We start from the raw sequence: 230,031 nt of genomic DNA on the forward strand, positions 1-230,031 counted from the left end.
CTCGCGTGCGACGCTGCCGGAAGTTTCGTTCCAGATGTTACGCAGGTGATCCAGGAAGGCCGCGTTTTCCGGCAGCAGCAATGCGGCATCCGGCTTTGGCGTTCCGCCGCTTACCGGCTGGGCGGACGTGAAAACAAGTGCCTGTCCCCGCATCGCGTACTTGTCGTCGCCCTGGCGCATGATGGCTTTGATTTCCGATGGCTCCGACTCTGTTCCACAAGTCAGGCTGTATGCGACGGTTACTTCTGCGGTGCCATCGTTATTAAGATCTGTCACCGGGGCGGCATTGGGGAAGAATGTCGGCTTTGCTCCGGAACCTGCGGGACACTCTGCGCCATCCCGGACGATCCATTCCCGCGCCCCGTTCTTGTTGAACGACATGGCGGCAAGGTTGAAGGCCTTTCCAGCACCGCTTTTGGACGCCAGTTCCCGTTCGGTCAGCAGGAGCGTATGGTCGCCATGGTGGTCGCTGTAGCGAACCAACGATACGACTTGCTCGTTTGGCTTCAAGCCTTCCTTGAGCATGGCAGGGATTTCGGATGTGCAGCAAGCGGCCATTAAAAGGCCCAGGAGATTATTCATGAACTTGAGGGGCCAAGGGCAGATACACCAATATCTTTCCAGAAGAGTTACAGGCAACGCCAACAAGCTCTCGGCCAGACTTCGTGACCGTCGTCACATATTTTCTGCAATTGGCGCGGCTGGAGAGAATTGCTGTCGAATTCTTGTTCCTGTTCAGGAGATCGCGAAATTCCCTGGTGAGCCAGGGACGCGCGGCTTCGGGAACAATGAAAATTTCCCGGGCCGGCTCTTTGAGGGAGCTGAACCAGTCTTGTTCCTGCTCCAGCTCCGCGATTAAGGTGTGGAAGTCAGTGGGGCCAGGCACCCAGCCGGAGTCGTCGGGAGTTCCAAAGATCTCCCAGCGGGCGGATTTGACCTCCATCGGGAGATTGACGATTGCGCGCAACGCGGCAATGTCTTCCGACTGCGGCTTCGGGTCTCCGAAGGAGCATCCGCAGAGGAGGAAGATGGTGGCGGCAATGAGAATTCGATTCAGGGTTTTCAATTCTGGATTCCGATCCGGTTGAATACTGCCTCAGTCTTATCATGGCTGGCACTAATCGTTAGAGCGTGAAAACTGCGTGGATACTTTTCGCTCACACTGGAAACGTCTGGCCTTGCCTCAAACCTGAACTTGATGTTCGCATTGCGCTGGAGCGCAAATTCAAACACGTTCACGTTCGTGACCGGCTCGTGTTCCCGTTTCTCGGGAAAGGAGCCGGTCGAAACCAGGTCGGCGAAGAACGTCTTTGGCAAGCCCATACTGTACACACCGATGGGGAAATTCCTCGGGTGCACGGACAGTGTCGCGCTTTCCCAAGTACTCTTCGGAGTCTTGCGATGAAAGTCCACGGAGATCGACCTGAATCCAAAATTCTCCACTCCGAACCACAGTGCTGTTTTGATGGGAGCTCCTGGCTTCTTCGGCCAAAAGTACCTCCCCTCACCGAACACAGGATCGGATTCTTGCAGTGGCCTCTTGTTTTCGATCACCTCACGCATCGTTTGCGTAATGAGGGTCAAATGCTCCCGCTGTTCTGGCGACATCGGAACAGTGGTGGGAAGCTCCCTTGGGTCCATTTTGTCGAAGTTGACCGGGCCGCTTTGATCCATGTTTCTGGTTTCGGTGAATGGATTGCCCAAGTCGCGCGTACGTACCCAGGCAGTTGTGATTTTGGCGGTTGCAGGGTGTACGTATCGAACGCGCGTATAGGAATCGTCGCCTTCTAGGGCTGCGACCACGTCGCCTGCAACGAGCAAGCCCTTTCGTTCCTTAATGGCGCCGCCATCTTTGTCGTTAAATTTTGTCGTTCTCAGAACAACGCGAATACCGATGGCTGGCATCTTCTTCAAGATGGTGTAGCGTGTCGGATGGTCGTCGTCCGGGCCTTTGTCAAAAGTTCCAGCGGCGCTACCGCAACCGGCCTGCGGTTCGTCGGTCTGAATGATCCATTCTCCGTTCTTCTCCCAAACCCTGCCCGGGATGTCATCTTCCTTGCTTCCATCCTGAATGGGAAAAGAATTAATGACGATAGGAGAATTGGCTCGACGGCCGGTCTCCTTGAACAGGAAGCTGCAGGAAAAATGCAGGACCTGGTGCGTCATGCTGAAGGACCCGCGAATGCCTTTGTTGGAAGTGGTGGCGATCAGGTGCGAATGATCAAAGACCAGCAGTGTCTCGGTCGCGGCGGTGTTTACGGCCGAGGCGGGACTAGCTGCCAGGCATGCCAGCAGAAACGTCAAATGGGCTTGGATCTTCATTGATCGGTTTGCGAGAATTCAAACTGGCGAAAATCGTCGGACAGTATGCCAGTTGGCGAGCCCTCGACTTCCGGGTAATTGCTGAACTTGACCGCCAGCCTGCCATCCCGGATGGAATATGCGGAGAAAGCCGTCTCATTTTCCATATGATCGGGGAAAATCGAGCGAGAACAGCTCTCGACTTGCACCTTGCCGAGCACTTTGACTTTCGCATCGCTGATGCTCAGGGCATTCACGAACATCTCGCCACCCGATCCACACTGCCCCATGCCTTCGCCGCCGCTGCTGCGAACCACGGAATTGAACAGGACCACATTGCGTGACAGGTATGGCTGCAATGCCAAAGGCAGGAATCGGATGTATCTTTCCATGCCGATCAATTCCGGGCCGTAGTTCATGTCGATTCGTTCTACCGTATGCGAGCGGCCGTTGACTGCGATGCTGACAGTGCGGGCTTTCGGCTGATAGTCCAGCGTCAGTGTCCTGCCAGGCAGGCAAAGGGAGGCTCCTGGCTGCTGTTGCTTGGCGCCGGCCGCGCAACCGAAGTCTTTTAACCCGGTCGCTTGCGCAGAAAAAGCTGCGAAGCAAGCGAGTACTGTGATCATGCGCATCAGGTTACTCGCAAGTTTAGTCGTTGATATGTCTCGACGTGACGAGAGGCGGCCGCTCCCCCTCACAATAGCCGGCCTCAGTGCCTTTGCCTTCAGTTGCGGCGTTATCGATGCAGGTCAGATTGCCTGCGCCATTTCGCAAGTAGCTCGTGTGGATTTCCGCAGGTCCTTCCGAATTGTTGCCTATGCGTTCGGATTTCCAGTCAAATCGGTAACCGTTTGGAAGCGAGCGTAATACTGGAACCGGTTTTGCAACGGGCAGCGGCGCGCCTTGATTCGTGACCTCGTTATGCCAAATTGCACGCATCGAGGCCGTCTCTGCGTCGTAAATGAAGTAGTCGACGCTGGCTAAAAAGTGATTAGGACGATATTCGTATTCGTTGCAAACGCGTCGCAGCAGGGCATGTTTTGCCGATGCATCGATTACACGTAAGTTGTACTTGGCGCAGACCGTGCGCCTCGCATTGCGCGCTGCAGCGATGGCGAAGACTTGGACGCTTCCTTTGGAGCTGAATTCAAGATGGCCGCGCGACGGATCAAGTTTCATCCACAATCCGACGTCCTTGACCAGTGGCATAGCCAAGTCTTCAGGGGCCTCCGAATCCGAATAAAGCGAGATACGTGCCCATCGCTGCTTATCGTTATCACCTTGCTTGATGCGTTCGCTCATCGCTTCGCTTTCGCGCTGAAATTTATCCGCGGGGTTGGCAATGGCGGCGCAGCAGGCGAATGGCAGGATGATGGCGAACAGGATTCTCTTCATTGAAACAGGCGGCCTTGCCGGGACAGGCTGTCCCGGCAGCAAGCGCATTACGGCAGGGTAATCGTGACGTGGGCTTGTCGCGGCGCCATGCGCACGACGTCGTTATAGGCGCTCACTTGCTGCGCCGTATGGCTGGACAGCGAAGTGCGCAGGCCGATATACGCCAGCGCGGAAATCAATGCGAACACGGAGCACAGCACCCACAGCGGCAGGTCGCTGCGCAGCTTGTGCATGACCTGGTCGGGACGTTCGGCGTGCGGTGCGAAGCCGGGACGGCGGCCCTTCATGTGGGCGATTTCGTCGCCCAGGCGGCTGGTCAGGTAACCCAGTTTTTCCGAGCCTTCCAGGATGTAGCGGCCCTGGAAGCCAAGCAGCAGGCACATATGGAATACTTCCAGCGCTTCCACGTGCTCGCTGCTGCGGGTGCGCAGCGCATCCAGGCGGTTGAAGAAGTTCTCGCCGGCGAGCTGGTCGCCGAACAGGGTCAGTTGCAGCGGCTTCAGTTCCCACGCATCGCGGATGGAAAAGTGGGAGCGAAGGATGATCTCGTCGACCGCGGCGCAAAAGGCGTACTTGGCGGCGTCGATATCGTCGGCAGAGGCGTTCTTCTTGCGCGCATTGCGGCCGAAGTCGTCGAGAAAGCGCGTCATGCGCGACTGGAACTCGGCGTGGTCCTGCGGCGCGCTGCCGTTTTTCAGCATGAAGAGGGCGTAGAAGCCGTCGTACATCATGTCCAGCAAGGAGCCGCTGGCGGCCGGTGCGGCAACTGGTTCGGCGATAAGTGAAGGTGGGGCGATGGTGTTCATGTTCTGCTCTGATTCAGGAGTTCACGGCAATCAATTCAAGTCTCAATTCGCGCATGCCGGCCGGGGCATAGATTTCGATGGACTGGGCCTGCAGCATGCGCTCGTACAACGGGCCTTTGGAGTCCAGGGTGAAGTAGCAGGTGTCCGGGCGCACCGGCACCGCGGCCGGGACTTGCGGCGCATGTGCCAGCCGCACGCCAGGCATGGCGGAGAGCACCAGCTTTTCGACGTCGTCCGGTGCGCCGACCTTGAAGCGCAACGGCACGACTTCCACCAGTTCGACGGCCGGCATCTCGGCGCCGACAGCCAGGTAGAAGGTGGTGTCTTCGCTGATCTTGCCGGAATCGAGCATGCCGCGGTGGTGAGCCGGCTTCGGCTGCGACAGGGCGATGGCAAAGTAGCGCGAGGAAATCACGGTATCCAGCAGTTCGCGCACGATCATGTAAAGCTGCGAAAACGCGGGCCCCGGATCGTCGTGGCGATAAGGCGGCAAGTCCGACAGCGACCAGCTGCGCGAGTACGTCATCAGCGCGCCCGCCAGCGACAGCAGCTGTTCGTACAGGCGTTCCGGATGCAGCTCGGGGTTATGGTAGTAGTGCGACAGCGAAGCGAAGGCGGTGCTGGCGGTATGCAGCAGCCAGAAAGTGGACATGTCGCCGCTGCGGAATTCGATCACGTTGCGGCTAGGCTCGCGATGGTGGCCGTACAGCGCATTGACCTTGGCCTGCAGCGCATCGAGCAGGCGGCGCAGTTGCAGGAACAAGGGCTGGGCGGTGCGAATGGTCAGGCTTGGCGGCACGAAGCTCGGATCGAGTTCGAAGCCGCCGGTGGACAGGCGGCGCAGGCGCAGCAACGGCAGGCACACATAGCCTTCGCGCGGTTCGGCATCGGACACCAGGCGCAGGGATTTTTTCAGGTAGGCCAGTTCGGCTTGCGCAGCCTGGGTGTACAGGTCGGGCGTCTCGGCATTCGCTTGCGAGAAGCGGGCGCCATTCGCGGGCTGGCCGGCTTGCGCGAAATTGCCGCCGAAATGCTTGAACACGGGCAGGGCGGCGTACCAGGTCACGCTGTGCTGCGATTGCGCGAGCTGGCCCAGGTCGATCGCTTCCGGCAGGTTGTCATGGCCCGGCGCTTCAATCAATTCGCCATCCGGCAATACCAGCGACAGTTCGAGCAGGCGCAGCGTGTTATGCGCCAGGGCTTCCATGTCGATCGACAGGCGATCGACGCCCCACGCATACGGATGCACGGCTTTTACGCTGCGATGCAATCGGTGCTCGTGATAGCGGTCCTGCTGCTGGAAATGCTGAGGGCGCAAAAACAGACCTTCGCCCCATAACACCTTGCTGGCCATCTGTGATCCTTCTGATAATTGTTTTCTGGTAAGTGCCAGAACAATAACACTTCCTGAGAAAGCCTGTATTAAAAGGCTCAATCGTGCGCGGGGATGTGGAAATTGGTGAGATTCAATTGTGCGTAGGTAATATTTTTTTTCTGCTAACGTTCGTCCGATGCAATTATTGTAAAAAAGCTATTTGTCCGTTCGATGAGGTTAGTTATGAAGAAAATCACTGTTATCTCCCGTATTTTGTGCATCGCAGCAATCGCTGCTTCCCTGTCTGCCTGCCAGACCATGGATACCGCTAAAGTTGCCGTTCCGGTAAAACCGAAGCTGGAAGACATGCTGGCCCGGGCTACCGAAGCCAAAGTGGCCGGTAAACAAGAGCAGGCCATCACCCTGTGGAAGGAAACTGCCAACGCCTACCCTGCCGATAAGTCGCCATGGGTGAACATCGCCCAGTCCCGCTATGACGCAGGGCAATATGGCGAAGCGATCGTGAGCGCCCAGGAGATCCTGGTGCGCGATCCATCCGACCAGCTGGCCAACAGCATCATCGCCATTTCCGGCCTGCGCCTGTCCACCCGTGCCCTGGGTGACCTGAGCCGCCAGAACAACCTGTCCGGTTCGATCCGTACCGAATCCCAGGACCTGGCCAAGCTGCTGCGCGAGAGCCTGGGCGAAACCGTGCTGGTGCCAAATACCGATAAAAAGCCGCAGGCGCGCAGCAACAACACCGCCAATGCCGCTGCCAATGCCGTCCGGACCAGGGCCCAATCTGCCCGGACGCCTGCATCGACCCCTAGCGCCGACCCATTCGGCGCACTGAAATAACCACCAAGTCCAAAGAAGGAGAAGCCATGTCCAAGAACGAAAGCGTCCAGAAGCGCCTGCAGAAAATCCGTCCGCCACGGGTCCAGATGACCTATGACGTGGAAATCGGCGACGCAATCGAAAACAAGGAACTGCCCTTTGTGATGGGGGTTGTCGGCGATTTCGGCGGCAATTCCGAGGTGGAGAAGAAGCGCCTGAAGGATCGCAGCTTCGTCAACATCGACCGCGACAACTTCGACGAAGTGATGAAGGGCGTGGAACCGCGCGCTGCCTTCCGCGTGCCGAATGAGCTGGGCGGCGAAGGCCAGTTCGGCGTCGACCTGAAATTCAAGGCCATTTCCGACTTCCGTCCGGAGTCGGTGGTGGAGCAGGTGGAGCCGCTGCGCCAGTTGCTGGAAGCGCGCAACAAGCTGGCCGACCTGCGCAACAAGCTGGCCGGCAATGACAAGCTGGAAGACTTGCTGAACGACGTTTTGCGCAGCACCGAGAAACTGGCCGAGTTGGGCCAGAAGCCTGAACAAGGAGAATGAGATGTCGGCACAATTGAACGCCGCCGGTGCACTGGCCACCGCAGAAGTAAACCTGCTCGACCAGATCGTCGAGCAGAGCAAGGTCGCCAAGTCGACCAGCGAGCACGCACGTGCGAAAGACATCATCTCCGAACTGGCGCAGCAGGTCATGGCCGGCACCGTGGTGGTGTCGGATAACCTGGCCGCCACCATCGACGCCCGCGTGGCGGAACTCGATCGCCTGATCTCCTCGCAACTGTCGGTCATCATGCACGCACCGGAATTCCAGAAGCTGGAAAGCAGCTGGACCGGCCTGCATTACCTGGTCAAGAACACCGCGACCAGCACCGGCCTGAAGATCAAGATGCTGAACGCGACCAAGAAGGAACTGGTCAAGGACTTCCAGGGCGCGCTGGAATTCGACCAGAGCTCCATGTTCAAGAAGGTCTACGAAGAGGAATTCGGCACCTTCGGCGGCGCCCCGTTCGGCGCCTTGCTGGGCGATTTCGAAATCACCCGCCAGCCGGAAGACATGTACTTCATCGAGCAGATGTCGCACGTGGCGGCTGCCGCGCACGCGCCTTTCATCAGCTCCGCTTCGCCCGAGCTGTTCGGCCTGGAGACCTACGCCGACCTGGGCAAGCCGCGCGACCTGTCGAAAGTCTTCGACACCGTGGAATACGCCAAGTGGAAGTCGTTCCGCGAATCCGAGGATTCGCGCTACGTCGGCCTGACCTTGCCGCGCTTCCTGGGCCGCCTGCCGTTCAACCCGGCCGATGGCGCCACGGTGGAAGGCTTCAACTACGTGGAAGACGTGGACGGCACCGACCACGAGAAATACCTGTGGTGTAACGCCGCCTACGCCTTCGGCGTGCGTCTGACCCGCGCTTTCGAGGACTTCGGCTGGTGCGCAGCCATCCGCGGCGTGGAAGGCGGCGGCCTGGTGGAAGACCTGCCAACCCACACCTTCAAGACCGACGAAGGCGAAGTCGCGCTGAAATGCCCGACCGAAATCGCCATTACCGACCGCCGCGAGAAAGAGCTGAGCGACCTTGGCTTCATCTCGCTGGTGCATTGCAAGAATACCGACTACGCGGCCTTCTTCGGCGCGCAGTCCGCGCAGAAAGCGCGCAAGTACAACACCGACGCTGCCAACGCCAACGCCGTGCTGTCGGCCCAGCTGCAGTACATCTTCGCCGTATCGCGCATCGCCCACTATATGAAGGCCATGATGCGCGACAAGATCGGCAGCTTCGCGGCTGCTTCGAACGTGGAGGATTACCTGAACCGCTGGCTGACCCAGTACGTGCTGTTGGACGACAACGCCAGCCAAGAGCAAAAAGCGCAGTTCCCACTGCGTGAAGCTAACGTGCAAGTGTCTGAAGTGCCTGGCCGTCCAGGCGTGTATCGCGCTGTGTCCTTCCTGCGTCCCCACTTCCAGCTCGACGAGCTGTCCGTTTCACTCCGTTTGGTCGCGGAGCTGCCGCAATCGACCAAGTCGTAATTTTTATCTTTAAACACAGAAAGGAATACCATGGCAATCGACGTTTACCTGCAAATCGACGGTATCAAAGGCGAGTCCACCGATACCGCCCACAAGGATTGGATCGAAGTCAAATCCGTCCAGTGGGAAGTCCTGCAGCCAAAGTCGGCCACCGCATCTACTGGCGGCGGCCATACCGCGGAACGCACCGAGCACCGCGATATCGTCATCAACAAGCTGGCCGACCTGGCTTCGCCACTGCTGCTGCAGAATTGCTCCTCGGGCAAAACCCTGCCAAAAGCGAAAATCGAATTCATGCGTGCTGACGGCCAGGGCGACCGCGTCAAGTACTTCGAAATCGAACTGGAAAACGTGCTGATCTCCAGCGTCGCTCCAGAAGTTCGCCAGGGCGACATCCTGGGCGAAGACGTTTCGCTGAAATACTCCAAAGTCAAGTGGAAGTACACCCAGCAGAAAGTCAACGGCGGCACCGGCGGCAACACCTCCGGCGGCTGGGACCTGTCGACCAATAAAGTAGCTTAAGCGGGGACTGAATGACGGTAAGGGGATTTGCGCCGGGGCTGATGGACCGGTTGCTCCAGCCTGGTGATGGCTCCGGCAGTGCGGCCGTCTACCGCATGTCGCTCGACGAGATGAAGGACTCCGTCGCGCGCGACCTGGAAGCATTGCTGAATACCCGAACCGTCATCCCTGAGCATCTGCTCAAACGCTTTCCGGAGTGCGGTCGTTCCATCGTCAGCTATGGGCTGAACGATTTCGCCGGCATGTCGTTGGCGAGCCCGGACGACCGCGCTGCCATTTGCCAGGGGCTGGAACGTGCCATTGCACGGCATGAGCCGCGCCTGCGCAATGTACGAGCCTCACTTGAAATGCAAGAGGGCGGCATCGACCGCCTGAATTTCGCCATTACGGCGCTGCTGGTGCTGCACGCGGCACAGGAGCCGGTCAACTTCGACGCGGTCCTGCAGCCATCCAGCCTGCAATACACGATTAGCAAGGCACGCCGCGCGCTGCCGGGAGCATGATTTGGAAGAGTTACTGCCGTATTACGAGCGCGAACTGGGTTTCCTGCGGCGCTATGCACGCGAATTCGCCGAGCGCTATCCCAAGATTGCTGGCCGCCTGCTGATTGGCGGCGAGGTATGCGAAGACCCGCATATCGAACGCATGATCCAGTCCTTCGCGCTGCTGAATTCGCGCGTGTCGAAGCGCCTGGACGACGATTACCCCGAATTTACCGAAGCACTGTTCGAGGTGCTTTATCCGCACTACCTGCGCCCATTCCCGTCCTGCTCGATCGCGCGCATGGACTATGCCACCACCGCCGCCCAGTTGACGGCGGCCAGCGAGATTGCGCGCGGAACGGTGCTCAACACGCGGCCCGTCAACGGCGTCGCGTGCACTTTCCGCACTTCCTATCCGGTGACGGTAGCGCCCGTTGCGCTGAGCCACGCCTCGTTCACCGCGGCGCTGGCCTCGCCGGAATCGGTGCAACTGCCTCCGGGCGCCGGCGCCGGCCTGGCGATCACGATCGACTCGGTGTCCGAGCAGATTGGCCTGCCTGCGATGGGCGTATCGGGCCTGCGCGTCTTCATCGACGGCGAACCCTCGTTCTGCGCCGCCCTGCGCGATGCGCTGTTCATGCGCAGCGCCAAAGCCTGGGTCGAGTGCGATGGCGACGGCCGCTGGCTGCCGCTGGCGCGCATTCCCGTCGCGGCCGCAGGCTTCGAGGAGGAAGATGCGCTGATCGATTTTTCGGCGCGCTCGCACCAGGCTTACCGCCTGCTGACCGAGTATTTCTGCTTCCCCGAGAAGTTCAATTTCTTCGATATCGACCTCGCTGCCCTGTGCGCGCTGCTGCCGATCGGCACCAAGCGCCTGACGCTGCACATCGCCATGAACGGCATCCGTCCCGATTCGCATGTGGCGCGCATGCTTGCAACGCTGTCGACCAACAACCTGCTGCTGGGCTGCACCCCGGTGGTCAACCTGTTCCAGCAGCGCGGCGAGCCGATTCGCATCTCGCATACGGCCGCCAGCTATCCAGTGCTGGCCGATGCGCGCCGCGCCTATGCCTACGAGGTGTACTCCATCGACGCGGTGCGCATGGTGCGCCAGACCCCGCAGGGCGAATCGATCGTCGAGTTCCGGCCGTTCTACTCGCTGCGCCACGGCGAGACGCCGGAAAAGCATGGCCATTACTGGGTGATGCGGCGCGATGAACAGATGGCGCACAAGAGCCCCGGCTATGAGACCGAGATCACCGTTGTCGACATCGACTTCGATCCGGCGGAGGTGGAAACGGATACCCTGAGCCTGCAACTGACTTGCACCAACCGCGACTTGCCGGCATCGCTGGCCTATGGCCTGCGCGGCGGCGACTTGTTCCTGGAAGGCGGCTCCAGCGTGCGCAGCATCAGCTTCCTGCGCAAGCCGACGCCTTCCCAGCGCTTCGAGCGCGGACATGGGGCGCACTGGCGCCTGGTGTCGCACCTGTCGCTGAACCACCTGTCGCTGTCGGGCGGCGGCCTGCAGGCTTTCCAGGAAATGCTGGGACTGTACGACTTGCCGCGCTCGGCGGCGACCCAGCGCCAGATTCGCGGGCTGGAATCGGTGGAATACAAGCCGGCCAACGCCTGGCTGGCGGGAAACCCGTTCGCCTGCGTGGTGCGCGGCATGGAAGTGCGGCTGACGATCGACGAAGAAGCTTTCGTCGGCAGCGGCATCCATGCATTCGCCCAGGTGATTGAACGTTTCCTGGGCCTGTACGTGCATGCCAACAGCTTTACGCAACTGGTCGTCGTGGCCGAGAGGACTGGGGAGGAGCTGCTGCGATGCACACCGCGAAGCGGCGATTTGAGCCTGCTGTAATCGAGCGCCTGTTCGCCGAGCCGTTCCGCTTCCAGTTCTTCCAGGCGGTGCGGATGGTGGAGCTATGGCTGCGCCGCAACGGCGTGGCGCAGGAGGGCGCGATCGCCAACTTCATGCGCTTCCAGAACTCGGTGACGCTGCGCTTCCCGGCCAGCCAGCTCGAAACGCTGCATCCGGAGCCGCGCGAGATCCTGCCTACCGCGCCGGCGCTGGCGGATGCCTTGCAGAGCAAGCAGCTGCGCTACCTGCGCATGACGCCCAATTTCATGGGCTTCCTGGGCAGCTCGGGAGCGTTGCCGGCGCATTACACGGAATCCATTGCGGCGCACCAGCTGTACGCGAAGGACGAGGGGCCGCGCGCCTTCCTCGATGCGTTTTCGACCCGCTCGCTGTCGCTTTTCTACGAAGCCTGGTGCAAGTACCGGCTGGAGCTCAAATACCAGGTCGATGGGCAGGACAGGTTCCTGCCGCTGCTGCTGGCGCTGGGCGGGCTTGGCAACAAGGGGCTGACGCAAAGGCTGTCGGGCCGCGAAGCCCAGGTTTCCGGTGCGGTGCGCGACGAGTCGCTGGCTTACTTTGCCACGGCGCTGCGCCAACGTCCGGCTTCGGCGTCGACCATGGCGCGCGTGCTGGGCGAATACTTCCGCGTCGATATCAAGGCAACGCAGTTTGTCGGCTGCTGGTGCGAAGTGCCGGCGCTGCAGCAGACCATGCTGGGCGGCGTGCAGGCGCAACTGGGCGCCACCGCCATGATCGGCTCGCGCGTCTGGCAGCGCGACTTGCGCATGCGCCTGACCATCGGCCCGCTGCGGCGCACCGATTTCGATGCTTTCCTGCCCGGCGGTACTGCTGCGCGTGCCCTGGAAAAGCTGCTGTCGATGTTTACCGGGGTCACGCTGGAATACGAAATCTGCCTGGTGCTGCGCGCCGAAGACGTCTCCGGGGCGTCGCTTGGCGCCGGCGCGCGGCTGGGCTGGGACAGTTTCATACCGGACGAGGGTGCAAGCGAAGACCGCACCGATGTCCGCTACTTCATCCATGGATTAACAATGTGAGGACCGCTCGATGAGCATCAACCTGAAAACCCTGATCGGGAAACTGAATGACACTTGCCGCAATGCGGCCACCCGCGCGGCCAGCATCTGCGTTGGCCTTGGCCAGTATGAAGTAGACCAGGAACACCTGCTGCTCGCATTGCTGGAGAACCCGCGCAGCGACATGGTGGCCCTGGCGCGCCATTTTGAAGTCGACACCAGCCGCCTGCAGGCCGACCTGCAGGCCGAGATCGCGCGCTTCCGCAGCGGCAATGCGCGCACCCCGGTGTTTTCGGCGCGCCTGCCGAAGCTGTTCGAGCACGCCTGGCTGATCGCCTCGCTCGACCTGCAGGCCGGCCAGCAAGTCTTCATCCGCAGCGGCCACCTGCTGCAGGCCATGCTGACGGATCCCGAACTGTCGCAGCTGGCTTACCGCAGCTCGGCCCTGTTCCATCGCTTTGAGGCCGACGATATCAAGCACCACCTGGACAAGCTGACCGCCAATTCGGAAGAAGCCGAGGCGGCGGCCGCCACGCGCGCCGCGGGCGCGGGCGGCGACGGCGACCTGGGCGGCGATCCGGTCGGCGAAATGCAGCAGCCCGCAGGCAAGACCCCGGCGCTGGACCAGTTCACCACCAACCTGACCGAACGCGCACGCGCCGGCAAGGTCGATCCTGTGATTGGCCGCGATGCGGAAATCCGCCAGGCCATCGACATCCTGATGCGCCGCCGCCAGAACAACCCGATCCTGACCGGCGAGGCCGGCGTCGGCAAGACTGCCGTGGTGGAAGGCCTGGCCCTGCGCATTGCCCAGGGCGACGTGCCGGACGTGCTGAAGGGCGTGGCGATCCACACCCTGGACATGGGCCTGCTGCAGGCCGGCGCCAGCGTCAAGGGCGAATTCGAGAACCGCCTGAAGAACGTGATCGACGAAGTGCGCAAGAGCCCGACGCCGATCATCCTCTTCATCGACGAGGCGCACACCATGATCGGTGCAGGCGGCCAGGCCGGCCAGAACGATGCGGCGAACCTGCTCAAGCCGGCGCTGGCGCGTGGCGAACTGCGCACCATCGCGGCGACCACCTGGGGCGAGTACAAGAAGTACTTCGAGAAGGATGCCGCGCTGGCACGCCGCTTCCAGGTGATCAAGGTCGAGGAGCCGAGCGAGGAACTGGCTTGCGCCATGCTGCGCGGCATGGCTCCGCTGATGGAGCAGCATTTCAATGTGCGCATCTTCGACGAAGCGATCACCGAGGCAGTGCGCCTGTCGCATCGCTACATCATGGGTCGCCAGCTGCCGGACAAGGCAATCAGCGTGCTCGATACCGCCTGCGCCAAAGTGGCGCTGGGCCAGAGCGCCACGCCGGCGCTGATCGAGTCGCTGCAGCGCCGCCTGGAGCGCATGGCAGCTGAGACGGGCGCGCTGGAGCGCGAACTGGCGGCCGGTGGGGCGCATGAAGAGCGCCTCCAGGAACTGGCTGGCCTGCGCAGCGTGGCACAGGAAGAACTGGCTGCACTGCAAGCGCGCTGGGAGCAGGAGAAGGCGCTGGCAGCGCAGATCGGCGAGGCGCGTGCCAGCGTCGAGGCGGCATCTGCGCAGCAGGCCGGCGCCGGCGGCGCAGCGAGCCAGGCGCACGACATCCAGGCAATGCTCAAGGAGCTGCGCGCGCTGCAAGGCGAAGCGCCGATGGTGCCGGTGCAGGTGGACGGCAACGTGGTGGCTGAAATCGTTGCCGGCTGGACCGGCATCCCGCTGGGCAAGATGGTGAAAGACGAAATCCAGGCCGTGCTGAAGCTGCGCCCGGCGCTGGAAGAGCGCGTGATCGGCCAGCCGCACGCCATCGAAGCGGTGGCGCAGCGGGTGCGCACGGCACGCGCCAACCTGGACGACCCGAACAAGCCCAAGGGCGTGTTCCTGTTCGTCGGCCCATCGGGCATCGGCAAGACCGAAACCGCGCTGGCCCTGGCCGACGCGCTGTACGGCGGCGAGCGCAAGATGGTGACCATCAACATGAGCGAGTATCAGGAAGCGCACAGCGTCTCCGGCCTGAAAGGCTCGCCGCCAGGCTACGTCGGCTACGGCGAAGGCGGCGTGCTGACCGAGGCAGTGCGCCGCAACCCGTACAGCGTGGTGCTGCTCGATGAAGTGGAAAAAGCCCACCCGGACGTGCTGGAACTCTTCTTCCAGGTGTTCGACAAGGGCGTGATGGACGACGCGGAAGGCCGCGAAATCGACTTCCGCAACACCATCATCATCCTGACCTCCAACGTCGGCTCGGCGACCATGATGCAGGCTTGCCTGAACAAGGAGGCGGAAGAAATGCCGTCACCGGAAGAACTGGAAGCGGCGATCCGCCCGCAACTGGTGAAAGCCTTCAAGCCGGCCTTCCTTGGCCGCCTGAAAGTGGTGCCGTACTATCCGCTGGGCGACGATGTCCTGGCCAGCATCATCACGCTCAAGCTGGACCGCATCGGCCAGCGCGTGGCCGCCAACCACAAGGCGACCTTCCATTACGACGATACGCTGGTCGAAGCCGTGCTGGCGCGTTGCACCGAAGTCGATTCCGGCGCCCGTAATGTGGACAATATCCTGAATGGCACCTTGCTGCCTGAGATTGCGGAAGCGGTGCTGGCGAAAATGGCGGAGGGCAGTGCGATCGGCCGCATTGAAGTAGCGGCCGACCAGCAGGGGAATTTCAGCTACAGCGTAGTCTGATCAGTTGGACGAGGAGATGCCCAGCATCTCCTCGATATGCTGCAGCGAGTTGGAGTCTTTCACCACGCTGCGCAGCCAGGTGTGCAGGTCCTGCTCACCGGCGTCGGCGGCCTTGTCCGCGAAGTACGAGACGGGGCTGTGCGGCTCGGTGCGGCGGAAAAAGCTGGCGATCTCGCGCAGTTGCGTGATGGCCTGGGCGCGCGAAGCAATCGGGCCGCTCGCTTGCGGCGCAACGCCGGCTACCGGTTGCGCAATGATGATCTGCTCGCCGGCGGGCGCCGTGCCAAGCGGCGTGCTGACCGTGGCCGGCAGGCTGGCGTGCGACGGCATCGCGTCGATCATGGCCTGCACGGCATCGCGCGCCGCTGCAAAGCCGGGGCTGTCATTGCCCAGGAATTCATCGGACACCTGTTCCAGTTCTTTCAGGGCATCCATGCAATAACGCGCATCGGTCGCGAATTGTTCGCGGAAGCGCGGCGAATTGCGCGAGCGAGCCGTCTCCATGTCGGCCAGTTTTGGCCAGTCCGGATTGCGCGCATGCTCCGGCAGGCTGGCCTGCTTGCGGGCCATGTCGAAGTCGATGGCGGAAAACGCCGTGCCCTGGCCTTCGGTCAGCGGCATTTCACGCAGCAGGGTGGGGGTGCGGCCCAGGATCCAGGCCAGGTTGCCGACGCGCTGCTCCATATCGTCGCCGTCCGGCTCAGGATACAAGCCGTTGTTCCAGAATTCACGGATCAGGCCCGCCAGCAGGCGGAAGGCTTCCCCCAGGCCCTGCATGCGGTGCTGCTTGGCCGCGGCTTCCGCCAGCCAGACCGCCACGCGCAGGTCTTTGCTCTTTTCGCCCAGCAGGGTGCTGCAGCGCTTGACGACGAAGGCCCAGTCGGCCTCCTTCAGTTCGGTGACCCATTCGCCCTGCTCCAGGGAAGGGTCGTCAAAGCGGCGCGCCTGCGCAATGGCGTCGAAGTCGCTGGAGAAGGACAGGTCGTCGCCGGCCGGTTGTGCCGGCGAGATCGGCGCCAGCAAGGTTTCTGCGTTAAACATGGATATCTCCTCGGTTACTGCGCCATGCGGAATTCGATACGGCGGTTGCGTGCACGGCCTTCGACCGTGTCGTTGCTGGCGATCGGGCGATCCGGGCCGGAGCCGGATGCGACCAGGGTCTCGGCAGCAATGCCCTTGCCGGTCAGGTAGTTGCGGACTGCTTCGGCGCGCGCCTGCGACAGGTTCTGGTTGCTGGCGCGCAGGCCGACGTTGTCGGTATGGCCGATGATTTCGACCTTCTGGCCTTTCAGCTTCAGCATCGCGGCGCCCATTTCGTCGAGGATGGCCCTGCCGGTCGGCGTCAGCACTGCCTGGCCGCTTTCGAATTCGACGATGCGGTTGGCCAGCGTGCGATCGAGCACGCCCTGGTCGGCGGCCGACACGCGCAAGCCGTTGGTGACGGTATAGGTAGGATTCAGCCGGGTGGCAAAGTCGCTGGCAATGCGCTGGCGCTGGGCTTCGTTGGCGACTTCGCCGCGCACGGAAACCGTGGTGCCGTCGATCTTGAGCTGGCCGCGGCTGACCTGTTTCAGGTCGGGCGTAATGAGCTTTTGCACGTAATCGCTCCAGTTGGCCGGCGTGGTGACCTGGCCCACGTTGATCTGGTCGAGCACCTTGTCGGCGCCATAGACTTCGCGCAGCTTGGCCAATACTGCAGCCTTGCTGGCTTCATCGGCCACGGTGCCGCTGGCGACCACCTGGCCGGGTACTTGTGCCTGCGCCGCAAAGGCGGCGCACAGCAGGAGGAGGGGAAGGTAACGCATATCAGTTTCCAATAAAGGAAGTACGCAACGAGTCGTGCGCAGATTTCAGGGAAAGTCCGGGATTGGCGAGGTAGGCCGACACCCTCTGGATCGCATGGTCTTCATTCACCTGGTCCTCGACCCAATTGACCTCGTCGAAGGCGATATGGTGGCCTTCGCCGACCTGCGGGTCCATGATGCTGAGCAGGGTTTGCGGCGAGGCGCCGCTGAAACCGAGCACCAGCACCGGCTTGTCATCCAGCCGTGTCAGGAACAGCGACAGCTCGAAGTCGGCGCGCGCCAGGAACGGCGTGACCACGTGCATCCAGAACGCCGCCACCAGGTAGCGGTAGATCGGGTCGGTAGGCAGCGGCAGCACCAGGCTCTTTTCCAGGCGGCTCGAGCTGCTTGCCATCACCGGTTGCAGCAGGATGCCAAGCGCCAGCAGCACCTGGCGCACGCTGCCGGTGAAGCCGGCCTGCGCCAGCATGGCATCCAGGCCGCCGACAGTCTGCAGTTCGAGGAAATCGGCAAAGGCGGCATCGTAGGCGCTGGCATGGGTGTCCAGTTCCACGGTGTTGCCGTTCAGGGCTTGCAGCGGCGCGGCCGCATCCTCGGCGGACAGCACGCCGCCGCTCAGGTTTTCCAGGCGGTTCCACAGGCGGTTCAGCACCAGCGGGCTGTTGGCGGCAAAAGACGACGGTTCGTCGACGTCGATGCTGCCGGCCATCAGGAACGGAAAGCGGCGGCTGGACTGGTCGCTGCTGGCCGCGATATGGCCGGCGATCGCCGCGCGGCGGCGCGGCCCGAACAGCGCAAAGTGCAGCGGCTGCACGGCGTCGTAAGTCAGTTTCCAGCGCGCGTCGGTGCTCAGCATGTCCATCGAGCGCGCCATCCAGTCGTCCATCATCTGCAGCACTTTCGGGTCGCTGCCGCCTTTTACGAAGTCAGCCCGGCTCGGAATCTTGCCGAAGTAACCGATAGCAGCAGCGCGACTCATTGCGCACCTCCCGCGGCGGCAATGGCTGGTTCGCCACCGGCGCCGGCCGGGGCCGGGCCGCCAACCACGGTGTCAGGCAGGCGCAGCTTGCGGAAGCCCTGGCTGGCCTGGGCCGGTGCTGCAACCGGAGCAGGCGCCGAAGGCAACAGGCGCAGGTTGGCCGCCACGGTCACGCCGCCGTTGGTCCAGTTCAGTTCAAAGCTGCCATCCGGACGGCGCTTGCGCTGCGCCGCATCGATCATTTTCTTGAGGCCGAAGTGTCCATTCTCTTCCAGCACCACCACCTTCCTGCCGTCCGGCGTGAAGGCGGTAATGCGCGAACCGGGCACGCCTTGCGGGTTAGGCCAAACCATCGACACCCACGGCTGTTGCTGGCCTTTCCAGCGTACCGACTGGCCATCGATCTCGATGGTGTATTCGCTGACGCCCGTCACGGCCACGGTCTGCAGTTCGAAGCGGGTTTGCGCTTCTTCGCTGCTGGCGGCCTGGTTGGCGACGCCGTTCGCACTGAGCGGCGCAATCCAGCCCGGGAAGGCGGTAGCGACGGCAGGCGACAGGGTAATGCCCATATTGGCCCAGGTCTTGGCGCTCAGGGAGTCGCCGCGGCGCACCACCAGCGGGCCGATGGTCGTGTTGAAGAACTTCGCCACAGCGCCTTCAGGACCGAACACCTGGCCGATTTCGGCATTGCTGGCTTCCTGCCTGGATTCGGTCGCGAACGGATACTTGGTCTGCAGGTCGCGGCGGAACGGCTCCAGCACCTGCGCCGCCCATACCTTGTTGATCTCGGCTTCGGTCGGCTGCACGATGACAGCAAAGGTTTGCATCAGTGGGCGCACCAGCAACGGACGGATGGCCTGCTTCTGCGGGTCGCTCATGCCGACCAGCATCTGCTCGTCGACATATTTCAGGGCGTCGGCCAGCTCGGAGCCGCTGCCATCCAGCGTTTGCTGCATGAGCTGCTTGGCGCCGGGGCCCGGGTCGCCCTGGTTCTTGATCTGGTTGAAGCGCGCGCGCAGCTTGCCCAGGCTATCCATATAGCCGCGCATCAGGGACGCGTTGTTGTCCTTGACGACCACCAGTTGCGCCACGCCGGCGAATTCCCGGCCGACAGGACCGAGCGGCAGCGGTGCGCCAGGCTGGCCTTGCGGATTGGCCGGCAGGTTGATGTTCACCTGCGAAGGCTTCTGGCGCAGGATGGTTTCGCGGAACCAGTCGCCGATGCCGCGCTGGGCACGCTGCAGGCCGCTGTCCAGCAGGGTAGGGTTATCCCACGAGGTTTCCTGGTACACGGTGGTGACCAGCTTGGAAATCGGCGAAGTCTGCGGATCGCCCAGGCGATTCATCGCGGTTGCTGCCGCTTCGAAGCCGTTCAAGTCCTTGATCGCGACGCCCTGCAGGAACTTCTGCCATTCCTTGGCATAGTCGTTCTTGTACAGGTCGACCAGGGCTTTCTGGATCTGCTCAGGGCTGCCTTCCAGCGTCAGGTCGTCCTTGGCGGCGGTCTTCAGCACCCAGTCGGCGCTTTGCAGCTCGTGGTTGGCGGCTTCCTTGAAGGCGTCGCGCACATAGCCTTCCCAGGCGGCACGGGTGTAGGCGCCGGAAATCGAATAGCTGCCCACGACCAGTTCGCGGTCCTGGTCGCCAACGATGCGAGCCACGGTCATGGAAGGGAAGCGGGTCGAGGCACGGGCCTTGACGTCCGCATACACGCGTTCGCGCGCCGGCATGCCGCGCACCACGCCGCGCAGGGTGTTGCGCGACTGGTCGACCAGCGCCAGGCGGTTCTCGACGGTCGGCCAGGAAGGATCGTTGATCTCGGACAGGTAGAAGGCGATCAGGCGTTCGGCGCTGCGGATCATCTGCTCGCGGGGCATCGCCCCGCGATTAGACTCCAGCCATACGCGCCAGAAGCGGGTCAGCTGGTCGTTCAGGTGGCTCGCTTCGGCGCGCGACTTATCACCCAGCATCAGGTAGGTTTTCAGCGCGTTGTAGGCGTCTTCCACGTTTTCTGGTGAGGCGTCCTTGAACTGCTGCGGCCCGGCGTGTGCCACGGCAGGCGCCGGCGTTGCAGGCGCAGTGCCTGGCGTCGCGCCTGGCGCTGCAGGCGCCGCTGCGGCTGCCGGCGTGGCAGCGGCATTGCGCGCCAGCGGTTGCAGGCGCTCGGCATTGGTATTGACTTCGCCCAGGAAGGTTTCCAGGGATTGGCCAACGGGTTTCAGCATCACTTCACGAACGCCGGCGAAGTATTCTTCGCGCAGCTTGCGTTCCAGATAAGCACCCTGGTACAGGCCCAGGCTGACCGACAGTGGACGGTTGTCGCGGAAGCGGTCCAGTTGTTCGATACGGTCCTGCAGGATTTCCAGCGCCTCCATGCGTGCCGCCAGGTCAGGGCGCTGCTTTTGCAGCTTCACGACTTTGTCGAGATCGGCCTGCACATTGGCCACCAGGGTGCGGTTGCCCATGTAGGACCAGCTCCAGCCGCCCAGCAGCAAGCCGCTCAGCGCCACCGCGCCGAAGAAGGCCGCATAGCGCATGCGCACTTTTGCCGGGCTGGCGTATTGCGCCACCAGGTTCTTGTCCGCAAAGATCACGTTGCGGAACAACTTGAGCAGGAAGTAGCCATGCTGCTGTTCGCTGCCGTGGTGCTCTTCGCGTTGCAGGCTCAGGTCGAAACGCTGCGCCACGCGGTGCGAGGTGGCGGAGACGCCTTCGCCTTCCTGCAGCGCGCTGGTGAAGTAGAAGCCGCGGAACACGGGCTTGAACTGGAAGGGGTTTTCTTCGAACAGCGTCGCGATGAAGGTGCGCAGCGGCGCCTTGACCGAGTTGAACTCCAGCGGGAAGGTGAACACGCCGGACGGCAGGCGTTCGCGCCATTGCAGGGCCATATTGGCCAGGCTCATTTCCTTCAGGCCTTCATACAGCTCGTCAAAGCGCGCATCGAACTGGCGCAGCAGGTCTTCGTTCGGCTGGTTCTTGTGGTAGGGCAGGGTGGCGCCCCAGACGCGGTCGCGTTCGCCGATTTCGGAATCGTGGAAGAAGTCGGTGAAGCCGTTGATCAGGTCGGCCTTGGTAAAGACGACGTAGACCGGCGCATGCACTTCCAGCTTTTCGGTCAGCTCCTGCACGCGCTGGCGCAGGTTCTTGGCCAGTTCGATCGCGAATTCCGGGCGCTTGCCGGTCAGCTCGGCGATGCTGACGGCAATGATGATGCCGTTGATCGGTGCTTTCTTGCGGTACTTCTTCAGCAGGTTGAGGAAGCCAAACCATTCGGCGCGGTCTTCATCGTTGACCGCATAGCGGCCGGCGGTATCGAGCAGGATGCCGTCGGTGGTGAAGAACCAGTCGCAGTTACGGGTACCGCCCACGCCTTGCACGATACGGCTGCCGGCCAGCGGAAACTGCAGGCCGGAATTGGCGATCGCCGTGCTCTTGCCGGCGGCCGGATTACCAATGATCATGTACCAGGGAAGCTCATACAAGGCAGCGCTGCCGGAGCGCAGGCCCAGCTTGGAAGTCTTGATGGTCTGGATCGCATCGAGCATGCGCTTGCGCAGGGCTTCCGTTTCGTGGCGCGGCGCTGGCTCGGCCTTGGCCGGCGTTGTGACGGCCTGCTGTTCCAGCATGCTGCCCAACTGGGTGGCGGCGCGGCGCGCGCGATAGCGACGCCACGACCAGACCATTATGCCAAGCAGCAGGGCGGCTGCCAGCACGGCAAAGGCCAGGGTGTATGGCAATTCCAGCAGCACCGCCGCCACTAGCAGGAATGCCGCGAAGGCAAGCCAGCCGTAGATAAGGAAGGCGGTGCGCGAGGTCAGGATTTCCCGGATTCTGTGCATCATTTTTCTACTCTTGCAAGGTTAGCTAAGGGATTGCGCTTTATTTGCCGGGGCCGGGGGCGGCCGGCCAGCAAGGCGTAACGTTGGGGTGGGGCGCTGTTGGCCAGCGTGAGCGCAAGGGCGCCGCGTCTTGTAAATGTGCTCCAGGCATTCCGAATTCCTATTTCCTTCTCACGCCGTCCACACGCAACTCCGTGTGGCCGAAATCCATCATCTTCCAGCGGCCGCCCCAGGTCAGGCCCAGGCTTTCCGCCACTTCACCGAACAGCTGGTATCCGCGCATGGCCCATGGATCACGCTCCGAGATCACGAGCTTGCCGTCGCGCAGGAAGGCGCAGTCGGCGGCCAGGCCGTATTGGTGCCAGCTCTGGAAGGCCTTGGCATTGGTCACGTTGCTGCCTTGCGCCGCCAGCGCGTCCTGGCGCTCAGGACTGCGGTAGCCTTCCAGGATGGCCATGTCGTAGCCATGGCGCTCCTTCATGATGCGGAACGCCTGCAGCAAGCGCTGCGAATAGTCCTTATCCAGCAAGGCCCAGTCGCGGCTTGCCGACACCAGGCCAGGGCGCACGATTTCGACTTCCGGTGTCATGAACAGCATCGGAGGCAGGGGAGCCGGCGGCACCAGCTGCTCACCGTGCAGCAGCTCCGATACCTGCTGGTTCGCTTCGCGCACCGGCGCATCGAAGCCGCCCACCATGGTGCGGCTGCTGGCCATCCAGGCGACGACTGCCGGCAGCAGCATGATGAACAGCGCCGCAAGCGCGGTCCATTTGTGTTCGCGCAGGAAGTTTCCGCCCTGGCGCATGGCCAAGGCCGATTCCGAACCCAGTGCACCGGCCTGCTCGCCGCCGCGGCGCGCGATGTTCTGCACGCGGCGCTGGAAACGGCTGCCCACCAGCTCCAGGCGGCGCGAGACATAGGCCCGCCCGGCAGGGAACAGGACCATCCAGCTCAGCGCGCAAGCCAGCAGGAAATACAGCACGACAGCGACGAACACCACAATTAACCTCTGGAATCTAAATTACTAATTTGATAACATCGCGGGCGCGTGTCGCCTTAGCAATAAATTATTGCGGGAAAGTATATCTTGAAGTTCTGATAATCTGCTTTTACTTGGATTTCAATCGTGCGCGCCCCCGTTAAAGGCGGTCTGCCCTAGAGTGCGCACCTTTTTCCTGGGATAAAGTATATTAATGATAACCTTTGCCAGGAGTAATCCATTGTCATCAAGCAACGAAACCCGGAAACCGGCAGGCCGTCCAAGCCTGCTTTCGGCCGAGCAGCAAAATGCTCTAGAGAATCAACCAGCTTCGCCGGCAGCGTTTGAGCCGCCGCCTGCGGAAGCTCCGCGTCGCAAACACTTGTGGATTGCCGGCGGCGTGAGCGTCCTGCTGATCGCCGTCGCCCTGGCGTTTGTGTCGTTCGGCGGAAGTGAACCGGCTGCCGAAACAGTGGCTGCCGCAGCGGCGCCTGCAACAGCGCCGGCATCCGCAGCAGCGACCGCGCCTGCTGCCGCACCCGCCGGTGCAGCAGAGCAGCCCGCACAGCCAGCAGACAATTCGCCGCTAGGCGCCTTGAATGCGCCACAAGTCGCAGCCATCATCGATGAATCGCCGCCGCCTGTCGTCGGCAAGCCAAAAGAATCGCTGAAGCAGATGCTGGAAAGCGGGACTCCGGCCGCAAGCAAGCCCGCTGCGGCAAAGGCGGTACGCAAGCCGGCCAAGGAAAAACCAGCCAGGGAGTCCGAGCAGGAAGCCACGCAGCCATCCGCGGAAGAGGAGAATGACGTCCAGCTCCTGGCGGCGCTGGTGGCCCACGCCAAGTACGACACTTCAGCAAACGCCCGCATGTCCTTGTCGAAGGCGCTCGACCAATGCAAGAAGCAGGGCAAGCAGGATGCGGCCCGCTGCCGTATCCGTGTCTGCGAAGGTCGCTGGAAGAAAAACGAATGCCGCGTGTACAGCCGCAGCAAGCTTGAAAAAGCCGCGATGGGCGCTTGAGGCTCTGAGCTCGGAAGGGGCGCCCCTTCAGTTCGTCGCCGGCATTGCGCGACCTTCGTCATAGTGCGCACTAGGCAGCAACGACAGCATCAGGATTGAGAGGGAATTGTTGGCGGACCGAATCGCGCCTTCCGACGGAAGGCCGAGTGCTCCGTCATAGCCACATGCCAGGACGGCAACCGGCCGTGAGTCCAGCCATCCGCGCCTTGCTTTCTCGATCGTCACATGGGCGTTTTCCATTTTCAGGAAGGGCAGCGGGAATTGAAAGACTTCCGCCAGCACGCCCGTTTCTTCCGGCGCAGCCCGGTGGACTAGCTCCTTCAGCATTTCGGGATCGCCGCAATGCTGTTCAACCAGTTGCGAGAAGTTGTCGGAATCCAGGCCCTCAATCCCGAACTGAGGCAATGCCGAATACGTGATCTTTTCAACGGCAGTTGATTCGGGCGCAATCCGCGCGCTCCAACCGAAGGTCACCTGGCTTTGCCAGTTGTTGATGCGGATGCCCTGTAGCAGCGGCAGCTTCTCGAGCTTTTTCCAATGGATCTCGTTCGAGTAAATCGGGCCAAGGCCAGCCTTGCGCAGGGCAGGGGTGATGTCCTGCCCGAGGAAGAAGGCCTGTTGAGTACTCGTTACGCGCAATGGGGCGCCGTCATGGAACGCCTTCAGATCGCGGAAGGTCTTGTCTGCATACGCTTCGCCTTCGCCAAGGTACTCGAACAGGGGAGTCGCGGCGTAGAGACCGGCATACTGCGGATGCTTCGTCGCGTTGTGAAAAGAGAGCGCCAGTTCCACCTCATGCCCGTTCAGGCGAATCCGGACGTCGTTGATCCTTGTCTCGCCCAGCTGGACGCCGACCGTCAATGGCACTGCATTCTCGAAGTCGTAAGCGAAGCCTGTGCTGGCGAAGCAGGCAGAAATGATGAAGGCCAGGGTGGTCTTAAGCCGCATGTTTGATTAATTTGCTGGTCTGATTCGCTTGAATTTACCGCTTTCGAGAAGCTGGTATTCCGGGTTGCCGTCCTCATCGACGCAGATATATTCTTCAGTGAGGTTGCAGCGTACATTGAGCTGATCGACGACCTTTCCGGATTTAATGGAGAGGTAAGCGCCACCCATGACATCGCGGCCTCCGTTCTCGCCCGCCTCAAGGTCGTTCACTCGAACGACGACAATGCCTTTGAATGGTGGGAGAACGTTAAAGACCGGGTGCAGGCCGTGTGAGAAAGGCGTTGCGTAGTCATCGGCAAAACTTGCGCCACCTTTTCGATAGTCGTGGTGGCCAACAAGCTGCGCGATATAGTTCGCGCTCTCTTTCCTGGCGATATAGGGGTTGAAAACCGGCGAGCATTGACTGGTTTCCCGCAAACCTCCGCCGCGGCCGGCCAGATGGCTCTCGCAATGGTTTGCAAAAATCTCGGCATCGAACGGCAGGTGAGATGGCGAGAGTCCCGCTAACTCGGGCTGGCGGGCTTCGTTGTTCGCGGCCATGCCTCCAGCGCGCACAAAGCTATAAAAGGTCTCGCCACCGGCTGCGACCAGCAATCTATCTCCGTCAACCAATACATCTTCGAATTCTTCGCTGCAGTCCTGCGAGGGGCCTTCCAGATGGTAGTAGAAACCGTTCTTGGGGAGTGCAACATCAAACTCTTTCCTGATGAAGGCGCCCAGGGCAGTCTCGCTTACCCCTCCTTTAAGCGCCAACTGAAAGAGTTCGCTGTAATAGTACTTTTTCCGCTGGTACGTGCCTAAGCAACGCGGATCAAAGTTGGTTCGATTGTTGACGATCTGGAGTATCTTTTTGCCGGGTGGTAGAACAGTTTTCTGATGACGGTAGTAAGCGCTGGCCTTTTCAAATCGCCAGGTGCCGGAAAGGTCCGCGGCAGACGAATGAGAACAGGGAAGGAGAGCCAGAAGGTAAAGAAGAGTGAAGGATGTTAACCGGTTCATTCGCGTGGCGATCCAGGGCTTTTGTTAGAAGTGCTTGAACTTGCCTGTCGGCTGAAGCTGGTATTGCCTGGTTTCGCCCGCCATGCAGATGTAGTTCTCATTCATGACGCACGTGGCGTCGACCTGGTCGACCACCTTGCCGTCTTTGATCGACAGGAATACGCCGGACATCACTTCGCGTTCTCCATTCTGCGGCTCGAGGTCTTCCACATGAACCACGGTCACGTCTTTCATTAGCGGCAAAACCGTATACACGGGATGAAGCTTGTTCGCAAACGGAGGAGCGTAGTCTTGCGCCATCTGTGCTCCTCGTTTCTCGTAGTTATTACTGCCAATTAGCTGTGCGAGCCTGTTCTTGCTTTCGCTATCTGCCACATATGGGTAATAGACGGGGGCACACTTCGTGGTCGCACTGGGTTTGCCGCTCTGGCCAGTAATGTTGGCGGCACAGAGCTTGTAGAAGCCAAGGGTATCGTAAGGCAGCTGCGAGAATTGATGGCCGTCCGCGATCGTCGAGGGCGGATTCGAATTGCCCTGGCCGGCGCCCGTGCGTCGGTAAACGCGAAGAACAACGCCGCCAACAGGAACGAGCAGGGTGTCGTCCTGGACCAGAAGCCGTTTGTAATCGTCGCCGCACTTGGGCGAACCGACGTCCGATTTGAAGTAGACAGCCTTCGGGCCTAGGTCGAATGAAGCCTGCCCCTTCAGGAAATCCTTCAATTTCACTTCATTGAAGCCATTCTTTAACAGCAGCTGGAAGGCTTCCGAGTAGTTGAACTTCTCCTTGTTCGCTTTTCCGGAGCAGTTTTCATTCACCCAGACCCCATTGTCAACAATTTGCAGATGGGGATTTGCAGGGGGCTTCGGTGAATCCATGACCTGGAGAGGATCGAGGCTGCGTTCATACTTCCACGTGCCATTGATGTCAGAACCAGAAGCGGCTTGAATTGAGAGTACGCCAACCAGGGCTGCAGTAAAGCGCATCATTTACTTGAACAGGCGGGCTGCTTCAGCGGTCATTGCTTCGTTCACGTCGCAGAAATTGCGCTTGCTGGCGACCTTGCCGACCTCTCGGAAGGACAGTGCCGGTGCGTCCACCGTCTCGGGATCATCATTCTTTTTCAATTCCAGCACCGTGAAGTTCACGCGGCGCTCGTCTGCCCACATGCCATCGCGCTCGGCATAAACCACACGCAGGCCAGACTTTGTCTTGAAAGCGCGGAATCCGCTGATGGCGCAATCGGCGCCAGATTCCAGTTGCAGCGCTGGGACGAAGCGCTTCTTGATTTCGAAGGGAATCTGCTGTGCTGGACCCTTGTCATTGGCGCGGAAGAAGGTAATGGCGCGCAAAGTGTGGGGCGTGTTCCTGTCGATGTCGGTGTACAGCATTTGCAGTTCCATGCCGTTTGTCGAAATGCTTGTGATGTCGCGTTGTGGGGTGATGAATTGCTGCGCGTGCAGCGGCAGGCCGATGGCGAGCAGCAGCGCGCCAAGGAGATGAGCTTTCATGTGACTCTCCGGGTTATGCGATGTGCGAGCGGGCGAAGTCGATCAGCTCGCGCGGATAGAAGTGGTCTTGGCGGTAGCTGGCGTCGTCGATGCCCAGCACGAAGCTGATGGCTGCGGCTTCCAGCGACCAGTAGCCGAAGAACTGGACGCCCTTGCGGTTGGTGCCGAAATACGGTTCGTCTTCGCTCATGTCGTACCAGGCACGCATGTAGCCGGCCATCAGGGCGGGGCGCATTTCGGGAGCTGCGGCGAAAATCGGCAGGGCTTGCGAGTAGGGTCTGCCCCGCGTACATTTTTTTGGCGGGGCTTCGCGGCCAGGCACGAAAGGTGCGACCAACTGCTCCAGCAGCGCGTCGCGACGACGGTTGCCATAATCAAGGATAGGCATGATGCGGGCCAGCTTCTCTTCATGGCCCAGCAGGATGGCGAAACACACCAGCGACAGGCCGGTGTGATAGTCATCGTCTTGCAGGTCCAGCCAGTGCTTGTAGCAGTCCTCGTCCTCGCCGCTCTCCGGCCGTGTAAATGGCGTTAGGAAGCGCGCGTAGTCTTCCCAAAAGCTGAGAGCCAGCGGAAAAAAAGTATTGAGGTCCTCCAATGCATGGCCGGCGCTGTAGCTATTGCGCAGGTGATTCACGGACTCCCATGCCAGCAGGTGTGCTCCGTCATACTGATCCGGGTCGGCGCATTCGTAACAGACCTTGTCGGTGAAGTGCGCCAGGTTTTCCTCGTAGCTGTCATAGCGCATGCGGCTGGAGCGGCGCCGCTGCTCGAAATCGGCAGGGGACAGCTTCTTGTGCCGCCAAAACATGGCCAGGTCTTCGAGCGTATCGGGCGGCGCCAGTTCGGCGCTTTCCACGATGGATGCGGCGACGTACGTCGGCATCTTGCCTGCATTGGCCTGGCGTGCAAAGGCGGCCATGTGCGCCGGATAGTAGGGCAGGTGGCGATAGCTCGCATCGTCGATGCCCAGCACCAGGGTGATGGCGGCCGCCTCCCACGACCAGTAGCCGACGAACTGGTAACCAGATTTGTGCAGGTCGTAATAGTTTTCGCGGCGGCTGGCCTCGTACCATTCTGCGAGATATTGCGCCATCAGTGCCGGCCGTTCGGCGGGCTGCGCGGCAAAGATGGGGAGAACCTTCGAATACGGCAGGTTGCGGCGGCAGATGCCGACAGACGGATCGCGCCCTTCGACGCAGCAACTGAGCAAGCGTTCGACCAGCGCGTCGCGCTTCTCATTGCGGTAGTCGATCAGCGGCACCAGGCGATGCAGCATATCCTGCTTGCCGAGCAGGAGGCCAAGGCAAACCATGGTCAGCGCCTGATGGTACTCCGGACCGGCCAGCGCAACATGCGGCCACGGTGTCTCGCGATCATTGCTGTCGTTATAGGCCTGGTTGTAGTGGGCGTAGGTTTCCCAATGTTCGACCGCACGGTCGTAGAAAGCTTGAAGCTGGGCGATGTCATGCCCGCCGCTATAGCAGTTGACCAGGAACGCGGTGGCGTCAGTCGCCAGGCGCTTGGTCGTGTTCATCAGGTTATAGAGCGGGATCGCCGAGATCATCTCGGGCGGTTGCTGCAGGCGTTCCCTCACATGCTCGAACGTCTCGAGCTGGTCATGGAAGTTTTCTTCGTAGCCGTGATACCTAAGCAGGGGTTCGCGCAGGGACTGGTGAAAGTCGCTTTCTGACAGCGGGGCATGCATGGGTGTTGCTCTTTCTGTAACGATGCGGACCGCCATTACAGCCTAGAATTTCGTGAACGGCAAGAGTGATTCAATTGAATCGGGGGTAGCAGGCGAAAAAAAGCGGGAAGAGCCCGAAAGCCAATCCCGCTTTGTTGTATTGCATAGACGTTCAGGCGTCCTGCTTAGCCTTGTTTCTCGTCGTCGCCAGCAGTCGCTGGGTATGGACGGTTGACCCACAGGATCCAGTAGCGCGCCAGGTCGGCACGGCCATCGGCGCCTTGCACGGTTTCCAGGATCTTGATGGCTTCGTCCTTCTTGCCGGCCATCGCGTAGGAGTAGCCCAGGCGCAGCTTGGCATCTTCCGCGTTTTTCAGGCCGCCTTTGGCGATGCCGTCCTGGATCAGCTGGATACCCTTGTCATACTGGCCCATGGTCACGAACGCGTAACCAAGGTTGACCATGCCGGTGCCGTTCTTGGCCTTGCGGGCCGATGATTCGGTGGAGGCGATGTTCTTCATGTCGTCTGCGGCTTGCCTGTCAAGTTCGCCCTTCAGCTTCTTGATCTTGGCGTTCTGGGTCACAGCACCGTTGGCGATGCCGGCATCCAGGGCGGCCTTGCCTTCGATGAACTGGCCTTCGAGCTGGTCGACTTCGGCCAGTTCCACGTAGTCCTGTTCTTCCATCTTGGTGGTGGCCACTTTCTGCAGGCGAATGATGTCAGCCGAGAAGCGGGTGGAGTAGTTTTCCTTGCCGCGGGTGCGGTACAGCATGTCCGACCAGTAGCGGTCACGTGGATGCCAGCGCACCAGGCCTTCCAGCGCCGTCAGGTAGGTAGCCTTGTCCTTCAGGCGATGCGAGGCGTCGGCCAGCATGTGCAGCTCTTCGCGGGTCATTGGCTGGTTAGCCTTGATGCTGTCGTTCAGCTTCTTCAGCAGGTCGGCCTGCACGCCCTTGTAATCGCCCGATTCGAAGCGGATCGCCATGATCTGGCGCGCCACTTTCGGGTCGCCGGACAGTTCGCCGTACTTCTGCAGGTTTTCGATGGTCTTGGGGTAGTTCTTCTGTTCCTGGTAGTAGCCTGCCAGCGCTTGCGTGAACTTGGCCTTCTCTTCTTTCTCCAGGCGGCCCGAGGCCAGCACGTACTCCAGCATTTCGATCAGCTTGGGCTTGTCGCCCATGCCAAGGGCGGTGGCCAGGCGCATGCGGTTGATGAAATACTGCTCGTAGGAGGATTTGTTCGGCATTGCATCTGCCTGGTCCAGCAAGGCGTTCACTTCGCCATATTTTTTGGCATCCAGCAGAGGGGCCAGGATTTTGCTGTCCAGGAATTTAACCATCTCTTTGCGCACCGTCTCTTGTGGAGCCGCGGCAGCCTGTTTGTCTTGCGCGTGTGCGGTCTGGACCAGCGCCGGGACGGCGCCCAGGCCGATGGCTGCCAGCAGCAGGCCGATACGTGCGAAACGATGTTGGGTCATGGTATGTGATCCTTCTTGTGGTTGAGGCAAACGTCTATTCTCCCATAATTTCGTCATGGGACCGGTTTTCTGAAGTAGCCAATTGTAACGATTTATTATGGCCGGTCGAAAGCCGTGCCATCGGCCGCAAACAGCATGCAGCGCTCCGGCGGCAGGAACAGCGTGGCAGTTGCGCCGGGAGCTGGCAGCGGATGATCCTGTGCCAGTTTCACCGCCAGCGCCTCCGCCATGCCGCGCAAGGCCGCGTAAACGATTGACTGATCGCCAAGATACTCCACATGGCTGATCGCGACAGCGGCCGCATTGTAAGCTTCTTCCCGCAATTGCAGGTGTTCCGGACGCACGCCAAGCGTGACGCTGGCGCCGCGCTCGACCTCGCCGGGCAGGACCGCCACTTCGACGATGGCGCCGCCCGGCAGTAGCACCGCCACGTGCGTGGCGCCCACGGCCATCACTTCGCCCGGGATGAAGTTCATGCGCGGCGCGCCGAGGAAGCCGGCCACGAACAGGTTGGCCGGGCTGTTATACAGTTGCTGCGGCGTGCCTGCCTGTTCAACCTTGCCGCCGTTGAACACCACGATGCGCTGGCCCAGCGTCATTGCTTCCACCTGGTCGTGCGTCACATAGATGGTGGTGGTGCCCAGTTCCTTGTGCAGCCGGCCGATTTCCAGCCGCATTTGTACGCGCAGGCCGGCATCCAGGTTGGACAGCGGTTCGTCGAACAGGAACAGCTGCGGCTTGCGCACGATGGCGCGGCCAATGGCCACGCGCTGGCGCTGGCCGCCGGATAGTTCCTTTGGCTTGCGATGGAGCAGGTGGCCGATCTGCAGCGTGGCGGCGGCGCGTTCCACTGCCGCGCGCAATTCGGCGGCGGGCGTGCCGGCCAGCTTCAGGCCGAATGCCATGTTTTCATACACCGTCATGTGCGGGTACAGCGCATAGGACTGGAACACCATCGCCAGTCCTCGCTGGGCCGGCGGCACGCTGTTGGCGAGCCGACCGCCGATATGCAGTTCGCCGCCGCTGATTTCTTCCAGCCCGGCGATCATGCGTAGCAGCGTCGACTTGCCGCAACCGGACGGGCCGACAAACACGGTGAATTCACCGTCCGCGATGTCCAGGTTTATGCCCTGGATGACCGGGTCATTGTCGCCATAGCGCTTGGCGATATTGCGCAGCGAGACCGATGCCATGAATCAGGCCGCCTCGGGCACGGCGTCGCCGCCGGATCGCTCGCGCGACTCCATCGGAATGAACTGCGACAGGATGGTGACGGGGATGGCAGCCACCAGTACCCACAGGAAGAAGTTCTTGTAGCCCAGCGCCATCTGGATATCGCCGCTGATCCAGCGGAATAGTACAAAGCCCCCCTGCATCACGCCGGTAGAGAAGGCGTAGTGCGCCGTGGTGTACTTACCCGGCGCTACGACTTGCATCATGTACAGGATGACGCCGACGAAGCCAAAACCGTAGCCGAACATTTCCACGCTGAGGGCGACGCCGATCGTGGTCAGGTCGGTCGGCAGGGAGTGCGACAGGAAGTAGAAAACCAGGTTCGGCAAGTTCATCGCCAGGATGAGGAACAGGATGGCGCGGCGCAGCGACAGCCAGGAGGTGAAATAGCCGCCGGCGATGGAGCCGATGATGAAGGCGATAGTGCCGCTGGTGCCGTAGACGGCGCCTACTTCGGCAGTGCTCAGGCCAAGGCCGCCCGCCTCGCGCGCTTCGCGCAGGAACAGCGGGCCAATCGTCTGCACCTGCGCCTCGCCGGCACGGAACAAGATGATGAACAGGATCGAAATCAAGATGCCCGGTTTGCGGAAGTAGTCGGCAATCACTTCCACCAGGGTGCGCGCCACGCCGCCCACGGTATGGTCGTCCATGCGGGCGTTGGGGCTGAGGGGCAGCGCCCAGAGGTTATATGTGCCCAATGCGCACATCGTCAGGCCGAGGATGCCGAAGATGACGGTCCAGGCGGCGGTAACGCCCTGGGTCTTCTCCAGGTAGCCAGCCAGCATCAGCAAGCCGCCTTGTGCCAGGAATCGGCCGGCATTGAAGAAAGTACCGGTCCAGCCGGCGTATTGCGCCTGTGCCTTCTTGTTCAGGCTGGCGATGTACAGCCCGTCACAGGAAATATCATGGGTAGCGGAGGCGATCGACACCAGGAACAGCACGCCGATGCTGGCGCTGAGCCAGAACGGGAATTGCAGCGCGAGCGCCACCAGGCCAAGGCCCACGCCGCCGAACAGCTGCAGGCTGACCACGACCAGCTTTTTGCTGGACGCCAGTTCCAGGAATGGACTCCACAAGGGTTTGAAGATCCAGGCGCCGCCGAGGAAGGCCAGCCAGTGGCTGATTTCCGCGTTCGACATGTTCATGCTCTTCATCATCTGGCCGAAGACGAGCGCAATGGCGAAGTAGGGCAGGCCCTGCGCCAGGTACAGCGTGGGGATCCATTTCAGCGGGTTGTGGCGTGCGGCGTCCATCTTCTCTCCTTAAGCCTTAAGCAAAGCCGGGAACCGGGCAGCGGCCGGTGGCTTCAAGTTCGCCCGACAGCCAGGCGTTGACGGCTTCCAGTGCGGGAGCGGCGAAGCCATAGGTCATCAGGGCCGGGGACTGGATGTCCAGCGCCTGGTACGGGTTCCACAACGCCAGGTGCAGGTCCGGCTTCCAGTTGTTGCGGGCGTTGTCGCCGTAGCGCAGGCGCGATGTGGAGGCCAGCACGGTGAAGCGGCCATCCTGCGGCAGCGCCGACCAGTCAAAGGTGTTGGCGTCGGCGAAGGTGACCAGGTCCACGTCGTACAGCTTGCCCAGCGAAGCGGCCACGGTGGCTGCCGGTACGCCGGCTTCGGAAACGCCATCGCTGACCACATCCTGCCGTACCACCAGGCGCAGTTTGCTGCCCGGCGCGGGACGTTGCGGATTGCCGCGTGCTGTCAATGCGCGACGCCAGCCTTCGGCCATGATCACGCGGTCCGCGGCATCTTCCTTATAGGAGCGCTGCTGGCAAGGATAGGCTTGCGCCAGCGCGTTAAGGCGCGCCAGGCGTTCGTCGACAGCAGACTGCGACAGGGAACCATCGGCCAGCGCAGCCGCGATGGCGTCCAGGGTTTCGTTCTGGGTTTCGGTGGTGCCAAGCGCCATCACCATGTCGGCCCCGGCCAGCAAGGCGCGCACGGCGGCGTTGCCCACGCCGTAGCGGCCGGCGATGGCGTGCATGTCCATGCCGTCGGTGATGATAATGCCCTTGTAGTTCCATTGCTTGCGCAGGATGCCGTCCAGGATGGCCGGCGACATGGTGGCGGGATTATCCGGATCGATGGCAGGGTAGACGATGTGGGCGGTCATCATGGCCGGCGCCACCGGGGCGGCGGTGCGAAATGGCGCCAGCTCCAGCAGGTCCAGTTCCGGCAATGCCTTGTCGACGGTCGGCAGGTCGCGGTGCGAATCGACGTGGGTGTCGCCGTGGCCGGGGAAATGCTTGACGCAGCAGGCGACGCCTTCGGCATGGCTGCCGGCCATCCAGGCCATGGCCAGTTCCACCGCGCGTTTCGGCTCGGCGCCGAAGGAGCGCTCGGCGATCACAGGATTGTCCGGATTGTTGTTCAAGTCCAGCACGGGCGCGAAATTCCAGTTGAAGCCGAGCGACTTGGCGGCGCGCGCCACGGCAGCGCCGGTGCGGTAGGCCAGGTCGGCATCGTCGGCCGCGCCCAAGCCCATTGCCGCAGGCGGCGCCGGCACCCAGGTCGAACGCACCACAGCGCCGCCTTCCTGGTCGATGGCGATCAGCGCGTTCGGGCCCATGGCGTCGCGCAGGTCGGCGGTCAGCCTGGCCAGTTGCACGGAGTCGGTCATGTTCCCGCGGAACAGGCACACGCCGCGGATGCCGTTCGCGCGGATGAAATCGGCAGTCGCCTGGTCCAGCACCGTGCCGGGAAAGCGGATCATGATCAGTTGTCCCGCGATTTTTCGTAGTTCTTGTGTGCTCATTTGACTGCTCCGTCCATGCCGCGCATGAAGTAACGTTGGGTGAAAAGGAATGCCGCCAGTGTCGGCACTATGGTGATGATGGTACCTGCCGCGATCACGCGCGTGCTGCTGCCGAAGGTGCCGCGCAAATACAGCACGCCCACCGACAGCGGGAATTCGTCCGGCTTGCTCATGACGATCGATGGCCAGATGTATTCGTTCCATGCTTCGACGGCGGTCAGGATGCCGACTGTCGCCAGCCACGGGGCGATCAGCGGCAGCATGATCTTGCTGAAGATGGTCCATTCCGAGGCGCCGTCGACGCGGGCAGCATCGACCAGGTCTTGCGGCACTTCCTCGAAAGCCTGTTTCAGCAGCAGGATCGCGACCGCATTCACCACGTTAGGCAGGATCACGCCCGAGCAAGTGTCGACCAGCCCCAGTTCCGTCACAGTGATGAAATTGACCAGGAAGTTGACTTCGGACGGCAGCACCATGGTCGCGACGATCAGGCCGAATACCAGCTTCTTGCCCCTGAAGTGCAGGCGCGCCAGCGGGTAGGCAGCCATGGAGCACAGCACGAGTTTCCACAGCACGGTGCAGGCCGTGATCAGGATCGAGTTTTTCAGGAAGGACCAGATCGGGATGACGCGGAATACCTCGGCGAAGTTCTCCAGCGACGGCTGCCTGGGCCAGAAAGTCGGCGGGTAGGAGAAGATATTGCCTTCCGTGGACAGCGCCGTGACCAGCGTCCACCAGAACGGAAAGATGCACAGCAGCGCGATGGCGGCCAGCAGCAGGTATTGTGCGGTCTTTTTCATCGGTGCTTTGGCTTCAGGTAGCGCAGGCAAAGCAAGGCGATGCCGATGCAGATCAGGGAAACGATGAAGCTTGCCGCCAGGGCGCGCGGCAGCTTCAGGTGCTTGAGTCCCTGGTCGTAGGCGTAGTACAGGGCGGTGAAGGTGGAGTTCATCGGCCCGCCCTGGGTCAGGACGTCCACTTCCTGGTAGGCCTTCAGCGCGCCCAGCACGGAAAGGATGGTGCAGACCATGATGGTCGGGCGCAGCATTGGTACCGTGATATGCCAGAAGCGCTGCCAGCGCGAGGCGCCGTCGAGAATCGCCGCCTCCTGCATTTCCTGTGGCACCGATTGCAGCGCGGCCAGGTACATCACCATATACCAGCCAAGGCCGCGCCACAACGTGACGAACATGATCGCGGCCAGCGCAAAAGTATCGTCCTGCAGCCAGCCGATGCGGGTGCCGAGAATGTAATTCAGCGCGCCCTGTTCGTGGAACATGAAACCCCACATGATGCCGACCACCGAGACAGTCGTCACCACAGGCACGTAATACGCGGCGCGGAACATCTTGACGCCCGGGAGCTGGTTGTTCACCAGCACAGCCAACGTAATGGCGCCGAGCTGCACGCAGGGCACGATCAGCAGGAAAACCAGCGAGTTTTTCAGGCCGGTGACGAACATCTCGTTATTGAAGATGTAGCGGAAGTTGTCCAAGCCGGCCCAATGCGTCGGCCGCACCAGCGAGAAGTCGGTGAACGCCAGCACGGAGCCGAAAAGCACCGGCCAGAACGCAAAGACGGCCAGCAGCACCAATGCCGGTGCGAGAAACAGCCAGGCAGCCAACGAGCGCTTCATTGTCCGTCCCTTACAGCTAACAAGTCGGGGTCAGGTCTGGCAATCGGACACGGGCTCAACCGTAGGCAGGGCCTACGGTTGAGCCCGTGTCCGATTGCCAGACCTGACCCCGACTTTATTAACGCAAGCTTGCGGTTCCAGATGGCGACTGCGGCGTTGAGCGCTTGCTGGATATCCTGGCGGCCGGTGACGCCGGCTTCGACTGCCTTCACCAGCGCGCGCCGCAGTTCGTCGTAGTCTTCGATGCCGGCCACGTACATCGTGCGGGAATAGGGCATCGATACGGCGCCGGCGGCAACGGCTTTTTCCGCTGCGCCAGCATTCGGCGGCACGGCGGTGAAGAAGGGATCATTGGCAGCCTGCGCCGAGGCTGGAAACACGCTGGCCTGGCGCGCGAATTCAAGCTGGTTCGCATCGCTGGTGAGGAAGCGGGCGAACTTGCCGATGCCGGGCAAGTCCGCCGCTGGCACACGGGCCGGCACGCCAAAGTGGATCAGCCAACCGCCGTCGGCGATCCCGGTCGGCCCCAGCGGCGCGGGCGCCACATCGGTGTGGGCGTAGACTTCGCGCGCATCGGCCTGGATGCGCTTCAACGCCGTCGGCGGCGCCAGCAGCATTCCCAGGCGTCCGCTCTTATAGGCCTCCACCGCAGGCGGGAAGTTATCCTCGGCAAACAAGCCATCCTTCAGCAGGCCTCCAGCGCGATAGGTCTCGGCCAGCTTGGCGACAAAGGCGACGTGCGCAGGCGTGTTGAATACCGCCCGTCCGCCAGCCAGTACCGGAAGGCCTTGCTGCAGCATCAGGCCATCAACCTTTGAAAGGGCGGGGCACAGGCCGGCCTTGCCGGTACGCTGGGCGATCTGGCGCGCGAACGCGAGCTGTTCATCGAGATTGCGCGGCGCGTGTGGAATGCCGGCGGCGCGGAAGATCTCGCGGTTATAGGCGATCACAGCGACATTGCTGTACATCGGGAAGCCGTAAGTCTTGCCCGAGAACGAAAGATCGCGCAAGGTGCTTTGCAGATAGCGTGCGCGATCGGCGCCCAGCAGCGGATCGACAGGCGTCAACAGCCCGTCGCGCGCGAACTCCTCGGCCCACGGCACGTTCAGGTTGACCAGCGCCGGCGGCTTACCCGCCACGATGCGCGTGACCAGCTTGGTCTGGATGATGTCCCAGGGGAAGTCGACCCATTCGAGCTTGACGCCGGGATTTGCGGCCTCATAGCGCTGTACCACGTCCTCGAAGTAGGGCGTGAAGCGCGGCTTCATGCTGAAGGTCCAGAACTCGATATGCTGCACCGGCGCGGCGAATGCGGCGCCGGCAACGGCCATCAATGCAGCAAGCAGGAGTCTGTTCTTCATTGATGGCCGCGCGCAAATCAGTGGGTCTTGGTGACTTTGTTCAGGTGGCGCGGACGATCCGGGTCCAGGCCGCGCGCTGCGGACAGCTTGGCCGCCATCACGTAGAAGGCCTGGATCGCAACAATCGGGTCGAGATCCGGCGTGGCCGCAACCGGCAAGGTCAGGTCGCGCGTTGCCACGTCCTCCGGCGCCGCCAGCAGCACGCGCGCGCCGCGGCCGCGCATTTCTTCCGCCAGTGCCAGCAAGCCAGCCTGGGTCGGGCCGCGCGTTGCGAAGATCAGCAGAGGATAGCCTTCCTCGATCAGCGCCATCGGGCCGTGCTTGATTTCCGCGCCGGAGAAGGCTTCCGCCTGCAGGGCCGAGGTCTCCTTGAATTTCAGCGAAGCCTCCAGGGCGACCGGGAAGCTGATGCCGCGCCCGACCACCATGATGTTGCGGGCCGGGGCCAGGACTTCAATGGCCGGCGACCAGTCCACATTGCAGGCTGCGCGCAGTGCATCCGGCAGGGCCGCCAGGCCTTCCAGCAGGTCCGGGTCGTTCTGCCAGTGCGCAACGAGGCGCGCGCCGGCGACGAGGGACGTGATGAAGCTCTTGGTGGCGGCCACGCTCTGCTCCTTGCCAGCGCGCAGCGGCATGGCCCATTCGGCGCTGTGCGCCAGCGGCGATTCAGCGTCGTTGACCAGTGCTACGGTGGTCGCGCCGCCGTCGCGGAAATAGCGGATTGGTTCTACCACGTCCGGGCTCTGGCCGGATTGCGAGACCGACACCACCAGCGTATCGCGCGTGATCAGCGGCGATTTGTGCAGCGTCACCAGGGACATTGGCAGCGAAGCGACCACCCGCCCCAGGCGCGACATGATCAGGTAGGCGATGTAGTTGCAGGCATGGTCCGAGCTGCCGCGCGCCACCGTTAGCGCGGAGTTGAACGGCGTGCTCCTCAGTTTGCGGCCCAGTTCCGCGTAGCGGTCGGTGTCGTTCGCCAGCTGCTGTTCCACGCAGTCGGCGGCAGACAGGGCTTCTTTAAGCATCATTGAGGTCACAACGTTCTCCTTCGATATAAACGGCTTTCAGTTTCAAGTCCCGGTCCATCACGACCAGGTCGGCATACGCGCCGCGTGCCAGGCGGCCGCGGTCCTGCAGGCCGAGGTAGTCGGCTGCATGGGTGGAAACTCGTTTGGAGGCGTCGGCCAGGTCGAGGCCCAGCCCGACCAGGTTGCGCAGCGCCTGGTCCAGCGTCAGCGTGGAGCCGGCCAGGGTGCCGTCGGGCAGGCGCACGCCGCCCATGCATTTATGGACGATGTGGCGGCCCAGCATGTATTCGCCGTCCGGCATGCCGGTGGCAGCCGTCGAATCGGTCACGCAATACAGGCGCGGGATGGCGCGCAGCGCGCCCTTGATTGCGCCCGGATGCACGTGCAGGAGATCGGGAATCAGCTCGGCGAATTCGGCGTGCGCCAGCGCGGCGCCGACCATGCCGGGCTCGCGGTGGTGCAGGCCGCTCATCGCGTTGAACAAATGGGTGAAGCCGGTGGCGCCGTGGTCCAGCGCCGCCACGCCTTCCTCATAGGAGCCCAGCGTATGGCCGATCTGGACGCGCACGCCGTGGTTGGCCAGGTCGCGCACCAGTTCCAGGTGGCCCGAGATTTCAGGCGCCACGGTGATCACGCGCATCGGCGCCAGCGTTTCCAGTCGATGGACTTCTTCAATGGTGGCGGCGCGCGCAAAATTTGGCTGCGCCCCGAGCTTGCCGCTATTGATATAAGGGCCTTCCAGGTGAGCCCCCAGCACGCGCGCTTCGCCCTTGCCGCGCTGGCGCACGGCCTTGCCGATGGCGGCCAGCGCCACGTCGATGTCTTCCGGCGGGGCCGTCATGGTGGTGGCCAGCATGGAGGTGGTGCCGTGGCGCGCGTGGATTGCCGCAATGGCGTGCACCGCATCGCCGCCCTCCATCACGTCCTTGCCGGCGCCGCCGTGCACGTGCAGGTCGATGAAGCCGGGCAGGATATAGTCGTCGCCGTTCGCTGCCGGGTCGGTGCTGCTGCCCGTGACGTCCTCGATCCGCTCGCCGAAGGAAATCGTTCCGTTCAGCCAGCCGGACGGTGTCAGGATATTGCCTTTGATTGCCTCGTTCATCGACGCGACTCCGCTACAAATTCATAATAGTCACTCCGGCAGTAGGAGTGGGTAAGTTCTACCGCTGCGCCGCTTTCCAGGTAGCTCACGCGCGTAATGTGCAGCATGGCGGTGCCGGGCGCGATATTGGCCAGGCGCGCCTGCTCGGCATTGGCATTGATGGCGCGGATATGCTGCAGCGCGCGCATCGGTACATTGCCGCTGGCCTCCAGGTAGCCGTACAGCGAGCCGTGCACCGTGCCGGGATCGGGCATGTACATGGCCGGAATGGTCGAGGTCTCGATCGCCATCACCACGTCGTCGGCCGTGCGCAGGCGCTTCAGGCGCGCCACCGGCATGTTCGGCGACAGGCCGAGCGACAGCAGTTCCAGCGGCGCCGCCACGCCGATCTCGCGCTGCAGCCAGCGCGAGCCGGCGGTAAAGCCGCGCTGGCGCAGCTCTTCCGAAAAGCTGGTCAGGCGCGACAGCGGCTGTTCCAGCTTGGGCGTGATGTAGGTCCCCGAACCGCGGCGGCGCGTCAGCATGCCGCGCGCGCACAGCATGTCGATCGCCTTGCGCGCGGTCACCCGCGAGATATTGAGTATTTCCGACAGCACGCGTTCGGAAGGCAGCGCCTCGTTGGCGCGCCAGTCGCCGCTTGCTATGCCATCGGACAGCTTGTTTGCCAACTGCATGTACAGAGGGGTGTCGCTGTCGGCGTCAGGCCGGAAATCGCTCAACTGGGATAGCACGGGCTACTCCTTCAAATGTTGTTGGATCAGGCGCAGGCCACCCGCGGCCGAATCGCCCCTGGGTGGAACAATCCGCTGCAGCAGGGCAGGCGGCAGGAAAGCGCGCAGCGGCTCACCGAGGCCGCCGCACAGGGCGATCGGCAAGGTGCCGCTCGGGTCCAGGCCATGGGCGATCAGCGCCACCTGCTGGCCAGCTTCGGACAGGATGCCGCGCGCGGTCGCATCGCTTTCCCCAAATTGCAGCACGATGCGAGCCAGTTGCGCAAAGGCGGTCTGGTTGGCATTTGCCAGCCAGACCTGGATGCGGTCACGGCTGCCTCCGCACGCCTCGGCCACCGCCTGCGAGAAGGCGCTGCCCCGGACCCGGCCGTCGACCACTTGCTGCACATGGTTGATCGCCTTCATGCCGATCCATGCGCCGCCGGCTTCGTCGCCGGAAGGGAAGCCCCAGCCGCCCACTTCATGGCGCGCGCCATCGGCATGCAGGATTTCGCCCACGCTGCCGGTGCCCAGGGCGATGATGGCGCCCGGCTGGCCTTCGTGAGCGCCGAGCACCGTGGTAAACGCATCGGTTTCCAGCGCCACCGCGGCAAAACCGGGATTGGCGGCCACGAAATTGGCGGCCCACTGCTTGTTGTGCACGCCGGCCAGCCCCAGCCCGATCGCAATGTGTTCGCGCGCCGGTTGCGTCACGCCGGCCGCTTCGAAGGCGCGCCCCACGGCTTCTTCAACGGCAGCCCATGCATTCTTAATGCCGTGCAGCAGGGCAGATGGACCGGCTTGGCCTTCGCCCAGCAACTGTCCGTCGGCCCGCGCCAGGCGCACCCGTGTGCCGCTGCCGCCGCCATCGACGCCTATCAGGAATTCGATCATTTTTTCAAGGGATGAAAAGAACTGTGGCGACTATATGAGGAGCACACCAGCTTGTCAACAGGTATTTAACTGGTATTGTTTAGGTCTGCAGCTAAACTCAGATTTTCAATCACAACTCTTTGATTTGTAATTGAAATTGTGCTGTCGCTAATGGTATGCACTTTGGTATGGACTGTGGTGCCAAAGTTGCAATATGGACGAAAAAAAGCCCGGCACGCTGGCCGGGCTCGGGAGAAAAGCTAATCGCTGCCGGCGCCTCAGGCGTCAGCAGCGATTTCGTCAATCATTCGGCGTGGGCGCCACGACGGTCGACCGTCAGCACACGCTGTTTGTCGGAAATCAATTGCTGGCCCTGGGCTGCGACCTTGCCTTCCACATTAACCGTGGCGTTGCCTGGACCGCGTACATTGACTTCTGCCTGCTTGGCCAGCATGTCGCGTGCATCAAGGCTGCCCGAGCCTGTGAGCTGCGCGTTAAGCGTGCCAGTCCAGCCGCGCAGCTGCACGCCGCCAGGGCCGCTCATCGTGACCTTGACGTCCTTGCACTCCGGTTCGGCCTTCAGGTCGCCCGAGCCGCGCACGTCGGCATCCAGCGAATCGCTTACCTTGCTCAGGTAGATATTGCCGGGGCCCTTGCTGCGCGCAATTGCCTTGGCTACCCGGAGCTGCTTGGCATCGAGGTCGCCGGAACCGCTGACGTCCGCGCTCAGGGTCTCGCTGCTGCCGGACAGGTTCATGCCGCCGGGGCCGCTCAGGCTGACGCGCGTATTCTGGGTTTGCAGGCCGCGCGCTTCCAGGTCGCCGGAACCGTGCACCTCGGCGTCGAACTTCCTGATCTGGCCGCTCAGGCAAGCGCTGCCCGGCCCATTCAGCATGGCGCTGACGTTTTCGACCTGCATGCCGCACGCTTCCAGGTCGCCCGAGCCGGAAATCTCGACGCGCAGGTCGCGGCTGCTGCCGCGCAGTTCGACCGAGCCGGGGCCGCTCATCGCTGCGTTCACTTTATTGGCGCGCACGTCGCCTGCTTCCAGGTCGCCGGAGCCGGACAGCACGGCATTCAGGTCGCCGGTAATCGCCGGCGCACTGACGTCGCCAGGGCCGCTCATGACCAGGTTGACGTTGGTGGCCCGCATACGGTGCAGGTGCATGTCGCCGCTGCCGCTGGCCTTGACGGTCAATTCGGTGGCGGTGCCCGAAGCGCTGACGTCGCCCGGGCCGGTGGAGATCAGCTTCAGTTCAGTGCTGTCCACGCGTTCCAGTTCCACGTCGCCGCTGCCGCTGTTGCTCAGGGCTTTCAGGCCCTTGGCGCTGATTTTCACGATCACCGGTTCGCGCTGTTTGCCGAAGCTGAACACCCAGTGGTTGCGGCGCAAGGGCCGGACGTGCAGGGTATCGCCCTGGACCACGGTTTCCAGCTGTTCGACCTGGCGTTTCGGTCCGCTGACTTCCACTGCAGGCTCGCCCTGGGCGTTGATCAGCACCTTGTAGGGGCCGTCCACCTCGATGCGCGAAAAAGCCGTCACCGGGCGGTTCTCCCGGGTCGGCGTGACATCGGCCTTCTTTTCGCTTTCCGGAGGGCTTGCGTGCAAGGCCGTAACGCCCAGCGCGATCAGGGAAGCAGCGGCGCCGTAGGTGATCAGCTTATTCATTTTGATTGTCACTGTTCAGGATTGGTGATGCTGCAACGATAGGCGAATCGGCGCCGCCGCCGGGCCGGAAAAAGACAGACGCGCAAAAACGAGGAGCCAACTGCATTTTTCCGATACTGAAATGCACACGGTACCGGGCAAAAAGTTGTGATTTCGCCTTGAAATGTCATAATGCTCGTCAGGAGAGACACTTATGATCAAGTACTTGGGAACCAAAAAGACCGACCAGGGTGGAACGGTATACATGTTCCTGATCAATGGTTTGCAAAAGGAAGTCCGCGAGGGTTCCCTGAAGCAATACCCTGGCTGCTATGAAGCGTTGCCTCCCTCGGCCAAGGCCAAGATCAGTGCCAACCGCGCCTGGTTCCAGAAGTTGTAACTGATGCGTCGATTGCGCTTCCTCACGGCGGCAGGCGTGCTCGCCGCCAGCCAGGCGACGCAGGCAGCGCCGCCTTCCCACTTCGGCGACGTGCTTGGCAATGGCCTGCTATGCCGCGACCAGACCTCCAACCGTTATTATTTCGACTATCTCAGCCAGTATTTCGGGCGGCCTTACAAGCGCGAGGGCGGGGCCTACTGGTTCCGTACCAATGACGCGATCCTGTGGGGCTTTCCCGTGCTGGAAGTGATGATCAGCGACGAGAGCTTCCCCTACAGCTTTGTCGGCGCCGTGACCGACACGACGCCGGAGGAGCTTGAAAAGGCCATACTTCGCCAGGACGGGCAGGCCTATGCGAAAATCGACACTTCGCGCTACCCGGTGCGGGAGTCCAAGCCGGGCAGCCGCATCGTCTATTTCAACACGCGCTCCAAGATATACTGCGCCAAATTCAAGCAACTGCCGCCCGCGCTGCGCTAAGCGCCCACCATGTACACGCAATACTTCAACCTCAGACAGCAGCCGTTCTCGATTGCCCCCGACCCGCGATACCTGTTCATGAGCGAACGGCACCGCGAGGCGCTGGCGCACCTTCTGTATGGCGTGGGCAGCGGCGGCGGCTTCGTGCTGCTGACCGGCGAGATCGGCGCCGGCAAGACCACGGTGTGCCGCTGCTTCATCGAACAGATTCCGGCCGACTGCCGCCTGGCCTATATCTTCAATCCCAAGCTGACGGTGGAGGAACTGCTGCAGTCGGTGTGCGATGAATTCGGCGTGGCGCCGGAAGGGGCGAGCGTCAAGTCCTATGTGGATGCGGTCAACAGCTACCTGCTGGAGTCGCATGCGGCGGGCCTGAATAATGTGCTGGTGATCGACGAGGCGCAAAACCTGTCGGCCGACGTTCTGGAGCAGCTGCGCCTCCTGACCAACCTGGAAACGAGCGAGCGCAAGCTGCTGCAGATTATCCTGATCGGCCAGCCGGAACTGCGCCAGATGCTGGCGCGCCCAGAGCTCGAGCAACTGGCGCAGCGCGTGATCGCGCGCTATCACCTGGGGCCATTGTCCGAGGCGGAAGTAGGCAGCTATATCCGGCACCGGCTGGCAGTAGCTGGCGCTGGCGCGGTGGAGCTGTTCCCGCGTGGCCTGCTGCGGCGCATCCACCAATTAAGCAAGGGCGTGCCGCGCCGGATCAACCTGTTGTGCGACCGGGCTTTGCTTGGCGCCTACGTTGAAAATCGCGCGCAGGTCAATGCCGTCATCCTGCGCCGCGCGGCGCAGGAAGTGTTTGCAGGCGAGAGCGCTCCAGTCGGGGCGCGGGCGTGGCGCGTGGCTGCAGCCGGAGTCTTGGCGGGGGCTGCGCTGACAGCCGCCGCGGCCTGGCAGCTGATGCCGTCGGTGCGCTCGCCGTCCGCTACGGGGGCCGCCGCCGCGCCGCGTGCACCCGCTGCCGCGCAGGCTGCTGCCCGTGCCTCTCAGGCGGCTGGCCGCGTGACGCAGGTCTCCGCCGCAAGTTCCGCTTCGGCCGCTGCCACGGCGCCGCAAGGGGCTGCATCGCCAGCGACCCTCGTCGCGCCAAGCTGGCTGACGATGGATGCCGCCCTGGGACAACTGGCGGCGAAGTGGGAAGTGGCATTGTCGGAAGGCGAAGGCTGCGCCGAAGCTTCCCGGCACAACCTGCGCTGCATGCAAGGCAAGGGCGGCCTCGAAGAAATCCGCAATCTCGACCGCCCCGCCATCATCAAACTGCGCGACGGCGATTCGCTGCCGCGCAATGTCCTGCTGACGGCCATCGACGGCAAGAGCGCCACGCTGGTTGGAGCGCGCGGCAGCGAAACGGTCTCGCTCGACGCCCTGGACGCCCGCTTCGACGGCACCTTCACCACCTTCTGGCGCGCGCCGCGCTCCTGGCGCGAGGAAGTCAGCGAAGGCGATAAAGGCCCGGACGTCGACTGGCTGGCCCGCCGCCTGGCACAAATAAACGGGGTCAAGAAACCGCGCGAGAACCTGCCACTAGCCGGCGAAACTTTGCGATACTTGCGCGAGTTCCAGCTTGCCCAGGGTTTGAAGGCCGACGGTGTGGCGGGACCGCGAACTTTCATCCGCCTGTCGCAGCCGGGCCGGGAGACCGAGCCGCACCTGTTGGCCAAGGCGGGTAATTAACATGTCCTATATTCTCGAAGCACTCAAAAAAGCGCAGGCCGAACGCCAGATCGGCAGCACCCCGACCATCCACGCACCCACGCTGGCCAGCGTGCCGGCCGGGCAGGGGGCGCGCAGCAGGCGTACGCCGGTGATCGTGGCCATGGCCCTGATGGCAGCCGCCATCGCCGGCCTCGCGACGATGCTGGTGCGCCAGCAGCCGGCCGCGAGCCAGCAGCCCGCCGCAAGCGCGCCGGCTGCCGCCGCTCCGGCCGCGGGTCCAGCGGCCGCCAACGGCAGCGCCACGCCTGTGGCCACGGCTTCCGGCCCGGGCGGCAACGCCTACAGTGCACCGGCAGCTCCTGCAGTCACCGTTGCCGGCGCCACCCCGGCAGCGCCGGCCGCAGCGGTCACCGCAAGCCAGGCGCCAGCACGCCCAGGAGAAGCGCCTCCTGCACAGCAAGCTCCCGGCCAGCCAGCGGCCAACCAGCGTGCTGCCGACGCCCACGTCGCCGCTGCGCCACCCCCCGCCCACGCCGCGGAGGCGCCCCGGTTGCCCGCCCAGAAGCAAGCCGGAAACGCGGCCCGCGGTGCAGACGTGACGCAGGCGGTCCCGGTCGCAGCGCAACCGCAGGCTGCAGTCCCGGCGCCAGCGCCGGCAGAAGAACAGGTGCAATCCCTGCGCGAGCTCCCTGAACCAATCCAGCGCGCCATCCCCCAGATCACCCTTGGTGGCTACATGTATTCGAAAAATCCCGCCGATCGCCTGCTCCTGATCGACAAAGTGCTGCGCAGGGAGGGCGAGGAAGTGGCCCCCGGCCTGATCCTGGACAAACTCCAGCCCAAGCAAGCCATCTTCAGCTTCCGCGGCTACCGCTACCGGGTACCGCTATGAGCAGCAAGCAGAACGTCGTCGGCGTCACCGGCCCCTCGGGCAGCGGCAAGACCACCCTGATCGAGTACCTGGTCACCGAGCTGGCCGCGCGCGGCTGGAAAGTCAACGTCATCAAGCATAGCCACCATGACTTTGAGCTCGAGCCGCCAAGGAAAGACAGCGCCCGTTTCCGCCATGCCGGCGCCGCCGAGGTGATGATCGCCTCGCCTTATCGTTTCGCCATCATCCATGAACTGCGTGGAGCCGAAGAACCCGGCGCCGACGAGCAACTGGCCCGCCTGCAGCCCGCCGACCTGACCCTGGTGGAAGGCTTCCATGCATGGCAAATCGACAAGCTGGAAGTTTACCGCGCCGTCGCCGGCCAGCCGCCGCGTTACCTCGACGACCATACGATTGTCGCCGTCGCCTCCGACCAGCCCGCCCCGGAAGGCCTGCCGCCCCGCCTGCAATGGCTCGACCTGAACCGTCCCGACACCGTTTTGGCCTGGTTAATCAAAAAAATCCCGCGCCAGACCTAAAGTTCGCCAAATCCCATCCGTAAATCTGGATAGATATCAGTGGGAGGTTTAAATGGATGCGATGAGCATTGCAAAGCTGGCAACAACAATGGCCGATACGAGCAATCGTACCGAGGTTGGTTACGCCGTGTTAAAAAGAGCAATGGACGTGCAAGCCTCCAGCGCCCAGGCCCTGATCGAAGCGATTCCGCCAGCGACGCCTGCCGCCAACCTGCCATCCCACCTCGGCCAGAACATCAACACGACCGCCTGAACGCCGGTCGCCAGACCTCGCGCAGGCCGCAACGAACCCGCCGCACCGGCACCGGTGCCAGCGGGTTTTTTTTATGGTCTAATCGCAGACCTGCAAACCTACAGAGGAGACCCCGCATGAAAAACCGTCAAGCCCTGATCGCCGCCGCCCTGGCCACCGTCTGCGCCGCTACCGGCACCGTTGCTTCCGCCGCCCAGGACAAGCCAGCAGCGGAAAAAGAAAAGTGCTACGGCATCGCCAAGGCTGGCCAGAACGACTGCGCCACCGGCACCCATGGCTGCTCCAACCAGGCCAAGACCGACAATATGGCAGGCGAATGGAAATTCGTCGCCAAAGGCACCTGCGAAAAAGCCGGCGGCAAGACCGCTGCGCCAGCTAAATAATCAATGACGCAACACGCGGTGGCGCGGGGAGCAGGCATTGGATTGCGGGCGCCGCACTACCGCCAGTTCCTCGAGCAGCGGCCACGCGCCGCCTGGCTTGAAGTCCACACTGAAAACTACCTCGACCAGGCCGGCGGCGACTTCCACGTATTGCAGGAACTGAGGCGCGACTACGCGATCAGCCTGCACGGCGTAGGCCTGGGCCTCGGTTCGGCACGCGGTTTCAGTGCCGGCCACCTGGAGCGTGTCGTGAGCCTCGCCCAGCGCATTGAACCGGCGCTGGTCTCCGAACACCTGTGCTGGGGCGCCGTTGTCGACCGCCACCTTAACGACCTGCTGCCGCTGGCGCTGAACCACGCCGCGCTCGACATGATGGCCGAGCGGGTAGGACGCATGCAGGACGCCCTTGGGCGCGCCATCCTGCTCGAAAACGTTTCCAGCTTCGTGCGCTTCGCCGACGACGCAATGAGCGAAGCAGAATTCCTCGCCGCGCTCGCGCGCCGCACCGGTTGCGGACTGCTGCTGGACGTGAACAACCTCTACGTCAACCAGTTGAACCACGGCGAAGACGCCATGGCGGCGCTGCAAGCGATCGCCCCCGGCACAGTCGGGGAAATCCACCTCGCCGGACACCTCGTCACACCCGATGCCGTGGTTGACCATCACGGCGCCGTCGTCGCCGATTCGGTCTGGCGCCTGTACGAAGCAGCATTAAGCCGCTTCGGCGCCGTCCCCACGCTGATCGAATGGGACACCGATATCCCGCCCCTGGAAGTCCTGCTTGGCGAGGCCGCCAAAGCAGCTGCGATTGCCGAACACTTCCCGCCTCCTGAGAAAGTCGGCTGGCGCACCGGGAGCCGGAGCGGGCAATGCCTGCCGGTCGGCTGCGATGCATTGGCCGCGCAGCAGCAAGCATTTTCCGACGCCTTGTTCTCGCCTGCTGCCGAGGCCACGCTACAGCTCAGGCACGGCGAACGCTTCGGCCTGTACCGAGGCAACCTGGCTTCGACCTGGACCAGGGCCCTGGCCGCCGCTTATCCTGTGATTGCGCAACTGGTGGGCGCAGAATTCTTCGCCGCCCTGGCGCGCGAATACGGCCGCGCCCACCCTTCCGACAGTGGAGACCTGAACCGCTTCGGCGCACACTTCGAGCCCTTCCTGCGCAGCTTCGAGCACGTCAAGGATTTGCCCTACCTTCCAGACATGGCGCGCCTGGAATGGCAGCTGCACCGCATCCATTACGCGCGGCACGAGCCCGCGCTGCAGGCGAAGGACATCAACCCGCAAACGGTGGAGGGTCAAAGCTTCCCCTGGCAGCCTACCGCCAAGCTATTTGAATCGGAATGGGCAGTCGTGCCCCTCTGGCTGGCCCATCAGGGCATGCCATTCCCACGGAAGATGGACGAGCCAAGCCGCGCGCTGCTCAGCCGCCCCGAATGGACAGCCCAGGTCACGCTGCTGCAAGTGCCGCAATACGCAGCGCTGCAGGCGTTAAAAGAAGGGAAGGCATTCGGCGCCGCGCTGGACGCCGCCTTTGCGCTGGATGAGAACTTCGACGTTGCCGCCAGCCTTCAGCAATGGCTGCGCCAGCAAATCCTAGTGAAACGCCCGCATTAACTTGTCTTCGCCGGACGAATCCCGGTAAAGCAGGTTGGCGCGGTGGGTGGTTTCGATCATGCGCAGGAGCTGCGCATCTTCACACCGTTCCAGTTCCTCGTTCGCTGCCTGCAAAGCCTGGGACAGTTTGGCGCGCGCCGACTGGTACAGCACGCTGGTGTAATGATCGGTATTCTTGAGCAGCTCTTCGGCATTCTCGATGACCTGCCGCAGGTCGCCGATCAGTTGTTCCTGGGACTGCGCTTGCTTCTCGTCGGGACCATCCATGGAGCTAACCCTCCGCGCGGATCAATCAGGCCGCACTGCCCTCGGCATGAACGTCGATCTGCACGTCGCCCAGGCGCACCTTCTGGCCCGCCCGGATCTTCGCCGTCTTGCGCAACTCCTGTTTGCCGTCGACCTTGACGTCGCCGCTAGCCACGATCTGCTTGCCGGCGCCGCCGCTGTCGCACAGGCCGACCACTTTCAGGAGCTGGTTCAGCTCGATGTACTCGCCTGTCAATTCGAAATCTACTTTCTGCATTTTAATCCTCTTTCTGTTGGGTTGGCGCGGAGGTGTTGTATTCCCACCTGGCATTAACCCTTGCCGCCTGGCTTGGTCATCTCCAGTGGAACAATCCACTCGTTGAACTGGCTTTCGTTCACAAAACCAAGGGCCAGTGCGGCTTCTTTCAAGGTCGTGCCCTCGTGCTGCGCCTTCTTCGCGATTTGCGCGGCGCGATCATAACCGATATGCGGGGCCAGGGCGGTGACCAGCATCAGCGACCGTTCCATCAATTCTTCGATGCGCCCCAGGTTCGGCTCGATGCCATGGGCGCAATGCTCGTCGAAGCTGCGCATGCCATCGGCCAGCAGGCGGGCGCTTTGCAGGAAGTTGTGGGCGATCAGCGGCTTGAAGACATTCAGTTCGAAATTGCCGGACGAGCCGCCAACGGTAATGGCCACGTCGTTGCCAAACACCTGGCAGCACAGCATGGTCAGTGCTTCGCTTTGGGTCGGGTTGACCTTGCCCGGCATGATCGAGCTGCCCGGTTCATTCTCGGGAATACGGATTTCACCGAGGCCGGAGCGCGGGCCGGAAGCCATCCAGCGCACGTCATTGGCCAGCTTCATGAGTGCCGTGGCGAGGGTTTTCAGCGCGCCGTGAGCCGATACCAGGGCGTCATGCCCGGCCAGTGCGGCGAACTTGTTGTCGGCGGTGCGGAAGGGGAGTTTCAGGCGGCTCGCCAGTTCGGCTGCGATACGGCTCGCGTACTCGGGGTGCGAATTCAGTCCCGTGCCCACCGCGGTGCCGCCGGCTGCCAGTTCCAGCACGGCGGGCAGGGTGGCTTCGATGGCTTTCTCCGCATAGTCCAGTTGGGCGACGTAGCCGGAAAACTCTTGGCCAAGGGTGAGCGGCGTCGCATCCTGCAGGTGCGTGCGGCCGATCTTGACGATGCCGTCGAACGCCTGCGCCTTCGCCTGCAACGTGGCGCGCAGCTGGCGCAGGGCTGGCAGCACATTGTTCGCGACTGCCTGTGCCGCCGCCACATGCATCGCGGTGGGGAAAATGTCGTTCGACGACTGGCCTTTGTTGACGTCATCGTTCGGGTGCAGCTTGCGCCCTTCGCCGCGCTCGCCTCCCATCAGCTCGGAGCCGCGGTTGGCCAGCACCTCGTTCATATTCATATTGGACTGGGTGCCCGAGCCGGTTTGCCACACGGCCAGCGGGAACTCGCCCGGGTGCTTCCCATCCAGGACTTCATCGGCGGCCTCCATGATGGCCTTGGCTTTGACGCTATCGAGCACCCCGAGGTCGACGTTCACCTTGGCCGCCGCGCGCTTCACGCTGGCGAGGGCGGCGATCAGTTCGGCCGGCATGCGTTCGCTGGAAATGCGGAAGTGCTCGAGCGAGCGCTGGGTCTGCGCACCCCACAACTGGCTGGCTGGAACTTCAATCGGGCCAAAGCTGTCGCGCTCGGTTCTGCTGTTCATGTACGGCTCCCTCGTTGGAAAGTGATGACTGGATTCTAACGCCAATGCTGCTTACTCTGCCGAGGCCTACAAAATCGGGATATTCTGCCGTTAATGAGTACATTGAAGTAATAGGCCTGTCCTCCATGTTAAGCAAACGATTGATCATTCGCGCCTTTGCGCTGCCGGTCTGCGCTGCTGCCCTGTGCGGTTCGCTGCGGGCGGCCGAGCTGGGCGAAATAAAGGTCAATTCCCACATTGGCCAGCAGCTTTCGGCGGACATCGAATTGGTCGACCTGACTGCGGCCGACTTGGCCGACATCCAGGCTCGGCTCGCCAATCCGGACGTGTTCAAGGGCGCCAATGTGGCCATGCCGCCTGCGCTGGGCGGCCTGTATATCTCGATTGCCAAGCGCGACAACAAGCGCTTCCTGCACCTGACCACGCTGCAGCCAGTGAATGCCGAGGCCTTGCATCTTTTCCTGGAGTTGAATAGTGGAGGGCGGCAGATCATCCGAGCCGCTTCGCTCTGGCTGACGCCGGAACCTTCGGGCCAGCGCGCTGCGGCTGTGGCCGCGATGCCGGCGGCGGAGCCGCTGCCTATGGCCGTTGCAGCAAGCAAGCCGGCCGCAGCCCCTCCCACATCGGGAGACAACGGCGAGGCGGGATTGAATGAAGCCGCCCAGCGTGCCTTTGCCCACCGCCAGCAGGTCGCCTTGGCGAAGGCACAGGAGCGAAGTGCCAACCCTGCGCCGCAAGCTGCACTGGTCACCGGCCCGAAGGCGGGGCCAGGCCCTGGGTCCGGGACGACGGCGCCTGTCCGCCAGCCAACCTCCAAACCGGCACAGCTGCCCACAGCCGTTCCCGCTGCGCCGGCGGCTTCCGCGCCCGCACAGTCTTGCGCCCCTGCGCAGCAGGTGGAAGCCCAGCTCCGTCAATGTGAAGCCATGACAAGCAAGCTGGCCGATATCGAAGGCAAGGTGCATCGCCTGCAAACCGCCATGGTGGCGCCTGCTGCCGCTGCGCCTGCGCGAACAGTCGAGTTGAAACCCGAAGCCGCGCCTGCCAAGCCAGCCGTTGCCCCGAACAAGCCAGGCGCGACGCCAGCCAAGCCGGGCGCCACTCCTGTCAAGCCCGGCGTTGCAGCAGATCTCGCGGCCAACCCGCGCAGCCGGCTGGCCATGATCGCCGGTGGTGTGCTGGCGGGGTTGGCGGCGCTCGGCGGCCTGATCTACTTCCTGCGCAAGCGCCAGGCGAAAGGCCCGCTGAAGATCTGGCAATCCTTCCGCAAGAAAGGGGGCGCGGAGGATGACGTGCCAACGCTGGAGGACGCAGTGGAGGTTGCTGCACACTAGTAACTACCGTTGCATTCCAGTGCTGGACAAGATTTTTTTACCTGCGTTATACTGGGCTCACACGGACCGGGTTCTGCCGCAGTCACCACCGATAGCGTGACGCGAACCGCAGAGCGACGTTGAAGAAACGACCCCGTCTGGAAGCAGTTCATAGCCGACTGAGGCGATATGAACGCCGGGTGCAACCGGCGCTGAGGCGACGCCAGGAGATACCTGGTGCTCGCCCCTCCGAATTCCAGGGCGCCCCAAGTGGGCGCCTTTTGTTTTAAAGGGTACGTCCCTTTAAAACAAAAAAGCGCCCGGAGGCGCTTTTATTGAGGGGCAGGCCGACTTAGCCGTTCAGGCGACTCTGCCAAGGATCGGTCACTTCGCGGATGGTGCGGTCGTTGGCCATGATCTGCTTCAGCAGTTCGATCTTGCGCTTGCGGGCGTCACCCTGCAGGGGAGCGGCACCGCCCATCAGGGCTACCGAAGCCGCAGCGCACTGGTTTTCCATGCTGTCGAGCGAATCCCAGTCGCTGGCTTGCGCGGCGCCCACCATCTGGCTGGTCAAACCGGCAATTTTTTCGTAGGTAGCGAGAATTTGGGTCGAGGACATTTTGAGCCTTGGATTCTGTGCGCGGAGTACCGCATGTCAGGATTAACGTCAGGCTCGGAAGGAACTTTAGGGTCTTTCTGAAAAATATTTGAGAAAATTCCAAAAAAATGCCGTTGCGCCCCCATCCCAAGGGTCACAACGGCAGACATCAAGCGAAATCGATTAGCTGATCAACTCATCCAGGCCGGCGCTCAGCTCGTCCAGCGATGGCATCTGGTCAATCAGCGCGTTCTCTTCCAGGCCCAGGCTTTCGGCAACTTCGGTCGGGTAGCAGGCCGCGATTGCGTCCGGGGACAGTTTGTTCTCGTCGACGCGGGCACGCCAGGCCGCCAGGTGAATCACTGCAGCCAGTTCGTTCTCGCCGGGATTAGGGATGGCGGCAATGGTCTCGCCAAAGGTTGGCGGGAATTTCCAGCGGTTGGCCAGTTCGGCGCCCACGTCGGCATAGGTGTAGCCCAGCGCGTTCTTTTCAATTTCCAGGCGGCGCTCGTCCAGCGGGCTTGCCACTTTGTCGAGTGCCTGCGCTTGCTCGGACATGCCGGCATGGATTACCAGCTGGCCGATCGCATGCATCATGCCAATGGTGAAGGCGAGGTCGGTGTTTTGCTTGCAAGCCTTGGCGATGAACTTGGCGCCCACGGCGGTGCGCAGGCTGTAGCGCCAGAACTGGCGCAAATCCATGCCGGGAACGGTCTTGAAGCCGCTCACCAGGCCGGAGCTGATCACCAGCGTGCGCACGGTGACAAAGCCCAGCATCAGGATGGCATCTTCAACGGTGCCAATCGAACGCGACACATGGTAGTAGGCGGAATTCGCCAGGCGCAGCAGCTTGGCGCTCAGCACGGGGTCGGCCGACAGCTTCTTTGCAATTTCCTCGGTGGAGACGCTGGCCTTGTCGAAGCTGCTGATCAATTCGTCAACAACCTTCGGGGCGGTTGGCAACGCGGTTGGATTCTGGAACAGTGCTTCGAGCTTCATGAAAAATCTCCTCTAAATTCGGCGTTGCTGTGGGTGAAACTATATAGCGATTCCAGAGGGGAGTGCAGCAAGTTTTTAACATTCGTTGGCCGCGCTGCACAGCATTCCCAGCTTTCTGCATTTGATCCCCGAAATTTGCAGTCTGTCGCAACGGGGCGATGTCACGCTTGCGTTGCAGTTAGAGTGCAGCCTGGCTCATTCCGCCACTTATAACTAGATAGGGATACAAAAAATGCAAGCATCCAACCGCGTTACGCCGCTCAAGCTGGCCCTTACCCTGGCCTTCTGTGGAGCCACCTTTGGATTGGCCCCGGCGATTGCCCAACAGGCAGCCCCGGCCGCGCAAACGCAAGACGCCGTCCCGCTGCCGGGCGACGATTTCTTTGGCCATGTGAACGCCGAATGGCTGGCCAAGACCCAGATCCCGGCCGACAAAGGCAGCTGGGGCGCCGGTTCGGCGCTGGGCGATGCGACCAACGAGCGCATCGTCAAGCTGATCGACGAAACCGCCGCCAAATCGCCAACCGGCGACACCCGCCGCGTGACGGACTTCTACCGCAGCTTCATGGACGAAGCGGCAATTGAAGCGCATGGCCTGAAATCGCTCAAGCCGGAACTGGAAAAGATCGACGCCATCAAGGACAAGGCCGCGCTGGTTCGCGCCCTGGCTACCTCCATCCGCGCCGACGTGGATCCGCTGAACTCCACTAATTTCTACACCGAGAACCTGTTCGGCATCTGGATCGCACAGGGCCTGACCGACCCGAAGCACTACACTCCATACATCCTGCAGGGCGGCCTGGGCATGCCGGACCGTGCCTACTACCTGGACGACAACCAGCGCATGCACCAGCTGCGCACCGCCTACCAGGCCCACATCGCCGCCATGCTGAAGCTGGCCGGCTATAGCGAGCCGGAAACCCGTGCCGCGCGCGTGTATGAGCTGGAGCGCAAGCTGGCCCAGGCCCACGGCAGCCGCGAGGATTCGGCCGACATCCAGAAAGCCAACAACACCTGGACCATGCGCGACTTCGCCGCCAAGGCGCCAGGCATGGACTGGCGCGCCTTCTTCCGCGCCGCCGGCCTGGGCAAGCAGAACAAGTTCATTGTCTATCACCCGACCGCAATTACCGGTAGCGCCGCCCTCGTGAACGAGATGCCGCTGCAAGCCTGGAAGGACTTCCTGGCCTTCCACACCGTGAACCACTTCGGCGGCTTCCTGCCGAAAGCCTTCGTCGACCAGCGCTTTGAATTCTACGGCCGCACCATGAACGGCACGCCGCAACTGTCGCCGCGCTGGAAACGCGGCCTGAGCGCAGTCAATAACGCGGTGCCGGATGCCGCCGGCAAGATGTACGTCGAACGCTACTTCCCGGCTGAAGCCAAGGCGCGCCTGCAAACCATGGTGGCCAATATCGTCGACTCCTTCCGCAAGCGCGTCGATGCGCTGGACTGGATGGCGCCTGCCACCAAGAAGGAAGCACAGGAAAAACTGCGCACCCTGTACGTTGGCGTGGGCTATCCGGACAAATGGACTTCCTACGAAGGCCTGGAAATCAAGGCTGACGACGCCATGGGCAATGCCCTGCGCGCCGAGCAGTTCCACTACAAGCAGCAGCTGGCGAAACTGGGCAAGAAGGTTGACCCAACCGAATGGTGCATGCCGCCGCACGTGGTGAACGCCGTGAACATGCCGATGCAGAATGCGCTGAACTTCCCCGCCGCCATCCTGCAGCCGCCATTCTTCGACATGAAGGCCAGCGATGCGCTGAACTATGGCGCGATCGGCGCCGTGATCGGCCATGAGATCAGCCACAGCTTCGACGACCAGGGCGCCCAGTTCGACTCCAAGGGCCGCCTGCGCGACTGGTGGACCAAGGAAGACGGCGAGCACTTCAAGCAGGCAGCCGCCAAGCTGGTGGCACAGTACGACGCCTATGAAGCCTTCCCGGACCTGAAGTTGAACGGCACCCTGACCCTGAGCGAAAACCTGGCCGACCTGGCGGGCCTGGCTGCAGCCCTGGACGCCTACCACGTTTCGCTGGGCGGCAAAGCCACCCCGGCGCAGGACCGTGACTTCTTCAACGGCTACGCCGCAAGCTGGGCCAACAAGGCCCGCGACGCCTCGCTGCGCAACCAGGTCATGACCGACGGCCACTCGCCGGCCAAGTGGCGCACCTACACCGTGCGCAACCTGGACGCCTGGTACCAGGCCTACGACGTGAAGCCTGGCCAGAAGCTGTACCTGGCGCCTGAACAGCGCGTGCGCGTCTGGTAAAGTAGGAGGATGGACGACATCGAGCAGATCACCCGCCGCACGCTGGAACACTACGAGCGCAACGCGCAAGCCTTCCTCGAAGGCACGCGCGACCACGACGTAAGCCAGAACATTGCGGCGCTGCTCGATGCGATTGAAGGAACGCCTCCGTTCCGCATCCTCGACCTGGGTTGCGGCCCTGGACGCGACCTGCGCACCTTCAAGGCGCTTGGACATGAGCCGGTCGGCCTCGACGGCTCAGCCCATTTCGTGGAAATGGCGCAGAACTGGAGCGGATGCACAGTCCTGCACCAGGATTTCGTCGCGCTGGACCTGCCGCCCGTGTCGTTTGACGGCATCTTTGCCAACGCCACCCTGTTCCACGTTCCCAGTGCCGTGCTGCCCGATGTGCTGAAGCGCCTGCATGCAGCGCTGAAACCGCGCGGCGTGCTGTTCAGCTCCAACCCTCGCGGTCACAATGAGGAAGGATGGAACGGTCCTCGTTATGGCTGTTACTACGATTTCGAGACCTGGTCTGAAGTCGTCACCGCAGCCGGCTTCGAGCCCATCACCCACTATTACCGCCCGGCAGGCTTGCCGCGCGAACAGCAGCCATGGCTGGCTTCAGTCTGGCGTAAAGCCTAGTTCTGTTAGCTTGCGTACAGTGGGTCTCGATGCCGATTCGTATCATTTGCTCGTCTCACTTTTTTAATGAGGAGCGCATCATGAACAAGGACCAAGTGAAGGGCAAAGCCAAGGAAATCGGCGGCAAGATCCAGGAAGAAACCGGCGAACTGGTCGGCAGCTCGAAACAACAGGTGAAGGGCGTCGCCAAGCAGGTTGAAGGCAAGCTGCAGAAACAGCGCGGCGACCTGCGTGAAGCCATCGACGATGCCACGGACGAGCTGATCGACCGCGGCAACCGTCAATAAGTGAACACACGGCAAGGCCGGCCCTCCCGGAGCCCGGCCTTGCTGTGCTAATCAGCTACAGGTAGGGCAGGGCTTGGCGAGCGCGAATGCGGCGTGGTCGTGGGCGTCATAGGTATAAATCTGCCCGTAGCCGTTGACTGCCCAAGCCTGGACCGACAGCGCTTCCGAAAATGCCGCGTTGTCGCATTCGCCCAGGATGTCCGACACCGTGACGTCTTTCCCGTAGACGAAATCCGCGCCTTGGGTAAAGCCATGGGTCCCCGCAGGGTCGCCACTTCTGCCGGTCGTGTCCGCGGCCCCGCTGCTGATTGATGTCGCCGCCCGAGTTGTCTGGAACGTGAACGTGGCAAAGTGGTTCGGATGCCGGGCCAGGAATGACACGTGCGCCTGGCTGTCCGGGCCGGCGTACAGGTGGAAACCGCATTCCGGGTCTGCCGAGACTCCCCCATCCACTGGCAGGATATCCGCCGCGCAGCGGTTGTTGTCGACGCGCAGTACCATGCGGAAGGCGCAGGTCTGTCCTGCTTCGCGCACCCTGTTGTACTCTGGTGCGCTGCTGGTGGTCAGGACGGGTGCTCCGGCCGGTTGATCCATGACGCGCAAATCGATATGCCGGGCATCCCAGTCCACGACCCTCGCGCCGGATGAGTCAAACAGTTCCAGCTTCACTTCATACAGGCCGGCGGCCATGTCTTCCGCCAGCACTGCGTCGGCTCGCGGCGCGCCGGGCAGGATATCGGTTTCAAAGTAGGCCGTCGCCTTGTCAATATGCTCCGACATCTCGTACCAGTAGCCTGAGGTGGACGGGGGATTTGCGGGCTGGATCCTGAACAGGTTTTCGGGACTTGGGCCGACAGCGGGCACTGGACCCATTGGTTCGGATGGATAGCTGTCGCCGTCGCGGTAATAGCGGTAGACGGCATGTGTCATCACGCGCCAGTCGCCCAGCGGAACCGAACCGGGAGCGACAATGGTTGATGTGCCGTTCGGCCCGGTCAAGCGCCGATATGACCATTGATAGTAAGGAATCCCCATCGCGATCAGCGTGGTCCGGCTGAAGTCGACGCGCATTTCCAGGGTGCCGCCAAGCGGTGCTCCGCCCAGGGTCGTGCCCTCCGTGCCGGATGTTTGCAACTGGTTCACCGTGATATTGGAGCCGATGGTGTTGAAGATCAACTGGCAGCCGGACAGGTCAGGGTTCGGGTCGCACGATGGCACCCTGGGGTCGGTGATACGGATCGTCACCTCGCTGCCGCAATGGTAATTCCAGTAAGTGTGGCAAGCCATGGCGGGCCGGTAGACCGTTTCGTAGCCTGCGCCAAAATTGAACTCAACCCAGAAATACACGTCGGGCTGGTCGCCGTGGCAAGGGATGATCAGGGTGGCGTCGAAGTGGCCATTCCCGTCAGTTTCGACGACGGCCATCTCGTCACAGCGCAGCCGGTGCCACCAGTGCGGCCAGTAGCAGAACCATGGAATCAGCACGGTCCAGTTCTCACGCAACATCGCCCTCAGGTGTGTCGACGACGCGCTGCGCAGCATGCGCGGCAAGCCGGCCGGCATGTCGGGCATCTGCAGCGCCATGTCGTTCATTGCCTGTGCTGCCTTGGAAGGAGCCGGTTGTGCAAAGCGTAACGGCAAGCGCAGGGGACCGGGATCGGGGTCTGGTACGGGCGGGAAGCGCAGGATGGCCAGCAAATCGTCGCGCAGGTGGAACAGGTCATGATCGGGCAGGGTATCGATCCAGAACGGAATGCGGTCCACTTCGCAGATGTGCACTCGCGCATGGCAGATCGGGCGATTATCGTCGTTTCGCACTACGCGGCCGCGCACACGGCAGAAGCAGAACGGCCAGATGTCGATCAGGGAGCCTGGAATGTCGATCAGGCTCTCCAGGCGGCCTTCGACATGCAACACAGGTTCATAGGCGCCCATGCGTTCCAGCCTGGCCGGTGTTGCCTTGGCGTCGAGCCGCTCGTTGAACGGTGCGACGAACAGGCGCATATGCCCCAGTCCTCCCGGTGGCAGCGCAAGTTCCGCCTTGCCTTCCTTCACTTCAACGCGCTGCTTGAGTTGCTGTCGGGTGTCGAACAGGTAAAGCACCAGGGGATGTTTGAAGTCGGGACGTTCCTCGCTGGTGATGTGGAACGTAATGGATTTTTCGGCGGACTGAGCCATGGCACACCTCGCTAATGTTGACAATCCAGGGGATTTGCCACCCTGGGTTCCAGGGCGGCATAGCGAGCAATGTATTGCGCATGGGCCTGATGCGAATTGGTGCTGGCACTCAGATTTCGGTGATGGCCCTACTCAGTTTTCGCCGTTTGCGGCGCTTATTCCTCGCCTGCCGGGACGCCCAGCGGGAACATATGGCGGTACGGCTTGGCCTCGGCCCAGGCCCGGGCGAACGAGGGGCGCGCACGCAGGCGCGCCAGATAGGCCAACACATGCTCATGCAGGGCAGGAATCGGATGTGACCAGTGCGCATACAACAGGAAGGGGGCGGCTGCGCAATCGGCCATGCTGAATTCCTCGCCGGCTGCCCAGATGCGATGTGCCATCACGTTGTCCAGCCACGCGTAGGCCGTATCGAGCTTGCGCCGCGCTTCGGCCGTGCCGTAGCCATCGTGCTCGCCTTCGGGGCGCAGGACGTCGGCCACCAGTTTTTGCTGCGGCGTGGCGATGTGGTTGTCGAAGAAGCGGTCCATCATGCGTACTTCCAGCGCCGCCTTCGGATCAGTGGGGAGCAGCTTTACCGTCCCGGAATAGTGAAGCGCCAGGTGTTCGACCACGATGCTGGCCTCCACCACCATGCGCTCGCCGTCCAGTAGGATGGGGAATTTCTGGATCGGCCACAGTCCGGCAAACTGTGCGCAGTTTTCAGGATGTTCCGGCGACAGCATGCGGTACTCGAACGGCGTGCCGTTTTCATATAGCGCAATCAGCGCCTTCATGGAATAGGATGAAAGGGGATGGTAGAAAAGTTGCAGGGACATGAGGACTCCGTCGGTGGTGGTTGGATCGTACCACTACGACGGATGAGACTTTCTTAAATCGACATCTCGCTTCACTTCATTAACATCAACGCGGCCAGTGACCCCAAAAGGCAGGTAAAGCTTAGTCCTGCAATCCAGTTAAGGATGACTCTCGATGCTCGTTGCTCGTCTTTGAGAAATGCGGTGATTCTTTGCTTCATATCTTTTCCTTCGTGGGTACTCCCAGTCTGGCAGGGGAATGGCTATTTGCAAGCGAGCCGCGCAAAAAGAACGACGCAATGCAAAACTGCGGCAATAATCATTGTGAATGTAGATACGCAAAGTAGTCGGTAGTGAAGGAGACAGGCGGCGACCGATCTAAACGTGATTGTCGGTTCGGCTACTGGGATTAGCGCTCCCAAGACGGCGAGCATGCAAGACAACCCGCGAGGCAAATGGTTCGATAGGCGTGCAGATCTTGCCGGCGATGAAGAGCAATGCCAGCGGGGCGAAAACCGGTAGCAGGATATTGATGGAGAACCAGCCCATCTTATAAGCGTAGCGCGGCAGTATCGGCACTGGCTTGAGGCGCAACAAAGAAAAAGCCCGCCGGCTTGCGCGGGCGGGCTTCAGGGCAGGGCGCGTGGCCCGGGGCTTAGTTCGATTCCGGCTTCAGGTGCTTGCGGAAGAAGGCGTCGATATAGGTTTGCACGTGGCGCTTGGCCAGGCGGTTCGACACGCCGTGCTTGGCGCCCGGGTAGGTCATCAGCTCGAACTGCACGCCGCGGTTCACCAGCGCATCGATCATCTTGGTGGTGTTGGTGAACAGGACGTTGTCGTCCGCCATGCCGTGGATCAGCAGCAGCTTCGACTTCAGCCCGTCGACGTGATAGAACACGTTCGATTGCTTGTAGCCTTCCACGTTGTCGGATGGGCGGTCCATGAACTGCTCGGTGTAGTGGGTGTCGTACAGGCCCCAGTCGGTCACCGGTGCGCCGGACACGCCGGCTGCGATCTTGTCCGAGCCTTGCGACAGCAGGCGCAGGGTCATGAAGCCGCCATAGCTCCAGCCGTACACGCCGATGCGCTTGGCGTCCACGAACGGCTGCTGGCCCAGCCAGTCGATGCCGGTCAGCTGGTCTTCCACTTCCACCTTGCCCAGGTTGCGGTAGATGGCGTCGGTGAACACGCGCTCGCGGCGCGAGGAGCCGCGGTTATCCAGGCGGAAGACCACATAGCCTTGCTGCGCCATGTACTGGTCGAACTGCTGGCTGTCCCATTTGCGGGTTACGTGCTGCGAGTGAGGGCCGCCGTAGGTGGACAGGTAGACCGGGTACTTCTTGCTGGCGTCGAACTTGTACGGCTTGATCATCGAGTAGTACAGGGTCTGGCCATCCTTCGCCTTCATGTTGCCGAATTCGACCGGCAACTGGTCCGATTTGTACTTGAAGTAGGGGTGCGACTCGTTGACTTCATTCTTTTCCAGCCAGCTCACCAGCGCACCGTCCGGACGGCGGATCGCGACTTGGGGCGGGGTGGCAGGATCGGACCAGGTATCCACGAACACTTCGCCATGCTTGGAGAAGGAGGCGTCATGCCAACCGTCAGCCTGGGTGATGCGCTTTGGCTTGTCGGCGGTCGAGCCGTCCAGCTTCAGTTCATAGACCTGCTTGTCGTAGACTGCGTCCTTGTTGGAGGAGACGAAGACCTTGCCCGATTTCTCGTCCACTGCCAGCACATCGTCAAAGCCCCATTCGCCTTTGGAGATGGCGTGTTTCAGCTTGCCGTCCATGCCGTAGAAGTACAGGTGATTGCGGCCAGTGCGCTCGGACGACCAGATAAAGCCCTTGCCGCTTTCCAGGAAGCGCAGGTCGTCGTTGATGGTGGTCCAGGTTTTCGAGGTTTCGGTCAGTACAGGGCGCTGTGTCAGCGTGGCCGCATCGACTGCGATCAGCTCCAGCGTCTTCTGGTCGCGCGACTGGCGCTGGAAGAACAGCGACCGGGAGTCCTTGCTCCAGTCGGCACGCACCAGGTAGATATCCTTGTTGGCACCCAGGTCCACGTTGCGGATTTCGCCGCCGTTTGGCGACACGATCTTCAGGCCGACGATGGCGTTCTTGTCGCCGGCGGCAGGGTAGCGCTGCTCCACTACGTCGGTGCGGTCGGCATAAATCTCGAAGCGGCGCGCCACCGGCACCTGCGCTTCGTCATACCAGCGGAAGGCAATGGCGGAATCGTCCGGCGCCCAGTAGTAGCCGGTGAACTGGTGCATTTCTTCCTGCGCCACGAATTCTGCTTCGCCGTTATGCACGGTGCCCTTGCCGTCAGTGGTCAGCTGGCGCTCCTTGCCGGTGGCCAGGTCGATCACGAACAGGTTCTGGTTGCGCACGAAGGAAACGTATTTGCCTTTCGGCGAAATCTTCGGATCGATGACGCTGCCCGCAGCCACCAGGCGCGCGCTGTCCGGCTTGGACAGGTCGACCAGGTACAGGTTGCCGGCCAGCGGCACCAGCAACTGCTTGCCATCAGGTGACCAGTTGTAGGAGATAATGCCTTTCAGGGCCGCGGTGCGGGCGCGTTCGCGCAGTGCTTTTTCAGCGTCGGACAAGTTCTCGACCGGGACCAGGGCCTTGGAGTCGACCAGGCGGCGCGTGGTCTTGTCCTTCATGTTGTATTCCCACAGGTCCATCTGGTATTGGTCGTCCGCGCGGGCGCGCAGGAAGGTGACGCGGGCGCCATCCGGTGAAACCTTGAGGGCGCGCACGCCAGGGCCGGACAGTGCCGGGTCGGCGTACAGGCGCTCCAGTGTCAGGCGTTCAGCGGAAGCGGTACCGGCAGCCAGCAGGGCTGCCAGGGTGAGGATAAGGCGCATTGTTTGTCCCGGAATGGTTTACTTACGAATCGCAAGACAATACCAGAACCCGCCCCCGCTGAAATTCGGAATGCAACGCCCTATGCCGTTTTTCCTTCGGCCACCCGGGAATTCGACAGTGTGCGCAGGTAGGCCGTAAGCAAAATGGCAGCAATTGTCAGGCCGAGCACCAGCCCGATCCAGAATCCGGCTGCCGCCATTTCCTTCCACAAGCCCAGCAGGCAGCCGACCGGCAGCGCAAACACCCAGAACGCCAGCAGCTGGATCAGCATCGGCCCGCGCGTCACCTTGTAGCCGCGGATCGCGCAAGCCGCCGCCACCTGCGTCGCGTCGGACAACTGGAACAGCGCGGCAAACAGCAGCAGGGTGACGCACGTCTGCTGGACTGCGATATCACTGGTGTAGGCGGCCGCGATCTCATTGCGGAATGCGGCAATGAACGCAGCCGACACCACGGCAAACGCCAGCGACATGCCGAGCCCGACCCATGACGCCGAACGGGCACGGCGCGCATCGCCTTCGCCCAGCGCCTGGCCCACGCGCGTCACCATGCCGATGCCAAGGCTAAGCGGCACCATGAACACCAGCGAAGAGAAGTTCAGCGCAATCTGGTGCGCCGACTGTTCGATCACGCCGAAGCGCGCCACCAGCAGCGCCACCGCGCCGAAGGCGCTCACCTCGGCGAAGTAGGTCACGCCGATCGGCAGGCCAAGCCTCAGCATGCTGCGGATTTCTGGCCAGTGCGGTCCCTCCCAATGCGTGAAAGGATAGGTGGCGCGATAGGCGCGCGAAATACGCATCCACGCCAGCATGGCGCCCAGCATCAGCCACATGCAGATCCCGGTCGACACCGCGCAACCGACGCCGCCCATGGCCGGCAAGCCCCAATGGCCGAAGATCAGCAGCCAGTTGACGAAAACGTTGAAGGCCAGCCCAAACAGGGCAATCACCATCACGGGCTTGGTCTGGTTGATGCTGGCGCTGTAGCCATACAGTGCGCGATAACAGGCGAACGGCGGCAGGCCGATACTGATGATGTGCACGAACAGCGAAGCGCGCTGGTTGACTTCCGGCGCCAGTTGCAGGTGGTCGAACAGCAGGGTGCAGAGATTGGCCAGCAGCATGGCCACAATGCCGACGCCCAGGCCTTTCCACAAGCCCTGGCGCACCAGGTGCGGGATGCGCTGGTAATTGCCGGCGCCCACTTCATGCGCCACCAGCGTATTCATGGCCATCATGGTGCCCATCACGGTCACCAGCACGATCGACCAGATCGCAGCGCCGGTCGACACTGCAGCCAGCTCGGAAGCCCGGGTGTGGCCGGTCATCGCCACGTCCGCCACCGCCATGCCGACAGTGGCGAGTTGCCCAATCAATACCGGCCAGGCCAATCTCCATAATGCTGTTGCTTCGTTGCGTAAATTGGCGGTCGAAATTGTCGTCGGCATGTGTTGCACAGTAGGAATTTGTTACAAGGTAGGGTAGTCTAACGGCCTTTGCGCCGCGTTAGAGCGCTTAGGATGCCTGAATATCGGAGATTTAGTAATGAAGAATACCTTGACCGCCGCTTTCCTGCTGGCCGCTTCCCTGCTTGGCCAGGCCGCTTCGGCCGGTGAACTGCAACTCTTCTCGCGCGAAGACTTTCGCGGCCAGCGCGTGGTGATTGCCGACGGCGCCGCCAACAACTTCCGCGACTTCGATTTCAACGACCGCGCTTCGAGCCTGGTGGTGCGTTCCGGCACCTGGGAATTGTGCGAGCACGTTAATTTCCAGGGCCAGTGTGCCGTCTTCGAGCGCGGCGAATACCCTAACCTGCGCCAGTTCAACAACAACTTTTCTTCTGCCCGCGAGATCGAGCGCCGCCGCGACCGTGGCCAGGGCTGGGGCCGCGATAATCGTGATGACCGTGATGACCGCTGGCGTGAAGAGCGCCGCGAAGAACGCCGAGACTATCGTGGATATGAGCAGGAGCAGCGCGGCCCGGCGGTGGAGCTGTTCAACGACAACGGCTTCCGTGGCCGCATCGTGCAGGTCAATAACGACTTAAGTACACTGCGCGATGTCCATTTCAACGACAACGCGAACTCAATGGTCGTCAACTACGGTACCTGGGAAGCATGCGAACACGCCGACTTTGGCGGCCAGTGCCGCACCTTCGCCCCAGGCCGCTACCCGGACCTGAGGGACTTCAGCGACCGCATTTCGTCGATCCGCCGCGTACGCTGATCGGAAACTGCTCCTCCAGGAAAGCGCGCTTCACAGCGCGCTTTTTTTTTCGCAACGCCGGAATTGAGCCGGGTTCCAGGGCTGTGCTAGTATTGTCTAATAGTATTTATAATTTCCATATGGAAATATTAATAATGTCTATTAAATAATCTAAATGCTAACAACCTGAGGGCAGAATGAAGTTCAATAAACTGATTTTGGCAAGTGCCGTGAGCATGGCCTTGGCCGCATGCGGCGGCGGCAGCAGTTCAAGCAGCGAAACGACGCCGCCACCGGTGCAGACGTCCCCGGTTTCGGTGGTATTCAGCGGTACGGCAGCAGTGGGCGCGCCACTGGCCGGCAGCGTCATCGTCAAGGATTCGAAAGGCGCCACCAAAGTCGCCCAGATTGGCGCCAACGGCGCGTATTCGGTCGATGTCACCGGCATGACCGGCCCGTTTGTGTTCCGCGCCTCTGGCTCGGCCAACGGCCAGGTCTACACCGTGCACTCGATCGCCACCAGCGCCGATGCCGCCGGCAAGATCAATATCACCCAGCTTACCGACCTGATCGCTGCAAATGTAGGCGGCCAGGTTTCGGCGGATTATTTCGACCAGTTCGATAAAAACGCTTCTACGGCCACCGCTGCGACGATCGATGCTGAAGCTGCCAAACTCAAGGAAAAGCTGCAAGCGATCCTGACCGCGCTGGGCGTCGATGCCAACGCCGACCTGCTGCGCACGCCCTTCCTTCCATTGTCGAGCCCGCTCGATAAGGCACTGGATGCAATCCACGTCACGGTAGACTCGAGCACCGCCGTAGCCACCATCAGCACCAGCGCCAACACCTCGGTGATCACCGACGACCTGAAGCAGAAGGCAGCCGTCGAAATCAACCCGACGAAACTGGCAGCGGACAATATCAGCACCGCCACCACCGATGCACCGCTGGTGAAGAAGGCGCTGACCGACTTCATCGCCAAGTTCGCCGACGGCCTGCCGACGGTAGATGCGCTGCTGCCATTTGCAACCACCGGCTTCCTCAGCGACGACGTGGATGCCTCGGCCTTCTTCCGCCACCTGGTGAGTGAACCTGCCCTGGTAGGCGCCACCTTCAGCGACATTGAAATCCACCAGATCGATTACAGCGATCCGGCCAAGATCACTGCCCGCGTATCGTTCACCGTGAAGACCAAGTCTGGCCAGATCATGGACCGCCTGGAAAACTGGAAGATTCGCAAGAGCCCGACCGACGGCGTATGGCGTCTGCACGGCAACCAGCGCGCACTGGAGCTGGAAGCGTTTGCCAGCATGAGCAAGATTGTTGCCGCCAGCGGCACTTGCTACCGCACCGGCATCAATTTCAATATTACCGACCGTACCCTGAACAACAATACGACCGCTGGCATGCTCGACCACATCGTCATCACCGGTCCTGGCATGCCGCTGGCAGGCCTGCGCTACAACGCGCCAGGCGTGGGCGAAAGGTGGGTCAACGCTGTCAACTCGTCGGGTACCTATGTGATGGGCACCGACTGCGGCGGCAATTCTCCAATGGGCGACGATGGCATTGGCCGCCTGCCTGACAATGCGGTGTATGTGCTGACTGCGTATGACGCCGCCAATGCCAAGCTCTCCTTCGCTTCCGGCAGCGCCGACGGCACTTACGTCCTGAAAGTGCAGCGCCGTCCACTGAACCTGACCGAAACCAAGGCCAGCACCGCCTTCGCAACGCTGTCGGAGCAGAGCCTGGCAGCACTGTCCAGCTACAGCACCCGTGACCTCACGCTGGCAGTCTCCAGTGTCAACCCGGGCACAGTGACCTGGCTCTCCATCACCGAGGAAACCTCGAATGGCCGCACAGGCCTGGAGTCGACCGAGTCGCCGACCGCGGCGGGAACCTTCAGCACCAGCTTCAAGCTTCCAGCGCTGGCGACTGGCGAGACTGTCAAGGCGCGCACCGTCTGGATGGAGTCCCGGGACAACTACCAGCGCATCATGGAGACTGTGTATAAGCGCTAATCTGCAGTAATGCCAGGCCAGCGGCGTGCCAGCGCGCCGCTGGCCCTGGGCGCGGCTTCGCTGACGAAGTCACTGAGGCCGCTATCGGGACTGCTTTCTCCGGTCAACTTGGGCATCTGAGCCTGGCACGTGCACGCGGACTTTTGATGCTGGCCGACCAAACACCTCTTCCGCCAGCGGCGCATGGACGCCGTAGAACAAGGCGGAGCGCAAACCTGCCTTAGCACCAAATGCCGCTCGAGTGAGCAGTGCAATGGACATTCGTTCTGCGGTAATAGTGTCGTGGCGCCGTGTCATGACATTTATGCTACAGCCGGACTCAAGAATAGGTCGCCACTTTGGAGTAAACGCGCGCATACTATCGGTATCAAGAGCACCTGCCATTTGACAAGAGGGCTGCCATGTCATCGGAACGGCCAGACCACAACAAGTGCGCGTTAGCCGATGACGCCATTGCGATTGCAAACAGCCAGTCTCGACTCGCCGCCGTTGAATTCCTGTTTGAGCACGGCTGTACCCCAGAGGTCATTGCCCACATCCTGGCGGCGCACATGGAAACTCAATTATCAAATCCGGCGACCGTGGCCTGACGGACCTTACAAAACAGTTGTTTTCGCACGCTCGTATTGCGAATATCCAAGCAAGCCATCTGACGTGTGCATATACTTTCTTTCGGCAAGGAGGTGCATATGTCTAACAGCTTAAGCAAGCCTCAACGGCGGCAAGATCACGAAATGGCGAAGATAGTGCAATGCGGCCTGTCGCTGCTGTATTTGGCAGGTGTGGCGGAAGCTTGCCAGTACATGACTCGTGCAGGGATATCGGGTCATATTGTCGAACGCATTGTGACAGCGCGAAATGTACGTGGGGCCAAGATTCCTGTCCGCGTGAGCGTTAATCGGAGCCCATGACTGGCGGTCCACTTTTCCTCGACCACTCCCCCCGATAAGGCGCCTGGGCGCAAATCCGATGGCTCACCTTACCTAGGGTGCATCATTGAACGCCGTTGGTGGAGGAGACCGAAGACACAGTCGAGAATGCTATTGCGCTATGCCCGAATGCCATCGTGAATCGCACTTCGGGTAGGCGGTTTTGCTAGTATTGTCATCGTATATCCCTTGAGTGAGCTCAATATTCTGTAGTCGTCATTCTGCGCCGTGGCACATGAGAATGCGGCAACGGACGTTTGAGGGCGTTTTCCGCTAGACTGGCAAGGACGCCATTTCGGGAGCGTGTACGTGGAATACAAGGACTACTACGCCACGCTGGGAGTCCCCAAGACTGCCAGCGAAGACGAGATCAAGAAGGCTTATCGGAAGCTGGTCCGCAAGTATCACCCGGACGTCAGCAAGGAAGCCGATGCCGATGCCCGCACCAAGGAGCTGAATGAAGCTTACGGTGTGCTCGGCGATGCCGAAAAGCGTGCCGCCTACGATTCGCTGGGCAGCGGCCAGTACCGCGCCGGCCAGGAATTCCGCCCGCCGCCCGATTGGAGCGCCGGCTTCGGAGGTGGCAGCGCCGAAGATTTTTTTGCCGACCTGTTTGCCCACGTGGGTGGACAGCGCGGCGGCCGCCAGGGTTTCCGCATGCGTGGAGAAGACATTCATGCCGTTCTCGAAATCAGCCTGCATGACGCCTACCACGGCGCCCAGCGCGAGATTTCGCTGGGCCGCGAACGGACGCTCAAGGTGAATATCCCGAAGGGCGTGACGGCCGGCCAGCAGCTGCGGCTGGGAGGACAGGGCCAGCCCGGCATGAATGGCGCCGAGGCAGGCGACCTGTACCTTGAAATCGCCTTCCAGTCCGATGACCGTTACCGTGCCGAGGGCCGCGACGTCTACGAGAAAGTCCCGATCCCGCCATGGCTTGCCGCGCTGGGCGGCGAGCGCGAAGTGAGCACGCCTTCGGGCCGCGTGACCGTGACCGTGCCGCCCAATTCGCAAAGCGGCCGCAAGTTGCGCCTGAAAGGACGCGGCATTCCCGCAGCCAACAGCTCGGGCGTGGCGGGCGACCTCTACCTGATTCTTGAAATCTTCGCCCCGCCAGCCGATACGCCCGCGCGGCGCGCGCTATACGAACAGATGCAACGCGAAATAGGAGGATGAGCGATGCCCAAGGAGGAGATTGTGGAAGGCGTGCCGCTGGAACACCAGGCGCTGACGCTGGATGAACTGGCGCGTGCCTGCGCTGTCGAGCCGGAATGGGTCGTGCATCACGTACAACGCGGCATCCTGGTCGGAAGGGAAGGGGCAAGCATCGAAACCCTGCAATTCACCAGCGTGGACCTGGGGAGGGCGCGTCGCTTGGTCCAGCTTGAACGGGATTTCGATGCGGACGAAGATTTGGCGGCGCTGGTGGTGGATTTGTGCGACGAGGTCCGCCGCCTGAAGTCGCGCCTGCGCGCCGCCGGAATGGCTTAGCTGCGTGACAGCTTAGCGTTGCTGGTCTCGGCCGCCGCGATTGCCGCGGTTGCCGGTATTGCCTTCTTCCTCATCCAGCAAGTCATCGCGGCTGCCCTGGCGCTGGCCCTGGCCGATGTCGCTCTGCTTGTTGCCGCGCTCCTGATCGGATTGCTTGCTGCCGCGGTCCTGGTCGGATTGCTTGTTGCCGCGGTCCTGGTCGGATTGCTGGTTGCCACCGGTCAGGTTTTCGCGCTGGCCTTGTTGGCGATTGCCGCCGCTCTGGCCAGCTTGCCCAGCCTGGTTGCGCCAATCGTCCGATTGCTCACTGTCCTTGCGTGGTGCCATGATCGCTCTCCTTTATGGTTGAAGCGAATCCATGCTAGGCCGAAGTAGCAGGCAAGCCTGTAGGTGCACACGCCGCTGGCCTGTAGGAATGTTTAGAAAGCATCCGGCGGCAGCGTATGGTCGATGTCGATGAATTTCTGGCGCAGCCATTTGCCGGCCGGCCCCAGCTCATCGTCGCCGCGGTGGATCACAAACAGCGGGTAATCAAGCTCGCGGCCCTCCTGGGTGTGCAGGCTCAGCAGGCGTCCTTCGGCCAAATCGCGCATGACCATGTGTTCGGGCATATTGCCCCAGCCTAAGCCGCCTAACAGCAGGGCGTGTTTGGAGCCGAGGTCGCCCAGCCGCCAGTCGCGCAAGCCCAATACGCCGAAATCGCGGCCTTCGGTCAACGGGCTGCGGTCGGTCACCACGAGTTGCAAGTGCTCGCGCAAGACCGCAGTCGGGATTGGCGCGGGTTCACGCGACAATGGATGCAGCGGCGAGCAGACCGGCATCATTTTGACGAAGCCGGCGGCATGGCGCTCGATATTGACGGGCGCGGTGGCGGCCATGCCGGCCACGCCCAGCTGGCAGCGGCGGTCGGCCACCATCTGCGCCACGGCGCCCAGCGCTTCCGTATGCAGGCGCAGCGAGACGGTCGGGAACTCACGCTGGAATTGCTCGAGCGCGCGTACCAGCACGCAGGCCGGGAACATGACGTCGACCACCACGCTCAGCTCGGCCTCCAGTCCCATGCCGAGGGCCTTGGCGCGGGAGCGCATGCCGTCCACCTTGCTGGTCACAGCGCGCGCATCGGCCAGCAGGGTCTTGCCCGCTTCGGTCAGGGTCGGCTTGCGCGTGCTGCGGTCGAGCAGGGCGATATTCAGCTGTTCTTCGAGGTTGGCGATGGTGTAGCTGATCACCGATTGGGTGCGGTGCAAGGCCCGCGCGGCATGGGCAAAACCGCCGTGGTCGATCACCGCGATGAAGACGCGCAACTGGTCGAGGGTGGGAAGGCCGGGATCTCGCATATCAAGAAAATCGATAATTTCTATCGTTATAAAACCTATTTCATCGATAATAAACCCGTTCTAAGATGGCCGCAATCATCAACTTTCTTGGAGCAAGTACATGGCAAACGTTCTCTACATCAATAGCAGCGTGCGTAGCGCTGGTTCCCTGTCCCGCCAACTGTCGGCTGAGTTCATCGCCAAGTGGAAGGCTGCCAACCCGGCGGACACCGTGGTCGAGCGCGACCTGGCTGCCAATCCGGTGCCGCACCTGACGGAGCAGATGATGGGCGCCTTCTTCACGCCAGCTGAAGCGCGCAATGCGGAACAGGCGCATGTGGTCAAAGTGTCCGACACCCTGGTTGACGAACTGTTTGCAGCCGACGTGGTGGTGATCGGCGCCCCGATGTACAACTTCTCCGTGCCATCGTCGCTGAAGGCCTGGATCGACCACGTAGCCCGCGCCGGCCGCACCTTCCAGTACACCGCCAACGGCCCGGAAGGCCTGCTGAAGGGCAAGAAGGTCTACGTCTTTACCGCCAGCGGCGGCGTGTACAGCGAAGGCGCGGCGGTCGCCTACGACCACCTGACCACCTTCCTGCGCACCGTGCTGGGCTTTATCGGCCTGACCGACGTGCAGTTCATCCGCGCCGAAGGCGTAGCGATGGGCGAACAAGCCGTCGCCGATACGCTGGCCAAGGCCCAGAAGTCGATCGAGCAACTGATCGCAGCCTGATACAGCCCAGCCCGTGTCACACCTTGGGGTCTGACCCCAGGGTGTGACACGGGCTCGACCATTCACTCTCCCCGTAGTGGACTTGGCAGCATCGGCCCGCCGGCCCGTGCTGCCTTTTTTATCATTTGCTATCATTGCAAAATGAAACGCCACTACCACTTGCTCATCATCGATCCGCAGAACGATTTCTGCGATTTGCCCGTCGAGGCCAATTCTCCTGCCGTACCGGCCTTGCCGGTTCCCGGCGCCCACCGGGACATGCTGCGCGTCGCCAGCCTGATCGACCAGGGCGGCGCCGGGCTTTCGGCCATTACCGTCACGCTCGATTCGCACCATCGCTATGACGTGGCGCATCCGACCTTCTGGCGTACGGCCGAAGGCACGGCGCCGGGGCCGTTCACGCAGATTTCCGCTGCCGATGTGCGCGCCGGCCGCTTCGCGCCGCGCGATGAAGCCGCCTTGCCGCGCGTGCTGGCTTACCTGGATGCGCTGGAATCGGCAGGTCGCTATCAGCTGATGGTGTGGCCCGTCCACTGCGAAATCGGCAGCTGGGGCCACAATGTGCACGACGCCGTGCGCGCTGCCTACAACGCCTGGGAAGAGGCGCGCCATGCCGTGGTCGCCAAGGTCGGCAAAGGCTCCAATCCGTGGACCGAGCACTACTCCGCTGTCATGGCCGAAGTGCCCGATCCAACCGACCCTGCCTCGCAATTGAACCGCGAACTGATCGCAAGCCTGTCGCAAGGCGACACCGTCTACATCACCGGCGAAGCCGGCAGCCATTGCGTGAAGGCGACCACCGAACATATCGCCGACCACGTCGACCCGCGCAAGCTGGTGCTGGTGACCGACTGCATGAGCCCTGTGTCCGGCTTTGAAAACCAATACCTCGAATTCGCGCAAGCCATGCAGCGCCGCGGCGCGCGCCTTGCCACTTCGGCTGAAGTCCTGCCGGAACTGCTGGCCAATGCGGAGAACAAATAATGATCCCTGTCGTCCGCAGCTTGCTTGAAACCGACCTGTATAAATTCACGATGTGGCAGGCTCTGCTGCATAGCCACCCAAGCGCCCATGCCGAATATGAATTCGTATGCCGCAACCAGACCGTCTTCCCGCTGTCTGAGCTGAAGGAGGAAGTCGAGGCGCAGCTGGACCACCTGTGCGGCATGTCCTTCACCGAGGACGAGCTGAATTACCTGCGCTCCCTGCGTTATATCAAGAGCGACTTCGTTGACTTTCTCGCCGTGTTCCGCTTCCAGCGCAAGTTCATCGAAGTACGCGCGGAAGGCGATACCCTGGTCATCCACGCCGAGGGCCCGCAAGTGCACATCATGGCGTATGAGATCTTCGTGCTCTACATCGTCAACGAGTTGTACTTCCGCCGCGCCGGCACGCCGGCCGCGATGGAAGAAGGGCGCAAGCGCCTGGGCGAGAAGATCGCGCAGTTAAAGGCTTTCGGCACGACGCCGGCGCTGCGCCATCCCTTCGAATTTTCCGACTTTGGCCTGCGCCGCCGCTTTTCTTCCGCATGGCACGATGAAGTCGTCGAGCGCCTGGAACGCGAAGTGCCGCAGTGCTTCAAAGGTACTTCGAACGTCTATATCGCGAAAAAATTTGGCCTGATCCCTATCGGCACCATGGCCCACGAGTACATGCAGTCCTTCCAGGCGTTCGGCGTGCGGCTGCGCGACTTCCAGAAAGCCTCGCTCGAGGCCTGGGTGCAGGAGTACCGCGGCGACCTCGGTATCGCGCTGACTGACGTGGTGGGCATGGACGCCTTCCTCAACGACTTCGACCTGTACTTCGCCAAGCTGTTCGACGGCTTGCGGCACGATTCGGGCGATCCGATCCTGTGGGGCGAAAAGGCCATCGCGCATTACCAGGCCTTGCGCATCGATTCCAATACCAAGCGCCTGGTGTTCTCCGACGGCCTGGACTTCGACACGGCGTTCCGCCTGTACCGCCAGTTCGCCGACCGCATCATGGTGGGCTTCGGCATTGGTACCTGGCTGACCAATGATGTCGGCATCAAGCCGCTGAACATCGTCATGAAGCTGATCCGCCTGAATGGGCAATCGGTCGCCAAGCTGTCCGATTCGCCGGGCAAGACCTTGTGCAAGGACGAGACTTTCCTGGCCTACCTGCGGCAGGTGTTCAACCATCAGGCGTCCTGAGGACGGAAGCGCAGGCGGTAGTCGCCCGGCGTTACGCCAAGGCGGCGCACGAAGGCCCGCCTTAAGCTGTTCTGGTCGTGGAAGCCGCTGCGTGCCGCTATTCGCTTGAGCGGGTTGGCGGTTTCCTCCAGCAAGCGCCGCGCTGTGTCGAGCCGCGCGGCTTCGACAAAATCGGCCGGGGTTTCACCAGTATCGCTCTTGAATGCGCGCGAGAAGTTGCGCACGCTCATGCCCGCTTGTGCGGCCAGCTGGTCCACGGTCAGGTCCTCGTCCAGGTTTTCCAGCACCCATTCCTGCACTTGCCGGATCGGGGCGCGTTGCGCGGTTTGCGCGGCCAGGTGGGCGCTGAATTGCGACTGGCCACCAGGGCGCTTGATGAACATTACCAGTTCGCGCGCCACGGCCAGCGCCACGTCGCGGCCAAGGTCTTCTTCGACCAGGGCCAGCGCCAGGTCCATGCCGGCCGTCACGCCGGCCGAGGTATAGAGGTTCCCGTCGCGCAGGTAGATCTGGTCATGTTCGACCTGCACCTGTTCGAAGCGCCGCGCCAGCGAGGCCGAAATATTCCAGTGGGTGGTAACGCGCCGGCCGTCCAGCAGGCCGGCATGGGCCAGCAGCCAGGCTCCGGAGCACACGGAGCCCAGACGGCGCACGACGGCAGCCTGCCGCTGCAGCCACTGCGCCAGGCGCGGGTTGCCGGTGACGTCCTGCACGGCGTGGCTGCCGGTGACAAGCAGGGTGTCGACCGCGTGGTCCAGCGTATCGATGGTGGCCGTCGGCTGGAACAACATGCCGTTGTCGGCGCGAACCGGACCTTCCTCCAGCGCGACCAGGTCGAACTGGTAAGCGCCTGGCTTGCCCGACTGTCGGGACGCTTCGTGGAAGACATCCATCGGCCCGGCCACGTCGAGCAATTGCACGCCAGGGAAAACGAGTAAAGCGATACGCATGGTTAGCCTGCCAGGAGTTTGCCGGTGTACAGCGAATATAAGGTACGCACCAGCAGCGCGGCAATCGTCACGGTCAGGAATGCAAGCAGCACGCCGGCCAGCAGCACCACGCCAGCGCTATCGGCCACGGCGGCATATTTGATCGCAGCGTTCACCAGCGCAGCGATCGGGAAGCTGATAGCCCACCAGGCAGGGCCGAAGGGCACCGAACGACGGAACACGCGCGGGGCCAGCACCAGGAACATGAACAGGCCAAAGTAGAACAGCATGGCGGCGAACATGTCGACGTGTTGGGTGACGTTGACGTAGGCCAGGAAGCCGACTTCGAATGGCGCGATCATCACCATCAGCGATGGCAGCATGCCGGCCGGCAGCGCGTCGCCGTGCACCAGGCGGCTGAAGATCATCACGTAGAAGACGATGGCGATGGCCGTGCCGATGCCAAGCGCGATCATGTTCATTTCATGGCCCCAGGCGCCGCCGGTGACGGCGATATCGAGCGAAGCCACGCCGGGAATCAGCCAGGCCGGCACTACATTGGCCGGCGTGATATTCCCTTGCAGGACGCGTGACACCACCACATAACCCAGCACCAGCGTGGCGACCGAACCGACAGTCCACACCAGTTTCTGGAGCTGCTCGCTCCAGGGCGCCACAACGCTTGAAAGCAGCAGCACAGCGATGGCAATCGTGCCGAAGAAGTTGCTCGCCACCGGGTGCGAGAATTCGGCCTTCACAGCATCGGGGAACGCAGCCAGTTTCGACAGGTAGCCCACGGCCAGCACCGCAAACACCAGCAGCGACAGGATGCCGACGCCATCGGCGATCAGCGTGCTGCTGCCGAACAGGTGGGCGGCGCCGCGCCAAGCCAGGGCCAGGCCGGCGATGCCCATGACGGAGCCAAACAGGTTGACGGGGAGGTTTTTGACCGAGGCGCTGCCGGCGGGCAGGGCGGCGATGGTAGTGGTTTGCATGATTTTCATCCGATGGATTTGCGATGAATCCATTATCGGACGGCAAGCTTTTGGCCGATAGTGTGTGCATGCATCATTTTCGGCCAACCCTGCGCCACCCTCGGCCAAGGCCATTCCTTTCGGGGTGCGCCGGCCCGACAATGGCCGCCCCCAAACAAGTTGCATCTTTACAACCCCAGCCCACTTGCTTAGTTGTATATTGAATAATTATTTCTTGGCAATGGGGACTTTTATGTGGAAGTCGCAATTTGCTGCATTGAGTTTGGCGCTGCTGGCCAGTGACGCGATAGCGCAACAATTACTGGCGAAAGAGGAAATTCTGCAGATGAAGAGCGGAACTAATTTCACGCTGAATAATTTGGAGAATGGGCAGACACAAAGCTTCAAGAAATCGCAGTTGAGTGGGCCGCCTCACGTAATTTTGCAAGATCTGGAGGGCAACGTTGTCATGGATTCGAAACTTTCCGTGAGCCCAATGATGAAATCTGGACTGGATAAGCTTCATTCACGGCCAGAAACTATGCAAGTAGTTTCGCCGGACGGAATCATCAGATTAAACGAACAGCAGCCACGTGACGGGCTCATTTCTGCATTTTGTGACCAAGCCGACCAAACCTGCAGGGATGCAATCAAAGCATACGGCACAAGGGCAAAAGAATATGCCTCTGCCATTTCACAAGAGTGCAAGGAGGCAAAAGTCGCGTTAGCAAAAAATGATGCGATGACTAATGGTGATGCTGACAGTATCGATACCAATGACCTCGCATTGGTGCGTACTTACTATGAGAAGTGTACCAGCCATGTTTTTCCAAGCGAAATGCGACAGCGAATTGGCGTCATTGTCGATCTGGGCGAGTCGTTGGGCGATGGTCATTCAGGGATCGTCATCAATAGCAAGACTTATCTGCCAGTAGGCATGGCTGTACAACTGGCGCCAGACCGAATTTATACGGCAAGGCATGTGATTTTTCGTTGGGCATCTGATGATGGCGCGCTGCAAAGTAAACGACAAATCAGCAGTCTGGTCTTCATTCCCATGAACGCACCGCAGCGTGTCATAAGTCTGATGAGCGAGCTCGGCTCAGCAGAGGATAATCGAGATGACGGCCTGGTGGCCTTTGACCAAGTTATGTTGAAGCTTCAACAGCCGTATAACCCAGGTGGGTTATGGCCAATTGTTCGCGATGAGCGCTCCAAAGTGAGTAGCGAACCTCCAGAAGTAATATTGGCTGGCTTTCACGCCCCGTTTGCTCGAGCGCTTGCAGCGCCATCGTCGAAGCCAGCAGCCATTAAATTGGCCGACTGGCCGCAATATGTCCGATTTGATTCCTCACTTTCTTGTCGCATCGTCACCAAGAGTGTCGATGGATGCATGATTCATGCGTGCGACACGATTGGCGGCGTCAGCGGAAGCCCAATTTTCCTGGCCAGACTTGAAAGTGGCAGGCCGGTCGTCGTAGGTGTGCATCATGGTACTGCATTCAATACCCAGCACCGCGCTTGCGCCGCTGGAAATACTGGAGTCGTGTTCAATATGGGGGCGATTCCACTCAAAACGGCAATCCAAAACTAAAGGGAATGTATGAAAAAAATACTGTGTTTCGCGATGTTGACGGGAGCCTTGTCGTCCGTTGCTCTCGCCGCAGATGAGAAAAAGGAAGTTTCGGCCACCGCAGCGCCACAATTCCCTCGCGCCGATCCGCCCCTGTTCATCGACGTCAGCAACAAATGCCCGGTTACGAAATCCGGGCAGGACGACTCGCCTATGCTGTTGATCGCAGGCGCTCTCCTTAAACCGCTGGTCGATACCGTTGTGCCTGCGGCGACGGGGTGGTTGTATGACAAGGGCGTTCAGGCTCTCGCGAAACACAACGAGAAAAAGACTTCATCTTCTACCGCAGTACAAACTACGATGTTGTACTCGCCAGATGCCAAGAAATTCAGCTTCGGTTGCATCACGTTGATACGTGCCCCTCATGGCAGGGCGGAAAGCGATAATTATTTGAAATTGTCGAAAGATCTCAACGCGAAATTGAGTGCTGACAGTCCTTGGCATGCAATCGACAAGGACAGTGCGATTGGTAAGCTGAATCTCGCGCGCGTGCCTGATTTTTATATGGAGTTGACACTCGGTTCTGAAAAATCTTCCCCTGCACCAGTTGCTCCAGCTGCAGCAAAGAAAACTCCCCCGCCTGAAGCTAAGCAGCCACGTACCTTATATCGTACGTTGCGCCCGGGCCGTTTGGATTACTTCAACACGGGGGCGGAAGATGGCAAGCGCAAACATGTCAGCGTTGAATTGCACATGGATATTATGGAAGCCAATGGGGAATGGAAGCCCTTTTACGCGAAGACGTATGATCTTGGGATGCTAAGCGTCAACAGCGAGAATGTAGATTTGCAATCTCAAGGTAAAGATACATTCCTGCCTCCGTTGCCTCGTACTACTGCGGACGGCTATATCGATCCGATTCCTTTGCGTATTACTGCCGTGTTGACCGAAACCGAAGATAACCTGGATCTAGGACGCGCTATCGAGACTGCCCTTAAAGAAGATCAGCACCGTAAAGCAGTGGTTGATGCAGCGTCTACATCAATCGGCGACGCAATTAAGGATGCTATTGACAAGAAAACTGGTACAGCGTCGACTCCCGCCAAATAATTCGCCAAAGGCCTTGCGTTGGGCCCAACTTCGATGCATGGATTAATTGGTGCGAAATTGGTCTGCGTGGCGCCTTTGGTTGTCACGCTTCCTGCGCGCCGAAGCGGGACATGATGCGGTCGGCCTGTTCGCGCTGGGCGTCGTCGTCGACGTCGACCGACAGCAGGGCGGCAGGGCGGTCCGGCTTGTCGGTGTTGTCGACATCGTCCGGCGTGAGCGAATCCATGATGTTCTGCACCGCCGAAGCAGTGGTGCTCAATGGGCGTGCTTCGTGCAGGTTCAGTTGTACGGCCGAATTGGCAAAGCCTTCGGCCAGCAGGGCGCTGCGTGCGCCTTCGGCATCAGCGATCTGGCGGAAATTTCGGTAAATGGTGCTTGGCATGATTAGTCTCCTGTTTGGCGGGATTGTCGCGTAAGGCGCTGCGACGTGGCGCGCGCTTACTTCGCCTGCGACTTGCGTGACGACCAGTGCAAATGGACGATCTGCCAGCCGTCGCCCGCTTTTTCCAGCACGGCGGTTTCCAGCCCGAACAGGTGAATCTCGGCATCCTTGTAGCTGCCGGTGGTTTCCGTCTCGCGCATGACGATTGCGGTCGCGCCATCGCGGCGTTCTTCATGGCGCAGCAGGCGCGATTTTGTCGTGCGCAGGAAGTCGATATCGCTGTCGAGATGGTGCGCGGCATATTCGTCGCGGCTATTTTCGGTATAGCCCGATTCGAATATCTTCACCTTGGGACTGAGCAGGGCAAGCGCCGCATCGCGCTTGCCTTCGGCCAGCGCGCGCTGGAAAGCGTCCATCGTCTCGGCCGGCGTGGCGGCCAATGCAGGCAGGCTGGCCGCAGCCAGCATCAGGCAGGCGAGGATTCGCATCAGAATCCGGCGACGACGTTGCTGGTGTGTTCGACGCGCGGGGTGTTGGCGAAGTATTGGCCAACCATGCCGCGCCACGCCTGGAAGTCTTCGCTGCCGCGGAAGTCGACGGTGTGGTTCTCCAGCGTTTCCCACACGATGACCAGCATATAGGTGTTGGCGCGCTCGATCACGCGCTCAAGCCGCATCGACTTGCAGCCTTTGGCGCGCTGGAACAGCGGCACGGCTTTCTGCACCGCTGCTTCAAACTCGGCACCCTGGCCATCCTTGATCTCAAATTCCGCCAGCTCGTAAATCATCGGGACATTCCTTTCGCAAAGTAATGTCCCGATTGTGCCTCAGATGGATCAGAAGCGGTAGCGGGCCGTTACGCGGAAATTGCGCGGCGCGCCCGGCAGGTTAAGCAGCTTGCTTGACCCGTGGCCGGAAACGATGTACTCGCGGTCGAACAGGTTGTTCACGTTCAGCTGCACGTCGTACGACGCGGTGCGGTAAGCCACCATGGCATCGACCACGGTGTAGGCGGGCAGGGAGGTGGTGTTGCCCGGGTTGGCAAAGCGGTCGCCCTGGTAGTTCACGCCGGCGCCGGTGAACCAGCCGCCGCCCAGTGCCTTGTTCAGCCACAGGTTGGCGCTGCGCTTGGGCGTGAGCGTTGGCTGCTTGCCTTGTACGTTCTGGCCGTCGTCGCGGGCGATGGACTTGATGATTTCCGCGTCCAGCAGCGCCAGGCCGGAAGCCACTTGCCAGCCCTGGCCCAGTTCACCGGTGAAGGTCAGCTCAAGGCCGTCGGTACGCTGGGTGCCGACCGGCATGACGACGTTGGTGACTGGATCGGTGGCCTTGATGCCGGTGCGCTGCAGGCGGAACAGCGATGCGCCAACAGTCGCCTGGCCATCAAACAGGTCGATCTTGGCGCCCACTTCCTTGTTGGTGGTTTCTTCCGGTTCGATGGCTGCGTTGTTGGCGGCCAGCGCGAAGGTTTCACCCGAAGGCTGGAAGGACTTGCTGAACGAAGCGTAGTAGGAAACGCTGCCGCTTGGCTGGTACACCAGGCCCGCGCGCGGGCTCCAGGCGCGGTCGGTGCGCTCCAGGTCTTTCTGGCCTGCGCGGCGTTCGCGTGTCTCCTGGCTGAAGTCATCGTAGCGGACGCCGGCCAGCAGCTTCCACTGCGGCGTGAGCGTCGCCAGGTCTTGCACGTAGACGCTCTTGTTCTTCATGATGCCGAGGTTGTCCGTGCCCGGAGCGACGTTGGCTTCCAGTTGCAGCACCGGCAGCACCGGGTTGAACAGGTTGACCGTGGCGACATTGGTCTTGGAGCGGTTGACCTGGTCCTTGTCCTGCTTGCCGATCTCCACACCGTACAGTAACTGGTGCTGCATGCCGAAGAATTCTGCGCGCTGGGTCAACTCGGTCTGGTTGAAGTAGCCGTCTTCTTCGCGGCGCACATTGCCGTGGGTGAGGGAGGCGGTTTGCGCCGCTTCATTAACGCTGCCGACCAGGGTGTTATTGCGGTTCAGCGAATAGTCGTAGCGGCGGAAAGCGTTGCGCAGCGACCAGTTGGCGTTGAGGCGGTGGTCCAGCACGACGGCCAGCGATTTCACGCGCGCCTGGCTGAAGTCCGTGTCGCGTGCATTGGCGGCGCCGTAGTAGGTGCCAGGTTCCACGTCGACCGGCAAGCCCTTGTAGGAAGGGATGCCGAAGTCGGTCAGGCGGCGGTCGGACAGGTATTCACCCTGCAGCAGCAGGGAGGTATCGGCGCTCAGCTTCCACAGCAGGGACGGCGACAGTGCTTCACGCTTGAGGAATTGCTGGTCGCGGTAGCTGTCCGAATCTTCCTTGGCGCCGGTGACGCGGAAAGCGACGCCACTGTCCTTCAGGTTGCGCGCCACGTCGAACTCGCCGCGCTTCTTGCTCCAGCTGCCGAAGGTCACGCTGGCTTCCGTGCGGTCGATGCCAGGCTTCTTGGTGATGCGGTTGATCATGCCACCCGAAGAACCGCGGCCATACAGCACGGAGGCCGGGCCCTTGATCACTTCAATCTGTTCGACATTGGACAGGTCGCGGAAATACAGCGCGTCGTCGCGCATGCCATCGATGAACTGGTCGGCGATCGCTGTGAAGCCGCGGATGGTCACCTGGTCGCGCTGGCCGTCGCCGTGCGACAGGCCGACGCCCGGGATACCCTTCATAGCATCCTCCATCGAGCTCACGCCTTTGTCGCGCAGCAGTTCCTGCGGCACCACGTTCACAGTTTGCGGAATGTCGCGCAGCGGCGCGTCGATCTTGGTGGCGCTGGTGGCCGTGCCCGGGTTGTAGGCAGCTTCGCGGCCGGCGGTGACGGTGACGGAGGGGAGGGTGGCTTCTTCGGCGAATACGGCGAAATGCGGCAACGCCAGCGCAATGGCAAGCGCCAGCGGGGACTTGTTCAACGACATGCTATTTCCTAAGTGGCTGCGTAATGAGAATTGTTATCATTCTCAATTATGCGCCACCCAGGAAATTTGTTCAACAGTAAATCTTGTACTGGATTAAGAATTAGCGTTCGCTGCGGCGGACGGTATCGGGGCCGGTTTGCCGCGCGTCGCCTTGCCGATATTGCGGACCGGTCTGGAAACCGTGCTCGCGTTCGTCCTCATCGACACAGCCGGATAGCAGGTCGTCGGTACGGCCGGCCGTGCCGGCCGATTGCTGGTTGCCTTGCTGGGATTGCGACAGGTTGCGGCGGCCAGTGCAGCCGTCGCCCATGGTCGCAATGCTGCTGGTGCCATCGTGGGTTTGCTGCGCCAGGCTGCGTCCCTTGTTGAGTGTGGACATGATTGCCTCCTTGTAGCTAGGGCCAAAGTTCATTGTAGGCCTGCGGGGAGGAATCTCCTAGTTCTCGGTGTACTTGCGGAGCAGCAGGTTGAAGCGTTTGTTGCCCTCGGTGCCCATCCAGTTCCAGAGCGTATCGACGTCGTGGCGGTGGGCCTCGTAATAGGCGGTATTGGTTGCGATCCAGTTAAAGGATTTGAGCACGGGTTTCTCCAACCGGACCAGTTGGCCCTTGTAGCGGTCGGCCACATACTTGTCGAGGTCCGTCGCGGTGAGCATCGGCACCACAAAGGCATCGATGCGGCCAAGCTGGAGCTTTTCAAAATTGCTCGGGACAGTGGGGGCGCCCTGGTCGATGACGGCGCCGGCCTTCTCCAGCCGCACCGCATAGGACGAGCCAAACATCACGCCCACCCGTTTGCCGCGCACCATTTCCAACGGGTCGAGGTCGCGCGGATAGCCATCTTTGGCGCGCACGAAGGCGGCCACGACCAGGGTGGTGGCGCGCTTGGTGTCTGGCTTGCCCTGTGCATCGCGCGGGATCACGATGCCCGGCTGACCGTCGGCAGTGATGTCGACCGGCACGAAGTCCACGGCGCCGCTGATGAGCGAGCTGCGCAAGCGCATCACCGGCAGTCGCACCAGCTCGATCGCACAGCCACCGCTGGCGGCAAACTCGCGGATCCAATCAACGTTGGCGCCGGGCGGATTGGGCACGGTGGGGCCATTGCCCAGCCAATATGGGGGGCGGTGCTGGTCGGGGTAGGCGTAACGGATCGTGCCGCAGGCGGCATGCACGGTGTTGGCAGCGAATGCGAGGAGAGCAGCCGCAATGAAAGCTATGCATTTCATACTGCTACTATTCTAAGCCAACAGTACAGCGGCAGGCTGGGCAGAGTAGAATCTTATGGAAGGAGGCGACTATGGAAACCACTATGCGCCCGATCCATCCGGGCGAAGTCTTGCTGGAAGAATTCATGGACCCAATGGGGCTGACCGCGAGCACGCTGGCAGGCGTGCTGCACCTGGAACCCGGCTACCTGACTGGCATCGTGCGGCAGGAGCGCAGCATTTCGCCCGCCACCGCCCAGCAACTGGCCAGCTATTTCGACACCACGCCGGAGTTCTGGCTCAACCTGCAAACCACCTATGACACGCGCCGGGCCTTGCTAAAAGGGCGGCGCGCGCTAAAACGCACGCTGCATTGAATCGCCGCGGCGGTCGCTGGAGTGCCAGGGCAGGGATGCGACCGAGCGAACTTGCGTAGGGAAGCGCTCGGCGAAGGAGCGGATCAGCATGTGCTCCACGCCGCACAGGGCAAGGTAGGTATATGCTGCGCCCTGGTCGAAAGCCAGGGCTGTGCGCACTGCCATGTCAAAACGTTCGGCAGTGCCGCTGTCGTTGCGTCGTTCCTGGTGACTTCGTTTTTCCACGCTGCCTCCTCGACCAAGCGCTTAGGCTACTGTGCGCGAGTTGGTGTGGTCTGTGCGTCAGTCCACATCGTGCAGCCAATAGCCTTTGTAGCCAGGATCAAGTTTGACTGCGGCGATGCCGACCAGCAGGCCTATGGCGCTTGCGATGAGTGCAGGTGTGGCCGACGTTTGCCAAAATGCGATGACAGGTAACCCAAAAGAGCCAGCAGCGGCAAGTATGGTCGCTATCGACAAAAAGAATGGCTTGCGTTGCGGCGAAGGAGAGTTGTGGACCGTTTTCGCTTCTCTCTCCTCCATGCAAATGATTGCTTCTTCAAGGAGCTTTGCCTCGTTCTCCGAAATGCTGACATTGGAGCGATTCGTCGCGAATCGGTCACGTAGCTTCATTAGGATGTATTGCCGATTTTCAGTATCGTTCTCGGTCATGTTTAAGCTCCCTCTTGTGCGAAATAGCCTAAAGTTAGTACTCCAATGACCAAGAGGCTTGCGAAGACCTTGAGCGGCAGTCGAGGTTGCCAGCCTGAAGCTTGCCCGCGTTGATTCATTGCAGCCAGCAATAGCATTAGACAAAATCCTGCACCAATCATACACCCCCATGTTAGGAGTGAACGTTCGGCCCTTCCGACCGCACTTCTGATAGAAGCCTGAATTGCAATGATTAATGCACCGTAAAGCTAACCTAGCGGATCAACCGCTTCACGCCAAGCAAATGCCGGTTTCCAAGACCCTCTCGCTATGGCGATCAACAGGCCCCATAGGCTATAAAGGACGCCAGCGCCGAAAATTGGGAGCAGCCCTTCGAAGATGAGCCATTTCATCGGACCGTCGAGTGCCATTGTGGTATCCCTGGTCTGCAGTAGACCCAGGATACGCGTGAGTCAATCGGTTCGATTGAGCTTGCTCAATGGCTGGTGGCTTCAGCCTAAGTCGCGGGCGTCGACGTAAGCCCACGCAACAGTTCCGGATGCCAGCGTGACGCTGTGCCGACGATACGCTGCCACCTCGTACGAGTCCGCTTGTCGTAGCTCCTCAGGTGTGACAAGGAGTACCGAACCCGTGACAGCATCCTCCTCGCTGCGACTGCGCGAAATGATCGGATGGTGCGTCTTGCCGCTCGTCGCAACCACGGCAGGATCATCGATCTTCTGCAGCCGGAGCTTATACCCGTTCAACTTGTCCGCCATGCCTTCAAGCTTGCGCCCAAACGTTGCAAGCTGAACGTCTTCCTGTTGCAGCGTCCCATAAGAAAACAGCCTCTCAAACTTTTCCATCTCGCCTCCGATGCGAACATTGAATTGTTTTAATGATAATGTAACGCGGCTGTCCACCATTCAAACACCAATACCGGAGCAAAGAATGCGACAAGATATCCAGCCACGTTACCGATCATTCCTGCGTGTGTTCAGCGGCCTGCTGCTGATGGCCTCCGCAGGCTTCGCAGCCGCAGAACCATGCCGCAAGATCAGCACAGAAGCCGAACTTTCCAGCTACGCCCAAACACAGGGAACCCAGGCCACAGTAGCCAGGGACATCTGCTATGCCGAGGGCACAGCGTGGGAGGAGAAGTCGCCAGCCGGTGCTTACGACGTTACGCTGGACCAGCGCTTCGACTTCTATCGACCTGCTTCACTGCCTGCATCGCAAAGGCTGCCCTTGATCATCTGGGCGCATCCGAACGGCATGACCGATAACCTGCCGCAGCAGGGCGACCTTTATTCCAAGCTGGTGACGCCCGCGCTGGCGCTGGGCTTCGCGTTCATGTCGGTCGAATTCCGGCACCCGGTTGCGAGCCAGAGGTACGGCCAACCGCCCAATCTCGATATCCCCAATACGGACATCGCACGCGCGGTGCAATGGGCGCGGCACCGCTCCGGCATGCTCGGCATTGATGGCACGAATATTTTCATCGTCGGACAGTCACGCGGCACGCTTGGGCTGATGAATGCCTTGTCGAAGAACCTGGCCGATGACCAGAGCCCGTTCCCGTACCAGACCAAGTCTTCGCGTGTCAGGGCCGTGTATGCGGTGCAGGCGCAAACCAGCTACGAGAAAGACCAGGTCAAGGAGACCTTTATCCACTCGGACGGTTGGCCGACATTCGATGAGCTCTACGCAAACTTCCACCAGCCGGGTAGTGCGATCAACGAAATCTCCACCGACGACCCACCCATCGCGATGCGTTATGAGCGCATGCCGACTGACCAGTCGCTGCAGACAGTCGTGCCCCTTCATCTGCCTGCGCAGAACGGCAGCTGTGCTTATCCGGAGGGATGCTTTGACTTCCATCATCCGAACTTCGGCTTGAAACTGCACTTGGCATTCAAGGCGCTCTCACCAACCCAGCCGGCTTCGAAATTCGACATCGCGTACAACGTGCCGACCGGGTACCTGTACGTTGATCAAGCGACCAACCGCCCATATGCCTGCTTCTTCGCGAAGAATCTGACGCTGGAAGGTCGTGCGAATCTGAGCGCTTATGCAGTTGAGGCATGCGGACTGTAAGCGGATTCTGGGAGGGAAAACGACAAAACACCCTTAAATTGCGAGCGAAAACGACAAATTGCTCTTGATGAGCAGGAAAATGCGAGGGAAAACGACAAGCGGCCGAATGTTGGAGGGGATACTCGCAATTGTGAGAGGGAAAACGACATTTTTGACAATTCTGCGAGCGAAAACGACAATCTGCCTCCATATGTGCCAAAATTGAGAGGGAAAACGACACTCAAGGCGCATACAAATGAATGCACCTATTCAAGCTAAAACCAGCTCCCGCGATCCAGTCACATCGCAACCGGACCTTTACGTAGCTGCCCAGCTATCGCCTGGCGAGCGCAAGCGAATTGAACGGCTCGCAAAAGGCGGCGAGGTGGCCAGGGTCTATAAGGGCCTGTACGTCAAAGCCGATGGCGGAGAGGCGGAGGTTGAACGCCGCGTGCGCGCCAACTGGGCTGCAGTCGGCGGCGTCGTGGTTCCTGGGGGAGTCGTATCCCATTCGAGTGCCCTGCATGGCGGCCCGAGTGCAGGCACGCTTGTCATCTCACACCCGACCCTCACGCGGCGCAGCGTCAAACTGCCCGGCCTCACTTTGGAAATCCGAAATGGTTCAGGCAATCTGGCTGGTGACATGGTGCTCAGCCAATCAGGTTTGCATTTCGCAGGGCGTACACGCGCACTATTGGAAAATCTCGGTCGCAAGACTTCGATCAAGGCAGGACAGGAAGAGGTCGAGCTTCGGCTTATCACTACCCTGAATTCATCTGGCGAGAAGGCGCTGAACTCTATCCGCGACGAAGCCGCCTCGTTGGCGCACAGCCTCGGCCTCCAGGAGGAAGGGGAGACCCTGCGGCACCTCATCGGGGCGCTACTTGGAACGCATCAGCGCGGTGAGTTGAAGACGCGGGAAGGCATGCAGGTCGCTATGGGTAAGCCTGTAGACAAAGAGCGCATTGAACGCTTCAACGAGCTGGCAGACTACCTGCGCGGTGCGCATCTGCCTCGTATTGAGGATGCCATTCCTCGCGGGACAGCAAGGCATAATGCAGCGTTTATCGAGTCCTACTTTTCGAACTATGTTGAAGGCACGAAGTTCGCAATTGAGGATGCGCGCGACATCGTCGTGAATCAGCGGATAGTGGAGAACCGGCCGAAGGATTCCCACGACATCCTTGGTGTTTTCCGTCTTGCGTTGGAAGCGCCCTACCGTCATAGCCCACCGGTTGCCGGGGAAGACTTCCTGCCGGGCCTGGAGCAATGGCATAGCGAGATGCTTCGGATGCGGCCGGAGGCGCATCCCGGTGTGATCAAGGGCCAGGCAAACTTTGCGGGGACGACGCAGTTCGTCAGTCCGTCGCATGTCCGAGGAACGCTGGAAGAAGGATCTCGCATTGCGCTATCAGTCGCGGAAGGCTTTGCCCGTGCTGTTTTCTACGCATTCCTCATTTCGGAAGTTCATCCATTCGATGATGGAAATGGCCGGCTTTCAAGGCTGGTCATGAATGCCGAGCTCTCGCGAGTCGGGCTACACCGCATCATCATCCCGACGCTATTCCACCCGCAGTACATTGATTGCGTTCGGAAGCTGACTCGGGATAGCGAGCCAGTCGACTTCGTACGATGCCTTGCCAAGATGGCTCGGTGGTGCGCGCAGTTCGACTATGGAAATCTGGATATCCTTATTGAGCTTTTGAAAAAGACGAATGCGCTGGAAGAGTCGCCAGTTCAGTACATGCTGTTGAATCTTGATGGCGGCCACGAATTGACTGCATAAGTCAGCGCCCATTTACAGATCATGCGGACCAGCCTGTCGCGGGAGATTTTCGTCAGTTTGATCCAACCGGGCTTTAGCTTTATGTCTTGGATTGTAGCCAATCCGCTTGTATCGAGCTTCAAAGGCTGACAAGACGATGCTAGCGGCATCTACATGCGGGTGAATTCGCTAACTTCTGTCACAGTGGCCCATCAAATGTTAGGGGCTGCTGGTAACTCGTTCGCAAGCGTGTACGGGACAACAATCGCTAAACAGGCAACCCATACGACAACCAATCGGCCACCTTCTCTATGGCTGACTGGCCTAATTGTTGCGTCTCCATGGCGAAAGCCAGGCTCTGTTAGGCAAAAAGTTCGCTCTAGTTCGGCTTAGTCCTGATCTCCCATGTCTTTTACAGAGGCAACTAATACCCACCTGCTCAGGCAATTGCCAATGCCATTGCCAACAATCATGCTTTGTGGTCTCATTGATATAAACTTACTGTCAATGGCATCAATGGACTTCAAAACCTTATCCGATATAGTGTCAGTCATCGCCAATTCGCTGACAATCGCTACAGGTAGCATTGCTTTGTGGATATTCTTCCGCAAAGGAAAAGAGATCTCGACTGCGGTCAAGCTGTTGCTAAATTGGAGCTTCCAAACCACATTGAATGATCTAAGAGGTAAGCTAGATCGGCTCAACGAATACAACGCCAACGAGTCATCGGATTTGCCAGAAATACGAAACATTCTCCAAGAACTTGCAGGGCAGATTCGTGGGAATAAACGGCTCAAAAATGCCGCGCCCGACCTTGCCCCCCGCCTAGAAGCATTTGCAGTAAAGTCCCGCCTAACAGAGCCGTCTAAAAGATCGATGGTGGCCGAAGTGCGAGAAATTCTTCGTAATATTCAAGTTAATTCGATGGAACATAATGTGAGTGTCGAACATGAGTAAAATTGTTCAAGCTGTCAATGCCATGGTAAGCAATCCCGACCTTATTTCTGCAGTTGAGGCATACCAAGAAGAACTATTCTTTAAATACAAGAGTAAATATACGTGGTCGATGACTAAAAATAAGGAAGGAATATATTTCCTCTGGTATTACCCTTCATCACCTGACATCGATCAACTTTTGGATCGGGCGGCAAATGAATATTGGGAGAACATCAGCATGGTCAGATACCGTACCGATGAGATTGGTACTAAAGAGGCCGTAGCCAGTTTTGCTGAACTCTATACATTGTTGCAAGAAAAGGAGTTCGGAATGAATGAAGTTCTCGACGACATTATTTCGGATGGTGATCCTTTTTAGCCTGACCTAGCGTGCTATCTTGAAACACCAACCTCTGCCCGATGCTCGAATACCGACAATCTACAAGTACATTCCTGAGCAGTACGTAGATGGCTTCTTACGAAGTGGTGGACTGCTATTTCGCTCCCTCTCGTACTTCAAAGCCTACGAAGAGCAACAAGTAAGGGGCGACAAGCATGAGGGTACCAGGCTGCACAATAAGCCCGAAGGACTCACCCTGACAAAGGTGAATAGTGGGGAGTCTTTGGTTTTTAATGGTTCGTTCGAATCGACTGTGCAAACTGACGACATCATGGTCTTTTGTCTGAGTACGTCGCTGTCTGCGGACCTAGCGCATGATTTCGGTGCAAACACCTGCATCGAAATTCATAATCCAGCAATGTTGATCGCCGGTATTCGGGCAGCCTTGCAGCGTCGTTCAGCAATCAAAAATAAGAACCTCATACATGCGGCTGTCAGGTATTACGATCCTAGCGATAATGTCGGAATTGAGTGGGCATTCCCCGATAGGATTGCACTTTCAAAGACCAAACACTACGAAAAGCAAAAGGAATACAGGATCGCCTTCGGGCTAAACAATGCCCTGTCATTTGAAAACACGAGCCTACGGCTAGTCGCAAATGATCACAAAGAAGTTCACAAACTGGCAAACCATCGCGAGATATTGCTTAAGATCGGTGACTTACGGCGATGCTGTACAGTTTGGCAATTTGACCCGGACGGTAATCCAATCAAAAAGACATAGGAACGCTTGGCGCAGGCGGCATCCTCACCAGCCATAAGGTGTACTGACTCAAATTTGATCTGACATCGAGTGTCGGTTGGGAGACAGCTTCGCCCCTTGCCGGACCGTGGGCGCTGCTATTCGTTAGTCCGGCGGAGGTCTTTCAATTCATCTGCATTTGGTTCTAAGACTTGAATACGCAGCAAACCAGAAGTTATTGCCGGTTCAAACTCTCGCTGCAGACGATCCAGATAATAATCAATTGGACGACTCATAGACGGCTCTGGAAGATGTACCAGCACTAATGCTAAATAGGCATTCGCCTTCTTGAGCATCTTATAGTGATGAATCTTATTTAGCATCACGTATAGCCGGTCTCTGAATGCTAACGTTGCAAACTGCGCTTGTCGCGCTTCCACAAAAACCTCGGCATCGTTTGCATTGATATAGGCATCAAAAATTGGGGTAACGTCAGTGATTGGATCAATACCGGAAAGCTGGGTGGAGAGCTTGGCATCCAAGATAAGGTTAAATGCTTGTAGATTATTCATTGATACGAATTTTTGGACTGCGAAGCTCTCCGCCTTGGCTCTATCGAACTGCCGCTCTGACATCAATTGTGTCACGGGCGGCGGCGATGCTTCATCAGTTTGCTTTGCTGCGATCTCATCCGCCTGTGCTTTCTTGACAGTGAGGAGCTCAACCATGCCATCGGGCATACCAAAAATGTTAGTGCTCGTTTGTCGCTGAGAGACGCTTGTAGAGATGGTGATGAGCTGGCTTCTAAGCTCTGTGTTTTCTTTCTTAAGCTCGGATGTTTGCTTTTCTTTCTCCTTGATCGTGCGCGACATCGTCAAGAGCTTTCCTAGCGAGAAATTATCAAATAACTCACTCAGGATTAGAACAAGTACGAAGGCAAGCAAAACCAGTAGTCCACTTGAGATCTCCGCCTTTGGGTCGATGTAGAAGAAGCGATAAACGACAAGCGTCGAAAGAAAAATGCAGAAGGCCACAATTAGTGAGCGAACGAACCAATTGCTGCGCGGGTTTGGAGTATCCAAGGTGATGATCCTAAAATCTATAATGAACTATTCTATTTGGAGATATGCATAAGGTCTGGCGACTGCCTGTGCCATGGGCTCTCGGGTAAGATAATCGACCGACTGTTTAGGCCGTTTCTGGAACAAGGAGCACTCTATGCCATCTGACAGTCAGTGTCAGGTCAAGTTTGGACCTACACATAAGGATTGGCGCTTCTGCGAATTGGTTCGACTGGTATCGATTTTCGCGGATTAATCGGATACTCGGCATTACAAGCGGTGCACCTGAATTTACCGCTAAGGTTTCGGTTATCTTGCAAAATCTCAGGCTGCTTCTTATTTATGCAGCTAGGGCACAAATAATGCAATGGACTTCCTTTGAATCGATGCGCTACAGCACCGCCATCGGTCATAACCAATTCATAGTTGGCTAACTTATCATCCCATTTCTTGCTTTGCTCAAGCGCGCTCTTGAGTCGTTGATTTTCAGTTTGCAGATCGAAAATATCTTGACGCATTTCGAAAAGTGCATCTTGAACTGGCCCTAGCTTTTCAAGGGCTTCAATTATCTTCGCCTGAGATTCGATCTCAACCTTGCCTTGCACAAGCGTTGTCAAACTGTCTTTGGCAAATTTAAGGCCGTTGTACGCGGCCATTGTGAGAGCCATATCCATGAAAAATCCTGTTCAGATTGGATTACAGTATCGGGAAAATGCTTGCAAAATCTATCATTTGAACAAGCGGTTGTAAACGCCTGTCTTAAGATGGGGTTCCGCCAGAGGGGGTACGGCCAGTCGAGCGGCGATGATCTTCTAGCCAGCAACCCGCTAAGCCACTCAATAGCTCTCGCTCAACGGCACGCACGATGGGTCTCTCAACCTCCTGAATTTAATTTCTTGAAGAGTCTCTCAATGCCTTGAGTCGTCTGAGAAATTGCATCTGCGTTCATATGAACAGTGCTTACAACGTCATCGAATTTGTTGACATTGGATTCCCTAAAAAGCAAATTAGAGGCGTCAGGTACTTTGGTCAATGCTGTTTTTAGATATGCAGCACTGACCTTCAATTCGATAACTTTAGAGAGAACATCCTGCTCGTAAAATTCTCGTCCCGTAATTTCACGAAGTTCCGCCAATAGCGTATCAAGGGGCAGCTCCCATTCAGGAATCGTCATCGCAATAGCCAGCTCATCTCGCGTATCAAGGATACCAGCGGCCCTTTGGCTCAACTTGGCCAGCTCGGAGGACACTGCTAACAAGGCGCGAAACTCCCTTACCAGATTCATCTCATTAGCTCTCTCTAGAGCTTCGAATGCAGCCGATGACTGCGCATTTCCAATCATGAATGCAGCGACAATTGCGCCGATTCCTCCTATCGCCTGCGCCCAACTTGAAAGCTCTGAAATGCCACTAACGCATGTCAAGATTAGGGCAATCGAAAGGCAGCAAGTAAATAGGATTGTAGTCAGTAGGAAGAAGTAAACCACTTTACCAAGACGCTCCATTCGACCTCCAAGCCAAAACGTAAGCATGAGTTTACATTGCAATACGACCCATGAACCGGTGCCTGATCTGACTTTCGGACACCGAGGCACAGTCTAGATGCCTATAAATACGCGTAAATTTTCTGGCACGTATGTGATGCATCAACGCAGAGGGTTTTTGCCGGAGGTTGGAGACGCATTACGGTTGAGCTTGCCGTGAGCCGCTGACGCGGCGCAAAATCGCTGCGCGATTTCGAGAATGGGCGAATCGAAGAGCCGTCCGCTTGCAAGCGGACGTCGTTCCGCGCGCGGCTCGCATGCGAGCCGAAACCCGCGCTCCACCCCGCGCCCGTACCGGACGCGGATTCGAGTCCCGCCAACTCTGCGCTAACGAACAAAAAAATTGGGCCCCAAGCTTGCGCTTGGAGCCCAATTTTTTTGTTCGGTGGTGGAGACGGCGGGAATCGAACCCGCGTCCGCAAGCACTCTACAGACAGTTCTACATACTTAGCACTATCATTTAATTTAACCTGTACGGCACGGATGTGCACGTTCCGGACAAGCGATTCACCTTAGATTTAGAGCTACTCGAAGTGAACCCTCGTAGCTCGATCCCTTCTAAATGACCCAACACGGCCTTGCGGCCACACCCGAAGGGCGAGGTGTTGTCGGGCAGGTCAGCGATTAAGCTGCCAGTGCGTACGAGTTATCGTTTGCAGTTAGTTTGTTTCTGGATGTATTTACGAGGTGACCAGCCCTCGGTATGCCCTGTTCTGCTTTGCAACCCACGTCGAAACCAGGTCGTCCCCACAGAAGGAAGCTCTATTTTACATGAATCTTTTCCGCCGCGTCACTCTTCGAGCGAAACCAGCGGGCGGGCATCCTCGGGCAGGCGATTGGCGTGGATCTCGCCGCCGGGGCCGAAGGTGAATTCGACCAGGTGGCGGCGCGAGACTGGCACGTTGGCGGACTTCAGGTCGTGGAAGCTGTCGGCTTCCTTGAAGCCGAGGTCGACGGTCAGGCTCTGCAGCTGGTAAGTCTCGACCAACTGCTCCACGCGGTTGCGCCGGTTGTTGCTTTCGATAGTACCGTGGTGGGCAGGTTTTTCGCCTTCGAAGTAGCGGATCAGCGCGCCTTCCATGACTTCGACGTGCGAGCGGGTGGTGGCTTCGCCGAGCGGGTCCTGGGTTGCGGTTTCCACTTTCACATCCATGCGCTTGATCAGCAGGAAGGTGTCGCGCGCGCCGTCATTTTCTTCCACGATGCGGTTGACGGACGGCAGGCGGCCCTTGGCCAGGCGCGATTGCTGATCGCGCGTGATGCCGACGTATTCCACCGTGCTTTCGTACTTCAGGTCGTTCGGGAATTTCTGCAGCAGGTCGTGCGCGGAATAGCATTCCGTCAGCGCGCCCCAGTTCAGCGTGATGTATTTGTCGTGCAAGGTGACGATCGGCTTTTTGAAGGTCGCTTCAAACGGCACTTCCAGCTCGATCGTGAGCGATTCCTTGCGGTTGTCGGTGCCGGCCAGCAGGGGTACGGTCAGTTTCAGGCCGAAGAAGCCCCAGCTCGTGCCTTTCTTGATGTCGAAGCGCAGGCGCGGGCGGGAGACGACGAAGAACAGCAGCTGCTTTTCCATGGTCGCATCGAGCGCGAACTGCATGCGGCGCTGGTAGCGGCCGATCGGGGCGCGGAAGTCGGGCTCGAGCGGGTCGTTGACCAGCAGGTCGTACCAGTAGAAGCGGCTCTCGGCAACGGAGGCATCCCAGACCTGCGGCGCGCTGCTGCGCGGTGGGAGCGCCGTCTCGATGTTGTCGTCCCCGTCCATAAAATCTCCAGTTGCCCTTTTCTGTAATCGCTACTGACTATAGTATAGAAATTTATTGCCGTTGGGCAAGTGATAACGTAGTTTCTAGGCTGCCAACGGTGTCGGGGATGGTACGGTTGCGCGAATCAGGTCCAGCAAGTCGGCCGGTGAGGCCAGCAGGTGGTCGGCGCCCCAGGCTGCGGGTTCGACCGCGCCGCAATAGCCCCACTGGCAGGCGACGGTGCGCATTCCGGCGGCATGGCCGGCCTGGATGTCGCGCAGGTCGTCGCCGACGTACCAGCATTCTTCCGGCGCCAGGCCAAGGCGGGAAGCGGCTTCCAGCAATGGGGCGGGGTGCGGCTTTGCGTGGGGAGTCGTGTCGCCGGAGACCACGCAGCTTGCCAGTTCCAGGCCGATTTGCGGCACCAGCGGGTCGGTGAAGCGGGCTGGCTTGTTGGTGACGATGCCCCAGCGCAGCCCGGCTTCGGCAATCCCGGCCAGCAGTTCGTGAATGCCGTCGAACAGGGTGCTGTGCACTGCCATCGCCGCTTCGTAATTGGTGAAGAAGCCGTCGCGCAGTTCTTCAAAGCCTTCGTCCTGCGGCTTGAGGCCGAAGGATACGCCGATCATGCCGCGGGCGCCGTGCGATGCCTGTGGGCGCAGCACCTCGTACGGCGTCGGCTCCAGCCCGCGCACGGTGCGCAGCAGGTTGATTGCGGCGGCCAGGTCGGGCGCGGTGTCGGCCAGGGTGCCATCCAGGTCAAACAAGATGGCGCGCGGGGCTGGGAACAGGCTCATGGTAGGGAAGGGGCTTTCGAAGCAGGCGGCGCGCAGGCCGCCTGGCTTTATGCGGGGCGGGTGCAGGCCACCAGGTAATTAACGCTGGTGTCGTTGTTCAGGGAGTAGACCTTGGTGAGCGGATTGTAGCCCATGCCCTTCAAGGCATCTACTTGCAGTCCAGCAGTGCGCACATATTGCGACAGTTCGGCTGGAGTAATGAACTTTTCATAATCGTGCGTGCCCTTGGGGAGCATGCGCAGCAGGTATTCGGCGCCGATCACCGCAAACAGGTAGGCCTTGGGGTTGCGGTTCAGGGTGGAGAAGAAGACGTGGCCGCCCGGCTTTACCAAGGCGGCTGCTGCGCGCACGATGGCGCCAGGGTCGGGCACGTGTTCGAGCATTTCCATGCAGGTGACCACGTCGTACTGGCCTGCTTCCTGGGCTGCCATTTCTTCGGCGGCGATCAGCTTGTAGCGTACCGGTACGCCGGATTCCAGGCTGTGCAGGTCGGCTACTTTGAGGGCTTTTTCGGACAGGTCGATGCCGGTCACCTTGGCGCCTTTGCGGGCCATGGACTCGGACAGGATGCCTCCGCCGCAGCCGATGTCGATCACGTTCTTCCCGGCCAGCGGGGCGCGGGCGTTGATCCATTCCAGGCGCAGCGGATTGATCTCGTGCAGGGGTTTGAATTCGGACGTGGGGTCCCACCAGTGATGGGCCAGTTCGCTGAATTTTTGCAGTTCTAATGGGTCGGCGTTCATAGGGCGGATGATACTTTAGATTCTTCTGGTGCCCAAGCACAAAACCGGTGAATCTGGGTCTGACCCTTGGGTCAGACCCAGGTTTACCGGTTCAAAAAAAAAGCCCCGCACGAGGCGGGGCAGTATTAGCGCTTTAGCGCCGGGAATTACTTCTTGGTGCCAACAACCTCGATTTCCACGCGGCGGTTCTTGGCGCGGCCTTCGGCGGTCGTGTTGTCCGCGATTGGCTGTTTCTCGCCCTTGCCTTCGGTGTACACGCGGTTGGCTTCAACGCCCTTGCTCAGCAGGTATGCCTTGACGGCTTCTGCGCGGCGCAGCGACAGCTTGTCGTTGTACTGGTCGGTGCCCATGGAGTCGGTGTGGCCGACGCCAATGATCACTTCCAGGTTGATGCCGTCCAGCTTGCCAGCCAGTTCGTCCAGCTTTTCTTTCGCTTCTGGCTTCAGCACGGCCTTGTCGTAGTCGAAGAAGGCGTCGGCTGCGAAGGAAACTTTCTCAGCGGTCGGTACTGCGGTCGGGGCTGCCGGGGTTGCGGCTGGCGGTACGGCGACTGGCGGCTGCTCTGGTGCTGGTGGCGGAGGTGGCAGCACGCACTTGCCATCCTTCAGCTCTTCCGGTGGGGTGCAGAGCGGCAGGTCGCAACCTGGCACGGCATCGGCCGGGGTCCAGTAGCCGGTGCGCCAGCACAGGCCGAACGGATTGCGGGCGATGACGCCGCGGGCATCCTGCACATAGGCGCTCTTTGGCGTCGCGGCCTTGATGTCCTGGGTTACTGGTGCGAACGGAGGAGCGGTTGGCTTGTCTTGTGCTAGCACAGGGCCGGCCAGAACGGAAGACGCAGCAAACACGGTGGCGAGGATTTTCTTCATATTGGTCTTTTCCTTAAACGGGGTGTCACGCAAATAAAACTAGCTTTTTCATTAGTTTCTCGACCATTTTGCCATATTTTGCAAAACCGCATCAAAACTGGGGGAAAAGGGCAGTTTCGCGTATCTGACCAAAATGTTGTTTTGTTGCAACGCAGCGGTCATAATAAGGTGCATTTGTGTCAACCAGATGACTTTCGTCCGGCCGCCTTGGCGCCATGCTAAAATCGCAGGCTTGTACGCCTGGACACTATAGATCGACCCGCCAATGGATCAATTCGCAAAAGAAACAATCCCAATTTCCCTCGAAGAAGAGATGCGCAAGAGCTACCTCGATTACGCCATGAGCGTGATCGTTGGTCGAGCTCTGCCGGACGCTCGTGACGGTCTGAAGCCAGTACACCGCCGCGTCCTGTTCGGGATGCACGAACTGAACAACGTGTGGAACCGTCCTTACGTGAAATGCGCCCGTGTCGTGGGTGAAGTCATGGGTAAGTACCACCCGCACGGCGACGCGTCGATTTACGACACGCTGGTGCGTATGGCGCAGGATTTCTCGCTGCGCTATATGCTGGTCGACGGTCAGGGTAACTTCGGTTCCATCGACGGCGACAACGCCGCGGCGATGCGTTATACCGAGTGCCGCCTGGACAAGATTTCGCAGGAACTGCTGGCCGACATCGACAAGGAAACCGTCGATTTCGCGCCCAACTATGACGGCAAGGAGAAAGAGCCTACCGTCCTGCCGACCAAGATTCCTAACCTGCTGATCAACGGTTCCTCCGGTATTGCAGTGGGTATGGCGACCAATATCCCGCCGCACAACCTGACGGAAGTGATCAACGGCGCGCTGCACGTGCTGTCCAACCCGGATTGCTCGATCGATGAACTGATCGAGATCATCCCGGCGCCGGACTTCCCGACCGGCGGCACGATTTACGGCGTGTCCGGCGTGCGCGATGGTTACCGCACCGGCCGTGGCCGCGTGGTCATGCGCGCCAAGACCCACTTCGAGGAATACGGCAAGGAAGGCGGCCGCACCGCGATCATCGTGGACGAGCTGCCATACCAGGTCAACAAGAAGTCCCTGCTGGAGCGCATCGCCGAAAACGTGCGCGACAAGAAGCTGGAAGGCATTTCCGACATCCGCGACGAGTCCGACAAGTCGGGCATGCGCGTGGTGATCGAGCTGAAACGCGGTGAAGTGCCGGAAGTGGTGCTGAACAACCTGTACAAGCAGACCCAGTTGCAGGACACCTTCGGCATGAACATGGTCGCCCTGGTGGACGGCCAGCCGAAGCTGATGAACCTGAAGGACCTGCTGGCCACCTTCCTGTCGCACCGCCGCGAGGTGGTGACCCGCCGTACCGTATTCGAATTGCGCAAGGCGCGCGAACGCGGCCACGTGCTGGAAGGCCTGGCGGTTGCACTGGCCAATATCGACGATTTCATCGCCATCATCAAGGCGGCGCCGACGCCGCCGATCGCGAAGCAGGAACTGATGGCGCGCGGCTGGGATTCGTCCATCGTGCGCGAAATGCTGAAGCGTACCGGCGAAGAAGGCCAGGGCGGTATCGAAGCCTTCCGTCCTGAGCACCTGCCGAAGCACTACGGTCTGCAGTCCGATGGCCTGTACAAGCTGTCCGACGAACAGGCGGGCGAAATCCTGCAGATGCGCCTGCAGCGCCTGACCGGCCTGGAACAGGACAAGATCGTCAACGAGTACAAGGACGTCATGGCCCTGATCGCCGACCTGCTGGACATCCTGTCCAAGCCTTCGCGCGTGACCGCCATCATCACCGACGAACTGAACGCTTCCAAACTGGAGTTCGGCGAGAAGGACCCGCGCCGCTCGAACATCGAGAACAACGCGACCGATCTGGAAACCGAAGACCTGATCACGCCGCAGGACATGGTGGTGACCCTGTCGCACATGGGCTATATGAAGGCTCAGCCGCTGTCCGAATACCGCGCCCAGAAGCGTGGCGGCCGCGGCAAGCAGGCGGCGGCAACCAAGGATGAAGACTGGATCGACCAGCTGTTCATCGCCAACACCCACGATTACATCCTGTGCTTCTCCAACCGCGGCCGCATGTACTGGCTGAAGGTATGGGAAGTGCCGCAAGGCTCGCGCACTTCGCGCGGCAAGCCGATCGTGAACATGTTCCCGTTGCAGGATAACGAGAAGATCACCGTGGTGCTGCCGCTGTCCGGCGAAAACCGCACCTTCCCGGAAGACCATTACGTCTTCATGTCGACCAGCCTGGGTACCGTGAAGAAGACCCCGCTGAAGGACTTCTCCAATCCACGCAAGGCCGGCATCATCGCGGTCGACCTGGACGAAGGCGACTTCCTGATCGGTGCTGCGCTGACCGACGGCAAGCACGATGTGATGCTGTTCTCCGACGCCGGCAAGGCAGTGCGCTTCGACGAAAACGACGTGCGTCCGATGGGCCGTACCGCGCGCGGTGTGCGCGGCATGAACCTGGAAGAAGGCCAGAACGTGATCGCGCTGCTGGTGGCAGAGAACGAGCAGCAGTCGGTGCTGACCGCAACCGAGAACGGCTTCGGCAAGCGTACCCCGATCACCGAGTACACCCGCCACGGCCGCGGCACCAAGGGCATGATCGCGATCCAGACCTCCGAGCGTAACGGCAAGGTGGTGGCGGCAACCCTGGTGCAGGCAACCGACGAGATCATGCTGATCACGACCGGCGGTGTGCTGATCCGCACCCGGGTATCGGAGATCCGCGAGATGGGCCGCGCGACCCAGGGCGTGACCCTGATTGCGGTGGAGGATGGCACCAAGCTCTCGGGCTTGCAGCGGATCGTCGAGGCAGACGCCGACGAGCCTGAAGCGGAAGCCGAAAACGGCGACGCGGCCGAATAAGGCCGACCCGCAACGGGCCCCGTCTGAGTGATCAGGCCGGGCCCGTTAGTTTTTTCAACGACCAAATTCGAAAAACGGATAAGCAATGAAGAAAATCGTCGTAGCCTTGATCGCTTCCCTCGCCCTGGCCCAGGGCGCATTCGCTGCCGAACCGGCGCCGGCCAATGCCGCCGCAGTGCGCGAACTGCTGGACGCAATGAATTACCGCACCATGTGGAAGGCATCGATGGAGCAGATGTCGAAGACCCTGCCTGGCATCATGCGCCAGCAGATCGAAGCCACGATCCAGGCCGACACCACCCTGACCGAGGCGCAGCGCAAGGAAAAGCTGCAGCAGCTGCAGGCGCAATTGCCGAAAATGACTGAAATACTGAACAGCGTTTTCACTGATCCGGGCCTGATGGCGGATATGGAAGCCGAAATGATCGCGCTGTACTCGCGCCATTTCACTGCCGACGAACTGAAACAGATCGCGGCTTACTACCGCACGCCGGTCGGCATGAAGAGCATGCAGTTGATGCCGCAAGTGATGGCAGAATCGATGGCGATTGGCCAGCGCGTGACCATGCCGCGCATTCAGAAGGCAATGGAGCAGTTCCGTTATAAATAAGGGAGCAAGCATGAAGAAGATCGCCTTTGCAGCTGCAGTATTCGCTTTCGCCGCCTCAGTCCATGCCGCCCCGGCAAGCGAAGCATCGGTCCGTGAGCTGATGGAAACGACTGGCGCCCGCGCCAACATGGCTATTTCGCTGCAAAACCTGGCGAAGACGCTTCCGCAGATCCTGCGCATGCGTGCGGAAACGATGGCGCGCAATAATCCCAAACTCAGCGAGGAGCAGCGCAAGGCGGAACTGGCGACTGTGGAGCGCCGCATGCCGGCCATCACCATCGCGCTGCAAAAGGACCTGAACGATCCGAAACTGGTCGACGAGCTGTACAACCAGGTGGTGCCGCTGTACACGCGTCACTTCACGCAAGATGAAGTGAAGGCATTGACGGCTTTCTACCGCAGCCCGGCCGGCAAGAAATCGCTGGAAGTCATGCCTGTCCTGATGGGCGAAAGCGCACAGGCTGCACAAAAGCTGGTGCAGGAGCGCGCCAAGCGCATTGTCGAACAAACGAAGTGAGGAGTATCGAAGTGACGAACATCTACAATTTCTCCGCCGGCCCGGCCGTGCTGCCTAAGGAAGTGCTGCAACAGGCGGCCGCTGAAATGCTTGACTGGCAGGGTAGTGGGATGTCCGTCATGGAGATGAGCCACCGCGGTCCGGAATTCATTTCGATCTATAGAGCGGCCGAGCGTGACCTGCGCGAGCTGCTGGCCGTGCCGGACAATTACAAGATCCTGTTCATGCAGGGCGGCGGCCTGTCGCAGAATGCCGTGCTGCCGATGAACCTGTGCGGCGGCGCCGACAGCACCATCGATTTCGTGCAGACCGGCTCTTGGTCCAGCAAGTCGATCAAGGAAGCGGCGCGCTATGCCCGCGTCAATGTGGCTGCCTCGTCGCAGGCTACCGGCTTCGACCGCGTGCCGGACCAGAAGGACTGGAAGCTCACGCCGGGCGCGTCCTACCTGCACATCTGCACCAACGAGACCATCGACGGCGTTGAATTCAACTTTGTGCCGACCGCGCAGGGCGATACCGATATCGTGGCCGACATGTCGTCCCACATCCTGTCGCGTCCGGTGGACGTCAGCAAGTACGGCGTGATTTTCGGCGGCGCGCAAAAGAATATCGGTCCGGCCGGCGTGACCGTGGTTATCGTGCGCGATGACTTGATCGGCAAGGCGCTGCCATTCTGCCCATCCGCCTTCGACTTCAAGAACGTGGCGGATAATGAATCGATGTACAACACGCCACCGACCTACGGCATTTATATTGCCGGCCTGGTGTTCCAGTGGCTGAAGAAGCAGGGCGGCGTGGCTGCCATGGAAAAGCGTAATATTGAGAAAGCCGAGCTGCTGTACAACGCACTCGACGCCGACGAGTTCTACCAGAATCGCGTCGCAAAAGAATACCGTTCGCGCATGAACATCCCGTTCTACCTGCGCGACGAATCGAAAAATGAAGCATTCCTGGCCGGTGCGAAGGCGCGCGGGCTGTTGCAGCTGAAGGGCCACAAGTCCGTCGGTGGTATGCGGGCGTCGATCTATAACGCGATGCCGATCGAGGGCGTGCAAGCGCTGGTCGATTATTTGAACGAATTTGCTGGCCGTTAAAACCGGCAAACCGGTGTCTGACCCACGGGGTCAGACACCTATACGCAGCCGCCGCAGGCCGGAGGTGCCTGACCCTGCGGGTCAGGCACCGGGTTACCGGTTTAAGCCAGCACAAAAGTGAACGCAAACTAATGACAGACAAACTGAAACCCCTCCGCGAGAAGATCGATTCGATCGACGCGCAAATCCTGGCGCTGCTCAATGAGCGCGCCAAAGTGGCGCAGGAAGTCGGCCACGTCAAGGCCGAAACCAACGCGCCCGTGTTCCGTCCCGAGCGCGAAGCCCAGGTGCTGCGCGGCGTGGCCGACCGCAACCCTGGCCCCCTGGGTGCACGCGAAGTGCAGACCATCTTCCGCGAAATCATGTCGGCATGCCGCGCACTGGAGCGCCGCGTGACCGTGGCCTATCTCGGCCCGGCCGGCACCTTCAGCGAACAGGCGGTGTACGCCCAGTTCGGCACAGCAGTGGATGGCATCCCTTGCGCCTCCATCGACGAAGTGTTCCGCGCGACGGAAGCCGGTACCGCCGATTTCGGCGTGGTGCCGGTCGAGAATTCCTCCGAAGGCGCCGTGAACCGCACCCTCGACCTGATGCTGGCCACACCTTGCCTGATCTCCGGCGAGATCGCCATCGCGGTCCATCACAGCCTGATGACCAAGACCGGCACCATGGAAGGCGTGCAGGTGATCTGTGCCCATTCGCAGGCCTTGGCCCAATGCCAGGTCTGGTTGAACCAGAATTATCCGCACATCGAGCGCCGCGCCGTGGCCTCGAATGCTGAAGCGGCACGCATGGCGGGCGACGACCCGACCATCGCTGCCATCGCCAGCGAACACGCCGGCGCGCAATATGGACTGGGCGTGGTGAACGCCCACATCCAGGACGACCCGCACAACCGCACCCGCTTCGTGGTGATCGGCAGCCTGCAGACCAATCCGTCCGGCCGCGACCACACTTCGATGGTGCTGGCAGTGCCGAACAAGGCCGGCGCCGTGTACCAGTTGCTGGCTCCGTTGGCCAAGCATGGCGTGTCGATGACGCGCTTCGAGTCGCGCCCGGCCCGCATCGGCACCTGGGAATACTATTTTTATGTAGACGTGGAAGGGCACGTACAAGACCCGTCCGTGACAAAGGCATTGGCTGAACTCAAGGACAATGCTGCCTTCTTCAAAGTGCTGGGCTCTTACCCGACCAGCCTCACCTGACCTTTAAAAGAGATTAGAAACATGTCCAAGACTTACGGCCCTGAATACGTTCGTGCAATCGCTCCTTACCAGGCGGGCAAGCCTATCTCCGAAGTGGCGCGCGAATTTGGCCTGAAAGAAGAATCCATCGTCAAGCTGGCATCGAACGAAAACCCGTTCGGCGTGCCGGAATCGGCGCAGAAGGCGATGGCCGCTGCCGCCGCGGAGCTGGGCCGCTACCCGGATGCCAACGCTTTCGACCTGAAGATGGCGCTGTCCAAGCGCTATGACGTGCCGATGGATTGGATCACGCTGGGCAACGGCTCCAACGATATCCTGGAAATCGCTGCACACGCCTTCGTTGAGCGCGGCCAGTCCGTCGTGTACTCGCAGTACTCGTTCGCCGTGTACGCATTGGCGACCCAGGGCATTGGTGCGCGCCATATCGTGGTGCCGGCCAAGAACCATGGCCACGACCTGGATGCGATGGCTGCCGCGATTGAGGCAGATACCAAGCTGGTGTTCATCGCCAACCCGAACAACCCGACCGGCACTTTCGTGTCCGGCGCCGAGATCGAAGCTTTCCTGCAGAAGGTTCCGGCGCACGTTGTCGTGGTGCTGGACGAAGCTTACAACGAATTCCTGAAGAAGGAAGACCAGTACGAGTCGGCTGCCTGGGTCAAGAAGTACCCGAACCTGCTGGTGTCGCGTACCTTCTCCAAGGCCTATGGCCTGGCGGGCCTGCGCGTGGGCTTTGCGCTGGCGCAGCCCGAAGTGACCGACCTGATGAATCGCATCCGCCAGCCGTTCAACGTCAACTCGCTGGCGCAGGCTGCTGCGATTGCGGCGCTGAACGACAAGGAATTCCTGGAGAAGTCGGCTGCCAACAATACCGCGGGCTACGAGCAGTTCGTGGAAGCATTCAAGGATATGGGGCTGGAGTATGTGCCTTCGTACGGTAACTTCGTGCTGGTGCGCGTGGGTTCCGATGACGCGGCTGGCGCGCGCATCAACCTGGCGCTGCTGAAGCAGGGTGTGATCGTGCGCCCGGTGGGCAATTACGGCTTGCCGCAGTGGCTGCGTATTTCCATCGGCCTGCCGCAAGAGAATGCGGTGCTGATTTCTGCGCTGCGCAAGGCGCTGGCGGAGGATCGTGCTTAACAAGGTCGTCATCTTTGGCGTTGGCCTGATCGGCGGCTCGTTTGCGCGAGGGCTGAAGCAGGCTGGCGCTGCTCGGCATATTGTTGGCGTTGATCGCTCGGAGGGGTTTCTGGCGCGCGCGCTCGAGCTGGGCATCATCGACTCGGCCGCCCAGACCGGTAACCCGGTGCCTGACCCGCAGGGTCAGGCACCGATACGCGACGGCCGCATACCGGTGTCTGACCCCGCGGGTCAGACACCGCTTTACAGGTTTGAAGACGCAATAAAAGGCGCCGACCTGATCCTGCTGGCCGCGCCAGTCGCGCAAACAGCCCGTATCCTGTCATCGATCCTGCCACACCTGGACGCCAACACCGTGGTCACCGACGCCGGCAGCACCAAATCCGACGTCGTCGTTGCCGCGCGCACCGTCATGGGCGACAAAGTCAGCCAATTCGTCCCCGGCCACCCCATCGCCGGCCGCGAAACCAACGGCCCCGACGCCGCCATCGTCGACCTGTACAAAGGCAAAAAAACCGTCCTCACGCCCCTGGCCGAGAACGCCCCCGCCGCCATCGAGCGCGTGGCGCAAGCCTGGAAAGCCTGCGGCGCCGTCATCCACACCCTGACCCCGGAAGAGCACGACAAAGTGTTCGCCGCCGTCAGCCATCTTCCCCACCTGCTGGCCTACGCGCTGGTAGACGACATCGAACGCAAGCCCCACTCGGATTTGCTGTTCCAATATGCTGCCAGCGGATTCCGCGACTTCACCCGCATCGCCGGCAGCTCGCCTGAAATGTGGCGCGACATCAGCCTCGCTAACCAGGCCGCACTCCTGACTGAGCTGGATGCATATCTGGCACAATTAACCCGTTTGCGCGCCAGCCTTGCCGCTGGCGACGCCGCCGCCCTTGAAGCGACCTACGCCAACGCCCAGCGCGCGCGCCGGCAATGGATCGAGACCATCGAGGCGGCTGAGCCGCCGCAGCCGAAAGACGCGGCGGCAGAATAAGGAACACGCATGACTGATTATCCGCATTACCTCGACCTGCTGCCGGTCGCCCGCGCCGAGGGCACGGTGCGCCTGCCAGGTTCGAAATCCATCTCCAACCGCATCCTGCTGCTGGCCGCGCTGGCCGAAGGTGAAACCCGCGTGATGGACCTGCTGGCTTCCGACGATACCGCCGTGATGCTGGCCGCCCTGCGCTCGCTGGGCGTGGAATGGACCGAGCATCGCGAAGGCGAGAGCACCGTGCACGTGGTGCAGGGCGTGAAAGGCAGCTGGCCGCTGCGCACTGCCGACCTGTTCATGGGCAACGCCGGCACCGCGATCCGCCCGCTGACTGCGGCGCTGGCCGTGATCGGCGGCGACTACAAGGTGCACGGCGTGCCCCGCATGCACGAGCGCCCGATCGGCGACCTGGTCGACGCGCTGAACGCCGCCGGCGCCGATATCGAATACACGATGAACAAGGGCTACCCGCCGCTGCACATCCGCACTGGCGAGTTCAAGTCGCAGCGCCTGAAGGTGCGCGGCGATGTGTCGAGCCAGTTCCTGACCGCGCTGCTGATGGTGGCGCCGCTGATGGCGCGCGAGCATGCGGTGACCATCGAAGTGGAAGGCGAACTGATTTCCAAGCCTTACATTGAGATCACCCTGAACCTGATCCGCCGCTTTGGCGGTGTGGTCGAGCAGGATGGCTGGTCGTCGTTCACTATTCCGGCCGGCCAGACCTACAGGAGCCCGGGCACCATCCATGTGGAAGGCGATGCCTCCAGCGCCTCCTATTTCCTGGCTGCCGGCGCGATTGGCCGTGGCCCGGTGCGGGTGCAGGGCGTGGGCCGCGATTCGATCCAGGGCGACGTGCGCTTTGCGCAGGCGCTGGAGCAGATGGGCGCGACCATTGTCATGGGCGATAACTGGATTGAAGCCAGCGCGTCCGGCCCGCTGAAGGCGGTCGACATGGACTTCAACCACATTCCGGATGCGGCGATGACCATTGCCGTGGCGGCGCTGTATGCCGAGGGCACGACCACCTTGCGCAATATCGCTTCGTGGCGCGTGAAGGAGACCGACCGGCTGTCGGCCATGGCGACCGAGCTGCGCAAGCTGGGCGCAACGGTGGAGGAGGGGGCCGACTGGCTGTCCGTGACGCCGCCGGCTACACTGCTGCCGGCTGCCATTGATACCTATGACGACCACCGCATGGCGATGTGCTTCTCGCTGGCTTCCCTGGATGGGTTCATCCGCCAGGGCGCCAAGGTTCGCATCAATGATCCAAAATGCGTCGCGAAGACGTTCCCTGAGTACTTCACTGCGTTTGCGTCTATCGCTAAGCGTGGTAGCGTTTAACTTTTAGCCAAAACCTGGAAAACCGGTAAACCAGTGTCAGACCCGCCGGGTCTGACACTCGGCCTGCGGCTGCCGTGTCATAGGTGTCTGACCCTGTGGGTCAGACAACGGTTTACCGGTTTTAATGATTAAATTTATGCCAACATCGAACATCCCAGTCATCACCATCGACGGCCCGACCGCTAGCGGCAAGGGCACCGTGGCCCACAAGGTCGCGGACAAGCTTGGCTTCCACCTCCTCGATTCCGGCGCCCTGTACCGCCTGACCGCGCTGCAGGCCCTGCGCCGCGAAACCAACCTGAACGACGAGCACGCCCTGGCCAAGCTGGCCGAGCACCTGAACATCCATTTCGCTGGCGACGCCATCTACCTGTCGCAGGAAAACGTCACCGATGCCATCCGCGCTGAAGAAGTTGGCAATACTGCATCGAAAATCGCTGCTTTGCCCGCCGTGCGCCAAGCCCTGTACGGCCTGCAGCTGAGTTTCCGCAAGACCCCAGGCCTGGTGGCCGACGGCCGCGACATGGGCTCGGTCATCTTCCCGCACGCCCCCCTGAAGGTGTTTTTGACCGCCTCCGTCGAAGCGCGCGCCGATCGTCGCTATAAGCAATTGATCGGAAAGGGAATTTCTGCTAGTATGCAAGACCTGCTGATGGATTTGAAAGCGCGCGACGACCGGGATATGAACCGGGCCATTGCACCGCTGGCGCCAGCAGAGGGGGCGCACATCCTCGATACGTCTGCCATGAACGCTGATGAAGCGACCGAGCAGGTGTTGAAATGGTGGGCCGCCGCCCATAAATAAATAGCTGTTTTTGTTCAACCCTCAACCCAGTTGAAGCCGCATAGTGCGGGCCTTACTGGCTAACCTGGAAATAAATAATGGAAAGTTTTGCAGCCCTCTTCGAAGAGTCCCTGTCGCGTCAAGACATGCGCTCTGGCGAAGTGATCTCCGCTGAAGTCGTGCGTCTGGACCACAACTTTGTGATCGTTAACGCAGGCCTGAAATCGGAAGCTTTCATTCCTGTTGAAGAATTCAAGAATGACCAAGGCGAACTGGAAGTCAAAGTAGGCGACTTCGTTTCCGTGGCCATCGAATCGCTGGAAAATGGTTTCGGCGATACCATCCTGTCGCGTGACAAGGCCAAGCGCCTGGCATCGTGGCTGGCACTGGAAAAAGCAATGGAATCCGGCGAAATCGTCGTTGGTACCGTCAATGGCAAAGTCAAAGGCGGCCTGACCGTTCTGACCAACGGCATCCGCGCTTTCCTGCCAGGTTCGCTGGTAGACACCCGTCCAGTTAAAGACACCACCCCATTCGAAGGCAAGACCCTCGAATTCAAGGTTATCAAACTGGACCGCAAACGTAACAACGTGGTTCTGTCCCGCCGCGCCGTCATCGAAGCTTCGATGGGCGAAGAGCGTCAGAAGCTGATGGAAACCCTGAAAGAAGGCACCGTGGTGACCGGCGTCGTCAAGAACATCACCGACTACGGTGCGTTCGTTGACCTGGGCGGCATCGACGGCCTGCTGCACATCACCGACCTGGCATGGCGCCGCGTGCGTCACCCTTCGGAAGTCCTGACCGTTGGTCAAGAGATCACCGCCAAGGTCCTGAAGTACGATCAAGAGAAGAACCGTGTGTCCCTGGGCGTGAAGCAACTGGGCGACGATCCTTGGACCGGTCTGTCCCGTCGTTACCCACAAGGCACCCGCCTGTTCGGTAAAGTCACCAACCTGACCGACTACGGTGCGTTCGTCGAAGTTGAACAGGGCATCGAAGGCCTGGTTCACGTGTCCGAAATGGACTGGACCAACAAGAACGTGGCTCCAAACAAGGTCGTTCAACTGGGCGACGAAGTTGAAGTCATGGTCCTGGAAATCGACGAAGAGCGTCGTCGTATCTCCCTGGGCATGAAGCAGTGCAAGGCCAATCCTTGGGACGACTTCGGCATGACCCACAAGAAGGGCGATAAGGTCAAGGGCGCCATCAAGTCGATCACCGACTTCGGCGTGTTCATCGGCCTGCCAGGCAACATCGACGGCCTGGTGCACCTGTCCGACCTGTCCTGGACCGAGTCCGGCGAAGAAGCCGTACGCAAGTTCAAGAAAGGTGACGAACTGGAAGCCGTGGTTCTGGCAATCGACGTTGAGCGTGAGCGCGTTTCCCTGGGCGTCAAGCAGCTGGAAGGCGATCCATTCAACAACTTCGCAGCCATGAACGACAAGGGCTCCCTGGTGACCGGTACCGTTAAGTCGGTTGAGCCAAAAGGCGCCGTGATCGCCCTGTCCGACGAAGTTGAAGGCTACCTGCGCGCTTCCGAAATCTCCCGCGACCGCGTGGAAGATGCCGGCACCCACCTGAAGGTTGGTGATTCCGTGGAAGCCCTGGTGATCAACATCGATCGCAAGGCACGTTCGATCCAGCTGTCGATCAAAGCTAAGGACAACGCAGAAACCGCTGAAGTGATGTCGAAGATGGCTGCTGATTCCAGCGCCGCATCCGGCACCACCAGCCTGGGCGCGCTGCTGAAAGCCAAGTTCGACAACAAGAACTAATCTACCGAGCACTTAGATGACTAAGTCCGAATTGATCAACCGACTGGCTGAGCGTTACTCCCAGCTGGTGGCCAAAGATGCGGAGTATGCCGTCAAGACCATCCTCGATGCGATGACCAACGCTTTGGCCGACGGCCAGCGCATCGAGATCCGTGGTTTTGGCAGCTTTGCCCTGAATTCGCGGCCGCCACGCATTGGGCGCAATCCCAAGTCCGGCGACAAGGTGATGGTCCCTGAAAAACGGGTGCCGCACTTCAAGCCGGGCAAGCAGCTGCGCGAGCGGGTCGATGCGATGGTCGGGCAACCGATCATTGAGGACTGAGTCTCTGGCACAGTAGAATGAAGGGGCGGGCATTTGCCTGCCCTTTTTTTTGTTGTTTAGAACCGGTAAACCAGGGTCTGACCCGCAGGGTCAGACCCTCAACGGTTTCGAAGCCGCGGGTTTGGTTTCGAGGCCTTTGATCTTTTTCGAAAGTCAAAAGCTCAGAACCAACACCAACGGCCGTCGAGCAGACAGGGTCTGACCCTGCGGGTCAGACCCTGGTTTACCGGTTTTAAAGATAGGAACCAAGAATGAAATTTATTTCCACCGCCTTCGGCGTTGTCCTGTTTGTCCTGTTCTTTGGTTTTGCGTTAAAAAACACGCAGGAAGTCGACCTGCACCTGTTCCTGAATTACGAGCTGCGCGGCCCACTGGTGCTGATGCTGCTGGCCTTCTTCGTGGCCGGCGCCGCCCTGTGCATCCTTGCGCTGACTCCTACCTTGTTCCGCCAGCGCCGCGAATCGAACAAGCAGAAATCCACCATCCAATCCCTGCAGACCGCGGCCATGCAAGTAAACGAGCGCCCGCTGCCGGACAGCATCAACCCCCAGCGCTAAGATAAATATGGATTTTGAACTCTGGTGGCTGCTGGGCATCCCAGCCATGTTTGCCCTTGGCTGGATCGCCGCACGCGTCGATATCCGCGCCGTGGTATCCGAATCGCGCACGCTGCCGCGCGGTTATTTCCGAGGCCTGAACCATCTGTTGAACGACCAGCCGGACAAGGCCATCGATTCGTTCATCGAGATCGTCAAGCTCGATCCCGAAACCGCCGACATGCACTTCGCACTGGGCAACCTGTTCCGCCGCCGCGGCGAAACGGAGCGCGCCATCCGCGTGCACCAGAACCTGCTGTCGCGCCCAGACCTGCCGGCCGAGCAGCGCGCCCATGCCGAATATGAGCTGGGCCAGGATTACCTGAAAGCCGGTCTGCTGGACCGCGCCGAAGAAACCTATACCCGCCTGCTGGACACTTCCTACGCCGTGCAAGGCCGCAAGGCGCTGCTGGAAATCTACCAGCGCGAAAAGGAATGGAAGCGCGCCATCGAAGCCGCGCTTGCGCTGCAGGAGTCCGGTGCCGGCTCGCGCCAGAAGGAAATATCGCAGTTCTACTGTGAACTGGCGCAGGACGCACTGGTGCACATGAAGCCCGAAGAAGCGGAAAGCCTGCTGGAACAAGCCCTGCAGGCCGACCGCAGCAGCGTGCGCGCCACCATCCTGTGCGGCGACGCGCAGCTGGCGAAAGGCGACACCGAAGCCGCGCTGGTCACCTGGCGCCGCGTCGAGCAGCAATCCGTGCCGCATACCGCGCTGGTCGCAACGCGCCTGATGGACGGCTACCGCAAGGTGGGCCGCCCGCAGGAAGGTGTCAGCCTGCTGAAGTCCTACCTGGAACAAGCATCCTCGATTGACCTGCTGGAAGTAGTGTTCAAGGCCGTCATCGAACTGGAAGGCGTGGACGCCGCCAAGCAAGTGGTGCTCGACGAACTGCGCCGCACGCCGACCCTGCTCGGCCTCGACAAGCTGCTGGAAGCGCGCATGATGGACGCGCCGGCCTCCGTGCTGTCCGAGCTGTCGATGGTCAAGAACCTGGTGCACGGCTACACGCAAAAGCTGGCCCGCTACCAGTGCAGCCACTGCGGCTTCAAAGCCCGCCAGTTCTACTGGCACTGCCCGGGATGCAGCCGCTGGGATTCCTACCCGCCGCGCCGCACCGAAGAACTCAACGTGATGAATTAATAGGTGCCTGACCCTGCGGGTCAGACACCGGTTTACCGGTTTTCAAAAATGACCACTAAAAAAGCGCCCGCACTCGACAAAGTACGCATCCTGGTCGCAGGCGACGTCATGCTGGACCGTTACTGGTTCGGCGACGTCAGCCGCATTTCGCCGGAAGCCCCGGTACCCGTGGTGCGCATCGAACGCCGCGAAGCCCGCCTGGGCGGCGCCGCCAACGTCGCACGCAATGCCGCAGCCTTGGGCGCACACGCCGGCCTGCTGGGCATCGTCGGCGCCGACGAGGCAGGATCGGAAGTGGAGCAGCTGCTGCAAAGCGGCGGCATCCACAGCTACCTGAAGCACGACAACGCCATCTCCACCATTATCAAGTTGCGCGTGATCGGCCGCCAGCAGCAGATGGTGCGCATCGACTTCGAAGAGCCGCCAAGCGACGCCGTCTTGCGCAACAAGCTGGTGCAGTTCAAGACCCTGCTGCCGGAATACGACGTGATCGTGCTGTCCGACTACAACAAGGGCGGGCTGGTCGACGTGGCGGAAATGATCGCCACCGCACGCGCAGCCGGCAAGATCGTCATGGTAGACCCGAAAGGCGACGACTTCTCGCCATACAAAGGCGCCACCGTACTGACCCCGAACAAATCGGAACTGAAGCGCATCGTCGGCTCCTGGAACAGCGAAGAACAGCTGGTCACCAAGGCACAGAACCTGCGCGCAGAATTGTCGCTGGACGCGTTGCTGCTGACCCGATCGGAAGAGGGCATGACCCTGTTCACCGACGAAGGCATTTTCAACGTCCACGCCAGCGCCCGCGAAGTGTTCGACGTCTCCGGCGCAGGCGACACCGTGATCGCCACCATGGCCGCCATGCTCGGCTCCGGCGCCGGCTGGCAAGAAGCCGTCGAGACCGCCAACCGCGCCGGCGGCATCGTCGTCGGCAAGCTCGGCACCGCCACCGTCACCCGCGACGAGCTATTCGTATAAAAGTCGGGGTCAGGTCTGGCAATCCGCCACAAAAGGCACATTCGTGCCTTTTGTGGCGGATTGCCAGACCTGACCCCGACTTTTATGGTAATTGCCGCGTGAGATTACCGGCGCGGGAGGGGAGGGATCTTTGTTATATTGGCAATCCGCTCACTCTTCCCAAATCGCCATGCGCCCGATCATCCTTTCCCTGCTGGCTGCCGCGTCGCTGCAAGCGAACGCGCAGCCGAACTTCAATAAAGACATCGCGGGCGGCAGCGACCATCCGCTGGTGCACCGATATGAAGGTTCGATGCTTTATATGGTCGGCGGCACGAACCTGGGCCAGGTTAAGGTCGTCGATACCGAAGCCGGCAAGCCGGTACTGAAAAAGGTGGAAGGCAAGACTGCCAACCGCTATTACTGGGGCCCGAAAGGCCGCAGTCCGCTGGAAATCCATCGCAACTACCAGCAGGCGCTGACTGCCGCCGGCTTCAAGGTCCTTTACGCCTGCGAGACCGACCAGTGCGAAAAGGCCAAGGTGCAGAACCTGGTCCAGGAGCTTCCGCGCGAAGTGAACTGGAAATCGTTCGACGCTTATGTCAGCAGCACCTTTAATAGCGCCAACCAGCCGGGCTTCCATCTGGTGAGCGCTGCCAAGCCGGGGCCCGGTGGAAACACCTATGTCATGGTCGCACTGTCCGAGTACACCGACTTCCAGCGCGTGCGCCAGTTCGTGCAGATCGTCGAACCCACCGTGATGGAGGGCGGCAAGGTCACCGTTGACACGCGCGCCATCCAGGAAGGCTTGCAGCGCGACGGCAAGGTGGCGCTGTATGGCGTGACCTTCGACACCAACAAGGCCGTGATCCGTGAGCAATCGAGCGAACAACTGGAGCAGATGGCCAAGGCCCTGCAGGCGCAGCCCAGGATGAAAGTTTTCATCGTCGGCCATACCGACGACCAGGGCGAGTTCGAAGCCAACATGGCGCTGTCGCAGAAGCGCGCCCAGGCCGTAGCCGATGCGCTGGCAGGCAAATACGGCATTCAGGCCAGCCGCTTGATGCCGCGCGGCGTTGCCAACATGGCGCCGGTGGCCAGCAACGCCAGTGATGAAGGGCGGGCAAAGAACCGTCGTGTGGAATTAGTCGTGCGTTGATTGATCTGCCTCAAACCGCGCGCGGCCTGTGTCAGCCGGGCGGCGCGGGCTGCGTTGTGGCGAAACGAGGTCTTCTCGTGTCCACTTTATGGAGGCAATCATGATCAGGAAACTGCTGCTCGCCGTCGCTACGCTGGTCGCTTGCATGGGCATGGCATTCGCCCAGGTTGACGTCAACAAGGCCGACCAGGCCGCACTGGATAGCGTCAAGGGCATTGGCCCGGCCAAGTCCAAGGCCATCATGGCGGAACGCGCAAAAGGGGAGTTCAAGGATTGGGCCGACCTGGAACAGCGCGTCAAAGGCATCGGCGAGAAAAACGCCATCAAGCTGTCGGAAGCTGGCCTGATGGTCAACGGCAAATCGCGCGAAGGCGCGGCGCCGCGCAAGGAGACTGCGCGCAAATAAGCCAGGGCTCGCCGCGTTAATCCGCAGGCAGCGCCATTGATCGGGACGGGGAGGCGTTCATCGCATGCTTCCCCTGGCGCCAGCGGCATGGGGCACAGTTATGGACATGACAATGTCGTCATGCCATGAGAAACTAACGCCCCATGAAACCCCACGTTGTATTCCTCGCCGCAGTCGCCTCTGTTTCTTTGCTTGCATTAGCCCAGCCCACCGCAAGCCTAGACAAGAGCTGGTACCTCGCCGGTGAAAACCCGGACCTGTATGAAATAGGCGCCGACCCCAATGGCTTCCGCCGGGGCAGCTTTGCGAAGTTCCTGCGCGCGAAAACAGATGATCGCAAAGCATGGGCAACGCTGATGCAGACCATCGCTGCCGACAAGTATCGCGGCAAGCGCGTGCGTTTTTCTGCGCAGGTGCGTGCCGACAGCATCGGTGCCTGGAGTGGCCTGTGGATGCGGGTGGACCTGGAAAACGGCGAGACGGATGGTTTCTACAATAGCCAGGATAAGCCAATCAAGGGCAGTGCTGATTGGCAGCTGCGCAGTGTGACGCTTGATGTCGCTGAAAACGCGGACGTTGTCTTATTTGGCGTGAATGGCGTCGGCGGCGGCACGGTGTGGATCGATGACCTCAAAATGGAAGTGGTGGACAAGAGCGTGCCGGTCGATAAAATGCCGCCGCGCGAATACTGGCGTGCCCAGCACACCAATCCAAGCTTGTAATATGCAGAACGGACCCATGGCCGCCTTGCGCGCCCTCTTATCCGTGAGCCTGCGGGAAGGCGCTTCCAGTGCCTGCATATTTTTGCTGGTGGCCGGCTGCGCCGTGTTTGCTGGCTCTTACGACCGGCTTGCCTTGTTCGGCGCGCTCTTGCTCGATGCAGCGATCGTGCTGGCCGGTGCGCTGGCGCTGCGATGGCTGCTGCCGTCAAAGGCTGGCTGGACCTGGTGCTGGGCTGCCCAGCCACTATTGCAACTAATCGCTGCCGTGGCAGCGATGCAGGCTTACGCCAAGGGGACAAGCTACTTCCTGCTGCTGGCGCTGTCGCCCTTGCAAATGCTGGGGAGTGCGCTGGCTTTCGGAACCATCGTGCTGACGGTCCCGCTAATATATGCCCATCGCCAGGCGCGTGCCCTGGAAATTTCGGAGTTGCAGCGCGCAGCCTTGCAGGCGGAGTTGAGGTCCCTCCAGGCGCAGGTTGAGCCGCATTTCCTGTACAACACGCTGGCCAATACGCGCTACCTGGCGCGCCATGCGCCGGAACGTGCGGTGGACATGCTGGACCACCTGATCGCCTATTTGCGCACGGCCTTGCCCGACATGCGCACATCGTCGTCCACGCTGGCCCGGGAGTGCGAACTGGCGGGCCATTACCTGGCACTGATGGAGATCCGTTTCGGCACGCGCCTGGCCACCAGCATCGATTGCCCGCAAGGGCTGGGCGATCTGCCGGTGCCGCCGATGATGCTGATGTCATTGGTGGAGAACGCGGTGCAGCACGGAGTGGAGCCGAAACCGGGCGCCGTTTGCGTAAGCGTGGCAGCTGGACTCCGGGGCGATGGCCGGTTGGGCATCATCGTGCGCGACGATGGGGCTGGTTTGCAGCGCGAACAAGGCGCGCAGCTGCTGGGCAGCGGAGTTGGACTGCGCAACGTCCGCGAAAGGTTGCAAGCGCTATACGGCGGCCAGGCCGCGTTCGAACTGCGCCAGGCAGGCGATGGCGCCACCGAGGCGGAACTGTTGTTGCCGGTCGGGGGCGCTGCATGAAACCGCGCATCCTGATCGCTGACGATGAACCGCTGCTGCGCGCCGAGTTGCGCGAACTGCTGGCTGCACTGTGGCCCGAAGCGCAGCTGCTGCCCGATGCGGCGGATGGTTTCGAGGCGTTGCGGCTGGCACGCGAGCTGGCGCCCGACGTGGCTTTCCTTGATATCCGCATGCCGGGGCTGGATGGGCTGCAGCTTGCGGCCACCTTCGGCTCACGCACGCACGTCGTATTCGTCACCGCGTACAACGAACACGCACTGGCCGCCTTCGAGCAGGGGGCGCATGACTATTTGCTGAAGCCGGTCGATGCGGCGCGGCTGGCTCGCACTGTCGAGCGGCTGCGCGAACGTGTGTTGCTGCCGCCGCCGGACTTGCGCCGCATCGCCGGCGTTCGCGCGGCAAGCGCCGCTCCAGTGCAGCCGCCGTCATGGATCCAGGCTTCGGTGGGGCAGGCGGTGCACTTCATCGCGCTGTCCGACATCCTGTACTTCGTGGCGGAGGACAAGTACACGCGCGTGGTGGCGCAGGGCTTGGAGGCGCACATCCGCACTCCGCTCAAGGAACTGGCCGAAACGCTGGAAGGGGAGGGATTCTGGCAGGTCCACCGCAGCTACGTGGTGGCCGTGAAGCGCATTGCCGCCGCCGTGCGCGACGGCGACAACGCCATGTGGCTTTCTTTGCGCGGGCATGGAGCGCGGCTGCCGGTCAGCCAGCGCTTCCAGCACCGCTTCAGGACGATGTGACAGGCAGGTTGGCCAGGAAAGCGTGGATCTGCGACACCACGGCCGCGCCCTCGCCGACGCCGGCTGCCACGCGCTTGGTGGAGCCGGAGCGCACGTCGCCGATGGCAAACACGCCGGGCACGCTGGTTTCCAGCGGCGCGCGCTGCGGCGCGTCGGCCAGCGTCATCTTGGCGCGGCACTGGTCCTTGATGGCGTCGAAGCCGGTGCGGATGAAGCCCTGCGCATCGACCTCCACGCCGCAGTCTGCCAGCCATGCCGTGTTCGGGTCGGCGCCGATGAACAGGAACAGGCGGCATACGTCGCAGCTATCGACTTCGCCGGTGTCCTTGCAGCGGAAGGTCACGCGCGACAGCCCGTCGTCATTGCCTTCCAGCGCCACGATCTCGGTATGCGTGTGCAGTTCGATATTCGGCGTGGCCTTGATGCGATCGATCAGGTAGGTCGACATGGTGGCCTTCAGGCCGTCGCCGCGGATCACCATATGCACCTTGGAGGCGAAGCTGGACAGGAATACTGCCGCCTGGCCGGCCGAGTTGCCGCCGCCCACCAGCACCACTTCCTCCGACTTGCATAGCTTGCCTTCGATCGGCGAGGCCCAGAAATAGATGCCGCGGCCTTCGAATTCGCCGATATTGTCGAGGGCAGGGCGCTTGTAGCGCGCGCCGCTGGCCAGCACCACGGTCTTGGCGCGCACCACCTGCCCGCCGGCGATCTCGACGCGCAGCGGCCAACTGTCGCACAGCAGGCGAGTGGCTGGCGCGGGAATGGCAACTTCGACGCCGAACTTCTGCGCTTGCACGAAGGCGCGGCCGGCCAGGGCGCCGCCGGATATGCCGGTCGGGAAGCCCAGGTAGTTTTCAATGCGCGCGCTGGCGGCGGCCTGGCCGCCAAAGGCGCGCTGCTCCAGTGCCAGCACGGACAAGCCTTCCGAACCGGCGTAGACGGAAGTCGCCAGGCCGGCAGGGCCGGCGCCGACCACCACCACGTCCCACAGTTTTTCGGTATCGATGTCCGGCAGCAGGCCGATGCAATAGCCTACTTCCGCATTGCTCGGGTTCTTCTTCACCACACCGTCCGGGCACACCACCAGCGGCCAGTCGTCCGGGCCCGGCGCGTAGTACTCGCACAGCGCGCGCGCCTGCTCGTCGTCTTTCGGATCGAGGATGCGGTAAGGGTAGCCGTTACTGCTCAGGAAGCTGCGCAGGTGGAACAGGGCCGCATTGCCGGTCGGGGAAACCAGCACCAGGCCGCCGCCTTCCTTTTCCAGCAGGCCGACGCGGCGCAGGATCAGGGCGCGCACGATGCGCTCGCCCAGTTCCGCTTCCGCGATCACCAGCGCGCGCAGGTTTTCCGGCGATACTTCCAGCACTTCGACATCGTCCTTGGCGGTCGCATTGACCAGGGAAGGGCGGCCGGACAGCTGCGATACCTCGGCGGTGAATTCGCCGGGACCATGCTCGGTCAGGAATTCGGAATTGCCAAGGCCGTCGTATTTGCAGATCGTGATCGTGCCTTTCAGCCCGATGATCAGGCCGAAGCAGGTGTGGCCCGCTTCGAGGATGCGCACGCCGCGCGCATACTGGCGCACCGTGCCGAATCGGTGCAGGCGCTTGATTTCCTGCTCGGTCAGCACCGGGTTGACCTGGTGCCGGCGGCTCTCCAGCGTGGAGGGCATGGATATGACTTCGGTGTCGCTCATGGGGTAGGGCTCCTGTGTTATCCGGGTAGTTTAATTCAATTACCCCGGCCTGCTATGATTTGTCATGACCTTTACCATCCGGCCGCTGCATCCAGAAGAATTGGCCGCCTTCTTCCGCTACCTCAACGACCACCTGCTCGATAACGGCCGCGATGGCGCTCCCCTGTTCCAGCCCATGTCGCGCACCAGCGCCGGCTTCCCGCCGGAAAAGGTGAATGGCTTCAGCACCGGCCTGCAGGCCAGTTTTGGCCAGCAAGGCTGGCGCCGGGTCTGGGTCGCGCTGCGCGATGGAGAAATCATGGGCCATATCGACCTGCGTTCGCGCCCAGAGCCGGCGGCACGCCACCGCTGCTTGCTGGGCATGGGCGTGCACCGCGCTGCACGGCGCAGCGGCCTTGGCACGGCGCTGGTGGAAGCGGCTGCCAACTGGGCGCATGGCCAGGGGCTGGAATGGGTCGACCTGGAGGTTTTGGCGGGCAACCAGCCGGCCAGGGCCCTGTATCGCCGCTGCGGCTTCGTGCAGACGGGCGAGATTCCCGATTTGTTCCGGATCGACGGCGAGAGCCTGGGCTATGTCTTCATGTCCCTGCAGCTCGCCGCTGGAGCGGATAGAATGGGCGTTTGACAGAACAATTCATAGCAGGAACCATGGCATACAAAACAATCGCCGATACCATCGGCAACACGCCGCTGGTGCAGCTGGTGCGCATCCCCGGCGCGGAAGCGGCCGCACGCGGCAATATCATCCTCGGCAAGCTGGAAGGCGACAACCCGGCCGGCTCGGTGAAGGACCGCGCTGCCATGTCGATGCTGCGCCGGGCCGAAGAGCGCGGGCAGATCAAGCCGGGCGATACCCTGATCGAAGCAACCAGCGGCAACACCGGCATTGCGCTGGCCATGGCTGCTGCCATCAGCGGTTACAAAATGATCTTGCTGATGCCGGAAAACCTGAGCGAAGAGCGCCGCATGAGCATGGCCGCCTATGGCGCCAACATCATCCTGACGCCGAAAACCGGCGGCATGGAATACGCGCGCGACCTGGCCGAGCAGATGCAAAAGGATGGCAAGGGCATCATCCTCGACCAGTTTGCCAACGGCGACAACCCGCGTGCCCACTACGAAGGCACCGGTCCTGAGATCTGGCGCGATACCGAAGGCCGCGTGACGCACTTCGTGTCCGCCATGGGAACCACCGGCACCATCATGGGCGTGTCGCAATACCTGAAGGAACAGAACGGGAACATCCGCATCATCGGCGCCCAGCCTGAAGAAGGTTCATCGATCCCGGGCATCCGCAAATGGCCGGAAGCCTACCTGCCGAAGATTTACGACAAGGCGCGCGTGGACCAGGTGGAATACGTGTCGCAGGCCGCGGCGGAACGCATGGCGCGCCGGCTGGCTGCTGAAGAGGGTATCTTCTGCGGGATTTCGGCAGCGGGTGCCTGTGAGATTGCGCTGCGCATTTCGCAGCAAGTGGAAAACGCGACGATCGTGTTCATCGTCTGCGATCGTGGCGACCGCTATCTGTCGACCGGGGTGTTCCCAGCCTGAGCATAGGGCCGCTCACCCTCCCCGGGCGGGGAGGGTCAACCAGGGCTGGAATCAGCCCTCGTTTTTCGAGCCGCCGGCGCCTTCTTTCGGCTTGAACTGCTTGTCGCTGATGCGGAACTTATTGCGGCGGTCGCCCATCAGGTAGCGCAGGTCACGGATGCTCAGGTCGGAAACCTCGTGCATGCGGATCAGCAGCGATGCGCCAACCGGCAGGCGGTGGTGGCGGATCTTGGAGATCACAGGCGGCGCCACTTCCAGAGCGCGCGACAGGGCCGCATCGTTCTTCAGGCGCAGGTTTTCGATCAGGGTGTCGAGCAGACGGTTCGGATTGTACTGCAGCAGATCATCGCCTTCCGACTCGTTGTTCATATCATTACCGACTTGGTTGGTCATGTCTTCTGTTCCTTCTCTAAAGTTGTCCTGCTAACGACCCACGTCCTGCGACGGATTCCTGTTTAACAAGTTTCATAATATATACACAATTGTACAACAGTGCGGTCAGCAGTACTGGCGTGCAACAAAAAATAGTATATTGCTCTCGAAACGCGTTGTCCTATCGCAACATTCTGAGAGAATTCTACCTGAATTTTTGTGTTAGGGTAATTCTCTACTCTTGTATTTCACACAAGTTACACGCAGTTACAAAGTTTCTTTCATTGAAAGCTTTACGGCGCGCCCAAGTTCGACTACCGACATGGCATAGAAATAACTTCGGTTGTACTTGGTGATAGAAAAGAAATTATTGCTGCCAACCCAGTACTCGGTCGGTTCTGGGCCGTTTTGCAGGTCAACCAGGCCGTACAGGCCCGGCGGCAGGTCGGCGTCCGGGTGCACGCCCGAGGCCAGCAGGTCGGCGCCGCTATATTGGGCTTCCAGTCCGGTGCCCAGGTATTTTTCCCAGCCGCGTTCGGGCGACACGGTTGCCGGATAGGCCAGCCGCGCCGGGTCGTCGCGCTTCCAGCCATGAGCAATCAGGAAATTGGCCACGCTGCCGATCGCGTCGGCTGGCGAATTGCGCAGGTCGACCTTGCCGTCGCCATCGAAGTCCACACCCAGCTTGTAGATATTGCTCGGCATGAATTGCGGCATGCCGACCGCGCCGGCGTAGGAACCGGTCAGCGATAGCGGGTCGATGCCGGTCTGGCGCGCCGAAACAATGGCTGCTTCCAGTTCGCCGCGGAAGAATTCCATGCGCGCTTCGCGGTTCGGCGTCAGCGGGTAGGAGAAGGCCAGGGTGGCCAGTACGTCGAGCACGCGGAACTTGCCCATGTCGCGGCCGTAGATGGTTTCCACGCCGATGATGCCGACGATGATTTCGGCCGGCACGCCATACAGCGCCTCGGCCCGTGCCAGTGTGTCGCGGTTGGCGCTCCAGAACTCGACGCCCGCATTGATGCGCTTGGGTTCGATGAAGCGGCTGCTGTAGGCTTGCCAGTTTTTCGGCTTGCCCGGCGGCGCCGGTTTCACCAGCTGCACCGCGGCGTCGATATAGCGCAATTCGAGAAACAGCTTTTCGGATTCGGCGATCGGCACGCCATGCTTCAGTTCCAGGTCGCCCATGAACTGCTGCACGTCCTTCCATTGGCCGAAGTTGACGAACTCGCCGCTGTAGTCAATGGCCGGTTTCTTTGGCGCCTTCTTGACCTTGGCCGGCTTGTGGATGGCGGCGTCGGCTACCGGCGCCAGTGCCAGGCCAAGGCAAGCCAGGGCCAGCATAGTGGTGGGGAATTTCTTTAAAAAAGTCATCGGCATTGCTTCAGCAAACTGTTCAGTCGTGCGACCGGGTTATCGTTTTGCGCCACCGGTGCGCCATATTTGAGCGCGCCGTACAGCTCCAGGAATCCTGTCATGGCCGCTATTTTCTCGCGGGGCAGGTTCAGCTGCCGCACGCGTTGGGCCAGGCCCAGCGGGCCTTCGTCCGGCGCCTTGTGCACGCCATGCCGCGCCAGCTGGCGGCAGAAGGCGAGGTAAGCAGCATCGACGGGGTCGCGCGCGCTTTCGCTGCGGCGGTTTTTGATCATCAGCCACAGCCCGGCGCACAGGGCCAATGCCGCAAGCAGGCGCCAGTCGCCAAAGGCGGTGGCTAGTTCTCTGAGGAAATCTTGCTGCCTGTTTGGATTGTAGTCGAGGATCCATTGATTCCAAGCATTATTCATCGCGCTGATGCCAAAACGCATCTGCGCCAGCCAGGAATCCTGGTCGCGCGCCAAGTCGGCCAGGCCTTGCAAGCCGAAAGGCGCTGCTTGCGGCAAGGTTTGCGCCAGGCTGGTGCGGATGCGTTCCGGCGCCACTGCGGCAGTCGGGTCGATGCGTGTCCAGCCGCGCTGGGGGCCCAGCCAGACTTCGCTCCAGGCGTGCGCATCGGACTGGCGCACCGTATAGTAGCCATCGACCGGATTGAGTTCGCCGCCCTGGTAACCGGTCACCACCCGGGCCGGCAGGCCGGCCGCCCGCATCACGTAGACGAAGGCGCTGGAATAGTGTTCGCAGAAGCCCTTGCGGGTATCGAACAGGAATTCGTCGATTTCATCGCGGCCCAGGCGGCCCGGCTCCAGCGTGTATTCGAAGCCTTTACGGAACATGTCCAGCACGGCAGCAATGGCGGCTTCGTCGCCGAGTTCGGCGCGCAGGGCCTGGATCTGCGCCGCATAGCGCAGCGTGCGCGGGTTGTAGCCTTTGGGAAGCTGCAGCCAGCGCCTCAGCGCCTGCGGCTCCAGGTCGGGTTGCGCGAGGTAATTCGGATGCGCCACGGAACTGTAGCGCAGGCGCTTGTCGCTGCTGGCCCGCACCAGTTGTTCCAGCTCGCCGGTATAGAACGTATCGCCATCGCTGGTCCTGGCGCCCGGTTCGCTCAGTTCCAGCATGAACAGGAACTGGCGGCGGCCCGGCTCCAGCGTCACCTCGTAGGGATAGGACGGCCCTTTCCAGGCCAGTTGCCTGGAAAGGCGCAACTGGGCGCTTGGAAGCAGCGCCTGGGCGATGCGGTTCCAGGTGCGGCCGTCGTAGTTGCTCATCACCGGGCCGCGCCAGTACAGCAGTGCTTTCGGCGGTGCGGCGCCCTTGAAGCTGGCGCGGAATGCCACCTCTTCTGACAGCGCCAGGCTGCTCATCGAGCCGGGCGACATGGTATCCGACATGCCGCTCTTGCCCGCCGCATCGCCCGGCAAGCCCCACAACGGCCCCTGGATGCGCGGGAATCCGACAAACAGCAGCATGCCCAGTGGCGCGGCGATGAGAAAAATGCGTCCGGCCAGCTTCAGGCGTGCGGCCAGCGGTGGCACGGCGCCGGTGAACTGGAAGGTAATCTGCGCCGACAGCAACACGATGATCGTGGCAATCATCGCCAGCGCCGTGAGAATCGATTGCGAGTAGAAGAAGTTGGTCAGCAGCAGGAAGAAGCAAAGGAAGATCACCACGAACAGGTCGCGCCGAGCATGCATTTCCAGCAGCTTGAAGGTCAACAGCAGGGCCAGCATGGTGACGCCCGGTTCGCGTCCCAGCAAGGAGCGGAAGGTCAGGTAGACGCCAGCCATGGCCAGCAGCGAGACCGGCAGCAGCAGCCACATGGGCGGCAGGCGGCTGCCGCGCAGCGTGATGGCGCCGCGCCAGGCCAGGGTCAGGCAGACCGCAGCCGAGGTCCACAGCGGCAGGTGGCCGAAGTGCGGCAGCAGAACCATCACGGCAGCCAGTAGCAGCAACAGGGTGTCGGCTTTGTCGCGTGTGAGGCGGTTGGCCATGCCGGTCAGGCGCGCAATCATGCACCCTCCTTGCCATATAAGGCGAGCACGCGCAGGCAGTCGGCGCAATGCGCCTCGCCCAGGCCTTGCGCGATCTGGCGGTGGCCAACGGTAAGGGCGTAGGGCAGGGCGCGCCGCTCCGCTTCCAGCACCCAGGCGGTCAGGCGTGACAAGCGTAGTTCAATATCGAGCTGCGGCGGCAGCGCGTTGAGGTCCAGCAGCAGGTCGGATACGGCGCCTCCTTCGAAATGCTTGCTGACCAGGTTGCCCCCATCGGCCGGGTGCAGGCGCGCAATCTGGCGCCAGGCCAGGTGGCGCATCGGGTCGCCCGGCTGGTAGTTGCGGATGCCGGAGAAATTATCCAGGCCCACGGTGCCGTGGCCGTCCTCGCGTGCAGCGCCGGTGGTCGGCAACGGCGGCGGCGCCACTTCCGGCTGCGGATAGACCAGTACTTTCAGGTCCGGTTGCCAGTACGACCAGGCGCCGAACAGGCCAAGCGGGAAGCGGGTGAACAGGCGCACGCGCGGCGCCGCCAGCCAGCCGCGTTCGGTGGTGGGGCGCGACAGCACGATCGCCGCGCTGCCTTTCGACGCGACATCGATCGACTGGCGCGGTTCGCCGTCTTCCTGGAAACCAAGCCAGATCGCGTAGCGGTCGCGCGGCGTGGCGTTACGCACCAGCAGTTCGAACTGGGCCTCGGCGCCGGCAAACACCGGCTGGGCACGGCCCGGCGACAAGTGCAGGAAGGCCAGGTTCTTGGCCGTCATGTACATGTCGACGATGGCGCAGGACCCGGTGAAGAAGGTCAGCACGAAGCCCAGGCCAAGGGTGTAGTTGATGGAGCCGATCAGCATGATCAGCAGCAGGCCGATAAAAGCCAGGCCGGGCCTGGTCGGCAGGATGAACACGCGGCGCATCACCAACTGCACCTCGCCCGGTTCCCTTTCCTTCAACTGGAAGATCCAGCCCCTGAGCCATCTCTGCGTTGCAGCAAACATGGACTTAAACAGGTACGGATTTCTGCAGCTGCAGCACCAGGTCGCGGCTGGCCATCGCGGTGCCGTGCGAAGACTTGAGCGGGCGCAGGCGGTGCGCGCAGACCGGCACCAGCACGGCTTGCACGTCTTCCGGCATGACGTGGTCGCGGCCTTCCAGCGCGGCCCAGGCACGCGCCGCCTGCAGCAGGGCCAGCGCGGCGCGCGGGCTCAGGCCTTCGGCAAAGAAGCCGCTCTGGCGCGAAGCCTGCGCCAGCGCCTGGACGTAGTCGATCAGGGCCGGCGAGGCATGGATCTGGCGCAGCGACTGCTGTGCTGCAAAGAGTTCGGCCGGCGTCATGGCCGGCGCCAGGTGCTTGAGCATCCGGCGGCGGTCTTCGCCCATCAGCAGCGCGCGTTCGGCGGCAGCGTCGGGGTAGCCGAGCGAAATGCACATCAGGAAGCGGTCCAGCTGCGATTCCGGCAGGGGGAAAGTGCCGACCTGGTGGGTCGGGTTCTGCGTCGCGATCACGAAGAACGGTTCGGGCAGGGGACGGGTCACGCCATCGGCCGAAACCTGGCGCTCTTCCATCGCCTCCAGCAGGCCGGACTGGGTCTTCGGCGTGGCGCGGTTGATTTCGTCGGCCAGCAGCACTTGCGTGAAGATCGGGCCTGGATGGAAGCTGAAAGCATTCAGCTCGCGTTCATAGATCGAAATGCCGGCCACGTCGGCCGGCAGCAGGTCGCTGGTGAACTGGATGCGGTTGAACTGCAGGCCCAGCGACAGCGCCAGGGCGTGCGACAACGTGGTCTTGCCGACGCCGGGCAAGTCTTCCAATAAGAGGTGGCCGCCGGCCAGCAGGCAGGTCAGGGACTGGCGCACTTGCAATTCCTTGCCGACGATGACCTGGCCAACCTGGCGTGCTACGGCGTGTAATTTGGTATACATGGTTTTGGTACGTGTTTTGGTGGACCTGCCGCCGCGTGGTAGATTAGTCGCATTCTATGCGAGAACGCGATTCATGAGCACAGCAATTTACAGCCATCCCGACTGCCGGCGCCACGAAATGGGCGATTGGCATCCAGAATGCCCGGCGCGCCTGCAAGCCATTGCCGACCAGTTGATCAACGCCCACATCGACGACCTGCTGGAACACCGCGAAGCCCCGCTGGCCGAGGAAGCTTCCATCGCACGCAACCACACTGCCAACGCCATCGCCCTCGTGCGCGACCACCTGCCGGCTGCCGGCGACTACTACCCGATCGATGGCGACACTTCGCTCAACGCGCATAGCTGGAACTCGGCGCGGCGCGCGGCCGGCGCCGCGATTGCGGCCACCGATGCCGTGATTGACGGCGAAATCGACAATGCCTTCTGCGCCGTGCGCCCGCCGGGCCACCACGCGCGGCCGACCGAGCCGATGGGCTTCTGCCTGTTCAACAATGTGGCAATCGCCGTCAAGCATGCGCTCGACGTGCGCGGCCTGGAGCGCGTGGCGGTGGTCGATTTCGATGTCCATCACGGCAACGGCACCGAAGAAGCGCTGCTCGACGAGCCGCGCGCGCTGATGGTGAGCTTCTTCCAGCATCCCTTCTATCCGTATTGCGAAGTGCTGCCGGAGACGCCGAACCGCGTCAACGTGCCGGTGCCGGCCGGTTCCAAGGGCGACACGGTGCGCGCGCTGGTGCAGGAAAAGTGGCTGCCGGCGCTGCACGCGTTCAAGCCGCAGATGATCTTCATCTCCGCCGGCTTCGATGCCCACCGCGAGGACGACCTGGGCGGCATGGGCCTGGTGGAAGCCGATTACGCCTGGATGACGCAGCAAGTGATGGAGGTCGCGCGCCAGCACGCGCAAGGCCGCATCGTGAGCTGCCTGGAAGGCGGCTACAACCTGTCGGCCCTGGGCCGCAGCGTGGTGGCCCACGTAAAGGCCCTGGCCGAGATCTGACATGCTGTCGCTGCTGCTCGCGCTGGCCGGTGCCAGCGCTTTCCCCTATGAGTCGCTGGCCACCCCGGCCAGTTGCACCGTGCCCGAGTGGCCGCGCGAAGCCGTGCGCTACGAAATCGAAGGCACCACCACGCTGCAGTTCCAGGTCGGGCCCGACGGCGCCGTGCGCAATGCGCATGTGAAGCAGGGCAGCGGCTGGAGCATCCTGGACCAGGCGGCGCTGGCGGGCCTGGCGCGCTGCCGCTTCAAGCCCGGCCTGCTGGCGGCGCGCGAAGGCACGGTGTTCCCGCTGCAGTATGCGTGGACGCTGGAAGGCCCGGCGCCATTGCGGCCGGTTCTGATCCCGGGGAGCTGCAAGGCGGAGCCCCACATCGCCGGCTACGCCAACTTCGACCAGCAGGCGGAACTTCGCGCCGGCGTCAAGGTACGCTTCCTGGTCGGTTCCGACGGTGTGCCGCGCAATATCATTCCCGAACCGGGGCGCTATGCCCCACAGGTGGTGCGTGACGCAGTTGCCTACGTCGCCGGCTGCCGCTTCGGCATTGCACCTGGCGCCAGCGGCGAGCGCACCGATACCTCGTTTGGCAGGGTGCTGCTGAAGTAATCGTGCTATCAGCCGACCGAGGCGTTGGAGCTGCCAATCAGCTTGCATCCGCACTCAGTTTCGCAACCTTCCACCGCTACGGGAATTCCGCCGACTGTCAGTGACTCGTGGGCGGTGATGATCTTGTTGATCCCGTGTGGCTTGCCGCCCGGGTAGTGGTCCGGACAATCGACTGCGTCGCCTAGCCGTGCAATGGCCTTGCCGGCGATGTCGTGATCAGGCGAACCACTAATGACTTTGCCGTCATGGCTGGTTTTGTCGCCCACAGTGATGATTACTAAAGACATACTTCCCTTTCGAGGAGAACAGAACGCTTTTCCCGGACCGCATTGCTCGGGACGTGACGTGATCGCTGCATAGCTTGTTCAGCGGCATTGGGAGAGATATTTTGTCAGATGAGCGTAGGCCGCCGGAGGGTAGCCATGCATTCGGTGCGACAAGGTGATTTCAATGTGGGTCAATTTAGCTGACCTGCGCATCGGCAGCATCCATTAGGTGCCACGTCAAATCCGTTGCTGGCAGGTCTAGCAGCCAGTCTTTGTCCGCTTGCGGGAAAGGCTGGCCTGCTGTGAGCCATGCCTGTCGCCAAGACTGATTGACGATGCTACTCAAAGCGTGATCTGGGTGCACCCACGGTTGCCATGTGCCGGTGGCAGGACAAAGATCCTTGGCTGCGGCTGATTGGGCAAGAGGAAGCGGGGCGGTACGCGTAAGTCCGCTTGCCGCGCGTGGTGCGACCGAAGAGTGGTCGTGGCGGATGATGTCCCAACGTTCCCATACCACGTCGCTGATCAAACGCCCGCCACCATTTGGCTGATAGAAGCGTTCGAAGGGCTCGTCCTGCAAGTACAGGCCTGGCGGGATAGCTGCCAGCGCTGCCTGGATCGTGGCATCCTGACCTGGCGCGGTAGGTTGCCAGTAGGCCGGAGCGGGCGCCAGCACTGCTGGGGCCTTGACTTCAGACTTGCGCAGCGTGAATTCGGCAGCCACGAAGTGTCGGCCTTTGAGTTGGGCCGCTGCGCTTGGTGGTGGTGCAACTGGTGGTGGATTCACACCCATCGCAGCTTTCAGCAAGGATTCTTTCTTGCCGTCCCAAGGAGGGAGTTTAGCCGGAGGCAGTGGCAAAATCTTGTCGAGGTTGGGGAACCGTCGATTGGAATTAAAGCTCAACGCCCTACTGAGCGTCCTGTAGCGCTCCGCTCGGGATATATCGATATAAGGGGCGATTGCGTCTGCTTTGTTCTGTTGTTGCTTGAATTCGACCGACAAATCCCTGGCACAATTTACACATCCAAGCTTGACACCCTCATGCAAGGTTTTAAGCGCGCGTGCTTTCTCCTCGGGCGTGCCATCACCGATGACTTTGCCGTCTGGAGCTCGGGTTTTTGCGTACAGATAGTGCAATTCATAAGCTGCTTGTCCGTGGCCTTGGCCAAATGCGCATTCCAGCATCTTTATCGCGACTGGATAATTTGCCCAGAATCCCTCGGCAGGGTTATCCCAAGTTGCACTTATTTTTTCACCCAAGAAGGTCATTGCTTGAGGATTGCCCATCTCGGCTGCGCGCTGGAGGTAGGCGTACGCCTTGGTCGCGTCACCATTGACTCCTGTCGCATTCAGATAAAACGTACCCATGCGGTCGTAGGCTGCAGGAATGCCGAGTCGCATGGCGTCTTTTACAAGCTTGACCGCGTCTTGCGCATTATGAGACGGATCGCGATTCTCCAAGTAAAGACTGGCCAGATTGAGCATGGCCTTCCAGTGATGCCGCTCGGCTGCTTGCCGCGTCAGCGTAACAATTGTCTTGTAGTCTCGGTCATCTACATAGATGGATGGATCCTCTAGCGCTTGGGCTTCTAAAAACCATGCGTCTGCCTGTGCATCGATTGACGGAACTTTGTCAGCTTCGACAGTGCAATTGAAATCAGGGCGGTGTGGGTTGAACAGTGGTAGTTCTTCGTCTAGAGGATGACTGTCATTGGTCATTTTGCAGGCAGTTAGGGGTAAGCAAAAAAAGGCAGCTATTGCGGCACGTGGCAATAAACTTCGAAGGTCATTTAAATGTCGCATATCTAGCCATATCGAGTGGTTGAACTGCGATTGTCTGTCAAAGGTAGTAAGAAGCCGGTCATGCCCTTCCGGTCTTTTTTCATTCGTCGATTCATTTGCATTAACTTTTCCCATTTGTCAAATGCGTCGCCAATATCCGCGACAGAGCCGGTTCCACCGCTGATCAGTCCACCGCTATGCATCTTGAATATACGCTGCCTCAGTTCCGTCGCGTGTCGCGGGTCGTCGCTCGCGATATTGATCTCGCTGTCGACCGCCATGCTGCGCTGGTTCAAGTTGGCGCTGCCCAACGTGAAGAAACTGTCGTCAACTAACAGCAGCTTTGAATGGATATAGATTTCGCGATAGCGCCAATGACCTTTGTCGACGCCGCTTGTTTGTAACATGGCAGTGCTCACCTTTAGGCCGAATTGATCTTCCAACATTTTCAGACTAGGCTTGCTGATTGTATTCGCATACTGCACCACTTCAGGCGGCGGGGCCGGGCCTATGTCGCGGGCGCCGGCACGGGTGACTACGATATGGCGTTTTGGGTTTTCATTGGCGTCTTTGATCAGCTTGCCTTGACCGGTCATGCCATCTTGTTGACCGAGTACGGCAAGGGTGTCGTAGGTGCGGGGAACCATCTGCGCGCGTTCTGGAGTCGGGATGACGATGAATACATGCATGAGGGGCATTTCTTCCATGCTTTTGCCGGCTTTTGCGCGAGCCCGGTTCCAGGATGCGACCACGCTTTTGCGCTTTTCGATCAGCCGGCGCGACCAGTCTTCGTACTGAAAATACTGGTTCTCCATATACAAATAGCCACCGCCGAGGGCGGCGATGTCGGTGGCCTGGAAATAGACCTCTTTGATCGTCATGTCACCATTTTCTTCGGGTTGGGTGCGTACGATCTGGACGGTAGAATCGTCGGGCCGTGCCGGGCGCGCCAAGCGGGCGGGCGGGGCACTGCAGCCATCTTGCCAGCTCGTGCAGGCGCGTTCCGCTGCGCGCGTTCGGTCGTCAACGGCGCGATCCCAAGCAGTGACAAAATTCTTGTAAAGGCAGTGCAAGGCAGCGCCTTCAACTCGGCATGCGTAGTCCTGGTAGGGCTTTAGCGTGGCAAAGCCTTGGTCAGGATTAACTATTGCAGTGCCGTCGGCAGCGCTAAGTTGCACGGCCTCCTCGGCTTCTTTCTCGCCCCCACATTCGCGGCGAGAGTCTTCCAGCAAGTGTGCCGTGGTACACCAGTAGTCGGTGACGGAGTTGAGGCCCATAACGTATCCGACGGCTTTCGCCCCCTCATTGTGGGCGTAATCGATCAGGATCGGTTTCTGGTGGTGGGTGCCGCCGTGCACCAGGAGCGCACGTTCGACTTCGCCATCGCGCAGCCTGCCGGGTTTCAGCCTTTCCATGCCAAGGGCGGAGTTGATGGCACTCGCATCTCCTGTACGGACCCGAACTTTAATCAGGCCCAGCAAGCCATGCATCGCCGCCTTGTACCAGCTGCAGCAATATTCGGTGCGAGCATCGGAGTGAATGTTCTCCTGCTTGAGTCTGCTGAAGAAGCCGGGGTCCTTCTGCGCAGCCTGGCGCCGCGCCAGGCTATTTGCAGCGCTAAAGTGTTCCCTGTCGACCCGGTCATCGGTCCAGGGATCATTATCGTGTGAATAGCCCGGCATGTTTTTTTGCAGCCAACTTCCAATGGTGTCGTGCCAAATTAGCAGACGAACTGTGACGCCACGTTTGGCCGCCGCGATTAGCAGGTCGCCGTAGGTAGGTCCTCGTGGCCAGGTTTTCCCCGTGCGCACCAGTTCCATGCCGGGGTCGAAGCCCCAGCACACCAGGTCGATGCTCTGTTGGGCGGCTGCGATTTCTGCTGCGATGTCGGCGAACCCTTCCTGGCCGCAGATGAACAACTTAAGTTGATTGTTGTGCGTGATCGGATGGCTTGCCGCGCCTTTTTTGTTGCGATTTTCGGCAAACCATTGCACTGAACCATTGGCGGTGCGGTTTGTTTCGCAAATGTGCGAGGTTTCAGTTCGTTTGATCGGATCGGTCATGAATTGCTTGAATTACTCTGTCAGATGGTGCCGGTTTAAACATAGGTGCGGCTTTGCGCTTCGCCGTCGAGGGCGCGTGAACCGCGATTGGAAAGCGTTTGTTCCGCATGGGCGGCGTCGCCCGCCTGGGCCAATTGCTCTCTGACGGCCACCACGAACTCTTCGCCGGTCGGCAGTTTGACTTTATATTGCGGCGTTCCTGGCTCGTGATCGATGACGATGCGGCCGAACTCGTCGCTGAGGCCATCCTCGACCTTGGCGTCGCCCTTGTACAGCTCGTAGGGGACGTTGGCGAAAGGCCGCCCGCCGGCGCGCGATCGAATGGTGTAGTGCAATTGCTCTGGTGTGGGCTTGAGGTCCTTGTCAACCAAGGTTGGCGGTGTCGCGTTTTGCGGCCCCACGAGGCTATGTTTTGCGGCGTGGGCGACGAAGTCCCCATTGGTACCATGCTCAATGCCACCGGCTTTATAGATGCTGTAGCTACCCCCGCCGATGATTTTCAGTTCTTCCTTGGCACTGATGGTGATGCGATTGGCAGTCATGCTGATATCGAGTTTGGCGAGCATGTGGATGTTGTGCTTCAGTGCCTGAATGTCGATATCGCCGCTGTAGGCTAGCAGTTTCATGCCCAAGTTCTCGACGAAGAGGCGGAAAGTCTGTTTGACGCTGGCGAACAGGCTGCCGCCGCTGGCGAGCGACAAGTTTTTGCCGGTCGTCAAGGCGGTATCCTGGTCGCTGGCGATGTGCGTGGACTGGGCGGTTGTTGTTGCGATGCCAGCGGGGCTGGCCAGCACCAGCAAGGGCTTGCTCAGTTCCGGGAAGGGGCCACTGCCACCCCGGATGGCGTCGTTTTGCTGCTGGATGCCAGCCGCCACGATGGCTTGTTGCTGTGCTTCCTGGGCACCAGCCTGCTGCGCCAGGTCAGCCAGCGCGGCATGGTTTTCGCTCGCCACGTCCAGTCGCCGGGCGGATTCACCCATGTCCTTCACAGTGCCGCGCGCGCGCTCGCGCGCTTCGGTCGAAACCAACATGCCGAGACCGGCCCGGATCACGCCCCAAGCACCGGTGGCGAGTTCAAACCCTTCGCCACGCGTATCTTTGCGTCCGGCATTGTCTTCGATGCGGGTGATCTTGCCGAGGCTGAGTTGGCTGTGCTGGTGATCGCTCTTGAGCTGGGCTTGGATGTTCTGGTTGGTGTCATCGAGGATCAGATGGTTGCTGCGTCCGCCGGCCTGATTGCCGCCGCCCGGTGCCAGCTCGCGGCTGCGCATGCCGGTCAGCGCTTGTTGTTCGGGCAGCTTCCACGCCGGCATATTGTCCTGGTTGCTGACGGCTCCCATGATGATGGGGCGGTCAGGTGAACCATCCAGCCACTGCACGACGACTTCGCTGCCGACCCTTGGCGTTGCGGGGCTGCCCAGTTGGCTGCCTGCCCATGGATTGACGACCCTGATCCAGGCCGAGCTGCGGTCGTCGTGCTGGCCAATCCGGTCCCAATGGAATTGCACGCGGACCCGTCCAAATTCGTCGACGTGGATGCTGTCGTTTCCGTTTGGCCCGACCACCGTCGCTGTCTGTGGCGCAAAGATTTTGGTGTCGATGCTGTTGAAGCTGCGTCCTGGCCGCCATGGAATCATCTTGCGGATGCAGCTCAGGCTATTTGCATACTCGACGGCGTACTCAGGCTCTTGCAAGTAATTATTGGTGGCTATGTGGCGAACCTGAAGAACCAGGAACTCGTTCTGGTTCGAGGTGGCGTTGCCGAAATCCGCAGTGTCATCGAAATGGCCGGTCAAATGGAAGGCGCGACCAGGCATCATGAAGCGGTTGTTACCAGCACCGTCAAAGTGCTTGCCAAGCGCTTCCATCTCTTGCATGCGCAAGGTTGCCAGACCATCGCCGTCCTGGTCTTTGAACCCGTAAGCGCCGGTGTATTCGTAAGATTCGATATCCAGCACCGAGCCTTGCTTGTTCAAGGTGGGAGCAGTGCTTTGCATTTGCGGGCTTTGCAAAGGGTTCTTGAAATCGTACTGGGACAAGCGGACGCTGCCCGGCATAACCTGGCGTGTGGGCGACCATTCGCCTATGCCGTCTTCTTCGGTGGCGCCGCCGTGGCGCTGGAAGGGGGCACTGCCGCTGCCGTCGATGGGGGCGGCAGCCGTGGAGTCGTCCGTCAGGATCAGCTTATGCCCGGTGCTGCTGTGCTCATACCAGTAAAGCAGGCCAGCAGCCTCCCATCGGCGGCTGAGGTAATTGTGGTCGCTTTCGGCAAACTGGCAGGCGTCTGTCATTTGCGGATCCATTCCGGCGACGCGCCAGTCCCAGTCGGGGAGGGCACCGTAGCTGCCCAGGATGGTTTCTGTCTGGCCGTGCAGGTTCTTGTTGTGGAAGAGGTAACTATTCTTACGCAGGCTCAGGTATTTCAGCCAGGGACCGAGCTGAGCCTCGTAAAATGCCACCGCTCCGTCGGTCCGCTTCAGGCGGAATGCAAAGCAGTAACCTGTGAAATAGCGCAGAGTGCCATCGCCCCTGACCAATTCGATGCAAAGGAGCTTTCCTTGAAGTTGTTTGAGTTCCAGGGTGGCGCTGCCTGAGAGGAGTTCGACAGTAAATTCGAAGTCCCGCGACAGGCCCTCGTCCGCGTCGAGGCGGTTTACCAGCAGTTGCGCGGCAGGGCCGTCTTTATGCGGGAAAGCCAGGCGCAAAATACGGTTGTGTTGAGGGGTACTAATGAGTTCCCTGAAACTCTGGATGAACTTACTCATGCATTTTCGGCCCAACCACGAAGGATTGGTGTTGCAAATTGACAATAGTTACAAACTTTACCACATTATCAAAAATCTTCGGGATGGGCAGCGGGCAATCGTGTGAGCCCAAGTGTATGTGGGTAAAAGGCTGTGGCGCCATGTAAAATAGCGGATTGTTTATTCGATTTTTAGGGCAAGAGCATGTCTATCCAATGGTTCCCCGGGCATATGAACGCCGCCAAGAAAAAGGCGGCGGAACAGATGGCCGACGTCGACGTCGTCATCGAAGTGGTTGACGCGCGCCTGCCTGCGGCCAGCTGCAATCCTCTTGTGGAAGAGCTGCGCAAATTCCGCTCGCGCCCTTGCCTGAAGATCCTGAACAAGATCGACCTGGCCGATCCCGATGCCACCGCGGCCTGGATTCGCCATTTCGAGCAGGACAAGACCGTCACTGCCTACGCGATGACGACCAAGAAGCCGTCCGACGTAGCCAAGGTGATCGCCAAGGCGCGCAAGCTGGCGCCGCACCGCAATGAGCCGACCAAGCCATTGCGCATGATGATCATGGGAATTCCCAACGTCGGCAAGTCGACCCTGATGAACGCGCTGCTCAAGCGCCGCGTGGCGAAGGTGGGCGACGAGCCGGCCGTCACCAAGCAGCAGCAGAAGATCTACCTGGATATGGAAACGGTGCTGATCGATACGCCGGGCCTGCTGTGGCCGAAGATCGAGATGCCGTCCGACGGCATGGCGCTGGCGGCCTCGCACGCGATCGGCGCCAACGCGCTGATCGAGGAAGAAGTGGCGGTTTGGCTGGCGGAAGAACTGTTGAAGCGCTATCCGGAATTGCTCAAGGCGCGCTACAAGGCCGACGTGTCGGCGATGGATGGCGTGGCGCTGATCGAACGCGTGGCGCAATTGCGCAGCTACCGCTTGAAGGGCGGCGACTGGGATTTCGAGAAGGCGTCGCATATGCTGCTGCAGGATTACCGCAGCGGCGCACTGGGTCGCATTTCGCTGGAAACTCCTGTGACCCGCGCCGAAGCGCTGGCAGTCCACGCGGAGGCCGAGCGCATTAAGGCGGAAGAGGCGGAGCGCAAGGCCGCCGAGAAGGAAGCCGAGCGCATGAAGGGCAAGCGCGGGACCTGAAACCGGTAAACCCGGGTCAGACCCAAGGGTCTGACCCGGTCAAATCAGCTGCCGCTGGAGACTATCGAGTTTGCAGGTGAGCAGGCGGGTCTGACCCTGTGGGTCTGACCCGGGTTTACCGGTTTTAGCCAAGCTTAAAGCTGGACACCGCCAGCGCCCCCATAAAGCGGTCTTCGTGATACACCACTTCGGCGGCTGCATCCTCGGCCGCACCCACCACCACCATCAAAGGCAGCAAATGCTCTTCGCGCGGATGCGCCATGCGCGCGGCAGGCGCCCGTTCCCATTCCAGCAAGCGCGCCGTGCGTTCACCCGGTGCTGCCGCCATGGTCTCGCGCAGCCACGCATCGAACAGGCGTGAAGCCTCTGCGCCAGCGGCGTTGAACGCGCGCAGGTTGTGGAAACTCAGGCCGCTGCCGACGACCAAAATACCCTCGTCGCGCAAAGGACGCAGCAAGCGGCCAATCTCCAGGTGCTCCGCCGGGTCCAGGCCGTGGCGCAGCGAAAGCTGCACGATCGGCACATCGGCTTCAGGAAAAGCGGGATACATGGCGCTGAACGTGCCATGGTCGAAACCGCGCTCCGGATCGAGGCGCGCCCGCCCGGCAAGCAGTTCTGCCACGCGTTCGGCCAGTTCCGGCGAGCCGGGGGCGGGGTACTGGATCTGGTAGGTATGCGGCGGAAAGCCGCCGTAGTCGTAGATCATCGGCGGCCTGGCCGACGATGAAACGAGGAAGTCGCGTCCCTCCCAATGGGCGGTGACGACCAGCAAGGCCTTCGGCTTGCCGCCGGCCTGGCGCGGCAAGTCGCGCAGCGATGCATCGAGTTGGTCGTAAGCGTTGCCGAACTGGTCACGCATCCAGGGCCATGGGCCGCCGCCGTGGGACAGGAAGAAGGTGGGCAAGGTAGTCATGCCCACCAATATACTCTGGTCAGCGATTCGTTGCAGACAGCGACATCAGCGCAAACAGGCGGGCGGCGCGCATCCACGCCATCGCCAGGGCGATCAGCTGTGCCAGCACGAACGCAGCTACCAATAGCGCGGCATTGCTGCCGGCCACATTCAGCCGTGCCACTGCCAGCACGGCCGCCAGCAGCAGGCCGCCCGCAGTCAGCGCCGTGTAGGCGCCCAGCATGGCCGCGGGCCGGCGCAAGAGAAGCTTGACGCCCCACCACCAGGCCTTGACGGCAGACGTGCGGCGGCGGTCGATCGCCAATTGGGCGCGCCCGGCATCGAGCGTCAGGTTGGCCAGCGCCACCAGCAGGGCTGTGACGACCGTGGCTGCCAGCTGCCAGCGTGCCGCATCGGCTTCCAGTACCGCCTTGCCGGCATAGTTCTCGGCAGCTTCCGCCAGCGCACCGCCCAGTGCAAACACCACGCCCAGCGGCACGATCGCCCACAGCAGCATGCGGAACATGCGCGGGTATTCGGCGACCCCGCCTGCGCACAGTTCGCGCAAGGTGGCGGTTTGCTGCGCACGGCCGGCAGTGACGATGGCGCCGGTCAGGAACGGCGACAGAAGCAGGGTCAGGACCAAGGCAGCGATGCCGCCGGCTTGCAGCGAAACGGCGTTGCGCCGCAGTTCGGCGGATATGTCGGTGAAAGCGAGGCCGTCGAGCGCGCGCGCCAGTTCGGGGGCGCGCACCGAGTTGTCCAGCAGCGGCGCCAGGCTATTCCAGATGGGCAGGGCCAGCAGGGCTGTCGGCAGCAGCATGGCGATCAGCCAGATCAGCATCAGGCGCCATTGCAGGGCGGCGCGGCCGGCGTGTTTGAGGTTGGTTGTCAGCTTCATACAGTGGCGATGAAAGAGAGCAGGGTCTGGATGATGGCGGCCAGGTCGACGGTCCAGCGGCGCGACGCGCTGCCGTCCTTCTTCAGGGTGCGGCTGTCATCGAGCTTGCTGACGTCGAGCAGGTGTTTGCCCTCAGGGTCGAGCTGGGCGGATACCGCTTTCACGGGCTTGGTCCACTCGTAGGTATGCCAGCGCTGTTCGCCGCCCCAGAACACGGTCTCCTTGCTGCCATCGGCGAAGGTGACCACCAGTGTTTGCGAGACATCGGCGCCGCGCCGGCGCACGGTGACCCGTGTCAGGTAGGGGAACGGGCCAGTGCCCGGCTTGGCTTCCGGGTTGGCCTTTTCCCATGCATCGCGCAGTTGTTCGACGTGCTGGTCGACCTGCTCTTCGCTCAAGTCGGCAAGCTTGCCGCCCTTCATTTGCCGGCCCGGCAGTGGCAGCACCTCTTCGCTGCTGAAGGAGGAAATGCGGTCATCCACGCGAGTGGTGGCGTAGACCTGCTGCGCGAAGACGGTTTCCACCAGCTGGCGCTGGCCGCTGACTTCTGCCAGCGTCTCACGGAAATCAGCCACGCTTGGGTGGCGGAATTTCCAGCGGCGGTAATACTCCTTGAAGGCGCGCTCCATGGTTTCCTTGCCCAGCTGCGCTTCCAGGTCGTGCATGACCAGGGTGGTGCGCGAATACACCGGGCCAATGCCTTGCAGGCGGGTATAGGCATTCTGGCCCAGCGGATCGGAGGGCTCGTCACGCGGCGTGCCCTGGCGTTCGAACTCGAAGCCCTTGATGGTGGGCGCAAATCCGATCGCGCGCAGGAACGGCGTCGTGAGGTAGGCCTTGCGGCCCGTATCGCGCAGCATGCGCTGGTTCCAGTACTCGTTCAGGCCTTCGTCCAGCATCGGCTCTTCGAACTCGTTGCTGGCGAGGATGCCGTAGAAGTAGCCATGGCCGAATTCGTGAATGGTGACGAAATCCAGCGCCGCCGATGCGAACGTGCCCGGCTTCAGGCCGGCAAAGTTGTCGACAGTGAAGAAGGTGGGGTACTCCATGCCGCCCGCTTCGCTGGCGTTATGCGGAGGAATGACCACAGTCACGGTTTTGTACGGATAGGGGCCGAGGGTCTTCGAGAAGTAGTCCAGCGAATCCTTGGTGGCCTGCAAGGCAGGCGCCGCGTTGGATGCGAATTCCGGCGGATAAAGCACGGTGATCTTCACTTGCGGGCTGCCGGGCCCGGTCCAGGTGCCGGTCAGCGGTGCCGCAGTGCGCTTGTCGGCGGTCCACGCGAAATCGTGCACGTCGCCCTGCACGAAATGGTGGGTCAGCTTGCCGTCCTTTTCCTGCGGGGCGCCCTGCAGTTCGCCGGTGGCTCCCACGGTATATTCCCTGGGGACGGTGAGCTTGACGTCATAGCTGCCAAAGTCCGCGTAATACTCGGATTCCGCGTGGTATTCATGCGCGTTCCAGCGCACCGCGGTGGCGCCCCGTTCGCCCGGCAGTTCCAGCACGGCGATCTTGGGGAACCATTGCGCCACCAGGTGGAAGCTGTCGAAGTAGCCGCTGCGCGCCATCACGCGCGGAAGCTGGTCGAAAAAGGCGATATCGAGCGTGGTGCTGGCGCCCGCTGCGACAGCCTGCGGCAGGTCAAGGCGCACCACGGTCTGGTCGGCCGCCGGGCCGCCGTCGGGATGCACGAAAGTCCACGGCACCTTGGCGCCGCCTTGCTGCACGCTGCGCAATTCCGTGTAGCCCCATTCTCCATCTTTGCTCAGGGCGCTGTTGCGAATGCCGCTGCCGGTTTTGCGCTCCTCGGTGTGGAAGGTGCTGTAGCCGTTCTGGAAGGCATTCAGGTACAGGTGCAGGTAGACGCTGCGCACCGGTTCGGCGCTGCGGTTGCGCCAGGTCAGGCGCTGCTTGCCGTCGATGGTGTGCTTGACCGGGTCCAGGCTGGCTTCGATCTGGTAGTCCACCACGCGGTCGGACAACGTGGCCTCCTGGCCGGTGCGGATGCCGCCCCAGGCGCCGGGAGCGCTGGGCTGCATGACGGCGGCCGCCTTGGCTGGCGCCAGTGCGATGCCGCTACCGGCTTCCGGCACGGTGGCGGACGTCGCGCCACCGGCCCACAGGCTGGCCTGGACCGCGACCCCGCCCAACAGGGCGGCCGCGGCCAAAAGGTGAGTGATGCGCATAAGACTCCATTAGGTTTTTTGCAACACCAAAATATAGCCCGGGTGGCGGCCGATTGCCAAACTTTTATGCCAACTTTAACCGGCGTATAATGGCGGCGCCTTGGTGCCCGCCTCCTGTTCATGGAGGCAGTTAAACGGGAAACGCAATGTGCTGCCCCCGCAACGGTACGCAAGCGCCGTCATTGAGACGGCAGGCCGCGCCAATTAGCCACTGCTGCTGCAGGAAGGTGGCCCGGTCAGTCTTGCCAGCCCGGATACCGGCCAGGGAGGTGGAAGCGCGCCCGCGCAGGGTTCGTCTTCTGTGGATTCCGGCTGCGGGGACGCAGGCGGATACTCTTTCTACTGATTTGCCATGACCTTCATCACTTCGCGCTGCGCCGTTGCCGCAGCGGTTGCCCTGTGCTTTGCCGCAGCGGCCCAAGCCCAATCGAACACCGTTGTCGTTTCCGGTTCCCGCTTCGCCAGCGATCCGTCGCTGCTGCCGATCGGCGCCACCACCATCACCGCGGCCGACATCCGCCGCGCCGGCGTGTCCGACGTCAACCAGGCGATCCGCAAGATCGGCGGCGTGTACGGCCGCCAGAGCCTGACCGGCAGCCCCGACTTCGGCCTCGACCTGCGCGGCTTCGGCACCAACAGCGACCAGAACGTGGTGATTGTGCTGGATGGCGTGCGCCTGAACGAAAACGAGCTGTCCAGCGCAACCCTGTCCACCATTCCGATCGACATGGTGGAGCGCATCGACATCATGCGCGGCGGCGCCAGCGTGCTGTATGGCGAAGGCGCCACCGGCGGCGTGATCCAGATCACCACCAAGCGCCCGCAAGCCGGCGAGCGCAGCGGCAATATGTTCACTGAGCTGGGCCAGTTTGACAGCGGCGAGGTGCGCGCCAGCGTGGCACAGGGCTTCGACGGCTTTGCCTTCGACGCGTCGGCCGGCCACCAGCGCTCCGACAACTACCGCGACAACAATGAATTCAAGCAGTCGCGCCTTGACGGCGGCGTGAAATTCAGCACCGGCGTGGGCAGCTTCTCGCTGCGTGCCGACATCGCGCGACAGGACCAGCGCTTCGCCGGCAGCCTGACGGAAGCGCAATTCAACGCCAATCCGCGCCAGACCCTGACCCCGAACGATTTCGGCAAGCTCGATAGCGACCGATATACCGCCGCCTGGGAGCACATGGTAGGCGCCTTCGACCTGGCTGCGGAGCTGTCGCATCGCAAGAAGGAAGCGGAAGCCACTTATTTCAGTCCATGGGGCGTTTCCAGCTCCGCCTACGACACGAAGCAGACCCAGTTCTCGCCGCGCGTGCGCCACCTTGGCCAGTTCGACGGCATGCTGAATGAACTGGTCGCCGGCTTTGACTTCGGCCGCTGGAACCGCGTCACCACCGCGTCCTTCTCCGCCGCCGACGCCAGCCAGCGCAGCAAGGCTTTCTACCTGCGCGACGAAATGAAGTTCTCCGGCCCGCAGCAATTCCGCCTGGCCGCCGGCGTGCGCCGCGAACTGTTCGACAAGGATTCGATCGATCCAGTGCCATTCACCACCGCCACCTACAGCGTGAAGCAAGCCAACAACGCCTGGGAAGTGCAGGGCAGCATGCTTGCCGCGCCGGGCCTGACAGCGTGGGCCAAGATTGGCCAGAGCTACCGCGTCGCCAACTCCGACGAGAACGGCTTCACTCCGCAGGCCAACAAGCCGCTGGAAACCCAGACTTCGCACGATGCTGAAATCGGCCTTGGTTATGCGCAGGGCGCCGCCAAGCTTGACGCGCGCATTTTCCGCCACAACCTGGACAACGAGATCTATTACGACCCGACCGCAGGCATGTTCGGCGCCAACACCAACCTGGCGCCAACCCAGCGCAAGGGCTTCGAGCTCGATGGCAGCTACCGCTTCGCGCCGGAATGGCAGGTGCAGGGCCACTTCCAGCAGGTGGATGCCGAGTTCCGCTCCGGTCCGAACGCCGGCCGCGAACTGGCGCTGGTGCCGAAGAACATCCTGACCGTGCGCCTGGCCTGGCTGCCGTCCGACGGCCAGAGCGCCGACATCGGCGTGCAGCGCGTCGGCAAACAGCGCTACGGCAGCGATTTCGACAACAGCTGCGACGCCCGCATGCCGGCGTACACCGTGGTCGATGGCCGCTACGCGCGCAAGTTCGGCCAATGGGAACTGGCTGTGACCGCGCTGAACATGTTCGACAAGGAGCATTTCAGCCAAGCCTTCAGCTGCCGCGCAGGCATCTACCCGAACAGTGGCCGTCAACTGAAAGTATCGGCACGCTACGACTTTTAAGCGCTTAAAACAGGCTTAAAAATGCCCCGTTGGCGCCTTTTTGGCCCACGGGGCTGATCACGGCGCGCAAAAAATGGTAATCTCGCGGCGTTTACCATTTACCTGTAAGGATGACCATGCGTTTGCTGCGACTGCTGCTTGCTTCTGCCGCCCTGATGTTCACCGCTGCCGGCGCCTATGCCGCCGAGCCGAAACAAGGCGTTGACTATACGGTTCTCGACACCCCGGTGCGCACCGAAGCCCAGGGTAAAAAGGTCGAGGTGGTCGAGTTCTTCATGTTCACTTGCCCGCACTGCAATGCGCTCGAACCGCGCATGTCGGCCTGGGTCAAGCAGAACGCCGACAAGATCCACTTCCGCCGCATCCACTTTGCCCGCGGTGAAAAAGACGTGCTGGCACGCGCCTACGTCACCCTGGAAACCATGGGCACGCTGGAACCAGCCAGCCAGAAGCTGTTTGACGCCATCCACAAAGAGCACAAGCGCCTGATGCGCGAGGACGACGTGACCGCCGTGGTGGTAAGCGCCGGCGTCGACAAGGCCAAGTACGAAAGCGTCTACAAATCCTTCAGCGTCGAGTCTAAAATGAAGCGCATGGAGACCATCATCGCCCAGTACAAGGTGGACAGTGCGCCAACCCTGGTGATCGATGGCCGTTACGTGACTTCCCCATCAATGGCCGGTCGTCCAGGCCAGCCGGAAGACCAGTCCCAGGCAGCCGCCCTGGCAGTTGCGGACTACCTGGTAGCCAAGGCTGCAGCGACCAAGAAGTAAGACATGGATCAACGTGAAGAAGGCGTGATGCGTGCGTTCCGGGAGTCGGCCCCTGATGAGGCCGGCCTGGTGCAGCGCACCTGGGTCAACCATTTTGCCTGGACGCTGGTGGTCCTGTTGTCCGGGCTGGTGTTCTGGCTCGTGGTGGCCGTGGTGAATGCCGAAAACCAGCGCAATGCGCTGGCCAATATGCAATGCCGCGACCGCGTCTTCAAGGAAGAGATCGACCGCCAGTGCATGCTGAGCGTGCAGTCACGCGAGCACTGGTGGCAGCACCTGGTCTACGCAATGAAGCACACCAAGCCCCAGAAATAAAAAAAATGGGGACGTACCCCATTTTTTTAATCAGGCTGTGACGTCGAGGTTGGCGAGTTGGCGCTTGAAGAGCTGTTCCTGCACGCGGATATCGTCGCCGTTGTAGCCGTCGTAAGCGCGGGTGGTGCGCGACCATACTTCCGGCATCACCTGCTCGATCAGGTTGCGGCCGGCATCGGTGAGGGTAATCATCACGCAGCGGCGGTCGCCCGGGCGGTTGCCGCGGGTGATCAGGCCTTGCGCTTCCAGGTCGTTGCAGACCCTGGTCAGGTTGGCCGGCTTTTCCATGCAGGCTTCGCCCAGGTTGGACGCCGTCGAAGTTTCATTCTCCGACCCATACAGCACCGCCAGCACCATGTAGCTGGCATCGACCAGGTCATACTTGCGCAACACCGAATTCGCCAGGTCCTTCATGCGTTTCTGGACGTGATAGGTCATGCGCAGCAGGCGTACCAGGTCTTCCGGGAATTCCGGGATGCGAGTATGAATATTTTTCAGGCGCTTATTGGTTGCGTCAAAACTACTCATTCTGCAGGCACTCCTGTGCAATTTGTTCAAGCCTGAATTGTACTAGTGTTGACCTAAGGTAAATGCCTTTTTGATCTGTATCAAACCCCAAACGAAAGCTTCGGTGACGCTCGGGTTGCGTCTTTTTTGAAAGTTACATATTGGGAAAACCTTATACTTAAAGGGGAAATTTGGTGCGAGCCGGATACGGCCGAAGATGTTTCAGCTTTATTGCCCATGTAACATAGTGTTGGCAACTTCCAACACTGCGCCGCTTGGCCCCTGTTTTCGTTAGATTATTGGAAACAGGAGGACACCATGTCAGGAACCAGTACCCTCGACCCGGACAATATGCCAGCCCAGCCTGACCGCGAAGTCAGCAAGGGCCATGGCACCGGGGCCCTTGGCCCCAGCGATTCGTCCGATTCCGGCAGCGACCTGCAAGGCGCGCGCCCGCCAGGGCCCGGCGACACTGAACTCGACAGTGATTCCGATGCCCAGGGCACCGGCGAACGCGCCAGCGTCGGCCGCGATACGCCGGCCCCGGATGGCGGCGATATCGATGTCGACCATGTCGAATCGCTGCCCGACGCCAAACGCCAGGAACGCGACGACGTCGAACGCGGCAGCTAAAGGCTGTTGCTACAAGACTACAACCCACCCCGGCAGGGCGGTCGGGAAGAGGCACGAACGTGCTTTCTCCTCTGGGCCGCGCCGCTGCTCGATATCAAAACTGGTATTAAAGTCGGAAAAGATTTAATTGGATTGCATCCCGCTTGATCCCCTACATTCGGTTTTAACAAAAACCAACTCAGGGAGACCGCGAATGCAACACCAGTTAAATTTGAAAACCACCGTCGCCTGCATGCTGGCCACTGGCCTGCTGAGCAGCGCATCGGTCTGGGCGCAGGAAGCCGCCCAGGCCAATCCTGACGTCGTCGCCGAAAAGAAGGAGGCGACTGACAACGCGACCGTGATCGTCACCGGCGTCAAGGCATCGATGATCAAGAGCCTGGCGATCAAGCGCACCAGCGACCAGGTTCTGGAATCGGTCGTTGCCGAAGACATCGGCAAGCTGCCCGATAATAATGTCGTTGAAGCGCTGCAGCGCGTGACAGGGATCCAGGTCACCAACCGTTCCGGCGGCGAAGTCGGCACCTTGTCCATCCGTGGCCTGCCGGACGTGCAAACCACCTGGAACGGCCGCAACATCTTTACCGCGTCGGGCACCCAGGTCGCGCTCCAGGACATTCCTTCGACCCTGGTGCGCCAAATTGACGTCTACAAGACGCGCGACGCCAGCCAGCTGGACACCGGCATTGCAGGCCAGGTTGACGTCAAGTCGCTGCGGCCGTTCGATTTCAAGGGGCCAAAAGCTTCGCTGTCGGTGCGTGAAACCTATCTCGATCCCGCGAAAAAGGCGAACCCGCAGCTCAGCGGCATGTTAAGCAACCGCTGGCAAACCGGCGTCGGCGAAATCGGCGCCCTGGTCAATCTGTCGGTCAACAAGACGAATTACCGCAATGAAAGCGTGACCCCGGGCGCCATGGTGCCGTTCACCAGCCCCAATGCCGGCGAAGTTCCCCCAGGTTACATCCCGTTGCAGCGCATCTTCGATAATAAGATCTGGACGCCAGGCACCCATGCCGGCTTGCCGATGGCCGAGGGTTCAACGCTGGATTTCAACGGCAAAGCTTATCCTTACTACCTCGCGCGTGACGCCGTTTTCCAGAGCGACACCCACGGGGAGCGAAAGCGTCCGGCCGCCAATATCGCCTTGCAGTGGAAACCGAACGCCGATTCGGTCTACACCTTCGAATCGATGTACAACGGTTATCGTGACAAGTCCTTCAACCGCTTGCTGTTCAGCTTTGTTGACTGGTGGGGGGATCTCGGCAGCAACCCTGCGGGGACCATTACGACGTACCCGGGAACCAACGTTATCAAGAGCCGTCAAGTCAATAACGTCTATGGCTTCAACAGCGGCGACTACACCACGTCGGCAACCGATTCTCGCATATATGCCCTGAACGGCAAGTGGGACCTTGGCGATCGCCTGAGGCTGGAAGGCGACCTGTCGTACCAATCCAGCACCTATCACTCGGAATTCACGGCCACCCGGATTGATCGCGTTGCACCGTCGATCAACGTCAACTTCAATGACGGCGGCAACAATACGGCCTTCCACTTCAACAACGATGCCGACCTGACCGACCCGGCCAAGTGGAATGTTGCACAGTTCTACGATAACGCCAACCGCAACAAGGGCAGCGCCGCGACGGCCAACCTGTCGGGCGTCTACGATGCCAACTGGGGTGCGCTGGAGACGATCCAGTTCGGCGTGCGCTTTGACGACCGCAAGGCGTCGGAGGCCAACCGGACGCAATCGGGCAACCTGGGCCGCACGCTCGCCTCGCTGGGCCCGGCGTATTCCTCCACCAACTCGAACTTCGGCACGGACATTTCGGACGTTCCGCGCTCATGGGTGGAGCCGAATGCTTATTACATCCGCGACCACATCGACGACTGGCGCAAGCTCTATAACTCGGTCGATGCCAACTTCCTGACGACAGACAAACTGAGCCTGCAGAAGACGTTCGAGGTCGATGAAAAGACGAACAACCTCTTCCTGATGGGGAATACCCAGAACGAATTGTTCGGCCGTCGCCTGCGCGGCAATTTCGGTGTGCGCTACGTCAAGGTCGATACCGACATGACCTTCTATAAGGTTGATCCCACCACCAAGGCGGTCTCGTCGTCTACTGCCAGCAAGTCGACTAGCAAGGTCCTGCCTAGCATGACCCTGATTTATGACGCATCCAAGGACGTGGTGACGCGCTTCAACTATGGTGAAACCCTGCGCCGCCCGAAGTTCAGTGACCTCAACCCTATCCTGCAGCTCAACGACGATGTTTCGAAGGTGGGTTATGGCTCGGGCAGCGGCGGCAATCCTGACCTGAAACCGACGCACTCCAAGAACTTCGACCTGACGGCCGAGTGGTATTTCCAAAAGGACAGCGCACTCTACGGCACGCTGTTCAAACGCAAGATCGACGGCTTGACCGTAGACTTGCGCCACAAGGTTCACGTCGATCCGGCGAACGACCCATTCCGCAACTCGACCGCGGGCGGCGACCATACGAACGGCTATGACTACGTCATCAACTCGCCGGTCAACGCCTCCAACGGCACGATCAAGGGCGCCGAGCTCGGCTTCATTTACTTCCCGAAGGGGCTGCCGAGCCTGCTGGACGGCCTGGGCGTCCAGGGCAGCTATACGCGACTGACCTCGTCGCAGAACGTGCCTGACGCCAATGATGCCGGCGTCATCGTCTCGCAACTCGAAACGCCGTTCTTCGGCGTGTCCAAGAGCTCCTACAACGCCACCCTGGCGTACGAAAAGGGCCCGGTCAGCGCGCGCTTGTCCTATGTCTGGCGCTCCGGCTTCCTGGACCGCAACGAAGCCGCCTTGTTTGCCAATCCGATTGGTATCTGGCGTCATCCGGAAAAGAGCGTGGACATGCAGATCTCGTACAAGATCAACGACAACATGTCGTTCGATATCAGTGGCGTCAACTTGACGAACGAAATGCAGCAGCAGTACTACCACTTCGGCAATGCGGGTAACGCGCAGTTGACCAATTTCGGCACGGTGCAGATCGGACGTTCGGTTTCGGCAGCGTTGCGTTGGAGGATGTAAGGCTAGACGGTCAAGAAGACCCCCTAGCCACGCAGGGCGTTGCTCGGTTCACACCGGCAACGCCCTTTTTCATGCACTCGGCCGGTCCCGGCGCTGGTGCAGGTGATCTGCCGCCAGCGGGACCGCAGGGTTCTCCTCCGCGCTCGCGAGGTAGATCGGCGTAACCTCAAGCAGCGTGTCGATTGCGACCCGCAGCTTGGCGGGCATGTAGGGAGTATGGGGCCACACCAGGTGCATGCGCGAGGCTTCCATTTCTCCGCAATCGAACAGCACCTTCAGTTCGCCCCGTTTCACGTACGGGGCCACCAGCCAGCAGGGCAGCCATGCCAGACCCATGCCGCGCGCTGCCGCGTCGGCAATCACCTGCAAGTCATCCACCAGCATGCGCTGCCGCGGCAGCAAGTCGTGCGTGCGGCCGTCCGGCATGGCGACCGTCCATTCTTTCACCACGCGTCCGCGCGAGTACAGGATGCCATCGCGCTCGCAGACTTCCTGGATGTCCAGTGGTTCGCCGTGCGCCTGCAGATAGGAGGGCGCGGCGCAGATCAGCATGCGCTGCTGGCCCAGGGGGCGCGCAGCCAGGCTGGTACTGTTCGGCAGCGGACCGACGCGCAGGCCGAGATCGAAGCCTTCATCCAGCAGGTCCACCACCCGGTCGCTGAACGAGATATCGATGGTCAGTTGCGGGTAGCGCTGGGCCAGGTCCATCATCAGCGGCGCCACGAACTGCCGGCCGAACAGCACCGGCACGCTGATGCGCAAGCGGCCGGTCGGCTCGCTGCGGCCGGTACCGATGCAGGCTTCGCCCGCATCCAGTTCGGCAAGAGCGCGCACGCAGCGCTCGTAATAGGACTGGCCCGCTTCGGTCAGGGCCTGGCTGCGCGTGGTGCGATGGAACAGGCGCACGCCCAGCCGTTCTTCCAGCCGCGCGATGGCCTTGGCCACGGCGGAGCGGGTCTGGTGCAGCCGCGTGGCCGCCGCCGAAAAACTGCCTGCCTCCACGGCCTGCACGAAGACGTTGATGCCATTCAGGCGTTCATTCATATTGATTCCTTTTGGGCGACAATCTGTCGATGAAACTCCACCACTGTGGATAACGTGGAAACTATATAGTTCTTCTCACTTAACCACAACTTGTAAGGAGATCCAAATGCATGCATACCAAATCACCCCCGGCGGCGGTATCGACAGCCTGGAAGCCGTCAAGCTGCCGAAACGTGAACTGCAATACCACGAGGTTCGCGTAAAGGTGCGCGCGGTTTCGCTGAACTATCGCGACCTGATGGTGGCGCAGGGCACTTACCCGACCAGCGGCGAAGGTGCAGTGGTGCCGGGTTCCGACGCGGCCGGTGAAGTGGTCGAGGTAGGCCCGGGCGTTGAACGATTCCGCGTCGGCGACCGCGTAGCGACCGCGTTTTTCCCTGAGTGGGAAGAAGGCAAGGTCACGCCGGGCAAGACGGCGGTGACGCTGGGGGCGGGCAGCAATGGCGTGCTGTCGGAAGAACTGGTGATCAAGGAAGGCGGCCTGGTTGCCGTGCCGGCGCACCTGAGTTATGAGGAAGCGGCGACCCTGACCTGCGCCGGCGTCACAGCCTGGAATGCGTTGTTCGTGGAAGGCGGCGTGAAAGCCGGCGACACCGTGCTGTTGCTGGGCACCGGCGGCGTGTCGGTGTGGGCGCTGCAACTGGCCAAGGCGGCAGGCGTGCGCACGATCGTCACCTCGTCCAGCGACACCAAGCTGGAACGGGCACGCGCCTTGGGCGCCGACGTGTTGATCAACTACCGCAAGACGCCTGAATGGCAGGACGAAGTGCTGCGCGCCACCAACGGCGAAGGCGTCGACCTGGTGCTGGAAGTGGGTGGCCAGGATACGCTGGCGCGCTCGATTGCCTCGGCCGGCATGGGCGGCAAGGTGGCAGTGATTGGCGGCCTGGGGGGCGGCTTCGAAACCAGCGTTCAACTGCTTGGCATTGTCATTGGCGGCAAGAGCATGAGCGGCATTTACGTCGGCAGCCGCAAGATGCAGGAAGACTTGTCGCGGCTGGTCTCCCAGCGCAACATCAAGCCGGTGGTGGACCGCGTGTTCGACATCCACGAGGCGCGCGAAGCCTACCAGCACCTCGCATCCGGCAACCACTTCGGCAAGGTCGTGATCAGCGTCAAGCCGCGCTATTGATCCTTCAATTCGGGGTCAGGTCTGTCATTTGGACACGCGTACAGCTTGTTTGACAAATCTCAATACGCAAATTCCGTGGAATTAGCGTATTGAGAAATATCAAATGAGAGCGCTAGCTGTCCGAATGACAGACCTGACCCCGAATTTGACCCCGATTTTGGTCGAAAAAAAGCCCGCTCGTAGCGGGCTTTCGATGGGCGAACAACCGCGATCAAGCAAAGTTCTGGGCCACGAAGTTCCAGTTCACCAGGTTCCAGAAGGTTTCAACGTACTTAGGACGTGCGTTGCGGTAGTCGACGTAGTAGGCGTGTTCCCATACGTCGCAGGTCAGCAGCGGCTTGTCGGCGCCGGTCAGCGGAGTGGCGGCGTTGGAGGTGTTGACGATCTCGACCGAGCCGTCAGCCTTCTTCACCAGCCAGGTCCAGCCAGAACCAAAGTTGCCCACGCAGGACTTGGTGAATTCTGCCTTGAAGTTGTCGAAGGAGCCGAACTTGGCGTTGATGGCGTCAGCCAGGGCGCCAGCTGGTGCGCCGCCGGCGTTGGGAGCCATGCAGTTCCAGTAGAAGGTGTGGTTCCACACCTGGGCTGCGTTGTTGAACACGCCGCCGGAAGACTTCTTCACGATCTCTTCCAGGGACAGGTTTTCGAACTCGGTGCCCTTGATCAGGTTGTTCAGGTTGGTGACATATGCCTGGTGATGCTTACCGTAGTGGAATTCCAGGGTTTCCTTGGAGATGTGCGGCTGCAGTGCGTCCATCGCATACGGCAGTGGTGGCAGGGTATGTTCCATGAATGTTTCCTTTTGATTGAGACGAAAAGTTATTTTTGCCGAAACGGCCACTATTCTAATACGAACGCTAGGTAAGCGTCGGTTGCACGTTGGCCACGCCGATTTGGGCGCTGCCTTCGGCCAGGCGGACGCCCAGCGGCTGCCCCGGTTGGATATGCGCCGGGTCGCGCAGTACGGCGCCGGCGGCATCGGTGACGATGGCGTAGCCGCGTTCCAGCGTGCGCTGGGGATTCAGTAATTCCAGTTGCGCCGACAGCGCATTCAGGGCATCGCGCCGCTGCAGCAGTTGCGCGCGCATGCTGGCGCCGACGCGATGCTGCAAGGCTTCCATTGCGGCACGTGCCTTGCTCGCGTCGGGCTTGCGCGCGGCCAGGCGGCCGGCCAGCCGGTCGACCGTGAAGCGGGCCTGCTGCAGCGGGTTGCGCGTGGCGTGCATCATGGCGGTGGACAGGCTTCGCAACTGCATGCGCTGCTGGGCGATGCGGGCCGTCGGGCTGAGCAGGCGGCGCTGCAGGTTGTCCAGCGTCTGCGTGGCGTCGCTGAGGGCGCGGCGCATGGCGCGGCGCAGGTCGGTGGCGTCGGCGCGCAAGGAACCGAGCCAGTCGGCACGCGGCGTTGCTGCCAGTTCGGCTGCGGCGGTTGGCGTGGCGGCACGCACGTCGGCGGCGAAGTCGCAGATGGTGAAGTCGGTTTCGTGGCCAACTCCGGACACTACCGGCACATTGCAATTGGCGACGGCGTAAGCCACCACTTCTTCATTGAAGCACCACAGGTCTTCCATGCTGCCGCCACCTCGCACCACCAGCAGCACGTCGCATTCGGCGCGTCGCGAGGCGGTTTCAATGGCGGCCGCAATCTGGGCGCCCGCTTGCTGGCCCTGCACCAGGGTAGGGTAGAGCACTACGTTGACGTGTGGCGCCCGGCGGCGCAACGCAATCAGCACGTCGCGCAGGGCGGCTGCCTGGGGGCTGGTGACGATGCCGATGGTGCGCGGGAAAAGGGGCAGGGCGCGTTTGCGCTCGGTGTCGAACAGGCCCGCCGCCGCCAGGCGCTCCTTGAGGCGCTGGAAGGCTTCGAACAGGGAGCCGACGCCGGCCCGGCGGATTGCTTCTACATTGATCTGGTAGTCGCCGCGTGGCCCGTACAGGGTGACCAGGGCCCGCACCTCGACCTTGTCGCCTTCGCGCGGCACGAAGCCGGCGTACTGGGCGCGGCCGCGGAACATGACGGCGCGCACCTGGGCGGCATCATCTTTCAGGGTGAAATACCAATGACCCGAACTGGCGCGCGTGAAATTCGAGATTTCCCCAGATATCCACTGCAAGGGGAATGAGCGCTCCAGCAGGCGCGCGACTGCCTGGTTGAGGGCGCTGACTGAAATGACCTGGTTGGGTTCGGGGCTATTGATCATGGACCTGTCCACACTTTTTGAAAGCGGTCATGCTTATGTCATATATCACTTCATATCGCAAGTATTTTTTGTAAACACATGATTATTAAGGGTAAACGCCAATGCCACATAAGCGGGCAATTGTTGAATTTCCTTATAGATCAAGGACTTTGCGATAGCGCGTGGCTGTTACGCACAAAGATATCCACAGAATGTGTGAGGAACTTCTCCGCCCGAAGCCTTGCGTGATGAAAATGTTTGCAGGGTAACTTTCATTTTAGAAATCAACGACTTGGCACTCCAGTCTGTCCCTTGCTAACAATTTTATCCACAGAAGCTGTGGGGAAAAACGCTGCCTAAATTTTCAGCTCGAAGTGATTGTCTTTCCATATCAAAGACTTGCGCTACCTCCTGTGGCCTTGCTCACACTTTTGTCCACAGAATTTGTGTATTTCGCTGAAAATGTGTCTGGAATGCATCGGGAAATCAGCGTGCGAGATTTTTACGCACGGCAAGAAAACCCTTATAGATCAAGTACTTTACCCCTCGAGCATAGCCTTGCTAACAATCTTATCAACAGAATATGTGAAGAAGTGCACAGATGGGGAAAAGCAGGAAAAGTGCCAATGCGCATTTTTTGTGCTTGAGAATAATTCGCTTTCCTTTCAAAGGCTTAGCATATAAAAGCCACCATTCCCCACAATTTTGTCCACAGAATATGTGTAGAACTGCGCTGAGCGAAGCTGATGAAAATTTTTGCATTAGGAAAAATCATAAACAAATCATGGGTTTAGGGTGAATTAGTTGGATTGCCAACAATGTTGTCCACAGAAAATGTGAAGAATGCGCACACTTGCCTGATAGCTCTCGACACGCTACATTGCGCGTTTAGGTTTTCTTTCTTAGGAGTATGTCTTGCTCGCAATTTTCCAGGCCGCCGGCTGGCCTATCTGGCCTCTGCTGATCGCTTCCATCGTTGCCCTTGCTCTGATCGTTGAGCGCCTGATGTATCTGCGCCGTTCGCGCATCATTCCGAAGACACTGCTGGACGAGGTGGTTCGCGTCTATCGCAGCGGAAACATCAATAACGACATCATCACCAAGCTGGAAAAATCGTCCCAGCTGGGCGTTGTTCTTTCGGCAGCGTTGCGTAATGTCAACGCCCCACGCGATGTGATGAAAGAGTCGATTGAAGAGGCGGGCGGCGCCGTGGCGCACGAGCTGGAGCGCTTCCTGACCACCCTCGGCACCATCGCTACCCTGGCACCGCTGATGGGCCTGTTCGGTACCGTGGTCGGCATGATCGAGATCTTCGGTTCGCAGAATTCCGCCGGCGCCAACCCTGCGCAACTGGCGCACGGTATTTCGGTGGCGCTGTACAACACCGGTTTCGGCCTGGCGATCGCGATGCCGACCCTGGTGTTCTATCGCCACTTCCGCGCCCTGGTTGACTCCTTCGTCATCGACATGGAGCAGCAGGCGGTCAAGTTCGTGGACGTGGTCCACAACTCCCGCAAGTAAGCGAGGGATCAGTTTATGGCGATGAATTTCCGCCGAGGCCAGAAGCGCGAAGATCCCGAGATCAACCTGATCCCGTTTATCGACGTGCTGCTGGTGATCCTGATCTTCCTGATGATCACCACCACGTACAGCAAGTTCACCGAGCTGAAAATCACCTTGCCGACCGCCGATGCGGAAAAGACGGTGGAGCAGCCGAATGACCTGAATGTGACAGTGGATGCCAAGGGCAACTACACCATCAACGGCACGCCCGTTGCGTTCCACGACGTAGCCGGCCTGGCCGAGCAGATGAAGGCTGCCACCAAGGATGCCAACCCGATCGTCAAGATCAACGCGGACCAGTTCGCGATGCACCAGATGGTGATCAACGTGATGGAAGCGGCGCGCGTGGCTGGCTTCGAGCGCGTGACCTTCGAGGCACAGACCGCCCAGGCCAGGTAATGGCCTCTTCCCTCGAGACGACGTTCTCGCGCGAGTGGTTGCGGCGGGGCGCGCTGGCATGCGTGCTCTGGCCCTTGTCCCTGCTGTTCCGGGGGCTGGCCGCCGTGCGCCGCGGCCTGTATGCGCTTGGCGTCTCGCACGCCGAGCGCTTGCCGGTGCCGGTCGTCGTCGTGGGGAATATCTTCATTGGCGGTACGGGCAAGACGCCACTGACCATCTGGCTGGTCGATGCGCTGCGTGCGGCCGGTTTCCGGCCGGGCGTTGTGTCGCGAGGCTTCGGAAGCAAGGATGCCGCGCCGCGCGAAGTCAGCGCCGTGTCGACGCCGGCCGAGGTGGGCGACGAACCAGTCCTGATTGCCGCCCGCACCGGCTGCCCGGTTTTTGTTGGCCGTGCGCGTATGGCGGCAGGCGAGGCGCTGCTGGCGGCTTATCCCGAAGTCAACGTTATCGTCACGGATGACGGCTTGCAGCATTACGCCCTGGCGCGCGACATCGAAATCGTGCTGTTTGACGGCAGGGGAGTTGGCAATGGCTGGACGCTGCCGGCCGGGCCGCTGCGCGAGGCGCCGTCCCGCAAACGCGATTTCACCGTGGTCAACGCGCCCGAACTGACGGCAGCGCTGTGCACCGCCATTGCGCCACCCGGCGCCGCCCGCGGTGGCGCACCGGCTGCTCCCTGGCAGATGCGCCTCGCCGGCGACGTTGCAGAACGGCTGGCAGAGCGCAGCGAGCGCATGACGCTGGCCGAACTGGCCCGCCGTGCGGGGCAAGGCGACGGGCTGCGCGTGGCCGCAGCGGCAGGCATCGGCAATCCGGGCCGTTTTTTTGCCATGCTGCGCACCGCGGGACTTGAGCCGCAGGAGTTGCCGCTCCCCGATCATCACGACTTTAAAGACCGCCCGTTCGCGAATGTCGAGGCCGACTTTATTCTGGTGACGGAGAAGGATGCAGTAAAATGCTGGCAAATTGAAGAACTACGCAACGATCCAAGAATCTGGGTCGTTCCAGTCAGCGCCCGCATCGACGCGGCGCTGGCCGATCAAATTGTGGAGAAACTACGTGGACGCACGCCTGCTTGATATCCTGGTCTGCCCTGTGTGCAAGGGCCCTCTGGAGTACGACAAAAAAGCCCAGGAAATGATTTGCAAAGGCGACCGCCTGGCATACCCGATCCGCGACGGCATCCCGATCATGTGGGCCGACGAAGCGCGCTCCCTGCCAGACACCACGGAGTAAACGGTGTCCTTTATCGTCATCATCCCGGCCCGCCTGGCCTCGACCCGCCTGCCCAACAAGCCCCTGGCCGACCTGGGCGGCAAGCCGATGGTGGTGCGCGTGGCCGAGCGCGCGAAGGAAGCCGGCGCGGCCCGCATCGTTGTCGCCACCGACCACGCCTCTATCAAAGAAGCCTGCGAACAGCATGGCATCGAAGCTTTCATGACCCGTGCCGACCACCCGTCCGGCACTGACCGCATCGCCGAAGTGGCGCGCGCCATGAATTTGCCGGCAAACGCCGTCGTGGTCAACCTGCAGGGCGACGAGCCCCTGATCGAGCCGCAACTGCTGCAGGCTGCCGCCGCCCGCATCGGCGCCGACGTGCCGATGTCCACCTGCGCACACCCGCTGCACGACGTGGCGGACGCCTTCAACCCGAACGTGGTGAAGGTGGTGCTGGACAAGCAGGGCCGCGCATTGTATTTCAGCCGTGCCACCATCCCGTGGCACCGCGATGCCTTCGCCAAGGACAAGTCGGCCCTGCCGGCCGGCTACGTGCCCTTGCGCCATATTGGGCTGTACGCCTATAGAAACGACTTCCTGCAGGCCTATCCGGCGCTGGAAGTGTCGCCGCTGGAAGGGATTGAAGCCCTGGAGCAGCTGCGCGTCCTGTGGCATGGATACCCCATTGCCGTACACGTGACCGATTCCGCCCCGGCGGCCGGTGTGGACACCCCGGAAGACCTGGCGCGTGTACAAGCACTCTACAAAAGTGGCGGATAAGCCAACTTCTGTGGTAAGTTTCTAGCAAGGTGGCTAAGGCATCATCAAAAATTATTATTAAATCGTTTAGGAACATTCATGCGTCTCATTCTGTTAGGAGCACCAGGAGCCGGTAAGGGCACCCAGGCCAACTTCATCAAGGAAAAGTACAACATCCCTCAGATTTCCACCGGCGACATGCTGCGTGCGGCAATCAAGGAAGGTACTGAACTGGGCCTGGCCGCCAAAAAAGTGATGGACGCGGGCCAACTGGTTTCGGACGACATCATCATCGGCCTGGTGAAAGACCGCCTGAAAGCGGCCGATTGCGCCAATGGCTACCTGTTTGACGGCTTCCCGCGTACCACCGCGCAAGCCGACGCGATGAAGGACGCAGGCGTCAAAATCGACTACGTGCTGGAAATCGCCGTACCGGACGACCAGATCGTCGAACGCATGAGCGGCCGCCGCAGCCACCCGGCTTCGGGCCGTGTGTACCACGTCAAATTCAATCCTCCTAAAGTCGAAGGCAAGGACGATGTCACCGGCGAAGACCTGGTGCAGCGCGACGACGACAAGGAAGAAACCGTCAAGAAGCGCCTGGACGTCTACCACAACCAGACCGAAGTCCTGCTTGGCTACTACGGCGAGTGGGCCAAATCGGGCCAGCCTGGTGCGCCGAAATATCGCAAGATCGAAGGCGTTGGTCCAGTCGAAGAGATTCGCGACCGTGCGTTCGCGGCTCTGAACAGCTAATACATATGAAGCGGGCTCCTGGCCCGCTTTTTTCAAACCGGTACGCGACAGTCGCGTCGCAAGTGTCAGACCCTGCGGGTCTGACACTGGTCTACCGGTTTGGCGGCCCCCTGGCCGTGAAGTGTCAAAGTTTTGCAGTACGTAGTTCGGTCGTACCGAGTTCGTTTTGTGGCTTTTGATTCTAATAACGTAAGGGGGCAATCTATGGCAGCAAGTTTGTGGTTCGCGATTGCGTGCGGCGTGCTCGCGGTGGTGTACGGGCTGTGGGCGCGCAGCTGGATTCTTGGACAGAACGCGGGCAACGCCCGCATGCAGGAAATCGCGACAGCCATCCAGCAAGGTGCTGCGGCCTACCTGGCCCGCCAGTACCGCACCATCGGTATCGTCGGTGTTGTTCTGCTGGTAGCCATCGGGGCGGCGATCGATATGAAGACCGCCATCGGCTTCCTTCTTGGCGCCGTGCTTTCCGGCGCTTGCGGCTTTATCGGCATGAATGTGTCGGTGCGGGCCAACGTGCGTACCGCGCAGGCTGCGTCGGTGGGCATGAACGAGGCGCTCAATGTCGCCTTCAAGGGCGGCGCCATCACCGGCATGCTGGTGGTCGGCCTCGGGCTGCTGGGCGTAGCCGGATTCTACTGGGTGCTCACCGTGATGGGCGCTCCGGGCGCGCCTGACCCGACGCACAATGTGCATGAAGTGCTGAAGCCGATGATCGGCCTGGCCTTCGGCGCTTCCCTGATCTCGATCTTCGCCCGCCTCGGTGGCGGCATCTTCACCAAGGGCGCCGACGTGGGCGCCGACCTGGTGGGCAAGGTGGAGGCGGGCATTCCCGAGGACGATCCGCGCAATCCGGCGGTGATCGCCGACAACGTGGGCGACAACGTGGGCGACTGCGCCGGCATGGCGGCCGACCTGTTTGAAACCTATGTGGTGACCCTGATCGCGACCATGCTGCTTGGCGCGCTGATGATCACAAGCGCTCCGGCGCAGGCGGCCATCTATCCGATGCTGCTGGGTGCCGTCTCGATCATCGGCTCCATCATCGGCTGCTCGATGGTCAAGGCGAAACCGGGCAAGAAGATCATGTCGGCCCTGTACACTGGCTTGTGGTGGGCTGCCGGCCTGTCGCTGATCGGGTTCGTCATCGTGACCTGGATGGTCTGGCCGGATGATGAGATGCGCTACAAGATGCTGGGTGCAACGGTTGTCGGCATCGTGCTGACCGGCCTGATGGTCTACATCACGGAGTTCTATACCGGCACCGAATTCACGCCGGTGCGTCATATCGCGGAAGCTTCCACCACCGGACACGGCACCAATATCATTGCGGGCCTGGGCGTGTCGATGAAATCCACCGCATGGCCAGTGCTTGCCGTGTGCGTGGCGATCCTGGTTTCCTTCAAGCTGTCCGGCCTGTACGGCATTGCGATTGCGGCGACCTCCATGCTGTCGATGGCCGGGATCGTGGTGGCGCTGGACGCGTATGGGCCGATCACCGACAACGCCGGCGGCATCGCCGAAATGTCGGGCATGCCGGATTCCGTGCGCGCCATTACCGACCCTCTGGATGCGGTGGGCAACACCACCAAGGCGGTGACCAAGGGCTATGCGATCGGCTCGGCCGGCCTGGCTGCGCTGGTGCTGTTTGCCGACTACACCCACGCCCTGCAGTCGCGCGGCATGGAGATGTCCTTCGACCTGTCCGACCCGATGGTAATCGTCGGCCTGTTCATCGGCGGCCTGATCCCTTACTTGTTCGGCGCCATGGCGATGGAGGCCGTCGGCCGCGCTGCCGGCGCCGTGGTGGTGGAAGTGCGCCGCCAGTTCCGCGACATCAAGGGCATCATGGACGGCACCGGCAAGCCGCAGTACGACAAGGCCGTCGACATGCTGACTGCCTCCGCCATCAAGGAAATGATTGCGCCTTCGCTGCTGCCCGTACTGGTGCCTATCCTGGTCGGCATGCTGCTCGGCCCGCGCGCGCTGGGAGGCCTGCTGATGGGCACCATCATCACCGGCCTGTTCGTGGCGATCTCGATGACCACCGGCGGCGGCGCCTGGGATAACGCGAAAAAGTATATTGAGGACGGCAACCATGGCGGCAAAGGTTCCGACGCGCACAAGGCGGCGGTGACCGGCGATACCGTGGGCGACCCGTACAAGGATACTGCCGGTCCGGCCGTCAACCCGCTGATCAAGATCATCAACATCGTGGCGCTGCTGCTGGTGCCGCTGTTGCCGGTCACCGGCATCCTGTCGGTGACCATGGCGCCGATGCAGGCGCAGCAACAGGTGGTGGCCCCGGCTTCGGCTGCGGCGCCGCAGGTGCCAGCGCCCGTGACTGCGCCAGCGGTGGCTCCCGCCATGGCCGAGGTGCCGGCCCAAGCCGCAAGCGAGACGCCGGCGGCGAAGTAAGCCGCGCCGCGTCAACCCTCTGCGGCGTATGATGTCTGTACGCTGCGGAGGGCAACATGAACTATCCACTCCTGCTGGCGCTGGCCGCCGGGCTGTCCGGCCCGGCCGCTGGCGCCGAATCCCTTGACGAGTACCGGCGCTTGCCGGAATGCCGGCTCAGCGCAGATGGCAAGCGCCTGCTGCAGGAGCCTTGCCGCACGGCGCCTGCCCGCAAGAATATGCCGCGCCGCCCGGTGCCGCTGACTGTCACGCCGACGCCGCGCATTGCGCCGGCCCCCGATCCTTCGCTGACCTGGGCGCCCGTGCTCACCAGACGCGATCCGCATGCGGCGCCGACGGCGATCGCCCAACTGCCGCGTGCGGGCCAGCCGTCGCTGCCGCCGGGCGCCGTCTTGCCGCCAGCCACGCCGCTGCCCGGCCCCAGCGCACCGATCCCGGTCCAGTGCGACGCGGGCGGCTGCCGCGACACCAGCGGTACCTATTACCACGGGCCGCCCGGCCAGGTCATCAGCCCGAGCGGAAAAGTGTGTTCCCAGAGCGGAGGATGGATGACTTGCTACTGATTTCGGCTACAATACGCCTCGATTGACGTTTACGTAACGTAAAGTGAATAGGGGAGACAAAAGCATGCAAATCAAGGACCAAGTATTCATCATCACCGGCGGCGCGTCGGGTCTGGGTGCGGCGACCGCGCGCATGATCGTCGATAACGGCGGCAAGGTCGTGCTGGCCGACGTGCAGGTGGAAGCCGGCGAAAAGCTGGCGGCAGAACTGGGCGCAGCAAAATTCGTCAAATGCGACGTGACTTCGGAAGCGGACGGCCTGGCTGTGGTGGCTGCGGCTACCGCCATGGGCACCCTGCGCGGCCTGGTCAACTGCGCCGGCGTGGCGCCGGCGATCAAGACCGTGGGCAAGGATGGCCCGCACCCGCTGGATTCCTTCGCGCGCACCATCAATATCAACCTGGTCGGCACCTTCAATATGTGCCGACTGGCTGCTGATGCCATGGGCAAGACCGAAGCGGCGGAGTGGGGCGAGCGCGGTGTGATTATCAATACTGCATCGGTGGCCGCGTTTGATGGCCAGATCGGGCAGGCGGCTTATGGCGCCTCCAAGGCTGGCGTGGCCGGCATGACCTTGCCGATGGCGCGCGACCTGTCGCGTTCGGGCATCCGCGTGATGACCATTGCGCCGGGTATCTTCGAGACCCCGATGCTGCTGGGCATGCCGCAGGAAGTGCAGGATGCGCTGGGCAAGATGGTGCCGTTCCCGCCACGGCTGGGCAAGCCGTTCGAATATGCTTCGCTGGCGAAGGCTATTATCGAAAATACCATGCTGAATGGGGAGACGATTCGCCTGGATGGCGCGATTCGCATGCAGCCTAAATAAACCGGAAAACCCGTGTCTGACCCGCAGGGTCAGACACGAATACGCGGCCGCCGCATGCCGAGTGCCAGACCCTATGGGTCTGGCACTGAATTGCCGGTTTTGGTGTAGCATGGCCGGATGAAAGCCATAGCCCTGACCCTCGCAGCGCTCTGCTGCACCAGCCTCCCGCTCCACGCCCAAGACAACCGCGCTCCTGAAATCGCCACCGGCTGGCAGGAGAAAGCCGGTTGGTCCGCACAGAAATTCATGGTCGCCGCGGCCAATCCGCTGGCCACCGAAGCCGGCCACCAGATGCTGAAGCAAGGCGGCTCCGCCGTTGATGCAGCGATCGCCACCCAACTGGTACTGACCCTGGTCGAGCCGCAATCTTCCGGCATCGGCGGCGGCGCCTTCATGATGCATTGGGACGGCAAGAAAGTCCGTTCCTTCGACGGCCGCGAAACCGCGCCCGCCGCCGCCACCGAAACCCTGTTCCAGGACGCCAACGGCAAACCCTTGCCGCGGGCAGAAGGCGTAGTAGGCGGCCGTTCGGTCGGCGCCCCCGGCGTGCTGCGCATGCTGGAACTGGCGCATAAGGAGTACGGCAAGCTGGCCTGGCCCAAGCTGTTCGCACCCGCCATCAAGCTGGCTGAGGAAGGCTTTGCGGTCAGCCCGCGCCTGAACGCCTTGCTGACCAGTGAACGCTACCTGCAGCGCGACCCGGTCGCTGCAGCCTATTTCTTCGACAAGGACAGGAAGCCCTGGCCTGTCGGCCATGTGCTGAAGAATCCTGCCCTGGCCAAGACCCTGCGCGAGATTGCCGCCGAAGGCGCCGATGCCTTCTACCGCGGCCACATCGCGCGCGACATCGCCGCGAAAGTGCAGGGGCACCCGACCAATCCGGGTGGCTTGACCGCAGCCGACATCGGCGGCTACAAGGCCAGAGAGCGCGAACCGCTGTGCGCCGACTACCGCGCCTACACCGTGTGCGGCATGCCGCCGCCATCGTCCGGCGGCGTGGCGATCGCGCAAATCCTCGGCATCCTTGAAAACAGCAAGATCGGCGACTACGCGCCGGTCAACGGGGTGATCGCGGCTGACGCCATCCACCTAATGACGGAAGCGGAACGCCTGGCCTATGCAGACCGCAACCGCTACGTGGCCGATACCGACTTCGTGCCGCTGCCCGGCAAGGGCGCCAGCGGCCTGCTCGACAAGTCCTACCTGCGCCAGCGCGCCGCCCTCATCGGCGACAAGTCGATGGGCCGCGCCCGCGCCGGCGTGCCGGCCGAAGTCAAAGTAGCCTGGGGCGATGACACTGCGCTGGACAAGCCCTCCACCTCGCACCTGGTGGTAGTGGACGGCAACGGCAACGCCATTTCCATGACCACTTCGGTGGAAGACGCGTTCGGCTCGCGCCAGATGGTCGACGGCTTCCTGCTGAACAACCAGCTCACCGACTTCTCCTGGGATTCGGTGGACGAAAACGGCCCGATCGCCAATCGCGTGCAGCCTGGCAAGCGCCCGCGCAGTTCGATGGCGCCGACCCTGGTCTTCGACAGGCAGACCAGGCAACTGGTGCTGGCCACCGGCTCGCCGGGCGGCTCGACCATCATCAACTACGTGGCCAAGGTGCTGGTTGGTGCGCTTGACTGGAACCTCAATGTGCAGCAGGCCATCAGCCTGCCCAATTTCGGCAGCCGCAATGGCCCCACCGAGCTTGAAGCGGGCAAGTTCCCGGGCGAGGTGGTGGATCAGTTGAAAGCGCGCGGCCACGAGGTGCGCCAGGTGGAACTCAACTCGGGCCTGCAAGGCTTGCAGCGCACGCCGGCCGGCTGGTTCGGCGGTGCCGACCCGCGCCGCGAAGGCATCGTGCGCGGCGAGTGACGAGCGCGCGACAGGCTGCTGGCGGGCAGGGCGCAAGTCATTCCCGCCCCGCAGCCAGCATGTTACCCTTGATAAATGGGCATGAAAAAGAAAACGGGCTTGATCCTGACGGGCGGCGGCGCCCGGGCGGCTTACCAGATTGGCGTTTTGCAGGCGATTTCCGAAATCCTGTGGGAAGAGGGATGGCCGCCGGCACGTAATCCCTTCCAGATCATTTGCGGCACTTCGGCTGGCGCCATCAATGCCACCGCGCTGGCCTGCCGCGCCGACAATTTCGGCGAAGGCGTGCAGAAACTGCTCGATGTATGGAGCAATTTTGAAGCGAACCAGGTGTATCGCGCCGATTCGCTGGGCGTGCTGCGTTCGGGGGCGCGCTGGCTGTCGCTGCTGTCCTTCGGCTGGCTGCTGCGCAAATGGCGCGCCGCGCCGCCGCAGTCGCTGCTCGACAACACCCCGCTGGTGAACCTGCTGCACCGCATGCTGGACTTGCCGCGCCTGGACAACTGCCTGCAGGAAGGCCTGCTGCACGCGGTAGCCGTCACCGCATCGTCCTACACCGGCGGCCAGCACATCACCTTCTACCAGACCGCCGCCGAAATCGCACCCTGGGTAAGGATGCAGCGCGTGGCGATGCAGGACCAGATCGGCGTCGAGCACCTGCTGGCGTCGTCGGCGATTCCCTTCATCTTCCCGGCCACGCCCCTGTACATGGGCGGCCACCTTGAGTATTGCGGCGACGGTTCGATGCGCCAGCTGGCGCCGATTTCGCCGGCCATCCACCTTGGGGCGCAGAAGGTGCTGGTGGTCGGCGCCGGCCGCCTGACCGAGCCGCCGCGCCAGATGACGGAAACGCCGCGCTACCCGAGCCTGGCCCAGATCGCCGGCCATGCCATGTCCTCCATCTTCCTGGACGGGCTGGCGGTCGATATCGAACGCCTGAACCGCGTCAACCAGACCTTGTCCGTGCTGCCGGAAGACCTGCTGGCCAAGACTCCGCTGCGGCCCGTGGAACTGCTGGTAATCGCGCCGTCCGAACGGCTGGACGACCTGGCTGCGCGCCACATCGGCAGCCTGCCGGCGCCGATTCGCACCATGCTGTCCGGGATCGGCGCCACCGAGGCGCGCGGTTCGGCGCTGGCCTCCTACCTGCTGTTTGAAGCCAGCTACACCCAGGAGCTGATCCGGCTCGGCCAGCGCGATACCCAGGCCCGCCGCGCGGACGTCCTGGCATTTTTCGGGTCCTGATGGCGAGCAATAGTAAAATGGCAGCTTTTGCCCATTTCTGAACCGTGGCTGGAATAGTTCGTCGTCTGCTTCCTCGCCTGGCCGCACTGGCCCTGGCTTGCACGCTCGCCCTCCCGGCGCTGGCGGCGCCGCCGCGCACCCTGCGTTTCGAGCAGCTGGACGTGGACGACGGCCTGGCTCAGGAGTCGGTACTGGCGATCATGCAGGACCGCCAGGGCTTCATGTGGTTCGGCAGCCAGGCGGGCCTGAGCCGATTTGACGGCTACAAGGTCACGGTCTACCGCAATATCGTTGGCGACCAGCGCAGCCTGGCCGAGAACTGGGTCGGCGTGCTGCACCTCGATCCGCGCGGCCGCATGTGGGTCGGCACCGACGGCGGCCTTGACCTGTTCGACCCCAGAACCCAGTCGTTCAGCCACCATCTGCCGCGCGAGCCGGAAAAGCGCGGCAGCGGCAACCGCCATATCAAAGCCATCACCGATGACGGCGCCGATGGCCTGTGGATCGGCACCGCCGACGGCCTGCAGCATTTCGATCCGTCGACGGGCAAGTTCCTCATTTACCACCACGATCGCGCTGAAGCGGGCAGCCTTGGCCACGACCAGGTCAATGCCCTGGCGCGCGACAAGCAGGGCAGGCTGTGGATTGCCACCTCGGCCGGCGTCGACATGCTGGAGACGGGGGCGCGCACCTTCATCCACTATCCGCTCAAGGCAGCGGGCGCCCGCGGCGCCCAGTCCCTGCTGGTGGACCGCGACCAGGTGCTGTGGGTCGGCACCCAGAACGGCATCGAGCGCTGGACGCTGGAAGGAAAATATCCGCAGCGCCGGGTGCTGGGCGCGGCGGAAGGCCTGCCGCAAAGCACGGTCAAGCGCATCTACCAGGACCAGGATGGCACGCTGTGGGTCGGCAGCCAGACCGGCGGCTTGTTCCGCTGGCGCCAGTCGGACGACCGCTTCGTGCAATACCGCCACCAGCAGGGCGACCCGCACAGCATCGCGGACAACTATGTGTTCTCGCTGTTCCGCGACAACGTCGGCACCTTGTGGGTCGGTACCTGGTATCGCGGCGTCAGCCGGGTCGACCTGGGCAGCGGCGGCTTTGCGCGCCTGGTCAAGGACCCGGGCCAGCCCTTCACGCTGACCGACAACAAGGTGCGCGCCTTGCTCGACGCAGGCGACGGCAAGGTCTGGGTTGGCAACAGCGACGGCCTCAATTACTACGATCCGGTGACCGGCAAGACCGTGCTGTATCGCACCGGCAGCGGCAACGACAGCCTGGAATTCCAGGTCACGGCCTTGCTGCACGACCCGCGCGACCGCAATGTGCTGTGGGTGGGCAGCCGCAACGGCGTGCGCCGCTTCGACATCAGGGCGCGCCGCTTTGGTCCGCTGATGCTGTCGCACGGCGATCCTGAAAACGATGTGATCCGCTTCCTGTACGGCGACCGCGACGGCATGGTCTGGGCGTCCGCCCGCAATGGCCTGCACCGCATCGACCCGTCCAGCAACGGCGTGCTCACCTTCCGCCACGATCCGGCCGACATCCACAGCATGGCCGACAGCGTGGTGCGCCCGGTGCTGGAAGACCGCCGCGGCAACCTCTGGATCGGTACCTTCAACGGCCTTGACCTGCTGGACCGCAAGACCGGCCGCTTCACGCACTATCGCAACAACCCGAACGACCAGGGCAGCTTGAGCCACAACGAGGTGCACTACCTGTTCGAGGACGACGATGGCATGCTGTGGATCGGCACCGCGGCCGGCCTGAACCGGATGGAGCGGCGCCCCGACGGCAGCGTGCATTTCCGCCGCTTCCTGCGCAAGGACGGCCTGGCCGACGATGCGATCGCCGGCATCCTGCCGGACCGCGGGAAATACCTGTGGCTGTCCACCAATACCGGCATCTCCCGCCTCGACATGGGCAACGGGCAGGTGCGCAACTACTCCGGCGTGGACGGCACCATCGAGGGCGCCTATTTCGACGGCTCGGCCTTGCGCGCGGCCGACGGCACCCTGTACTTCGGCGGCTTCAACGGCATCACGGCATTCGATCCGCAGGAGGTGCGGGAGAACAGTTCGGCGCCGACTGCCGTCATCACCGATTTCCAGATCTTCAACAAGCCGGTGCGGCCGGGCCAGGGCGGCGCCAACAGGGGCGTGCTGCAGCAGGCCATCGAATACACCAGCTCCCTGTCGCTGCGCGAAGGCGACTCCGTATTCTCGTTGGAATTCGCGGCGCTGCACTACGCCGCGCCGCAGCGCAACCGCTTTGCCTACCAGCTGGTCGGCTTCGACAGGGACTGGGTGGTGACCGATGCGGGCAAGCGCTTCGCGACCTACACCAACCTTGACCCCGGCACCTACCAGTTCCGCGTCAAGGCCGCCAACAAGGACGGCATCTGGAACGACAACGCCGCCACGCTGGAAATCAATATCGCGCCGCCGTACTGGAAAACCTGGTGGTTCCGCCTGTGCATGCTGGCCGCCGCGCTGGGCGCCGCCTGGGGCGCTTACCACATGCGCGTGCGCGTCCTGCGCAGCCAGCAGCTGCAGCTGGAAAAGCAGGTCAGCCTGCGCACGGCCGAAGTGGAGCTCAAGAACCAGCTGCTGGAAGAGCAGAAGCGCGAGCTGGAGCAGCGCGACAAGCACCTGTCGCTGGCCAAGCAGAGGGCTGAGGACGCGACGCGCCAGAAATCCGAATTCCTGGCCAATATGAGCCACGAAATGCGCACCCCGCTGGCCGGGGTGATCGGCATGCTGGGCTTCGCCCTGCGCGACAATGCGCTGGCCGAGCGCACCCGCGAGCAGATCGAACGCGGCCAGGGCAATGCGCAGTCGCTGCTGGCCATCATCAACGACCTGCTGGACTTCTCCAAGATCGAAGCCGGCAAGCTGCACATCGAGTCGATCGACTTCGCGCTGGCCAGCATGGTGGAGAACGTGGTCAGCCTGTTTGCCGAGCACACCATGTCCAATATGGTGGGCTTCGAAGTCGATTTTGCGCCCGACCTGCCGGAATTCGTGGTCGGCGACCCGACTCGCCTGCGCCAGGTGCTGGTCAACCTGGTCGGCAACGCCTTCAAGTTCACGGAGCGCGGCAAGGTATCGCTGCGCGTGGAGCGCGAAAGCAGCGGGCCGCAAGGGCACCGCATCCGCTTCACGGTGGAAGACACCGGCATCGGCATTCCGCCGGACGCCTTGCCGCGCCTGTTCCAGAAATTCGAGCAGGGCGACACCACCACCACCCGCCGCTACGGCGGCACCGGCCTGGGCCTGGCGATCAGCAGCCAGCTGGTGGAGCTGATGGGCGGCCAGATCGATGTGGTCAGCGCGCCGGGCGCCGGTTCCAGCTTCGCCTTCACCGTTCCGCTGCGCGACGGCGTGGCGCCGCCGCTGGCGCCGCACGTGGCGCGCGAGCCGCATACGCATCAACTGCGCGTGCTGTGCGCAGAAGACTTCCCCACCAACCAGATCATCGTGCGCATGATGCTGGAAGACCTGGGGCACAAGGTCGATATCGCCGGCAACGGCGTGCTGGCGCTGGCCGCCTGCGCCCAGCAGCGCTACGACCTGGTGCTGATGGATGGCCGCATGCCGGAAATGGACGGCTCCACCGCGACGCGCCTGATCCGCTCCGGCGGCCCGCGCGAAGCGCCGGTGCTCGATCCGCACCTGATGATCGTGGCCCTGACGGCCAACGCCAGCGACGAAGACCGCAGCCGCTACCTGGCCGCCGGCATGGACGATTTCCTGACCAAGCCGATCGACGAGGGCGCGCTGCACATGCAGCTGGAACGGGCCATCGAGCGCCAGCTGGCGCGCGGCATCAAACTGCCGCCGTTGCGGGCGCGAACGACCGAACTTCCTTCGGTGGCGGAGCTGGATGCCATGTTCGGCGTGTGCGACCTGCCTCCGCCGGCGCCGATGCCGGGCCAGGCCGGACAGGCCCTCAAGCTGCGCCTGCGCGATGCCTTCATCGCCGACTTGCCGGCGCGCCTGCGCGAACTGGACCAGGCCCTGGCCTCGGCCGACGCCGATGCTGCCGGCCGCCTGTTCCATGGCATGAAGGGCAGTGCCGCCTACCTGGACGAGGCCGAACTGCATGCCCTGTGCGGTGAACTGGAACGGGCCGCCGACCGCGCCATGTGGCCGGCGATCCGCGAAAAGCTGCCGCGCTTGCGGCTGCTGCTGGAACACGTCGTATCCCCAACGCGTCATTAAAACAAGAGCGGAGAGAGCATGAAAGTAATGGTAGTCGACGACGACGTAGTCTCACGCATGGTGCTGATGCACCTGATCGATGGTTGCGGCAAGTTCGAGATCGTTGAAGCGGAAGACGGCGCCGACGCCTGGCAGCAGCTGGAGGGTGGGCTGCGTCCGGGCATCGTCTTCTGCGACCTGCGCATGCCGCGCCTGTCCGGCATCGAATTGCTGCAGCGCGTGCGCGGGCAGGGCGACCTGGCCGAAGTGCCGTTCGTGCTGGTGTCCTCCGCCACCGACAAGGAAACGGTGCAGCAGGCCACCCTGGCCGGCGCCACCGGCTACATCGTCAAGCCGTTCCAGTCGGAGCAGGTGCGCGCCCACCTTGGCGCTTTCCTCGACCAGGCGGCCAACGGCTATGAGCACCGGGCGGAAGAGCCGGCAGCCACCCTGGCGCGGCTGGGCATTGCCGCCGACCGTTTGCTGGTCTACCTGACCGGTTTCCAGAACCAGCTGACGGCAGCCAGCAACGAGATCGATGCGCTGCTGGCGCACGACGAGCAGGCGGAGGTTCGCGTGCGGCTGGAGCGCCTGCTTACCGGCTGCACCACGCTGGGCTTGCACGGCGCCGCGACCTCGCTCAAGCCGCTGATCGGCGTCCACGTCAGCAACGAAGCCGTGCAGGCGGCGCTGACGGACGTGATCAGGGCAGTGCTGCACCAATCCTCGCTGGTGCGCCAAAGCTGAGAAAATCGCCAGCCCGCTTGCGGGAAAATCCTCCCACCGGGCTGGCGCGGCCTTGCGGTAAATATAGTTTAGGTTTAAAGTAGTCTGCACCGCAGGCTGTACTTTCAACCGAACCTTACCCAGGCGACCATGAACAGACCCACTGCAGCAGAACCGAGCGCGCATCTCGACCAGTTCGCGCGCCAGCATCTACCTCCGGTTGAACAATGGCCGGACCTGGTGTTCGATCTTCCCGAGTTGCAGTACCCGGCGCGCCTGAACTGCGTGGCCGAGATCCTCGACCAGGCCGTGGCGGCGGGCAGCGGCGCGCGCATCGCCCTGCACGGCGAAGGCTTCAGCTGGACTTATGGCGAGCTGCAGCAGCAGGTTGACCGCATCGTCAACGTCCTGCGCGGCCCGATGGCGCTGGTGCCCGGCAATCGCGTCCTGCTGCGCGGCGCCAACCATCCAATGATGGCCGCCGCCGTGCTGGCCGTGCTCAAGGCCGGATTGATCGCGGTGCCCACCATGCCGCTGCTGCGCGCGCGGGAGCTGGGCGTCATCATGCAGAAGGCGCAAGTGCAGGCGGTGCTGTGCGCCCATGCCCTGCGCGAAGAGATCGAGGCTGCGCCCAACCGCCCTGGACGCACCCTGTGGTTCAACGTGCCGGCCGAGGCGCAGGCTGCCGCCACGGCGTCCGGGCATTCGCTCGAGGCCATGATGGATGCGCAGCCGGCGAGCGCCGCGGCATGCGACACGGCGGCCGACGATATCTGCCTGATCAGCTTCACGTCCGGCACCACCGGCGTCCCGAAAGGCACCATCCACTTCCATCGCGACGTATTGGCCATCTGCGACTGCTTCCCGCGCCATGTCCTCGAGTCCCGAGCCGACGACCTGTTCATCGGCACGCCGCCGCTGGCCTTTACCTTCGGCCTGGGCGGCCTGCTGCTGTTCCCGCTGCGGGTGGGCGCCGCCGCCGTGCTGCTGGAAAAGCTGACGCCGGAAACGCTGCTGCAGGCGATTGAAAAATACCGCGCGACGATCTGCTTTACCGCGCCGACCTTTTACCGCCAGATGGCCACGCTCGCAGGCAAATACGATCTTTCGAGCCTGGACAAGTCCGTCTCGGCCGGCGAAGCGCTGCCGGTGGCAACGCGCGAAGCCTGGCAGCAGGCCACCGGCTTGCGCATGATCGACGGCATCGGCGCCACGGAGATGCTGCATATCTTCATTTCCGCTGCGGGCGACGATATCCGTCCGGGCGCCACCGGCAAGCCGATTCCCGGCTACCGCGCCTGCGTCCTCGATAACAAAGGCCAGCCGGTAGGCCCTGGCGTTGTCGGCCGCCTGGCGGTGAAAGGCCCGACCGGCTGCCGCTACCTGGACGACCCGCGCCAGCGCGACTACGTGCTGGACGGCTGGAACCTGACTGGCGACGCTTACGAAACGGATGCCGACGGCTACTTCTTCTACCGCTCGCGCACCGACGACATGATCATTTCCGCCGGCTACAACATCGCTGGCCCCGAAGTTGAAGACGCCTTGCTGCGTCATCCCGCCGTGGCCGAATGCGGCGTGGTCGGCAAGCCGGACGAGGAACGCGGCCAGGTCGTGGAAGCGCATGTCGTGCTCAAGCCGGGCTTTGAAGCAACGCCCGACATGGCGGCGCAGCTGCAAGACTTCGTCAAGGAACAGATCGCCCCGTACAAGTATCCGCGCTCGATCCGCTTCCTGCCTTCGCTGCCGCGCACCGAAACCGGCAAGCTGCAACGCTTCAAACTCCGTAGCACTTGAGGAACAGCATGAATATCGTTTGTATTGGCGGCGGCCCGGCCGGCCTGTATTTTGCCCTGCTGATGAAAAAGCAGGACCCGTCGCACCGCATCGTGGTGGTGGAGCGCAATCGGCCTTACGATACCTTCGGCTGGGGCGTGGTGTTTTCCGACCAGACGCTGGGCAACCTGGTGGCGGCCGACGAAAAGACTGCGCGCGAGATCCTGCAGTCTTTCAACCATTGGGACGACATCGACGTCTTCTTCAAAGGGCAGAAAGTCACCTCCGGTGGCCACGGTTTCTGCGGCATCGGCCGCAAGCGCCTGCTGAACATCCTGCAGCAGCGCTGCGAAGAACTGGGCGTGGAGCTGGTGTTCGAGACTGACGTGCAGGACGACCAGGAACTGGCGGCGCGCTACAACGCAGACCTGGTGATCGCTTCGGACGGCCTCAATTCGCGCGTGCGCGCTCGCTACGAGGCGACGTTCCAGCCGATGATCGAAGCGCGCCAATGCCGCTTCGTCTGGCTGGGTACGACGAAGAAGTTCGACGCCTTCACCTTCGACTTCCAGCAGACGGAACATGGCTGGTTCCAGGCCCACATCTACCAGTACGACGGCGAGACGTCGACCTTCATCATCGAGACGCCGGAATCGGTGTGGCGCGCTGCCGGGCTGGACGACATGCCGCAAGAAGAAGCGCTGGCCTGGTGCGAGAAGCTGTTCGCCGAGCGGCTGGAAGGGCATAAGCTGATGTCCAACGCCGCCCACCTGCGCGGCTCGAATGTCTGGATCAAGTTCCCGCGCATCGTGTGCCAGAAGTGGGTGCACTGGAATGGCGACGTGCCGGTGGTCCTGATGGGCGATGCGGCGCATACTGCGCACTTCTCGATCGGTTCCGGCACCAAGCTGGCGCTGGAAGACGCGATCGAGCTGGCGCGCTGCTTTGCTGCGCATGGCAGCGCACGCGACGCGCTGGCTGCCTATCAGGACGTGCGCGCGGTCGAAGTGCTGAAGATACAAAGCGCAGCGCGCAATTCGATGGAGTGGTTCGAAAACGTGCAGCGCTACTCCGCGATGGAGGCGCCGCAGTTCGCCTACTCGATGCTGACGCGCAGCCAGCGGCTGTCCCATGAAAACCTGCGCGTGCGCGACCGGGACTACGTGGCTGGCTTCGAACGCTGGCTTGCCGGCCGGGCGTTCGCGCAAGCCGGGGTGCCGCAGCCGGCCGGCAGCCTTCCGGTGCCGCCGATGTTCACCCCGTACAAGGTGCGCGGCCTGGTGCTGAAAAACCGCATCATCGTCTCGCCGATGGCGCAATACAGTGCGGTCGACGGCTGCGTTGGCGACTGGCATATGGCGCATCTGGGTGCGCGCGCCATGGGCGGCGCAGCACTGGTGATGGCGGAGATGACTTGCGTTTCCGCCGATGCCCGCATTACGCCGTTCTGCCCCGGAATGTACGCACCTGCGCACACGATGGCCTGGAAGCGCATCGTCGATTTCGTCCACCAGAACACGGACGCCAGGATCGGCTTGCAGCTCGGCCACGCCGGCGCCAAGGGCTCGACCCGCGCCATGTGGGACGGCATTGACCTGCCGCTCGACAAAGGCAACTGGCCCCTGCTGGCGGCCTCGCAGCAGCAATACCTGGCGGGTGTGTCGCAGGTGGCCCGCACCGCGAGCGCGGAGGACATGCGGCGCATCGAGGCCGACTTCGTGCGCGCCACGCTGGCGGCCGAAGAAGCGGGCTTCGACTGGCTTGAACTGCACTGCGCGCACGGTTACCTGCTGTCGTCTTTCATCTCCCCGTTGACCAATGTGCGCGGCGACGAGTATGGCGGCTCGCTCGAGAACCGTTGCCGCTTCCCCTTGCGCGTGTTTGCGGCCATGCGCGCGGCGTGGCCCGCGCATAAGCCCATGAGCGTGCGCATTTCGGCGCATGACTGGGTCGAGGGCGGCATCACGCCGGATGATGCCGTGCAGGTCGCGCGCCTGTTCAAGCTGGCGGGCGCGGACATGATCGACTGCTCCTCGGGCCAGGTCAGCAAGCTGGAAAAGCCGGTATTCGGGCGCATGTTCCAGACGCCGTTTGCGGACCGGGTGCGCAACGAGGCGGGGATTCCGACCATTGCAGTCGGCTCGATCTTCGAAGCCGACCATGCGAACGGCATCATCGCGGCCGGCCGCGCCGACCTGTGCGCCGTGGGCCGCCCGCATCTCGCAAACCCTTCCTGGACGCTGGCCGAGGCGGCCAGGCTTGGCTACACGCCCGTGACCTGGCCGAAGCAATACCTGGCCGGCAAGCAGCAGCTCGAGCGCAATCTTGAGCGCGAACGCCAGCTGGCCGCCGCCAATGCCGGGCTGACGCCGCAGCAGGTCGCGGCGAAATTGCTGGAGGGCTGACGATGGTGCTCTCTGGCCAGCATGCATTCATCACCGGCGGCAGCAGGGGCATCGGGCTGGCCTGCGCACGTGCATTGCTGGCCCAAGGCGCCAGCGTGACGATTGCCGGACGCGATGCGGTAGCGCTCGAACGCGCGGCGGACTCGCTGCGTACCGGGAACGCTCGAAGCGGGACGCAGGTGCCGCGGGTGGACATCTGCGTGCTGGACGTTACCGACGAAGCGGCCGTCCACGCGGCCATCGCCGCAGCCGCGCAGCAACTCGGCCCGATCACCATCCTGCTGAACAATGCCGGGCAGGCGCGGCCCGCGCCGTTCGCGAAAACCACCAGCCGGCACTGGCAGCAAATGCTCGACGTGAACCTGACCGGCGCCTTCCACTGCACGCAAGCGGTCCTGCAGCAGATGCTGGAAAAAGGCTGGGGAAGAATCGTCAACATCGCCTCCACCGCGGGCCTGAAAGGCTACAAATACGTCAGCGCCTACGTCGCCGCCAAGCACGGCCTGGTCGGCCTGACCAAGGCGCTGGCGCTGGAACTGGCGACAAAGAACATCACGGTGAACGCCGTCTGCCCCGGCTACACGGAAACCGACATCGTGCAGGACGCAATCGCCAACATCATGCAAAAAACCGGACGCAGCGAGGAGCAAGCGCGCGCCGAGCTGGCGGCCGGCAACCCGCAACAGAAGCTGGTGCAGGTCGAGGAAGTCGCCAACGCCGTGGCCTGGCTTTGCCAGCCGTCCAGCAGCGCAATGACCGGCCAATCCATCGCCGTCGCCGGCGGTGAAGTCATGTAAGGAAACCGGAACGATGCAATTAGACCTGGAAAGCCGCCTGACCAAGGACCACCACCAGTCGCTCAAGCTGTGGCTGCGCATGCTCTCCTGTACCACCAAGATCGAAACCGAAATCCGCAGCCGCTTGCGCACCGAATTCGGCATCACGCTGCCGCGCTTCGACCTGATGGCGCAGCTTGAGCGCCACCCCGAAGGCTTGCGCATGGGCGAACTCTCCAAACGCATGATGGTCACCGGCGGCAACGTCACCGGCATCACCGACCAATTGGAGCAGGAGAACCTGGTCGTCCGCGTACCCGACCCGAAAGACGGCCGCGCCTTCAGTGTCAAGCTCACGCCCGCCGGACGCAAAGCCTTCGCGCAAATGGCCGCAGTCCACGAAAGCTGGGTTGCCGAACTGCTGCAAGAGATTTCGCAAGAAGACAAAGGACAGCTCATCGAATTGCTGTCGCAAATGAAGGGCCACCTGTACGCCCGCGAACCAAAGGACAAACCATGAAATACCTGCAAGGGGAACCGCAACACCTGCCGGGCAACCGCGCGCAACTCGCCGCCTACCAGGCCAGGCACTTCCAGTTCACGGTGGAGCAGGGCGTCGCCACGCTTACCCTGGACCGCCCCGAGCGCAAGAATCCGCTCACCTTCGACTCCTACGCCGAGCTGCGTGAACTGTTCCGCGCACTGGCCTATGCCGATGACGTCAAGGTCATCGTCATCACCGGCGCCGGCGAGAACTTCTGCTCCGGCGGCGACGTGCATGAAATCATCGGCCCCTTGACCAAGCTGGACATGCCTGGCCTGCTGGCCTTCACCCGCATGACCGGCGACGTGGTGAAAGCCATGCGCGCCTGCCCGCAACCGGTCATCGCCGCCATCGACGGCGTGTGCGCCGGCGCCGGCTCCATGCTTGCCCTGGGTTCCGATATCCGCCTCGGCACGGAGCGCAGCAAGACCGCCTTCCTGTTCACCCGCGTCGGCCTGGCTGGCTGCGACATGGGCGCCTGCGCCTTGCTGCCGCGCGTGATCGGCCAGGGCCGCGCCGCAGAACTGCTATACACCGGCCGTTCCATGTCCGGTACGGAAGGCGAGCGCTGGGGCTTCTTCAACAGCCTGCACGCGCCGGAAAGCCTGCTCGCCGCAGCGCAAGCCTTTGCCCAAGGCCTGGCCAGCGGCCCGACCTTCGCGCACGGCATGACCAAGAAGATGCTGCAACAGGAGTGGAACATGGGCGTCGACGAAGCCATCGAAGCGGAAGCGCAGGCGCAAGCCATCTGCATGGCCACCAACGACTTTCACCGAGCCTATCACGCCTTCGTGGCGAAACAGAAACCGGTTTTCGAGGGCGATTGAGATGGCTGATAAATCCTACCTTGGCTGGCCCTTCTTCGAACAACGCCATGCGGTGCTGGAGCGCGACCTGGACGCTTGGGCCGCCGAACATGTGCGCGACGCGCACGGCAGCGACACAGACGCCCAATGCCGTTCCCTGGTGCGCGCCCTCGGCGATGCGGGCTGGCTGCGGCACGCCATCGGCGGCACCGCCTATGGCGGCGCGCTGGACGCCATCGACACCCGCGCCATCTGCCTGATCCGGGAAACCCTGGCCCGCCATAACGGCCTGGCCGATTTCGCCTTCGCGATGCAGGGCCTGGGCTCCGGCGCCATCAGCCTGTTCGGCAGCGACGCCAGCAAGCAAGCCTACTTGCCGCGCGTCGCGAAAGGCGAAGCGATTGCCGCCTTCGCGCTGTCCGAGCCGCAGGCCGGCTCCGACGTCGCCGCCATGCAATGCGCCGCCGTGCCGGATGGCGACCATTATGTGCTCAATGGCGAAAAGACCTGGATCTCCAACGGCGGCATCGCCGACTTCTATGTGGTCTTCGCCCGGACCGGCGAGCAACCCGGCGCGCGCGGCATCAGCGCCTTCATCGTCGACAAGGACACGCCAGGCTTCGCGATCGCGGAGCGTATCAACGTCATCGCCCCGCACCCGCTGGCGCGCCTGGAATTCAGCAACTGCCGCATTCCCTCCAGCCAGCGCCTTGGCGAGGCAGGGCAGGGCTTCAAGGTCGCAATGGCAACGCTGGACGTATTCCGCACCTCGGTCGCCGCCGCCGCGCTGGGCTTCGCCCGCCGTGCGCTGGACGAAGCGCTGGCCCATGCCCAAAGCCGCAAGATGTTCGGCCAGGCGCTGGCCGACTTCCAGCTCACGCAAGCCAAGCTGGCGCAGATGGCCACGGGCGTCGATTCTTCCGCCTTGCTGACCTACCGCGCCGCCTGGCAGCGCGACCAGGGCCAGATAGTGACGAAAGAAGCCGCCATGGCCAAGATGACCGCGACTGAGACTGCACAGCAGGTGATCGACGCCGCCGTGCAAATGTTCGGCGGCATGGGCGTGGTCAGCGAACATCCGGTCGAGCGCCTGTACCGTGAAATCCGCGCGCTGCGCATTTACGAAGGCGCCACCGAAGTACAACAATTGATCATCGCGCGCGAACTGCTGCGCGAAGGCTAAGGAGCCAGTATGCAAGTATTACAACCGCCGGGTTGGGCGCGTCCACGCGGCTATTCCAATGGCATCGCAGCGATAGGCCGCATGGTGTTTATCAGCGGCATGATCGGCTGGGATGCAAATTGCGAATTCCAAACAGATGATTTCGCCGGACAAGTACGCCAGGCCATCGAAAACATCCTGACCGTGCTGAAAGAAGCGGGCGGCGGGCCCGAGCATATTGCCCGCATGACCTGGTACGTGGTGGACAAGCATGAATACATGGGTGCCTATAAAGAGATCGGCGCCATCTATCGCGAGCTGATCGGCAAGCACTATCCGGCCATGACGGCAGTCGAGGTCGCCGGGCTGCTGGAGTCGCGTGCAAGGGTGGAAATTGAGGTAACGGCAGTCGTGCCCGCGTAGTTTTAATGAAGTGCTATAGTCCGGCCGTGGAGGTGCAATCCCATGGCAAAACTTCTCTCGCGCCTGCTTGGCGCAATTTTCCTGCTAGTCCTGTCGACCGCGCAAGGCGCAACGCCGCTGTTGACGGAGGCTGACATTGCCCAGCTATCGACCTGGCTTGGCAATGGTCCGATCAGGCTGGAGCGCTTGTACAAGAAGCGCGACGGACAAACCGCAGCGGATTTCCACGCGGCAGTTGACGGCAAGGGCCGTACGTTTACCGTGATGGAAGCGACCAATGAGCTGGGGCAACTGTTCAAGGTCGGCGGCTATAACCCGCAAAGCTGGGACTCGTCCGGCAAATTCCACATCACGACCGAAGATGAAAAGCGCACCGGCTTCCTGTACAACCTGACGTCGCGCCAGATGCATCGCCAGACGCCGCGCACCTATGCGCTCGATACGGTCGGCTCCTTCCAGACCTGGAACGATGCCAGGACTGGCCCGGTTTTCGGCGCCGGCCATGACCTGTACGTGCCGTGGGACCTGACCAATGGCGGCTACTCGATCATGTATTCCTACATCGATCCCGAACGCAGCAATTTCGATTCCAGCCTGCTTGATGGGAGGGATTACAAGTCGCCGAACATCACATTCGGCGATATGGAAGTGTGGCGCGTCTTTGCTGTTCCCGAGGCCGACACTTGGTTGATGCTTGTAGCGGGCCTCGTCATACTGGGCTTTGCTGCTCGCTTCGCCCAGCCCTTAAGACCGATCAGTAAAGCCCCGCAATGCGGCCCATCAAGCCAAGCAGAAAGAGGAAACCGGTCAGGAATGTCCCCATTGTCCACCTGAAATTTGTGTTTGCCTCGCGACGCAACTCCGCAATCTGCGCTTGCTGCTCATTGAAGCGCCGATCCATCGTGTCGCGCAGCGCAGTAATTGCTTGCGCATTTTTTTCGACCAGCTCTTTAAGTAATTCCACCTCAACCTCGACTTTTGCGAGACGATTCTCCGAATTCATTTCTATCTCCCAAAGCAGTTTGGCTAACTGTGGCGTGAAACAAGACCGGGAGATTTGAGATTGGACAGGCGGGAAGGAAAAAAGTTCCGCATGGGAGCTGATTAGTCCGCCCAATTAGATCGTTGAGAGCCGGGAATGGCTATGCCTTGCGGAGGTTCGGCAGCGTCGAAATCAGCACCGCACCGCAACTTACCTGATGACCTTCGTACGCCACTTCGATGCCGCCAATGCGATGCGTCGGATCGCCTTCCACAATGACGCAGTTGGTATGGCCAGGGTGCGGACAGGTACAAGCATCTCCCTTGCGTGCCACCTTGATGCCCATGATGCTGAAATTGTCGGAGGCGGAAACAACCTTTCCGCCATGGCTGGTCGGGTCACCCAATCGAATAATTCTACGCATAGAAAATCTTCCAGTGTTAAAGGACAAAAATGACGACCTTCATGTCGCCGCGTGCTATTGCAGGCAACGTACCTCAGCCGCCGGCCGCTGAGGCGAGGATGTCAAATTGCATAGGTCCTGGCGACGCATATCGGTCATGCGGCTTTTTGCATAACGTCTTGTGGCGCTTTCTCAGAAGGCGGAGCAGCGAAAAACATCGCAACGGACTCGTCCTGATTGAATTCCGTACACATTACCGGCTGCTTCAACATGGCACTTTGCATTGCCGACAGAGCAAGCATGCCGACGCCGTTCGCTTTGCCAAAATCCCCGAGGACGATGGCCACATTGGTCGCTTTGTCCAACGGGTCGACATTCATCTTGTGATGGTTCATTGCCGTCGCGGTCGCCGCCAACCTCGCGCCCATGACGCCGACACTCCCGGCGTTGTGAATCAGCCAGCCGCATTCCGCCTTGTCTTCAGCCCTGTTGGCACTGTCGGATGCGGCCGGTTCGCCTACCGCTTCGCCATCAGCAATTGACGGCTGATCCGGCCAACCAGCATGCGCTTTGGCACGCCCCAATAGAGTGCTCAGCGCGTTATGCAAGGCCGGCGGGCGCGCTGGGGCTTCGGGCTTGAGGACGATGGCAGAGCCGCGCCGGATCTGCGCCATGACAGGCAGCTCTATCAGCTGTTCGCGGGCCGCATGGTAAGCCTCCGCTAGTAGCTTGATCGCTAGCTGCTCGGCCGATGGGCGTCCAGAGAACCTATTTTCTTCTTGCGTGCTCTGCACCGGCAGCGGTGAAAGCCCCGCCGGGGTCATCAGCAGGGCGATCACGCCTTGGCCCGGTGGTCCAGCCCATCGTTCCTGCGGCGTGGCGCCGGAACCCGTTATCTGTGCCTGTACCAGCGGTGAGTCGAAGGCCAGAATCACTGCGCCAGGAAGGGCAGAATCGTTTTCGAATACCGACAGCACGGCATCTGCAATATTGCCGTCAACATGCAAGAGGCGAATAAAAGCAGGGTCATTCGGGACAGTGGGCGCCGGCTCCATTGCTTCCGCGATTTCTTTACGGATGCGGCCCAGTCCAGCGGACATCTGTGCCATGTCCATCTGATCCGACGCCACGACATAAATCGGCAATGCGATGCTCGCGGGGCACTTATCATAGAGATGCTGAAGTGTGTCGTATATCAAGGGCGCAAATCCGTCGACAGCCAAGGCCGGGTCGGCTTTTTTCATCGCCTCGAATACGTCCGACTCATCGCCTTTGGCCTGGGCAAGTTGAAGCACGACGTTGGGCAGATCAATATCGAACAACGTCTCCGGCGCCAGCGCCTTGGCTTGCATGACGATCGCGCGGCACTCGCAGTGAGAACGACGAATGGCGTGTTCCTGTTCCTGGCGCAGTTGGGCCGCCTCCATGCTTGCCTGTCGTGTGGTGGCCGCTTCGTCTTCCTTTTCACGGTCCTCACGCCGCCACTGACGAAGCAAGCGCCAGCCGCCCCAAGCCAGTAACGGGGGTAGCACGTGCATCGCGATCAGCGCGGCAGCACTCCAACGCGAAAAATTGAGACCGATGCCGAACCATAGTATGGCTATCCACGCTACAGCTGCGAGGAATAGTACAAGGGCATTGGATAAGAGACTGATAATCACGATAAAGTCGAATGGTAATTATTGAACTGGTAGCAAAAAAGGCGAATGAAGAGAAGATTTGTATCGGCCCATTGCAAAACTTTTGATGACTCTTAAATTGCAAAATATTTATTGGCCTTGACCTAGCCTTTACATCGAACAATCAGGTCAACTTTTACCGTCCCAAGTGACGATTCGCCGTCCCGCTCGGTTTCAACTCTGATTTCTCATCAACCTCCGGCATCAGCAAATCTGCCTGCCAAGCGTGTCGCCAGCCCGTGTTTCTAAATCCAATGGCTACTTTTAACAAGTTAATGCTTCTTGGGTTCGGAAAACCAAATACTTCAAAAACCGCCTCAGCATAAGATGGGTATTGTAACACGCGGCGTTCTTTAAATACATTTATGAAATAATATAAAAAACTTCCAGTCGCGATAATTAGAGTTGGCAGCAACTATACCTTATAGCTGATATTGTTTTTTTGTTCGTCAAGCATTCGAACGAAATAGAACATTACAGGAAAGGAAATGGACGTTAATGATGCCAACCAAAATGCGGTGCGCTTGCGGCTTTTAAACAGAGCTTCTCTACCCGCATATTCACCACGTGGCATATAAAATTTCAGGGTCTTTACTTGCATGATTGCATGGGCAAAGAGCACATCACCTCGCCGTGACACCACAGCCTTGACAGGCTCGCCATTGTGGAAATTGTTGGCATGCTCCATGACGCCGCATAGAATATGCTCGCCCACCGCTGCTGCAAAGTTGTAGTTGTAGATGCCCTTGTCGGGGTCGTCATGATCGAAGAAGACCAACGCCTCAGAATTGGCAACCATGGCATGCATGCGCGGACTACACCGGCTGTATCGATTACGCTTTTTTGACTGGCTGTTTTTTTCGATTTGCGCCAGCAAACTTGCTTTGGTTTGGGCGACTTGTAACTCACTAAGCGTGCCTTCTATGAGGAAGAGCGTTTCGCCGTCGTATGTTGCAGATGGATAATGGGTAGATTGTGTCATCGGGTTATCGCTTCAAAGGCTTTTTCAAGTTCTTGTGACTCTGTAATGTAATGCTTGAAGGCGGCCTTATTGCGCGGTAGTGGGGCGTATAAGTTACTATTCCCTATTTTGTGCTGAGTTTTTGAAGCATTAAATATGCTTGCCAAGAAAATTTCCATCCAATTTTTCCAATGTTCATGCTGCCTACAACGCCAACGCGGTGGCATTGGCTACCATGCCGTGCATGTCGCCGACCACGCCGGCTACGCCGCTGGCGAAGCTTTTTTCCTGGGTGTTTTTTTCGATTTGCCAGCAAATTTACGGTGGTGCGGGCAATTTGCAATTCACTAAGTGTGTCTTCAACGAGGAAGAGCGTTTCACCGTCGTATATCGAAGTTGGAGCGTGAGTAGTTTGTGTCATGGGGTAGTCGCGTTAAAGGTATTTTCAAGTTCTTGTAAGTAACTAATGCAATGCTTGAATGCTACCCTTAATCGCATGGGAGACTCCATGAGGTCACGGTTGCCTATTTGCACCGAGCTTTTGAAGCAGTAAATCTGCTTGCCAAGCCTTTTTCCACCCCGTATTTTCATAGTTCATGCTGCCTACTTTGATGAGATCGATGTTATTTGGTTGCGGGAAGCCTAACAATTCGAAAATCGCTGTTGCGTAAAAACCAGCATAACGGAAGGTGCGGTATGTCCAGATTTCCATAATAAAACAAAGAAGAAAGTTTCCCGCAATGACAACGGAAGTCAATAGCAACTGCTTCATACGATTAATATTGTTGTTTTCCTCGTTATACACTCCCATGAAATAGAATATAACAAGAAAAAAAATTGAGGCTGCCATAGCTGAGCGGCTCGCTTCACGCATACAGCTCTTAAATAAAGCCCTTCTACCCGCAAATACACTCAAGGGCATATAGAATTGCTGGGTTTTTGCCTGCATGATGGCATGGACATAGAGAACATCGCCTCGCTGTGACACCACAGCCTTGACGGGTTCACCGTTTTTGAATTGGTCGGCATGCTCTAGGGTGCCGCATACGATGTGTTCGCCCAATACGGCGGCAAAGTTGTACATGTCTTCACCATCGTACAAGGCCAATGCAGCAGAATTTGCAACCATGCCGTGCATGCCGCCGACCACACCGGCAACGCCGCTCACGAGGTTTTTTGCCTGGCTGTCTTTTTCGATTTGCGCCAACAAATTTATGGTAGTGCGGGCGATTTGCAATTCACTGAGTGTACCTTCCACGAGGAAGAGTGTTTCGCCGTTATACGTCGCAGATTGAGAGTGGGTAAGTTGTGTCATTGGGTAACAGCCTTATACGCTTTTTCAAGTTCTTGTAATTCAACAGTTGCATCGGGATAGGGCTTTTCGCTAAGCCAACCTTCTCTTTTGTCTTTTCGAAAACAGCAGGCTTGACACCAATTTTCTAGTTCGTCATCCATGATCCAGCAGCGGTATATGACCTCTCCCACTGTAATGCCAACACCAATCAGATTAAAGCGTGCCAGCCGGATGAGCCAAAAGGTGCGTGCACGCATAAGCTTGTCTGCATGTGATATGCCTTTTGTAAGCAAGGGGGCAAAGCGTGTCGCAATGGCGGTACCGTTGCCTGAGATGCGTGTCAAGAGAGGCTCCGTGTAAGAGAAGGCTGCAATTAACCCATACCGAGTAGTTAATACACTCACACTTGCTCGCGAGAAATATATACTTACCAGTAACCAGTTCGTTCTCTCCTTTCGGACTTCTGTCACTACTGAACATCCGTCTAGCACCGCCGAAATCCCCCCTGCTGCCGCACTGAAGATTCCCGCAGTCATTTTAAGCCCACCGCGAATCAGGTCCGCAGCCGTATCCACAGTCGCCACACTCTTGAGCGATTCAATCTCCACAGTCGCCATACTCTTGAACGGTTCAATCTCGCGAAGGGATTTGGTGACGGCGTACACTAAATCAAACGTCATGCCGATAAGTGAACTTACGGAGGCGACCACTTCGGCCATGCCGCGATAGGTCAGCTCTTTGTTATCGGTCAATTTCAAGGTCAGCGCCAAGCCTTCGATGGACATGAGCAGCACCCCCATGCGCGCCTGGCGGAAGTTATTAGTTTCAGGGCGCTTGCCCTTGTCCAATTCGTTTAGCGCAATTTTGACTTTGTCCCTGACTTTTCTTTGTTCATCGCGAATCAAGACCTCGATCGGGTCCTCCATAAACAATTGTCGCGGAGTGCGGCCAGCTTTTTTCGCGGCATCGCGCTCGGCCAGTTCAAGGTTGCGTTGTGCGGAACGTTTTCTGTAGCCTTCTGCTAGCCTATCTGGCGGCACCTTGAGCATGAATGCTTCAAAACTGATTTGTTCCGCCAGTTTGCCGAGCCTCCCATAGAGCATCATGCCTACAACGGCCTGAATGCCTTTATCCATTTTCCCAGCCTTGTTGGACAAGGCTTGTGACCATTCGGCAATCCTGGCGTACATTCTGCCTTCGTTGCTGCGATGGAATGTGGAGAGGTTGCGAATGCGATCGTCGGCCCGGCCCGTGGGCTTGCCTTCATGAATCTTTTTAATTTCTTTATCGCGCAGCCATTCGTCCCATGCTGAATCGGTTTTCTTCAGCACGTCAATCAAGCCTTTGCCGGCCTTGAGCCAAGGAGCGCTTGCCACAGCGCCTAAACTGCCCGCCGCCGCTACAAGCTGCTTGGCCTCGGTAAAGGCTTTGGCGGCTTCTTCTTCCAGCGACTTATGGTTATACAAATTGGCGCGCATGTAGAGGTTTTTCCGCTCCACCTTGCTGACATTCATCCATTCGGCCAATTTGGGTTTGTTCTTATCAATGCCAAACATGCCGAAGGTGCAAACAGAGTGCTCCTGCGTAAAGCAGAAACCACTCCCCAGGTCGCCGGAGTCATATGTGTCAAAGGCATCAACCAGCCTCTCAGTGAGAAGCCATTGCAGATGATCGTCTGTGCGGCTGTCGGCTTTTTTTCCGCAAGCTTCGGACAGTGCAGCAAGATCGTCTCCGAATTTTTTGATGCCGTCCATATCGAGCAGCTTGGCATACTTGTTTTTCCATTCGCGCTCTGCGTCGGCACCCGACAGTATTTTCTGGCGATTGGCTTCGCGGGTTGCATGACTTCTCTTTATGTCTTCTTCGACTTTTTCTGCCTCTGCTACCCGACCCATGCTACGCAGATTTTTGGCGGTATTTTCCCGGAAGTCCGGCATGTGACGAGAATCCATAAATTCGACCTGTTTTTGAGCCAAGCCGATGCCATGCTGCAGAAAGCCATATTTGATGTCTTCGATGGCATGTGCCACTTCCATTTTGCGTCTGTTGTCGACGCCTTCGCTGTCCTTTGTCTCAAGAAACTGTTCGATTGGTTCTAGCGCAGCATTCCTGAAATTATTGAGTTCCTGCGTAATGCCGATATGGTCGTACACGACGAAGCTTGCGGCACCACGGTCGCGCATGCTGAGATAAAGGGGCGTCAGCCGATCCGCAGCTGGGATTGTGCCCACTAGGCCCAAATCGGGCTTAGGAGATGCGGCCGGCGGGAACAACTGGTTTTCAAGACTGGGACCCAGCCGTGATTGCCACCATTCCTGCTTACCTTGCTTGTGCAGTATCCATTCCGTGGTGTGCGTGTGCATTTCGTCAGCCTGCATGGCATGCGGCTGTTTGGTCGATCCTGCCAGCCATGCCTTCGGATTGAAGACTTGCATCTTCCCTTGCCGGGCCAATTCCGTTGCGTTTTTCTTGTATTCGTCCAGCTTGGCCTTGGTCATGGCAGTGGGCGTAAACAGGAAGTAGACTTTTTCGATCTCGCTGGCGTGCTCAATCGAGATCATCGACGCGTCGATGCCGCAGCTATTGGGCGCGCAGGTGAATTCGACCTTGGTCTGCGGTGGAACATCCACCGGGAATTTGTAAAGGTAAGCGTCTTTGGTGACCTGATAGCCTTCCCAGCTTTTGATGCCTTCCCGGTCGATCAATACGTATAGGTAGCCGGCCCGCAGCATGGCCGGAGCATACTTGCCCTTGGTAAGGACCAGGTCGCTTACGCCTTTGCCAAGGGTCGACGGCAGCGCTGGTATGGCGCGTAAGGATGCCATGTCGTCGGCAAGCGCCACGCTGTAACGCAGCGGCAGGATCATCAATCCTTTTTTGTCGCAAAATTTGCAGTCTTTTTTCATCAGAATTATTTGTTGGCAGGTGTTACTCGTGCTGGGCGGCCGGCGATACAAGCGCGATGCCAGCGGCTTCCAAAACGTCTCTCAGTGCGAAGGCGCGTTCGCGCACCAGGTTCAGTGCGCGCTGCCACTGCGGCTGGCGCAGAATGTTCTCGCTGCGACTGATAACGTGGCAAGCCAGTGTTGCTCGATCTTCCTTCGTCGACAATCCGCAGGCGTGGGCGGTCTTCAAGGCCGCATGCAGCGCAGCTTCGGTCTTTTCATCCAGTGCATATCCCTCCTGCCATAGCGTGTGCAATGCGAGGTTGAAGGTTTCGATCTCTTGCAGGGATGCCGATTGGGCGCTGCTGAGGCTCATGCGAACATAAGCAGGTTTGTCGGGCAGGGGGCCGTAGTCTTGCGCCTTGAGCGCAATGCCCCGGTCGCTCCAGTGCGGGTAGGTCCAGTAGTCTATGCCATTGAGCAGTTGCGCCATTTCCGCCGGCTGAAGCAGACGCGGCAAATGGTGCATCACGCGCGGATCGAAGAACCGGAAAAAAACACGTTTGCCGGTCTTGATGCGAAGATCGAGCTGGCGGGTCAGGTGCCCGGCGAGTTTTTCACATGGCAGATGGCTGAACAGGAAGGCGCAAATCGCTTGTCCTTGTCCAGGCCTTTGCGCTTCCTCTGCGGCGAGGGCAAGATAGCTCTCGATGAGGCTTGATGCATCCACCGACAGGCGCACAAGAAGCGGCGCCTCATCGGGTATCGTCATAAACAGCGGGTCGATCAGCGGCAACCACTCTGCCAGATGGCCTTTCAGTGCTTCCAGTTCTTCGCGCAAGGGAAAGCCGCGCATCCGGTCGATGACGATGTCGCAGTGTCCGTATTCTTCCAGATGCGCGTGGAAGGACGTGGCGATATTGGGGGACGGGAATGACATGGCAACCTTATCTTTCTACAAAGGCTGCACCAGCGTCACTCGCACCTGATAATTTCATCTTGCACGGTTTGGCCGTTCCAGTGGGCAGTGTCAACGACGTGCTGCCGCTGGCCGGTCCCGCCAGGTCAAAGTCCGCCGCCTTGAGCGACAGGGCGCCAGGGTTGTGGATATCGATCCGGTTGCCCACATGGATCAACCCGCCTTCTCCCTTGATCCAAACTCCTTGCTCCGCCTCGATAATGTATTTGCCCCTGGTCTTGAACACGATATCGCCGTTCGATTCGACCTCGTATTTGCCCGCCAGCACGCGCTGCAGCATGTCGCCCTTGGCGACAGTGGTCTTGAACGTGTATTTGATCTTCGCCTTGCCGCCGTCAATGAACAGGCTGGCCGACTCGCCGACATTGTGAATCCAACGCCGCCCTGTCGTCTGGTTTGTGTCGCGTTGCGCTACCTGGTCGAGGTTGGTGTTGGCCGCCATGGTCACGCTGCCCTGGCTGGTCAAGGCTGTGCCATCGGTGGAACCGAGCATGAGAATGCCTTGCTTGCCGCGCTGCCCGCCCTGTCCGCTGCTGCCCTTCGGGTCGGTATTCCAGCCCCGCTCCAGATTGTCGACCGCTTCCTTTAATTGGGTTTGATGACCGGCATCGGTCTTGGCGCCGGGTTTGCTGTCTTCTTCGACCAGCATGTTATCGCGGCCCGTTTCCGGCAGATTGGCTTCGACTTCGCCGGCATGATCGCCTTGGCGCTGCACTTGGTCCAGTGCTGCCGTGAGCACTTGAATAATGGCTTCGCGCATCAATTGCGGTCCGGAGCCGCCTTTTTGCTGTTCGGCCGTCAGCAGCAGGGAACATGCGCGCAAGGCACCGGCAGCTTCGCTCGCCACTTCAAATCCTTCACCTCTCGGTTCGGCTTTGCCGTCGGCTCTCGGGTGCGTCAAATAGCCGAGATTCAGCTCGGTGTTCCCGTGTTCGCTCGCCAGTTGTGCACTGATCTGGCCGTTGGTATCGTCCAGGCGCAGCTGGTTATGGCGGGTTCCTTGCAGCTCCTGGCTCAGGAAGCCCGACAGCGATTTATTGCCGGGCAAGCTGCCCTGGCGGCTGAACCTCGGCGGCAGCGCGCGGCCGTTGAAAGCACTGCCGACAATAATCGGCTTGTCGCAGTTCCCATTAAGAAATAGAACAGTCACTTCGTCGCCAGCCCGGGGCAGGGCAATCATGCCGTAGCCTTCCCCGGCAAAGGGCGTGGCTACGCGCAGCCACGCTGAGCCAGGAACGGTGCTGTGGGCGATTGAATCGCCGCCGCGGGTATCAGTGCGGCTGCCGGCTTCGATCGTGTAGCCCGGAAAGCGGACCTTGACGCAGCCCAGTTCATTGCACAGGATTTCATCGCCTTCGGCATCCCCGGCGACCACAATGGCGCTCATGGGATGGACGGCCGGCAGATCGGTGCGCGGATCGTAGGACGGGACGATCGGAATGCCGCGCCGAACGCAAGTGAGGCGGTTGCTGTAGCGCGCGTTGCGTTCGCCGCTGGCTTCTTCTAGCGCTGCGGGGTCGAAGCCAGTCGCCGATGCTGTGTTCCAGCCGTTGCGGGCGAACAGGCGGCGCGCCTTGTCGCTGAGATCCGGGTGGACGTTATTTTCTGCGGTGACGTGCAGTTCAGTGATGACGAATTCGCGTTCTTCGGCCGGGTGGGCGTCGATTTCGGCGTGGCCGGTCAGGCTGAATGAGGCACCGACGCAGGCAGTGCGCTGGTCGGATTCGGCATAGAATTTCTTGCTCTCGTATTCATGGTGCTGGATGCGCAGGCGTGTCAGGTACTGAAAATCCGCGCTGTCTTCCCCAATATGCGGCGCCTCGACCAGGTTGTCGGTGAGGCTGACGGCGCATTGGTTGCCCAGCTCGCCTTGGTCGAGGGCGGTCGGGTCGCTGTAGGAATCCAGCTGCACCGTCTTGTAATCCCAGGTGTGGCGCGTGATGTTGCCGGGCGCGAGGGTGCGGGTCGCACTCCAGGCGGTGACGCTGTCGGCTTTTTCGGTGCCATCGGCGCGGTGGAAGCGCCAGACAGTGGCGTCTGCCTGAGGGAGCGTCCTGACGTCGTCGAACATGACCATGACATGGGTGGGTACGTGGTCGCTGCCGGAGTTGCTGGTGGGGCCGGGGCGGGTGAACCAGGCAATGCCCCGCCGGCTAAGCAATCGTCGGATGAACTGGGAATCGCTTTCGTTCGCCTGCATGGTGAACGCCCGCGCCGGATGCTTGGCGGCGCTCACGCCCGATAAGTCGAAGCTGAAGGTGCGCGCAGCACGGGGTTGGTCTGGCGCCATTCGCTCAAGTTCTGCTGAACAATATCGACTTCGCTCATATTGACGAAGACGCGGGTGTTTGTGTGCAGCGCCTTGAAGGCCAGGGCATCGCGCATGACGAGTTCATACGTGGCCCAGCCGCCGTCGCTGTGACCTTCCGTGGCGCTTTGGACGATGCCGCATACGGAGCGCAGGGCGCCGGCGGCGGTGACGAATTGCACTTCGGCAGGCATCGCGACGAATTGCTTGAGGGGCAGGCCGGCTTGGGTGGATACACAGAGCAGGCGATATTCGATACCATCGCCGCACATCGCTTCGACGCCGCTCACGCACTGGACCATGAGCATATCTTCGGCGGCGAGGGCGCTACCTTTGGCGGGGAACAGGCGCAGACGGATGGGACGGTTGGCTTGGGTGAAGCGGTCTCGTGATGCGAATGGATCGGACAAGTCCATGGAACTCCGTTTAAGTCAAATTGAGCGCTTGGGTCGTCAGGCGGCTCAGGGCAAGATATTTCTGTCGGTCAACTTGCAACTTTAGCATGATATAAAAAAAAACAGCTCGCACAGTACGAGGCTCCCGATCCGCCGGACTGGACGCGGCGGCGTGCGTCGGCTTCAGGCTTATGTGCCGGAGAGGGAATGCGTTGGAATGGATGAGACAGCGCAGCACAACTGGAAACGCGCTTGGCCTTCAGTTGCGGGATGTCTGGGGTGAGGAGTGAAATGCGGTGAGAGTGCCGATTGGTCCCCCGACTGGAATCGAAAAATGTCTTGGAGTCCTGATGTTTGCACGGTTTGATGTTTTGGTGGCGCGTTATCTGCCGTCATAGATACCGTCAGGCAGGGCTGGTGCTCAGCCTGGGGGAGTCTGCCTCTGCATTGCAAGCTCACGCGCTGTTCGCAAGATTTCTTCGCGCGCCCCTTCCTCCACATCGAAGTACAGCAAGATCACTTCGGCGAGGCGATCATCGGCACAGTAAAAGTATGCCGCTGGGACGTTCAATATGTTCGCCAAAGCCTCCGCAAAGCTGCCCGGAGGCTCATGAACACCGCTTTCATAACGGCTGATCCTCGCGCTGCTCGAATATGCTCAGAAAAAGGGCAAGCCATGGGACGATTACGATGACAAAACGCTCCAGTCTATGTATCGTGCTGGCAGCACGATCCGCGCCATGGCAACGCTGCTAGGTCGAGAAACCGGCGGGATTATTGCACGACTAGTCCTGCACAAACTCATCGATTCTCGCGAAGATGGTTTTGAGCTGCTGCGACGGCAGGACTCTATGGAGGCGAAGCAGAAAGCCAAGGAACAGCGAGAGAAATTGACTAACCGTTAGGATCATCTGATGCCATGACCCGACTCGCCGATCCCCAGGTATATACGTGCCCAGCCTGCGCTACGTACTTCACTCGCTCGGGCTTCAAGTCCATCAACTTCAGCGGCGCTCGTGACTGGTCGGATGGCGCGCCCACGTCATGGTGGTCGGTGGGACTTAGTCCCCTCATGCGATGCTCTTCGTGCGCTGCATTGATCTGGATTGACGATTTGCAACCGCTGGGCGTCAAGCCAAAACGTCCACATCCCATTGGCCCTGTCGAGCGGCTGTGGGCACGGTGGCTAGGTGATCCGAAAGGCCGGCTGGAAGAGGAGCGCAATTGGCTCCAGATTCCTGATGGATGGTTGGGCGCACAGGGCGCTGATGCCGTGTCGTTCGATGACGTCGTACACGTACTAGCCAACTCGGTCGGCATGCGCTCAGAGAGGCTCCTATGGCTTCGTAGGCGCATCTGGTGGTCATTGAACAATAGGTATAGAAATGGCTCGGTTGAAGTCCGTGTCCTTAATGCGCCTCACTGGTCTGAAGTTGAGGAGCTCGCAAATATGGAAGCGTTGCTTGATCTGCTTAATGCCCGCGCAATGACTGCGGCAGAACAGGTTCAGAAGGGCGAGATACTACGCCTTCTTGGCCGCTTTGAAGAAGCGGTGGCAGTTCTCAAAGCGGTACCACCAGATGGTCACAACGAAATCCGAGCGGTCAAGATAGAGCGGTTGGCTCAGCAAAGAGACCAACAAGTTCGGGCCCTTGGCGAAGAACTGCATTGAAAAGCACAGGTCTTGGCTTTCTTATGAACCGCCTGTGCCCAGGCTTAACCCATGGCACGCCGTGAGTTACAGTTCGTCCCCTAGTTAAGATGCTTGTGACATTTGGTGATTTTCTTTTCTGATCAAGATGGTATCTTGTCTTGCTTGGCGACCACATGACCCATGAGGCCAAATAACCGTTGGCTGGGCCGCTATCACCTACCGGGATAACGAGAACTATGCACATCGAGACCGTTTGGATTCGCAATTTCCGGCGTCTTAAAGACGCCCGCATCGACCTTGCATCGGATATTTCCATTTTCGTTGGTGCGAACAACAGCGGCAAGACGTCAGCAGCGCATGCGCTCCAGATGTTCACATCCTCAAGTAGGAGTCGATTTGCGCTGCATGATTTTAGTGCCGAATGCTGGGAAGAAATTAACGCATTTGGCGACGGGGTTGGAGGCGGGGCGCTGCCAACAATCTCCATCGACATCTGGTTCAACGTTAAGCCCGTTGACCTCCACCGAGTTGTGGATTTGCTCCCAAGTCTTGAGTGGCAGGGCGGTAGGGTAGGGATTCGCGTGGAGCTTGCTGCGACAGATGCAGCAGCGTTACGGACAAGTTTCCAGGAGGCGAGAGCGGCCGCCAGGCAGGCGAAAGTGCAACCGGCAGACCAAGCACCAGCGCAAGCGGATGCGCCGCCTGCCCCAGCGCTTGGTGGGGATGAATACGACCCTCTGCCACGTACTCTCTGCGACTTCTTATCAGATGGCACAGTTGATCGCCTGTGGCGGGATTTTGAGTTGCGGTATTACGTGCTGGACATTGCGCAATTCGACGGTAACTTAGAGCCTGTTGATGGATATACGCCTTTGCGTCTAATGTCCAACAAGGGGCGCAGCGGAAAAGATGTCCTTGCAAGCCTAGTCAAGGTCGATTGCCTGCATGCACAGCGCCATCTATCTGATTCCAATGGTGGCTCTCGATCCGAAGATCTTTCGCGTTGTTTAAGCCGCTTTTATGAGCGAAATCTCGAGAAGCGCGGAGAGGATCACGAAGCACAGCGTGCGTTGTACCAGTCCGAGACATTGTTGAATGATCATCTGGAACGTGTCTTTGGCCCGACGCTTGAACGTCTCGCCGATCTTGGCTACCCCGGCGTCAACAACCCCCATCTGCTAATAAGGACTGCCTTAAATCCTGCCACGCTTCTAAGCAGCCATGACGGTGCTCGTGTTCACTATGCAGTTGGCACATTGGCCGACGAGGAAGGGGTAGGTACCTTGCCTGATCGCTACAATGGGTTGGGGTTCAAGAATCTGATCTATATGGTCGTCGAGCTGCTCGATGTCCATGCCAAGTGGCTAGACATTGAGGAGAATCGCCCGCCGCTGCATTTGATTTTCATCGAGGAGCCTGAAGCCCATTTGCATGCACAATTGCAGCAAGTCTTCATCCGAAAGGTATTGGACCTCCTTACATTGCCGGAGGCAGATACACCACATTGCACCAGCCAGCTCGTCATCTCTACACATTCCCCTCATGTCCTTTTTGAGCGTGGATTTCGACCGATTCGTTATTTTCGCCGCACTGCAGATGTGAATGTTCAGCGTACCCAGGTTCTGAGCATGGCAGCGTTCTACGAAACCGCTAACGACCCTGCTGACCCTGGCGACCGGACCAGGGATTTCCTCGAGCGGTATTTGAGACTCACGCACTGTGACCTATTCTTCGCGGACGCCGCGATTTTGGTAGAAGGCAATGTTGAACGGCTCCTGATGCCGCAGATGATTGCGAAGGCAGCCCCTAGTCTGCAGTCGTCGTACTTGAGTATCCTGGAGATTGGTGGCGCATTCGGGCATCGGTTCAAAGGTCTCATAGATTTCCTCGGTCTCACCTCTTTGATCGTGACCGACATCGACAGCGTCCTTCCCCCTAACGTCGGTGCGGAGGCGGGCGAAGGTGAACTCGATGAGGATGATGCCGATGCCGAGCCTGCTATCGATGACGCGGGAGAAGAGGCAGAAGTAATTCGACGTGGCCGCAGTGCCTGTATGGTCCATGAGGCCGACGCACAAACGTCCAATCAAACGCTAGTGAAGTGGCTACCTGGGCGTAACACTATTGCAGATCTTTTGATTGCGACCGCTGAACAGCGAACGCAACTGCGAGGCGCTGCAGGTGGTGCGCTTGTACGTGTGTCATATCAGACGCCGGTTGAAGTGACGTGGCGAGGGGCAACGGAGAGTCGAACTGGCAGGACATTAGAAGAGGCGTTTGCATTGCAAAACCTCCAGTGGTGCCAGAATATAGAGCGCAAAGACCTCGGCTTACGAGTCAGAGGATGTAACAATTTGGACCTTGCCGGCATCGCTGAGAGCTTATATCGAAAAGTCAAGAATGCGAGTTTTCATAAAACTGATTTTGCACTTGCGCTGCTGGCGCAGGACCCCAACGCATGGACAGTGCCAAGCTATATCTCGGACGGGCTTCAGTGGCTGGAGGAACAGGTGGCTCCGATCCCACCTGCTGAAGCTGCGGCTCTGCGTGCTAACGTAGGACCCGTAGCATGACCAGCCGCGTCGGGCAGCCTGATACACAGGCAGATTTAGACCTCCGCGCTTGCCTGGATGCGCGACCACAACGCAGCTTCGTAATGGTTGCGGGGGCGGGTTCGGGGAAAACAACGTCGCTGGTAAAGGCGCTTGCCCACCTAAGCCAAACGCGACGAGCTGAATTGAAGACCCGGGGCCAACGGGTTGCCTGTATTACGTACACTGAAGTCGCAGTGAAGGAAATATGGGGTGACGTGGGCAGTGATGTGCTGTTCCATGTATCCACGATCCACAGTTTTTTGTGGACGGTGATCCGACCATTCCAGAGTAATTTGAAAAGATGGGTAGTCACGCGAATTCAAGAAAAAATCGCTGAGGCGCAAGAGCACCACGACAAACCCAGGACTCGTCCGGCGACGCGAGAGCAGTTGGTGAAAGATATCGCTCGATACAGGCATAACCTGGAGGTAGTCGATGGCCTGACGCATTTCGATTATGGAGCCGGCAGCGACTTTGGGCGCGGCATCCTTGGCCACTCTGACGTCATTGCGGCGGCGGTTCAGCTAATCGAAGAGAGTCAGCTTCTCCGAGACATCGTCGCAAGTCGCTACCCTGTCCTGTTTGTCGATGAAAGTCAGGATACTAGGCCGGACGTTGTTGCCGCTTTCCGACGCATATCTGAGACTACGCCGGTTGACTTCTGCTTGGGCTTCTTTGGCGACCCGATGCAGAAGATTTACATGGATGGTGCAGGTTCAATCGATCCTCTCGCCAACTGGCAGAGGATTACGAAGCCTGAGAATTTTAGGTGTCCGCAGCGTGTATTGCGTGTTGTAAATGCTGTCCGCCATCCGGGCGATGGATTAATTCAGACGCGCGGTCGGATGGCATTGGCCGATGGGATTGAAACGCCGGTTATAGGCTCGGCAAAAATCTTTGTGCTTAGGGCAGATGAGCACCGTTCAGCTAAAGTGGCAATGGTCCGTGAGTACCTTCAGCGGGTCCACCATGACGATCATTGGGTAAGTGGAGAGCCGGAATCGGATGTGCGGATGCTTGTAGTTGTACACCGCATGGCTGCGGCCAGGCTCGGCTTCCCAAGCCTCTATGCAGCCCTAAACGACAAGGCTCCCACAAGCATCAAGGAAGGATTGAAGGACGGCACGACGTGGCCGCTGCGTCCATTCTTGAACTATCTGTTGCCGTTGGCAACGGCTGTGCGGGAGCGTCGCAGTTTCGACGTGATGACCTTGCTGCGCGCCGAATGTTTTTCGCTAAGCGCGGCGGGCCTGGCAGGTGAGAACGCATCGGATGTTCTGAGAACGCTGCAGAACTCGACTGCGGAGCTTTCCCGTCTCATGCACGCGGATGAGACCACCCTCCGGGAAGTCCTTGTCTTCGCATCGAACGAGGGGCTGGTGCAACTTGACGAATCATGGGCGAAGTATCTTGGTGAAGATGCAGAAGGTCTCGCTGCCGACGATGACCCAGAGGTGCCGCCAGTGATCGCCTGCCTGGCATGTCCGGCGCGCGAGCTTATGGGGTATCGACATTACCTTGAAGACCTATCACCATTCGCGACTCAGCAAGGCGTCAAGGGTGCCGAGTTTGAACGAGTGCTTGTTTTGATTGACGATGAAGAGGGTAAGGGGCAGAAGCAGTTTTCCTACGAAAAATACTTCGGCATTGCCCCACGCTCCGAAACTGACGAAGAGAACATTGCGGCCGGTGTCGATAGCGTGATCGAACGTACCAGACGCCTATTCTATGTTTGCTGCTCTCGCGCGACTCGCGACCTCGCAGTTGTCATTTTTGTGCAGGACATCGATCTGGCCCGTGCTGCCATTGAAGCGGCGGGCTTATTTGATCCTGCGGACATCGTGGACGAAGGCGGTTTGGATGCCGCTCTAGCGACGTGAGAAATTTGAAGTAGGGGCTAGGTCGTCGTGGCCCGCGTGCTATTTATCCCTGGGAATGAGCAACTCGAATTTTCGTTCGATTCGATCCAAGACCTGCATGATCTCTGCGAAGCGCTCATTGAGCGCCTTTTGGGCGATGCAGTTGGGTTCGTTCTCCTTAGGGCATTCGAGGCCCCCATGGCGCGGCCCGTACGGTGCCTGGGTGATTCGAGCAGTTTTTTGAATGTGTAGGCTGATGCCACCGCTTATGGCAGCGACTGAGGTGTACTGTCAATAGTGGACACTCTCGTCTCAAGCTGCCAGCACTTCCTTGTTGAAGTCTGCCGCAAAGCGTGCCGGCGATTTGTAGCCAAGGCGCGAATGACGCCGCTGGCGGTTGTAGAAGATCTCAATGTACTCCGTAATGGCCGCCTGCGCTTCAGCCCTGCATGCAAAGCGACGATGATGAACCAGCTCATTTTTCAAGCTGCCCCAGAAGCTCTCCATCGGCGCGTTGTCGAAGCAGTTTCCCTTGCGCGACATCGAAGTCTTCATTCCGAATTGGTTCTGCAGTTTCCTGTATTTCTCGGCGCAGTATTGACTGCCGCGATCAGAATGATGGATCAATCCCGCCGCCGGTCTTTTGTTGCGCACAGCCCGCCACAAGGCTTGCGCCGTCAAGTCCTGCGTCATGCGTGGCCCCATCGCATACCCCACCAGCTCGCAGGTGAAAACGTCCTTCACGCCGGCCAGATAGAGCCAGCCTTCCTCAGTCGCGATGTAGGTGATGTCTGCCACCCAGGCTTCGTTTGGCCGCGTCGGCAGGAACGTTTGGTTCAACAAGTTCGGCGCGACCGGCATGTCATGCCCGGAATTGGTGGTGGCCTTGAACTTGCGCTTTTGTCTGCAGCGCAGACCAAGTTCTGTCCGCAACCTGGCGACGCGATCACGCCCGGCCTCAAATCCTTGCTCCTGGAGTTCAGGATGAACGCGCAGCGTGCCATAGGTTTCGCGCGATTGCTGATGCACGGCCTGAATCGCCACCTTCAGCTTGGCGTCCTCCTGAGCGCGGCGGGACGGCTTGCGCCCCTGCCATGCGTAAAAGCCGCTGCGAGAGACATTGAAGACCCTGCAAAGCAAATCCGTCGGGTATCCGTCGAGTCGCACCGACTTCATGAACGCGTACCTGGCAGCGACTCCCTTGCAAAGTACGCCGTTGCTTTTTTTAGCACTTCCTTCTCCATGCGTTCAACGGCCAATTCTTTGCGCAGCCTAGCCACTTCCGCTTCAAGCTCCGCCACGCTGCGACTACCGGGAGCAGCCCCAGTATCATTGCTTCGCTTTGCAGCGTTAGCCCAAGTCCCCAGTGTTCCCTTAGGAATGTCGAGCCGCTGCGCGGCTTCCTCCAGCGTCAGTCCCTGTGCGAGGACTAGTTTGACCGCCTCTGCCCGGAACTCCGGTGTGTATGTCTTCGATTTCATAAATGCTTCTCCCGTTGCTAAGTTTAACAAACGAGAGTGTCCGAAAAAGTCAGGTTACCTCAGACAACCCCGAGTATGGTGATGAACAAGCAGAGGAATTCCATGGCGTGCCTTGGGGTGATGACTTCACCATTGTTGCGGTGGAGTGGTAATTCGACCTTGGATCTGAATTCATATGAGCTGAAAAATTTCTAATCCACTACGCGAAAAAATTTTTGAAGGTAGGAATGTTCGGATGTCGCGAGTGGAGCGCGCTTTCTGCCCCCCTCCGGGGAGGGGGCGCTTCAGAGCCTTGTTCTGGTTATTTTGGCACATGAAAAACTAGGATAGTTAGCGTCATCTCGCGATTCGCATCCCCATTGCTGTGGAATATGTAGCGGAACCCGCTATCGTGTGGCCAATTGATGGCGCGCTTGAAGTTGCTGTGGGCCTTGGCGGTTGTGTCAATGCCAGCCAGGACCGTAGATGTCTCAATGCCTCTGTTGAAAACCAAGATCGCCAACTTACTGTCTCGCCACGTCGCGTAGTTAAGAAGTTGATCGATTGCTTGCGCAAAAGCCTTTGGTCCTTTCCAAAATTTACACTCGGCGATGAAGGCATTTCGGTCTCCCTCTCGGAGGAGAATGTCAGTCTTCCCGCTCATGTTGAAGGTCTCGCCAGTGACCTTGCCCTCAAATTGACCATTGAGTTGAACAAGGAAGTGTTGGCGTATATCTTCCTCCCCCATCGTTTTGAACGCTTCGGGGCTTCGTTCCATCACCAGCGCCATATCCTGCATGATCTTGAGAGCCTGTTCATACTGTTCCATTGGCCATGTGGGCTCTGGACGATACGGCGTGGACGCAGCAGGCGGTAGAGTAGGTACAGCCTTCTTGCGGCTCGCAGGAAGGGCGTAAGTTGTGGGGGCATCAGTGCGTCGCCTAATCGGGATGCCCAACGCCTCAGCGCGTTCAGACTGCGCCAATAGGCGCGCGCGGCGGCTATTGATTGCCTCTTCTGCCACGTTTGGTAGTTGGGCGTTGTGAGCGTCAATCATGGGCCTTTGCCAACCCAGGTGCTCTTCAACGTCTTTGAGGGTTCGATCCACGTTAGGTCGTACGTCTGCCGGTTGATCGGCCGGAAATTCAAATCGCAGTATCAGCTCATTATTTTGGATGACGCCGCGCGGCGGGTTCGATGACCAAGTATTGGCATGTGCATAGAAAAGCTCTGCTTCACCGTCAAATGGCACCCGCACCTCGACTCGCTCGCCAGGCACGAGCACTGGCCGACTGGTGTCGTCAATCCAGCGGCGGCTGTCATACCTTACGTCCACCTGCACCTCCTGGGTATCGGCGTACCATTCGTCGCGTTTCAGCGCAACGTGAGCAACTGAGTTTTTCTCCACAAGGTACTTCTTCAGTTCTTCGGGAGCGGTGTTGAGAAGTCGGTTGGCTTCTAGCGCATCGACCTCGACTCTTATGTTTTGCCGTGTCGCCTGCAGCATTTGGCTCAGGTCATTGGTGACGAAGAGGAGGCCCTTGCTCTTCGGGATGCTGTTATACATTCGCTGTCTCTCTCTTCAAGTTCTGTCGAAGTTTCCTGTTGTAGGAACCATCAAGTCTAGGCAGGATGCGGGCTTGCTGGGGACTCGGGTGATTTTTCGGGTGATTCAGCCCGCAACTCTGCCGATTTACATCGCTGCGAGCGCCAAGTTGACCTCGCTGATGACGAGAAATGCTGTCAGTGGCTGGGGAATCTGCTCAAGAGAGCAAAGCAGTGCCAGCGTGACAATCGCCGTGCCGCCGAGCTCTTTGTAGAGCTGCGTACGTGTGTTTGACGCAGCAGTTCGAATCTTCAATCCCAAGATCGCCTGCTGGTGCTCAAATTTGGAGTCCAGTGGGGTCAGCCCTAAGCGTTCGTTTAGCCCGGCTTCCACTAGGTCATCCATAACTTCCATTAGGGCGCTGGCCTGTTCGTCCGAAACTCCGGCTTGCCGCAGGCGTTCGAGCGTGCTCGTCGATTTGGTTTGCATGGTTGGCTCCTTTTCGGAAATTATTGCACAGCCCATGAGATTGATCACTGCGTTGCTGCTCAGGCTCAATGAGCTTTCCTTGTGCTACAGTTGCCTTTTAGTTACTTTATTTCACATGCGACTCGAAAAATTAACCGTTGGCAACTATAAGTCATACCTTGAGACCCAGTCTATTGAGATCGGTAAGGGATTCAACCTTTTCATTGGCGGTAATAATTCTGGTAAGACCACGGCCCTGGAAGCGCTTGATTTTCAGCTCGGCACGCAAGTACTACACCGTTCGCTATGGAATTTGCCCGCATACGGCGATGCGCCTTCTGGAAACAGTCGTTTAGGTGTGACGATCAGTACGTCAGTGTCGGAGTTGCGCGCACTATTTGGTAATCAAGTCGCAATCCCATTGCCTGACAACTATAACCACGGCATGACCAGCGGAGATCATGCGCGTGAAGCGTTCAATCGTATCCAAAATGATCCTCAATTGGCCATCACCTTGAACTTCGGAGGCGGCTTAGAGTCCTTCTCGGTGCGGTCGGCGTTGGGTGAGTCCAAGACAAAATTTACGAATTCCAATGACAATGTCCTGACGCTGAGCTTGAAGTTTAACGGTGGCGAAGAGCAGCCTTCAGAATGCAATGTCTTCAACTTTGGTGGGATTCCGGCGCAGCTTCGATTTGGTGATGCGTTCAGAAGGTTCTTCTATCGATTTTCTGCGCAGCGTTTCCCTGCGGCCCACGCTGGCTTCACAGGCATACCCCCAGTCTTGTCACCTGATGCTTCAAATTTGGCGTTCTGCCTGAGTCAATTGCAGTTAAATGACTCGCATGGTCATGAAACACTTTGTCGCCTCGTGCACAGAGTATTTCCGACCGTTCGATGGGTTCAGGCTCCTGCTGTCGCACAGAATCAATGGGAAATAAGATGTCTGCCTTGCATTCCGCAGGAGCGTCGCGATGACTTGGCGGTTCCCTTGAGTCAGATGGGCGCAGGTATTGGCAACGTTATTGCCATTCTTTACATCCTACTGACCTCGCGACATCCTCAAGTCATCGCAATTGACGAGCCGAATTCCTTCTTGCATCCCAAAGCGCTGCGTGAGCTCTTGCAAATCCTAGCCGCAGAAGGAGCACAGCACCAATACATTCTTACTGCCCACTCGGCAGATGTTTTGACTGCTGCATCTCCGACCTTTGTGACCGTTTTCTCGGCAGAGGATGGCCGAACCCAAGTGAAGCAGGTTAGGGGTGCGCAAGTTCAGGATCTACGTGGAGACTTGGCTGCGCTCGGTATTCGCATGACGGACTTGCATGGACGTGACAGTGTACTGTGGGTGGAGGGGCAAACCGAGGAACTTGTTGTCCCTGAACTTCTGAGGACATTCTGTCCAGGCATTGCCGCAGGCATTGCTGTACTTCGCGTTGAACACACCAGTAAATTCGACCGGACAGGGAAGGAGGTCAAGGAAGTCGTTGACGCCTATGAACGGCTCACTTCCCTGTCACTTGTACCTCCAGCCGTGGCAATTCTAATTGATACCGAAAAGCGTAAAGAAGGGGAGTGCCGCAAGTTGGAGCGTGACACCAATGGGCGACTACGGTTCTTGCCGAAAGCGATGCTTGAGAACTATGTCCTTCATGCCGGAGCTATAGTGGCCGTCCTCAATGCAGCAGGTGAGTCCTTGTCGGTCGAGGAAGTACAGGCTGCGTTGGATGCGGAGCTGGCGCTAGAGCACTCGGACGACGGTGCCAAAATCTTGAAGAACATTTTTGGATCGGTGAGCGAGGCGCGCGTGGAATTCAGAAAAACGACCCATACACCTCAGCTCTTTACCTGGCTTGTCCAGCGAGCGCCGGAACACCTTGATTTGTTGCGGACCTTCTTGCGCGAAATCCTACAATACAAGGACTCATAAGCTGCGTTGCCACTCCGTGAGCTGCCGCAAGAACGTTTTGCGGTGTTGACCGCTTCGGCGCATTGGCCTAAAGCCATTGGACCTTGGAGGCCACGTTCGATTTTGATGCGCCTGATGCGGAGCCGTTCGTTGGAGTTGGCAGCCAAGCGCGAGCTATATCGTAATTCATGGCAATGCCTGCAGGCCAGCACGCCAGCTCGGAAATACAATGCTTGATAATTTCCCTCGTGCGCGCGCGAGCACTTCAGGAGGGGACGTACTCGTCCACCAAGGCAAGCTACGGGCACGATGTCGATCAGCCATGCCCTACCACCAAGCATCGTTGCCAGCCTCGTCGGGGTGAGTTAATCCATGCGCCAATACTTGCCGGAAGCGAGAACCAACAGGTACATCCCGTCGCCATCGCTGTATTTGTCGCCACTTTTTTTGACTAGTTTGACCTGACGTACGAAGGTATCAGTGAGAGCCATGCGCTGTATCTGACGGTATAAGAAAGAGGGTGGTCGAGGCTGTACCGTCAAAAATGACGGTATCTCGATGCGATGACATGATATAGGCTGATACTGCGCAAGACAATAGGAATTGGCATTTCGCCAGTAATGGCGGGCTGTCTGCGAGTTGGTGAGATCGGGTGAGAGTGCTGTTTGGTCCCCCCGACTGGAATCGAACCAGTATCCCACGCTTAGGAGGCATGTGCACTATCCATTGTGCTACGGGGAGGACGCAAAGCGAGCGCAATTATAGCTGACAGGCTAGCAACAGGTAAAATGCTTGTTTTTCTGTCCCTATTTGCACCCCATGGCTGTCATTTCCTTAACATCTGCACAACTGGCTTTTGGCCACCACGCCCTGCTGGACCACGCTGAATTTTCCCTCGAGACTGGGGAGCGGGTCGGCCTGATCGGGCGTAACGGCACCGGCAAGTCCTCCTTGCTGAAAATTATCGCCGGCATGCAAAAGCTGGATGACGGCCTGCTGGTGATGCAGCAAGGCCTGAAGATCGTCTACGTGGAGCAGGAGCCGCAATTCGAGGCGGGCCATACCGTGCACGATGCCGTCGCCGCGGGGCTGGGCGAATTGCCGGCGCTGCGCAAGGAGTATGACGCGCTGACCAGCCAATTCGGCCAGGGCGACGATGACAAGTTGATGGAGCGCATGCACGACATCCAAGTCCTGCTGGATGCCGGTGATGCCTGGAACCTGGATAACAAGGTTGAAAACGTGCTGGGCCGCCTGAACCTGGATGGTTCGGTGCTGGTGGAAACCTTGTCGGGCGGCACCAAGAAGCGTGCCGCGCTGGCGCGCGTCCTGGTTGGCGCGCCGGACGTGCTGCTGCTGGACGAACCGACCAACCACCTGGACTTCAGCTCGATCCAGTGGCTTGAGAGCCTGCTGCGCGATTTCAAGGGCAGCATCCTGTTCATCACCCACGACCGCTCCTTCCTGGATAACGTGGCGACCCGCATCATTGAACTGGACCGCGGCATCCTGCTGTCCTACCCTGGCAACTTCAGCGCCTACCAGACGCGCAAGCAGGAGCAGCTGGCGATCGAGGAAGTGGAGAATGCCAAGTTCGACAAGGTGCTGGCGCAGGAAGAGGTGTGGATCCGCAAAGGCGTTGAAGCACGCCGCACGCGTAATGAAGGCCGGGTGCGCCGCCTGGAGCGCCTGCGCGAGCAGCGCTCTGCGCGCCGCGACCAGCAAGGCCAGGTGCGCTTGGAAGTGGGCACTGGCGAGCGTTCCGGCAAGATCGTGGCGGAACTGGAAAACGTCAGCAAGGACTTCGGCGAGAAGGTCATCGTGCGCGACTTCAGCGCGATCATCATGCGCGGCGACAAGGTCGGCTTGATCGGTCCGAACGGCGCCGGCAAGACCACGCTGCTCAAGCTGATCCTCGGTGAAGAGCAGGCTGACGCCGGCACCATCAAGCAGGGCACCAAATTGCAGGTGGCATATTTCGACCAGATGCGCGCGCAGTTGAACGACAATGCCACGCTGGCCGATACCATTTCGCCCGGCTCGGACTGGGTCGAAATCAATGGCCAGCGCAAGCACGTCATGAGCTACCTTGGTGACTTCCTGTTCGAGCCGCAACGCGCGCGCTCGCTGGTGAGTTCGCTGTCCGGTGGCGAGCGCAACCGCCTGCTGCTGGCGCGCCTGTTCGCCAAGCCTGCCAACGTGCTGGTGCTGGACGAACCGACCAACGATCTCGACATCGACACGCTGGAACTGCTGGAAGAATTGCTGGAGGATTACGCCGGTACCGTCTTCCTTGTCAGCCACGACCGCATGTTCCTCGATAATGTCGTCACGCAAGTGATCGTTGCCGAAGGGCAGGGCAAGTGGAAAGAGTATGTGGGCGGCTACAGCGATTGGGAACGCGTGCGCGACGCCAGCGTTGCCGCTGCACCCGCGCCGAAGAAGGCTGAAGCAAAACCCGCCGCAGCACCGGCCGCGCCCGCGGCACCGGCGCCAGCCAAGGCAAAAAAACTCAGCTACAAGGAACAGCGCGAGCTCGAAGAATTGCCGCAACTCATTGCCAAACTGGAAGACGAACAAACCGCGCTGAACCTCACGCTGTCCGATCCGGACTTCTATAAGAAGACGCCAGCGGAAGCGAAGCGCCTCAACGAACGCATTGCGCAGATTGAAGAAGAGCTGATGGCAGCGCTGGAGCGTTGGGAAGCAATCGAATCCCGCAACAACGTTTGATGTAACTCAATCCACTCTTTGCACTTTCTCACTTTCGTGCGCTTGCGCACGATTGCCCGCTGTAATATCTGACAACCTTAATGCCGAGGCAGTCCTGCTTCGGCATTTCCAACGGGAAGGCAGATATCGTGACTTTACAGCAGCCACCTAAGCGCATTTCCCAACAGCCGCAGGCCAGCGCGGCTGCCGCGCCTGTGCTCGCACTGCGCGCCCGCAGCGGCGCCATGCCGCGCGTGCTGCCGTTTGCCACCTTCATTATTTTCATCATCTTCGCCGACGTGCTTGAACGATTCGGTGCGCACGCTAACACCATGCGCTGGCTGTATCCCGCCAAGATTGCGCTGGTGCTGGCAATGCTGCTGGCGTGGCGCAGGCATTACCGCGAATTGCGCACGCTGCCTGCCAGGCGCGACGCCTTCGTTGCCGCCGGCATCGGCGCCGGTGTCTTCGTCTTATGGCTTGCACTCGATGCGAGCTGGATGCAGATTGGCGCTGCGCGCGGTTTCGATGCCGCCGGCAGCGATGGCCGCATCGACTGGCCGCTGGTTGCCGTGCGTGCATTGGGCGCGGCCCTGGTGGTGCCAGTGATGGAAGAACTGTTCTGGCGTTCCTTCCTGCTGCGTTGGCTGGAACAACGTGATTTCCTGTCGTTGCGTCCGGCAGCTGTCGGCCTGCGTGCAGCAGCGATTTCGATTCTTCTGTTCGGTATCGAACATAACTTGTGGCTGGCCGGCATTGTCGCGGGCCTTGCCTACACCTTGTTGTACATGCGCAGCGAAACGCTGTGGACTCCCGTCCTGGGGCATGCCGTGACGAACGGCTTGTTGGCTGCCTGGATCATGGTGACCGGCAGCTGGACCTATTGGTAGTGTTACATAAGGCTAAAAATAATATGCGCATCCTGCCAACTCCATTGGCGCTGGCTGCCGCACTGGCGTGCAGTCCGGCGCAGGCGGACATCAGCGAAACCTTCAAGCCCTTTATCAGCGTGGGCCAGACCTACGACGACAACCTGCTGCGCCTGCCGGACAATACGCCGGACGGCATCCAGCGTTCCGACCGCGCCACGCAAGCCATTGCCGGCATTGCGCTGGATCGCCCCATCGGGCGCCAGAAGATTACCGGGCAAGCGAAAGTCTCGCGCGTGACTTTCGACCACTACGACCAGCTTGATTACAACGGCAAGGATTTCAGCCTGGACTGGGCCTGGGTGGTGGGCAACCACTTCGACGGCAATATCGGCGGCAGCTACCAGCAGGTGCTGACGCCGTTCAACGATTTCCACTCGGAAGAACGCAACCTGCGCACGCAGCGCCGCGAGTACGCCAACGGCGGCTGGCGCATGCATCCGAGCTGGCGCATTTACACCGGCTTCCAGCGTGACCGTTTCGACTACGAGCTGGAAGCGCAAAGCCTGAACAACCGCAAGGAAGACCGTAGTGAAGTCGGCATCGACTATCATGCGTCGAGCGGCAGCAGGGTAGGCCTGGTGGCACGCCATATCAAAGGCAACTTCCTGAACCCGCGCCGAATCGGCGCCACCTTCCTCGACCAGAACTATACGCAGGATGAGCTGAAAGCCAATATCAATTGGCTGTACAGCGACATCACGCAGTTGCAATTGCTGGCCGGCTACGCCAAGCGCAAGCACGATACCTTTACCGAGCGTGACACCAGCGGCCTTAACGGCCGCGCCACGCTGAACTGGCGGCCGCGCAGCAAGCTGCGCTTTTCCGCCGAGACCTGGCGCGAATTCGCGGCGGTGGAAAGCATCGTGGTCAACAACAGCGTCAACAAGGGCGCCAGCCTGAATGCCACCTGGGACCTCTCGGCCAAGGTGCAGGCCAACGCCGGGATCAAGCGCGAGAAACGCAAATTCGAACGCATGCCCTACGTCACCTTCAATGGCGACCCGAGCGATACCACGCGCAGCACCAATGTCGGCGTGGTCTACCAGCCCTGGCGCAAGGTCCAGCTGAGCGTGACCGGCTTCAAGGACCGCCGTACCGGCACGCCGCTGATCGGCACCGGCAGCTACAAGGCCAAGGGCGTTTCCTTCATGGCCACAGTGCAGTTCTGATGACAAGGAGCGACGATGACGGTAAACGATATTCCCCTGGTCTCCTTTTTCCAGCGTGTGCTCGATCCGCTGATCATCATGGGGATGCTGTACGCCACGTCGATGGTGTATGGGGAGCCGTTTACCGGGTATTCGCTGGTGCTGATGGTACTGGCTTTCTTCATCTCGTCGGCGGTGTACCAGCACGTCGATCCTTACCGCACCTGGCGCAGCGGACGGATCACCGCCTATGCACGCGATATCTTCATGGGCTGGATCGTCACCGCCGTGATCCTGGTCTTCCTTGGCAATGTCAGCGGCCTTGCTTACCACTACGATGAGGCCGTGGTGTTCAGCTGGTTCCTGGCGACGCCGTTCGCGCTGCTCATGAGCCACCTGGCGGCCCGCCATGTCGGCACCGACCCGGCCAAGGAAAGCGAGGTGCGCTCGGTGGTCATCGTCGGCGCCAATGAAGTGGGCACCAAGTTCGCCGCCACCGTGGAGCGCATGCCCAACCTGTTCCTCAGCGTGCGCGGCTTCTTCGATGACCGTACTGCCGACCGCCGCAAGTCGGGCCTGTCGCACCCCGTGCTGGGCAATATGGGCGAGGTCGCCGGTTTCGTGCGTGACCACCACATCAAGATGATCTTCATCAGCCAGCCGATTTCGGCCCAGCCGCGCATCCGCAAGCTGTTGGACGAGTTGCAGGACACCACGGCCTCGGTCTATTTCCTGCCCGATATTTATGTGTTTGACCTGATGCAGGCGCGTTTCGACAGCGTGGGCGGCATGCCTGTGGTGGCGATTTGCGAAACGCCGTTTGTCGGTTTCGACGGCATCGTCAAGCGCGCCAGCGACGTGCTGATCGGCAGTGCGATCCTGATGGCGCTGGCGCCGCTGATGCTGGTGATTGCGCTGGCCGTGTGGATCAGTTCACCAGGCCCGGTGATTTTCCGCCAGCGCCGCTACGGCCTGTATGGCGAGGAAATCATCGTCTACAAATTCCGCTCGATGCGCGTGACGGAGGACGGTCCGGTGGTGAAGCAAGCCACTGCCCATGACGCGCGCATCACGAAGATCGGCGCCTTCCTGCGCCGCACCTCGCTGGATGAATTGCCGCAATTTATCAACGTGCTGCAAGGAACGATGAGCATAGTCGGGCCACGCCCGCATGCCGTTGCCCACAACGAACAATACCGCAAGCTAATCAAGGGCTATATGTTGCGCCACAAGGTCAAGCCGGGCATTACCGGCTGGGCCCAGGTCAACGGCCTGCGTGGTGAAACGGAGACCCTGGAAAAGATGGAGGCGCGCATCCGCTATGACCTGGACTACCTGCGCCACTGGTCGCTGTGGCTCGACCTGTGGATCATCTTGCGGACAGTCAAGGTGGTGTTGAAGCGGCAAAACGCGTACTGAGTCAATCGTGCGCGCTGGTCGCGCTATTAGAATGAGTTGCAACAGTCGAGGGAGGATATTTTGAAGCACATCAACCCGAATATGGCTTTCGCGGGCATGCTGGTGGTCCTCGTTTCCGCCTGCAGCAGCAAGGCGGAACAGAAACCGGGCCAGGCCCTGGCCAACGTCAATGGTGAGGAAATCACCGTGATGCAGTTGAACGACGAACTGTCGCGCAGTAACGCTCCGGCCGCGCAACAGGAAGCCGCGCGCAAGCAGGCACTGGAGGCCCTGATCGACCGCCAGTTGCTGATCGGCGAAGCGGCGAAAGAGAAGGTCGACCGCGATCCGCGCGTGGTGCAGGCGATCGAGAGGGCGCGCTCGGTGATCCTGGCGCAAGCCTATATGCAGAAGCGCCTCGGCACGCCGGCCAAGCCGACCGCGGCGGAAGTGGAAGCCTATTACAGCCAGAACCCGCAATTCTTTGCGCAACGCAAGCATTTCGACATGCGTGAAATCATCTTGCCGACACGCGAGGTGAACGATGAGTTGAAGGCGGTAATGGACAAGACCCGTTCGCTCGATGAGGTGGCAGCCTGGCTCGACCAGCACAAGGTCAAGTACCAGAAGGCGCAACTGAGCCGCAGCGGCTCGGAGCTGCCGCCGGAACTGTCGGCCAAGTTGCTGGCGCTGTCGAAGGGCCAGCTCTTCATCGTGCGCGAGGGCGAGCGCAGCATGCTGGTCACCATTGCCGATATCCGTTCTTCGCCGGTGGAACTGGATGCGGCCAGGCCGCAGATCGAGCAATACCTGGTCGCCAAGAAGGGCAAGGAGTCGGCCGAGGAGGAGGTCAAGCGCCTGCGCGCCAGCGCCAAGATCGCCTATATCAACCAGCCCTCGCCGGTAGCGGATGCGGGCGCCCCGGCCACCGCACTGGAACGTGGTGTGGCCGGCCTGAAATAATACTGGATCGAGGAGCAATCATGAAACGACTACTGATGTGGATGGTGGCGATGGCTTTCGTACTGGGTGCAGGCTTTGCACAGGCGGCCGACCTGACGCTGGGCGCAGGCGACGTGATCAAGGCTTCCGTGTTCGGCAACCCGGACATGGCGACAGAGACCCGGGTCAGCGAATCGGGCAAGATCACCTTCCCCTTGCTGGGGGAAGTCAAGGTCAGCGGCATGACAGTGCAGCAGGCCGAGCGGGCGATTGGCGAGCAGCTGGTCAAGAAGGGCTACCTGAAAACGGCGCAGGTCAGCATCATCGTCTCGCAGATCCAGAGCGCGCAAGTGTCGGTGCTGGGCATGGTGAACCGTCCGGGGCGCTATCCGCTCGATGGCGGCAAGCGCGGGGTGATGGACATGCTGGCGCAGGCCGGCGGCTTCAATGCCGATGGCGGCGATACCGTGAGTGTGGTGCGCACCCGCGATGGCAAGACCACCAAGACCGTGATCGACGTGGTCGACATGGTGCGCAATGGCGCGCTGGACAAGGAGATCGAGCTCGGCCCCAACGATGTGATCTATGCCGAGCGTTCGCCGCGCTTCTACATCTATGGCGAGGTGCAGCGCCCCGGTTCCTTCCGGCTGGAGCGCACCATGACGGTCAGCCAGGCGCTGGCGGTGGGCGGCGGCCTGACCCCGCGCGGCACTGAAAGCGGCATCAAGATCAAGCGCCGCGGCGGTGACGGCACGGTGCAGGTGATCGCCGCCAAGAACGAGGACGTGGTGCAGACCGACGACGTCATCTTCATCAAGGAAAGCTGGTTCTAAGGAGGTGTCATGAATTTCGCCCAGTTCCTGCTGATCCTCCAGGCGCGCAAGAAGATCGTGCTGCTGACCTTGCTGGTCACGGTGGCCGCCACCCTCGTAGTCAGCCTGCTGCTGCCCAAGACGTATGAGGCGACCAGTTCGCTGGTGATGAATTACAAGGGCGTCGATCCGCTGACCGGCATGGCCCTGCCGGGCCAGCTCTTGCCCGGCTATATGGCGACGCAGATCGACATCATCAGCAGCAAGAATGTCGCGCTGCGCGTGGTGGACCAGCTCAAGCTGGCCGAAAGCCCGGCCGTCATCGCCCAGTTCAACGAGTCGACCGGCGGCAAAGGCACGGTGCGCGACTGGCTGGCCGACCTGCTGCAGAAGAAGCTCGATATCGTGCCGGCCAAGGAAAGCTCGGTGCTGAACGTCACCTTCAAGGCTTCCGATCCGCAGTTTGCCGCCGCGGTGGCCAATGCCTTCGCCGACGAATACCAGAAGATCAATGTGCAGCTCAAGGTCGAGCCGATGAAGAAGGCCACCAATTATTTCAACGCACAGTTGAAAGTGCTGCGCGATAACCTGGAAGTGGCGCAGGCCAAGCTGTCGAAATACCAGCAGGAGCACGGCATCGTCAGCGTCGACAACCGGCTCGACGTCGAATCGATGCGCCTGAACGACCTGTCGGCGCAATTGGTGGCGGCGCAGTCGCAGGCGATGGAAGCCAATTCGCGGCAGTCGGTGGCGCGCGGCTCCGGCAGCGCTTCGCCGGACGTGACGGCCAGCCCGGTGGTGCAGAACCTGCGCGTCAACCTGGCGCAGCAGGAATCCAAGCTGGCGGAAATGGGCCAGCGCCTGGGCCGCAACCACCCGCAATACCAGAGCGCCGCGGCCGAAGTGGCGCGCCTGCGGGCCGGCCTCAATGAGCAGACCGCCCTGGTTACTTCCTCGGTCAGCAACAACGCCAATGTCTTTGCCCAGCGCGAAGCAGCGTTGCGCACGGCGCTGGCCGACCAGAAGACCAAGGTGCTGCAGCTGAACCGCCAGCGCGATGAAATGAATGTGCTGAACAAGGATGTCGAGAGCGCCCAGCGTGCCTTCGACAATGCCTCGCAGCGCTCTTCGCAGACCCGCATCGAGGGCGGCTCCGACCAGTCCGACGTGTCGGTGCTGAACCCGGCCGTGGCGCCGATCGAGCCGGCTGGTCCGCGCGTGGTACTGAACACGGTGCTGTCGCTGCTGCTGGGGAGCATGCTGGGCATCGGCATTGCGATGCTGTCTGAAATGTTCGATCGCCGCGTGCGGTCGGAAGCCGACCTGGCCGAAGTGGTGCACATTCCGGTGCTGGCCACGATCGACTGGAATCCGCCGCGCCAGCGCCGCTTCGGCCTGCCGCACCTGCATGCGCCGCGCACGCTGCGGCTGAACTGAGGAGGTGCTGATGAACAGCCCATTGCATTTCAATCCCGCCTCGCCGCACGGCGTGGGCGATGCGACCATCGGCGCCCTGCTGCAGGAAGCGGGCAAGCTGACGCCGGAAAATACCGATGCCGTGCTGCGCATGCAGGAGGAAACCGGCGTGCGCTTCGGCGAGGCGGCGCAGGCGCTGGGCATGGTCAGCGCGGCCGACATCCAGCAAGTGCTGGCGCGGCAGTTCGACTATCCCTATATCCCGGCCGGGGAAAAGTATTTCTCTTCGCGTCTGGTCGCTGCCTACGATCCCTTCAGCCGCCAGGTCGAAAAGCTGCGCGCAGTGCGCGGCCAGCTGATGCTGCGCTGGTTTGCACGCGGCCACAAGTCGCTGGCCATCGTCGGCGTCGAGCCGGGTTCCGGCACCAGCCTGTTCGCCGCCAACCTGGCGGTGGTGTTCTCGCAGCTGGGGCAGAACACGCTGCTGGTGGACGCCAACCTGCGCCAGCCCTCGCAGCACGAGATCTTCAACCTGCAGGGCAAGACAGGGTTGTCGGACATGCTGGCCGGGCGCGCCACGATGGCGGCGGTGACGCGCATCGATGCGTTCGAATCGCTGTCCGTGCTGGGCGCCGGCACGCTGCCGCCCAATCCGGCCGAACTGCTGGCGCGCAAGGACTTCACCGGCCTGAATGCCCAGCTTGAGGCGCTGCACGATGTCGTGTTGTACGACACCTCGGACGTGCTGACGGCGCACGACTCGCTGCCGGTTATGGCGCGGGCCCACGGCGTGCTGCTGGTGGTGCATCGCAATGCCACCTCGCTGTACGAGGTGGCGGCGCTCAGCGAGCAGGTGCGCTATGCCGGGGCCGAAGTGGTAGGTTCCGTGCTGCTGGAGTTCTGAGTGGACCCGGGCCTGGCCATCCGCCCCCAAGCCGCAGCGCGTGCGGCCCTGCGCGATGCGCTGCCCGATTGGTCGCCCGTCCTGGCCGGCATGCTGGTGCTGTATGTCCCCACCTTCTATCGCCTGTTCACCGGCTTGTGGGCGACCGAGGAGCAGGCCCATGGGCCGATCATCCTGCTGCTCGCGCTGTGGCTGATGCACCGGCAATGGCCGGCCATGCAGGCGCGCGCCGACGGCCAGCCCGCCGCTGCCGGCTGGCCGGTGCTGGGCGTGGGCCTGCTGGCCTACATCCTGGGCCGCTCGCAAGGCATCATCGCCTTCGAAATTGCCTCCTTCGTCCTGCTGCTGGCCGCGGTGCTGATGCTCAAATGCGGCCATGGCGCGCTGCGTGTGCAGTGGTTCGCCTTCTTTTTCATGGCCTTCATGGTGCCGCTGCCCGGGCCCCTGGTCGGCATGCTGACCATGCCGATGAAGATGGCGGTGTCCTGGGCGACGGAGCACATGCTGTATGCGGCGGGCTACCCGATTGCGCGCAGCGGCGTGATCCTGCAGGTGGGCCAGTACCAGTTGCTGGTGGCCGATGCCTGCGCCGGGCTGCAAACCCTGCTGACGCTGGAGGCGCTCGGGCTGTTTTACCTGAACGTGGTGCGGCATTCCTCGGCCTTCCGCAACGTGGCGCTGGCGCTGCTGATCATCCCGATCTCCTTTACCGCCAACGTGATCCGCGTGATCACGCTGTCGCTGGTGACCTACTACCTGGGCGATGCGGCAGGGCAGGGCTTCCTGCACGGCTTTGCCGGCATGGTGCTCTTCATCACGGCGCTGCTGCTGATTATCGGCGTGGACGCCTTCCTGCAATGGTTCGTCAGGTGGCGAAACTCATGAAAAAATCAATGATGGTGAGCTTGGCGCTGGGCGCGCTGATGGTGTGTTCCGCCGCGCTGACTCGGGCCTTGACCCCGACGGCGCGCATGGCCGATGCGGCTGGGCGCTTCAGCCTGGAGCAGATGGTGCCGCGCACCTTCGGCGAGTGGCAGGTCGATACGCGGGTGATGCCGCTGCAAGTCGATCCCGCCACGCAGGCCAAGCTGGACAAGATCTACAACCAGACCCTCGGCCGCACCTATGTCAACCGCAATGGCGAGCGCATCATGCTGTCGATCGCTTACGGTGGCGACCAAAGCGACAATATGGGCGTGCACAAGCCTGAGGTCTGCTATACGGCGCAGGGCTTCACCGTGCGCGATGGCCGGAAAAGCAGCCTCGATACGGGACTCGGCGTGCTGCCGGTGAAGCGCTTGTTTGCCGTTGCCGGTGCGCGCCAGGAACCGATTACCTACTGGATTACGGTCGGGCGCAAGGCGACCATGCCCGGCGTCGACCAGCGCCTGCAGGAATTGCGCTACGGCTTGAGCGGCACGGTGCCAGACGGCATGCTGGTGAGGGTGTCGAGCATCAGCGCCGATTCCGCTCCGGCTTACGCGCTGCATGACCAGTTCGTGCGCGCGCTGCTGTCTGCGCTCGACAAGCCCGCGCGTGAGCGCCTGGTCGGCGTGTTCGAAGGATAGGGGGCGACGATGCGCATGCCATTGTTCCACCGGGCTGCAGCGGGAACTGCCGTCGCCGCCGGACCGCGCGCGCTGGTTCGTCCCAATCGCGGGCTGCCGCTGATGCTGCTGCTCCCCTTCCTGCTGCTGGCGGTCTTCGTCGGCGTGGTCGGCGGGCTCGATTCGCCGCCGCTGGTGGCCATCGTCGGCACGGCCGTCTTGTCGGTGCTGATGGTGTTCGTCCTGCCGCTGCATGGCATGTTCTGGTGCCTGTTCGTGCTGACCTTCCTGCTGCAGGGTTCGGCCGTCTACTTCCTGAAATTGCGGCCGGCCGCCTGGCTGGCCTTCGGCCTGGCCATCTTGTTCTTTTGCCGCGCACTGCTTGACCTGGTGGTGCACAAGCGCGAGCAGCAGCGCATGCGCAAGGGCGACGGCTCGACCGTTGAGCTGGCGGCTGTGTTGTTCGTGGCGGCCTTCGTGATCAGCCTGGTGTTCAACCGCGTGCCGAAGTCGCAGATCTTCTCGGCGGCGAAAGCCATGCTGCCGATGTTTTCGGTGCTGTTTGCCCTGTACTGGTTTCGCTGGAAGGAGCAGCACCTGGAGCTCAGCTGGCGCATGATGTTCTGGGTCGTGCTGGTGCAGGTGCCTGTGGTGCTGTACCAGCACTTTTTCGTCGCCACGACAACCACCTTCGATTCCATCGTGGGGACCTTTGGCGGCACGCCTGGCTTTGGCGGCAATAGTGCAATCATGGTCTTGTTCACCGTGCTGGCCATGGGCTATGCCGCTTCGCGCTGGAACGCGGGCCAGATGTCGGGCAAGGCGATGTGGGCTTTCCAGGCGACCGGCTTTGCCATCATCCTGTTGGGCGAGGTGAAGGCTGCTTTCGTCTGGTTGCCGCTGGTGCTGGCCTGGGTGCTGCGGAAGCGCATCCTGCGCAGCATCGGCGCCTTCATCGGCTTTGCCGTGCTGCTAGCAGCCTTCGTCGGCACCACGTACACCGTGTACGAAACGCTGTACTGGGGCAAGAAGGTGCAGTCGGCGCATAGCATGGCCGAAAAGCTGGACCGCGGCGGCGGCTACTTCTTCGACCCGAACAACGTCAATTACCGCACCGGCGAGATCAGCCGCGCCGCTTCGCTTGCGCTGTGGGCGCATGACCCGCTGGCTTCGGTGCCGCGCCGCCTGGTCGGCTACGGACCGGGCGCCAGCAAACCGTCCGGCCTGCTCGGCGCGGGCGAGGTCGCCAAGCGCTACCAGCCGCTGCATCTCGATGCCACGGCGCTGGCGATCCTGCTCTGGGATGTGGGCCTATTGGGCGCTCTCGCTTATAGCTCCATGCTACTGTTTTCACTGCTAGCTGCCTGGCGCTACGTGCGCCGAAAACAAGGTAGCGTGGCCCAGCTCGCGCTGGCAGATACCTGTGTCGCAGCCATGCTGCTGTTCCTGATGATGCTCGTATATAACCGCGCGCTGATGGATGAACCCACCGCCCAGCTGCTCCTGATGATGTGCATGGGGACGATTGTCCAGTTGTGCCGTTTCGGCTCGTCCCAAGGCTAGGGGATTGTGTCATTTCTGAGCGACACTGTTACAAAAATTTTGTCGCACGGAAACGAATTTGTGAAATGCGTGATGTTAGACTTTCCTTGTTGTGCCGGATCAAAAAGTCGTTAACTTATTGATTCGCAAACGAAATTGTCTGGAGAGTATCACATGAAATTCGTTAAATATTCCCTCTTGCCCCATGCAGTCTTCGCCGCCCTGGCCACGTTCGCAAGTGCGAGCCGCGCCGACTGGGCGATTTCCCCCAACATCGAAGCTGTGCGCCCGGCGCCGGACAAGATGCAATTGCAGCCACAGAATCCGCCGGGATTTTCCTGGTCGCGTTATCCGATCGCTACTTCGTCCACCTGGTACCTGGTCATCATCCAGCCGCCCGGCACCGCCTCGCCCATCAAGCACGTGGTGCCGCGCAACTGGCTGCTGCCGACCCACGCTTTCGCCACAGCCGGCATCTATACTTGGAAGGTGGCGCCGTTCACCCGCACCCAGGCCATGAACGATGCCGACGCGGCAGCGCGCGCCAAGGCCAAGGCTGCCGGCTCGAACCTGGCGCAGATCGAAGCGGCAGCCGAAGCCGCAGTGGTGCCGCTGGCTGAAGCGGTGGCCAAGGACTGGTCGACCGTGCGCAGCTTCACCATCGACAGCAGCGCCATCAAGTTCGAGGTCTACGACAACGCCACCCTGCGCGACAATGTGCTGCGCCATGGCCGCTCGCGCACGCTGGCGCCGAACTTCCTGCCTTACCTGAAGTGGACCTCGGCCATGGTGACCGAGCGCGGCGACCAGGTGCGGCGCCTGATCGAGACCGTGCAGTCGCGCCTGACCATGGCGCCGGTGCGTGACAGCGATTGGCCGCTGATCAGCAGCGGCACCATGACCACGGCGCTCAGCAACCAGAACTCCGATATCCGCAACCGCATCAACCGTACGGCGCACCAGGTGGAAGCGGCTGCCTTGTTGTACCGCCTGAAGCAGGGCGAGGCCATCGCCACCGCCTACCTGAACGAAGCGATCAAGCGCGGCGACGAACTGGCTGCGCTGAGCCCGACCGGGCCGACCAGCTATGCCAACCAGGACCAGGCGACGCGCACCATCGCGCTGTCGCTGTCGAAGGCGCTCGACATGCTGTGGAATAACCTCGACGCCACGCGCAAGGCAAACTGGCAAGCTTCCATCGCGCGCCGTACCACGGATATCTACAACGACCTGGCCGGCAGCAATGGCCGCATGGACCAGTACCCGTATGACGCCCACGGCGGCAACACGCTGGGCTTCCTGGCGCTGATCGCGGCGCTGAACCTGGGCGACGTGCCGGCGGCGCAGACCTGGTTCGACTTTGCGGTGCGCACCTACGTGCACCAGGTGTACACCTGGAGCGGTCCGGAAGGCGGCTATGCCAACGGCACCGCCTATGGCCAGGCGGCGGCCGATTTCTCGATCCAGATCTGGGACCCGCTGAGCCAGGCGCTGGGCGTGTCGATCTACCGCAAGCCATGGTCGGACGGCTTCCTGCGCTTCATGGCGCACTTCGTCCCGCCAGGCACGCCGAACCACGTGTTTGGCGATGGCCACGAAGACGTGCCCAACACCTATCTGCTGAAGGCCTTTGCGTCGCGCTTCAATACGCCAGCGGCAAAATGGTACTTCAGCAGCATGGTCGGGGTGGAAGATCCACTGACCCTGCTGCAGGCGCCTTCGCCGCTGCCGGTCAATACCGTGACGACCGCGCTGCCGCCGCCGAACGGCGCCTTTTATCCGAGCGTGGGCTGGGCCGCCATGCACAGCTCGCTGGCGGACGTGAAGCGTACCTCGCTGTACTTCAAGTCCAGCCCCTACGGTTCGTACAACCACAGCCACGGCGACCAGAATTCGATCGTCCTGAACAGCGGCGGCAAGCGCCTGCTGATCGAGGCCGGGTATTACGACTGGTACGGTTCGCCGCTGTGGAGCAGCTGGTACCGCGCGACCAAGTCGCACAATGCGGTGACCTACGACAACGGCGTCGGCCAGCGCATCGAGGGCAACACGGTGAACCTGGGCCGCAACGGCAAGATTACCGGCTTCTCGACCACCTCCGCCATGGATTATGTGGAGGGCGATGCCACGCCGGCGTTTGAAGGCGCGTTGTCGCTGAACCGGCGCAAGGTGTGGTATTTCCGCAGCCAGGACGCGGCAGTGGTGATGGATACGCTGACCGCGCCGGTGGCCCATTCCTGGGAATGGAACTTCCACGCGGCGGTTGCCATCACGGTCAACGCCGACGGCACGGCAACCATCGTCAACGGCGACCGCTCGCTCTGCGTGCGCTCGATCACGCCGGGGGCCACCCTGGTCAAGCGTGACGGTCCGGCGCCGCGCACCGGTATCGAGGAGCATGCGGCGTTCACGCGCCCGGCCGCGCTCAAGGGCGAGTTCGTGATCTTGCTCGATGTGGGCTGCAAGAAGCCGGCAGTCAAGCTGACCACCGGCACCACCAGCCGCGTGCTGACGGTGGGCAGCCAGACCATTACGCTGCCGCTGCCTTGAGCCGCCAGGGGGACTGAGCCATGCTATGACAGCACCATACTCGGGCCCCCAGACGCGGCGTAATATCGCCGCTTTCCTGGTAGGCAAGGTGCCTACCGCCGTGCTGACAGCCTGCGTGCTTGGGTTGTCGGCACGGGTGCTGCCGTCCGCCGAGTTCGGCCACTACGTGGTCGGCATGGCGCTGGTGGAACTCGTCCTCGGGCTGTCGAGTTTCGGCCTCGACTGGGTGCTGCTGCGCTTCCTTCCCGAATATCGCTTGCGCGGCAGCCGCCAGGCGCTGCTGCGCCTGGTGCTGGCGGTCGCCGCCTGCCGCATGCTGGTGCTGGCCCTGGTCGCTGGCGGGCTCCTGCTGGCGCGCGGCGCCGGCGTGCTGCCCGTTTCGTTCCCGGCCGAACTGGCCAGTGTGGCGGCCATCCTGCTGGTGGTGGAGGGCGTGATGCGCATCCTGCGCGACAACACGCTGGAGGCGCTGGCCCTGCAATCGCGCATGCAGCTGGTCACGGTGCTGCGCGGCGCTGTGATCGCCTGCGCCTTGCTGGCGATGGGCAGCGGCACGGCACGCCAGCTGCTGCTGGCGGAACTGGCGGCCAGCGCCGGTGCGCTGCTGCTGGCGGCGGGCTTTGTGGCGCATGCGGCGCGCAGCTTGCCGGTTCACGCGCATGCCGGTTGGCCGCCGCCCACGCAGGCGCAAATGCGCTCCGTAGCCTTGCATAACTATGCCAGCGGCATTGTTGAATACCTGTATTCGCCGTCCTGCCTGATCCTGCTGCTGGCGCGCAGCCAGGCGCCGGAAGCCATGGCGGGACTGGGATTCGTCCTGCGTTTGACGGATATCATCCGCAACTACATGCCCGGCATGGTAATTTTCTCGGTAGTGCGCTCGCGCATGATCGGCGCCTATGCGGGCAATTGCGACTACGGCGAATTGCAGCGCTGGGCGCACTTCGTCTTTAAGGTCAGCGCCCTGAGCTTGCTGCCGGTGCTGGCGGTGGCGGCGGTGTATGGCGACCTGGTGCTGCAGCTGGCCAGCGGCGGGCGCTTTGGCGAATACCGCCTGCTGTTTGCGGTGCTGTGCGGCTGGCTGGCGCTGCGCCTGCATCGGCTGATCCTCAACGTGGTATGCAATGCGGTTGGACTGATGGGCATGTGGACGCTGGCCTCGCTGTGTTCCTTGCTGGTGCTCCCCTTGCTGGCCTGGCTGGGCTCTGCGGCCTTGGGCTTGTGGCTGGTGCCTGCCGCCTTGCTGGGCAATGAGCTGATCGTCAACGGGCTGGTGGTGACGGGCATGCTGCGGCGCGGATTCGCCTGGCCGCTGGGCTTGCGCTGGTGGGCGCGCGCACTGCTGGCAATCGGCGCGGCGGCTTGCGTGGCCTGGCTGTTGCCGGGGCAGGGCGTGCTGGGCGCGGCGGTCGGAACCATGCTGCTGTGCGCCGTTTTTGCTGTAGCGCTGCTATTGTCAGGTGCAATTGATGAGAAAGATCGACAGCTTATCAACCGAGTGCTGGGACGCCAACTGTTGCGCGAGGTTTCATGAAAGTGCTTGCCATCTATCCCGGATTGAATCCTACCTTCGATGAGGTAGCGTACGTGTTGCCGCCGCTGGTTGCGAAAGGCGTTGCGGTGGAGGTGGTGACGTCGCGCGTATCGGCGCTCAAGAGTTCCGAGCCGGGCGAGGCCTACGAAAATTTCCAGGGTGTGCCGATCCACCGCCTCTTTCCCAGCTTGCGCGCCTTGTCGCACGAAGCCGCGCGCTACCTGCCGCAGGTACGCGAAATTGCAGACGCTTTCCAGCCGGATGTTTTGCTGGTGAATTCCTTCCATACCTTGCCGCTGCTGGAATTGTTGCGGCCACTGTACCCGGTTCCAGTGCTGCTGCGGGTGGAGTCGGCCGACCCGGTGCAGCTGCTGCGGCGGCGCTATTACGGCGGCGTGCCGGCGCTGGGGCGGGTTGCGGGGCGCATGCGCTGGTGGCAGGTGTGCGGGCAGGTCGATGCGCTCATGAGCAACGATCCGGCGGACCTGCCGCAACTGGCCACGCTTGGCTTGCGCGGGCGGCGCGCCTACTACGCGGCGCATTGCGCGCAGCGGCCGGCGGACTGGCGGCCGGCGCGCGAGCGGCGGCAGGGCGAAATGATCTATGTCGGTTCGCTGATCCGCCACAAGAATTGCGAACGCTGGCTGGAGACGGTGCCTGCCATCCTCGAGCACACGCCGGTGGAGCGCTTCGTGGTGATCGGCCGCGGGCCGTATGCGCATATTGTCAAGCAGCTGCAGGAACGGCTTGGCGATCGCGTCGAGCATGTGGAAGGGGTGACGCGCATCGAGGCGCTGCAACGCCTGTCGTCGGCCTGGTTCGCCTATACGGAGAGCCATTCGGGGTGGGGCTTCCTGTGCGATGCGTGGTCGACGCGCACACCGGTGCTGTGCCCGCAATCGACTTTCAGCATCGTGCCTGGATGGACCGGGATGATGCCGCAGGACGTGCCGGCAATGCTGGCGTCCATCAACCGCCTGTATGACGATGCCGAGTACTACAGCACCTTGCAGGATGGCGGCGCGCTGCGCTACGCCTCGGAACATACGGCCGAGGTGGTGAGCCGGCAGTATATGCAGATCTTGCGCGAGGTGGTGGCGGAGGGGCGGCGGCCATGATCCATGTCCTGCTTCCGCAAGCGAGCAGCTATCGCGACATCACCGGCTACCTGCGCGAACGCGGTGCGCGCGTGACGATCGTGGGCTCCGGCGCGCAGGGCATGAGTGGCAAGCTGTCCATCGTGATGTCGATGTTCTCGCCGAAGCTGCTGCGCTGTTTCGGTTTGTGGAAAAAGACCGACCGCTTGCTGGTGGTCGGCTGGCAGGCGCTACCTGTGCTGGCGCTGGTCAAGGCGGGCTTGCTGCCGCGACCGCAGCGCCTGCTGGTGATGAGCTGCTTCGTGCATGGAAAGCGCGCGCGCCGCCTTGCCGACCGTGTGCTGCGCGCGCTGCGCGTGCCGGGCCTGGGCTTCATCGCCTTCTCGCCGGGGGAGGCGCGCAACCTGGTCCAGAACGTCGGCATGGCGCCGCAGGACGTGCATTGCCACTTGTGGCGGCAGGAGCTGGATGGCCGGGCCGCGCAACAGGATGATGACGGCAGTATTTTCGCAGGCGGTTTCTCCAATCGCGATTACGACCTGTTGCTGGAAGCAGCCGAACCCCTGCCGGCGCCGCTGGTGATCGTCGCTTCGCAGCGCAACCAGATACGCCAGCCGGCGCGCGGCAGCACCCGCATCCTGCGCGACCTGCCGGAGGCTGAATTCGAAGGCCTGCTGGCGCGCAGCAGCGTGGTGGCGATGCCGCTGCGTGGCGTTGGCGAGGCCTGCGGCCAGAGTGTCCTGCTGCGCGTCCTGCGGCATGGGAAGCCGCTGGTCGCGACCCGCCACGAGTCGATTGAAGCCTATCTCGGCGAGGACTACCCGGGCTTCGTCCCGCATGACGACGTAGGCGCGATGCGCGAAGCGCTGGCGCGTGCGATCGAGCAACCGGCGCGGCGCGCCGAACTTGCACAGCGCGTGCGGCTGGCGGCGGGAAAGCTGGAAGGGCGAGGCGAACCGGGCGCTGAAATCGAGCAGTTCTTGCTAGGATGAAGCATGGCTCGCCCAGTACGCATCTTGCAGCTCGTGCCGGAACCCTTGCCGACTTTTCGCGCCGACGTGGCGACCCTTTTCGGAAAATACCTGCCGCGCCATGGCGTGCAATGCCACCTGGTCGGCAAAGGCAGCGCGGCGCCAGCCGATAACCAGGGCTTCGCCTCTTCACGGCGGGCACGAGTTGGTGCGCGCTGGAAAGCGGAACTGTCTTTTCTCTGGCTATGCCTGCGCGCCTTGCTTGGCGCTAACCGCCGCACCCACGATGCGCTGCAGGTGCGCGACATGGTCAGCATCGGCTTGCTGGCGTTGCTGGTGGCGCGCATGAAGGGGATGCCGATGATGTATTGGCTGTCATACCTGATGAGCGAAGGGCGTATCGAGCGGGCTCGCGATGAGCTGGCGCGGCTGCAGGGGCGCCCTGGCTGGCGGCGCCTGCGGGCGCGCCTCGTCCTCGCCAAAGGCCTGGCCGAACGCTGGCTGCTGTACCGCGTGCTGCTGCCGCGCGCCGATCACGTGTTCGTGCAAAGCGAGGCGATGGCGCGCCTGGTGGCGCAGCATGGCGTGCCGGCAGGACGGATCAGCGCGGTGCCGATGGGCGTCGACATGGAAGCCCTGGCGCGGCCCGAGCTGCGGCCCGCGGCCCGTGCCTGGGCCGGCTGGCAAGGGCGGCCGGTGGTGGCCTATCTCGGTACGCTGGACCGGGCGCGTTGCCTTGAGCGCGTGCTTGATGCATTGGTGCTGGTGCGGCGCGAGCTGCCGGAGGCGAGCTTGCTGCTGATCGGCAGTTCGCCGCAGCATGGCGACGTGGTTCAGCTGCTCGGCGCCGCGCGCGAACGCGGGCTGGAAGAAGCGGTGCAGGTCACCGGCTGGCTGCCTCCCGTGCAAGCCTGGGAATACCTGCTTGGAGCGCAGGCGGCCATATCGTATGTGCCGCGCGGCGCACTGTATGACGTCAGTTCGCCGACCAAGTTGCTGGAATACCTGGCGTTGGGCATGCCTTGCGTTGGCAACGACATCCCTGACCAGGAGGCCGTGCTGGCGGCAAGCGGCGCCGGCTGGCTGGCGGCAAGCACGCCGCAAGCCATGGCCGAGGGCCTGCTGGCGATCCTGCGCGATCCGCAAGCGGCGCGGGCACGCGCTGCGGCCGGCCCGGCCTATATCGAGGCGGCGCGCAGCTACCGCGTGCTGGGCGAGGCGGTGGCGCAACGCTACCGGAACCTGGTTGGAGGCGATCATGCTGGCCGAATTGCGTAAAGAGTTCCTGTACGGCGGGCGCGCCCTGGTGCGCGACAATGCGCTGAGCCAGCGCCTGGTGCGGCGCCTGCGGGGGCATGAGCTGATGGACGATTACGCGCTGAAGGTGATGGGCGACCGGCTCCTGCACCGCAGCCTGCAGGCCGCGATCGAGAAGCTTCCATACTACGCCCACATCACGCGCGACTTCTCGCCTGTCGAAGCGCGGCAGGCCTTGCGCGAGCTGTTCCCGATTGTCGATAAGTCGGCCTTGCTCGAGCATCCGCAGGCGCTGTATCCGAACGGAGGCAGCAAGCGGCCGTGGCAGGCGCTCGGCAAGACCAGCGGGACCACGGGCACGCCGCTGGTGATCATTCGCAGCCTGCAGTCGGTGCAGATGGAGCAGGCCTTCATCAAGCGCCATTGGACCTGGGCCGGCTATGTTGACGGCATGCCGCGCGCGACCTTGCGCGGGGACATGGTGGCCGGCCTGGACCAGGCGCGCCCGCCCTACTGGTTCGAGAACCGCTACAACCGGCAGTTGCTGCTTTCCTCGCGCCACCTGACCGATCATTGTGTCGATCCCATCATCGACAAGCTACGCGACTATGCGCCCGCCATGATGCAGGCTTACCCGTCCACCGCCTACACGCTGGCGCAGCAACTCGAGCGGCGCGGCATGCGCTTGCACGTGCCCTACCTGTTCACCGCGTCGGAGCCGCTTTACCCGCACCAGAAAGAGCTGATTGGCGAGCGCCTGGCGGGAAAGATCATGGACATGTACGGCATGGCGGAGCGGGTTGCCTTCGCGACCCAGTGCGAGTATGGCTCCATGCACGTCAATCCGGACTATTCCCACGTCGAAATCCTCGACGAGCATGGCGAGCCAACCGACGGCTACGGCCATGTGGTGGGCACCACCTTGCATAACCTGGCGATGCCGCTGGTGCGTTATCGCCTGAGCGACCGCACGCGCTGGAGGCATGGCCATTGCCTTTGCGGCCGGCCGTTCCCGATGATCGAGCCTGTCACCGGCAAGCTGGAAGACCGGATCACCGGCGGCGATGGCTCGGAAGTCAGTCCTTCCGTGCTGACTTTTGCCTTCAAGGGCGTGGAAAACGTGCGCAAGTCGCAGGTCGCGCAGGTCGGCCCGGGCTTGTGGGAACTGCGCCTGGTGCCGGATGCGCGTTTCTCGCAGGCGGACCAGGACAAGCTGCTGCGCAACATCGCCCAGCTGGTCGATGCGACGGTGCAGGTGAAGGTGGTGCTGCGCGACGAGTTGCCAAATACCGCTGCAGGCAAGTTCCGCTGGGTCGTCAACGAATGGCAGGACGGGCGGCGCTCATGAAAACCATCGTGATGCTGGGCACCGGCATGGACACCATGGGTGGCATCGCTTCCGTGGTCAAGGTGTATGAGCAGGCGGGCATGCTGCGGCGTTTTCGCGTGCGCTACCTGGCTACGCATTGCGACGGCAGCAGGTGGCGCAAGCTGCGCGTGATGCTGGCGGCCTACGCCGTTTTCGCGGGCATGCTGTTGCGCGGACAGGTCGGGCTGGTGCACGTGCACCTGGCTTCGCGCGCGAGCTTCTGGCGCAAGTCGGGCTTCTTCCTGCTGGCTTTCGCCGCCGGGGTGCCGGCGATCCTGCATTTGCACGGGGCCGAGTTTGCGCAGTTCTATGGCGAGGAGTGCGGACCCTGGCGCAAGCGCTTCGTACGCTTCATCTTCGATCGCAGCACACGCGTCGTGGTGCTGTCGGAGGCCTGGCGGCGCTGGGTGGAGGGCATGTCGCGCAACCGGCATGTGCAGGCGATCTATAACCCGGTGCTGCTGCCTGCCGCCAGTGCGTGGGAGCAGCGGCGGCGCGGTGCGGTGCTGTGCCTGGGGCGCCTGGGGCGGCGCAAGGGCAGCTACGACTTGCTGCAGGCGGCGGCGCGCGTGGCGCCGCAGGTCTCGGCGCTGGAGTTGCGGCTGGGGGGCGATGGCGAGCTTGATGCCGTACGCGAGCGGGCGGCGCAACTGGGCATTGCCAACCAGCTCAACCTGCTCGGCTGGGTCGGGGCGGAAAGCCGCCAGCAGCAGCTGGCGCTGGCCTCATTGTTTGCGCTGCCTTCGTATAACGAGGGCCTGCCCATGAGCGTGCTGGAAGCGATGGCGGCGGGCTTGCCGGTGCTGGCAACGCCGGTCGGCGGAATTCCGGAAGCGGTCGCCGACGGCGTGGAGGGTTTCCTCGTCGCGCCGGGCGACGTCGATGCGCTGGCTGCGCGGCTGGCGCAGCTGCTGGAAGACGATGCGCTGGCGCGGCGCATGGGGGAGGCAGCGCGGCGCAAGGTGGAATCCACCTTCTGCAGCGATGCCGTGTTGCCGCAGCTTGAGCGGCTGTATCGCGAACTGGGGTTCTTGCCGCAATGACTGCACTTGCCTGGAAAATCAATCGCCTCAAGCTGATGGGGCCTGCCGAAGTTGTCTGGCGCGTGCACCAGCTGGCGCGGCGCAAGGCCGCGGCCATGGGGCTGGGACTGGCGAGCTATCCGCCGGTGCCGGCGCTGGACCGCTTTGGCGCGGCCTTCCTTGCCGCGCCGGCGGGCGTCGACCAAGCCGCGCTTTGCCTGGCCGCCGACTCGCTGCTGGCAGGGCGCTGGAACGTGTTTGCGCTGCAGGGCGTGCAGCTTGGCTTCCCGCCGCAATGGAACCGCGATCCACGCACCGGCACCACGTCGCCGATGGCGCCGGGGCCTTCGATCGATTACCGCGACGCCTCGCTGGTGGGCGATATCAAGTACCTGTGGGAGCCGAGCCGCCATCTGGAACTGGTGACGCTGGCACAGGCGTGGCGCGGCTCCGGCGAGCGCAAATACAGGGACGGCGCGCGTACGCTGCTGCTTTCCTGGCTCGACCAGTGTCCTTATCCGCAAGGCGTGCACTGGGCCAGTTCGCTGGAACTTGGCGTACGCCTGCTGAACTGGTCCGCCGCCTGGCAACTGCTGGCCGGCAGCCTTGACGACGACTGGCGGCATCGCTGGCTCAACGCGGTCTACAAGCATTGCCACTTCATCAGCCATCACCTGTCGCGCCATTCGTCGGCCAACAACCATTTGCTTGGCGAGTACATGGGCTTGTACATCGCGAGCGTGCAATGGCCTTGCTGGAGCGAGAGCGTGCGCTGGCGCGCCCTGGCCGAACGCGGCCTGGTCGAGCAGGGCTTGCAGCAGAACTGGGAGGACGGCGTCAACAAGGAACAAGCCATCTACTATCACCACGAAGTGATGGACATGATGCTGCTCTGCCAGCTTGCTGCGCAAGCCAACGGCAGCAGCTTCCCGCCCGAATGGCTGGCGCGCCTTGAGCGCATGGCGGAGTTCCTCGCGGCCGTGATGGATGCCGGGGGCAACGTGCCGATGATTGGCGATGCCGACGATGCGCGCATGCTGCGCCTGGACGGCTCGGCTGCGCCGCCGTACCGCTCCCTGCTCGCCAGCGCGGCGCTGCTGTTCGGGCGCGCCGACTTCAAGGCAAAGGCGGGCGTGCTTGATGAGCGCAACCGCTGGCTGTTCGCCGATGCCGACGCGCGCTGGGCCGCCTTGCCGGCGCCTGCGCCCGGCGCAAGGGAGACGCCGCGCCTGGCGTTTCCGCAGGGCGGCTACTACCTGCTCGGCAAGGACTTTGGCACGCCGCAGGAAGTGCGCATCGTGGCCGATTGCGGCCCCCTGGGCTATCTTTCGCTGGCGGCGCACGGGCATGCCGATGCGCTGGCCTTCACGCTCTCCATGGGCGGGCAGGAGATGCTGGTCGATCCCGGCACGTATGCCTACCACACGCATCGCCAGTGGCGCGATTACTTCCGCAGCACGGCTGCGCACAACACGGTGCAGGTCGATGGGCTGGACCAGTCTGAGATCGGCGGCAATTTCATGTGGCTGCACAAGGCCAATGCGCGCGCGTTGTCGCACGATGCACCACATTTCTTCGAGGGAAAACATGATGGCTATATGCGCTTGCGCGATCCCGTCATGCATCGCCGCACCATTCGTTTCGATTCCAAACGGAACACGGTAAAAGTTGAAGATACCCTAGAATGTTCTGGCGAGCACGAGGTAGCCCTGCACTGGCATTTTGCGGAAGGCTGCCATGCCGAAAAGGTTGGGCAAGCTTTGCATGTCGCCAGGCGCGACAAGGGCTTGCACATGGCATGCCATTTCGGGAATGGGCCGCAACTCCATTGCGCCAGCACGGCGCCAATCGCGGGATGGATCTCGCGCAGCTTTGACAGCAAATCCGGCATCGCGACAGCAGCGTGGCGCGGAACGATACGCGGCACCAGCACGATTGTGACCGAAATTACCTTACTGGAAGGAGCGTCATCGTGAAGATCAGTATCTTTGGCATGGGCTACGTAGGTGCAGTGTCGGCAGGCTGCCTGGCGGCAGAAGGCCATACGGTGATCGGGGTCGATCCGAACCGCACCAAGGTTGGGCTGATCAACGAGGGGCGCACGCCGATTATCGAGAAGGATATCGGCGAGATGATTGCCGGCGCGGTGCGCGATGGCCGCTTGCGCGCCACCGACAGCGTGCGCGATGCCGTGATGTCGAGCGAGATTTCGCTGGTGTGCGTCGGCACGCCATCGCAACTGAACGGCAATCTCGACCTGAGCGCGGTGCGCAAGGTGTGCGAACAGATCGGCCATGCGCTGCGCGAGAAAGACGGCTTCCATGTCGTGGTGGCGCGCAGCACCATGTTGCCCGGCTCCATGCGTTCGCTGGTGATTCCGACGCTGGAGGAGGCGTCCGGGAAGCGCGCCGGCATCGATTTCGGCGTGTGCAGCAACCCGGAATTCCTGCGCGAGGGCACGGCAGTGCATGACTACCACCACCCGCCGAAGACGGTGATCGGCGAGACCGACGAGCGTTCTGGCGAGCTGTTGCTGCAACTGTATGCCGGCATGGATGCGCCGGTGGTGCGCACCGACGTCGAGACGGCTGAAATGGTGAAGTACACCGACAATACCTGGCACGCGCTGAAGGTCGATTTCGCCAACGAGATCGGCAACATCTGCAAGGCAGTCGGCATCGACGGGCACGAGGTGATGGAGATCTTCTGCAAGGACACCAAGCTGAATCTCTCGCCCTATTACATGAAGCCCGGCTTCGCCTTTGGCGGTTCCTGCCTGCCGAAGGACGTGCGTGCGCTGGTCTACAAGGCGCGCCAGCTCGACCTGGAGCTGCCCCTGCTGAACGCCATCCTGCCGTCCAACCACAAGCAGGTGGAAAAGGGCCTGAAGATGGTGATGGAAAAGCCGGGCAGGAAGGTCGGCATCCTCGGCTTTTCGTTCAAGGCGGGAACCGACGACTTGCGGGAATCGCCGCTGGTGGACGTGATCGAACACCTGATCGGCAAGGGCTATGAGCTGCGCCTGTACGACAAGAACGTGAAACTGGCGGCGCTCACCGGCGCCAACCAGGACTACATCATGAATATCATTCCCCACATCTCGCGGCTGATGGTCGACTCGATGGACGCGGTGCTGGCCTTTGCGGATACGGTGGTGATCGGCAACGGTGCGCCGGAGTTCCAGTCGGTGCCCGACCGGCTGCGGCCCGGGCAGCACCTGGTGGACCTCGTGCGCGTCTCCGGCAAGCAGAGCGAGGGGGCATACGATGGCATCTGCTGGTAAACGCACGGATCAGCGCCGAGTCCTCATCATCGTCGAAAACCTGCCGTCGCCATTCGACCGGCGCGTATGGCAGGAGGCGACGACCCTGCATGCCAACGGCTACCAGGTGGCGATTATCTGCCCGACCGGCAAGGGCTACGAGTCGCGCCACGAGGAGCTGGACGGCATCCACATCTACCGCTACAAGCTGCCGATGGAGGCCGAAGGGGCGCTGGGCTACGCCATCGAGTATTCGGCCGCCCTGTTCCACAGTTCGCGGCTGGCGTGGAAGGTCCTGTTCCGCCACGGCTTTGACGTCATCCATGCCTGCAATCCGCCCGACCTGCTGTTCCTGGTCGGGGGCTTCTTCAAGTTCGTGCTGGGCAAGCGCTTCCTGTTCGACCACCACGACATCAACCCGGAACTGTACGAGGCCAAGTTCGGGCGGCGCGACTTCTTCTACAAGCTGATGGTCTGGCTGGAACGCCTTTCGTTCCGTACCGCCGACGTCTCGATTGCCACCAACGATTCGTACAGGCGCATCGCCATCGGGCGTGGCGGCATGGACCCGGACAAGGTGTACGTGGTGCGCAGCGGGCCCAAGCTGGACCGCCTGCGCGTGCTGCCCGCGGTGGATGCGCTGAAGCAGGGCAGGCGCTTCCTGGTCGGCTATGTTGGCGTGATGGGAGCGCAGGAAGGCATCGACCTGCTGCTGCAAAGCGTGCGCGTAGTGGTGCACGACATGGGCCGGCGCGACGTGCATTTCGGCCTGGTGGGCGGCGGCACTTCGCTGGAGGACATGAGGTCACTGGCGCGCGAGCTTGGCGTGGCCGACTACGTGACCTTTACCGGGCGCGTGCCCGACCAGCAATTGCTGGAAATGCTGAACACGGCCGATGTGTGCGTGAATCCGGATGTGGCGAACGAAATGAACGACAAGTCCACCATGAACAAGATCATGGAGTACATGGCGCTGGGCAAACCGATCGTGCAGTTCGACCTGACCGAGGGCCGGGTCTCGGCACAGGAAGCTTCGCTGTACGCGGCAAGGAACGACCCGGTCGACATGGCCGTGAAGATTGTGGAACTGCTGGACGATCCGGAGCGGCGCGCCCGCATGGGTACCTACGGGCGCAACCGCGTGGTCAACGAACTCGAATGGGAGTACGAGGCGCCCAAGCTGCTGGCGGCCTACGAACGCCTGTACTCCGCTCCCGAGCTGGTGTTAAGAAAGGACAACCCATGAAAGCGATGATTCTGGCGGCCGGCAAGGGCACGCGGGTGCGCCCTTTGACCTATGAACTGCCCAAGCCGATGATCCCGATCCTCGGCAAACCCGTCATGGCCTATCTCGTCGAGCACTTGCAGCGGCATGGCGTCAGCGAGATCATGGTCAACGTCAGCTACCTGCATGAGAAGATCGAAGAGTATTTCGGGGAAGGGCACCAGTTCGGGGTGCAGATCGGCTATTCCTTCGAGGGCTATACCAACGACAAGGGCGAAGTGGTGCCGCAACCGATAGGCTCGGCCGGCGGCATCAAGAAGATCCAGGAGTTCGGCGGATTTTTCGACGAGACCGTGGTGGTGCTGTGCGGCGATGCGCTGATCGACCTGGACCTGAAGTCGGCCCTGTACGAGCATCGGCGCAAGGGCGCGCTGGCGACCGTCATCACGCGCGAGGTGCCGTGGGACAAGGTGAGCAGCTATGGCGTGGTGGTCAGCGATGACGATGGCCGGGTGCTGGAATTCCAGGAAAAGCCCGCGCGCGCGCAAGCGAAGTCGAATTGCGCCAGCACCGGCATCTACCTGTTCGAACCGGAGGTGATCGACCTGATTCCCTCCGGCCAGGAATTCGATATCGGTTCCGAGCTGTTCCCACTGCTAGCCCAGCGCGGCCTGCCGTTCTACTGCCAGACGCGCAAGTTCGACTGGATCGATATCGGCAGCGTCAAGGATTACTGGGAGGTGCTGCAAGGCGTGCTGACCGGCGGCGTCGCGCACATGACCGTGCCGGGCGTGCAGGTGGAGCAGGGCGTGTGGGTCGGCCTGAACACCAGCATCGACTGGAACGGCACGCGCATCATCGGGCCGGTGTACATAGGTTCCGGCTGCCGCATCGAGGCCGGCGCCACCATCATCGGGCCGACGTGGATTGGCCACGGCAGCCACATTCGCAGCGGGGCAAGGGTAGTGCGCAGCGTGTTGTTCGAATATACTCGAGTCTTACCAGACGTTACGCTCGACGAATTGATCGTGTTCAAAGAGTATAGTGTCGACCGCGCTGGCGAAATGCAGCATATTTCGCAGGCAGAAGGCGGGGGCTGGGCGAATGCGCGGGATCGACGCGCGACCCGGCGTGCCGCGCACAATGTTGCCAAAGAGACAACTCTAATATGAAAATTTATCCTGTCATCCTGTCCGGCGGCGCCGGTACCCGGCTGTGGCCCCTGTCGCGCGCGGCCTTGCCGAAGCAGTTGCTGCCTTTAGTGTCGGACAAGACGATGTTGCAGGAGACCGTGCAGCGCCTGGGCGGGCGCAACGGCATGATGGCGCCGCTGATCGTGTGCGGCAATGAGCACCGCTTCCTGGTGGCGGAACAGATGCGTGAGATCGGCGTGGCCCCGCTTGGCATCCTGCTCGAGCCGGTGGGGCGCAATACGGCACCGGCGGTAGCCGCCGCAGCCCACTACCTGAAAGCGATCGACCCGCAGGCGGTCATGCTGGTGCTGCCGGCCGACCACGTGATCAAGGACGTCGATGCTTTCTATGCCGCGATCCAGCGCGCCGCCGGCCTGGTGGAGGAGGGCGCGCTGGCCACTTTCGGCATCGTGCCGACCGCGCCGGAGACCGGCTACGGCTATATCCAGAGCGGCGAGACCTTGTCGTCTGAAGGCTGCTTCAAGGTGGCGAAGTTCGTCGAGAAGCCAGACCGAGAGACGGCACAGGGCTTTATCGCTGCCGGCAACTTCTTCTGGAATAGCGGCATGTTCCTGTTCCGCGCCGACGCCTACCTGAAAGAGCTGGCGCAATTCCAGCCCGACATGGCCAGGTTCAGCGAGGAGGCGGTGGGCAAGGGCTATCGCGACCTGGATTTCTGCCGCCTCGACGAAGCGGCATTCACGGCATGCCCGTCCGATTCCATCGACTACGCGGTGATGGAGCACACCCGGCAGGCGGTGGTGGCGCCGGCCTCGATCGGCTGGAACGATGTCGGGTCCTGGTCTGCGCTGGTGGACGTGCTGCAGGCCGACGGCGACGGCAACGTGACGCGGGGCGACGTGTACACCGATAACGCCAGGAACTGCCTGGTGCGCGCCGAAGGCCGCATCGTGGCAGCGATTGGCGTGCAGGACCTGGTGATCGTGGAAACCTCCGATGCGGTACTGGTGGCGCACAAGGACCATGTGCAGCGCGTGAAGCAGGTAGTGGACCACCTGAAGGCCAATGGCCGCACCGAGCACCTGCACCATACCAAGGTGTACCGTCCGTGGGGATCCTACGAAGGCATCGACATGGGCGACCGCTTCCAGGTCAAGCGCATTATCGTCAACCCGGGCGGCAAGCTGTCGCTGCAAATGCACCACCATCGCGCCGAGCACTGGGTGGTGGTGTCGGGCACGGCGCGCGTGACCTGCGGCGACAAGGTGACCCTGCTGACCGAGAACGAATCGACCTACATCCCGATCGGTATGAGCCATCGCCTGGAAAATCCCGGCAAGCTGCCGCTGCACCTGATTGAAGTGCAGTCGGGCAGCTACCTCGGCGAGGACGATATCGTTCGCTTCGAGGATGTCTACCATCGCGGCTAAACGCTGCGCCTTTGCCGCGCTCCTGCTGATTGCAGCCGGATTTGCAGCCGGGGCGCGCGCCGAACTCCAGCCGGCCCAGCTTGGGCTGGTCATCAACGATGCCGATCCTGCCAGCGTGGCGCTGGGCGCCTACTATGCGCAGCTGCGCGGCATCGCGCCGGCGCACATTGCCCACGTCAGCATTCCCGGCAAGCCGCACCGCCTCGATGCCGAGGCTTTTGCGCGGCTGAAAAGCGAGATCGACCAGCAGCTGCCGGCGGAGGCACGCGCCGTGCTGTTCGCGTGGACAGCGCCTTACGCAGTCGAATGTAATAGCCTGACATCGGCCTACACCCTGGGTTTCGATGCGACGCAATGCGAGCGCAGTTGTGCGCCCGGCCGCAAGAATCCCTATTTCAATGCCAAGGCGCTGCCGCCCGGCATGCGACTGTCGATGCTGTTGCCGGCCGAGCCGCTGGACGTGGCGCGCGCCGTGGCCGAACGCGGCAAGGCGGCCGGCTTCAGCCTGCCGCAGGCGGGCGCCTACTTCCTGCAGACCAGCGAAGCCGCGCGCAATACCCGGGCACGCTTCTTTCCCCCCAGCGGCGCCATTCCCGCACGCAAGCTGACCATCCACACGCTGCAGCAGGATGCACTGGAGGGCGCGCAGGACATCATGTTCTACCAGACCGGGCTGGCGCGCGTCGGCAAGCTGGAGACGTTGCGCTTCTTGCCCGGCGCCCTGGCCGACCACCTGACTTCCTACGGCGGGGATTTGCTGGGCAGTGGGCAGATGAGCAGCCTGCGCTGGCTGGAGGCGGGCGCCACCGCCAGCTATGGCACGGTCAGCGAACCGTGCAACCACTGGCAGAAATTTCCCCATCCACAAATCCTGTTGCAGCATTACCTCAGCGGAGCCACCGCCATCGAAGCGTATTGGCGCAGCGTGGCCTGGCCGGCGCAGGGCCTGTTCATAGGAGAACCGCTGGCGCGGCCCTATCCCCGTTAGTCCGTTCGGACTAATCGTGTGTCACCAACTAGTCATATCAAACAGTTAATATGCAAAAGAACAATAAAAAATCCTTTTGGTAAAAACTCTGGGGGTACACCTTTTCATGGACAAACGCATTTCCTTGCGCGCTACCGCGCTGGCCGCCCTGTTGGCCTGCCAGCCGGCATTCGCTGCCGACGTGGTGATCAGCCAGATGTACGGCGCGGGCGGCAACAGCGGCGCTACCCTGCGCTACGATTACGTTGAACTGTTCAACCGCGGCAGTGCTGCCGTGGCGGTGGGCGGCTGGACCATCCAGTATGCGTCCGCCAGCGGCACAAGCTGGGGCAGGGCAGAACTGCCGGCCGGCACCAGCATCGATCCGGGCAAATACTTCCTGGTCAAACTGGCCAGCAGCAATACCGCCGTCGGCGCCGACGTGGCGGCCGATTTCTTCAGCGGCAGCGTGAACATGAGCGGCGCCTCCGGCAAGGTGGCGCTGGTCAACAACAACAC

At 61.2% G+C, this 230,031-nt stretch carries 207 protein-coding genes, 1 tRNA gene, 1 other RNA gene and 1 riboswitch (2 of these 210 cut by a window edge); of the genes, 117 read left to right on the forward strand and 92 right to left on the reverse strand.

Annotated features, from left to right (window positions below):
• The 7 genes in view from ACN9MW_RS09580 to tssK are tightly spaced (at most 47 nt apart) and all read right to left on the reverse strand, a layout consistent with a single transcriptional unit that may run on beyond the window.
• A protein-coding gene (locus ACN9MW_RS09580; RefSeq protein ID WP_426170265.1) for a M949_RS01915 family surface polysaccharide biosynthesis protein crosses the window boundary here: on the reverse strand, positions 1-582 show its 5' portion. The gene continues 483 nt to the left of window position 1, outside the view; 582 of the gene's 1,065 nt are visible here — the first part of the coding sequence; it begins with the start codon at positions 580-582; its stop codon lies beyond the left edge, outside the window.
• Positions 575-1,066: a hypothetical protein gene (locus ACN9MW_RS09585; RefSeq protein ID WP_426170268.1), complete on the reverse strand. Its 492-nt coding sequence runs from the start codon at positions 1,064-1,066 to the stop codon at positions 575-577. Before ACN9MW_RS09585 ends, ACN9MW_RS09580 begins: the two co-directional genes overlap by 8 nt.
• Positions 1,063-2,322: a hypothetical protein gene (locus ACN9MW_RS09590; protein WP_426170269.1), complete on the reverse strand. Its 1,260-nt coding sequence runs from the start codon at positions 2,320-2,322 to the stop codon at positions 1,063-1,065. Before ACN9MW_RS09590 ends, ACN9MW_RS09585 begins: the two co-directional genes overlap by 4 nt.
• Complete coding sequence (locus ACN9MW_RS09595; RefSeq protein WP_426170271.1) at positions 2,319-2,933, reverse strand: hypothetical protein; 615 nt, start codon at positions 2,931-2,933, stop codon at positions 2,319-2,321. The genes ACN9MW_RS09590 and ACN9MW_RS09595 overlap by 4 nt, the downstream gene beginning before the upstream one ends.
• Before the next feature lie 16 nt (positions 2,934-2,949).
• The gene (locus tag ACN9MW_RS09600; protein WP_426170272.1) at positions 2,950-3,696 is read right to left on the reverse strand and encodes a hypothetical protein; all 747 of its coding nucleotides are present in this window, start codon (positions 3,694-3,696) and stop codon (positions 2,950-2,952) included.
• Positions 3,697-3,743: 47 nt separating this feature from the next.
• Positions 3,744-4,502: a type IVB secretion system protein IcmH/DotU gene (icmH, locus tag ACN9MW_RS09605; RefSeq protein WP_426170273.1), complete on the reverse strand. Its 759-nt coding sequence runs from the start codon at positions 4,500-4,502 to the stop codon at positions 3,744-3,746.
• A gap of 13 nt (positions 4,503-4,515) precedes the next feature.
• A complete protein-coding gene (gene tssK / locus ACN9MW_RS09610) occupies positions 4,516-5,856 on the reverse strand; it encodes a type VI secretion system baseplate subunit TssK (RefSeq protein WP_426170274.1) in 1,341 nt (446 codons plus the stop codon).
• 204 nt (positions 5,857-6,060) lie between these two features.
• Here tssK and ACN9MW_RS09615 point away from each other — a divergent pair, with 204 nt between their 5' ends.
• The 8 genes from ACN9MW_RS09615 to tssH are packed head-to-tail and all read left to right on the forward strand — an operon-like array spanning position 6,061 to position 15,309.
• Positions 6,061-6,675: a tetratricopeptide repeat protein gene (locus ACN9MW_RS09615; protein ID WP_426170275.1), complete on the forward strand. Its 615-nt coding sequence runs from the start codon at positions 6,061-6,063 to the stop codon at positions 6,673-6,675.
• Positions 6,676-6,701: 26 nt separating this feature from the next.
• Positions 6,702-7,205 (forward strand): type VI secretion system contractile sheath small subunit, encoded by a 504-nt coding sequence (tssB, locus tag ACN9MW_RS09620; protein ID WP_426170277.1) that lies wholly within the window; start codon positions 6,702-6,704, stop codon positions 7,203-7,205.
• Position 7,206: 1 nt separating this feature from the next.
• Positions 7,207-8,688: a type VI secretion system contractile sheath large subunit gene (gene tssC / locus ACN9MW_RS09625; RefSeq protein ID WP_426170279.1), complete on the forward strand. Its 1,482-nt coding sequence runs from the start codon at positions 7,207-7,209 to the stop codon at positions 8,686-8,688.
• A 30-nt stretch (positions 8,689-8,718) separates the two neighbouring features.
• Positions 8,719-9,210, forward strand: coding sequence for an Hcp family type VI secretion system effector (locus ACN9MW_RS09630; RefSeq protein ID WP_426170281.1), 492 nt, complete (start codon positions 8,719-8,721; stop codon positions 9,208-9,210).
• A gap of 41 nt (positions 9,211-9,251) precedes the next feature.
• The gene (gene tssE, locus ACN9MW_RS09635; protein ID WP_426170283.1) at positions 9,252-9,713 is read left to right on the forward strand and encodes a type VI secretion system baseplate subunit TssE; all 462 of its coding nucleotides are present in this window, start codon (positions 9,252-9,254) and stop codon (positions 9,711-9,713) included.
• Between the two features lies 1 nt (position 9,714).
• A complete protein-coding gene (tssF, locus tag ACN9MW_RS09640) occupies positions 9,715-11,559 on the forward strand; it encodes a type VI secretion system baseplate subunit TssF (RefSeq protein ID WP_426170285.1) in 1,845 nt (614 codons plus the stop codon).
• Positions 11,523-12,614 carry a type VI secretion system baseplate subunit TssG gene (tssG, locus tag ACN9MW_RS09645; RefSeq protein WP_426170287.1) on the forward strand — a complete coding sequence of 364 codons (1,092 nt, stop codon included), beginning with the start codon at positions 11,523-11,525 and terminating at the stop codon, positions 12,612-12,614. The genes tssF and tssG overlap by 37 nt, the downstream gene beginning before the upstream one ends.
• Positions 12,615-12,624: 10 nt before the next feature.
• Complete coding sequence (tssH, locus tag ACN9MW_RS09650; protein ID WP_426170289.1) at positions 12,625-15,309, forward strand: type VI secretion system ATPase TssH; 2,685 nt, start codon at positions 12,625-12,627, stop codon at positions 15,307-15,309.
• Here tssH and tssA read toward each other — a convergent pair whose 3' ends face one another.
• The 5 genes from tssA to ACN9MW_RS09675 all read right to left on the reverse strand — a co-directional run bounded on the left by tssA (position 15,310) and on the right by ACN9MW_RS09675 (position 22,932).
• A complete protein-coding gene (tssA, locus tag ACN9MW_RS09655) occupies positions 15,310-16,350 on the reverse strand; it encodes a type VI secretion system protein TssA (RefSeq protein WP_426170290.1) in 1,041 nt (346 codons plus the stop codon).
• 14 nt (positions 16,351-16,364) lie between these two features.
• A complete protein-coding gene (locus tag ACN9MW_RS09660; RefSeq protein WP_426170292.1) occupies positions 16,365-17,114 on the reverse strand; it encodes an OmpA family protein in 750 nt (249 codons plus the stop codon).
• A 1-nt stretch (position 17,115) separates the two neighbouring features.
• Positions 17,116-18,093, reverse strand: a complete 978-nt coding sequence (tagF, locus tag ACN9MW_RS09665; RefSeq protein WP_426170293.1) for a type VI secretion system-associated protein TagF — start codon at positions 18,091-18,093, stop codon at positions 17,116-17,118.
• The gene (tssM, locus tag ACN9MW_RS09670) at positions 18,090-21,932 is read right to left on the reverse strand and encodes a type VI secretion system membrane subunit TssM (RefSeq protein WP_426172165.1); all 3,843 of its coding nucleotides are present in this window, start codon (positions 21,930-21,932) and stop codon (positions 18,090-18,092) included. The genes tagF and tssM overlap by 4 nt, the downstream gene beginning before the upstream one ends.
• 160 nt (positions 21,933-22,092) lie before the next feature.
• Positions 22,093-22,932 carry a M15 family metallopeptidase gene (locus tag ACN9MW_RS09675; protein ID WP_426170295.1) on the reverse strand — a complete coding sequence of 280 codons (840 nt, stop codon included), beginning with the start codon at positions 22,930-22,932 and terminating at the stop codon, positions 22,093-22,095.
• A 379-nt stretch (positions 22,933-23,311) separates the two neighbouring features.
• Between ACN9MW_RS09675 and ACN9MW_RS09680 the strand changes: the two genes are divergently transcribed.
• A complete protein-coding gene (locus tag ACN9MW_RS09680; RefSeq protein WP_426170296.1) occupies positions 23,312-23,932 on the forward strand; it encodes a hypothetical protein in 621 nt (206 codons plus the stop codon).
• A 27-nt stretch (positions 23,933-23,959) separates the two neighbouring features.
• Here ACN9MW_RS09680 and ACN9MW_RS09685 read toward each other — a convergent pair whose 3' ends face one another.
• From ACN9MW_RS09685 to ACN9MW_RS09765, 17 genes are all read right to left on the reverse strand, one after another.
• Positions 23,960-24,880, reverse strand: coding sequence for a hypothetical protein (locus ACN9MW_RS09685; RefSeq protein WP_426170298.1), 921 nt, complete (start codon positions 24,878-24,880; stop codon positions 23,960-23,962).
• 6 nt (positions 24,881-24,886) lie between these two features.
• Complete coding sequence (locus ACN9MW_RS09690; RefSeq protein ID WP_426170300.1) at positions 24,887-25,879, reverse strand: hypothetical protein; 993 nt, start codon at positions 25,877-25,879, stop codon at positions 24,887-24,889.
• A 24-nt stretch (positions 25,880-25,903) separates the two neighbouring features.
• Complete coding sequence (locus ACN9MW_RS09695) at positions 25,904-26,866, reverse strand: hypothetical protein (protein WP_426170301.1); 963 nt, start codon at positions 26,864-26,866, stop codon at positions 25,904-25,906.
• Positions 26,867-27,388: a carbapenem self-resistance protein CarG family protein gene (locus ACN9MW_RS09700; RefSeq protein WP_426170303.1), complete on the reverse strand. Its 522-nt coding sequence runs from the start codon at positions 27,386-27,388 to the stop codon at positions 26,867-26,869. It lies immediately after the preceding gene.
• 13 nt (positions 27,389-27,401) lie between these two features.
• The gene (locus ACN9MW_RS09705) at positions 27,402-29,096 is read right to left on the reverse strand and encodes a PoNe immunity protein domain-containing protein (RefSeq protein ID WP_426170304.1); all 1,695 of its coding nucleotides are present in this window, start codon (positions 29,094-29,096) and stop codon (positions 27,402-27,404) included.
• Positions 29,097-29,260: 164 nt separating this feature from the next.
• A complete protein-coding gene (locus tag ACN9MW_RS09710; protein WP_426170306.1) occupies positions 29,261-30,553 on the reverse strand; it encodes a tetratricopeptide repeat protein in 1,293 nt (430 codons plus the stop codon).
• 95 nt (positions 30,554-30,648) lie between these two features.
• Positions 30,649-31,746: an ABC transporter ATP-binding protein gene (locus ACN9MW_RS09715; protein ID WP_426170307.1), complete on the reverse strand. Its 1,098-nt coding sequence runs from the start codon at positions 31,744-31,746 to the stop codon at positions 30,649-30,651.
• A gap of 3 nt (positions 31,747-31,749) precedes the next feature.
• A complete protein-coding gene (locus ACN9MW_RS09720) occupies positions 31,750-33,039 on the reverse strand; it encodes an MFS transporter (protein WP_426170309.1) in 1,290 nt (429 codons plus the stop codon).
• A 16-nt stretch (positions 33,040-33,055) separates the two neighbouring features.
• Positions 33,056-34,543, reverse strand: a complete 1,488-nt coding sequence (locus ACN9MW_RS09725) for a glycoside hydrolase family 3 N-terminal domain-containing protein (protein ID WP_426170310.1) — start codon at positions 34,541-34,543, stop codon at positions 33,056-33,058.
• Positions 34,540-35,343, reverse strand: coding sequence for a carbohydrate ABC transporter permease (locus ACN9MW_RS09730; RefSeq protein ID WP_426170312.1), 804 nt, complete (start codon positions 35,341-35,343; stop codon positions 34,540-34,542). The genes ACN9MW_RS09725 and ACN9MW_RS09730 overlap by 4 nt, the downstream gene beginning before the upstream one ends.
• Complete coding sequence (locus tag ACN9MW_RS09735; RefSeq protein ID WP_426170313.1) at positions 35,340-36,179, reverse strand: carbohydrate ABC transporter permease; 840 nt, start codon at positions 36,177-36,179, stop codon at positions 35,340-35,342. Before ACN9MW_RS09735 ends, ACN9MW_RS09730 begins: the two co-directional genes overlap by 4 nt.
• Positions 36,176-37,540 carry an ABC transporter substrate-binding protein gene (locus ACN9MW_RS09740; RefSeq protein ID WP_426170314.1) on the reverse strand — a complete coding sequence of 455 codons (1,365 nt, stop codon included), beginning with the start codon at positions 37,538-37,540 and terminating at the stop codon, positions 36,176-36,178. Before ACN9MW_RS09740 ends, ACN9MW_RS09735 begins: the two co-directional genes overlap by 4 nt.
• Positions 37,541-37,557: 17 nt before the next feature.
• Positions 37,558-38,571, reverse strand: coding sequence for an SIS domain-containing protein (locus ACN9MW_RS09745; RefSeq protein WP_426170316.1), 1,014 nt, complete (start codon positions 38,569-38,571; stop codon positions 37,558-37,560).
• Complete coding sequence (gene nagA, locus ACN9MW_RS09750; protein WP_426170317.1) at positions 38,561-39,673, reverse strand: N-acetylglucosamine-6-phosphate deacetylase; 1,113 nt, start codon at positions 39,671-39,673, stop codon at positions 38,561-38,563. The genes ACN9MW_RS09745 and nagA overlap by 11 nt, the downstream gene beginning before the upstream one ends.
• Positions 39,670-40,347: a GntR family transcriptional regulator gene (locus ACN9MW_RS09755; RefSeq protein WP_426172167.1), complete on the reverse strand. Its 678-nt coding sequence runs from the start codon at positions 40,345-40,347 to the stop codon at positions 39,670-39,672. The genes nagA and ACN9MW_RS09755 overlap by 4 nt, the downstream gene beginning before the upstream one ends.
• Before the next feature lie 60 nt (positions 40,348-40,407).
• Entirely contained in the window at positions 40,408-41,277 is an 870-nt protein-coding gene (locus ACN9MW_RS09760; protein ID WP_426170319.1) for a BadF/BadG/BcrA/BcrD ATPase family protein, read from the reverse strand.
• Positions 41,278-41,560: 283 nt separating this feature from the next.
• On the reverse strand, positions 41,561-42,925 hold the full coding sequence (locus ACN9MW_RS09765) for a GIN domain-containing protein (RefSeq protein WP_426170320.1): 1,365 nt from the start codon (positions 42,923-42,925) through the stop codon (positions 41,561-41,563).
• Between the two features lie 193 nt (positions 42,926-43,118).
• Between ACN9MW_RS09765 and ACN9MW_RS09770 the strand changes: the two genes are divergently transcribed.
• The 8 genes from ACN9MW_RS09770 (at position 43,119) to ACN9MW_RS09805 (ending at position 49,109) form a co-directional block, all read left to right on the forward strand.
• Positions 43,119-43,304, forward strand: coding sequence for a hypothetical protein (locus ACN9MW_RS09770; RefSeq protein ID WP_426170321.1), 186 nt, complete (start codon positions 43,119-43,121; stop codon positions 43,302-43,304).
• A 3-nt stretch (positions 43,305-43,307) separates the two neighbouring features.
• Positions 43,308-43,784 (forward strand): hypothetical protein, encoded by a 477-nt coding sequence (locus ACN9MW_RS09775; protein WP_426170322.1) that lies wholly within the window; start codon positions 43,308-43,310, stop codon positions 43,782-43,784.
• Positions 43,785-43,793: 9 nt separating this feature from the next.
• The gene (locus tag ACN9MW_RS09780) at positions 43,794-45,464 is read left to right on the forward strand and encodes an AAA family ATPase (protein ID WP_426170324.1); all 1,671 of its coding nucleotides are present in this window, start codon (positions 43,794-43,796) and stop codon (positions 45,462-45,464) included.
• 1 nt (position 45,465) lies between these two features.
• Entirely contained in the window at positions 45,466-46,338 is an 873-nt protein-coding gene (locus ACN9MW_RS09785) for a general secretion pathway protein GspB (RefSeq protein ID WP_426170325.1), read from the forward strand.
• Entirely contained in the window at positions 46,335-46,856 is a 522-nt protein-coding gene (mobB, locus tag ACN9MW_RS09790; RefSeq protein WP_426170326.1) for a molybdopterin-guanine dinucleotide biosynthesis protein B, read from the forward strand. Before ACN9MW_RS09785 ends, mobB begins: the two co-directional genes overlap by 4 nt.
• Positions 46,857-46,908: 52 nt before the next feature.
• A complete protein-coding gene (locus ACN9MW_RS09795) occupies positions 46,909-47,109 on the forward strand; it encodes a YjfB family protein (protein ID WP_426170328.1) in 201 nt (66 codons plus the stop codon).
• Positions 47,110-47,225: 116 nt separating this feature from the next.
• Positions 47,226-47,492 (forward strand): DUF2282 domain-containing protein, encoded by a 267-nt coding sequence (locus ACN9MW_RS09800; RefSeq protein WP_426170330.1) that lies wholly within the window; start codon positions 47,226-47,228, stop codon positions 47,490-47,492.
• 3 nt (positions 47,493-47,495) lie between these two features.
• Positions 47,496-49,109: a DUF692 family multinuclear iron-containing protein gene (locus ACN9MW_RS09805; RefSeq protein ID WP_426170332.1), complete on the forward strand. Its 1,614-nt coding sequence runs from the start codon at positions 47,496-47,498 to the stop codon at positions 49,107-49,109.
• Here ACN9MW_RS09805 and ACN9MW_RS09810 read toward each other — a convergent pair.
• The 3 genes from ACN9MW_RS09810 to fumC are packed head-to-tail and all read right to left on the reverse strand — an operon-like array spanning position 49,089 to position 51,083.
• Positions 49,089-49,376: a DUF883 family protein gene (locus ACN9MW_RS09810; protein ID WP_426170334.1), complete on the reverse strand. Its 288-nt coding sequence runs from the start codon at positions 49,374-49,376 to the stop codon at positions 49,089-49,091. The two genes, ACN9MW_RS09805 and ACN9MW_RS09810, sit on opposite strands and share 21 nt — an antisense overlap.
• A 25-nt stretch (positions 49,377-49,401) precedes the next feature.
• Positions 49,402-49,632: an RNA-binding S4 domain-containing protein gene (locus ACN9MW_RS09815; RefSeq protein ID WP_028100522.1), complete on the reverse strand. Its 231-nt coding sequence runs from the start codon at positions 49,630-49,632 to the stop codon at positions 49,402-49,404.
• A gap of 53 nt (positions 49,633-49,685) precedes the next feature.
• Complete coding sequence (fumC, locus tag ACN9MW_RS09820; RefSeq protein WP_426170336.1) at positions 49,686-51,083, reverse strand: class II fumarate hydratase; 1,398 nt, start codon at positions 51,081-51,083, stop codon at positions 49,686-49,688.
• Positions 51,084-51,208: 125 nt separating this feature from the next.
• On the opposite strand from fumC, the gene ACN9MW_RS09825 reads away from it, so the two are divergent.
• Positions 51,209-52,417, forward strand: coding sequence for a type IV pilus assembly protein FimV (locus ACN9MW_RS09825; protein WP_426170338.1), 1,209 nt, complete (start codon positions 51,209-51,211; stop codon positions 52,415-52,417).
• Positions 52,418-52,748: 331 nt separating this feature from the next.
• On the opposite strand, the gene ACN9MW_RS09830 is transcribed toward ACN9MW_RS09825, so the two are convergent.
• Positions 52,749-53,015, reverse strand: a complete 267-nt coding sequence (locus tag ACN9MW_RS09830) for a flagellar protein FliT (protein ID WP_426170339.1) — start codon at positions 53,013-53,015, stop codon at positions 52,749-52,751.
• Positions 53,016-53,177: 162 nt separating this feature from the next.
• The gene (locus tag ACN9MW_RS09835) at positions 53,178-53,993 is read right to left on the reverse strand and encodes an HDOD domain-containing protein (RefSeq protein WP_426170341.1); all 816 of its coding nucleotides are present in this window, start codon (positions 53,991-53,993) and stop codon (positions 53,178-53,180) included.
• Positions 53,994-54,225: 232 nt separating this feature from the next.
• Here ACN9MW_RS09835 and ACN9MW_RS09840 point away from each other — a divergent pair, with 232 nt between their 5' ends.
• The 3 genes from ACN9MW_RS09840 (at position 54,226) to ACN9MW_RS09850 (ending at position 57,182) form a co-directional block, all read left to right on the forward strand.
• Positions 54,226-56,271: a M13 family metallopeptidase gene (locus tag ACN9MW_RS09840; protein ID WP_426170343.1), complete on the forward strand. Its 2,046-nt coding sequence runs from the start codon at positions 54,226-54,228 to the stop codon at positions 56,269-56,271.
• Positions 56,272-56,280: 9 nt separating this feature from the next.
• Positions 56,281-56,895 carry a class I SAM-dependent methyltransferase gene (locus ACN9MW_RS09845; protein ID WP_426170345.1) on the forward strand — a complete coding sequence of 205 codons (615 nt, stop codon included), beginning with the start codon at positions 56,281-56,283 and terminating at the stop codon, positions 56,893-56,895.
• An 80-nt stretch (positions 56,896-56,975) separates the two neighbouring features.
• A complete protein-coding gene (locus ACN9MW_RS09850; RefSeq protein WP_057261494.1) occupies positions 56,976-57,182 on the forward strand; it encodes a CsbD family protein in 207 nt (68 codons plus the stop codon).
• A gap of 51 nt (positions 57,183-57,233) precedes the next feature.
• Here ACN9MW_RS09850 and ACN9MW_RS09855 read toward each other — a convergent pair whose 3' ends face one another.
• The 4 genes from ACN9MW_RS09855 to ACN9MW_RS09870 all read right to left on the reverse strand — a co-directional run bounded on the left by ACN9MW_RS09855 (position 57,234) and on the right by ACN9MW_RS09870 (position 64,477).
• On the reverse strand, positions 57,234-59,360 hold the full coding sequence (locus ACN9MW_RS09855) for a hypothetical protein (protein WP_426170347.1): 2,127 nt from the start codon (positions 59,358-59,360) through the stop codon (positions 57,234-57,236).
• Between the two features lie 155 nt (positions 59,361-59,515).
• The gene (locus ACN9MW_RS09860; RefSeq protein ID WP_426170348.1) at positions 59,516-60,178 is read right to left on the reverse strand and encodes a glutathione S-transferase family protein; all 663 of its coding nucleotides are present in this window, start codon (positions 60,176-60,178) and stop codon (positions 59,516-59,518) included.
• 634 nt (positions 60,179-60,812) lie between these two features.
• Positions 60,813-63,029 carry a DPP IV N-terminal domain-containing protein gene (locus ACN9MW_RS09865; RefSeq protein WP_426170350.1) on the reverse strand — a complete coding sequence of 739 codons (2,217 nt, stop codon included), beginning with the start codon at positions 63,027-63,029 and terminating at the stop codon, positions 60,813-60,815.
• Between the two features lie 80 nt (positions 63,030-63,109).
• Positions 63,110-64,477, reverse strand: coding sequence for an MATE family efflux transporter (locus ACN9MW_RS09870; RefSeq protein WP_426170352.1), 1,368 nt, complete (start codon positions 64,475-64,477; stop codon positions 63,110-63,112).
• A 97-nt stretch (positions 64,478-64,574) separates the two neighbouring features.
• Here ACN9MW_RS09870 and ACN9MW_RS09875 point away from each other — a divergent pair, with 97 nt between their 5' ends.
• The 5 genes from ACN9MW_RS09875 (at position 64,575) to ACN9MW_RS09895 (ending at position 69,675) form a co-directional block, all read left to right on the forward strand.
• Entirely contained in the window at positions 64,575-65,255 is a 681-nt protein-coding gene (locus ACN9MW_RS09875; protein WP_426170354.1) for a beta/gamma crystallin-related protein, read from the forward strand.
• A gap of 176 nt (positions 65,256-65,431) precedes the next feature.
• Complete coding sequence (locus ACN9MW_RS09880) at positions 65,432-67,255, forward strand: hypothetical protein (protein WP_426170355.1); 1,824 nt, start codon at positions 65,432-65,434, stop codon at positions 67,253-67,255.
• 401 nt (positions 67,256-67,656) lie between these two features.
• Positions 67,657-67,845, forward strand: coding sequence for a hypothetical protein (locus ACN9MW_RS09885; protein WP_426170357.1), 189 nt, complete (start codon positions 67,657-67,659; stop codon positions 67,843-67,845).
• 648 nt (positions 67,846-68,493) lie between these two features.
• Positions 68,494-69,360 carry a DnaJ C-terminal domain-containing protein gene (locus ACN9MW_RS09890; RefSeq protein WP_426170359.1) on the forward strand — a complete coding sequence of 289 codons (867 nt, stop codon included), beginning with the start codon at positions 68,494-68,496 and terminating at the stop codon, positions 69,358-69,360.
• 3 nt (positions 69,361-69,363) lie between these two features.
• Positions 69,364-69,675, forward strand: coding sequence for a chaperone modulator CbpM (locus ACN9MW_RS09895; protein WP_426170360.1), 312 nt, complete (start codon positions 69,364-69,366; stop codon positions 69,673-69,675).
• 12 nt (positions 69,676-69,687) lie between these two features.
• Here ACN9MW_RS09895 and ACN9MW_RS09900 read toward each other — a convergent pair whose 3' ends face one another.
• Together ACN9MW_RS09900 and ACN9MW_RS09905 are read right to left on the reverse strand one after the other, a co-directional pair.
• Complete coding sequence (locus ACN9MW_RS09900; RefSeq protein WP_426170362.1) at positions 69,688-70,002, reverse strand: hypothetical protein; 315 nt, start codon at positions 70,000-70,002, stop codon at positions 69,688-69,690.
• Positions 70,003-70,094: 92 nt separating this feature from the next.
• Positions 70,095-71,012, reverse strand: coding sequence for a LysR family transcriptional regulator (locus ACN9MW_RS09905; protein ID WP_426170364.1), 918 nt, complete (start codon positions 71,010-71,012; stop codon positions 70,095-70,097).
• Positions 71,013-71,112: 100 nt separating this feature from the next.
• On the opposite strand from ACN9MW_RS09905, the gene ACN9MW_RS09910 reads away from it, so the two are divergent.
• The 3 genes from ACN9MW_RS09910 (at position 71,113) to pncB (ending at position 73,901) form a co-directional block, all read left to right on the forward strand.
• The gene (locus tag ACN9MW_RS09910; protein WP_426170365.1) at positions 71,113-71,727 is read left to right on the forward strand and encodes an FMN-dependent NADH-azoreductase; all 615 of its coding nucleotides are present in this window, start codon (positions 71,113-71,115) and stop codon (positions 71,725-71,727) included.
• Positions 71,728-71,868: 141 nt separating this feature from the next.
• The gene (locus ACN9MW_RS09915; RefSeq protein WP_426170366.1) at positions 71,869-72,711 is read left to right on the forward strand and encodes a cysteine hydrolase; all 843 of its coding nucleotides are present in this window, start codon (positions 71,869-71,871) and stop codon (positions 72,709-72,711) included.
• A complete protein-coding gene (gene pncB / locus ACN9MW_RS09920; RefSeq protein ID WP_426170368.1) occupies positions 72,711-73,901 on the forward strand; it encodes a nicotinate phosphoribosyltransferase in 1,191 nt (396 codons plus the stop codon). Before ACN9MW_RS09915 ends, pncB begins: the two co-directional genes overlap by 1 nt.
• Here pncB and ACN9MW_RS09925 read toward each other — a convergent pair.
• Both ACN9MW_RS09925 and ACN9MW_RS09930 read right to left on the reverse strand, forming a co-directional pair.
• Complete coding sequence (locus ACN9MW_RS09925; RefSeq protein WP_426170370.1) at positions 73,889-74,851, reverse strand: GlxA family transcriptional regulator; 963 nt, start codon at positions 74,849-74,851, stop codon at positions 73,889-73,891. The two genes, pncB and ACN9MW_RS09925, sit on opposite strands and share 13 nt — an antisense overlap.
• Positions 74,852-74,853: 2 nt before the next feature.
• A complete protein-coding gene (locus tag ACN9MW_RS09930) occupies positions 74,854-75,834 on the reverse strand; it encodes an SLAC1 anion channel family protein (protein ID WP_426170371.1) in 981 nt (326 codons plus the stop codon).
• A 223-nt stretch (positions 75,835-76,057) separates the two neighbouring features.
• Here ACN9MW_RS09930 and ACN9MW_RS09935 point away from each other — a divergent pair, with 223 nt between their 5' ends.
• The gene (locus tag ACN9MW_RS09935) at positions 76,058-77,398 is read left to right on the forward strand and encodes a trypsin-like serine peptidase (protein WP_426170372.1); all 1,341 of its coding nucleotides are present in this window, start codon (positions 76,058-76,060) and stop codon (positions 77,396-77,398) included.
• A 9-nt stretch (positions 77,399-77,407) separates the two neighbouring features.
• Positions 77,408-78,487, forward strand: coding sequence for a hypothetical protein (locus ACN9MW_RS09940; RefSeq protein WP_426170374.1), 1,080 nt, complete (start codon positions 77,408-77,410; stop codon positions 78,485-78,487).
• A gap of 82 nt (positions 78,488-78,569) precedes the next feature.
• Here ACN9MW_RS09940 and ACN9MW_RS09945 read toward each other — a convergent pair whose 3' ends face one another.
• The 6 genes from ACN9MW_RS09945 to ACN9MW_RS09970 all read right to left on the reverse strand — a co-directional run bounded on the left by ACN9MW_RS09945 (position 78,570) and on the right by ACN9MW_RS09970 (position 83,020).
• Positions 78,570-78,869, reverse strand: coding sequence for a hypothetical protein (locus tag ACN9MW_RS09945; protein WP_426170375.1), 300 nt, complete (start codon positions 78,867-78,869; stop codon positions 78,570-78,572).
• 56 nt (positions 78,870-78,925) lie between these two features.
• Positions 78,926-79,357: a YybH family protein gene (locus tag ACN9MW_RS09950; protein WP_426170376.1), complete on the reverse strand. Its 432-nt coding sequence runs from the start codon at positions 79,355-79,357 to the stop codon at positions 78,926-78,928.
• The gene (locus ACN9MW_RS09955; RefSeq protein ID WP_426170377.1) at positions 79,357-79,656 is read right to left on the reverse strand and encodes an antibiotic biosynthesis monooxygenase family protein; all 300 of its coding nucleotides are present in this window, start codon (positions 79,654-79,656) and stop codon (positions 79,357-79,359) included. Before ACN9MW_RS09955 ends, ACN9MW_RS09950 begins: the two co-directional genes overlap by 1 nt.
• Positions 79,657-79,704: 48 nt before the next feature.
• Positions 79,705-81,792 carry a TonB-dependent receptor gene (locus ACN9MW_RS09960; RefSeq protein ID WP_426170379.1) on the reverse strand — a complete coding sequence of 696 codons (2,088 nt, stop codon included), beginning with the start codon at positions 81,790-81,792 and terminating at the stop codon, positions 79,705-79,707.
• A 100-nt stretch (positions 81,793-81,892) separates the two neighbouring features.
• Positions 81,893-82,171 (reverse strand): hypothetical protein, encoded by a 279-nt coding sequence (locus ACN9MW_RS09965; RefSeq protein ID WP_426170381.1) that lies wholly within the window; start codon positions 82,169-82,171, stop codon positions 81,893-81,895.
• A gap of 57 nt (positions 82,172-82,228) precedes the next feature.
• Positions 82,229-83,020, reverse strand: coding sequence for a hypothetical protein (locus ACN9MW_RS09970; protein ID WP_426170382.1), 792 nt, complete (start codon positions 83,018-83,020; stop codon positions 82,229-82,231).
• A gap of 71 nt (positions 83,021-83,091) precedes the next feature.
• Here ACN9MW_RS09970 and ACN9MW_RS09975 point away from each other — a divergent pair, with 71 nt between their 5' ends.
• Positions 83,092-83,376 (forward strand): HigA family addiction module antitoxin, encoded by a 285-nt coding sequence (locus tag ACN9MW_RS09975; RefSeq protein WP_426170384.1) that lies wholly within the window; start codon positions 83,092-83,094, stop codon positions 83,374-83,376.
• On the opposite strand, the gene ACN9MW_RS09980 is transcribed toward ACN9MW_RS09975, so the two are convergent.
• From ACN9MW_RS09980 to ACN9MW_RS09990, 3 genes are all read right to left on the reverse strand, one after another.
• The gene (locus ACN9MW_RS09980; RefSeq protein ID WP_426170386.1) at positions 83,356-83,601 is read right to left on the reverse strand and encodes a hypothetical protein; all 246 of its coding nucleotides are present in this window, start codon (positions 83,599-83,601) and stop codon (positions 83,356-83,358) included. The two genes, ACN9MW_RS09975 and ACN9MW_RS09980, sit on opposite strands and share 21 nt — an antisense overlap.
• 57 nt (positions 83,602-83,658) lie before the next feature.
• Complete coding sequence (locus tag ACN9MW_RS09985) at positions 83,659-84,027, reverse strand: hypothetical protein (protein WP_426170387.1); 369 nt, start codon at positions 84,025-84,027, stop codon at positions 83,659-83,661.
• Between the two features lie 491 nt (positions 84,028-84,518).
• The gene (locus ACN9MW_RS09990) at positions 84,519-84,872 is read right to left on the reverse strand and encodes a gamma-glutamylcyclotransferase family protein (RefSeq protein ID WP_426170389.1); all 354 of its coding nucleotides are present in this window, start codon (positions 84,870-84,872) and stop codon (positions 84,519-84,521) included.
• An 85-nt stretch (positions 84,873-84,957) separates the two neighbouring features.
• On the opposite strand from ACN9MW_RS09990, the gene ACN9MW_RS09995 reads away from it, so the two are divergent.
• The 5 genes from ACN9MW_RS09995 (at position 84,958) to ACN9MW_RS10015 (ending at position 89,907) form a co-directional block, all read left to right on the forward strand.
• Entirely contained in the window at positions 84,958-86,103 is a 1,146-nt protein-coding gene (locus tag ACN9MW_RS09995) for an alpha/beta hydrolase family protein (protein ID WP_426170390.1), read from the forward strand.
• Positions 86,104-86,338: 235 nt separating this feature from the next.
• Positions 86,339-87,868, forward strand: coding sequence for a Fic family protein (locus ACN9MW_RS10000; RefSeq protein ID WP_426170391.1), 1,530 nt, complete (start codon positions 86,339-86,341; stop codon positions 87,866-87,868).
• A gap of 384 nt (positions 87,869-88,252) precedes the next feature.
• Positions 88,253-88,804 carry a hypothetical protein gene (locus ACN9MW_RS10005; RefSeq protein ID WP_426170393.1) on the forward strand — a complete coding sequence of 184 codons (552 nt, stop codon included), beginning with the start codon at positions 88,253-88,255 and terminating at the stop codon, positions 88,802-88,804.
• Positions 88,797-89,162 carry a hypothetical protein gene (locus tag ACN9MW_RS10010; RefSeq protein WP_426170394.1) on the forward strand — a complete coding sequence of 122 codons (366 nt, stop codon included), beginning with the start codon at positions 88,797-88,799 and terminating at the stop codon, positions 89,160-89,162. Before ACN9MW_RS10005 ends, ACN9MW_RS10010 begins: the two co-directional genes overlap by 8 nt.
• A 19-nt stretch (positions 89,163-89,181) precedes the next feature.
• A complete protein-coding gene (locus ACN9MW_RS10015; RefSeq protein ID WP_426170396.1) occupies positions 89,182-89,907 on the forward strand; it encodes a hypothetical protein in 726 nt (241 codons plus the stop codon).
• A gap of 116 nt (positions 89,908-90,023) precedes the next feature.
• Here ACN9MW_RS10015 and ACN9MW_RS10020 read toward each other — a convergent pair whose 3' ends face one another.
• From ACN9MW_RS10020 to ompA, 8 genes are all read right to left on the reverse strand, one after another.
• Positions 90,024-90,947: a hypothetical protein gene (locus tag ACN9MW_RS10020; protein ID WP_426170397.1), complete on the reverse strand. Its 924-nt coding sequence runs from the start codon at positions 90,945-90,947 to the stop codon at positions 90,024-90,026.
• Between the two features lie 173 nt (positions 90,948-91,120).
• The gene (locus ACN9MW_RS10025; protein WP_426170399.1) at positions 91,121-91,600 is read right to left on the reverse strand and encodes a hypothetical protein; all 480 of its coding nucleotides are present in this window, start codon (positions 91,598-91,600) and stop codon (positions 91,121-91,123) included.
• A 200-nt stretch (positions 91,601-91,800) separates the two neighbouring features.
• Positions 91,801-92,430: a hypothetical protein gene (locus ACN9MW_RS10030; protein ID WP_426170400.1), complete on the reverse strand. Its 630-nt coding sequence runs from the start codon at positions 92,428-92,430 to the stop codon at positions 91,801-91,803.
• Positions 92,431-92,855: 425 nt separating this feature from the next.
• Positions 92,856-93,218: a transfer-messenger RNA gene (ssrA, locus tag ACN9MW_RS10035) on the reverse strand.
• Between the two features lie 41 nt (positions 93,219-93,259).
• Positions 93,260-94,234: a hypothetical protein gene (locus tag ACN9MW_RS10040; protein WP_426170401.1), complete on the reverse strand. Its 975-nt coding sequence runs from the start codon at positions 94,232-94,234 to the stop codon at positions 93,260-93,262.
• 84 nt (positions 94,235-94,318) lie between these two features.
• Complete coding sequence (locus tag ACN9MW_RS10045) at positions 94,319-95,011, reverse strand: HAD family hydrolase (protein ID WP_426170403.1); 693 nt, start codon at positions 95,009-95,011, stop codon at positions 94,319-94,321.
• A 47-nt stretch (positions 95,012-95,058) separates the two neighbouring features.
• Positions 95,059-95,754: a bifunctional 2-polyprenyl-6-hydroxyphenol methylase/3-demethylubiquinol 3-O-methyltransferase UbiG gene (gene ubiG / locus ACN9MW_RS10050; protein WP_426170405.1), complete on the reverse strand. Its 696-nt coding sequence runs from the start codon at positions 95,752-95,754 to the stop codon at positions 95,059-95,061.
• Positions 95,755-95,900: 146 nt separating this feature from the next.
• On the reverse strand, positions 95,901-96,623 hold the full coding sequence (ompA, locus tag ACN9MW_RS10055) for an outer membrane protein OmpA (protein WP_426170407.1): 723 nt from the start codon (positions 96,621-96,623) through the stop codon (positions 95,901-95,903).
• Between the two features lie 265 nt (positions 96,624-96,888).
• Between ompA and gyrA the strand changes: the two genes are divergently transcribed.
• The 19 genes from gyrA (at position 96,889) to ACN9MW_RS10150 (ending at position 116,064) form a co-directional block, all read left to right on the forward strand.
• Positions 96,889-99,510: a DNA gyrase subunit A gene (gene gyrA, locus ACN9MW_RS10060; RefSeq protein WP_426170408.1), complete on the forward strand. Its 2,622-nt coding sequence runs from the start codon at positions 96,889-96,891 to the stop codon at positions 99,508-99,510.
• 85 nt (positions 99,511-99,595) lie between these two features.
• The gene (locus tag ACN9MW_RS10065) at positions 99,596-100,120 is read left to right on the forward strand and encodes a DUF2059 domain-containing protein (protein WP_426170409.1); all 525 of its coding nucleotides are present in this window, start codon (positions 99,596-99,598) and stop codon (positions 100,118-100,120) included.
• A gap of 10 nt (positions 100,121-100,130) precedes the next feature.
• Positions 100,131-100,637 (forward strand): DUF2059 domain-containing protein, encoded by a 507-nt coding sequence (locus tag ACN9MW_RS10070; RefSeq protein WP_426170411.1) that lies wholly within the window; start codon positions 100,131-100,133, stop codon positions 100,635-100,637.
• An 11-nt stretch (positions 100,638-100,648) separates the two neighbouring features.
• Positions 100,649-101,731, forward strand: coding sequence for a 3-phosphoserine/phosphohydroxythreonine transaminase (gene serC, locus ACN9MW_RS10075; RefSeq protein WP_426170413.1), 1,083 nt, complete (start codon positions 100,649-100,651; stop codon positions 101,729-101,731).
• Between the two features lie 131 nt (positions 101,732-101,862).
• The gene (pheA, locus tag ACN9MW_RS10080) at positions 101,863-102,936 is read left to right on the forward strand and encodes a prephenate dehydratase (RefSeq protein WP_426170415.1); all 1,074 of its coding nucleotides are present in this window, start codon (positions 101,863-101,865) and stop codon (positions 102,934-102,936) included.
• A 21-nt stretch (positions 102,937-102,957) separates the two neighbouring features.
• A complete protein-coding gene (hisC, locus tag ACN9MW_RS10085) occupies positions 102,958-104,076 on the forward strand; it encodes a histidinol-phosphate transaminase (RefSeq protein WP_426170416.1) in 1,119 nt (372 codons plus the stop codon).
• On the forward strand, positions 104,069-105,067 hold the full coding sequence (locus ACN9MW_RS10090) for a prephenate dehydrogenase (protein ID WP_426170418.1): 999 nt from the start codon (positions 104,069-104,071) through the stop codon (positions 105,065-105,067). Before hisC ends, ACN9MW_RS10090 begins: the two co-directional genes overlap by 8 nt.
• Before the next feature lie 9 nt (positions 105,068-105,076).
• The gene (gene aroA, locus ACN9MW_RS10095) at positions 105,077-106,408 is read left to right on the forward strand and encodes a 3-phosphoshikimate 1-carboxyvinyltransferase (protein ID WP_426170420.1); all 1,332 of its coding nucleotides are present in this window, start codon (positions 105,077-105,079) and stop codon (positions 106,406-106,408) included.
• A 136-nt stretch (positions 106,409-106,544) separates the two neighbouring features.
• Entirely contained in the window at positions 106,545-107,213 is a 669-nt protein-coding gene (gene cmk / locus ACN9MW_RS10100; RefSeq protein ID WP_426170421.1) for a (d)CMP kinase, read from the forward strand.
• A gap of 77 nt (positions 107,214-107,290) precedes the next feature.
• Positions 107,291-108,967: a 30S ribosomal protein S1 gene (gene rpsA, locus ACN9MW_RS10105; protein WP_426170423.1), complete on the forward strand. Its 1,677-nt coding sequence runs from the start codon at positions 107,291-107,293 to the stop codon at positions 108,965-108,967.
• A 16-nt stretch (positions 108,968-108,983) separates the two neighbouring features.
• Complete coding sequence (locus tag ACN9MW_RS10110) at positions 108,984-109,289, forward strand: integration host factor subunit beta (protein ID WP_028100433.1); 306 nt, start codon at positions 108,984-108,986, stop codon at positions 109,287-109,289.
• 251 nt (positions 109,290-109,540) lie between these two features.
• A complete protein-coding gene (locus ACN9MW_RS10115; RefSeq protein ID WP_426170425.1) occupies positions 109,541-109,846 on the forward strand; it encodes a LapA family protein in 306 nt (101 codons plus the stop codon).
• 7 nt (positions 109,847-109,853) lie between these two features.
• A complete protein-coding gene (gene lapB / locus ACN9MW_RS10120; RefSeq protein ID WP_426170427.1) occupies positions 109,854-111,029 on the forward strand; it encodes a lipopolysaccharide assembly protein LapB in 1,176 nt (391 codons plus the stop codon).
• A gap of 48 nt (positions 111,030-111,077) precedes the next feature.
• A complete protein-coding gene (rfaE1, locus tag ACN9MW_RS10125) occupies positions 111,078-112,010 on the forward strand; it encodes a D-glycero-beta-D-manno-heptose-7-phosphate kinase (RefSeq protein WP_426170429.1) in 933 nt (310 codons plus the stop codon).
• 169 nt (positions 112,011-112,179) lie between these two features.
• Complete coding sequence (locus ACN9MW_RS10130; RefSeq protein ID WP_426170431.1) at positions 112,180-113,148, forward strand: OmpA family protein; 969 nt, start codon at positions 112,180-112,182, stop codon at positions 113,146-113,148.
• Positions 113,149-113,248: 100 nt separating this feature from the next.
• Complete coding sequence (locus ACN9MW_RS10135) at positions 113,249-113,554, forward strand: ComEA family DNA-binding protein (protein ID WP_426170433.1); 306 nt, start codon at positions 113,249-113,251, stop codon at positions 113,552-113,554.
• A gap of 143 nt (positions 113,555-113,697) precedes the next feature.
• Positions 113,698-114,276, forward strand: coding sequence for a transcriptional regulator (locus ACN9MW_RS10140; RefSeq protein ID WP_426170434.1), 579 nt, complete (start codon positions 113,698-113,700; stop codon positions 114,274-114,276).
• Between the two features lies 1 nt (position 114,277).
• Positions 114,278-115,321: a sensor histidine kinase gene (locus ACN9MW_RS10145; protein WP_426170435.1), complete on the forward strand. Its 1,044-nt coding sequence runs from the start codon at positions 114,278-114,280 to the stop codon at positions 115,319-115,321.
• Positions 115,318-116,064: a LytR/AlgR family response regulator transcription factor gene (locus ACN9MW_RS10150; RefSeq protein WP_426170436.1), complete on the forward strand. Its 747-nt coding sequence runs from the start codon at positions 115,318-115,320 to the stop codon at positions 116,062-116,064. Before ACN9MW_RS10145 ends, ACN9MW_RS10150 begins: the two co-directional genes overlap by 4 nt.
• On the opposite strand, the gene ACN9MW_RS10155 is transcribed toward ACN9MW_RS10150, so the two are convergent.
• Positions 116,051-117,763 carry an FAD-dependent oxidoreductase gene (locus ACN9MW_RS10155; RefSeq protein ID WP_426170437.1) on the reverse strand — a complete coding sequence of 571 codons (1,713 nt, stop codon included), beginning with the start codon at positions 117,761-117,763 and terminating at the stop codon, positions 116,051-116,053. The genes ACN9MW_RS10150 and ACN9MW_RS10155 overlap by 14 nt on opposite strands.
• Before the next feature lie 64 nt (positions 117,764-117,827).
• On the opposite strand from ACN9MW_RS10155, the gene ACN9MW_RS10160 reads away from it, so the two are divergent.
• The gene (locus ACN9MW_RS10160; RefSeq protein WP_426170438.1) at positions 117,828-118,388 is read left to right on the forward strand and encodes a GNAT family N-acetyltransferase; all 561 of its coding nucleotides are present in this window, start codon (positions 117,828-117,830) and stop codon (positions 118,386-118,388) included.
• Positions 118,389-118,411: 23 nt separating this feature from the next.
• Positions 118,412-119,314, forward strand: coding sequence for a cysteine synthase CysM (gene cysM / locus ACN9MW_RS10165; protein WP_426170440.1), 903 nt, complete (start codon positions 118,412-118,414; stop codon positions 119,312-119,314).
• A 51-nt stretch (positions 119,315-119,365) separates the two neighbouring features.
• Here cysM and ACN9MW_RS10170 read toward each other — a convergent pair whose 3' ends face one another.
• From ACN9MW_RS10170 to ACN9MW_RS10190, 5 genes are all read right to left on the reverse strand, one after another.
• Positions 119,366-119,707, reverse strand: a complete 342-nt coding sequence (locus tag ACN9MW_RS10170) for a hypothetical protein (protein ID WP_426170441.1) — start codon at positions 119,705-119,707, stop codon at positions 119,366-119,368.
• Positions 119,708-119,953: 246 nt separating this feature from the next.
• Complete coding sequence (mltB, locus tag ACN9MW_RS10175) at positions 119,954-121,066, reverse strand: lytic murein transglycosylase B (protein WP_426170442.1); 1,113 nt, start codon at positions 121,064-121,066, stop codon at positions 119,954-119,956.
• Positions 121,057-123,072 (reverse strand): transglutaminase TgpA family protein, encoded by a 2,016-nt coding sequence (locus ACN9MW_RS10180; RefSeq protein ID WP_426170443.1) that lies wholly within the window; start codon positions 123,070-123,072, stop codon positions 121,057-121,059. The genes mltB and ACN9MW_RS10180 overlap by 10 nt, the downstream gene beginning before the upstream one ends.
• The gene (locus tag ACN9MW_RS10185; RefSeq protein WP_426170444.1) at positions 123,069-124,004 is read right to left on the reverse strand and encodes a DUF58 domain-containing protein; all 936 of its coding nucleotides are present in this window, start codon (positions 124,002-124,004) and stop codon (positions 123,069-123,071) included. The genes ACN9MW_RS10180 and ACN9MW_RS10185 overlap by 4 nt, the downstream gene beginning before the upstream one ends.
• 49 nt (positions 124,005-124,053) lie before the next feature.
• Positions 124,054-124,974, reverse strand: coding sequence for an AAA family ATPase (locus ACN9MW_RS10190; RefSeq protein WP_426170445.1), 921 nt, complete (start codon positions 124,972-124,974; stop codon positions 124,054-124,056).
• A gap of 73 nt (positions 124,975-125,047) precedes the next feature.
• Here ACN9MW_RS10190 and ACN9MW_RS10195 point away from each other — a divergent pair, with 73 nt between their 5' ends.
• Together ACN9MW_RS10195 and ACN9MW_RS10200 are read left to right on the forward strand one after the other, a co-directional pair.
• Entirely contained in the window at positions 125,048-125,974 is a 927-nt protein-coding gene (locus ACN9MW_RS10195) for a histone deacetylase family protein (RefSeq protein ID WP_426170446.1), read from the forward strand.
• 1 nt (position 125,975) lies between these two features.
• Positions 125,976-126,578: an energy transducer TonB gene (locus ACN9MW_RS10200; protein WP_426170447.1), complete on the forward strand. Its 603-nt coding sequence runs from the start codon at positions 125,976-125,978 to the stop codon at positions 126,576-126,578.
• 8 nt (positions 126,579-126,586) lie between these two features.
• On the opposite strand, the gene ACN9MW_RS10205 is transcribed toward ACN9MW_RS10200, so the two are convergent.
• The 4 genes from ACN9MW_RS10205 to ACN9MW_RS10220 all read right to left on the reverse strand — a co-directional run bounded on the left by ACN9MW_RS10205 (position 126,587) and on the right by ACN9MW_RS10220 (position 133,455).
• Positions 126,587-126,865: a PAAR domain-containing protein gene (locus tag ACN9MW_RS10205; RefSeq protein ID WP_426170448.1), complete on the reverse strand. Its 279-nt coding sequence runs from the start codon at positions 126,863-126,865 to the stop codon at positions 126,587-126,589.
• A 175-nt stretch (positions 126,866-127,040) separates the two neighbouring features.
• A complete protein-coding gene (locus tag ACN9MW_RS10210) occupies positions 127,041-128,762 on the reverse strand; it encodes a tetratricopeptide repeat protein (protein WP_426170449.1) in 1,722 nt (573 codons plus the stop codon).
• Positions 128,651-130,690: a phospholipase D-like domain-containing protein gene (locus ACN9MW_RS10215; RefSeq protein ID WP_426170450.1), complete on the reverse strand. Its 2,040-nt coding sequence runs from the start codon at positions 130,688-130,690 to the stop codon at positions 128,651-128,653. The genes ACN9MW_RS10210 and ACN9MW_RS10215 overlap by 112 nt, the downstream gene beginning before the upstream one ends.
• A 35-nt stretch (positions 130,691-130,725) precedes the next feature.
• Positions 130,726-133,455, reverse strand: a complete 2,730-nt coding sequence (locus ACN9MW_RS10220; protein WP_426170451.1) for a type VI secretion system Vgr family protein — start codon at positions 133,453-133,455, stop codon at positions 130,726-130,728.
• Between the two features lie 183 nt (positions 133,456-133,638).
• Here ACN9MW_RS10220 and ylqF point away from each other — a divergent pair, with 183 nt between their 5' ends.
• The gene (gene ylqF, locus ACN9MW_RS10225; protein ID WP_426170453.1) at positions 133,639-134,586 is read left to right on the forward strand and encodes a ribosome biogenesis GTPase YlqF; all 948 of its coding nucleotides are present in this window, start codon (positions 133,639-133,641) and stop codon (positions 134,584-134,586) included.
• 124 nt (positions 134,587-134,710) lie between these two features.
• Here ylqF and ACN9MW_RS10230 read toward each other — a convergent pair whose 3' ends face one another.
• From ACN9MW_RS10230 to ACN9MW_RS10240, 3 genes are read right to left on the reverse strand one after another with little or no spacing between them, the layout of a single operon-like run.
• Complete coding sequence (locus tag ACN9MW_RS10230; RefSeq protein ID WP_426170455.1) at positions 134,711-135,499, reverse strand: DODA-type extradiol aromatic ring-opening family dioxygenase; 789 nt, start codon at positions 135,497-135,499, stop codon at positions 134,711-134,713.
• Between the two features lie 19 nt (positions 135,500-135,518).
• Positions 135,519-136,379: a hypothetical protein gene (locus ACN9MW_RS10235; protein WP_426170456.1), complete on the reverse strand. Its 861-nt coding sequence runs from the start codon at positions 136,377-136,379 to the stop codon at positions 135,519-135,521.
• On the reverse strand, positions 136,376-138,565 hold the full coding sequence (locus tag ACN9MW_RS10240) for a M1 family metallopeptidase (RefSeq protein ID WP_426170457.1): 2,190 nt from the start codon (positions 138,563-138,565) through the stop codon (positions 136,376-136,378). The genes ACN9MW_RS10235 and ACN9MW_RS10240 overlap by 4 nt, the downstream gene beginning before the upstream one ends.
• An 84-nt stretch (positions 138,566-138,649) precedes the next feature.
• Positions 138,650-138,845, forward strand: a riboswitch (cobalamin riboswitch).
• Positions 138,846-138,917: 72 nt separating this feature from the next.
• Here ACN9MW_RS10240 and ACN9MW_RS10245 point away from each other — a divergent pair.
• The 3 genes from ACN9MW_RS10245 to ACN9MW_RS10255 all read left to right on the forward strand — a co-directional run bounded on the left by ACN9MW_RS10245 (position 138,918) and on the right by ACN9MW_RS10255 (position 141,949).
• The gene (locus ACN9MW_RS10245; protein ID WP_426170459.1) at positions 138,918-140,861 is read left to right on the forward strand and encodes a TonB-dependent receptor; all 1,944 of its coding nucleotides are present in this window, start codon (positions 138,918-138,920) and stop codon (positions 140,859-140,861) included.
• A 116-nt stretch (positions 140,862-140,977) separates the two neighbouring features.
• Entirely contained in the window at positions 140,978-141,634 is a 657-nt protein-coding gene (locus tag ACN9MW_RS10250; RefSeq protein WP_426170461.1) for a thiol:disulfide interchange protein DsbA/DsbL, read from the forward strand.
• Positions 141,635-141,637: 3 nt separating this feature from the next.
• Positions 141,638-141,949 (forward strand): hypothetical protein, encoded by a 312-nt coding sequence (locus ACN9MW_RS10255; protein ID WP_426170463.1) that lies wholly within the window; start codon positions 141,638-141,640, stop codon positions 141,947-141,949.
• A gap of 30 nt (positions 141,950-141,979) precedes the next feature.
• Here ACN9MW_RS10255 and ACN9MW_RS10260 read toward each other — a convergent pair whose 3' ends face one another.
• On the reverse strand, positions 141,980-142,477 hold the full coding sequence (locus ACN9MW_RS10260) for a transcriptional regulator, SarA/Rot family (RefSeq protein WP_130314940.1): 498 nt from the start codon (positions 142,475-142,477) through the stop codon (positions 141,980-141,982).
• Positions 142,478-142,774: 297 nt separating this feature from the next.
• Here ACN9MW_RS10260 and ACN9MW_RS10265 point away from each other — a divergent pair, with 297 nt between their 5' ends.
• Together ACN9MW_RS10265 and ACN9MW_RS10270 are read left to right on the forward strand one after the other, a co-directional pair.
• Positions 142,775-143,089, forward strand: coding sequence for a hypothetical protein (locus ACN9MW_RS10265; protein ID WP_426170465.1), 315 nt, complete (start codon positions 142,775-142,777; stop codon positions 143,087-143,089).
• Positions 143,090-143,282: 193 nt separating this feature from the next.
• Positions 143,283-146,156, forward strand: a complete 2,874-nt coding sequence (locus ACN9MW_RS10270; RefSeq protein ID WP_426170467.1) for a TonB-dependent receptor — start codon at positions 143,283-143,285, stop codon at positions 146,154-146,156.
• A gap of 69 nt (positions 146,157-146,225) precedes the next feature.
• Here the strand turns inward: ACN9MW_RS10270 and ACN9MW_RS10275 are convergent, their stop codons facing one another.
• A complete protein-coding gene (locus tag ACN9MW_RS10275; RefSeq protein WP_426170468.1) occupies positions 146,226-147,200 on the reverse strand; it encodes a LysR family transcriptional regulator in 975 nt (324 codons plus the stop codon).
• Positions 147,201-147,306: 106 nt separating this feature from the next.
• On the opposite strand from ACN9MW_RS10275, the gene ACN9MW_RS10280 reads away from it, so the two are divergent.
• Positions 147,307-148,332 carry a zinc-dependent alcohol dehydrogenase family protein gene (locus ACN9MW_RS10280; protein ID WP_426170469.1) on the forward strand — a complete coding sequence of 342 codons (1,026 nt, stop codon included), beginning with the start codon at positions 147,307-147,309 and terminating at the stop codon, positions 148,330-148,332.
• A gap of 211 nt (positions 148,333-148,543) precedes the next feature.
• Here ACN9MW_RS10280 and sodB read toward each other — a convergent pair whose 3' ends face one another.
• Both sodB and xseA read right to left on the reverse strand, forming a co-directional pair.
• Entirely contained in the window at positions 148,544-149,122 is a 579-nt protein-coding gene (gene sodB, locus ACN9MW_RS10285) for a superoxide dismutase [Fe] (protein WP_426170471.1), read from the reverse strand.
• 67 nt (positions 149,123-149,189) lie between these two features.
• A complete protein-coding gene (gene xseA, locus ACN9MW_RS10290) occupies positions 149,190-150,533 on the reverse strand; it encodes an exodeoxyribonuclease VII large subunit (protein ID WP_426170473.1) in 1,344 nt (447 codons plus the stop codon).
• A gap of 894 nt (positions 150,534-151,427) precedes the next feature.
• Here xseA and ACN9MW_RS10295 point away from each other — a divergent pair.
• The 21 genes from ACN9MW_RS10295 (at position 151,428) to ACN9MW_RS10395 (ending at position 175,776) form a co-directional block, all read left to right on the forward strand.
• On the forward strand, positions 151,428-152,033 hold the full coding sequence (locus tag ACN9MW_RS10295; RefSeq protein ID WP_426170474.1) for a MotA/TolQ/ExbB proton channel family protein: 606 nt from the start codon (positions 151,428-151,430) through the stop codon (positions 152,031-152,033).
• A gap of 21 nt (positions 152,034-152,054) precedes the next feature.
• Positions 152,055-152,474, forward strand: coding sequence for an ExbD/TolR family protein (locus tag ACN9MW_RS10300; protein ID WP_057260354.1), 420 nt, complete (start codon positions 152,055-152,057; stop codon positions 152,472-152,474).
• Positions 152,474-153,553 (forward strand): tetraacyldisaccharide 4'-kinase, encoded by a 1,080-nt coding sequence (gene lpxK, locus ACN9MW_RS10305; protein ID WP_426170475.1) that lies wholly within the window; start codon positions 152,474-152,476, stop codon positions 153,551-153,553. Before ACN9MW_RS10300 ends, lpxK begins: the two co-directional genes overlap by 1 nt.
• On the forward strand, positions 153,534-153,710 hold the full coding sequence (locus ACN9MW_RS10310; protein WP_082507565.1) for a Trm112 family protein: 177 nt from the start codon (positions 153,534-153,536) through the stop codon (positions 153,708-153,710). The genes lpxK and ACN9MW_RS10310 overlap by 20 nt, the downstream gene beginning before the upstream one ends.
• Before the next feature lie 3 nt (positions 153,711-153,713).
• Positions 153,714-154,472 carry a 3-deoxy-manno-octulosonate cytidylyltransferase gene (gene kdsB, locus ACN9MW_RS10315; protein ID WP_426170477.1) on the forward strand — a complete coding sequence of 253 codons (759 nt, stop codon included), beginning with the start codon at positions 153,714-153,716 and terminating at the stop codon, positions 154,470-154,472.
• Between the two features lie 78 nt (positions 154,473-154,550).
• Positions 154,551-155,207 carry an adenylate kinase gene (adk, locus tag ACN9MW_RS10320; protein WP_426170479.1) on the forward strand — a complete coding sequence of 219 codons (657 nt, stop codon included), beginning with the start codon at positions 154,551-154,553 and terminating at the stop codon, positions 155,205-155,207.
• A gap of 204 nt (positions 155,208-155,411) precedes the next feature.
• Positions 155,412-157,622, forward strand: a complete 2,211-nt coding sequence (locus ACN9MW_RS10325; RefSeq protein WP_426170480.1) for a sodium-translocating pyrophosphatase — start codon at positions 155,412-155,414, stop codon at positions 157,620-157,622.
• A gap of 56 nt (positions 157,623-157,678) precedes the next feature.
• On the forward strand, positions 157,679-158,185 hold the full coding sequence (locus tag ACN9MW_RS10330) for a hypothetical protein (RefSeq protein ID WP_426170481.1): 507 nt from the start codon (positions 157,679-157,681) through the stop codon (positions 158,183-158,185).
• Positions 158,186-158,249: 64 nt separating this feature from the next.
• Positions 158,250-159,011 (forward strand): 3-hydroxyacyl-CoA dehydrogenase, encoded by a 762-nt coding sequence (locus ACN9MW_RS10335; protein WP_426170482.1) that lies wholly within the window; start codon positions 158,250-158,252, stop codon positions 159,009-159,011.
• A gap of 117 nt (positions 159,012-159,128) precedes the next feature.
• Positions 159,129-160,877, forward strand: a complete 1,749-nt coding sequence (ggt, locus tag ACN9MW_RS10340; protein WP_426170484.1) for a gamma-glutamyltransferase — start codon at positions 159,129-159,131, stop codon at positions 160,875-160,877.
• A 75-nt stretch (positions 160,878-160,952) separates the two neighbouring features.
• Entirely contained in the window at positions 160,953-162,122 is a 1,170-nt protein-coding gene (locus ACN9MW_RS10345; RefSeq protein ID WP_057260261.1) for a patatin-like phospholipase family protein, read from the forward strand.
• Positions 162,123-162,166: 44 nt separating this feature from the next.
• Positions 162,167-166,345 carry a two-component regulator propeller domain-containing protein gene (locus ACN9MW_RS10350; RefSeq protein WP_426170486.1) on the forward strand — a complete coding sequence of 1,393 codons (4,179 nt, stop codon included), beginning with the start codon at positions 162,167-162,169 and terminating at the stop codon, positions 166,343-166,345.
• A gap of 18 nt (positions 166,346-166,363) precedes the next feature.
• Positions 166,364-167,071: a response regulator gene (locus ACN9MW_RS10355; RefSeq protein WP_426170487.1), complete on the forward strand. Its 708-nt coding sequence runs from the start codon at positions 166,364-166,366 to the stop codon at positions 167,069-167,071.
• Positions 167,072-167,200: 129 nt separating this feature from the next.
• Positions 167,201-168,847 carry an AMP-binding protein gene (locus tag ACN9MW_RS10360; protein ID WP_426170489.1) on the forward strand — a complete coding sequence of 549 codons (1,647 nt, stop codon included), beginning with the start codon at positions 167,201-167,203 and terminating at the stop codon, positions 168,845-168,847.
• Between the two features lie 8 nt (positions 168,848-168,855).
• Positions 168,856-171,231 (forward strand): bifunctional salicylyl-CoA 5-hydroxylase/oxidoreductase, encoded by a 2,376-nt coding sequence (locus ACN9MW_RS10365; RefSeq protein ID WP_426170491.1) that lies wholly within the window; start codon positions 168,856-168,858, stop codon positions 171,229-171,231.
• Between the two features lie 2 nt (positions 171,232-171,233).
• On the forward strand, positions 171,234-172,028 hold the full coding sequence (locus ACN9MW_RS10370) for an SDR family NAD(P)-dependent oxidoreductase (RefSeq protein ID WP_426170493.1): 795 nt from the start codon (positions 171,234-171,236) through the stop codon (positions 172,026-172,028).
• Between the two features lie 13 nt (positions 172,029-172,041).
• The gene (locus ACN9MW_RS10375) at positions 172,042-172,527 is read left to right on the forward strand and encodes a MarR family winged helix-turn-helix transcriptional regulator (protein ID WP_426170495.1); all 486 of its coding nucleotides are present in this window, start codon (positions 172,042-172,044) and stop codon (positions 172,525-172,527) included.
• Positions 172,524-173,378: an enoyl-CoA hydratase family protein gene (locus ACN9MW_RS10380; RefSeq protein ID WP_426170497.1), complete on the forward strand. Its 855-nt coding sequence runs from the start codon at positions 172,524-172,526 to the stop codon at positions 173,376-173,378. Before ACN9MW_RS10375 ends, ACN9MW_RS10380 begins: the two co-directional genes overlap by 4 nt.
• Position 173,379: 1 nt before the next feature.
• Entirely contained in the window at positions 173,380-174,540 is a 1,161-nt protein-coding gene (locus ACN9MW_RS10385; protein WP_426170498.1) for an acyl-CoA dehydrogenase family protein, read from the forward strand.
• Positions 174,541-174,549: 9 nt separating this feature from the next.
• A complete protein-coding gene (locus tag ACN9MW_RS10390) occupies positions 174,550-174,942 on the forward strand; it encodes a RidA family protein (RefSeq protein WP_426170500.1) in 393 nt (130 codons plus the stop codon).
• A 42-nt stretch (positions 174,943-174,984) separates the two neighbouring features.
• Positions 174,985-175,776 carry a PEP_CTERM-anchored TLD domain-containing protein gene (locus ACN9MW_RS10395; RefSeq protein ID WP_426170502.1) on the forward strand — a complete coding sequence of 264 codons (792 nt, stop codon included), beginning with the start codon at positions 174,985-174,987 and terminating at the stop codon, positions 175,774-175,776.
• On the opposite strand, the gene ACN9MW_RS10400 is transcribed toward ACN9MW_RS10395, so the two are convergent.
• From ACN9MW_RS10400 to ACN9MW_RS10455, 12 genes are all read right to left on the reverse strand, one after another.
• Complete coding sequence (locus ACN9MW_RS10400) at positions 175,697-175,945, reverse strand: hypothetical protein (RefSeq protein ID WP_426170503.1); 249 nt, start codon at positions 175,943-175,945, stop codon at positions 175,697-175,699. The genes ACN9MW_RS10395 and ACN9MW_RS10400 overlap by 80 nt on opposite strands.
• 139 nt (positions 175,946-176,084) lie before the next feature.
• Positions 176,085-176,348, reverse strand: coding sequence for a PAAR domain-containing protein (locus tag ACN9MW_RS10405; protein ID WP_426170504.1), 264 nt, complete (start codon positions 176,346-176,348; stop codon positions 176,085-176,087).
• A gap of 134 nt (positions 176,349-176,482) precedes the next feature.
• The gene (locus ACN9MW_RS10410) at positions 176,483-177,988 is read right to left on the reverse strand and encodes a hypothetical protein (protein WP_426170505.1); all 1,506 of its coding nucleotides are present in this window, start codon (positions 177,986-177,988) and stop codon (positions 176,483-176,485) included.
• Positions 177,989-178,142: 154 nt separating this feature from the next.
• The gene (locus tag ACN9MW_RS10415; protein ID WP_426170506.1) at positions 178,143-178,421 is read right to left on the reverse strand and encodes a hypothetical protein; all 279 of its coding nucleotides are present in this window, start codon (positions 178,419-178,421) and stop codon (positions 178,143-178,145) included.
• On the reverse strand, positions 178,422-178,988 hold the full coding sequence (locus ACN9MW_RS10420; protein ID WP_426170508.1) for a hypothetical protein: 567 nt from the start codon (positions 178,986-178,988) through the stop codon (positions 178,422-178,424).
• A gap of 103 nt (positions 178,989-179,091) precedes the next feature.
• Positions 179,092-179,388, reverse strand: a complete 297-nt coding sequence (locus ACN9MW_RS10425) for a hypothetical protein (RefSeq protein WP_426170509.1) — start codon at positions 179,386-179,388, stop codon at positions 179,092-179,094.
• Positions 179,389-179,481: 93 nt separating this feature from the next.
• On the reverse strand, positions 179,482-180,282 hold the full coding sequence (locus ACN9MW_RS10430; protein ID WP_426170511.1) for a putative type VI secretion system effector: 801 nt from the start codon (positions 180,280-180,282) through the stop codon (positions 179,482-179,484).
• A complete protein-coding gene (locus ACN9MW_RS10435; protein WP_426170513.1) occupies positions 180,279-183,167 on the reverse strand; it encodes a T6SS effector BTH_I2691 family protein in 2,889 nt (962 codons plus the stop codon). The genes ACN9MW_RS10430 and ACN9MW_RS10435 overlap by 4 nt, the downstream gene beginning before the upstream one ends.
• Positions 183,168-183,189: 22 nt before the next feature.
• Positions 183,190-184,086 (reverse strand): DUF4123 domain-containing protein, encoded by an 897-nt coding sequence (locus ACN9MW_RS10440; protein ID WP_426170515.1) that lies wholly within the window; start codon positions 184,084-184,086, stop codon positions 183,190-183,192.
• Positions 184,087-184,093: 7 nt separating this feature from the next.
• Entirely contained in the window at positions 184,094-186,361 is a 2,268-nt protein-coding gene (gene vgrG, locus ACN9MW_RS10445) for a type VI secretion system tip protein VgrG (RefSeq protein WP_426170517.1), read from the reverse strand.
• Positions 186,358-186,849: a contractile injection system protein, VgrG/Pvc8 family gene (locus ACN9MW_RS10450; protein WP_426170519.1), complete on the reverse strand. Its 492-nt coding sequence runs from the start codon at positions 186,847-186,849 to the stop codon at positions 186,358-186,360. Before ACN9MW_RS10450 ends, vgrG begins: the two co-directional genes overlap by 4 nt.
• A 400-nt stretch (positions 186,850-187,249) precedes the next feature.
• Positions 187,250-187,465 (reverse strand): helix-turn-helix domain-containing protein, encoded by a 216-nt coding sequence (locus tag ACN9MW_RS10455; RefSeq protein WP_426172169.1) that lies wholly within the window; start codon positions 187,463-187,465, stop codon positions 187,250-187,252.
• Between the two features lie 459 nt (positions 187,466-187,924).
• Here ACN9MW_RS10455 and ACN9MW_RS10460 point away from each other — a divergent pair, with 459 nt between their 5' ends.
• The 3 genes from ACN9MW_RS10460 to ACN9MW_RS10470 all read left to right on the forward strand — a co-directional run bounded on the left by ACN9MW_RS10460 (position 187,925) and on the right by ACN9MW_RS10470 (position 192,956).
• Entirely contained in the window at positions 187,925-188,500 is a 576-nt protein-coding gene (locus ACN9MW_RS10460; RefSeq protein ID WP_426170521.1) for a hypothetical protein, read from the forward strand.
• Between the two features lie 218 nt (positions 188,501-188,718).
• Entirely contained in the window at positions 188,719-191,055 is a 2,337-nt protein-coding gene (locus tag ACN9MW_RS10465; RefSeq protein ID WP_426170522.1) for an ATP-dependent nuclease, read from the forward strand.
• Positions 191,052-192,956 (forward strand): UvrD-helicase domain-containing protein, encoded by a 1,905-nt coding sequence (locus tag ACN9MW_RS10470; RefSeq protein ID WP_426170524.1) that lies wholly within the window; start codon positions 191,052-191,054, stop codon positions 192,954-192,956. The genes ACN9MW_RS10465 and ACN9MW_RS10470 overlap by 4 nt, the downstream gene beginning before the upstream one ends.
• Before the next feature lie 291 nt (positions 192,957-193,247).
• On the opposite strand, the gene ACN9MW_RS10475 is transcribed toward ACN9MW_RS10470, so the two are convergent.
• From ACN9MW_RS10475 to ACN9MW_RS10485, 3 genes are all read right to left on the reverse strand, one after another.
• Positions 193,248-194,416 (reverse strand): IS3 family transposase gene (locus ACN9MW_RS10475; RefSeq protein ID WP_426170526.1). Its coding sequence is split into 2 segments (ribosomal slippage): positions 193,248-194,149 and positions 194,149-194,416, totalling 1,170 coding nucleotides; the frame shifts between segments, so codons are not numbered across the junction.
• Positions 194,417-194,717: 301 nt separating this feature from the next.
• Positions 194,718-195,962, reverse strand: a complete 1,245-nt coding sequence (locus ACN9MW_RS10480) for a hypothetical protein (RefSeq protein WP_426170527.1) — start codon at positions 195,960-195,962, stop codon at positions 194,718-194,720.
• A 126-nt stretch (positions 195,963-196,088) separates the two neighbouring features.
• Positions 196,089-196,430: a hypothetical protein gene (locus ACN9MW_RS10485; protein WP_426170529.1), complete on the reverse strand. Its 342-nt coding sequence runs from the start codon at positions 196,428-196,430 to the stop codon at positions 196,089-196,091.
• Between the two features lie 34 nt (positions 196,431-196,464).
• Here ACN9MW_RS10485 and ACN9MW_RS10490 point away from each other — a divergent pair, with 34 nt between their 5' ends.
• On the forward strand, positions 196,465-198,342 hold the full coding sequence (locus ACN9MW_RS10490; protein WP_426170531.1) for an AAA family ATPase: 1,878 nt from the start codon (positions 196,465-196,467) through the stop codon (positions 198,340-198,342).
• 645 nt (positions 198,343-198,987) lie between these two features.
• On the opposite strand, the gene ACN9MW_RS10495 is transcribed toward ACN9MW_RS10490, so the two are convergent.
• Positions 198,988-199,062 (reverse strand) — tRNA-Arg (locus ACN9MW_RS10495).
• A gap of 78 nt (positions 199,063-199,140) precedes the next feature.
• Between ACN9MW_RS10495 and ACN9MW_RS10500 the strand changes: the two genes are divergently transcribed.
• The 25 genes from ACN9MW_RS10500 to ACN9MW_RS10620 form a co-directional block, all read left to right on the forward strand.
• Positions 199,141-201,054: an ATP-binding cassette domain-containing protein gene (locus ACN9MW_RS10500; protein ID WP_426170532.1), complete on the forward strand. Its 1,914-nt coding sequence runs from the start codon at positions 199,141-199,143 to the stop codon at positions 201,052-201,054.
• Positions 201,055-201,182: 128 nt separating this feature from the next.
• Positions 201,183-201,923: a CAAX prenyl protease-related protein gene (locus ACN9MW_RS10505; protein ID WP_426170534.1), complete on the forward strand. Its 741-nt coding sequence runs from the start codon at positions 201,183-201,185 to the stop codon at positions 201,921-201,923.
• Positions 201,924-201,946: 23 nt separating this feature from the next.
• Positions 201,947-203,134, forward strand: a complete 1,188-nt coding sequence (gene epsL, locus ACN9MW_RS10510; RefSeq protein WP_426170535.1) for an XrtB/PEP-CTERM-associated polysaccharide biosynthesis outer membrane protein EpsL — start codon at positions 201,947-201,949, stop codon at positions 203,132-203,134.
• Positions 203,135-203,149: 15 nt separating this feature from the next.
• Positions 203,150-204,532: an undecaprenyl-phosphate glucose phosphotransferase gene (locus ACN9MW_RS10515; RefSeq protein ID WP_426170537.1), complete on the forward strand. Its 1,383-nt coding sequence runs from the start codon at positions 203,150-203,152 to the stop codon at positions 204,530-204,532.
• A gap of 60 nt (positions 204,533-204,592) precedes the next feature.
• Positions 204,593-205,474, forward strand: coding sequence for an EpsD family peptidyl-prolyl cis-trans isomerase (locus ACN9MW_RS10520; protein ID WP_426170538.1), 882 nt, complete (start codon positions 204,593-204,595; stop codon positions 205,472-205,474).
• A 20-nt stretch (positions 205,475-205,494) separates the two neighbouring features.
• The gene (epsE, locus tag ACN9MW_RS10525) at positions 205,495-206,286 is read left to right on the forward strand and encodes a polysaccharide export protein EpsE (protein WP_426170540.1); all 792 of its coding nucleotides are present in this window, start codon (positions 205,495-205,497) and stop codon (positions 206,284-206,286) included.
• 9 nt (positions 206,287-206,295) lie between these two features.
• On the forward strand, positions 206,296-207,702 hold the full coding sequence (gene epsF, locus ACN9MW_RS10530) for a chain length determinant protein EpsF (RefSeq protein WP_426170541.1): 1,407 nt from the start codon (positions 206,296-206,298) through the stop codon (positions 207,700-207,702).
• 10 nt (positions 207,703-207,712) lie between these two features.
• Positions 207,713-208,585 carry a chain length determinant protein tyrosine kinase EpsG gene (gene epsG / locus ACN9MW_RS10535; protein ID WP_426170543.1) on the forward strand — a complete coding sequence of 291 codons (873 nt, stop codon included), beginning with the start codon at positions 207,713-207,715 and terminating at the stop codon, positions 208,583-208,585.
• On the forward strand, positions 208,586-209,470 hold the full coding sequence (xrtB, locus tag ACN9MW_RS10540; protein WP_426170545.1) for an exosortase B: 885 nt from the start codon (positions 208,586-208,588) through the stop codon (positions 209,468-209,470).
• Positions 209,467-210,153: an exosortase-associated protein EpsI, B-type gene (gene epsI, locus ACN9MW_RS10545; RefSeq protein WP_426170546.1), complete on the forward strand. Its 687-nt coding sequence runs from the start codon at positions 209,467-209,469 to the stop codon at positions 210,151-210,153. The genes xrtB and epsI overlap by 4 nt, the downstream gene beginning before the upstream one ends.
• Before the next feature lie 9 nt (positions 210,154-210,162).
• Positions 210,163-211,695 (forward strand): hypothetical protein, encoded by a 1,533-nt coding sequence (locus ACN9MW_RS10550; RefSeq protein ID WP_426170548.1) that lies wholly within the window; start codon positions 210,163-210,165, stop codon positions 211,693-211,695.
• Positions 211,696-211,848: 153 nt separating this feature from the next.
• Positions 211,849-214,224 carry a heparinase II/III domain-containing protein gene (locus tag ACN9MW_RS10555; protein WP_426170549.1) on the forward strand — a complete coding sequence of 792 codons (2,376 nt, stop codon included), beginning with the start codon at positions 211,849-211,851 and terminating at the stop codon, positions 214,222-214,224.
• Positions 214,225-214,249: 25 nt separating this feature from the next.
• Positions 214,250-215,758, forward strand: a complete 1,509-nt coding sequence (locus ACN9MW_RS10560; protein WP_426170551.1) for a hypothetical protein — start codon at positions 214,250-214,252, stop codon at positions 215,756-215,758.
• Positions 215,755-216,876, forward strand: coding sequence for a glycosyltransferase (locus ACN9MW_RS10565; protein ID WP_426170553.1), 1,122 nt, complete (start codon positions 215,755-215,757; stop codon positions 216,874-216,876). The genes ACN9MW_RS10560 and ACN9MW_RS10565 overlap by 4 nt, the downstream gene beginning before the upstream one ends.
• Entirely contained in the window at positions 216,873-217,847 is a 975-nt protein-coding gene (locus ACN9MW_RS10570; protein ID WP_426170554.1) for a glycosyltransferase, read from the forward strand. The genes ACN9MW_RS10565 and ACN9MW_RS10570 overlap by 4 nt, the downstream gene beginning before the upstream one ends.
• Before the next feature lie 3 nt (positions 217,848-217,850).
• Complete coding sequence (locus tag ACN9MW_RS10575; protein WP_426170555.1) at positions 217,851-219,104, forward strand: glycosyltransferase; 1,254 nt, start codon at positions 217,851-217,853, stop codon at positions 219,102-219,104.
• Entirely contained in the window at positions 219,085-220,431 is a 1,347-nt protein-coding gene (locus ACN9MW_RS10580; RefSeq protein WP_426170556.1) for a phenylacetate--CoA ligase family protein, read from the forward strand. The genes ACN9MW_RS10575 and ACN9MW_RS10580 overlap by 20 nt, the downstream gene beginning before the upstream one ends.
• Entirely contained in the window at positions 220,428-221,495 is a 1,068-nt protein-coding gene (locus tag ACN9MW_RS10585; protein WP_426170558.1) for a glycosyltransferase family 4 protein, read from the forward strand. Before ACN9MW_RS10580 ends, ACN9MW_RS10585 begins: the two co-directional genes overlap by 4 nt.
• On the forward strand, positions 221,492-223,450 hold the full coding sequence (locus tag ACN9MW_RS10590) for an alginate lyase family protein (protein WP_426170559.1): 1,959 nt from the start codon (positions 221,492-221,494) through the stop codon (positions 223,448-223,450). The genes ACN9MW_RS10585 and ACN9MW_RS10590 overlap by 4 nt, the downstream gene beginning before the upstream one ends.
• Positions 223,447-224,757: a nucleotide sugar dehydrogenase gene (locus ACN9MW_RS10595; protein ID WP_426170561.1), complete on the forward strand. Its 1,311-nt coding sequence runs from the start codon at positions 223,447-223,449 to the stop codon at positions 224,755-224,757. Before ACN9MW_RS10590 ends, ACN9MW_RS10595 begins: the two co-directional genes overlap by 4 nt.
• Positions 224,741-225,982, forward strand: a complete 1,242-nt coding sequence (locus ACN9MW_RS10600; RefSeq protein WP_426170562.1) for a glycosyltransferase family 4 protein — start codon at positions 224,741-224,743, stop codon at positions 225,980-225,982. The genes ACN9MW_RS10595 and ACN9MW_RS10600 overlap by 17 nt, the downstream gene beginning before the upstream one ends.
• Positions 225,979-227,133, forward strand: coding sequence for a sugar phosphate nucleotidyltransferase (locus ACN9MW_RS10605; protein ID WP_426170564.1), 1,155 nt, complete (start codon positions 225,979-225,981; stop codon positions 227,131-227,133). The genes ACN9MW_RS10600 and ACN9MW_RS10605 overlap by 4 nt, the downstream gene beginning before the upstream one ends.
• Positions 227,130-228,545, forward strand: coding sequence for a mannose-1-phosphate guanylyltransferase/mannose-6-phosphate isomerase (locus ACN9MW_RS10610; protein ID WP_426170566.1), 1,416 nt, complete (start codon positions 227,130-227,132; stop codon positions 228,543-228,545). The genes ACN9MW_RS10605 and ACN9MW_RS10610 overlap by 4 nt, the downstream gene beginning before the upstream one ends.
• A complete protein-coding gene (locus tag ACN9MW_RS10615; protein ID WP_426170568.1) occupies positions 228,526-229,533 on the forward strand; it encodes a TIGR03790 family protein in 1,008 nt (335 codons plus the stop codon). Before ACN9MW_RS10610 ends, ACN9MW_RS10615 begins: the two co-directional genes overlap by 20 nt.
• 106 nt (positions 229,534-229,639) lie before the next feature.
• Positions 229,640-230,031 carry the 5' portion of an ExeM/NucH family extracellular endonuclease gene (locus ACN9MW_RS10620; RefSeq protein WP_426170570.1) on the forward strand. The gene runs 2,602 nt beyond the window's last position, so the window shows 392 of its 2,994 coding nt (coding positions 1-392); its start codon is at positions 229,640-229,642; the stop codon falls past the right edge of the window.

The organism is Pseudoduganella sp. R-34 (assembly GCF_049904655.1).
GTDB lineage: Bacteria > Pseudomonadota > Gammaproteobacteria > Burkholderiales > Burkholderiaceae_D > Rugamonas.

Bases quoted from the DNA above. Each gene is read 5' to 3' on its own strand.
- ACN9MW_RS09590 (WP_426170269.1), bottom strand. From the start codon at position 2,322: ATGAAGATCCAAGCCCATTTGACGTTTCTGCTGGCATGCCTGGCAGCT.
- ACN9MW_RS09595 (WP_426170271.1), bottom strand. From the start codon at position 2,933: ATGCGCATGATCACAGTACTCGCTTGCTTCGCAGCTTTTTCTGCGCAA.
- ACN9MW_RS09600 (WP_426170272.1), bottom strand. From the start codon at position 3,696: ATGAAGAGAATCCTGTTCGCCATCATCCTGCCATTCGCCTGCTGCGCC.
- icmH (WP_426170273.1), bottom strand. From the start codon at position 4,502: ATGAACACCATCGCCCCACCTTCACTTATCGCCGAACCAGTTGCCGCA.
- tssK (WP_426170274.1), bottom strand. From the start codon at position 5,856: ATGGCCAGCAAGGTGTTATGGGGCGAAGGTCTGTTTTTGCGCCCTCAG.
- ACN9MW_RS09615 (WP_426170275.1), top strand. From the start codon at position 6,061: ATGAAGAAAATCACTGTTATCTCCCGTATTTTGTGCATCGCAGCAATC.
- tssB (WP_426170277.1), top strand. From the start codon at position 6,702: ATGTCCAAGAACGAAAGCGTCCAGAAGCGCCTGCAGAAAATCCGTCCG.
- tssC (WP_426170279.1), top strand. From the start codon at position 7,207: ATGTCGGCACAATTGAACGCCGCCGGTGCACTGGCCACCGCAGAAGTA.
- ACN9MW_RS09630 (WP_426170281.1), top strand. From the start codon at position 8,719: ATGGCAATCGACGTTTACCTGCAAATCGACGGTATCAAAGGCGAGTCC.
- tssE (WP_426170283.1), top strand. From the start codon at position 9,252: ATGGACCGGTTGCTCCAGCCTGGTGATGGCTCCGGCAGTGCGGCCGTC.
- tssG (WP_426170287.1), top strand. From the start codon at position 11,523: ATGCACACCGCGAAGCGGCGATTTGAGCCTGCTGTAATCGAGCGCCTG.
- tssH (WP_426170289.1), top strand. From the start codon at position 12,625: ATGAGCATCAACCTGAAAACCCTGATCGGGAAACTGAATGACACTTGC.
- tssA (WP_426170290.1), bottom strand. From the start codon at position 16,350: ATGTTTAACGCAGAAACCTTGCTGGCGCCGATCTCGCCGGCACAACCG.
- ACN9MW_RS09660 (WP_426170292.1), bottom strand. From the start codon at position 17,114: ATGCGTTACCTTCCCCTCCTCCTGCTGTGCGCCGCCTTTGCGGCGCAG.
- tagF (WP_426170293.1), bottom strand. From the start codon at position 18,093: ATGAGTCGCGCTGCTGCTATCGGTTACTTCGGCAAGATTCCGAGCCGG.
- tssM (WP_426172165.1), bottom strand. From the start codon at position 21,932: ATGCACAGAATCCGGGAAATCCTGACCTCGCGCACCGCCTTCCTTATC.
- ACN9MW_RS09685 (WP_426170298.1), bottom strand. From the start codon at position 24,880: ATGCGGCTTAAGACCACCCTGGCCTTCATCATTTCTGCCTGCTTCGCC.
- ACN9MW_RS09690 (WP_426170300.1), bottom strand. From the start codon at position 25,879: ATGAACCGGTTAACATCCTTCACTCTTCTTTACCTTCTGGCTCTCCTT.
- ACN9MW_RS09695 (WP_426170301.1), bottom strand. From the start codon at position 26,866: ATGATGCGCTTTACTGCAGCCCTGGTTGGCGTACTCTCAATTCAAGCC.
- ACN9MW_RS09700 (WP_426170303.1), bottom strand. From the start codon at position 27,388: ATGAAAGCTCATCTCCTTGGCGCGCTGCTGCTCGCCATCGGCCTGCCG.
- ACN9MW_RS09705 (WP_426170304.1), bottom strand. From the start codon at position 29,096: ATGCATGCCCCGCTGTCAGAAAGCGACTTTCACCAGTCCCTGCGCGAA.
- ACN9MW_RS09710 (WP_426170306.1), bottom strand. From the start codon at position 30,553: ATGACCCAACATCGTTTCGCACGTATCGGCCTGCTGCTGGCAGCCATC.
- ACN9MW_RS09715 (WP_426170307.1), bottom strand. From the start codon at position 31,746: ATGGCATCGGTCTCGCTGCGCAATATCGCCAAGCGCTATGGCGACAAT.
- ACN9MW_RS09720 (WP_426170309.1), bottom strand. From the start codon at position 33,039: ATGGACGCCGCACGCCACAACCCGCTGAAATGGATCCCCACGCTGTAC.
- ACN9MW_RS09725 (WP_426170310.1), bottom strand. From the start codon at position 34,543: ATGAGCACACAAGAACTACGAAAAATCGCGGGACAACTGATCATGATC.
- ACN9MW_RS09730 (WP_426170312.1), bottom strand. From the start codon at position 35,343: ATGAAAAAGACCGCACAATACCTGCTGCTGGCCGCCATCGCGCTGCTG.
- ACN9MW_RS09735 (WP_426170313.1), bottom strand. From the start codon at position 36,179: ATGAAGCGCTCGTTGGCTGCCTGGCTGTTTCTCGCACCGGCATTGGTG.
- ACN9MW_RS09740 (WP_426170314.1), bottom strand. From the start codon at position 37,540: ATGAAGAACAGACTCCTGCTTGCTGCATTGATGGCCGTTGCCGGCGCC.
- ACN9MW_RS09745 (WP_426170316.1), bottom strand. From the start codon at position 38,571: ATGATGCTTAAAGAAGCCCTGTCTGCCGCCGACTGCGTGGAACAGCAG.
- nagA (WP_426170317.1), bottom strand. From the start codon at position 39,673: ATGAACGAGGCAATCAAAGGCAATATCCTGACACCGTCCGGCTGGCTG.
- ACN9MW_RS09755 (WP_426172167.1), bottom strand. From the start codon at position 40,347: ATGCAGTTGGCAAACAAGCTGTCCGATGGCATAGCAAGCGGCGACTGG.
- ACN9MW_RS09760 (WP_426170319.1), bottom strand. From the start codon at position 41,277: ATGATCGAATTCCTGATAGGCGTCGATGGCGGCGGCAGCGGCACACGG.
- ACN9MW_RS09765 (WP_426170320.1), bottom strand. From the start codon at position 42,925: ATGAATAAGCTGATCACCTACGGCGCCGCTGCTTCCCTGATCGCGCTG.
- ACN9MW_RS09770 (WP_426170321.1), top strand. From the start codon at position 43,119: ATGATCAAGTACTTGGGAACCAAAAAGACCGACCAGGGTGGAACGGTA.
- ACN9MW_RS09775 (WP_426170322.1), top strand. From the start codon at position 43,308: ATGCGTCGATTGCGCTTCCTCACGGCGGCAGGCGTGCTCGCCGCCAGC.
- ACN9MW_RS09780 (WP_426170324.1), top strand. From the start codon at position 43,794: ATGTACACGCAATACTTCAACCTCAGACAGCAGCCGTTCTCGATTGCC.
- ACN9MW_RS09785 (WP_426170325.1), top strand. From the start codon at position 45,466: ATGTCCTATATTCTCGAAGCACTCAAAAAAGCGCAGGCCGAACGCCAG.
- mobB (WP_426170326.1), top strand. From the start codon at position 46,335: ATGAGCAGCAAGCAGAACGTCGTCGGCGTCACCGGCCCCTCGGGCAGC.
- ACN9MW_RS09795 (WP_426170328.1), top strand. From the start codon at position 46,909: ATGGATGCGATGAGCATTGCAAAGCTGGCAACAACAATGGCCGATACG.
- ACN9MW_RS09800 (WP_426170330.1), top strand. From the start codon at position 47,226: ATGAAAAACCGTCAAGCCCTGATCGCCGCCGCCCTGGCCACCGTCTGC.
- ACN9MW_RS09805 (WP_426170332.1), top strand. From the start codon at position 47,496: ATGACGCAACACGCGGTGGCGCGGGGAGCAGGCATTGGATTGCGGGCG.
- ACN9MW_RS09810 (WP_426170334.1), bottom strand. From the start codon at position 49,376: ATGGATGGTCCCGACGAGAAGCAAGCGCAGTCCCAGGAACAACTGATC.
- ACN9MW_RS09815 (WP_028100522.1), bottom strand. From the start codon at position 49,632: ATGCAGAAAGTAGATTTCGAATTGACAGGCGAGTACATCGAGCTGAAC.
- fumC (WP_426170336.1), bottom strand. From the start codon at position 51,083: ATGAACAGCAGAACCGAGCGCGACAGCTTTGGCCCGATTGAAGTTCCA.
- ACN9MW_RS09825 (WP_426170338.1), top strand. From the start codon at position 51,209: ATGTTAAGCAAACGATTGATCATTCGCGCCTTTGCGCTGCCGGTCTGC.
- ACN9MW_RS09830 (WP_426170339.1), bottom strand. From the start codon at position 53,015: ATGTCCTCGACCCAAATTCTCGCTACCTACGAAAAAATTGCCGGTTTG.
- ACN9MW_RS09835 (WP_426170341.1), bottom strand. From the start codon at position 53,993: ATGAAGCTCGAAGCACTGTTCCAGAATCCAACCGCGTTGCCAACCGCC.
- ACN9MW_RS09840 (WP_426170343.1), top strand. From the start codon at position 54,226: ATGCAAGCATCCAACCGCGTTACGCCGCTCAAGCTGGCCCTTACCCTG.
- ACN9MW_RS09845 (WP_426170345.1), top strand. From the start codon at position 56,281: ATGGACGACATCGAGCAGATCACCCGCCGCACGCTGGAACACTACGAG.
- ACN9MW_RS09850 (WP_057261494.1), top strand. From the start codon at position 56,976: ATGAACAAGGACCAAGTGAAGGGCAAAGCCAAGGAAATCGGCGGCAAG.
- ACN9MW_RS09855 (WP_426170347.1), bottom strand. From the start codon at position 59,360: ATGGCTCAGTCCGCCGAAAAATCCATTACGTTCCACATCACCAGCGAG.
- ACN9MW_RS09860 (WP_426170348.1), bottom strand. From the start codon at position 60,178: ATGTCCCTGCAACTTTTCTACCATCCCCTTTCATCCTATTCCATGAAG.
- ACN9MW_RS09865 (WP_426170350.1), bottom strand. From the start codon at position 63,029: ATGCGCCTTATCCTCACCCTGGCAGCCCTGCTGGCTGCCGGTACCGCT.
- ACN9MW_RS09870 (WP_426170352.1), bottom strand. From the start codon at position 64,477: ATGCCGACGACAATTTCGACCGCCAATTTACGCAACGAAGCAACAGCA.
- ACN9MW_RS09875 (WP_426170354.1), top strand. From the start codon at position 64,575: ATGAAGAATACCTTGACCGCCGCTTTCCTGCTGGCCGCTTCCCTGCTT.
- ACN9MW_RS09880 (WP_426170355.1), top strand. From the start codon at position 65,432: ATGAAGTTCAATAAACTGATTTTGGCAAGTGCCGTGAGCATGGCCTTG.
- ACN9MW_RS09885 (WP_426170357.1), top strand. From the start codon at position 67,657: ATGTCATCGGAACGGCCAGACCACAACAAGTGCGCGTTAGCCGATGAC.
- ACN9MW_RS09895 (WP_426170360.1), top strand. From the start codon at position 69,364: ATGCCCAAGGAGGAGATTGTGGAAGGCGTGCCGCTGGAACACCAGGCG.
- ACN9MW_RS09900 (WP_426170362.1), bottom strand. From the start codon at position 70,002: ATGGCACCACGCAAGGACAGTGAGCAATCGGACGATTGGCGCAACCAG.
- ACN9MW_RS09905 (WP_426170364.1), bottom strand. From the start codon at position 71,012: ATGCGAGATCCCGGCCTTCCCACCCTCGACCAGTTGCGCGTCTTCATC.
- ACN9MW_RS09910 (WP_426170365.1), top strand. From the start codon at position 71,113: ATGGCAAACGTTCTCTACATCAATAGCAGCGTGCGTAGCGCTGGTTCC.
- ACN9MW_RS09915 (WP_426170366.1), top strand. From the start codon at position 71,869: ATGAAACGCCACTACCACTTGCTCATCATCGATCCGCAGAACGATTTC.
- pncB (WP_426170368.1), top strand. From the start codon at position 72,711: ATGATCCCTGTCGTCCGCAGCTTGCTTGAAACCGACCTGTATAAATTC.
- ACN9MW_RS09925 (WP_426170370.1), bottom strand. From the start codon at position 74,851: ATGCGTATCGCTTTACTCGTTTTCCCTGGCGTGCAATTGCTCGACGTG.
- ACN9MW_RS09930 (WP_426170371.1), bottom strand. From the start codon at position 75,834: ATGAAAATCATGCAAACCACTACCATCGCCGCCCTGCCCGCCGGCAGC.
- ACN9MW_RS09935 (WP_426170372.1), top strand. From the start codon at position 76,058: ATGTGGAAGTCGCAATTTGCTGCATTGAGTTTGGCGCTGCTGGCCAGT.
- ACN9MW_RS09940 (WP_426170374.1), top strand. From the start codon at position 77,408: ATGAAAAAAATACTGTGTTTCGCGATGTTGACGGGAGCCTTGTCGTCC.
- ACN9MW_RS09945 (WP_426170375.1), bottom strand. From the start codon at position 78,869: ATGCCAAGCACCATTTACCGAAATTTCCGCCAGATCGCTGATGCCGAA.
- ACN9MW_RS09950 (WP_426170376.1), bottom strand. From the start codon at position 79,357: ATGCGAATCCTCGCCTGCCTGATGCTGGCTGCGGCCAGCCTGCCTGCA.
- ACN9MW_RS09955 (WP_426170377.1), bottom strand. From the start codon at position 79,656: ATGATTTACGAGCTGGCGGAATTTGAGATCAAGGATGGCCAGGGTGCC.
- ACN9MW_RS09960 (WP_426170379.1), bottom strand. From the start codon at position 81,792: ATGTCGTTGAACAAGTCCCCGCTGGCGCTTGCCATTGCGCTGGCGTTG.
- ACN9MW_RS09965 (WP_426170381.1), bottom strand. From the start codon at position 82,171: ATGTCCACACTCAACAAGGGACGCAGCCTGGCGCAGCAAACCCACGAT.
- ACN9MW_RS09970 (WP_426170382.1), bottom strand. From the start codon at position 83,020: ATGAAATGCATAGCTTTCATTGCGGCTGCTCTCCTCGCATTCGCTGCC.
- ACN9MW_RS09975 (WP_426170384.1), top strand. From the start codon at position 83,092: ATGGAAACCACTATGCGCCCGATCCATCCGGGCGAAGTCTTGCTGGAA.
- ACN9MW_RS09985 (WP_426170387.1), bottom strand. From the start codon at position 84,027: ATGACCGAGAACGATACTGAAAATCGGCAATACATCCTAATGAAGCTA.
- ACN9MW_RS09990 (WP_426170389.1), bottom strand. From the start codon at position 84,872: ATGGAAAAGTTTGAGAGGCTGTTTTCTTATGGGACGCTGCAACAGGAA.
- ACN9MW_RS09995 (WP_426170390.1), top strand. From the start codon at position 84,958: ATGCGACAAGATATCCAGCCACGTTACCGATCATTCCTGCGTGTGTTC.
- ACN9MW_RS10000 (WP_426170391.1), top strand. From the start codon at position 86,339: ATGAATGCACCTATTCAAGCTAAAACCAGCTCCCGCGATCCAGTCACA.
- ACN9MW_RS10005 (WP_426170393.1), top strand. From the start codon at position 88,253: ATGTCTTTTACAGAGGCAACTAATACCCACCTGCTCAGGCAATTGCCA.
- ACN9MW_RS10010 (WP_426170394.1), top strand. From the start codon at position 88,797: ATGAGTAAAATTGTTCAAGCTGTCAATGCCATGGTAAGCAATCCCGAC.
- ACN9MW_RS10025 (WP_426170399.1), bottom strand. From the start codon at position 91,600: ATGGATATGGCTCTCACAATGGCCGCGTACAACGGCCTTAAATTTGCC.
- ACN9MW_RS10030 (WP_426170400.1), bottom strand. From the start codon at position 92,430: ATGGAGCGTCTTGGTAAAGTGGTTTACTTCTTCCTACTGACTACAATC.
- ACN9MW_RS10040 (WP_426170401.1), bottom strand. From the start codon at position 94,234: ATGGACGGGGACGACAACATCGAGACGGCGCTCCCACCGCGCAGCAGC.
- ACN9MW_RS10045 (WP_426170403.1), bottom strand. From the start codon at position 95,011: ATGAGCCTGTTCCCAGCCCCGCGCGCCATCTTGTTTGACCTGGATGGC.
- ubiG (WP_426170405.1), bottom strand. From the start codon at position 95,754: ATGAACGCCGACCCATTAGAACTGCAAAAATTCAGCGAACTGGCCCAT.
- ompA (WP_426170407.1), bottom strand. From the start codon at position 96,623: ATGAAGAAAATCCTCGCCACCGTGTTTGCTGCGTCTTCCGTTCTGGCC.
- gyrA (WP_426170408.1), top strand. From the start codon at position 96,889: ATGGATCAATTCGCAAAAGAAACAATCCCAATTTCCCTCGAAGAAGAG.
- ACN9MW_RS10065 (WP_426170409.1), top strand. From the start codon at position 99,596: ATGAAGAAAATCGTCGTAGCCTTGATCGCTTCCCTCGCCCTGGCCCAG.
- ACN9MW_RS10070 (WP_426170411.1), top strand. From the start codon at position 100,131: ATGAAGAAGATCGCCTTTGCAGCTGCAGTATTCGCTTTCGCCGCCTCA.
- pheA (WP_426170415.1), top strand. From the start codon at position 101,863: ATGACAGACAAACTGAAACCCCTCCGCGAGAAGATCGATTCGATCGAC.
- hisC (WP_426170416.1), top strand. From the start codon at position 102,958: ATGTCCAAGACTTACGGCCCTGAATACGTTCGTGCAATCGCTCCTTAC.
- aroA (WP_426170420.1), top strand. From the start codon at position 105,077: ATGACTGATTATCCGCATTACCTCGACCTGCTGCCGGTCGCCCGCGCC.
- cmk (WP_426170421.1), top strand. From the start codon at position 106,545: ATGCCAACATCGAACATCCCAGTCATCACCATCGACGGCCCGACCGCT.
- rpsA (WP_426170423.1), top strand. From the start codon at position 107,291: ATGGAAAGTTTTGCAGCCCTCTTCGAAGAGTCCCTGTCGCGTCAAGAC.
- ACN9MW_RS10110 (WP_028100433.1), top strand. From the start codon at position 108,984: ATGACTAAGTCCGAATTGATCAACCGACTGGCTGAGCGTTACTCCCAG.
- ACN9MW_RS10115 (WP_426170425.1), top strand. From the start codon at position 109,541: ATGAAATTTATTTCCACCGCCTTCGGCGTTGTCCTGTTTGTCCTGTTC.
- lapB (WP_426170427.1), top strand. From the start codon at position 109,854: ATGGATTTTGAACTCTGGTGGCTGCTGGGCATCCCAGCCATGTTTGCC.
- rfaE1 (WP_426170429.1), top strand. From the start codon at position 111,078: ATGACCACTAAAAAAGCGCCCGCACTCGACAAAGTACGCATCCTGGTC.
- ACN9MW_RS10130 (WP_426170431.1), top strand. From the start codon at position 112,180: ATGCGCCCGATCATCCTTTCCCTGCTGGCTGCCGCGTCGCTGCAAGCG.
- ACN9MW_RS10135 (WP_426170433.1), top strand. From the start codon at position 113,249: ATGATCAGGAAACTGCTGCTCGCCGTCGCTACGCTGGTCGCTTGCATG.
- ACN9MW_RS10140 (WP_426170434.1), top strand. From the start codon at position 113,698: ATGAAACCCCACGTTGTATTCCTCGCCGCAGTCGCCTCTGTTTCTTTG.
- ACN9MW_RS10145 (WP_426170435.1), top strand. From the start codon at position 114,278: ATGCAGAACGGACCCATGGCCGCCTTGCGCGCCCTCTTATCCGTGAGC.
- ACN9MW_RS10150 (WP_426170436.1), top strand. From the start codon at position 115,318: ATGAAACCGCGCATCCTGATCGCTGACGATGAACCGCTGCTGCGCGCC.
- ACN9MW_RS10155 (WP_426170437.1), bottom strand. From the start codon at position 117,763: ATGAGCGACACCGAAGTCATATCCATGCCCTCCACGCTGGAGAGCCGC.
- ACN9MW_RS10160 (WP_426170438.1), top strand. From the start codon at position 117,828: ATGACCTTTACCATCCGGCCGCTGCATCCAGAAGAATTGGCCGCCTTC.
- cysM (WP_426170440.1), top strand. From the start codon at position 118,412: ATGGCATACAAAACAATCGCCGATACCATCGGCAACACGCCGCTGGTG.
- ACN9MW_RS10170 (WP_426170441.1), bottom strand. From the start codon at position 119,707: ATGACCAACCAAGTCGGTAATGATATGAACAACGAGTCGGAAGGCGAT.
- mltB (WP_426170442.1), bottom strand. From the start codon at position 121,066: ATGCCGATGACTTTTTTAAAGAAATTCCCCACCACTATGCTGGCCCTG.
- ACN9MW_RS10180 (WP_426170443.1), bottom strand. From the start codon at position 123,072: ATGATTGCGCGCCTGACCGGCATGGCCAACCGCCTCACACGCGACAAA.
- ACN9MW_RS10190 (WP_426170445.1), bottom strand. From the start codon at position 124,974: ATGTATACCAAATTACACGCCGTAGCACGCCAGGTTGGCCAGGTCATC.
- ACN9MW_RS10195 (WP_426170446.1), top strand. From the start codon at position 125,048: ATGAGCACAGCAATTTACAGCCATCCCGACTGCCGGCGCCACGAAATG.
- ACN9MW_RS10200 (WP_426170447.1), top strand. From the start codon at position 125,976: ATGCTGTCGCTGCTGCTCGCGCTGGCCGGTGCCAGCGCTTTCCCCTAT.
- ACN9MW_RS10205 (WP_426170448.1), bottom strand. From the start codon at position 126,865: ATGTCTTTAGTAATCATCACTGTGGGCGACAAAACCAGCCATGACGGC.
- ACN9MW_RS10210 (WP_426170449.1), bottom strand. From the start codon at position 128,762: ATGGGAAAAGTTAATGCAAATGAATCGACGAATGAAAAAAGACCGGAA.
- ACN9MW_RS10215 (WP_426170450.1), bottom strand. From the start codon at position 130,690: ATGACCGATCCGATCAAACGAACTGAAACCTCGCACATTTGCGAAACA.
- ACN9MW_RS10220 (WP_426170451.1), bottom strand. From the start codon at position 133,455: ATGAGTAAGTTCATCCAGAGTTTCAGGGAACTCATTAGTACCCCTCAA.
- ylqF (WP_426170453.1), top strand. From the start codon at position 133,639: ATGTCTATCCAATGGTTCCCCGGGCATATGAACGCCGCCAAGAAAAAG.
- ACN9MW_RS10230 (WP_426170455.1), bottom strand. From the start codon at position 135,499: ATGACTACCTTGCCCACCTTCTTCCTGTCCCACGGCGGCGGCCCATGG.
- ACN9MW_RS10235 (WP_426170456.1), bottom strand. From the start codon at position 136,379: ATGAAGCTGACAACCAACCTCAAACACGCCGGCCGCGCCGCCCTGCAA.
- ACN9MW_RS10240 (WP_426170457.1), bottom strand. From the start codon at position 138,565: ATGCGCATCACTCACCTTTTGGCCGCGGCCGCCCTGTTGGGCGGGGTC.
- ACN9MW_RS10245 (WP_426170459.1), top strand. From the start codon at position 138,918: ATGACCTTCATCACTTCGCGCTGCGCCGTTGCCGCAGCGGTTGCCCTG.
- ACN9MW_RS10250 (WP_426170461.1), top strand. From the start codon at position 140,978: ATGCGTTTGCTGCGACTGCTGCTTGCTTCTGCCGCCCTGATGTTCACC.
- ACN9MW_RS10255 (WP_426170463.1), top strand. From the start codon at position 141,638: ATGGATCAACGTGAAGAAGGCGTGATGCGTGCGTTCCGGGAGTCGGCC.
- ACN9MW_RS10260 (WP_130314940.1), bottom strand. From the start codon at position 142,477: ATGAGTAGTTTTGACGCAACCAATAAGCGCCTGAAAAATATTCATACT.
- ACN9MW_RS10265 (WP_426170465.1), top strand. From the start codon at position 142,775: ATGTCAGGAACCAGTACCCTCGACCCGGACAATATGCCAGCCCAGCCT.
- ACN9MW_RS10270 (WP_426170467.1), top strand. From the start codon at position 143,283: ATGCAACACCAGTTAAATTTGAAAACCACCGTCGCCTGCATGCTGGCC.
- ACN9MW_RS10275 (WP_426170468.1), bottom strand. From the start codon at position 147,200: ATGAATGAACGCCTGAATGGCATCAACGTCTTCGTGCAGGCCGTGGAG.
- ACN9MW_RS10280 (WP_426170469.1), top strand. From the start codon at position 147,307: ATGCATGCATACCAAATCACCCCCGGCGGCGGTATCGACAGCCTGGAA.
- sodB (WP_426170471.1), bottom strand. From the start codon at position 149,122: ATGGAACATACCCTGCCACCACTGCCGTATGCGATGGACGCACTGCAG.
- xseA (WP_426170473.1), bottom strand. From the start codon at position 150,533: ATGATCAATAGCCCCGAACCCAACCAGGTCATTTCAGTCAGCGCCCTC.
- ACN9MW_RS10300 (WP_057260354.1), top strand. From the start codon at position 152,055: ATGAATTTCCGCCGAGGCCAGAAGCGCGAAGATCCCGAGATCAACCTG.
- lpxK (WP_426170475.1), top strand. From the start codon at position 152,474: ATGGCCTCTTCCCTCGAGACGACGTTCTCGCGCGAGTGGTTGCGGCGG.
- adk (WP_426170479.1), top strand. From the start codon at position 154,551: ATGCGTCTCATTCTGTTAGGAGCACCAGGAGCCGGTAAGGGCACCCAG.
- ACN9MW_RS10325 (WP_426170480.1), top strand. From the start codon at position 155,412: ATGGCAGCAAGTTTGTGGTTCGCGATTGCGTGCGGCGTGCTCGCGGTG.
- ACN9MW_RS10330 (WP_426170481.1), top strand. From the start codon at position 157,679: ATGAACTATCCACTCCTGCTGGCGCTGGCCGCCGGGCTGTCCGGCCCG.
- ACN9MW_RS10335 (WP_426170482.1), top strand. From the start codon at position 158,250: ATGCAAATCAAGGACCAAGTATTCATCATCACCGGCGGCGCGTCGGGT.
- ggt (WP_426170484.1), top strand. From the start codon at position 159,129: ATGAAAGCCATAGCCCTGACCCTCGCAGCGCTCTGCTGCACCAGCCTC.
- ACN9MW_RS10345 (WP_057260261.1), top strand. From the start codon at position 160,953: ATGGGCATGAAAAAGAAAACGGGCTTGATCCTGACGGGCGGCGGCGCC.
- ACN9MW_RS10355 (WP_426170487.1), top strand. From the start codon at position 166,364: ATGAAAGTAATGGTAGTCGACGACGACGTAGTCTCACGCATGGTGCTG.
- ACN9MW_RS10360 (WP_426170489.1), top strand. From the start codon at position 167,201: ATGAACAGACCCACTGCAGCAGAACCGAGCGCGCATCTCGACCAGTTC.
- ACN9MW_RS10365 (WP_426170491.1), top strand. From the start codon at position 168,856: ATGAATATCGTTTGTATTGGCGGCGGCCCGGCCGGCCTGTATTTTGCC.
- ACN9MW_RS10370 (WP_426170493.1), top strand. From the start codon at position 171,234: ATGGTGCTCTCTGGCCAGCATGCATTCATCACCGGCGGCAGCAGGGGC.
- ACN9MW_RS10375 (WP_426170495.1), top strand. From the start codon at position 172,042: ATGCAATTAGACCTGGAAAGCCGCCTGACCAAGGACCACCACCAGTCG.
- ACN9MW_RS10380 (WP_426170497.1), top strand. From the start codon at position 172,524: ATGAAATACCTGCAAGGGGAACCGCAACACCTGCCGGGCAACCGCGCG.
- ACN9MW_RS10385 (WP_426170498.1), top strand. From the start codon at position 173,380: ATGGCTGATAAATCCTACCTTGGCTGGCCCTTCTTCGAACAACGCCAT.
- ACN9MW_RS10390 (WP_426170500.1), top strand. From the start codon at position 174,550: ATGCAAGTATTACAACCGCCGGGTTGGGCGCGTCCACGCGGCTATTCC.
- ACN9MW_RS10395 (WP_426170502.1), top strand. From the start codon at position 174,985: ATGGCAAAACTTCTCTCGCGCCTGCTTGGCGCAATTTTCCTGCTAGTC.
- ACN9MW_RS10400 (WP_426170503.1), bottom strand. From the start codon at position 175,945: ATGAATTCGGAGAATCGTCTCGCAAAAGTCGAGGTTGAGGTGGAATTA.
- ACN9MW_RS10405 (WP_426170504.1), bottom strand. From the start codon at position 176,348: ATGCGTAGAATTATTCGATTGGGTGACCCGACCAGCCATGGCGGAAAG.
- ACN9MW_RS10420 (WP_426170508.1), bottom strand. From the start codon at position 178,988: ATGACACAATCTACCCATTATCCATCTGCAACATACGACGGCGAAACG.
- ACN9MW_RS10425 (WP_426170509.1), bottom strand. From the start codon at position 179,388: ATGACACAAACTACTCACGCTCCAACTTCGATATACGACGGTGAAACG.
- ACN9MW_RS10430 (WP_426170511.1), bottom strand. From the start codon at position 180,282: ATGACACAACTTACCCACTCTCAATCTGCGACGTATAACGGCGAAACA.
- ACN9MW_RS10435 (WP_426170513.1), bottom strand. From the start codon at position 183,167: ATGAAAAAAGACTGCAAATTTTGCGACAAAAAAGGATTGATGATCCTG.
- ACN9MW_RS10440 (WP_426170515.1), bottom strand. From the start codon at position 184,086: ATGTCATTCCCGTCCCCCAATATCGCCACGTCCTTCCACGCGCATCTG.
- ACN9MW_RS10450 (WP_426170519.1), bottom strand. From the start codon at position 186,849: ATGGACTTGTCCGATCCATTCGCATCACGAGACCGCTTCACCCAAGCC.
- ACN9MW_RS10465 (WP_426170522.1), top strand. From the start codon at position 188,719: ATGCACATCGAGACCGTTTGGATTCGCAATTTCCGGCGTCTTAAAGAC.
- ACN9MW_RS10470 (WP_426170524.1), top strand. From the start codon at position 191,052: ATGACCAGCCGCGTCGGGCAGCCTGATACACAGGCAGATTTAGACCTC.
- ACN9MW_RS10480 (WP_426170527.1), bottom strand. From the start codon at position 195,962: ATGTATAACAGCATCCCGAAGAGCAAGGGCCTCCTCTTCGTCACCAAT.
- ACN9MW_RS10485 (WP_426170529.1), bottom strand. From the start codon at position 196,430: ATGCAAACCAAATCGACGAGCACGCTCGAACGCCTGCGGCAAGCCGGA.
- ACN9MW_RS10490 (WP_426170531.1), top strand. From the start codon at position 196,465: ATGAGATTGATCACTGCGTTGCTGCTCAGGCTCAATGAGCTTTCCTTG.
- ACN9MW_RS10500 (WP_426170532.1), top strand. From the start codon at position 199,141: ATGGCTGTCATTTCCTTAACATCTGCACAACTGGCTTTTGGCCACCAC.
- epsL (WP_426170535.1), top strand. From the start codon at position 201,947: ATGCGCATCCTGCCAACTCCATTGGCGCTGGCTGCCGCACTGGCGTGC.
- ACN9MW_RS10515 (WP_426170537.1), top strand. From the start codon at position 203,150: ATGACGGTAAACGATATTCCCCTGGTCTCCTTTTTCCAGCGTGTGCTC.
- epsE (WP_426170540.1), top strand. From the start codon at position 205,495: ATGAAACGACTACTGATGTGGATGGTGGCGATGGCTTTCGTACTGGGT.
- epsF (WP_426170541.1), top strand. From the start codon at position 206,296: ATGAATTTCGCCCAGTTCCTGCTGATCCTCCAGGCGCGCAAGAAGATC.
- epsG (WP_426170543.1), top strand. From the start codon at position 207,713: ATGAACAGCCCATTGCATTTCAATCCCGCCTCGCCGCACGGCGTGGGC.
- epsI (WP_426170546.1), top strand. From the start codon at position 209,467: ATGAAAAAATCAATGATGGTGAGCTTGGCGCTGGGCGCGCTGATGGTG.
- ACN9MW_RS10550 (WP_426170548.1), top strand. From the start codon at position 210,163: ATGCGCATGCCATTGTTCCACCGGGCTGCAGCGGGAACTGCCGTCGCC.
- ACN9MW_RS10555 (WP_426170549.1), top strand. From the start codon at position 211,849: ATGAAATTCGTTAAATATTCCCTCTTGCCCCATGCAGTCTTCGCCGCC.
- ACN9MW_RS10560 (WP_426170551.1), top strand. From the start codon at position 214,250: ATGACAGCACCATACTCGGGCCCCCAGACGCGGCGTAATATCGCCGCT.
- ACN9MW_RS10565 (WP_426170553.1), top strand. From the start codon at position 215,755: ATGAAAGTGCTTGCCATCTATCCCGGATTGAATCCTACCTTCGATGAG.
- ACN9MW_RS10570 (WP_426170554.1), top strand. From the start codon at position 216,873: ATGATCCATGTCCTGCTTCCGCAAGCGAGCAGCTATCGCGACATCACC.
- ACN9MW_RS10575 (WP_426170555.1), top strand. From the start codon at position 217,851: ATGGCTCGCCCAGTACGCATCTTGCAGCTCGTGCCGGAACCCTTGCCG.
- ACN9MW_RS10580 (WP_426170556.1), top strand. From the start codon at position 219,085: ATGCTGGCCGAATTGCGTAAAGAGTTCCTGTACGGCGGGCGCGCCCTG.
- ACN9MW_RS10585 (WP_426170558.1), top strand. From the start codon at position 220,428: ATGAAAACCATCGTGATGCTGGGCACCGGCATGGACACCATGGGTGGC.
- ACN9MW_RS10590 (WP_426170559.1), top strand. From the start codon at position 221,492: ATGACTGCACTTGCCTGGAAAATCAATCGCCTCAAGCTGATGGGGCCT.
- ACN9MW_RS10600 (WP_426170562.1), top strand. From the start codon at position 224,741: ATGGCATCTGCTGGTAAACGCACGGATCAGCGCCGAGTCCTCATCATC.
- ACN9MW_RS10605 (WP_426170564.1), top strand. From the start codon at position 225,979: ATGAAAGCGATGATTCTGGCGGCCGGCAAGGGCACGCGGGTGCGCCCT.
- ACN9MW_RS10610 (WP_426170566.1), top strand. From the start codon at position 227,130: ATGAAAATTTATCCTGTCATCCTGTCCGGCGGCGCCGGTACCCGGCTG.
- ACN9MW_RS10615 (WP_426170568.1), top strand. From the start codon at position 228,526: ATGTCTACCATCGCGGCTAAACGCTGCGCCTTTGCCGCGCTCCTGCTG.